At 56.9% G+C, this 226,117-nt stretch carries 213 protein-coding genes, 3 tRNA genes and 6 pseudogenes (2 of these 222 running past the window's edge); 122 read left to right on the top strand and 100 right to left on the bottom strand.

Features of this window, described 5'->3' with window-relative positions:
- Positions 1-1,773: the 5' portion of a YccS family putative transporter gene (yccS, locus tag Electrica_RS16505; protein WP_100685621.1), read on the bottom strand. It extends 363 nt beyond the left edge of the window; 1,773 of the gene's 2,136 nt are visible here — the first part of the coding sequence; its start codon is at positions 1,771-1,773; the stop codon falls past the left edge of the window.
- Positions 1,774-1,790: 17 nt separating this feature from the next.
- Positions 1,791-2,237, bottom strand: a complete 447-nt coding sequence (locus tag Electrica_RS16500) for a YccF domain-containing protein (protein ID WP_100685622.1) — start codon at positions 2,235-2,237, stop codon at positions 1,791-1,793.
- A 122-nt stretch (positions 2,238-2,359) separates the two neighbouring features.
- Here Electrica_RS16500 and helD point away from each other — a divergent pair, with 122 nt between their 5' ends.
- Positions 2,360-4,414 carry a DNA helicase IV gene (gene helD / locus Electrica_RS16495; protein WP_131048349.1) on the top strand — a complete coding sequence of 685 codons (2,055 nt, stop codon included), beginning with the start codon at positions 2,360-2,362 and terminating at the stop codon, positions 4,412-4,414.
- A gap of 28 nt (positions 4,415-4,442) precedes the next feature.
- Here helD and mgsA read toward each other — a convergent pair whose 3' ends face one another.
- A complete protein-coding gene (gene mgsA / locus Electrica_RS16490) occupies positions 4,443-4,901 on the bottom strand; it encodes a methylglyoxal synthase (RefSeq protein WP_141964982.1) in 459 nt (152 codons plus the stop codon).
- Positions 4,902-5,054: 153 nt separating this feature from the next.
- On the opposite strand from mgsA, the gene Electrica_RS16485 reads away from it, so the two are divergent.
- A complete protein-coding gene (locus Electrica_RS16485; RefSeq protein WP_004860175.1) occupies positions 5,055-5,468 on the top strand; it encodes a CoA-binding protein in 414 nt (137 codons plus the stop codon).
- 36 nt (positions 5,469-5,504) lie between these two features.
- On the opposite strand, the gene hspQ is transcribed toward Electrica_RS16485, so the two are convergent.
- Both hspQ and rlmI read right to left on the bottom strand, forming a co-directional pair.
- Entirely contained in the window at positions 5,505-5,822 is a 318-nt protein-coding gene (gene hspQ, locus Electrica_RS16480; RefSeq protein ID WP_100685624.1) for a heat shock protein HspQ, read from the bottom strand.
- A gap of 59 nt (positions 5,823-5,881) precedes the next feature.
- A complete protein-coding gene (gene rlmI / locus Electrica_RS16475; protein ID WP_141964981.1) occupies positions 5,882-7,084 on the bottom strand; it encodes a 23S rRNA (cytosine(1962)-C(5))-methyltransferase RlmI in 1,203 nt (400 codons plus the stop codon).
- A 190-nt stretch (positions 7,085-7,274) separates the two neighbouring features.
- Here rlmI and Electrica_RS16470 point away from each other — a divergent pair, with 190 nt between their 5' ends.
- From Electrica_RS16470 to yccX, 3 genes are read left to right on the top strand one after another with little or no spacing between them, the layout of a single operon-like run.
- Positions 7,275-7,829, top strand: coding sequence for a kinase inhibitor (locus Electrica_RS16470; protein WP_141964980.1), 555 nt, complete (start codon positions 7,275-7,277; stop codon positions 7,827-7,829).
- Between the two features lie 20 nt (positions 7,830-7,849).
- The gene (locus Electrica_RS16465; protein WP_131048354.1) at positions 7,850-8,638 is read left to right on the top strand and encodes an AraC family transcriptional regulator; all 789 of its coding nucleotides are present in this window, start codon (positions 7,850-7,852) and stop codon (positions 8,636-8,638) included.
- A gap of 51 nt (positions 8,639-8,689) precedes the next feature.
- Entirely contained in the window at positions 8,690-8,971 is a 282-nt protein-coding gene (yccX, locus tag Electrica_RS16460; protein ID WP_100685628.1) for an acylphosphatase, read from the top strand.
- Here yccX and tusE read toward each other — a convergent pair.
- Together tusE and yccA are read right to left on the bottom strand one after the other, a co-directional pair.
- A complete protein-coding gene (tusE, locus tag Electrica_RS16455; RefSeq protein ID WP_100685629.1) occupies positions 8,968-9,297 on the bottom strand; it encodes a sulfurtransferase TusE in 330 nt (109 codons plus the stop codon). The two genes, yccX and tusE, sit on opposite strands and share 4 nt — an antisense overlap.
- An 88-nt stretch (positions 9,298-9,385) precedes the next feature.
- A complete protein-coding gene (gene yccA, locus Electrica_RS16450; protein WP_004860189.1) occupies positions 9,386-10,045 on the bottom strand; it encodes an FtsH protease modulator YccA in 660 nt (219 codons plus the stop codon).
- Positions 10,046-10,313: 268 nt separating this feature from the next.
- Between yccA and Electrica_RS16445 the strand changes: the two genes are divergently transcribed.
- Together Electrica_RS16445 and Electrica_RS16440 are read left to right on the top strand one after the other, a co-directional pair.
- Positions 10,314-11,942: an ABC transporter substrate-binding protein gene (locus Electrica_RS16445; protein ID WP_141964979.1), complete on the top strand. Its 1,629-nt coding sequence runs from the start codon at positions 10,314-10,316 to the stop codon at positions 11,940-11,942.
- 144 nt (positions 11,943-12,086) lie between these two features.
- Positions 12,087-12,174: transfer RNA gene (locus tag Electrica_RS16440), tRNA-Ser, on the top strand.
- Positions 12,175-12,276: 102 nt separating this feature from the next.
- On the opposite strand, the pseudogene Electrica_RS16435 reads toward Electrica_RS16440, so the two are convergent.
- A pseudogene (locus Electrica_RS16435) lies at positions 12,277-12,441 on the bottom strand (tyrosine-type recombinase/integrase); the annotation flags it as partial.
- A 386-nt stretch (positions 12,442-12,827) separates the two neighbouring features.
- On the opposite strand from Electrica_RS16435, the gene Electrica_RS16430 reads away from it, so the two are divergent.
- The 3 genes from Electrica_RS16430 to Electrica_RS16420 all read left to right on the top strand — a co-directional run bounded on the left by Electrica_RS16430 (position 12,828) and on the right by Electrica_RS16420 (position 17,705).
- The gene (locus tag Electrica_RS16430) at positions 12,828-13,442 is read left to right on the top strand and encodes a TetR/AcrR family transcriptional regulator (RefSeq protein ID WP_141964978.1); all 615 of its coding nucleotides are present in this window, start codon (positions 12,828-12,830) and stop codon (positions 13,440-13,442) included.
- Between the two features lie 73 nt (positions 13,443-13,515).
- Positions 13,516-14,625 (top strand): efflux RND transporter periplasmic adaptor subunit, encoded by a 1,110-nt coding sequence (locus tag Electrica_RS16425; protein WP_141964977.1) that lies wholly within the window; start codon positions 13,516-13,518, stop codon positions 14,623-14,625.
- A complete protein-coding gene (locus tag Electrica_RS16420) occupies positions 14,622-17,705 on the top strand; it encodes an efflux RND transporter permease subunit (protein WP_141964976.1) in 3,084 nt (1,027 codons plus the stop codon). Before Electrica_RS16425 ends, Electrica_RS16420 begins: the two co-directional genes overlap by 4 nt.
- A 434-nt stretch (positions 17,706-18,139) precedes the next feature.
- Here the strand turns inward: Electrica_RS16420 and Electrica_RS16415 are convergent, their stop codons facing one another.
- The 4 genes from Electrica_RS16415 to nifL all read right to left on the bottom strand — a co-directional run bounded on the left by Electrica_RS16415 (position 18,140) and on the right by nifL (position 23,268).
- Positions 18,140-18,643 (bottom strand): nitrogen fixation protein NifQ, encoded by a 504-nt coding sequence (locus Electrica_RS16415; protein ID WP_131048440.1) that lies wholly within the window; start codon positions 18,641-18,643, stop codon positions 18,140-18,142.
- Complete coding sequence (nifB, locus tag Electrica_RS16410) at positions 18,643-20,049, bottom strand: nitrogenase cofactor biosynthesis protein NifB (RefSeq protein ID WP_141964975.1); 1,407 nt, start codon at positions 20,047-20,049, stop codon at positions 18,643-18,645. Before nifB ends, Electrica_RS16415 begins: the two co-directional genes overlap by 1 nt.
- A gap of 163 nt (positions 20,050-20,212) precedes the next feature.
- A complete protein-coding gene (gene nifA / locus Electrica_RS16405) occupies positions 20,213-21,784 on the bottom strand; it encodes a nif-specific transcriptional activator NifA (RefSeq protein ID WP_141964974.1) in 1,572 nt (523 codons plus the stop codon).
- A complete protein-coding gene (gene nifL / locus Electrica_RS16400; protein ID WP_131048374.1) occupies positions 21,781-23,268 on the bottom strand; it encodes a nitrogen fixation negative regulator NifL in 1,488 nt (495 codons plus the stop codon). The genes nifA and nifL overlap by 4 nt, the downstream gene beginning before the upstream one ends.
- A 321-nt stretch (positions 23,269-23,589) precedes the next feature.
- On the opposite strand from nifL, the gene Electrica_RS16395 reads away from it, so the two are divergent.
- On the top strand, positions 23,590-24,120 hold the full coding sequence (locus Electrica_RS16395; RefSeq protein ID WP_131048375.1) for a flavodoxin: 531 nt from the start codon (positions 23,590-23,592) through the stop codon (positions 24,118-24,120).
- 23 nt (positions 24,121-24,143) lie between these two features.
- Here Electrica_RS16395 and nifM read toward each other — a convergent pair whose 3' ends face one another.
- From nifM to nifE, 9 genes are all read right to left on the bottom strand, one after another.
- Complete coding sequence (gene nifM / locus Electrica_RS16390) at positions 24,144-24,944, bottom strand: nitrogen fixation protein NifM (RefSeq protein ID WP_131048376.1); 801 nt, start codon at positions 24,942-24,944, stop codon at positions 24,144-24,146.
- Positions 24,941-25,387 (bottom strand): nitrogen fixation protein NifZ, encoded by a 447-nt coding sequence (locus Electrica_RS16385; RefSeq protein ID WP_141964973.1) that lies wholly within the window; start codon positions 25,385-25,387, stop codon positions 24,941-24,943. Before Electrica_RS16385 ends, nifM begins: the two co-directional genes overlap by 4 nt.
- Entirely contained in the window at positions 25,384-25,644 is a 261-nt protein-coding gene (locus Electrica_RS16380) for a nitrogenase-stabilizing/protective protein NifW (RefSeq protein WP_131048378.1), read from the bottom strand. Before Electrica_RS16380 ends, Electrica_RS16385 begins: the two co-directional genes overlap by 4 nt.
- Complete coding sequence (gene nifV, locus Electrica_RS16375; RefSeq protein WP_131048379.1) at positions 25,644-26,786, bottom strand: homocitrate synthase; 1,143 nt, start codon at positions 26,784-26,786, stop codon at positions 25,644-25,646. Before nifV ends, Electrica_RS16380 begins: the two co-directional genes overlap by 1 nt.
- 14 nt (positions 26,787-26,800) lie before the next feature.
- Positions 26,801-28,003: a cysteine desulfurase NifS gene (nifS, locus tag Electrica_RS16370; RefSeq protein WP_131048380.1), complete on the bottom strand. Its 1,203-nt coding sequence runs from the start codon at positions 28,001-28,003 to the stop codon at positions 26,801-26,803.
- A gap of 30 nt (positions 28,004-28,033) precedes the next feature.
- Positions 28,034-28,858, bottom strand: coding sequence for a Fe-S cluster assembly protein NifU (gene nifU / locus Electrica_RS16365; protein WP_141964972.1), 825 nt, complete (start codon positions 28,856-28,858; stop codon positions 28,034-28,036).
- A gap of 195 nt (positions 28,859-29,053) precedes the next feature.
- Complete coding sequence (locus Electrica_RS16360) at positions 29,054-29,524, bottom strand: NifB/NifX family molybdenum-iron cluster-binding protein (RefSeq protein ID WP_141964971.1); 471 nt, start codon at positions 29,522-29,524, stop codon at positions 29,054-29,056.
- Positions 29,511-30,896, bottom strand: coding sequence for a nitrogenase iron-molybdenum cofactor biosynthesis protein NifN (gene nifN, locus Electrica_RS16355; RefSeq protein WP_141964970.1), 1,386 nt, complete (start codon positions 30,894-30,896; stop codon positions 29,511-29,513). The genes Electrica_RS16360 and nifN overlap by 14 nt, the downstream gene beginning before the upstream one ends.
- 3 nt (positions 30,897-30,899) lie before the next feature.
- On the bottom strand, positions 30,900-32,279 hold the full coding sequence (gene nifE / locus Electrica_RS16350; protein ID WP_141964969.1) for a nitrogenase iron-molybdenum cofactor biosynthesis protein NifE: 1,380 nt from the start codon (positions 32,277-32,279) through the stop codon (positions 30,900-30,902).
- A 408-nt stretch (positions 32,280-32,687) separates the two neighbouring features.
- On the opposite strand from nifE, the gene Electrica_RS16345 reads away from it, so the two are divergent.
- From Electrica_RS16345 to Electrica_RS16330, 4 genes are all read left to right on the top strand, one after another.
- Positions 32,688-33,242 (top strand): sigma-70 family RNA polymerase sigma factor, encoded by a 555-nt coding sequence (locus tag Electrica_RS16345; RefSeq protein WP_141964968.1) that lies wholly within the window; start codon positions 32,688-32,690, stop codon positions 33,240-33,242.
- Positions 33,205-34,227: a FecR domain-containing protein gene (locus Electrica_RS16340; RefSeq protein WP_228267377.1), complete on the top strand. Its 1,023-nt coding sequence runs from the start codon at positions 33,205-33,207 to the stop codon at positions 34,225-34,227. The genes Electrica_RS16345 and Electrica_RS16340 overlap by 38 nt, the downstream gene beginning before the upstream one ends.
- A 99-nt stretch (positions 34,228-34,326) precedes the next feature.
- On the top strand, positions 34,327-36,822 hold the full coding sequence (locus Electrica_RS16335; RefSeq protein ID WP_141964967.1) for a TonB-dependent siderophore receptor: 2,496 nt from the start codon (positions 34,327-34,329) through the stop codon (positions 36,820-36,822).
- A gap of 61 nt (positions 36,823-36,883) precedes the next feature.
- Positions 36,884-38,548 (top strand): ABC transporter ATP-binding protein/permease, encoded by a 1,665-nt coding sequence (locus Electrica_RS16330; RefSeq protein ID WP_141964966.1) that lies wholly within the window; start codon positions 36,884-36,886, stop codon positions 38,546-38,548.
- Positions 38,549-38,691: 143 nt separating this feature from the next.
- Here the strand turns inward: Electrica_RS16330 and Electrica_RS16325 are convergent, their stop codons facing one another.
- The 5 genes from Electrica_RS16325 to nifH are packed head-to-tail and all read right to left on the bottom strand — an operon-like array spanning position 38,692 to position 43,587.
- On the bottom strand, positions 38,692-39,354 hold the full coding sequence (locus Electrica_RS16325) for a NifB/NifX family molybdenum-iron cluster-binding protein (protein ID WP_141964965.1): 663 nt from the start codon (positions 39,352-39,354) through the stop codon (positions 38,692-38,694).
- Between the two features lie 10 nt (positions 39,355-39,364).
- A complete protein-coding gene (gene nifT, locus Electrica_RS16320) occupies positions 39,365-39,583 on the bottom strand; it encodes a putative nitrogen fixation protein NifT (protein WP_131048389.1) in 219 nt (72 codons plus the stop codon).
- A gap of 39 nt (positions 39,584-39,622) precedes the next feature.
- Complete coding sequence (gene nifK / locus Electrica_RS16315) at positions 39,623-41,185, bottom strand: nitrogenase molybdenum-iron protein subunit beta (protein ID WP_131048390.1); 1,563 nt, start codon at positions 41,183-41,185, stop codon at positions 39,623-39,625.
- A 55-nt stretch (positions 41,186-41,240) separates the two neighbouring features.
- Positions 41,241-42,689: a nitrogenase molybdenum-iron protein alpha chain gene (gene nifD / locus Electrica_RS16310; RefSeq protein ID WP_131048391.1), complete on the bottom strand. Its 1,449-nt coding sequence runs from the start codon at positions 42,687-42,689 to the stop codon at positions 41,241-41,243.
- Positions 42,690-42,705: 16 nt separating this feature from the next.
- A complete protein-coding gene (gene nifH / locus Electrica_RS16305; RefSeq protein ID WP_131048392.1) occupies positions 42,706-43,587 on the bottom strand; it encodes a nitrogenase iron protein in 882 nt (293 codons plus the stop codon).
- 404 nt (positions 43,588-43,991) lie between these two features.
- Here nifH and nifJ point away from each other — a divergent pair, with 404 nt between their 5' ends.
- The gene (nifJ, locus tag Electrica_RS16300; RefSeq protein WP_141964964.1) at positions 43,992-47,507 is read left to right on the top strand and encodes a pyruvate:ferredoxin (flavodoxin) oxidoreductase; all 3,516 of its coding nucleotides are present in this window, start codon (positions 43,992-43,994) and stop codon (positions 47,505-47,507) included.
- Positions 47,508-47,585: 78 nt separating this feature from the next.
- The gene (locus tag Electrica_RS16295) at positions 47,586-48,194 is read left to right on the top strand and encodes a riboflavin synthase subunit alpha (protein ID WP_100684995.1); all 609 of its coding nucleotides are present in this window, start codon (positions 47,586-47,588) and stop codon (positions 48,192-48,194) included.
- 86 nt (positions 48,195-48,280) lie between these two features.
- Here the strand turns inward: Electrica_RS16295 and Electrica_RS16290 are convergent, their stop codons facing one another.
- The gene (locus Electrica_RS16290; protein WP_141964963.1) at positions 48,281-49,192 is read right to left on the bottom strand and encodes a LysR family transcriptional regulator; all 912 of its coding nucleotides are present in this window, start codon (positions 49,190-49,192) and stop codon (positions 48,281-48,283) included.
- Between the two features lie 278 nt (positions 49,193-49,470).
- Between Electrica_RS16290 and Electrica_RS29365 the strand changes: the two genes are divergently transcribed.
- The 6 genes and pseudogenes from Electrica_RS29365 (at position 49,471) to Electrica_RS16270 (ending at position 54,466) form a co-directional block, all read left to right on the top strand.
- Complete coding sequence (locus tag Electrica_RS29365) at positions 49,471-49,701, top strand: hypothetical protein (protein ID WP_208764232.1); 231 nt, start codon at positions 49,471-49,473, stop codon at positions 49,699-49,701.
- A gap of 64 nt (positions 49,702-49,765) precedes the next feature.
- A pseudogene (locus Electrica_RS29360) lies at positions 49,766-49,894 on the top strand (L-dopachrome tautomerase-related protein); the annotation flags it as partial.
- 31 nt (positions 49,895-49,925) lie between these two features.
- Entirely contained in the window at positions 49,926-50,420 is a 495-nt protein-coding gene (locus Electrica_RS29355) for an SMP-30/gluconolactonase/LRE family protein (protein WP_407081238.1), read from the top strand.
- 407 nt (positions 50,421-50,827) lie between these two features.
- Positions 50,828-51,844: an iron ABC transporter substrate-binding protein gene (locus Electrica_RS16280; protein ID WP_100684993.1), complete on the top strand. Its 1,017-nt coding sequence runs from the start codon at positions 50,828-50,830 to the stop codon at positions 51,842-51,844.
- Positions 51,845-51,868: 24 nt separating this feature from the next.
- Positions 51,869-53,443, top strand: coding sequence for an ABC transporter permease (locus Electrica_RS16275; protein WP_167686244.1), 1,575 nt, complete (start codon positions 51,869-51,871; stop codon positions 53,441-53,443).
- The gene (locus Electrica_RS16270) at positions 53,444-54,466 is read left to right on the top strand and encodes an ABC transporter ATP-binding protein (protein ID WP_131048397.1); all 1,023 of its coding nucleotides are present in this window, start codon (positions 53,444-53,446) and stop codon (positions 54,464-54,466) included.
- A gap of 203 nt (positions 54,467-54,669) precedes the next feature.
- On the opposite strand, the gene Electrica_RS16265 is transcribed toward Electrica_RS16270, so the two are convergent.
- The 3 genes from Electrica_RS16265 to hpxD all read right to left on the bottom strand — a co-directional run bounded on the left by Electrica_RS16265 (position 54,670) and on the right by hpxD (position 57,256).
- A complete protein-coding gene (locus Electrica_RS16265) occupies positions 54,670-55,011 on the bottom strand; it encodes a hypothetical protein (protein ID WP_100684990.1) in 342 nt (113 codons plus the stop codon).
- 222 nt (positions 55,012-55,233) lie between these two features.
- A complete protein-coding gene (locus tag Electrica_RS16260; RefSeq protein WP_141964961.1) occupies positions 55,234-56,205 on the bottom strand; it encodes a PDR/VanB family oxidoreductase in 972 nt (323 codons plus the stop codon).
- Positions 56,206-56,218: 13 nt separating this feature from the next.
- The gene (hpxD, locus tag Electrica_RS16255; RefSeq protein ID WP_131048399.1) at positions 56,219-57,256 is read right to left on the bottom strand and encodes a molybdenum cofactor-independent xanthine hydroxylase subunit HpxD; all 1,038 of its coding nucleotides are present in this window, start codon (positions 57,254-57,256) and stop codon (positions 56,219-56,221) included.
- A gap of 126 nt (positions 57,257-57,382) precedes the next feature.
- On the opposite strand from hpxD, the gene hpxR reads away from it, so the two are divergent.
- Positions 57,383-58,300 (top strand): LysR family hpxDE operon transcriptional regulator HpxR, encoded by a 918-nt coding sequence (gene hpxR / locus Electrica_RS16250; RefSeq protein ID WP_141964960.1) that lies wholly within the window; start codon positions 57,383-57,385, stop codon positions 58,298-58,300.
- On the opposite strand, the gene hpxO is transcribed toward hpxR, so the two are convergent.
- A complete protein-coding gene (gene hpxO / locus Electrica_RS16245) occupies positions 58,297-59,451 on the bottom strand; it encodes an FAD-dependent urate hydroxylase HpxO (RefSeq protein WP_141964959.1) in 1,155 nt (384 codons plus the stop codon). The genes hpxR and hpxO overlap by 4 nt on opposite strands.
- 412 nt (positions 59,452-59,863) lie before the next feature.
- Between hpxO and uraD the strand changes: the two genes are divergently transcribed.
- Complete coding sequence (gene uraD / locus Electrica_RS16240; RefSeq protein WP_141964958.1) at positions 59,864-60,364, top strand: 2-oxo-4-hydroxy-4-carboxy-5-ureidoimidazoline decarboxylase; 501 nt, start codon at positions 59,864-59,866, stop codon at positions 60,362-60,364.
- On the top strand, positions 60,361-60,687 hold the full coding sequence (gene uraH / locus Electrica_RS16235; RefSeq protein WP_100684984.1) for a hydroxyisourate hydrolase: 327 nt from the start codon (positions 60,361-60,363) through the stop codon (positions 60,685-60,687). Before uraD ends, uraH begins: the two co-directional genes overlap by 4 nt.
- A gap of 33 nt (positions 60,688-60,720) precedes the next feature.
- On the opposite strand, the gene guaD is transcribed toward uraH, so the two are convergent.
- Together guaD and Electrica_RS16225 are read right to left on the bottom strand one after the other, a co-directional pair.
- Positions 60,721-62,037 (bottom strand): guanine deaminase, encoded by a 1,317-nt coding sequence (gene guaD / locus Electrica_RS16230; RefSeq protein ID WP_141964957.1) that lies wholly within the window; start codon positions 62,035-62,037, stop codon positions 60,721-60,723.
- Positions 62,038-62,145: 108 nt separating this feature from the next.
- Positions 62,146-63,639 carry an NCS1 family nucleobase:cation symporter-1 gene (locus Electrica_RS16225; protein WP_131048405.1) on the bottom strand — a complete coding sequence of 498 codons (1,494 nt, stop codon included), beginning with the start codon at positions 63,637-63,639 and terminating at the stop codon, positions 62,146-62,148.
- Positions 63,640-63,784: 145 nt separating this feature from the next.
- On the opposite strand from Electrica_RS16225, the gene Electrica_RS16220 reads away from it, so the two are divergent.
- The 3 genes from Electrica_RS16220 to puuE are packed head-to-tail and all read left to right on the top strand — an operon-like array spanning position 63,785 to position 66,193.
- Positions 63,785-64,501 carry a GntR family transcriptional regulator gene (locus Electrica_RS16220; RefSeq protein ID WP_141964956.1) on the top strand — a complete coding sequence of 239 codons (717 nt, stop codon included), beginning with the start codon at positions 63,785-63,787 and terminating at the stop codon, positions 64,499-64,501.
- Positions 64,501-65,250 carry an allantoin racemase gene (gene hpxA / locus Electrica_RS16215; RefSeq protein ID WP_100684980.1) on the top strand — a complete coding sequence of 250 codons (750 nt, stop codon included), beginning with the start codon at positions 64,501-64,503 and terminating at the stop codon, positions 65,248-65,250. Before Electrica_RS16220 ends, hpxA begins: the two co-directional genes overlap by 1 nt.
- Positions 65,251-65,260: 10 nt before the next feature.
- Positions 65,261-66,193 (top strand): allantoinase PuuE, encoded by a 933-nt coding sequence (puuE, locus tag Electrica_RS16210; protein ID WP_131048406.1) that lies wholly within the window; start codon positions 65,261-65,263, stop codon positions 66,191-66,193.
- A 32-nt stretch (positions 66,194-66,225) separates the two neighbouring features.
- On the opposite strand, the gene hpxZ is transcribed toward puuE, so the two are convergent.
- From hpxZ to hpxW, 4 genes are read right to left on the bottom strand one after another with little or no spacing between them, the layout of a single operon-like run.
- The gene (gene hpxZ / locus Electrica_RS16205) at positions 66,226-66,612 is read right to left on the bottom strand and encodes an oxalurate catabolism protein HpxZ (protein WP_100684978.1); all 387 of its coding nucleotides are present in this window, start codon (positions 66,610-66,612) and stop codon (positions 66,226-66,228) included.
- Positions 66,609-68,006: an AtzE family amidohydrolase gene (locus tag Electrica_RS16200; protein WP_100684977.1), complete on the bottom strand. Its 1,398-nt coding sequence runs from the start codon at positions 68,004-68,006 to the stop codon at positions 66,609-66,611. The genes hpxZ and Electrica_RS16200 overlap by 4 nt, the downstream gene beginning before the upstream one ends.
- Positions 68,003-68,191 (bottom strand): oxalurate catabolism protein HpxX, encoded by a 189-nt coding sequence (gene hpxX, locus Electrica_RS16195; RefSeq protein WP_131048408.1) that lies wholly within the window; start codon positions 68,189-68,191, stop codon positions 68,003-68,005. The genes Electrica_RS16200 and hpxX overlap by 4 nt, the downstream gene beginning before the upstream one ends.
- Before the next feature lie 9 nt (positions 68,192-68,200).
- Entirely contained in the window at positions 68,201-69,784 is a 1,584-nt protein-coding gene (hpxW, locus tag Electrica_RS16190) for an oxamate amidohydrolase (protein ID WP_141964955.1), read from the bottom strand.
- Positions 69,785-69,952: 168 nt separating this feature from the next.
- On the opposite strand from hpxW, the gene hpxU reads away from it, so the two are divergent.
- The 8 genes from hpxU to Electrica_RS16150 all read left to right on the top strand — a co-directional run bounded on the left by hpxU (position 69,953) and on the right by Electrica_RS16150 (position 77,588).
- Positions 69,953-70,792: a MurR/RpiR family transcriptional regulator HpxU gene (hpxU, locus tag Electrica_RS16185; RefSeq protein WP_141964954.1), complete on the top strand. Its 840-nt coding sequence runs from the start codon at positions 69,953-69,955 to the stop codon at positions 70,790-70,792.
- Between the two features lie 213 nt (positions 70,793-71,005).
- The gene (locus Electrica_RS16180) at positions 71,006-71,791 is read left to right on the top strand and encodes a transporter substrate-binding domain-containing protein (RefSeq protein WP_100684973.1); all 786 of its coding nucleotides are present in this window, start codon (positions 71,006-71,008) and stop codon (positions 71,789-71,791) included.
- A 9-nt stretch (positions 71,792-71,800) separates the two neighbouring features.
- Positions 71,801-72,466 carry an amino acid ABC transporter permease gene (locus Electrica_RS16175; RefSeq protein ID WP_100684972.1) on the top strand — a complete coding sequence of 222 codons (666 nt, stop codon included), beginning with the start codon at positions 71,801-71,803 and terminating at the stop codon, positions 72,464-72,466.
- Positions 72,466-73,122, top strand: a complete 657-nt coding sequence (locus tag Electrica_RS16170) for an amino acid ABC transporter permease (RefSeq protein WP_160704063.1) — start codon at positions 72,466-72,468, stop codon at positions 73,120-73,122. The genes Electrica_RS16175 and Electrica_RS16170 overlap by 1 nt, the downstream gene beginning before the upstream one ends.
- Positions 73,103-73,840, top strand: coding sequence for an amino acid ABC transporter ATP-binding protein (locus tag Electrica_RS16165; protein WP_004860340.1), 738 nt, complete (start codon positions 73,103-73,105; stop codon positions 73,838-73,840). The genes Electrica_RS16170 and Electrica_RS16165 overlap by 20 nt, the downstream gene beginning before the upstream one ends.
- A 15-nt stretch (positions 73,841-73,855) precedes the next feature.
- Positions 73,856-75,097: a pyridoxal-phosphate-dependent aminotransferase family protein gene (locus tag Electrica_RS16160; protein WP_131048411.1), complete on the top strand. Its 1,242-nt coding sequence runs from the start codon at positions 73,856-73,858 to the stop codon at positions 75,095-75,097.
- Positions 75,094-76,356, top strand: coding sequence for an allantoate amidohydrolase (hpxK, locus tag Electrica_RS16155; protein WP_141964953.1), 1,263 nt, complete (start codon positions 75,094-75,096; stop codon positions 76,354-76,356). Before Electrica_RS16160 ends, hpxK begins: the two co-directional genes overlap by 4 nt.
- Positions 76,357-76,682: 326 nt before the next feature.
- A complete protein-coding gene (locus Electrica_RS16150) occupies positions 76,683-77,588 on the top strand; it encodes a GGDEF domain-containing protein (protein WP_131048413.1) in 906 nt (301 codons plus the stop codon).
- A 5-nt stretch (positions 77,589-77,593) separates the two neighbouring features.
- Here the strand turns inward: Electrica_RS16150 and Electrica_RS16145 are convergent, their stop codons facing one another.
- The gene (locus tag Electrica_RS16145) at positions 77,594-78,427 is read right to left on the bottom strand and encodes a helix-turn-helix transcriptional regulator (protein WP_131048414.1); all 834 of its coding nucleotides are present in this window, start codon (positions 78,425-78,427) and stop codon (positions 77,594-77,596) included.
- Between the two features lie 248 nt (positions 78,428-78,675).
- On the opposite strand from Electrica_RS16145, the gene Electrica_RS16140 reads away from it, so the two are divergent.
- Positions 78,676-79,443: a phytanoyl-CoA dioxygenase family protein gene (locus tag Electrica_RS16140; protein ID WP_131048415.1), complete on the top strand. Its 768-nt coding sequence runs from the start codon at positions 78,676-78,678 to the stop codon at positions 79,441-79,443.
- 627 nt (positions 79,444-80,070) lie between these two features.
- Here Electrica_RS16140 and Electrica_RS16135 read toward each other — a convergent pair.
- The 5 genes from Electrica_RS16135 to Electrica_RS16115 form a co-directional block, all read right to left on the bottom strand.
- Positions 80,071-80,412, bottom strand: coding sequence for a PTS fructose-like transporter subunit IIB (locus Electrica_RS16135; RefSeq protein ID WP_131048416.1), 342 nt, complete (start codon positions 80,410-80,412; stop codon positions 80,071-80,073).
- Between the two features lie 15 nt (positions 80,413-80,427).
- The gene (locus tag Electrica_RS16130) at positions 80,428-81,303 is read right to left on the bottom strand and encodes a [formate-C-acetyltransferase]-activating enzyme (protein ID WP_141964952.1); all 876 of its coding nucleotides are present in this window, start codon (positions 81,301-81,303) and stop codon (positions 80,428-80,430) included.
- Complete coding sequence (locus Electrica_RS16125) at positions 81,269-83,566, bottom strand: formate C-acetyltransferase (protein WP_131048418.1); 2,298 nt, start codon at positions 83,564-83,566, stop codon at positions 81,269-81,271. Before Electrica_RS16125 ends, Electrica_RS16130 begins: the two co-directional genes overlap by 35 nt.
- Positions 83,567-83,706: 140 nt before the next feature.
- Positions 83,707-84,027: a PTS fructose-like transporter subunit IIB gene (locus tag Electrica_RS16120; RefSeq protein WP_100685738.1), complete on the bottom strand. Its 321-nt coding sequence runs from the start codon at positions 84,025-84,027 to the stop codon at positions 83,707-83,709.
- Positions 84,028-84,047: 20 nt separating this feature from the next.
- A complete protein-coding gene (locus tag Electrica_RS16115; protein ID WP_100685737.1) occupies positions 84,048-85,124 on the bottom strand; it encodes a PTS fructose transporter subunit EIIC in 1,077 nt (358 codons plus the stop codon).
- A 308-nt stretch (positions 85,125-85,432) separates the two neighbouring features.
- Here Electrica_RS16115 and ptsP point away from each other — a divergent pair, with 308 nt between their 5' ends.
- Complete coding sequence (gene ptsP / locus Electrica_RS16110; protein WP_141964951.1) at positions 85,433-87,934, top strand: phosphoenolpyruvate--protein phosphotransferase; 2,502 nt, start codon at positions 85,433-85,435, stop codon at positions 87,932-87,934.
- Positions 87,935-88,222: 288 nt separating this feature from the next.
- Here the strand turns inward: ptsP and Electrica_RS16105 are convergent, their stop codons facing one another.
- Positions 88,223-88,345 carry a small membrane protein gene (locus Electrica_RS16105; RefSeq protein WP_004860391.1) on the bottom strand — a complete coding sequence of 41 codons (123 nt, stop codon included), beginning with the start codon at positions 88,343-88,345 and terminating at the stop codon, positions 88,223-88,225.
- Between the two features lie 249 nt (positions 88,346-88,594).
- On the opposite strand from Electrica_RS16105, the gene Electrica_RS16100 reads away from it, so the two are divergent.
- Positions 88,595-88,819: a hypothetical protein gene (locus Electrica_RS16100; RefSeq protein ID WP_100685735.1), complete on the top strand. Its 225-nt coding sequence runs from the start codon at positions 88,595-88,597 to the stop codon at positions 88,817-88,819.
- A 17-nt stretch (positions 88,820-88,836) separates the two neighbouring features.
- Here the strand turns inward: Electrica_RS16100 and Electrica_RS16095 are convergent.
- The 3 genes and pseudogenes from Electrica_RS16095 to Electrica_RS16085 all read right to left on the bottom strand — a co-directional run.
- Positions 88,837-89,178, bottom strand: a pseudogene (locus tag Electrica_RS16095) (SDR family oxidoreductase); the annotation flags it as partial.
- Between the two features lie 24 nt (positions 89,179-89,202).
- Positions 89,203-89,997: an SDR family NAD(P)-dependent oxidoreductase gene (locus Electrica_RS16090; RefSeq protein WP_141964950.1), complete on the bottom strand. Its 795-nt coding sequence runs from the start codon at positions 89,995-89,997 to the stop codon at positions 89,203-89,205.
- A gap of 130 nt (positions 89,998-90,127) precedes the next feature.
- The gene (locus Electrica_RS16085; RefSeq protein WP_131048421.1) at positions 90,128-90,577 is read right to left on the bottom strand and encodes a winged helix-turn-helix transcriptional regulator; all 450 of its coding nucleotides are present in this window, start codon (positions 90,575-90,577) and stop codon (positions 90,128-90,130) included.
- A gap of 156 nt (positions 90,578-90,733) precedes the next feature.
- Here Electrica_RS16085 and agp point away from each other — a divergent pair, with 156 nt between their 5' ends.
- Positions 90,734-91,981 carry a bifunctional glucose-1-phosphatase/inositol phosphatase gene (gene agp / locus Electrica_RS16080; RefSeq protein ID WP_141964949.1) on the top strand — a complete coding sequence of 416 codons (1,248 nt, stop codon included), beginning with the start codon at positions 90,734-90,736 and terminating at the stop codon, positions 91,979-91,981.
- 74 nt (positions 91,982-92,055) lie between these two features.
- On the opposite strand, the gene Electrica_RS16075 is transcribed toward agp, so the two are convergent.
- Positions 92,056-92,283 (bottom strand): YccJ family protein, encoded by a 228-nt coding sequence (locus tag Electrica_RS16075; protein ID WP_131048423.1) that lies wholly within the window; start codon positions 92,281-92,283, stop codon positions 92,056-92,058.
- A gap of 20 nt (positions 92,284-92,303) precedes the next feature.
- A complete protein-coding gene (gene wrbA, locus Electrica_RS16070; protein ID WP_100685730.1) occupies positions 92,304-92,900 on the bottom strand; it encodes an NAD(P)H:quinone oxidoreductase in 597 nt (198 codons plus the stop codon).
- A gap of 382 nt (positions 92,901-93,282) precedes the next feature.
- Here wrbA and Electrica_RS16065 point away from each other — a divergent pair, with 382 nt between their 5' ends.
- On the top strand, positions 93,283-93,456 hold the full coding sequence (locus Electrica_RS16065; protein ID WP_100685729.1) for a con-10 family general stress protein: 174 nt from the start codon (positions 93,283-93,285) through the stop codon (positions 93,454-93,456).
- A gap of 103 nt (positions 93,457-93,559) precedes the next feature.
- Here Electrica_RS16065 and rutG read toward each other — a convergent pair whose 3' ends face one another.
- Genes rutG through rutA form a run of 7 tightly spaced genes read right to left on the bottom strand, consistent with a single transcriptional unit; the run spans position 93,560 to position 98,981 of the window.
- Entirely contained in the window at positions 93,560-94,882 is a 1,323-nt protein-coding gene (gene rutG, locus Electrica_RS16060; RefSeq protein ID WP_131048424.1) for a pyrimidine utilization transport protein G, read from the bottom strand.
- A gap of 21 nt (positions 94,883-94,903) precedes the next feature.
- Positions 94,904-95,398 carry an NADH-dependent FMN reductase RutF gene (gene rutF / locus Electrica_RS16055; protein ID WP_131048425.1) on the bottom strand — a complete coding sequence of 165 codons (495 nt, stop codon included), beginning with the start codon at positions 95,396-95,398 and terminating at the stop codon, positions 94,904-94,906.
- 9 nt (positions 95,399-95,407) lie between these two features.
- Positions 95,408-95,998, bottom strand: coding sequence for a malonic semialdehyde reductase (locus Electrica_RS16050; RefSeq protein ID WP_141964948.1), 591 nt, complete (start codon positions 95,996-95,998; stop codon positions 95,408-95,410).
- Positions 95,999-96,012: 14 nt separating this feature from the next.
- Complete coding sequence (rutD, locus tag Electrica_RS16045; protein ID WP_142255918.1) at positions 96,013-96,798, bottom strand: pyrimidine utilization protein D; 786 nt, start codon at positions 96,796-96,798, stop codon at positions 96,013-96,015.
- Positions 96,792-97,187 carry a pyrimidine utilization protein C gene (gene rutC / locus Electrica_RS16040; RefSeq protein ID WP_131048427.1) on the bottom strand — a complete coding sequence of 132 codons (396 nt, stop codon included), beginning with the start codon at positions 97,185-97,187 and terminating at the stop codon, positions 96,792-96,794. The genes rutD and rutC overlap by 7 nt, the downstream gene beginning before the upstream one ends.
- A complete protein-coding gene (rutB, locus tag Electrica_RS16035; RefSeq protein WP_141964947.1) occupies positions 97,180-97,890 on the bottom strand; it encodes a pyrimidine utilization protein B in 711 nt (236 codons plus the stop codon). The genes rutC and rutB overlap by 8 nt, the downstream gene beginning before the upstream one ends.
- Positions 97,890-98,981 carry a pyrimidine utilization protein A gene (gene rutA / locus Electrica_RS16030; protein ID WP_131048443.1) on the bottom strand — a complete coding sequence of 364 codons (1,092 nt, stop codon included), beginning with the start codon at positions 98,979-98,981 and terminating at the stop codon, positions 97,890-97,892. Before rutA ends, rutB begins: the two co-directional genes overlap by 1 nt.
- Positions 98,982-99,264: 283 nt before the next feature.
- Between rutA and rutR the strand changes: the two genes are divergently transcribed.
- On the top strand, positions 99,265-99,903 hold the full coding sequence (gene rutR, locus Electrica_RS16025) for an HTH-type transcriptional regulator RutR (RefSeq protein WP_131048428.1): 639 nt from the start codon (positions 99,265-99,267) through the stop codon (positions 99,901-99,903).
- Here the strand turns inward: rutR and Electrica_RS16020 are convergent.
- Positions 99,900-100,295, bottom strand: coding sequence for a lysozyme inhibitor LprI family protein (locus Electrica_RS16020; protein ID WP_141964946.1), 396 nt, complete (start codon positions 100,293-100,295; stop codon positions 99,900-99,902). The genes rutR and Electrica_RS16020 overlap by 4 nt on opposite strands.
- Before the next feature lie 311 nt (positions 100,296-100,606).
- Positions 100,607-104,569: a trifunctional transcriptional regulator/proline dehydrogenase/L-glutamate gamma-semialdehyde dehydrogenase gene (gene putA / locus Electrica_RS16015; RefSeq protein WP_141964945.1), complete on the bottom strand. Its 3,963-nt coding sequence runs from the start codon at positions 104,567-104,569 to the stop codon at positions 100,607-100,609.
- 424 nt (positions 104,570-104,993) lie between these two features.
- Here putA and putP point away from each other — a divergent pair, with 424 nt between their 5' ends.
- Together putP and Electrica_RS16000 are read left to right on the top strand one after the other, a co-directional pair.
- The gene (gene putP, locus Electrica_RS16010; RefSeq protein WP_100685719.1) at positions 104,994-106,502 is read left to right on the top strand and encodes a sodium/proline symporter PutP; all 1,509 of its coding nucleotides are present in this window, start codon (positions 104,994-104,996) and stop codon (positions 106,500-106,502) included.
- Between the two features lie 148 nt (positions 106,503-106,650).
- Positions 106,651-107,085: a DUF3574 domain-containing protein gene (locus Electrica_RS16000; RefSeq protein WP_100685718.1), complete on the top strand. Its 435-nt coding sequence runs from the start codon at positions 106,651-106,653 to the stop codon at positions 107,083-107,085.
- A gap of 76 nt (positions 107,086-107,161) precedes the next feature.
- Here Electrica_RS16000 and Electrica_RS15995 read toward each other — a convergent pair whose 3' ends face one another.
- A complete protein-coding gene (locus Electrica_RS15995) occupies positions 107,162-108,346 on the bottom strand; it encodes a NupC/NupG family nucleoside CNT transporter (RefSeq protein WP_141964943.1) in 1,185 nt (394 codons plus the stop codon).
- 261 nt (positions 108,347-108,607) lie between these two features.
- On the opposite strand from Electrica_RS15995, the gene efeU reads away from it, so the two are divergent.
- From efeU to phoH, 4 genes are all read left to right on the top strand, one after another.
- Positions 108,608-109,447, top strand: coding sequence for an iron uptake transporter permease EfeU (gene efeU, locus Electrica_RS15990; RefSeq protein WP_100685716.1), 840 nt, complete (start codon positions 108,608-108,610; stop codon positions 109,445-109,447).
- A gap of 47 nt (positions 109,448-109,494) precedes the next feature.
- Entirely contained in the window at positions 109,495-110,622 is a 1,128-nt protein-coding gene (efeO, locus tag Electrica_RS15985) for an iron uptake system protein EfeO (protein WP_100685715.1), read from the top strand.
- A 4-nt stretch (positions 110,623-110,626) separates the two neighbouring features.
- Positions 110,627-111,910: an iron uptake transporter deferrochelatase/peroxidase subunit gene (gene efeB, locus Electrica_RS15980; RefSeq protein WP_131048434.1), complete on the top strand. Its 1,284-nt coding sequence runs from the start codon at positions 110,627-110,629 to the stop codon at positions 111,908-111,910.
- 508 nt (positions 111,911-112,418) lie between these two features.
- Positions 112,419-113,207 (top strand): phosphate starvation-inducible protein PhoH, encoded by a 789-nt coding sequence (phoH, locus tag Electrica_RS15975; RefSeq protein WP_191119242.1) that lies wholly within the window; start codon positions 112,419-112,421, stop codon positions 113,205-113,207.
- Positions 113,208-113,267: 60 nt separating this feature from the next.
- Here phoH and Electrica_RS15970 read toward each other — a convergent pair whose 3' ends face one another.
- Both Electrica_RS15970 and Electrica_RS15965 read right to left on the bottom strand, forming a co-directional pair.
- Entirely contained in the window at positions 113,268-114,509 is a 1,242-nt protein-coding gene (locus Electrica_RS15970) for an MFS transporter (protein WP_141964942.1), read from the bottom strand.
- Between the two features lie 360 nt (positions 114,510-114,869).
- Positions 114,870-115,214 carry a hypothetical protein gene (locus Electrica_RS15965; RefSeq protein ID WP_131048437.1) on the bottom strand — a complete coding sequence of 115 codons (345 nt, stop codon included), beginning with the start codon at positions 115,212-115,214 and terminating at the stop codon, positions 114,870-114,872.
- A 437-nt stretch (positions 115,215-115,651) separates the two neighbouring features.
- Between Electrica_RS15965 and Electrica_RS15960 the strand changes: the two genes are divergently transcribed.
- The 7 genes from Electrica_RS15960 (at position 115,652) to Electrica_RS15930 (ending at position 125,073) form a co-directional block, all read left to right on the top strand.
- Positions 115,652-115,930 (top strand): YdgH/BhsA/McbA family protein, encoded by a 279-nt coding sequence (locus Electrica_RS15960; protein ID WP_100685710.1) that lies wholly within the window; start codon positions 115,652-115,654, stop codon positions 115,928-115,930.
- A 283-nt stretch (positions 115,931-116,213) separates the two neighbouring features.
- Positions 116,214-117,566, top strand: coding sequence for a GGDEF domain-containing protein (locus Electrica_RS15955; RefSeq protein WP_167686243.1), 1,353 nt, complete (start codon positions 116,214-116,216; stop codon positions 117,564-117,566).
- A gap of 1,548 nt (positions 117,567-119,114) precedes the next feature.
- On the top strand, positions 119,115-119,627 hold the full coding sequence (locus Electrica_RS15950) for a hypothetical protein (protein ID WP_131050017.1): 513 nt from the start codon (positions 119,115-119,117) through the stop codon (positions 119,625-119,627).
- 21 nt (positions 119,628-119,648) lie between these two features.
- Positions 119,649-120,236 (top strand): fimbrial protein, encoded by a 588-nt coding sequence (locus tag Electrica_RS15945; protein WP_141964940.1) that lies wholly within the window; start codon positions 119,649-119,651, stop codon positions 120,234-120,236.
- A gap of 283 nt (positions 120,237-120,519) precedes the next feature.
- Positions 120,520-122,976, top strand: a complete 2,457-nt coding sequence (locus Electrica_RS15940) for a fimbria/pilus outer membrane usher protein (RefSeq protein ID WP_266095167.1) — start codon at positions 120,520-120,522, stop codon at positions 122,974-122,976.
- A gap of 37 nt (positions 122,977-123,013) precedes the next feature.
- The gene (locus tag Electrica_RS15935) at positions 123,014-123,730 is read left to right on the top strand and encodes a fimbrial biogenesis chaperone (protein WP_141964938.1); all 717 of its coding nucleotides are present in this window, start codon (positions 123,014-123,016) and stop codon (positions 123,728-123,730) included.
- On the top strand, positions 123,727-125,073 hold the full coding sequence (locus Electrica_RS15930) for a fimbrial protein (protein ID WP_141964937.1): 1,347 nt from the start codon (positions 123,727-123,729) through the stop codon (positions 125,071-125,073). Before Electrica_RS15935 ends, Electrica_RS15930 begins: the two co-directional genes overlap by 4 nt.
- A gap of 475 nt (positions 125,074-125,548) precedes the next feature.
- On the opposite strand, the gene Electrica_RS15925 is transcribed toward Electrica_RS15930, so the two are convergent.
- From Electrica_RS15925 to Electrica_RS15880, 10 genes are all read right to left on the bottom strand, one after another.
- Positions 125,549-125,636, bottom strand: a tRNA-Ser gene (locus tag Electrica_RS15925).
- 367 nt (positions 125,637-126,003) lie between these two features.
- Positions 126,004-126,567, bottom strand: a complete 564-nt coding sequence (locus Electrica_RS15920; protein ID WP_141964936.1) for a histidine phosphatase family protein — start codon at positions 126,565-126,567, stop codon at positions 126,004-126,006.
- A 4-nt stretch (positions 126,568-126,571) separates the two neighbouring features.
- Entirely contained in the window at positions 126,572-127,330 is a 759-nt protein-coding gene (locus tag Electrica_RS15915) for a CbtA family protein (protein WP_131050011.1), read from the bottom strand.
- Between the two features lie 10 nt (positions 127,331-127,340).
- The gene (locus Electrica_RS15910) at positions 127,341-127,550 is read right to left on the bottom strand and encodes a CbtB domain-containing protein (protein WP_131050010.1); all 210 of its coding nucleotides are present in this window, start codon (positions 127,548-127,550) and stop codon (positions 127,341-127,343) included.
- Positions 127,547-128,014, bottom strand: a complete 468-nt coding sequence (locus tag Electrica_RS15905; RefSeq protein WP_100685699.1) for a nitrile hydratase accessory protein — start codon at positions 128,012-128,014, stop codon at positions 127,547-127,549. Before Electrica_RS15905 ends, Electrica_RS15910 begins: the two co-directional genes overlap by 4 nt.
- The gene (gene nthB, locus Electrica_RS15900; RefSeq protein ID WP_100685698.1) at positions 128,011-128,664 is read right to left on the bottom strand and encodes a nitrile hydratase subunit beta; all 654 of its coding nucleotides are present in this window, start codon (positions 128,662-128,664) and stop codon (positions 128,011-128,013) included. Before nthB ends, Electrica_RS15905 begins: the two co-directional genes overlap by 4 nt.
- Positions 128,665-128,679: 15 nt before the next feature.
- Positions 128,680-129,288, bottom strand: coding sequence for a nitrile hydratase subunit alpha (gene nthA, locus Electrica_RS15895; protein WP_100685697.1), 609 nt, complete (start codon positions 129,286-129,288; stop codon positions 128,680-128,682).
- A gap of 24 nt (positions 129,289-129,312) precedes the next feature.
- The gene (locus Electrica_RS15890; RefSeq protein ID WP_141964935.1) at positions 129,313-130,827 is read right to left on the bottom strand and encodes an amidase; all 1,515 of its coding nucleotides are present in this window, start codon (positions 130,825-130,827) and stop codon (positions 129,313-129,315) included.
- A 136-nt stretch (positions 130,828-130,963) separates the two neighbouring features.
- Positions 130,964-131,224 carry a globin family protein gene (locus Electrica_RS28945; RefSeq protein ID WP_228267376.1) on the bottom strand — a complete coding sequence of 87 codons (261 nt, stop codon included), beginning with the start codon at positions 131,222-131,224 and terminating at the stop codon, positions 130,964-130,966.
- Between the two features lie 283 nt (positions 131,225-131,507).
- Positions 131,508-132,401, bottom strand: coding sequence for a transporter (locus Electrica_RS15880; protein WP_141964934.1), 894 nt, complete (start codon positions 132,399-132,401; stop codon positions 131,508-131,510).
- A 416-nt stretch (positions 132,402-132,817) separates the two neighbouring features.
- On the opposite strand from Electrica_RS15880, the gene Electrica_RS15875 reads away from it, so the two are divergent.
- Complete coding sequence (locus tag Electrica_RS15875) at positions 132,818-133,780, top strand: AraC-like ligand-binding domain-containing protein (RefSeq protein ID WP_131050005.1); 963 nt, start codon at positions 132,818-132,820, stop codon at positions 133,778-133,780.
- A gap of 227 nt (positions 133,781-134,007) precedes the next feature.
- On the opposite strand, the gene Electrica_RS15870 is transcribed toward Electrica_RS15875, so the two are convergent.
- Both Electrica_RS15870 and Electrica_RS15865 read right to left on the bottom strand, forming a co-directional pair.
- A complete protein-coding gene (locus tag Electrica_RS15870; protein WP_100685692.1) occupies positions 134,008-135,402 on the bottom strand; it encodes an APC family permease in 1,395 nt (464 codons plus the stop codon).
- 204 nt (positions 135,403-135,606) lie between these two features.
- On the bottom strand, positions 135,607-136,440 hold the full coding sequence (locus Electrica_RS15865) for an AraC family transcriptional regulator (protein WP_141964933.1): 834 nt from the start codon (positions 136,438-136,440) through the stop codon (positions 135,607-135,609).
- 146 nt (positions 136,441-136,586) lie between these two features.
- On the opposite strand from Electrica_RS15865, the gene Electrica_RS15860 reads away from it, so the two are divergent.
- Genes Electrica_RS15860 through Electrica_RS15850 form a run of 3 tightly spaced genes read left to right on the top strand, consistent with a single transcriptional unit; the run spans position 136,587 to position 139,526 of the window.
- Complete coding sequence (locus Electrica_RS15860) at positions 136,587-137,726, top strand: tyramine oxidase subunit B (RefSeq protein ID WP_141964932.1); 1,140 nt, start codon at positions 136,587-136,589, stop codon at positions 137,724-137,726.
- A 53-nt stretch (positions 137,727-137,779) separates the two neighbouring features.
- Positions 137,780-138,202, top strand: coding sequence for a RidA family protein (locus tag Electrica_RS15855; RefSeq protein WP_100685689.1), 423 nt, complete (start codon positions 137,780-137,782; stop codon positions 138,200-138,202).
- 31 nt (positions 138,203-138,233) lie between these two features.
- Positions 138,234-139,526, top strand: coding sequence for an NAD(P)/FAD-dependent oxidoreductase (locus Electrica_RS15850; protein WP_141964931.1), 1,293 nt, complete (start codon positions 138,234-138,236; stop codon positions 139,524-139,526).
- 513 nt (positions 139,527-140,039) lie between these two features.
- Here the strand turns inward: Electrica_RS15850 and Electrica_RS15845 are convergent.
- Positions 140,040-140,127 (bottom strand) — tRNA-Ser (locus Electrica_RS15845).
- A 268-nt stretch (positions 140,128-140,395) separates the two neighbouring features.
- Here Electrica_RS15845 and ghrA point away from each other — a divergent pair.
- From ghrA to ymdB, 5 genes are all read left to right on the top strand, one after another.
- Complete coding sequence (ghrA, locus tag Electrica_RS15840) at positions 140,396-141,334, top strand: glyoxylate/hydroxypyruvate reductase GhrA (protein ID WP_142255917.1); 939 nt, start codon at positions 140,396-140,398, stop codon at positions 141,332-141,334.
- 84 nt (positions 141,335-141,418) lie between these two features.
- Positions 141,419-142,156 (top strand): phosphatase, encoded by a 738-nt coding sequence (locus Electrica_RS15835; protein ID WP_160703836.1) that lies wholly within the window; start codon positions 141,419-141,421, stop codon positions 142,154-142,156.
- Positions 142,157-142,177: 21 nt separating this feature from the next.
- Positions 142,178-142,732, top strand: coding sequence for a TorD/DmsD family molecular chaperone (locus Electrica_RS15830; protein ID WP_141964929.1), 555 nt, complete (start codon positions 142,178-142,180; stop codon positions 142,730-142,732).
- Positions 142,733-142,834: 102 nt separating this feature from the next.
- Positions 142,835-143,329: a DUF1097 domain-containing protein gene (locus Electrica_RS15825; protein WP_131049998.1), complete on the top strand. Its 495-nt coding sequence runs from the start codon at positions 142,835-142,837 to the stop codon at positions 143,327-143,329.
- A gap of 262 nt (positions 143,330-143,591) precedes the next feature.
- Positions 143,592-144,125: an O-acetyl-ADP-ribose deacetylase gene (gene ymdB, locus Electrica_RS15820; RefSeq protein ID WP_100685155.1), complete on the top strand. Its 534-nt coding sequence runs from the start codon at positions 143,592-143,594 to the stop codon at positions 144,123-144,125.
- A gap of 44 nt (positions 144,126-144,169) precedes the next feature.
- On the opposite strand, the gene mdoC is transcribed toward ymdB, so the two are convergent.
- Positions 144,170-145,330, bottom strand: a complete 1,161-nt coding sequence (mdoC, locus tag Electrica_RS15815; protein ID WP_141964928.1) for a glucans biosynthesis protein MdoC — start codon at positions 145,328-145,330, stop codon at positions 144,170-144,172.
- 252 nt (positions 145,331-145,582) lie between these two features.
- Between mdoC and mdoG the strand changes: the two genes are divergently transcribed.
- The 3 genes from mdoG (at position 145,583) to Electrica_RS15800 (ending at position 149,951) form a co-directional block, all read left to right on the top strand.
- Positions 145,583-147,136, top strand: a complete 1,554-nt coding sequence (gene mdoG, locus Electrica_RS15810; protein ID WP_165457190.1) for a glucans biosynthesis protein MdoG — start codon at positions 145,583-145,585, stop codon at positions 147,134-147,136.
- Positions 147,129-149,657 carry a glucans biosynthesis glucosyltransferase MdoH gene (mdoH, locus tag Electrica_RS15805; RefSeq protein ID WP_141964927.1) on the top strand — a complete coding sequence of 843 codons (2,529 nt, stop codon included), beginning with the start codon at positions 147,129-147,131 and terminating at the stop codon, positions 149,655-149,657. The genes mdoG and mdoH overlap by 8 nt, the downstream gene beginning before the upstream one ends.
- A gap of 66 nt (positions 149,658-149,723) precedes the next feature.
- On the top strand, positions 149,724-149,951 hold the full coding sequence (locus Electrica_RS15800; RefSeq protein ID WP_100685152.1) for a YceK/YidQ family lipoprotein: 228 nt from the start codon (positions 149,724-149,726) through the stop codon (positions 149,949-149,951).
- Here Electrica_RS15800 and Electrica_RS15795 read toward each other — a convergent pair whose 3' ends face one another.
- The 3 genes from Electrica_RS15795 to Electrica_RS15785 all read right to left on the bottom strand — a co-directional run bounded on the left by Electrica_RS15795 (position 149,952) and on the right by Electrica_RS15785 (position 152,732).
- Positions 149,952-150,338: a MysB family protein gene (locus Electrica_RS15795; protein ID WP_131049995.1), complete on the bottom strand. Its 387-nt coding sequence runs from the start codon at positions 150,336-150,338 to the stop codon at positions 149,952-149,954.
- 91 nt (positions 150,339-150,429) lie between these two features.
- On the bottom strand, positions 150,430-151,659 hold the full coding sequence (gene mdtG / locus Electrica_RS15790) for a multidrug efflux MFS transporter MdtG (protein WP_141964926.1): 1,230 nt from the start codon (positions 151,657-151,659) through the stop codon (positions 150,430-150,432).
- A gap of 152 nt (positions 151,660-151,811) precedes the next feature.
- Positions 151,812-152,732: a Kdo(2)-lipid IV(A) acyltransferase gene (locus Electrica_RS15785; RefSeq protein WP_100685149.1), complete on the bottom strand. Its 921-nt coding sequence runs from the start codon at positions 152,730-152,732 to the stop codon at positions 151,812-151,814.
- Positions 152,733-152,942: 210 nt separating this feature from the next.
- Here Electrica_RS15785 and trhO point away from each other — a divergent pair, with 210 nt between their 5' ends.
- On the top strand, positions 152,943-154,007 hold the full coding sequence (gene trhO, locus Electrica_RS15780) for an oxygen-dependent tRNA uridine(34) hydroxylase TrhO (RefSeq protein WP_141964925.1): 1,065 nt from the start codon (positions 152,943-152,945) through the stop codon (positions 154,005-154,007).
- Here the strand turns inward: trhO and Electrica_RS15775 are convergent.
- The 7 genes from Electrica_RS15775 to mdtH form a co-directional block, all read right to left on the bottom strand.
- Positions 153,993-154,106 (bottom strand): YceO family protein, encoded by a 114-nt coding sequence (locus Electrica_RS15775; protein WP_004860490.1) that lies wholly within the window; start codon positions 154,104-154,106, stop codon positions 153,993-153,995. The two genes, trhO and Electrica_RS15775, sit on opposite strands and share 15 nt — an antisense overlap.
- A gap of 76 nt (positions 154,107-154,182) precedes the next feature.
- On the bottom strand, positions 154,183-155,301 hold the full coding sequence (solA, locus tag Electrica_RS15770; RefSeq protein WP_141964924.1) for an N-methyl-L-tryptophan oxidase: 1,119 nt from the start codon (positions 155,299-155,301) through the stop codon (positions 154,183-154,185).
- 125 nt (positions 155,302-155,426) lie between these two features.
- A complete protein-coding gene (gene bssS / locus Electrica_RS15765) occupies positions 155,427-155,681 on the bottom strand; it encodes a biofilm formation regulator BssS (protein ID WP_100685146.1) in 255 nt (84 codons plus the stop codon).
- A gap of 383 nt (positions 155,682-156,064) precedes the next feature.
- Positions 156,065-156,316 carry a DNA damage-inducible protein I gene (gene dinI, locus Electrica_RS15755; protein ID WP_100685145.1) on the bottom strand — a complete coding sequence of 84 codons (252 nt, stop codon included), beginning with the start codon at positions 156,314-156,316 and terminating at the stop codon, positions 156,065-156,067.
- Between the two features lie 72 nt (positions 156,317-156,388).
- A complete protein-coding gene (pyrC, locus tag Electrica_RS15750; RefSeq protein WP_100685144.1) occupies positions 156,389-157,435 on the bottom strand; it encodes a dihydroorotase in 1,047 nt (348 codons plus the stop codon).
- Between the two features lie 122 nt (positions 157,436-157,557).
- Entirely contained in the window at positions 157,558-158,118 is a 561-nt protein-coding gene (locus Electrica_RS15745; protein ID WP_131049991.1) for a lipoprotein, read from the bottom strand.
- 113 nt (positions 158,119-158,231) lie between these two features.
- The gene (gene mdtH / locus Electrica_RS15740) at positions 158,232-159,440 is read right to left on the bottom strand and encodes a multidrug efflux MFS transporter MdtH (protein WP_131049990.1); all 1,209 of its coding nucleotides are present in this window, start codon (positions 159,438-159,440) and stop codon (positions 158,232-158,234) included.
- 229 nt (positions 159,441-159,669) lie between these two features.
- On the opposite strand from mdtH, the gene rimJ reads away from it, so the two are divergent.
- The 4 genes from rimJ to murJ all read left to right on the top strand — a co-directional run bounded on the left by rimJ (position 159,670) and on the right by murJ (position 163,485).
- Complete coding sequence (gene rimJ / locus Electrica_RS15735; protein ID WP_100685141.1) at positions 159,670-160,254, top strand: ribosomal protein S5-alanine N-acetyltransferase; 585 nt, start codon at positions 159,670-159,672, stop codon at positions 160,252-160,254.
- 9 nt (positions 160,255-160,263) lie between these two features.
- Positions 160,264-160,911: a YceH family protein gene (locus Electrica_RS15730; RefSeq protein ID WP_141964923.1), complete on the top strand. Its 648-nt coding sequence runs from the start codon at positions 160,264-160,266 to the stop codon at positions 160,909-160,911.
- Between the two features lie 2 nt (positions 160,912-160,913).
- On the top strand, positions 160,914-161,837 hold the full coding sequence (locus tag Electrica_RS15725) for a Gfo/Idh/MocA family protein (RefSeq protein WP_141964922.1): 924 nt from the start codon (positions 160,914-160,916) through the stop codon (positions 161,835-161,837).
- A 112-nt stretch (positions 161,838-161,949) separates the two neighbouring features.
- On the top strand, positions 161,950-163,485 hold the full coding sequence (murJ, locus tag Electrica_RS15720) for a murein biosynthesis integral membrane protein MurJ (RefSeq protein ID WP_141964921.1): 1,536 nt from the start codon (positions 161,950-161,952) through the stop codon (positions 163,483-163,485).
- A gap of 53 nt (positions 163,486-163,538) precedes the next feature.
- Here murJ and Electrica_RS15715 read toward each other — a convergent pair whose 3' ends face one another.
- Positions 163,539-164,753 carry an MFS transporter gene (locus Electrica_RS15715; protein ID WP_131049987.1) on the bottom strand — a complete coding sequence of 405 codons (1,215 nt, stop codon included), beginning with the start codon at positions 164,751-164,753 and terminating at the stop codon, positions 163,539-163,541.
- Between the two features lie 16 nt (positions 164,754-164,769).
- On the opposite strand from Electrica_RS15715, the gene Electrica_RS15710 reads away from it, so the two are divergent.
- Positions 164,770-165,798, top strand: a complete 1,029-nt coding sequence (locus tag Electrica_RS15710; RefSeq protein WP_165457189.1) for a LysR family transcriptional regulator — start codon at positions 164,770-164,772, stop codon at positions 165,796-165,798.
- A 41-nt stretch (positions 165,799-165,839) separates the two neighbouring features.
- On the opposite strand, the gene rne is transcribed toward Electrica_RS15710, so the two are convergent.
- Positions 165,840-169,040: a ribonuclease E gene (gene rne / locus Electrica_RS15705; protein ID WP_141964920.1), complete on the bottom strand. Its 3,201-nt coding sequence runs from the start codon at positions 169,038-169,040 to the stop codon at positions 165,840-165,842.
- Positions 169,041-169,868: 828 nt separating this feature from the next.
- Between rne and rluC the strand changes: the two genes are divergently transcribed.
- Positions 169,869-170,822, top strand: coding sequence for a 23S rRNA pseudouridine(955/2504/2580) synthase RluC (gene rluC, locus Electrica_RS15700; RefSeq protein WP_167686242.1), 954 nt, complete (start codon positions 169,869-169,871; stop codon positions 170,820-170,822).
- 137 nt (positions 170,823-170,959) lie between these two features.
- On the opposite strand, the gene Electrica_RS15695 is transcribed toward rluC, so the two are convergent.
- Complete coding sequence (locus tag Electrica_RS15695) at positions 170,960-171,544, bottom strand: Maf family protein (RefSeq protein ID WP_131049983.1); 585 nt, start codon at positions 171,542-171,544, stop codon at positions 170,960-170,962.
- A gap of 141 nt (positions 171,545-171,685) precedes the next feature.
- Between Electrica_RS15695 and yceD the strand changes: the two genes are divergently transcribed.
- From yceD to ptsG, 14 genes are all read left to right on the top strand, one after another.
- Positions 171,686-172,207: a 23S rRNA accumulation protein YceD gene (gene yceD, locus Electrica_RS15690; RefSeq protein ID WP_032695736.1), complete on the top strand. Its 522-nt coding sequence runs from the start codon at positions 171,686-171,688 to the stop codon at positions 172,205-172,207.
- Positions 172,208-172,223: 16 nt separating this feature from the next.
- Positions 172,224-172,397: a 50S ribosomal protein L32 gene (gene rpmF / locus Electrica_RS15685; protein WP_000290724.1), complete on the top strand. Its 174-nt coding sequence runs from the start codon at positions 172,224-172,226 to the stop codon at positions 172,395-172,397.
- Positions 172,398-172,597: 200 nt separating this feature from the next.
- Positions 172,598-173,695, top strand: coding sequence for a phosphate acyltransferase PlsX (gene plsX / locus Electrica_RS15680; RefSeq protein ID WP_131049982.1), 1,098 nt, complete (start codon positions 172,598-172,600; stop codon positions 173,693-173,695).
- 53 nt (positions 173,696-173,748) lie between these two features.
- Positions 173,749-174,702, top strand: a complete 954-nt coding sequence (locus Electrica_RS15675; protein ID WP_141964919.1) for a beta-ketoacyl-ACP synthase III — start codon at positions 173,749-173,751, stop codon at positions 174,700-174,702.
- A 15-nt stretch (positions 174,703-174,717) separates the two neighbouring features.
- Positions 174,718-175,647, top strand: a complete 930-nt coding sequence (gene fabD / locus Electrica_RS15670) for an ACP S-malonyltransferase (protein WP_100685130.1) — start codon at positions 174,718-174,720, stop codon at positions 175,645-175,647.
- A gap of 12 nt (positions 175,648-175,659) precedes the next feature.
- The gene (fabG, locus tag Electrica_RS15665) at positions 175,660-176,394 is read left to right on the top strand and encodes a 3-oxoacyl-ACP reductase FabG (protein WP_131049980.1); all 735 of its coding nucleotides are present in this window, start codon (positions 175,660-175,662) and stop codon (positions 176,392-176,394) included.
- A 210-nt stretch (positions 176,395-176,604) separates the two neighbouring features.
- Positions 176,605-176,841: an acyl carrier protein gene (acpP, locus tag Electrica_RS15660; RefSeq protein ID WP_000103754.1), complete on the top strand. Its 237-nt coding sequence runs from the start codon at positions 176,605-176,607 to the stop codon at positions 176,839-176,841.
- A gap of 86 nt (positions 176,842-176,927) precedes the next feature.
- Positions 176,928-178,169, top strand: a complete 1,242-nt coding sequence (gene fabF, locus Electrica_RS15655) for a beta-ketoacyl-ACP synthase II (RefSeq protein WP_100685128.1) — start codon at positions 176,928-176,930, stop codon at positions 178,167-178,169.
- A gap of 132 nt (positions 178,170-178,301) precedes the next feature.
- Complete coding sequence (pabC, locus tag Electrica_RS15650) at positions 178,302-179,111, top strand: aminodeoxychorismate lyase (protein ID WP_141964918.1); 810 nt, start codon at positions 178,302-178,304, stop codon at positions 179,109-179,111.
- Between the two features lie 2 nt (positions 179,112-179,113).
- Positions 179,114-180,136: a cell division protein YceG gene (yceG, locus tag Electrica_RS15645; protein ID WP_131049978.1), complete on the top strand. Its 1,023-nt coding sequence runs from the start codon at positions 179,114-179,116 to the stop codon at positions 180,134-180,136.
- Positions 180,126-180,767 (top strand): dTMP kinase, encoded by a 642-nt coding sequence (tmk, locus tag Electrica_RS15640; RefSeq protein WP_100685125.1) that lies wholly within the window; start codon positions 180,126-180,128, stop codon positions 180,765-180,767. Before yceG ends, tmk begins: the two co-directional genes overlap by 11 nt.
- Positions 180,764-181,768 (top strand): DNA polymerase III subunit delta', encoded by a 1,005-nt coding sequence (gene holB / locus Electrica_RS15635; protein ID WP_131049977.1) that lies wholly within the window; start codon positions 180,764-180,766, stop codon positions 181,766-181,768. The genes tmk and holB overlap by 4 nt, the downstream gene beginning before the upstream one ends.
- Before the next feature lie 10 nt (positions 181,769-181,778).
- On the top strand, positions 181,779-182,564 hold the full coding sequence (locus Electrica_RS15630; protein WP_131049976.1) for a metal-dependent hydrolase: 786 nt from the start codon (positions 181,779-181,781) through the stop codon (positions 182,562-182,564).
- A 303-nt stretch (positions 182,565-182,867) separates the two neighbouring features.
- Complete coding sequence (ptsG, locus tag Electrica_RS15625; RefSeq protein WP_100685122.1) at positions 182,868-184,301, top strand: PTS glucose transporter subunit IIBC; 1,434 nt, start codon at positions 182,868-182,870, stop codon at positions 184,299-184,301.
- 51 nt (positions 184,302-184,352) lie between these two features.
- On the opposite strand, the gene Electrica_RS15620 is transcribed toward ptsG, so the two are convergent.
- A complete protein-coding gene (locus tag Electrica_RS15620) occupies positions 184,353-184,574 on the bottom strand; it encodes a hypothetical protein (RefSeq protein ID WP_167686210.1) in 222 nt (73 codons plus the stop codon).
- An 82-nt stretch (positions 184,575-184,656) separates the two neighbouring features.
- Between Electrica_RS15620 and hinT the strand changes: the two genes are divergently transcribed.
- From hinT to Electrica_RS15580, 8 genes are all read left to right on the top strand, one after another.
- The gene (gene hinT / locus Electrica_RS15615) at positions 184,657-185,013 is read left to right on the top strand and encodes a purine nucleoside phosphoramidase (protein ID WP_100685120.1); all 357 of its coding nucleotides are present in this window, start codon (positions 184,657-184,659) and stop codon (positions 185,011-185,013) included.
- A gap of 3 nt (positions 185,014-185,016) precedes the next feature.
- Positions 185,017-185,391 carry a YcfL family protein gene (locus Electrica_RS15610; RefSeq protein ID WP_100685119.1) on the top strand — a complete coding sequence of 125 codons (375 nt, stop codon included), beginning with the start codon at positions 185,017-185,019 and terminating at the stop codon, positions 185,389-185,391.
- A 21-nt stretch (positions 185,392-185,412) separates the two neighbouring features.
- Positions 185,413-186,048: a penicillin-binding protein activator LpoB gene (gene lpoB, locus Electrica_RS15605; RefSeq protein WP_160704053.1), complete on the top strand. Its 636-nt coding sequence runs from the start codon at positions 185,413-185,415 to the stop codon at positions 186,046-186,048.
- Positions 186,029-186,847: a thiamine kinase gene (gene thiK / locus Electrica_RS15600; RefSeq protein ID WP_141964916.1), complete on the top strand. Its 819-nt coding sequence runs from the start codon at positions 186,029-186,031 to the stop codon at positions 186,845-186,847. The genes lpoB and thiK overlap by 20 nt, the downstream gene beginning before the upstream one ends.
- Positions 186,848-186,879: 32 nt before the next feature.
- A complete protein-coding gene (gene nagZ, locus Electrica_RS15595; RefSeq protein WP_167686241.1) occupies positions 186,880-187,890 on the top strand; it encodes a beta-N-acetylhexosaminidase in 1,011 nt (336 codons plus the stop codon).
- A gap of 26 nt (positions 187,891-187,916) precedes the next feature.
- Positions 187,917-188,459: an alpha/beta hydrolase YcfP gene (gene ycfP, locus Electrica_RS15590; protein WP_100685115.1), complete on the top strand. Its 543-nt coding sequence runs from the start codon at positions 187,917-187,919 to the stop codon at positions 188,457-188,459.
- Between the two features lie 240 nt (positions 188,460-188,699).
- Complete coding sequence (locus Electrica_RS15585; RefSeq protein WP_100685114.1) at positions 188,700-190,004, top strand: NAD(P)/FAD-dependent oxidoreductase; 1,305 nt, start codon at positions 188,700-188,702, stop codon at positions 190,002-190,004.
- A 256-nt stretch (positions 190,005-190,260) separates the two neighbouring features.
- Positions 190,261-190,800 carry a glycine zipper 2TM domain-containing protein gene (locus Electrica_RS15580; protein WP_100685113.1) on the top strand — a complete coding sequence of 180 codons (540 nt, stop codon included), beginning with the start codon at positions 190,261-190,263 and terminating at the stop codon, positions 190,798-190,800.
- Between the two features lie 55 nt (positions 190,801-190,855).
- On the opposite strand, the gene Electrica_RS15575 is transcribed toward Electrica_RS15580, so the two are convergent.
- Both Electrica_RS15575 and Electrica_RS15570 read right to left on the bottom strand, forming a co-directional pair.
- On the bottom strand, positions 190,856-193,042 hold the full coding sequence (locus Electrica_RS15575) for a TonB-dependent siderophore receptor (protein WP_131049971.1): 2,187 nt from the start codon (positions 193,040-193,042) through the stop codon (positions 190,856-190,858).
- A 244-nt stretch (positions 193,043-193,286) separates the two neighbouring features.
- On the bottom strand, positions 193,287-193,922 hold the full coding sequence (locus tag Electrica_RS15570; protein ID WP_100685111.1) for a TetR/AcrR family transcriptional regulator: 636 nt from the start codon (positions 193,920-193,922) through the stop codon (positions 193,287-193,289).
- Between the two features lie 248 nt (positions 193,923-194,170).
- Here Electrica_RS15570 and bhsA point away from each other — a divergent pair, with 248 nt between their 5' ends.
- Positions 194,171-194,428, top strand: a complete 258-nt coding sequence (bhsA, locus tag Electrica_RS15565) for a multiple stress resistance protein BhsA (protein ID WP_100685110.1) — start codon at positions 194,171-194,173, stop codon at positions 194,426-194,428.
- Positions 194,429-194,640: 212 nt separating this feature from the next.
- Here bhsA and ldtC read toward each other — a convergent pair whose 3' ends face one another.
- Together ldtC and mfd are read right to left on the bottom strand one after the other, a co-directional pair.
- A complete protein-coding gene (gene ldtC / locus Electrica_RS15560; RefSeq protein WP_141964915.1) occupies positions 194,641-195,603 on the bottom strand; it encodes a L,D-transpeptidase LdtC in 963 nt (320 codons plus the stop codon).
- 168 nt (positions 195,604-195,771) lie between these two features.
- Positions 195,772-199,218 carry a transcription-repair coupling factor gene (gene mfd, locus Electrica_RS15555; protein ID WP_141964914.1) on the bottom strand — a complete coding sequence of 1,149 codons (3,447 nt, stop codon included), beginning with the start codon at positions 199,216-199,218 and terminating at the stop codon, positions 195,772-195,774.
- A 566-nt stretch (positions 199,219-199,784) separates the two neighbouring features.
- Between mfd and lolC the strand changes: the two genes are divergently transcribed.
- The 5 genes from lolC (at position 199,785) to cobB (ending at position 204,827) form a co-directional block, all read left to right on the top strand.
- Positions 199,785-200,984 (top strand): lipoprotein-releasing ABC transporter permease subunit LolC, encoded by a 1,200-nt coding sequence (lolC, locus tag Electrica_RS15550; RefSeq protein WP_131049969.1) that lies wholly within the window; start codon positions 199,785-199,787, stop codon positions 200,982-200,984.
- Positions 200,977-201,678, top strand: coding sequence for a lipoprotein-releasing ABC transporter ATP-binding protein LolD (gene lolD, locus Electrica_RS15545; protein WP_100685107.1), 702 nt, complete (start codon positions 200,977-200,979; stop codon positions 201,676-201,678). Before lolC ends, lolD begins: the two co-directional genes overlap by 8 nt.
- Positions 201,678-202,922 (top strand): lipoprotein-releasing ABC transporter permease subunit LolE, encoded by a 1,245-nt coding sequence (gene lolE, locus Electrica_RS15540; RefSeq protein WP_100685106.1) that lies wholly within the window; start codon positions 201,678-201,680, stop codon positions 202,920-202,922. The genes lolD and lolE overlap by 1 nt, the downstream gene beginning before the upstream one ends.
- Positions 202,923-203,076: 154 nt before the next feature.
- Complete coding sequence (nagK, locus tag Electrica_RS15535) at positions 203,077-203,988, top strand: N-acetylglucosamine kinase (RefSeq protein WP_141964913.1); 912 nt, start codon at positions 203,077-203,079, stop codon at positions 203,986-203,988.
- Positions 203,989-204,002: 14 nt separating this feature from the next.
- Positions 204,003-204,827, top strand: a complete 825-nt coding sequence (cobB, locus tag Electrica_RS15530; protein ID WP_141964912.1) for a Sir2 family NAD+-dependent deacetylase — start codon at positions 204,003-204,005, stop codon at positions 204,825-204,827.
- 182 nt (positions 204,828-205,009) lie between these two features.
- Here the strand turns inward: cobB and Electrica_RS15525 are convergent, their stop codons facing one another.
- Positions 205,010-205,972 carry a sugar-binding transcriptional regulator gene (locus Electrica_RS15525; RefSeq protein ID WP_004860563.1) on the bottom strand — a complete coding sequence of 321 codons (963 nt, stop codon included), beginning with the start codon at positions 205,970-205,972 and terminating at the stop codon, positions 205,010-205,012.
- A gap of 35 nt (positions 205,973-206,007) precedes the next feature.
- A complete protein-coding gene (locus tag Electrica_RS15520) occupies positions 206,008-206,802 on the bottom strand; it encodes a triose-phosphate isomerase (RefSeq protein ID WP_004860565.1) in 795 nt (264 codons plus the stop codon).
- Between the two features lie 245 nt (positions 206,803-207,047).
- Here Electrica_RS15520 and pdxA point away from each other — a divergent pair, with 245 nt between their 5' ends.
- The 7 genes from pdxA to tkt all read left to right on the top strand — a co-directional run bounded on the left by pdxA (position 207,048) and on the right by tkt (position 214,788).
- On the top strand, positions 207,048-208,055 hold the full coding sequence (gene pdxA, locus Electrica_RS15515) for a 4-hydroxythreonine-4-phosphate dehydrogenase PdxA (RefSeq protein ID WP_004860567.1): 1,008 nt from the start codon (positions 207,048-207,050) through the stop codon (positions 208,053-208,055).
- 36 nt (positions 208,056-208,091) lie between these two features.
- Positions 208,092-209,810 carry a four-carbon acid sugar kinase family protein gene (locus Electrica_RS15510; RefSeq protein ID WP_141964911.1) on the top strand — a complete coding sequence of 573 codons (1,719 nt, stop codon included), beginning with the start codon at positions 208,092-208,094 and terminating at the stop codon, positions 209,808-209,810.
- Between the two features lie 92 nt (positions 209,811-209,902).
- Positions 209,903-210,922 carry a 2-keto-3-deoxygluconate permease gene (locus tag Electrica_RS15505; RefSeq protein WP_141964910.1) on the top strand — a complete coding sequence of 340 codons (1,020 nt, stop codon included), beginning with the start codon at positions 209,903-209,905 and terminating at the stop codon, positions 210,920-210,922.
- Between the two features lies 1 nt (position 210,923).
- Positions 210,924-211,298, top strand: coding sequence for a PTS glucitol/sorbitol transporter subunit IIA (locus Electrica_RS15500; protein WP_032717213.1), 375 nt, complete (start codon positions 210,924-210,926; stop codon positions 211,296-211,298).
- 28 nt (positions 211,299-211,326) lie between these two features.
- The gene (gene rpiB, locus Electrica_RS15495) at positions 211,327-211,785 is read left to right on the top strand and encodes a ribose 5-phosphate isomerase B (RefSeq protein ID WP_004860583.1); all 459 of its coding nucleotides are present in this window, start codon (positions 211,327-211,329) and stop codon (positions 211,783-211,785) included.
- A 30-nt stretch (positions 211,786-211,815) separates the two neighbouring features.
- The gene (tal, locus tag Electrica_RS15490; RefSeq protein ID WP_141964909.1) at positions 211,816-212,766 is read left to right on the top strand and encodes a transaldolase; all 951 of its coding nucleotides are present in this window, start codon (positions 211,816-211,818) and stop codon (positions 212,764-212,766) included.
- Between the two features lie 18 nt (positions 212,767-212,784).
- A complete protein-coding gene (gene tkt, locus Electrica_RS15485; protein ID WP_141964908.1) occupies positions 212,785-214,788 on the top strand; it encodes a transketolase in 2,004 nt (667 codons plus the stop codon).
- 104 nt (positions 214,789-214,892) lie between these two features.
- On the opposite strand, the gene Electrica_RS15480 is transcribed toward tkt, so the two are convergent.
- Together Electrica_RS15480 and Electrica_RS15475 are read right to left on the bottom strand one after the other, a co-directional pair.
- Complete coding sequence (locus Electrica_RS15480; protein WP_141964907.1) at positions 214,893-215,183, bottom strand: pentapeptide MXKDX repeat protein; 291 nt, start codon at positions 215,181-215,183, stop codon at positions 214,893-214,895.
- A 49-nt stretch (positions 215,184-215,232) separates the two neighbouring features.
- A pseudogene (locus tag Electrica_RS15475) lies at positions 215,233-215,568 on the bottom strand (molybdopterin-dependent oxidoreductase); the annotation flags it as partial.
- On the opposite strand from Electrica_RS15475, the gene Electrica_RS28940 reads away from it, so the two are divergent.
- From Electrica_RS28940 to lysC, 7 genes and pseudogenes are all read left to right on the top strand, one after another.
- Positions 215,455-215,937 carry a hypothetical protein gene (locus Electrica_RS28940; RefSeq protein ID WP_228267425.1) on the top strand — a complete coding sequence of 161 codons (483 nt, stop codon included), beginning with the start codon at positions 215,455-215,457 and terminating at the stop codon, positions 215,935-215,937. The pseudogene Electrica_RS15475 and the gene Electrica_RS28940 sit on opposite strands and share 114 nt — an antisense overlap.
- A gap of 877 nt (positions 215,938-216,814) precedes the next feature.
- Positions 216,815-217,009, top strand: coding sequence for a hypothetical protein (locus Electrica_RS15465; protein WP_141964906.1), 195 nt, complete (start codon positions 216,815-216,817; stop codon positions 217,007-217,009).
- 553 nt (positions 217,010-217,562) lie between these two features.
- Positions 217,563-217,778, top strand: a complete 216-nt coding sequence (locus Electrica_RS15460) for a class II holin family protein (RefSeq protein WP_131050591.1) — start codon at positions 217,563-217,565, stop codon at positions 217,776-217,778.
- Entirely contained in the window at positions 217,778-218,344 is a 567-nt protein-coding gene (locus Electrica_RS15455) for a lysozyme (RefSeq protein WP_141964905.1), read from the top strand. Before Electrica_RS15460 ends, Electrica_RS15455 begins: the two co-directional genes overlap by 1 nt.
- The gene (locus tag Electrica_RS15450) at positions 218,344-218,805 is read left to right on the top strand and encodes a lysis protein (protein ID WP_141964904.1); all 462 of its coding nucleotides are present in this window, start codon (positions 218,344-218,346) and stop codon (positions 218,803-218,805) included. The genes Electrica_RS15455 and Electrica_RS15450 overlap by 1 nt, the downstream gene beginning before the upstream one ends.
- Before the next feature lie 50 nt (positions 218,806-218,855).
- Positions 218,856-219,368 (top strand): hypothetical protein, encoded by a 513-nt coding sequence (locus Electrica_RS28935; RefSeq protein ID WP_228267375.1) that lies wholly within the window; start codon positions 218,856-218,858, stop codon positions 219,366-219,368.
- A gap of 65 nt (positions 219,369-219,433) precedes the next feature.
- Positions 219,434-219,640 (top strand): annotated as a pseudogene (lysC, locus tag Electrica_RS28930) (Rz1-like lysis system protein LysC); the annotation flags it as partial.
- A gap of 29 nt (positions 219,641-219,669) precedes the next feature.
- On the opposite strand, the gene Electrica_RS15435 reads toward lysC, so the two are convergent.
- The 3 genes from Electrica_RS15435 to Electrica_RS15430 all read right to left on the bottom strand — a co-directional run bounded on the left by Electrica_RS15435 (position 219,670) and on the right by Electrica_RS15430 (position 221,319).
- Complete coding sequence (locus tag Electrica_RS15435) at positions 219,670-220,230, bottom strand: ATP-dependent Clp protease proteolytic subunit (protein WP_141964902.1); 561 nt, start codon at positions 220,228-220,230, stop codon at positions 219,670-219,672.
- A gap of 146 nt (positions 220,231-220,376) precedes the next feature.
- Positions 220,377-220,547, bottom strand: a complete 171-nt coding sequence (locus Electrica_RS28445; protein WP_167686240.1) for a hypothetical protein — start codon at positions 220,545-220,547, stop codon at positions 220,377-220,379.
- Between the two features lie 184 nt (positions 220,548-220,731).
- The gene (locus Electrica_RS15430; protein ID WP_141964901.1) at positions 220,732-221,319 is read right to left on the bottom strand and encodes a hypothetical protein; all 588 of its coding nucleotides are present in this window, start codon (positions 221,317-221,319) and stop codon (positions 220,732-220,734) included.
- Between the two features lie 41 nt (positions 221,320-221,360).
- Here Electrica_RS15430 and Electrica_RS15425 point away from each other — a divergent pair.
- The 5 genes and pseudogenes from Electrica_RS15425 to Electrica_RS15405 all read left to right on the top strand — a co-directional run.
- Positions 221,361-221,549, top strand: a pseudogene (locus Electrica_RS15425) (terminase small subunit); the annotation flags it as partial.
- Positions 221,550-221,666: 117 nt separating this feature from the next.
- On the top strand, positions 221,667-222,113 hold the full coding sequence (locus Electrica_RS29350; RefSeq protein ID WP_142255914.1) for a terminase small subunit-like protein: 447 nt from the start codon (positions 221,667-221,669) through the stop codon (positions 222,111-222,113).
- Positions 222,082-223,530 (top strand): phage terminase large subunit family protein, encoded by a 1,449-nt coding sequence (locus Electrica_RS15415; protein ID WP_141964900.1) that lies wholly within the window; start codon positions 222,082-222,084, stop codon positions 223,528-223,530. The genes Electrica_RS29350 and Electrica_RS15415 overlap by 32 nt, the downstream gene beginning before the upstream one ends.
- Entirely contained in the window at positions 223,530-225,701 is a 2,172-nt protein-coding gene (locus tag Electrica_RS15410) for a portal protein (RefSeq protein ID WP_141964899.1), read from the top strand. The genes Electrica_RS15415 and Electrica_RS15410 overlap by 1 nt, the downstream gene beginning before the upstream one ends.
- 14 nt (positions 225,702-225,715) lie before the next feature.
- Positions 225,716-226,117: the 5' portion of a scaffolding protein gene (locus Electrica_RS15405; RefSeq protein WP_141964898.1), read on the top strand. It continues 498 nt past the right edge of the window; only the first 402 of its 900 coding nucleotides appear in the window; its start codon is at positions 225,716-225,718; its stop codon lies beyond the right edge, outside the window.

Here is a 226,117-nt window from a genome sequence, read left to right as displayed (position 1 = left end):
GTTCGACACCACAGAAGCCAGTTCACCATCCCGACTATGGGCATCGCGACGGGCAACGCGATAGGCCAGGCGGTTATCGCGCCCCTGGTGATACTGTTCGAGAATGGCATCAAGGTAGCGACAGTTGGCGTTGATAGCCTGATCCAGAACTCGTGGCAGGTTGCGGAACTTCCAGTCTGGCCAGATAAAACTCACGGCCGCCCAGGCGATAGCACAGCCAATCAGGGTATCGAAAATACGCGGTAGCGCGACCTCGAAACCTTCGCCTAGCAGGTTAAAGCACAGCAGAACCAGCAGGGTGATGAACATGGTCGCGTGGGCATACTGGACGTTGCGAAAAGCGAAGAACAGCACGCCGGTCAGGACAATGAGCAAGAGTTGGCCTTCAACCGATGGCACAAGCAGTAATAGCGGCAGGCCGATGGCCACCCCGATCAGGGTACCGATAATCCTCAGCGCGAGCCGATGGCGGGTGGCGTTATAGTTTGGTTGGCAGACAAACAGGCTGGTCAGCAGTATCCAGTAGCCGTGGTTTAACCCGGTAAGCTGGATAAACGCATAGCCGGTACAGAGCACCAACGACATTCTTACCGCATGGCGGAACAGCGCCGATTCTGGCGACATATTGCGGCGCAGCCGCAGCCAAATATCGCTGAAATTGTTCAGACCATCGTCCGCGAGCAGGTTTTCGGTCGCGCTGTTCACCGGGGCGCTGGTTTGCGCCGACTCAATTGTCGCCAGCTGCGCGTCAATCGCGCGGAGATTATTCAGCAGAAAGCCCAGCGCTTTCATCTGTTCTGCCGGCGCGCCGCTGGCGCGTACGCGATCGAGGGCGGCGTCAAGGTGCATAAATGCCCGCTCGAAATGGGCATCGTGCTGGTAAGGTTCGCGTAAAAGAATTGCGCGCGATAGTTTCTGGCATGCCTGCGCCTGCATCGACAGCATGCGCTGGAAGCGGAACATCACATCGCTATAGCGGAAATGATCGCGCAGCGTTTGGTACTGAATGTGCGATGAGCTGGCGCGTTCGTGAATATCCTGAGCCACAAAATAGTATTGCAACGTGCGGCGGGTGCCGCGCTGGCCGCGGTCGCCGCGCAGACGCGTCAGCAGAGAGACCTTGGTCTGATTGAGCGTCGTCACCAGTTGACCATTGGCAATGGCTAAATCATAGAGCGGTGCCTGGCTCTCATCCTCAATATCCGGGTCGAACAGGCGGGATTTAAGTTCCAGGTAATGCGCCAGCTGCTCATAGCTGCGCGCAAGATTATCCTGCAGAGGACGGATCGGGAAAATCAGGTGTCCGCAGAGCGTCAGCAGGTTGTACCAGACCGCACCGGTCAGCAGAAAAAACGGCTGCAGATACCAGCGATCGTAGAGCGTTACGCCCAGCATGGTATAAATGGCGATCAACAAGGCGCCAAATGCGATAGTGGCGTAACGCTGTCCCAGACCGCCGAGCAAAATAAATCCGGTGGTCGATACGGTTAACCCCAGCGCAAACAGCCAGGGCCAGGGGAACAGCAGCTCCACCGAGGCGGAAGCAATAAAGAAACACACTAGCGTGATGGCCAGGTTGCGCAACCGGCCAGCCAGACGATCGTCGAGGTCGGTCAATGCTGCGGCCACCACGCCCAGCGTCAGGGGAATGGTCAGTTTGATTTCGCCAAGCCACCATGGAACGGCGGTTGTGCCGCAGAGTGCGATAAAAATCCTGGCGTTGTACAGCCAGGCGCTGTTCCATGTATAACGGCGTAGCAAGGGGCTAAGCATGGTCGTGTTCCGTCCGGTTACTGAAAGCGACGACGCGCATTCGCTTCACGCGCTGCACGAGCCGTTTCGACAGAAACCACTCTACGTCCCACCGGCCATAATGCAATAGCGGCAATTTTAAAATTGGCAATACCGACCGGGATGCCGATGATAGTCAGGCATTGGGCGATACCGCTGAAAATATGCATCAGGCACAGCCACCAGCCGAAAAAGAGAAACCACAAAATATTCAGAATCGTGCCGCCGGCATTCAGCAGGCTATTTTTGCCTTGCGGTTCAAGTTCATCGACATGAATAGCTTCATTACCGTAAGGCAGCAAGGAGAGACGGGTAATTTCCCAGCATGAGCGGGTTAATGGCAGGGTGAAGATCAGGATGATGCTGACCAGCGTTGCCAGCAGCCATCCCAGCGTGGTGGCGAAACCGCCAAGGATAAAGTTCAAAATATTCAGAATGGTACGCATAAACCCTCAGTTCAGTCCTGGAGATAATAAGACCTGACCATTGTAACGTTTTTTACGCTGGAGCACCTGGTCGCTGGCGGTTAAACTTAAAAACATCCAACCTGATTGAAATTCGGCATGATATGGAACTTAAAGCGACAACATTGGGCAAACGTATGGCACAGCACCCCTACGACCGGGTGCAATTGCTTAACGCGGGAGTAAAAGTTTCGGGTGATAACCATGAGTATCTTATCCCTTTCAATCAGTTATTGTCAGTTCAATGTAAGCGCGGCCTGGTCTGGGGTGAGCTGGAGTTCGTTTTACCGGACAGCAAAGTTGTGCGTTTACACGGTACCGAGTGGAATGAAACGCAGCGTTTTTATCATCATCTGAATACCCTCTGGCAGCAGTGGAGCGTGGAAATGAGCGACATTGCCGCCGGTGTTCTCCGCCAGCAGCTGGAGGAGGTCGCCCGCGCCAGTGCGGAGGGTAAGTGGCTGACCCGGCAGCAGGTGACTGACATTCAGGTGAAGATTCGCCGCGCCTTGACCGGCCTGCCGATGCCGACCAGCCGCCTTGACGCTTTCGACAACTGCCGTGAGCTGTGGCGGCAGTGCCAGGGCTGGCTGGCCAATACGGAAGAGGCCCGGCAGGTACATAATCAGGCTTTTACGGCATCGATGCTCGAGCAGTATCGCGGATTTTTTGCCAGCGTCGAAACCTCGCCACTGAATCCCGCGCAGGCGCGGGCGGTGGTCAACGGCGAGCGCGCTTTGCTGGTGCTGGCCGGTGCCGGAAGCGGCAAAACCTCCGTGCTGGTGGCGCGAGCCGGATGGTTATTAACGCGGGGAGAAGCCGCCGCCGATCAGATTCTGCTGCTGGCATTTGGCCGCCAGGCGGCGCAGGAAATGGATGAACGTATTCGTGAGCGGCTGGGCTCAGAAGAGATAGCGGCGCGTACCTTTCACTCTCTGGCATTACATATTATTCAGCAAGGCAGCAAAAAAGTGCCGACCATCAGCGAGCTGGAGAGCGACAGCGCGGCTCGTCAGACGCTGCTGCTGCAAAACTGGCGCCAGCAGTGTCAGGAGAAAAAAGCGCAGGCTAAGGGATGGCGGCAATGGCTGGAAGAAGAGATGGACTGGCAGGTGCCGGATGGCGAATTCTGGCAGGATAAAAAAATTCAGCGGCGAATGGCCAGTCGCCTCGATCGCTGGGTGAGCCTGATGCGAATGCACGGCGGATCGCAGGCGGAGATGATCGCCGGCGCGCCGGAAGAGGTGCGCGACCTGTTCGGCAAGCGCGTTAAGCTGATGGCGCCGCTGTTGAAGGCATGGAAAACGGCGCTGAAAGACGAGGGCGCGGTCGATTTTTCCGGGCTGATACACCAGGCGATTAATATTCTGGACAAAGGGCGCTTCGTCAGCCCGTGGAAACATATTCTGGTCGACGAGTTTCAGGATATCTCGCCGCAGCGCGCCGCCTTGCTGGCTGCGCTGCGGCGACAGAACACGCAGACGACGTTATTCGCCGTTGGTGATGACTGGCAGGCTATCTATCGCTTTAGCGGGGCACAGCTCTCTTTGACCACCGCATTTAATCACTATTTTGGCGAAGGCGATTGCTGCGCGCTGGATACCACCTACCGGTTTAACGGGCGTATTGGTGAAGTAGCGAACGGCTTTATACAACAAAATCCGCATCAGCTGAGCAAACCATTGAACAGCCTGACGGCCGGAGACAAGAAAGCCGTGACGCTGCTGGCGGACGATAAGCTCGACGATCTCCTCGATAAGCTCAGCGGCTATGCGAAACCGGAGCAGCGGATTTTATTGCTGGCGCGCTATCATCATTTGAAACCCGAGGCGCTGGAAAAAGCGGCGACGCGCTGGCCGCATCTGCAGCTCGATTTTATGACCATTCATGCCAGTAAGGGCCAGCAGGCGGATTATGTTATTGTGCTGGGGCTGCAGGATGGCGATGATGCGTTTCCGGCCCCGGCGCGTGAATCCATTATGGAGCAGGCGCTGCTGCCGCAGCCGGAGGATTTTCCGGATGCGGAAGAGCGGCGGTTGCTCTATGTCGCTATCACGCGCGCGCGGCTTCGCGTCTGGTTATTGTTCAACAAAGCGCGGCCTTCGCCGTTTGTCGGCATGTTAGAAGAATTGGCTGTGCCGGTGGCGAGAAAACCGTAAGTGCCGGCGGGTGGGCCGCCGGCCGGAATTACTTCAGACGGTCGGCGAGGTAACGTTGATAATCCGGGATCAGAATATCGAGAGGTTCGCCGAAGGTCGGCGACAGAATGATAAAGTCGGCCGTTGAGGCATTGGTGGCGACAGGGATGTTCCACACCGTCGCCAGGCGCAGCAGCGCCTTGACGTCCGGGTCATGCGGTACGGCGTTGAGCGGATCCCAGAAGAAAATCAGCACATCGATTTTACCTTCCGCGATTAGCGCGCCGACCTGCTGATCGCCACCCATCGGTCCGCTCAGCATCGCGTTAACCTCCAGCCCGGTTGCGCGGGAGATAAGGTTACCGGTAGTGCCGGTTGCATAGAGTTCATGCTGGGCCAGCAGCGTCTGGTGGCGCGCAACCCATTTCATCAGCATATCTTTACAGTGATCGTGAGCAACCAGCGCGATATGTTTGCGTGCGGGTAACGTACGTGTCGTCAGTTCCATATTTTCATTCCACATTTTGACCTGCAGACAGATTACTGGAAGTGATTGCTGCTGCAAGCATCCGGGTGAAAATTTTTGACGCATCCGTAAGTCAGGATGAATGGCTCGTTCGTTCTGATTAACATACACTTGGGCTAAAGAGTGGAGGATAAAATGAAAGAGAACGATATCGCAGGCATTCTCACCTCAACCCAGACGATTGCGCTGGTCGGGGCGAGCGACAAACCGGATCGCCCGAGTTATCGGGTGATGAAATACCTTCTTGAACAGGGGTATCACGTTATTCCTGTGTCGCCGAAAGTCGCGGGCACCACGCTGATGGGGCAGAAAGGCTACGCGACCCTTGGCGATGTGCCGGAAAAAGTGGATATGGTCGATGTCTTCCGCAACTCCGATGCGGCGCTGGCCGTTGCTCAGGAAGCCATCGCCATTGGGGCGAAAACGCTGTGGTTGCAGCTGGGAGTGATTAACGAACAGGCGGCGGTCCTGGCGCGCGAGGCTGGGCTGAATGTGGTGATGGATCGCTGCCCGGCGATTGAAATACCGCGCTTAGGGCTGGCGAAGTAAATAAGAAACCCCGCGATAGCGCGGGGTTTCTTGACATCAGTTACGTAGCCGCGGGGCCTGCAACTGTCGGCGAATCGTTCTGGCCAGCTCGTCCATCGACGGCTGTTCCGGATGTTCATCGCTGGCTTCACTGCTCAGCTGCGCTTCCGCAAGATAGGTGTGGATCGGCTGACCGTCCTCATCTTCCATGACCACATGATACCAGGGCGCTGCGCGCAGTTCGTCATTGGCCGCAATTTCATCCTCTTCCGGCTCGGCGAGCGAGTAGACGGGATCGATATCAACAACCACGCCGAGGTAGCCCAATAGCGTATGGCGTACCTGCTGGCCGATACCGAATTTGCTGGCAATCATAGGCACCTCCTGGGAAACGTTATTACCTGCTATATGCGGGCAATGTTCCGCTTTTCAAGTTACATGATGCGACAGGCAAACCCTTTCAGATACAGCCCTTCCGGGTAGGTTGCAATCACCGGGTGATCGGCAGCCTGACGGAACTGTTCTATAAATTGTACATCACGTCCGGCATCAATTGCGGCATCGGCAATGATTTTCTGAAATAAATCGGTCGCCATCAAACCTGAGCAGGAGAAGGTCAGCAGGATCCCGCCGGGATTTAACAGCTGAATCGCCAACATATTGATATCTTTATAGCCACGGCAGGCGCCCATCAGCTGGTTTTTGTTCTCAACGAACTTCGGCGGATCCATGACGATAACGTCAAATTTCTCCCCCTGATCGCGATATTTACGCAGCAGTTTAAAGACGTCGTCACGAACAAATTCCGCTCTGGAAAGATCCAGCTTATTCAGCTCAACGTTTTGTTTCGCAACGTCCAGCGCCTCCTGGGAGGTATCGACGCTGATAACCTGACGGCAGCCGCCCATCAGGGCGGAAACCGCGAAACCGCCGGTGTAGGAGAAACAGTTCAGAACGCGCTTGTCGGAGACATAGCGGCGGGTTGCCAGACGGCTATCGCGCTGGTCGAGATAGTAACCGGTTTTGTGGCCGCCCTGAATGTCGACCAGCAGCTGCATACCGTGCTCGGTAATCGGCAGCAGGGCCGGCGGCAGTTCGCCGACAACCGGACCCTGCGCCAGCTCCAGCCCCTCTTTTTTACGCACCGCGACGTCGCTGCGATCGTAGATAGAGCAGTTCGGGAACAGCGTTTGCAACGCGCTGACGATGGCGGCACGCTGGTATTCAGCACCGGCGCTCAGCAGCTGCAGTACGAAGAAGTGACCAAAGCGATCGATGGTCACGCCCGGCAGACCGTCGGATTCGCCGGCGATCAACCGATAGCTGTCAAGGCCATCGCGGGCTGCCAGCCATTCGCGCCAGCTCTGCGCCTGCTGCAGACGACGCTCGAAAAAGGCGTTATCGATAGCTTCATTGCGATCGAAGCTCCAGACGCGGGCGCGGATCTGCGAAGAGGGCGAATATGCGCCGCGGGCCAGCCATTTTCCCTGTGAATCAACGATATCGATGGTTTCACCGGAACGAGCTTTACCTTCCATCCGGGCGACGGCGCCGGAGAAAATCCACGGATGGCGACGCAGCAGGGATTTCTCGCGTCCTTTAGTCAACACTAAGCGGGGGAAAATGGAATCTGTCATGGAGCTACCTTTAAGCAACGGGAATATCGGCACCGAAAAATGGCGCGTAGGTTAGCACAAGTGACCGACGCAAGCATCATTCCACCTGCGCCGTCAGATGAGCGTTTCGGCACAAAACGCAGGCGCTTTGGCACAATAAAAACCTTCCCGCGATCTTACAGTGATTCCTCACCCAACGGAGGAAAATACGATGAAAACAGGAACCGAGTTAGCAGCCATTTTGATGGCGGTTATCAGTACCAGCGCGGCAGCAGCGCCATTTCGCGTCACCAGCAGCGATATGCGCGAAGGCGAGAGCCTGGCGGTATCGCAACAGTTTAACGGTTTTGGGTGCAGCGGGGGGAATGTCTCGCCCCAGTTGACCTGGGAACATGCGCCGACGGGCACCCGCAGTTTTGCGGTGACCGCCTACGACCCGGATGCCCCCAGCGGTAGCGGGTGGTGGCACTGGACGGTTGTGAATATACCGTCGACGGTTTCCAGCCTGGCGACTGGTGCCGGAGATAAAAATAACGCTAAACTGCCTGCAGGCGCCGTGCAGGGGCGAAATGATTTCGGTTATGCGGGGTTTGGCGGAGCCTGCCCTCCGCCGGGCGATAAGCCTCATCATTATCACTTTACGGTATGGGCGCTGAATACGCCGTCGTTACCGATTGATGCCCAGGCCAGCGGCGCGTTGGTGGGCTTTATGCTGCGCAGCCACGCTATCGCCAGCGCGCAGCTGACGGCCATGTCAGGACGCTAAACGACGGACAGAGAGCTCAAATGCGCAATATTCACTTTCAGCATAATGCGTTATCGGCGGCGGAAATCACCTCCCGGCGATTATACAAACTGCATCGCGTCAGGCTTTTTTCGCCGGCGCTGTGCCGGGTCAATCGCGGAAGTAAAATCATCGTGCAGGGGACTAGTCAAATGCAGGCCACCCCGCAGCAGCTGATTATTTTGCCCGCCGACGTTGAGCTTGAGGTCATTAATCAGCCGGACAATGGGTTATTTTGTTCCGACCTGCTGTCATTGACCGCAGACCTGCTCGCGGATTTTAAAGCGCGCTATATGAGCGAGCCGCCTCCCGGCCGGCTGACGTCATTATGCGCGCCGATGACCCCTGAACTGTCGTTTATGTGGCAGAACGTGTTGCAAGCGGTGCGAGGGGGACTCTCGACGGAGCTGCAGCATCACCAGACGATGGGGCTGCTGCTGGCGTTGCAGCAGGCGGGATATGCCGGGCCGCTGCTGAACGAAAGACAGCAGGATCTGACCGCTCAGGTTCGGCAAATTATCATGCTGTCGCCGGCGGAAGCGTGGAGCGTTCCTCGGGTGGCAAAGATGTTGTTTGTGGGAGAATCGACGCTGCGCCGCCGTTTACAGCAGGAATCGCAAAGCTTTCGCCTGATTGTTGAGGAGGTGCGCATGGCGTACGCCTTAGGCCAACTGCAGTCAACTTCGCTGCCCATCGGCGAGATAGCGCTCAACAGCGGCTATCAGTCAGGGTCACGCTTTACCGCGCGTTTTCGTCAGCACTATGGCCTGTTGCCGAAGCATGTACGCTGACGAGAATTTGCTATTCTCTGCATCAGGGCAGGGCAAAAAAGGGGCGTAACGATGGCGACAATCTGCACAATGGCATGGGTGTATGGATCGGTTCAGGGCGTGGGGTTTCGCTACTCGACGCAGCGGGAGGCGCTACGCCTGGGGCTGGCGGGCTATGCCCGTAATCTTGATGATGGCAGCGTGGAGGTGCTGGCCTGCGGGGAAGACGAGCAGGTGGCGGCACTTATCGCCTGGCTGAAAGCCGGCGGGCCGCGCAGCGCGCGGGTTGACCGGGTGAATACCGAGCCTCATCAACCCACCAGAGAATGGCAAAAATTTGCCATTCTCTATTAGATACACTTCACCGGTTTAGGCAGGCCGGCAATTTTTGTCGCCTGTTTGGCTGGCCCTTTCGGGAACAGGCGGTAGAGATAGCGGCTGTTGCCTTTCTCTTCGCCAAACTTATTCGCCATCGCCTTGACTAACATGCGAATGGCGGGCGAGGTGTTGAACTCCAGATAAAATTCGCGTACAAAGCGCACCACTTCCCAGTGTTCAACGGCAAGGGTAATGCCTTCCTGTGCGGCGATAACTTCCGCCATGGCTTCGTTCCACTGCGTCGTCTCTTTCAGATAGCCGTCGCTATCGGTCTCAATTTCGTTGCCTTCAAAGATAAACATAATTCTTCACATACCGTCCAGACTGGCCGCAGTGTAGCAAAAAATAAGGCCCCGCATAAGCGGGGCCTGAGCACAGCGTCGGCAGAGGTTAGTCCCGGCTTGCGAAGCCAAGGATGCTCAGCAGGCTGACGAAGATGTTGTACAGCGACACGTACAGGCTGACGGTAGCGCGGATATAGTTGGTCTCACCGCCGCGGATGATATTGCTGGTTTCAAACAGGATTGCGCCTGAAGAAATCAGGATAAACACCGCGCTGATGGCCAGGTGCAGAGCCGGCAGCTGCAGGAAGATGTTAGCCACCATACCGATCAGCACCACCACTACGCCTGCCATCAGCATACCGCCGAGGAAGGACATGTCTTTACGAGTGGTCAGCACATAGGCCGAGCAGCAGAAGAAGACCAGTGCGGTACCGCCCAGCGCCAGACCAATCAGGTCACCCATGCCCGCAGACAGATAGGCGTTGAGCATTGGCCCAAGGATATAACCCAGGAAGCCGGTGAAAGCGAAGGCCGCCAGAATACCCGTCGGCTTATTGGCCAGTTTATAGGTCAGGAACATCAGACCATACATCCCCACCAGCGTCAGAATCAGCCCTGGAGAAGGCAGCATCAGCACCGTGCTGGCCGTTGCCGTAATGGCGGAAAATGCCAGCGTCAGACTGAGGAGGAAATAGGTGTTCCGCAGAACTTTATGCGTACTGAGCAGCGATGAACGGTCACGCGACGACGTAATAATACGATCCATGAGTCACTCTCTTATGACAGATGTAATTAATAATGAAGCATAAAAAAACCACGACGGAAGCCATAGTGCTTTTACCCATCTTTACTTAGACCCCCGAGGCAATCATGCAGCATATTATGCTAATAAATGATGAAAAGGTGGTGTGTTTGTGTGTTTGGTTTCAGGAACCCGATCGGAATCTGATAGGTTACTGAAAGATATTGCGTTATTGCTGTTCTGTGGCTAAGTGTGGAGAGGGTACAAACGAAGCATAATAAAGGCAAGGGATATGAAATCACAAAAATACAATCACATCACGCAGGCTTTGCTGGCTCTCGGTTTACTCTGCACGACGGCCACGGTATTTGCCGCTCAGGTTCCCCCGGGGACGGTGCTGGCAGAGAAGCAGGAGCTGGTGAGAAATAACGGCAGCGAGCCGGCATCTCTGGATCCGCATAAGGTCGAGAGTGACGTTGAGTTTAATATTATCAGCGATCTTTTCGAGGGGCTGGTCAGCGTCTCACCGGCAGGTGAAATACAGCCGCGGCTGGCGGAAAAGTGGGAAAATAAAGAGAACACCGTCTGGACCTTTCATTTACGTCCGGGCATGACCTGGTCTGACGGGACCGCCATTACCGCGCAGGATATTGTCTGGAGCTGGCAGCGTCTGGTCTCTCCTCTGACGGCATCACCTTATTCCAGCTACCCGGGCAATATGCATATTGTCAACGCGCAGGAGATTGCCGAGGGGAAAAAAGCGCCGGAGACGCTAGGCGTGAAAGCGGTTGATGATGCGACGCTGGAAGTTAGATTAACGCAGCCGAACGCGGCGTTTTTAGCGATGCTGGCGCACCCTTCGCTGGTTCCGATTGATAAAGTGCTGGTAAACCGCTTTGGCGAACAGTGGACCAAACCGGAGCATATCGTGACCAGCGGTCCGTATAAGCTGTCCGCGTGGGTCGTGAACGAGCGCATCGTGGCCGAACGTAACCCGCGTTATTGGGACAATGAGCATACGGTCATCAATGAAGTGACCTGGCTGCCGATTCATTCAGAAGCGGCGGACGTTAACCGTTATAAAGCGGGTGAAATCGACATTGTTTATACGCTGCCGATTAACCAGTTCGCGCAGCTTAAAAAGACCATGGGCGATCAGCTGAACGTGGCGCCGCAGCTGGCGACCTATTATTACGAATTCAACACCACCCGGCCGCCATTTAACGATCCGCGTGTCCGGCTGGCGCTGAACATGGCGCTGGATAAAGACATCATTGCGGAAAAAGTACTGGGGCAGGGACAACGCCCGGCCTGGCTGATTAGCCAGCCTGATATTGGCGGCGTAAAACTGCAAAATCCGGAATACGCCAGCTGGCCGCGCGAGAAACGCATTGCCGAAGCCAAAAAACTGCTGAGCGAAGCGGGGTACTCGGATAGTCACCCGCTGGTGTTTAATCTGCTGTACAACACCTCGGAATCACACCAGCGCGTGGCGATCGCCGCCAGTTCGATGTGGAAGAAAAACCTCGGTGTGGAGGCGAAGCTGCAAAACCAGGAGTGGAAGACGATGCTCGACACCATGCACACGCACAATTTTGACGCGGTGCGCTATGCGTGGATTGCCGACTATGACGATGCCGCTACTTTCCTGAATAACTTCCGCACCGGCGATAGTGAGAATACCAGCCAGTACAGTAATCCTGCCTATGACGAAGCCTTACAGAATGCCGCCAAAGCGTCGGATGTGGTGGCACGCGGCAAGTACTACCAGCAGGCGGAGGATCTTTTGGCGAAAGAGGTGCCAGCGGTTCCGGTTTATCACTATGTTCGCACGCACCTGGTGAAGCCGTGGGTGGGGGGATTTACGCCTGATAAGCTGGGGTACTATTTCACTAAAGATATGTACATCAAAAAACATTAACCACAGCCAGCCCGACTGACGTTGATTTTTTGCGCGAACTGACTGAATTTCAGACGAATAACACGGTTTTGTTTATTTTTAAGGCGGTTGAACAAATTCGTGCTTTACAGCCTGAACAGAGGTGTTTATAGTGCGCCCCATACCGGAAGCGTGGCCGAGCGGTTGAAGGCACCGGTCTTGAAAACCGGCGACCCGAAAGGGTTCTAGAGTTCGAATCTCTACGCTTCCGCCAAATAAAAGAAGGGGTTACCGAAAGGTAGCCCCTTTTTGCTTTGGGCTCCTGGTATAGTGTTGGTATATTCGCTTGGTATATTTCCCGCTTTGGCACTCCTGATCACTCGTCTTTCTGCAGCGGTGGAACGTTGAGAGTCGGAGAAATTTTCACCTTCCTGTCATATGTTGCCACCTGCAGTTCGGTCTTGTGTCCACTAAATAACTGCTTATCTTTGCTGCTCCCTTCAAAGTCTGATATCGCCTTTGCCTTGATGTCGTGTAAGGTGCCGGGGATCTTTAGCCCACTTCCCGCTTTGCATCATGCCACCGTTTGCCTGATAAGCCTGCTAGTCGCTGAGGTTGTCGCGACAGGACACTCTTCTCCCGCGCGGCAGAGGCCATTCCAGCGGTGGCATTCACTTCTGCCATTGAGATAAGCTTTGAGACAGGGATTCGGCGCTTTTACTGGCAGGGCGGTTTGTCTGGTACAATTTCGATACTGGAGCATCCGTAGCCGATCCAACCGCTTATCCCACGAGAAACCGCGGCTCTGCGTACCAGCAGTCACCTACGAGGAGAACATTGCGCGACCTTGAAACAAGCTGAGGTTGTGACTAATTTCTAAAATGGTTACGCGTTGTCAATCAATGGTTATCACGCTAAGCTGAAAACATGACTAAGAATATGAACGTCCCACCATCACGTGGTCCACTTGATCACAGCGTGCGAGAGCAAATTGTCGAAGCTGCTTTTGCGCATTTCGGCCATTACGGCTATGAAAAAACCACCGTGGCAGAACTTGCTAAATCTATAGGTTTTTCAAAGTCCTATATCTATAAATTTTTTGATTCCAAACAGGCTATCGGCGAGGTGATCTGTGCTAACCGCCTGTCGTTGATCATGGAGGTGGTCGATTCCGCAATCGCCGATGCGCCGTCAGCCAGCGAGAAACTCCGTCGTCTCTTCGGGGCACTCACCGAGGCGGGGAGTGAACTGTTTTTCCACGATCGCAAGCTTTACGACATAGCCGCCGTAGCCGCGCGGGAAAAGTGGCCTTCAACGGAAAAGTATGCAGCGCATCTGCTGAAACTGATTGAGAGCATTCTGGCTGAAGGCAGGAAGAACGGGGAGTTTGAAAGGAAAACGCCGCTGGATGAGGCCACCAATGCGGTATATCTGGTGATGTGTCCTTTCGTTAACCCCGTGCAGCTGCAGTTCAATCTCGAAGCGGCTCCCAAAGCAGCGGTACTGCTTTCCTCACTGATTTTAAGAAGCCTCGCCCCCTGATTTGTGACCATTGACTTTATTGGTCACTAGTCTGAGAATACGGATCCCATCCTGATAATTCACAAAGGTTCCCATGCTCAGGCTTAATTCAGCCCGTTTTGCCGTTTGCCTCCTGCCGTTCATCCTGGGGGCCTGCGGCGACAATTCCGCGAATGACGATCCGCGCACGCGGCCGCCGCTCGTCAGAGTCGCGGCCGTAGAACTTGCAAACAAGACTTCTCGTACCTTCACCGGCGTGGTCGTCGCAAGAACGCAAAGCGATCTTGGTTTCAGGGTGCAGGGTAAGATCCTCGAACGCGTTGTTGATACCGGCCAGACCGTTAAACGCGGTCAGCCGCTGATGCGGCTGGACCCTGCCGACCTGAAGCTGCAGGCACTGGCTCAGCGCCAGGCCGTTGATGCCGCCAGGGCGCGCGCAAGAAAAGCCACCAGCGATGAGGCACGCTATCGCGGCCTCGTTGCCTCCGGCGCCGTCTCCGCAGCTGAGTATGACCAGATTAAAGCGACGGCCGATTCTGCTACAGCGGATCTCAGCGCCGCCCAGGCTCAGGCAAACGTGGCGCAAAACGCGACGGGCTATGCTGTACTGCTGGCCGATTCCGACGGCGTGGTAATGGAGACGCTCGGCGAACCCGGCCAGGTGGTCAGCGCCGGGCAGGCGGTGATCCGGCTGGCGAGAGCGGGGCAGCGCGAAGCGCTGGTGCAACTGCCGGAAACGTTGCGTCCCGCCATCGGTAGCGAAGCGCAGGCCACGCGCTATGGCAACGAAACACAGCCTGTCGTCGCCAGGCTGCGGCTGCTGTCCGATTCGGCCGATGCGGCGACCCGCACATTCGAGGCGCGATATGTGCTGGAGGGCCCTCTGGCGAACGCCCCGCTGGGAGCCACCGTGACGCTGCAAATCCCAAAAAATAGCGAGGAACGCCCGGTGATGCAGGTGCCGCTGGCTGCGCTTTACGATGCGGGCAAAGGGCCCGGCATCTGGCGAATTACCGCGCCGCCGACAACGGTCGTCTGGCAGCCCGTCAAGGTGCTTAGCGTGGGTGAGGAAGCGGTGCAGGTGACCGGCGATGTGCTGCCGGGCGAGAAGATTGTGGCGTTAGGGGCACATCTGCTGCACGAAGGCGAAGCCGTCCGCCTGGCTGAACAACACGATGCTGTTCAGGCCGGGAGCAAACCATGAGCGCAAAACGCTTCAATCTGTCAGCGCTGGCGGTACGCGAGCGCTCGATCACCCTGTTTTTGATTATTCTGCTGACGATTGCCGGTATTTACGCGTTTTTTGGCCTCGGGCGAGCGGAAGATCCGCCCTTTACGGTCAAGCAGATGACCATTATCAGCGTCTGGCCCGGAGCGACGGCGCAGGAAATCCAGGATCAGGTTGCCGAGCCGCTGGAAAAACGCCTGCAGGAGCTCAAGTGGTATGACCGCACGGAAACCTATACCCGCCCCGGCATGGCGTTTATCACGCTGTCATTACAGGACAGCACGCCGCCGTCTCAGGTGCAGGAAGAGTTCTATCAGGCGCGAAAAAAGCTGGGCGATGAAGCCAAAAATCTCCCCGCCGGCGTGCTGGGGCCGATGATCAACGATGAATTCTCCGACGTGACCTTCGCGCTCTTTGCGCTGAAAGCGAAAGGAGAGCCGCAGCGTCTGTTAGTTCGTGATGCCGAACGATTACGCCAGCAGTTTCTGCACGTCCCTGGCGTGAAGAAAGTGAATATTATCGGCGAGCAGGCTGAACGGATTTATATCTCCTTCTCGCATCAGCGTCTGGCGACGCTGGGGCTCTCTGCGCAGGATATTTTCGATGCGCTGAACAGCCAGAACACCTTAACCCCGGCGGGTTCCATTGAGACTCGCGGCGCGCAAATTTTTATCCGCCTCGATGGCGCTTTCGATGAATTGCAGAAGATCCGCGATACGCCATTGATCGCTCAGGGTAAGACACTCAAGTTGTCCGATGTGGCAACGGTTGAGCGAGGTTACGAAGACCCTCCCACTTTGCAGATTCGTAACCAGGATCAGCCGGCGCTGCTGCTGGGGATTGTCATGCGCGAAGGCTGGAATGGCCTGGCGTTAGGGAAAGCGCTGGATGGCGAAGCGGCAAAAATCAATGCCAGTATGCCGCTGGGGATGACCCTGACGAAAGTCACCGATCAGGCGGTGAATATCAGCGCGTCGGTCGACGAATTCATGATCAAGTTCTTCGCCGCCCTGCTGGTTGTGATGATGGTCTGTTTTGTCAGCATGGGCTGGCGCGTGGGCGTCGTGGTTGCGGCGGCGGTCCCCCTGACGCTGGCGATTGTTTTTGTGGTGATGGAAGCCGCCGGGATCAACTTTGACCGCGTCACCCTCGGCTCGCTCATTCTGGCGCTGGGGCTGCTGGTCGATGACGCCATTATCGCCATCGAAATGATGGTGGTGAAAATGGAGGAGGGCTACGACAGAATTAACGCTTCGGCCTACGCCTGGAGCCATACTGCCGCGCCGATGCTGGCCGGAACGCTGGTGACGGCCATTGGCTTTATGCCTAATGGCTTTGCCCAGTCCACCGCCGGGGAATACACCAGCAATATGTTCTGGATTGTCGGCCTCGCCCTGATCGCCTCGTGGCTGGTTGCCGTTGTTTTCACGCCGTATCTGGGGGTGAAGATGCTGGCGGATATTGCCAAAGTGGAAGGCGGCCATAGCGCCATCTATGACACGCCGCGCTACAACCGCTTCCGCCGTATGCTGGCCCGCGTTATCGCAAGGAAATGGGGCGTGGCCGGTTCCGTCGTCGCTATTTTCGTTCTGGCCATCCTCGGAATGGGGCTGGTGAAAAAACAATTTTTCCCCACCTCTGACCGGCCGGAAGTTCTGGTCGAAGTGCAGATGCCCTACGGTACCTCTATTGGCCAGACCAGCGCCGCAGCGGCCAAAATAGAGGCGTTTTTGCAAAAACAGCCGGAAGCGAAAATGGTTACCGCCTATATTGGCCAGGGCTCGCCGCGTTTTTATCTGGCGATGGCGCCCGAGCTACCCGACCCGTCGTTTGCAAAGATAGTGGTGTTGACGGACAGTCAGCAATCACGCGATGCGCTCAAACTCCGACTGCGGGAAGCCGTGGCCAACGGGCTGGCGCCTGAAGCGCGCGTGCGCGTGACGCAACTGGTGTTTGGCCCCTATTCACCGTTCCCGGTGGCATGGCGAGTGATGGGGCCCGATAGCGATAAATTGCGCGATATCGCCGATAAGGTTAAGGCCGTGCTGCAGGCAAGCCCGATGATGAGGACCGTCAACACCGACTGGGGGTCGAAGGTTCCGGTCTTACATTTCACCCTCGATCAGGACCGTCTGCAGGCAACCGGTTTAACCTCCAATGCCGTGGCCCAGCAGCTCCAGTTCCTGTTATCGGGTATTCCCGTGACCTCGGTACGGGAAGATATTCGTTCGGTTCAGGTGATGGGGCGCGCCGCGGGCGATATCCGTCTGGATCCGGAGAAAATTGCGGGTTTGACCCTGGCAGGCAATGCCGGACAGCGCATTCCTCTGGCTCAAATCGGGGAGGTTGAGGTCACAATGGAAGACCCGTTGCTGCGCCGTCGCGATCGCACGCCCACCATTACCGTGCGGGGCGACATTGCCGATAATCTTCAGCCGCCGGACGTTTCCGCCGCCATCATGAAGCAGCTTCAGCCGATTGTGGATTCGCTCCCGCCCGGATACCGCATCGACATGGCGGGCTCGATTGAGGAGTCGGGCAAAGCCACTCAGGCGATGATGCCGTTGTTCCCCATAATGGTCGCCCTGACGCTGCTGATCATCATTTTGCAGGTACGTTCCATGTCGGCCATGGTGATGGTGTTTCTTACCGCTCCGCTCGGGCTGATCGGCGTGGTTCCTGCGCTGCTGCTGTTCAATCAGCCGTTTGGCATCAATGCTCTTGTCGGTCTGATCGCGCTTTCGGGCATCCTTATGCGTAATACGCTGATTCTTATCGGCCAAATCCATCATAACGAGCGGGAAGGTCTCGATCCGTATCATGCGGTGATAGAAGCTACGGTACAGCGGGCAAGACCCGTACTCCTGACGGCAATGGCCGCGGTGCTGGCGTTTATTCCCCTGACCCATTCGGTGTTCTGGGGAACCCTTGCCTATACGCTGATTGGCGGAACGTTAGGAGGCACCATCATGACGCTGGTCTTCTTGCCGGCGATGTATGCGATCTGGTTCCGGATCCGCCCTGAGATTCAGCCCCATGCGGAACAACGGGCATAACTTCGTAGCGCGCGGGATGAACAACGCGAGCAGAGTTCCCCCCCGAACTGGGGGGTGACGTTTTTGTGATGGACGTCATAAAATAACGCCCGGTTATTGTGATGTTATTTGCACGCAATGGATTTGTATTTGAATCAACCCGCCCTATCTCTGCGGGTTTTTTTTCGCTCCGCGCTTGCTGAGTGGTGACCGGCTGCGCCGCAGGCGGAGTCAATCAACAGGAGGACACGACACCGAATCCATACGTCTTTCAGCCAAAGCGTTCATGCCGGTGGCAGCGGGGATTCACTCACCCATTGCCGGGCTATCGCTGACAGGTCTGACTGGGTAAAACCCGTTGGGCTGCCTCTCCACACCCTGCAACGCCTGGTCGATTCCCCTGATGAAAACCGCATATCTTGAACAAACCAGTTTGAACGGCCTGAACATATCCGTCACTCAAAACAAGCGCTGCGCTCCCAACACTCGTCACAGCTTGGCGAGCGGCAGATAACTTCTCCTTGCTGCAGCAGACAGCGTTGACGATAAAAGAACTTTTTCCAGCGCATATTGTGTTCGTTCATCACCACCAGCTGCGGAAAACAGTCGCTCATCAGCAGGCGCAATTCGGCGCGCGACGCCAGGCCAAGGTCCTGCCAGAGATGGTTAAACGCCAGCGAAACCTCGGCGATAATCTGCGCCATCGGTCCGGCTCCCTGCTGCATCCAGTCCGCCAGCCATGCGCTCAACTGCTGACGTTCCTCTTCGCGGGTGGCATTCAGTTCCGCCATCAGGCGACGACGGAGTAGCACCTCGCCATCCAGCGGCGTTTCCTCCTCGCCCAACCGTCGCCTCAGCGCCTGCCAGTCGTGCGCACTCAGCCCCATGCGCAGCGGAAAACTGCCTTTGCCCGCGTGATACAGTAGCCACAGGCGTCTTAGCCAGTCGCGCGGCGCCATCAGGCGACCCCCTTGTGCGGCAACGCGGCAGGCCAGCTCCCGCGGCGCTGTTGCCACCAGTCGGGCAACACCTCGGAGACCGGCCGCCATGCCCCGTCAACGCACGGCTCAATGCCTTGCTGTTCCAGCTTTTGCCACGGCGTGTGGCCGATACGCACGCAAAATACGGCTTTCACGTCCGCCAGCAGGTCGAGGATCGCCGCAAATCTGGCATCGTTATCCTGCGGTTCGCAGTCATCGCGCCCCTGGCAATATTTCGGCGTAAACCGTTCGTTGACCAGCACCATGCCGGCGGCCGACAGGCTGTAAATAGAGAACCGGTCGGTATGGCCAAAGTGGCAATCAATCACATCCCCACGGCTTGACGCTACGGCGACCAGACAGGCGTCATCGGCTTCCGATTCGCCGCGGGTCGCGATACTGGCGTGAAGCTGCGCGCGCTGGTGGAGGATCGGCAGCCAGGCCGGGAGGCTCTCTGGCGCCGGAAGCTGGGTAAACTGCTGGCTGCGGTCTTCGCCGAGCATTCCGATGGCATCGGCGCGGCACTGGTGGCAGTGGGTCATCTGCGGCATCACCTCTGCGCACTGGCTGCGGGTCGCGGCAAGCAGTTCTGCGTCCGGCTCCGGCTGGCCGTTGAGGCCAAACACCGTGCCGTGCTCCGGTCGGGCAATGAGCGGCATAATGTTATGGATAAACGCGCCGCGGCTTCGCAGTTCGCGGCTGACGTCGGCCATGCCGCTATCGTTAATGCCGGGGATCAGCACGGAATTTATTTTCACCAGCACGCCTTTGGCGGTCAGCCTGCGCACGCCCTCAAGCTGACGGGCAATCAGGATTTCTCCCGCTTCGCGCCCGCTGTAGCGTTCGCCGTCCAGCCATAGCCAGGCGTAGATTTGCGCGGCAATCTCCGCGTCGAGGGTATTAATGGTGACCGTGACGTGGTCAACGCCGACATCCAGCAGGCGATCTACCGCGTCAGGCAGCATCAGTCCGTTGGTCGACAGGCATAATTTCAGGTCCGGTAGCTGCTCACGGATCAGCTCCAGGGTGCGAAAGGTGCGGGTGATGTTGGCGAGCGGGTCGCCGGGCCCGGCGATGCCCACTACCGACAGCTGCGGGATCGCCTGCGCGACCTGACGCACTTTTAAGACCGCCTGTTCAGGCGTCAGCAGCGTTGACGATACCCCGGGGCGGGATTCATTGCTGCAATCAAATTTGCGATTACAGTAGTTGCACTGCAAATTGCAGGCGGGCGCGACCGGCAGATGCATCCGTGCAAAACGGTGATGCCCATGACGAGAGTAGCAGGGATGCGCGGCGACTTTATCGGCAACGATCGGCGTGAGTGCGCCATCGTCCGCTGAGTGGCAGGCTGTGCCGCGAGGAAAAGAAGAGCAGGAAGTCATAGTCGTACCTTCGTGGTTGGGCGATACCTTCCTGCTGCAAATGCTATACCAGCGGTGAATTTTGCAACTCTATGAAACATAAAATCTTTAACCAGTAACCCGTCGCCCTGAATTGTCGTAATTCCGCCGTGCTGGCGACAATGTTCACAACCTCACACAAGGCTCACAGTCGCGGCATGGTGATATCCATTATCTGAATCCGATACGCTACCTGGCGCGGCGTCATCCCCAGCAGTCGCGCCGCTTTGGCCTGCACCCAGCCGGCTTTTTCGAGGGCCGCAATCAACCGCTGGCGCTCGTCAAGGCTGTTATCGAGCCAGCCGTCCTCCGCCGGACCGCTGATGGGTTGCGCTTTCGGCGGATTATCGCGATGGTTGAACAGGATCACGTCACGGTCTATCAGGCCGCTCTCCGACATCACCGCCGAACGCTCAAGGCAGTTTTCCAGTTCGCGGACGTTGCCCGGCCAGCTGTACTCCATCAACAGGCGAATGGCCCCATCGCTGATACGCAGCGTTCTCCCCTGGTGCTGAGCGATTTTACGCACCAGAAAGTGCGCCAGTTCGGCGATATCCTCCTGACGTTCGCGCAGCGGGGGCAGGGCGATGGGCATCACGTTCAGGCGATAGTAAAGATCCTCGCGGAAATGGCCCAGCCGCACCTCTTCTTCCAGATGGCGATTGGTCGCCGCGATGATGCGCACGTTGACGCGCAGGGTTTCATCGCCGCCGACGCGCTCCATTTCTCCCTCTTGCAGAATTCGCAGCAGCTTAGCCTGAAACGAGGCGCTGCTTTCGCCGATCTCATCCAGAAACAGAGTCCCGCCATCCGCCAGTTCAAAGCGGCCTTTCCGCTGGCGCACCGCGCCGGTAAACGCGCCTTTCTCATGACCGAACAGCTCGCTCTCCAGCAGAGTATCAGGCAGCGCCGCGCAGTTGAATTTGACGAAAGCCGCAGCGGCGCGCGGTGAATTATGGTGAATGGCATTGGCGATAAGCTCTTTCCCGGTACCGCTTTCGCCGCGTACCAGTACCGTAGTATCCCAGCGCGAAACCTGACGAATAATCTCCATAATCTGCCGCATCGCCGGGCTTTTACCGACCATATTCTCGAGGCCGAAACCGCGCGATGGCGTACAGGCGCGCGGCCGCTCAATTCTGGCGACCTGCGGCGGCTGTGAGGCAGAGGCCGGCAGGATCATCAGGCGAATCGTCTGGGCTATCAGATTGGCGACAGTTTCGAGAAACCGGGTACAGGCCGGTAGCCGCTCTTCCTGACGAGCCATCGGTTGCGCCGCCAGTACGCCGATAGGCCGGGAATGGGGGCCCATGAGCGGTACGGCAATAAACGGCAGGTCATAATCGTACAGACTGAGACGGTCGAGAAACCGCTGATCGTCGGCCACGCGCGGTAGTACCAGCGACTGGCCCTGCGCCAGCACGGTACCAACCAGGCCTTCCCCGGGCCGGTAGCGAATTTGCGTACTGCCGGGCAGCGTCTGATTTTCCGTTTGCTGCAGTGCTTCGATGCTCAAAATCTCCTGCTGACTGTCGTACAGGCAAATCATCCCGTGCTGCATAAACGCGTCGTTATGTAACACGCTCAATACCTCCTGCAGCGTTTTACTCGCTTCGGTGGCGCGGCTCAAAATGACGCTTATCCGCTGCATGGCGGTAAATTGCTGGGAGAGATCGAAGCGCCTGACGGTGGTATCCGAATCGAATTTATGGCTCATTGCTCACCTCCGGCCAGGGTATTGAAGAGCGGGAAACGCATGACGAGGCTGGTCCCCCCCTGCGGGCGCGAAGCCAGTTCAATCGCGCCGCGATGGTAGGCGACCAGGGTTTGGATCAGCCGCAGTTCCATCCCTTTGCCGGGAGCGTTCAAGGCATCGGGGGAGTGGGTATAGCGCACCTGTAGCAGCGGCACATTGTCGTTGAGATACAGCGAGAGCCAGCCCTCATCCTCTTCGGCATAAAGCGCTATCTCCAGCGGTACGGAGGGCAGCTCGGCGGCGAGGGCCAGCGTGCGGTCGAGCCATAAACTTAAGCAGGCCAGCAGCTGCGTGCGTTGGCCAAAGCCCACCAGATGCGGCGACGCCATATCAATATGCAGTTTCGCGCGGTGGTCAAAGCGGGTGCGGTATAGGGCGCACAGGTCGTCAAAGAAGGGCTGCAGCGGCCAGACGGCGTTGCTTTCCAGCTCGAGGGAGGGGCGGCAGCGCTGCAGGCGCGCCATGGCCTCTTCGCCTTCACGCCACGCCGCGTCCAGCGCCACGTTGCCGCTGCCTTCACCGTTCAGCCGACGGGCCGCTGCCAGCATATTGATCGGGCAGTTAAGCTGGATCAGCGCGGCGTCCAGCGATTCGCGGATGGCGGCCAGCAGCTTTCCGGCGGTCATCTGCTGTTTCAGTCGGTCGAGGCGGCCCTGCTCCTGCTGTTGACGCTGCTGGGTGCAGTCGGCGATCACCACCAGCGTTCGCGCCGGGGCGCTGTCGACGAAATAGCGGCTGGCTTCTTCGCTGACGCCGGGCAACCCCCAGCAGGTCACTGACAGCCAGCGGACCGCGCCGCGGATAACCACCGGCAGAATTTGCTCTGCGCCGGGCCCCATCGCCTGCGGGGAAACCCGTAGCTCAACCAGCAGCTCTTTCCCGCCGCAGTCCGCGCAGAAGGTTTTGTAGGCGAGGTTATCCATCACCACCCGATCGTGCTCATCCACCACCACCACGGCGGCGGGGATATTATTCAGCACCGCTTCCATCAGCGTCATATGATTGCGCAGCCGCTGTTCCAGGGTATAGCTGACGCTAATATCCCGCTGCATCGCCAGATAATGTTCCAGCTCGCCCTGCGGATTCAGCACCGGGGTGATGTCGATATCCACCAGATACAGGCCGCCGTCGCGGCGCTGGTTAATCAGCTGACCGCGCCATGGCTGGCGCTGAAGCAGGGTGTGCCACATCTCCTGGTAGATTGCTCGCGGCGTCTGGCTGCTGGCCAGCAGGCGCGGGTTTTGGTTTAACAATTGCGCCAGCGAATAGCCGGTCTGACGGCAAAAAGCCGGGTTGGCGTAAATAATATTCGCCCGGGCATCGGTGAGGGAAATCGCCACCGATGCCTGTTCGACCATCGTAAAAAACAGCCCCGGATGTTGTTGAGTCAGCACGCCGGCAATCGCCTCCGGCACGGCGTTATCGCGCATCATATTCAGGGTCATCGCAAACTCCTGTGTCGCAGTTATGACAATTTGTCCGACACCGCGACAGGGATCGCGCGGTTTTATCCGAACCCCGATAACCATGCAAACCGTGCGCCCTTATCGAAGCGACCGGCAGAAACATTGATCCGGCAGGGGTAAAACCGGCGTTTGCGTCATACTTCCCGGCTCACCAGGCCCGCCGCGCGCGGCGGAACGGCGCTGGAGCGATCGTGATGGGGCAGGGATGAACTGTCGCAGGGCAGTGAAACCTGGCATAGCCTTCGCAATACCCCTGCGAGAACGCGTATTTTCAACCCCCTTTTCCGACAGGAGCGCAACATGGCGAACATTGGTATTTTCTTTGGCACCGATACCGGTAAAACCCGCAAAATCGCGAAAATGATCCACAAGCAGCTCGGCGAGTTGGCGGATGCCCCGGTCAACATTAACCGCACGACGCTGGACGACTTTATGGCCTATCCGGTGCTGCTGCTGGGCACGCCGACGCTCGGCGACGGCCAACTGCCGGGGCTGGAGGCCGGATGCGAAAGCGAATCATGGAGCGAATTTATCAGCGGCCTCGACGACGCCAGCCTGAAAGGGAAAACCGTGGCGCTGTTCGGCCTCGGCGATCAGAGAGGCTATCCGGACAACTTCGTCAGCGGCATGCGCCCGCTCTACGACGCCCTGCGCGCACGCGGCGCGCAGATGATTGGCAGCTGGCCGAATGAGGGTTATGAATTCAGCGCCTCTTTGGCGCTGGAAGGGGAACGCTTCGTTGGGCTGGCACTGGATCAGGATAACCAGTTCGACCAGACCGAAGCGCGGCTGGCGAGCTGGCTTGAGGAGATTAAACGCACCGTGCTGTAGGCGTTAACGGGTAGCCGCCGAGGCTACCCGCACAGTCCCGGTTGACGGGAAATCATCTGTTCCAGCCACTGGCGCTGGTGGCGCTGCTGGCTCTGCTGCCAAAGATAATCGCGCGCGCTCTCCAGCGCCTGCTGCTGCGCCATCGGCGTGGCGGGGCGAATCGCTTCACACCATAAAAGATGCCAGCCCAGTTCGCTGGCGACGGGCGGACTCAGCGCGTTTTCCGCCAGCGCAAACAGCGCACTCTCGAGCTGCGGATAGAGTAAACCCCGGCTAATCCAGCCTAAACGCCCGTCTTCCAGGGCGCTCGGACACTGAGAATGGCGGCGGGCTAGCGGGGCGAAAGCGTCCCGGGAGGCGTTAATTTGCTGATAGAGGCCGAGGATTTTCTGATGAACGGCTTCACGGTCATTCTCGACAGTCAGCAGCAGATGGCGGGTCAGACGCTGTTCCGGGCGCATAAACTGCGTCTGGTGGCGCAAATACCAGGCCTGGACCGTGGCGAGATCCGGCTGCGGCGCCTGACGGGCGATATCGGCAAAGGCGATTTCCAGCCGGGCGTGATGCAGCACGATAGCCGCGCGTTCTGGCGGCGTAAAGTTACCTTCAGCGAGCCAGACGGCAAGGGAGGCGGCGATGTTATCCCTTAACGTCGGCGGAACAGCGCCTTCCGGAACCCGCGCGACTATCGTCTGCTCCATCTGGCACTGGCGTTGCCAGGCCTGCTCAAAGGCCAGCGTATCGGCAGCATTCAATGTTGCCGGATCGCTGTCCCAGCGCGTGCGCGCCAGCCGTTGCCGACCAAAACGTTGCCATGCGTTCACTGTTCTCTCTCCTCTGTAAGGGCGATGGCCTGTGCCGGGACTCTGAACCAGCGGCCGCTAAAATCGACGGTGTAGCAGTCGCCGGACTCACCCCGATCGGTAGCCTCAATGTGTCCCCGCTGGCCCGCGGTCACGACCACATCGCCGTTGACCGAGAGCGCCATCAGGCAGGTGACGCTATCGCCATATTGCAAGTTCCCGGCCAGCCACGGCTGAGCGATGGGGATCAGCTCCTGTTCGCGGCAGCCGATGATCCGATCGCTCTCCGGGAAGTGAATTTGATAGATAATCTGATCCTGCAAAAAAACGCCCCAGTCGCGGACAAATCCGCGGCTACCGCGCCTGACCAGCAGCGCGCCGGGTGCGAAGCCCGCGACGGTACCGTCGTTACGAATCGCGCGTACCACGCGAACCTCTTCACTAAAGGTGAATTTAGGTCTCATGTTCCGCTCTCCTGAAACTGTTGCTGATAGCTCTCCGCGAGCAGTCTTCGCGCCAGCAGCCAGGGGGCGCGGGCGTTTTCTTCCAGTTGGTTTTGCAGCGGTACCGCAGCGCGCAGTTTGCGGTGAAACGTTGCCAGCACCGGCAGGCTGCAGCGGCCAAGCAGATCGGGCTGATAGGGGACGGCGAAAAACTGAAAAAAAGATTCGGCGCAGTGAAGTTCCTCCACGCCGGGAATGTGATAAAACCACTCCATCATTACCCCCTCGCCCGCAGGGCGGATTCGGCGCACAGCTCGTCGTAGATAGCCACCAGCTCGTAATCTTTCGGACTGCGCTTCCAGTTCTCGGCGAAGCGGCGGATGGCGGGCAGCAGCTGGTTAATCTGCGCGGCGTTGAGGTGATAGCCCATCTGGTCAAAAACGCCGTTGACCGCCTGTCGTCCTGAGTGTTTGCCCAGCACCAGCCGATAGCTACGCCCCATCAGGGAAGGGGCGATGGACTGGTAGCTCTCGCTATCGCGCAGTAGCGCCGCCACATGGACCCCTGATTCATGGGTAAAAACCAGCTCGCCGACCAGCGGCTGCTGTGGGTCAATGGCGCGCTGTGCGGCTTCCGCGACCTTCTGACAAAGCGCGGGCAGCGCGGCAAACTGCACGCCGGTCTCCAGTCCGAGGCAGCGCTCAAGGCCCAGCGCGACGGTTTCCAGCGCCGCGTTGCCTGCCCGTTCGCCGAGGCCGAGGATCGTGGTATTGACGCTGGTGGCTCCGGCGCTGACCGCCGCCAGCGTATTGGCGGTCGCCATGCCCAGATCGTTATGGGCATGCATCTCGATTTCTCCGCCCCAGACTTCACGCAGGGCCGAGATTTGCGTCGCGGTGGTGAAAGGATCGAGTATGCCGAGCGTATCGGCATAGCGCAGGCGAGCTGCACCGCATTGCTGCGCTACCCTGGCGATATCGTGCAGAGTTTGTCCGCTGGCCCGCGAAGCATCCTCGCAGCCGATGCATACCTTCAGACTGAGGCTATGCGCCAGGTGGATAAATACCGCCAGCCGCTCCAGCAGCACCGCTAACGGTTCACGCAGTTTGTACTGGCGCAGCTTATCCGACGCCGGAATCGAGATATCCACCCAGTCGATGCCCAGATCGGCGCTCTGGCGGATTTCCTGCGCGTTCATCCGACACCAGGTCATCAGCGTCGCGCCAGGCAGCTGGCGGCGTACCAGTTGGATCCGCGCGATCTCCTCATCGCCCATCGCCGGGGTGCCGACTTCCAGCGCCGTAATTCCGGCGGCATAAAGCGCCTCGGCAATGGCGACCTTTTCACTGGTGCGAAAGGCGACGCCGGGGCTCTGCTCGCCGTCGCGCAGGGTGGTATCGTTAATCAACACGCGTCCCATCAGCCACCTCCGCCTTAGCCGTAAACCGGCGCGAAGACGGCATCCGCCGGGCGCGGTTTGCCGTTGTGCCAGTAGGGCGACAGCGCGCGCAGCCGGTCAATAATCGGCGGCAGCATGGTGACGACATAATCGATCTCTTTCTCACGGGTGTAGCGCGAGAGGGAAAAACGGATGGTGCCGTGGGCCGCGGTATAGGGGATATTCATCGCCCGCATGACGTGGGAGGGTTCCAGCGAACCTGACGTACAGGCGCTGCCGCTGGAGGCGGCGATCCCGGCCTGGTTGAGCAGCAGGAGAATGGCTTCGCCTTCAATAAACTCAAAGGCCAGATTCACCGTGCCGGGCACCCGCGGTTGGCTACCGCCCATCACCATCACCGACGGCACGCTGGCCAGCAGGCGCTGCTCGAGGCTATCGCGTAGCTGGCCGATATGCGTCATGCCCGGCAGGTGAAGACTCGCCAGCTCGCAGGCCGCGCCCATACCCACGATTCCGCTGATATTTTCCGTCCCGGCCCGCCGACCGTACTCCTGATGACCGCCGCGCAGCAGCGGGCGAAAGCGCGTTCCCCGCCGTAGATAGAGGCAGCCGACTCCTTTCGGCCCGTGGAACTTATGCGCCGAGCAGGAGAGCATATCGATGCCGGTCTGGCCCACCGCAATCGGTATTTTCCCCGCCGCCTGCACCGCATCGCAGTGAAACAGCGCACCTTGTTCGTGGGCCAGCTCCGCCATTTCGACGACCGGGAAAAGCACCCCGGTTTCGTTATTCGCCCACATGACGCTGACCAGCGCGACGCGCGGGCCGAGCGCCGCGCGGTACTGTGCCATGTCCAGCGCCCCCGCGCTATCCACCGCGATGCGATGAATCAGATAGCCCTGGCGCTCGAGGTGCTCGCAGGCCGCCAGCGTCGCCGGATGTTCGACCGCGCTGGTGATAATTTCGCGCCGTTCCGGCAGCAGGGCGATTGCCGAGGCGATGGCGGTGGCGGAGGCTTCGGTGGCGCAGGAGGTAAAGATTATCTCGCTGGGATACTCCGCGCCCAGCAACGCCGCTGCCTGCTGATGCGCGCGCTCCAGCGCCGCCTGGGCCGGAATGCCGAAATCATGTATCGACGAGGGGTTGCCGTAAAAATCGGTCAAAAAGGGCATCATCGCTTCCAGAACCATCGGGTCCAGACGGGTGGTGGCGTTATTATCGAGATAAACCTGTTTCATCTTGTCCCCCTTGGGTCAGTTAACCGCGGCTCAGGCCGCCACCACTTCCATATAACAGCCGGTACGTTCCATCAGTTTTTGCTGCAGCCAGGCCAGGGTCATATCGGTCATCATGCAGCCGCTACAGCTGCCGGAGAGACTGACGGTCACCTGGTGGTTGGCGACGCTGAGCAGCGACATATCGCCGCCGTCGGCCTGAATATGCGGGCGCAGTTCAGCGATGGTCTCGACGACGCTCTGCCAGTGCGGATCTTTGCCGCTGGCCGCGGCAGGCGGCGTCTGCGGCTGCTGGGCGAGGATCTCCGCCAGTGCCAGCTCGATTTTTTCATGGCAGGAGGTACAGCCGCCGCCCGCTTTGGTGTAGTTGATCACCTCTGTAAGGGTGGTCAGGCCGTTATTCAGTACCGCGCGGCGAATATGCCCTTCATCGACGCCGAAGCATTTGCAGATAAGCTTGCCTTCGTCATGTTCTTCCTCAAGGCTTTCGCCGCGAAAGTTAGCGATCGCCGCGCGCAGAGCCTCCTGGCCCATCACCGAGCAGTGCATCTTCTCCGGCGGCAGTCCGTCAAGATAGTCGGCAATCTGCTGGTTAGTTATCTGCCCGGCTTCGGTCAGGGTATGGCCGATAATCAGCTCCGTCAGCGCGGAAGAGGAGGCGATGGCGCTGCCGCAGCCGAAGGTCTGGAAGCCCGCTTCCTCGATGACTTCGCTTTGCGGGTCAACCCGCAGCATCAGGCGCAGCGCATCGCCGCAGCTTAACGAACCCACATCGCCTACCGCGTTGGCGTTGTCCACCACGCGCGCGTTGCGGGGATTAAAGAAATGGTCTTTCACTTTCTCGGAGTAATTCCACATGCTGTCAGCTCCAGGGATGATGACGGAAAACGCCGGGGCGCGGTTCACCGCAGGAGTGCGGCGGTAATGATGAACTAGCAAATGCAATACCAGGGGGTAAAATTAATTATTTTCAATTGGTTATGTTTTTAACCTGACAAGACTCGCCCGACAGTGTCGCGATGTTTTGTGGGCTTTGTCACAGAAACGACACGACTAATGCCGCGAATCCAGATCCTCATGCCACTCCTGTTCCTGAAGCAGACGGGCAAAGCGATCCGGGTCGCGCTGACGTGTGCTTTTACGCTGCTCTTTGTCGTACCAGTAGAGCTGGATCTCCTGCAGTAAGCCGACGATGGTGGTGTCGGCCGGGACGCGTTCGGCACGCACGCCGACCTGCAACAGCTGGCGAAAAACCGCCTCGCCGATCGCTACGCAAAACAGCGTGACGCAATCCTCAAGGGCGTGGATCCTCCGGGCTATTTTCTCCGCCTGATGGCCGTTTTCGACCGAGAAATCCACCACCCGGATCAGCGTGACCCGATCTGCCCTGACGCCGTACACCACCAGCCGCGGCGTGGCGCCAAAATGCTGATCGACATGACGATAATCGGAACTGGCGAAGGCGACCTTCATAGACCAGTCATCGGAATGGACCATCTCAAACTGACGGTTAATCGGCGGCATATGCGCCTCCTGTGGAGAGTGACGATTCTGTGCTCTGGCGCAGCGGCGATCGGTAGCGGGCGAGGTGGTGATGGCGCTCGCGCAGCAGATTCGCCAGCTCAAACAGCGTATCGCGCATTCCGCAATACCCCTGGCGTACCCGGCGAAATTCGCCGAGCTTGTCAAAGACAGGAAACCCCGTGCGCACCAGCGGCAGCGCGAACTGCTCCGCCAGGTCGCAGGCGTGCGAGTTGGCCACCAGCAGGTCGGCGGGATGGGCGCACAGCAGGGTTTGCAGATCCTCCAGATCCCCAGGCACCACGCGTTCGACCGGCAGCTGGCGCAGGCTGGGGTGGCTGGTGGGAGCGACCAGCGGGCCGGGTTGCATCCCCTGGCTATTGGCGAAATCACACCACGCCGCCAACAGATCACCTTCCGCTGCTATCGCCATGCGCCGGCCCTGGAGCCACATATGGCAATCGATCATCGCATCCTGCAGCTGGCCGCGCTGGCGTTCCAGCCACTCGGGAACGCCGCGACCGGAAATTTTCGCCAGCTGATGGATAAAAGTGTCGCAGCGTTCGAGGGTCATCAGATGCGGCAGGGAAATAACCTCCCCCCGGCAGCGCTGGGCCAGCAGCGTCGACGCGCGATGCACAGAGACGCCAATGGCGACGCTGCACAGACTTTGCCCCATTTGCTCTATCTGGCGCAGCGGCGTTCCGCCCTGGGTCAGCGGCGAAAAATCCCCCGCCGCCAGGTGCCCATCCATCGATTGCGCCAGGTCCGGCAGAATTATCGGCTGCAGGCCAAAGGCTTCAACGCAGCGGCGCAGCCATTCGATATCGCCCGGCGAGCAGAGGTGACTGACCAGCAGGTTGACCCGGCGGTTACGCGCAGCGGGGCGCGGCGCTGGCGCCACCCATTGTTCAATAATGCTCTCCAGCACCGCGCTGAAGCCGTTTTCCATGGAGCCATAAAAATCCGGGGTGTTAACCGTCAATATCGCCACCCCCTTGTGGCGGGGATACTCTTCGCGAAACTGGCGAACCACGCGGGAGAGATCGCTGCCCTGGGCTTCAGACAGCCCGGTGCTGAGCAGTACGATAGCCTGCGGATTATTGCGCTGGCACAGGGTATCCAGGGCGGTAAAAATATTGCCATCCGCGCCCATAATCGTCGAGGTGGGGTCCATCGCCGTCGACTGCAGGGGAACCGGGTCGTGGAAATGTTGAATAAAAAAGACTTTGGCGAAGGCGCTACAACCCTGGGCGCCGTGGACCAGGGGGATACTGTGGGCGATCCCGAGGCTTGCGAGGATCGCGCCGAGCGGCTGGCCGGTTTTGATCGGGCTGACCGCCAGCGGTTTATTGGTGCGGAAGATGTCTGCCATGGTTTACTCCTGGTGCCAGGGGGCGCGGGAATGGGTTTGTGGCCAGATCGGGCTGTTGATGGTCTGACAGAGCTGGCGGGCGAGGGTGACGATGCCCTGATAGCCGGCGTAGGCGTGCTCGCGCTCCTGATTAATATCGAGAAACGGCAGCCGGGCTTTATAGGCGGTGTACATATTGCGTCCGCCGGCGATCAGCAGATCGGCCTGATAGCGATACACCACGTCCAGCAGGATGCGGGCGTTACCTTCCTCCAGCATCACCGCCTCGTCGCCCATCAGCTCGCGGATCCGCTGTTTATCCTCTTCGGTGGATTTACGCGTGCCGGTTGCCACCACGGTCATACCCAAATCCTGCAGCGCCGATACCACCGACCAGGATTTCACCCCGCCGGTATAGAGCAGCGCTTTGCGGCCGCGCAACTGTTCGCGCCACGGTTGTAGCGCCAGTTCTGCCGCCTGCTCCTCCCGCGCAATCAGCGCTTCGGTGCGGTGGCGCAGGTCGTCATCGCCGAGCAGCGCCGCCAGCTGACGCAGGGCGTCGGAGGTGGCGCGAATCCCGTAAAAGCTGCCCTCGAACCACGGCGTGCCGTAGCGCAGCTCCAGCGCTCTGGCGACGTTAATTAACGCCCGCGAGCAGACCAGCATATTGGCCTGCGCCCGGTGCATGGTCTGGATCTCGGTAAAACGGCCATCGCCGGAGAGGCTGCCGAGCACGCGGATCCCCAGTTCATCGAGCAGCGGCTGAATATGCCAGAACTCGCCGGCAATATTGAACTCGCCAATCAGGCCAATATCGTGACGCTGTTGTGGCGCAAACGGCGAGGTTTCCGGCCAGGGGGCCGGTTCGCGCTGGCCGATGACCCGGTTCACCATGACTTCGCCCGCCAGCCGGTTGCCGAGATTTTTACTGCCGTAAAAACCGGCGGCATCAATAGCGATAACCGGTACGCCGGTAGCGGTCTGCGCGGCCTGGCATACCGCTTCCAGGTCATCGCCCTCCATGGCCGGGACGCAGGTGTTGTAGATAAAGACCGCCGCCGGATGATAGCGGGTGACAATATGGCGCACGGCGTGAAACAGGCGGCGTTCGCCGCGGCCCATGATCACATCCTGTTCGTTGAGATCGGTGGTGAACCCGAGTCGGTTAAGGGTGGGCCCGGAGCTGATGCTGCCGCGGTTATCCCAGGAGCTTCCGGCGCAGCCGATGGGGCCATGGACCAGATGCGCCACGTCGGCAATGGGCAGCAGGGTTATCTGCGCGCCGTCGAACGCGCAGCCGCCGGCGGTGGCACCGGGTTTGGGCGCGCTGCAGCCGGATTTTTGTTTATGGTTGTGTTCACAGGCCGGTTCATCCAGCAGCGCCAGAATCTCATTTCCCTTCATAGTGACCTCATTGACGATGGGGGGATGAGGGGAGGATGCAATTCGCGCTCCATAAGCGGAACCTTGATTTTTAAAGAAAAGATGTTGTTGGTTTTGCGACAAAGGTAACAATCGGACAATGTAGCTACTGGGTTAAAAAGGAGGGAGAATGCACGATGTATCGGTCCGTAACGTGTTTTGACGCCATTGCCATTAAGGGGGAGGCGTCGGGCTGCATTCATCCTGGCAACTCCTGTGGCTTTATGCATGGCGCCGCTTAGCTAAAGGCCCGGAGTCATGCCACAAGTCTGGCGCTGATCGCGAAAAGCGCCTGATGAGGTGGCTTCTGTTTGCTTATAATTGAAATGAAAATCGTTCTCAATTAAAGTGTGATAAAAATCACTCAATGTGGAAGCCTGAGAACCTGATATGTCCGCCATCGATGCCTCATTTTCATCGGAAATCGATCAATTATACCTGCATCATCACAGCTGGTTGCGAGGGATTCTGCGTAAACGGTTAGGCAACTTTAGCGATGCCGCCGATCTGGCCCACGATGTCTTTATCCAGCTGCTACTGAAACCCCGAAGTTTTGACAGCAACGAAGGCGCGAGGGCCTATTTGAGCGTGATGGCGCACGGTATGTGCGTCGATCTGTGGCGGCGAAAAGAATTAGAAAAAGCGTGGCTTAACACATTGCAGCTCCATGCGGGCACCATCGTGATTTCCACCGAACATAAAGTGTTGATCCTCGAAACGTTGTATCAGATTGACGCCATGCTGCGCAGCCTGTCGGAAAAAGTGCGCGCCGCTTTTATTATGTCGCAGCTCCAGGGGATGACTTACGCACAAATCGCGTTGGCCTTACAGGTTTCCGAACGAATGGTGAAGAAGTATATGGCGCAAGCGATGCTCCACTGCGTGTTACTGGAAGCGGAACTGAGCGATGCCACGGCATATGATCCCTCTGCGGCTCCCCGTTAACGCCGCTATGCCAAACGCCTTCGTCCATAAACCCGGTTATCAGGCGCTGCAGCAAGCCGCAGACTGGTATGCGCAGCTGCTTGAGGCCGAACCGCAGGCTGAAATCCATCTGCGCTGGCGCGCCTGGCTGGAGGCCAGCGAAGAACACCGCCATGCCTGGCGCTATGTGCAGACCGTCAGCCAGCGTTTTCAGCCGCTAAGTGGCGGACTTGCATCCGCCGCCGCCGATACCCTGCTGCGACCTTCCACGGTTATGGGACGGCGACGCGTACTGAAACTGACCGCGTTGTTTGCTTCCGGCACGCTGCTTTCATGGCTAACTTACCGCCATACGCCACTGCGGGAATCGCTGCTTGCCGCCAGCGCGGACTACCGCAGCACCACCGGCGAAATAAAGCAGCTGACGCTGCAAGATGGTACGCGGCTCTGGCTGAACACCGCCAGTGCCGTTGATGTGCGCTATGATGAACGGCGTCGGCAAATTATCCTGCTGTCAGGTGACCTGTTAATCGATACCGCCCGCGATTCGCGACCCTTTTTTGTCTCAAGCGCTCAGGGCCGGATGCAGGCATTGGGTACCCGTTTCAGTGTCGAGCAACAGGAAGGTCTGACTCATCTGGCGGTTTACAACGGTACGGTGGAAGTTTCTGCGCAACGTGGGCACGTTTTGCGCCGGGTGAATGCCGGTCAGCAACTGGGGTTTGATCGGGACGGCAAGGGCGAGCTGTTAGCCAATGCGTTCCCTGACGCCGATTGGGCGCAAGGCATATTGCAAGCGAATAACGTTCCGCTGGGCGAGATCATCAGGCGTCTGGCGCGCTACCGCCGCGGCTATCTGGCCTGCGATCTGGATGTTGCCGATCTGCGGGTGATGGGCGCTTTCCCGTTGACCGATACCGACAAGTCGCTGGCGATGCTGGCGCGCGTTTTTCCTGTCCGTATCCATCGGCGTTTCTCCTGGTGGGTGACGGTGGAAAAGCGCTGAACACAAATTTTTTTATTTTTCAGGTTCCCTTTTTGCCTTTCTCCTTCGATTCACCAGAAAACCTCCTTGTTTTTCTCTCTGGGTAGAAGGTAAATCGGTATGTCGCTGACATCATTAATCTCATTATCCGGCGCAAGCCGAACCCCCGTCTCACTCGCCGTTGCCATCCGGTTGTTACTGTGTGGTACACCGCTGCTGGTCGCTCCTGGTTTGGTGCAGGCGAATAGTCCTGCATCGCACGCCTACGCCATTCCGGCCGGACCGTTGAACCAGCAGCTTAGCCAGTTTGCCGCCCAGTCAGGGGTGTATCTGGCAGGGGACGCCAGCCTGGCGACCGGCAGCGGCGCGGCATTGACGGGCAACTATGGCGTAGAAGAGGGGTTCGGCATTTTGCTGGCCGGCAGCGGCCTGCAGGCAGTGCGCCAGCCCAACGGCTCCTACCTGTTAGGAGCCGTTCCTGAGGGTGATGAGATGGTGGTGCTGGCGACTGTCGATCAGAATGGCGTCACTGAAGGCTCCGGCTCCTACACCACGCGCAATATGAGTACCGCCACGCCGCTGAATCTGTCGCCACGCGAAACCCCGCAGTCGGTGAGCGTGATGACGCGGCAGCGCATGAACGACCAGAATATGACCTCGCTGGACGAGGCGATGGGGCAGACTACCGGGGTTAACGTCGTCAATCAGAATGGTTTTCAGGTGAAATACGAATCGCGCGCGTTCGTGATGGACAACATCAAGGAAGATGGCGTCAACACCTCCACCCAAAGCAGCGTGATGAACTCTTTTCAGGCGTCGAGCGAATCGCCCGATATGGCGATTTATGATCGAGTGGAGATCCTGCGAGGCGCGTCAGGCCTGACGCAGGGAAGCGGCGAGCCGGGCGGTACGGTTAATCTGGTGCGTAAGAAGCCCACCTATCAATTTCAGGGTTCCGGCAGCGTCAGCGCGGGAAGCTGGGACAACTACCGCGGCGAAATGGACATCTCCGGACCGTTAAATGATGATGCCAGCCTGCGCGGCCGCGTGGTTGGCGTTTATCAGAACAAGCAAAGCTTCGTGGACTATCTTCACAACGAACGCAATGTGCTGTATGGCGTACTGGCCTACGACCTGACACCCGACACCGTTGTGACGACGGGTCTCAACTGGCAGAAGACCCGCTCGGTGCCTGATATCTATGGCGTGCCGTTCGCTAGCGACAAGAGCAGTCTGCATCTGCCGCGAAGTACCTATCTGGGGGCCAGCTGGAACCGCATCAACTTCGAAAAAATCAATCCGTTCGTCGAGTTTGAACACATATTTACCAACGACTGGATGCTGAAAAGCGCCCTCAACTACACCCACTCCCGCTCCGATGGCCGGTACATCAGCGCATGGGGCAACGGTACGACGGGGGTCGATCCGGCCGTCGGCACCGGTAGACTCAACAATAATCTGCGCTACGACAACAAGGGCGAACAGTGGGGCTACAACCTGAGCATGAGCGGCCCGTTCGCGTTACTGGGACGCAGCCACGAACTGGTGTTCGGCGGGGATTACCAGAAAGAGAATTTCGACAACCAGTTTGGCAGGATAGCGAATACCTCCACGGTCGATATCTTCAACTGGCAGCCGAACACCGTGGCTGAACCCGACTGGTCGAATCCCGGTCTTTACAATAGCCGCTACAACGAACGTTACAACGTATATCAGCGCTGGCTGTTCGCCACGACACGCCTGGAGCTGGCGAATGACTGGAAGCTTATCCTGGGTGGCCGTTACAGCGCTTATAGCTATGACTACTACTATGACAACCACCGCAATAGCGCCTCCAGCGAGCATAGCCGCCTGCATGTGCGCGATAAATTCGTGCCCTACGCTGGCCTGCTGTGGGATTTCGCCGACAACTACACCTGGTATGTCAGCTATACGGATATCTACAAGCCGCAAAGCGAACGGGACCGCAATAACACCATTCTGCCCGCCATCACCGGCGTCAACTATGAAACAGGGGTGAAAGGCGAATTCCTGAATGGCAGTCTGAACACTTCGCTGGCGCTGTTTCGCATCATTCAGTCCAACCGCGCGTTTTCCGAGGCGGACAGCTCTGTATGTATCGATTCCGACAGCGGCTGCTACAGCGCTGAAGGCAAGGTTCGCAGTCAGGGCCTGGAACTGGAAATCGCCGGTAAACTCGCCGAAGGCTGGCAGATACAGTCAGGCTATACGCTGACCAACAGCAAATATCTTGAGGCGACAGAAAGTCAGAAAGCCGCTGGATTCAGTCCGCGTACGCCGAAGCATATGTTCAAGCTTTACAGCAGCTACACGCTGCCTGGCGCGTTAAACCAATGGACCATCGGTGCTGGCCTGACGGCGCAGACCGCCACGGCAACCTACATTAACCGGGCTTACGGACTGTCTCAGGGTGGGTACACTCTGCTGAACGCTAACGTGAACTACCGCTATAGCGATAATTTGAGCTTTAACCTGGTGGGCAACAACCTGACTGACAAGGTCTATTACCGCAATCTGATCAACCGCCACCTCGGCGCCAACAACTTTTACGGCGATCCGCGCAACTTTATGCTGACGGCGAAATATACGTTTTGATCGCCGGTTCTCTCTCGACGGAATGCGGTCTGCCATTGGCAGGCCGCTGGTTTGATGCCTGATGCAGACACTTAAACGTTTTTATCAACTGATTTCCCCTTTCTGGTTTGTTCGCAGCGCAGCCCTTCACTGGCTTTTATTCCTGACCATCGTCGGCCTGACGCTATCTGTTGTGGGCATTAGCGTTTTGTATAACAACTGGAGTAAAGATTTTTATGATGCGCTGGCCGATTATTTTCAGCACGCCAGCGTGGCGACATTAGCGCTGCGCTATGCGGGATACACCATGCTATTCGTATTGACTATCGCCTGCGGCAACTGGCTGAAAAAGCTGTTGCTCATTCGTTGTCGTCGGGACATGGCGCAGCGTTTCGAGCAGATGTGGCTGATGGGCAGCGCCCACTATCGGCTCAGTATGACAGGCGAGCCAGATAATCCGGATCAGCGTATTACCGAAGACATTAAGCTGCTGATTGAGCAGAGTCTGGAATTATTGCTTTCCCTGGTAAAAAATATCGGCCGCCTGTTTTCGTTCATCGCGATTCTCTGGCAACTGTCCGGCGTACACACACTGCACATCAGCAACGGTTACGCCGTGACTATCCACGGCTATCTGGTGTGGATAGCGCTGGGCTATGCGGCAGTGAGCAGCGTACTGGCCCATCTGTTTGGCCGCCGTTTACACGGACTCAACGTCGCGCAACAGCGCGCTGAAGCGGACTACCGCGCCACGCTTTTGCGGGTACGGGAACATGGCGAGTCAATCGCTTTCTATCGCGGGGAAGAGACCGAGAAAATGCGAATGCAGCAATGTTTCCTGGCCATCGCCAGAAACTGGCGCCGCCTGATGGGACAGGAGTTCCGGCTGGACACCTTTACCACGCTCTACTTCCGCTTTAGTCTGATGATCCCGGTATTCGCCGTTCTGCCGCTTTATTTGTCGCGTTTGGTCTCTCTGGGAGCGATCATGCAGGCCAGGGCCGCCTTCGGCTACGTGCTGGACGCCTTTGGCTGGTTCATCGACTCCTATCGCCAGTTGGCGCGCTGGTCCGCTACCGTTGAGCGGCTGTGGGAATTCCAGCGCAGCCTGCAATGTTTACCGGCATCGCCGGCAATTCCCTGCGCAGGCGATGCCCTGAACATCTCCAGGCTTACTGTACGCCACTGCGATGGTTCAGCATTATTTCCCCCCTTTACCGCCTCCCTCTCGCCGGGGGAGTGGGCCATACTCTCGGCCCCCAGCGGGAGCGGCAAGACCACGCTGCTGCGTACGCTGACTGGTCTATGGCCTGCCGCATCGGGCCAATGGAGTCTTCCTGCGGGAGACATACTGTTCCTGCCGCAGAAAGCCTATTTGCCACAGGATACGCTGCGTCGCGTGCTGAGCTACCCGCTGGCGCAAACGCCGGATACGCCGCAGCTACGCCATGTGTTGACGCTGGTCGGTCTGCCAGCACTCTACGTTCGCCTGGATGAGGCACATGACTGGAGTCGGATATTATCAGGCGGCGAGCAGCAGCGTCTGGCGCTGGCCCGGGCCCTTTTATTACGGCCTGCGCTTTTGTGCCTGGACGAGGCGACCAGCCATCTGGACGACGCGGCCGCGATTGACCTGCTCGGGCTGTTGCAACAGGCGCTGCCAGAGACGATAGTACTGGCCATCAGCCACCAACCTGCGGTCTTCGAACTCTTTGAACATCATTGGGTGTTAGCGCCGCGGCACTAGCATCGGGTATGTGCCAGACCAGCCCTCAGACAATGGCATCACGCTAACCCGCGGCGAATGATGTCACGGCCAGAAGCCATCCTCCAGGGAAGGGGGCGAAAAAAAGCCCGCGGGGTCAGCGGGCAACAGGCACAAAACAGGGATTAAAAAACGCGTTCCTCCAGAGGGTTATCCCTGTTAAGCCGCTTCGCCAGCCACGGCGGCAAACGCCCGGCCAACAGCGTACTGAGCGCCTTGCACTGGGCCTGAATGGGAGTGCCAGGCTGCGCCTTCATCGGGTGGATTCGATGACGAATCAGCCGGGCGGCGGCGGGCCCGCCGATCTCCTGGCAGAACAGCAGCTGGCAATCCTCAATAAGCCGGGCCCGCACCTCGTTGGCCTCCTGCGACTGGGGCGCGGACGGATAGCGCCGCAGATCGTACAGCCAATCGCCTTGCTCATCGAATGCATAGATAAAAAACAGCCGCCCCTGGCCAAAATGGCCGTTAATCGCCAGGCCATCCTGGGAGCAAAATGCCGCCAGTAGCTGCGGCGTACGCTGGGCGGGGCGAATGATGCGTAAATGGTCAGGCAGCATGCCCTGCAGGCTTGCCATCACCCGTGACCAGCGGGCGGGAGACATGACTGCCGTTGTCGAGGGAAAGCTGGCGGCCAGTCGGGACTGCGTCAGGGTAGCCAGCCGCGCCGGGGTCAGGGTCTCGCCGCTCTCCTGCGCCAGCCAGTCTAAGATTTGCGCCGGCTGCAGGTCCGGCAGGGACTGAAACAGCGCCAGCAGACGCCAGAAAAGGGTATCGTTGTCGGACATCTCCTGCTCCTTATATCAGCGTGTCGCGCGTCGCGCGCAGACTTATCGGGAAGACGGGCCGCCCCGGCTGCGGATTCACGTAGTAGCGGCGTCCTCCTTCCAGCGAAATCGCGCCGCCCCAGCGTTCAGTGTCGTTATGCTCAATCTGTATCACTCGCGCTTCCAGATCCTGTTTGGCGATATAGGCGTACAGGTCCGCGCCGCGCTCACGGAAAATCACGATGGGCATACTCCCTCCTGGCCCCGCTTGACGCGGGGCACCTGATGGTTAACGGACAAGATCGAAGCTGTAATCGGTTTTACCCAGCTGGCTGGTATCGCTATCCAGTTTCTCCAGCACGGCGTTCACCAGCGTCGTCACAATGTTCATCGCCCCTTCATAACCCCAGGTGGTCTGGCGGTGGAGATGGTGGCGGTCGAACAGCGGAAAGCCGAGGCGGATAAGCGGTACTTCAAAGGCTTTGCCCTTCGCCAGGGTATCGCGCTGGATAAACTTGCCGTAGGAGTTGCCTATCATAAAGTCCGGTTGACGGGTGAACATCAGCGAACGGAAGTGCCACAAATCGCAGTTGATAAACACTTCGCTGTCGCGCCCGTACGGCGAGGCATCGAGCATTTTCTTCATCGCTTTTTGCCAGCGCTTGTTGGCGTTATGGCTCAGGATCACCGTCGGCTCACAGCCCAGCTCCAGCAGGAAGCGGGTCAGGCCCATCACGAAGTCCGGGTCGCCGTAGAGGCCAAATTTCTTACCATGCAGCCAGGTGTGGGAGTCGAGCATCATGTCAACCAGCCGGCCGCGCTCAAGCGTGAGGGCGTCGGCGATTGGCTTGCCGCTGAGCTCACTGACGGCCATCAGCAGCTCATCGGTGGCGGCCAGACCCAGCGGAACCGCCACCTCGGTGGCGGGCTGGTTCCACATCTCCTGCACCACTTTTTTGCTCTTCAGTAACTGCCACGGCTGCAGAAGCAGCGTATCGATGGCGTCGGGAGCCTCTTTCATCTCCTGCTGCGTTGTGCCGCCGGAATACATCCGATAATGGCCATCGGCGGGGGTGTCGAGAACCTCTGACGGATCGGAGAGCAGGCTGCACGGTACCGCCATCTGTTCCATCATCCGCTTTAATACGCGGAAGTTGCCGAGATAGGTTTCAAAGCCGGTGACCAGATTGAGCTTCTGCAGTTTGCCCGGCTGCCCCTGATAGTCGGCGGTAAAGGTTCTGGCGAACCCTTCAAACATATTGTCCCAGCCGGTGACGTGGCTGCCGATAAAGCTTGGTGTATGGGCGTGCGGCACGGCGATGCTGCCATCGACAAAGCCATCTTTTTTGGCATTGGCGATAAACGCCTGCAGGTCATCGCCGATAACTTCCGCCATGCAGGTGGTGGAAACGGCGATAATCTCCGGTTTATACAGCGCGCTGGCGTTCTGCAGGCCCAGGTTCATGTTGTTGTTGCCGCCGAAGACCGCCGCGTCTTCGGTCATCGAGTCGGAGACGCAGGCGATCGGCTCTTTGAAATGGCGGTTGAAATAGGTGCGAAAGTAGGCCACGCACCCCTGGGAGCCGTGAACATAGGGCAGGGTGTTAGCGAATCCCAGCGAGCAAAGCACTGCGCCAAGCGGCTGGCAGGCTTTCGCCGGATCAACGGTCAGCGCCTCGCGCTGAAAATTCAGCGCTTCATACTCGGCGGTGGTGGTCCAGGCAAAGACCTCCCGCACGCGCTCTGCATCGTGCGCCTCTTCCAGCTGCCGCTTATTGCGGAACAGTTCCTGATATTCATCCTGTTCGAATAGCGGATAACAGCTATTAATTTTATCAATCGTTTGGCTCATGGTGTTCTCCTCCCGCGCCACAAATCGGTGAACAGACGGGACAGTGAGTGGGCAATCACGCAGACTTCAGCCACGGAGCGGTCAGTTCGCCCCACGCCGGGTTGTTGAGGGTCATATCCATATCGCGGGCGAAAATGGCGAAACCATCGTAGCCGTGATACGGGCCGGAATAGTCCCACGAGTGCATCTGGCGGAACGGTACGCCCATTTTCTGGAAGACATATTTTTCCTTGATGCCGGAGCCGATAAGGTCGGGCTTCAGCGCTTTGACGAACGCCTCCAGCTCGTAGCTGCTGGCGTCATCAAACAGCAGGGTCCCCTCTTTGAGATCCGGTAGGGTACGGTCGTAATCATCGTTATGGGCAAACTCATACCCGGCGGCGATGATCTCCATGCCGAGATCTTCATAGGCGCCAATGACGTGGCGTGGTCGCAGGCCGCCCATATAGAGCAGCACTTTGCGCCCCTCCAGGCGCGGGCGATATTTGGCGATAACCGCCGCCATCTGCGCCTCATACCTGGCGATCACCGCTTCGGCGTTAGCGCGAATAGTATCGTCGAACTGGTCGGCGATTTTGCGCAGCGATTCGGCGATTTTGGTCGGCCCGAAGAAGTTGTACTCCATCCACGGAATCTGATGTTTCTCCTCCATGTGACGGGCGATATAGTTCATCGAACGGTAGCAGTGGACCAGGTTCAGCTTGACGAAGGGGGTATTCTCCATCTCCACCAGCGTGCCGTCGCCGGACCACTGCGCCACCACCCGCAGTCCCATCTCTTCAAGCAGAATACGCGAGGCCCAGGCATCGCCGCCGATATTGTAGTCGCCGATGATTGCCACATCGTAAGGGGTGGTTTCAAACGGTTGTCCTTCGCGATTGTTAAGGATCCAGTCGCGGACCACGTCGTTGGCGATATGGTGCCCCAGCGACTGCGATACGCCGCGAAAGCCTTCGCAGCGTACCGGGATCACCGGTTTATCCAGCGCTTTGCTGCTGGCGTTGGCCACCGCGCTGATATCATCGCCAATCAACCCCACCGGGCATTCCGACTGAATGGTGATCCCTTTGGTGAGCGGGAACAGCAGCTCCATCTCTTCAATCAGTTTGCTGAGCTTTTTATCGCCGCCGAAGACGATATCGCGTTCCTGAAAATCAGAGGTGAAGTTCAGGGTGCCGAAGCTATCGACGCCGCTGACTCCGGTGTAGTAGTTGCGGCGTCCGGCGCGCGAATACTGGCCGCAGCCGATCGGTCCGTGCGAGATGTGGGCCATATCCTTGATTGGCCCAAATACCACCCCCTTGGAACCGGCGTAGGCGCAGCCGCGCACGGTCATCACGCCGGGTTGCGATTTGCGGTTAGAGATAATGCACTTGCCGACGCTCTCCATTTCCGGATCGCTGACCATCATGTGCTTTCTGCGCTCTTTTCGCGCGGTTTCCGGGAACACCTCCAGGACTTCCTGGATCAGCGCCAGATTGCGTTCGCCTGTTGCGTTGGTCATCATAATTGTCCTGTGCTCAGGCCGCGTTTTCTTCGGCGGCGGTTTTACCAATGATGCTGGTGTCTTCCTCTTCCATGATACCGAACTCCATCAGCAGCGATTCCAGCTCATCCATGGTGCAGGGCGTCGGCACCACTTTCATGGTGTTGTTGACTATCTTCTGCGCCAGCGTGCGGTATTCGTTGGCCTGTTGGCAGGTGGGATCGTACTCGATAACCGTCATCCGGCGGATCTCCGCGCGCTGCACGATGTTGTCGCGAGGCACAAAGTGAATCATCTGGGTACCGAGCTTTTCCGCCAGCGCCATAATCAGTTCGTCTTCGCGGTCGGTCTGGCGTGAGTTACAGATCAGGCCACCGAGGCGCACCTTGCCGGATTTGGCGTATTTAACGATCCCTTTGGAGATATTGTTGGCGGCATACATCGCCATCATTTCGCCGGAGCAGACGATGTAGATCTCCTGGGCTTTGTTTTCGCGGATAGGCATAGCGAAGCCGCCGCAGACCACGTCGCCGAGCACGTCATAGAAGACGAAGTCGAGATCGTCTTCGTAGGCGCCTTCTTCTTCCAGAAAGTTGATCGCCGTAATCACGCCGCGCCCCGCGCAGCCGACGCCTGGCTCCGGGCCGCCGGATTCGGCGCAGCGCACGTCGCCGTAGCCGATTTGCAGAACGTCTTCAAGTTCGAGGTCCTCTACCGAGCCCACTTCAGCTGCCATCTCCATAATGGTGTTCTGTGCTTTAGCGTGCAGGATCAGACGGGTGGAGTCCGCCTTCGGGTCGCAGCCGACGATCATCACTTTCTTACCCATCTCCGCCAGCGCGGCGACGAGGTTCTGCGTGGTGGTGGATTTGCCGATACCGCCTTTACCGTAAATAGCGCATTGACGCATGGTCATGGTGACTTCTCCTGTTGTTGAGTGTTTGCCAGCAGAGAAGTGCAGGGAATATACCAGCCGTGCCGGTTTGTTTAATGTATTGATTTATATGTAATTTACTTTGATCTGCTGCGACGGGCGCAAAACAAAACGGCACAATAGGGCGACCAAATGTGGGAAACAGAACAATTCTGCTCGCCGCGGCCATGGTGGCGCTTTGTCGCCTGTTCAACAGCTTGTCGCGCTCAGTGTCTTATTTCACGCAATCTCTCCGCGCTATATGCGGCAAATTCCCCTCTAAGATATTGAATTAACGCTAATTATTTTGTAATTCGCGAGCTGGCACAGGCTGTGCTTGAGGCAACAACTGGGTTTGCCGCTTTTTTGTGGCGGCGAAGATGCCTCTCACCTTCGAGGATTGAACAATGTCCGGAACAATGAAAACAATGGATGGCAACGCCGCGGCGGCCTGGATCTCCTATGCCTTTACCGAGGTCGCAGCGATTTATCCCATTACCCCCTCCACGCCGATGGCGGAAAACGTCGATGAGTGGGCGGCGCAAGGGAAAAAGAACCTCTTTGGCCAGCCGGTGCGTTTAATGGAGATGCAGTCGGAAGCCGGGGCGGCAGGCGCGGTACACGGCGCGCTGCAGGCCGGGGCGCTGACCACTACCTATACGGCGTCGCAGGGGTTGCTGCTGATGATCCCCAATCTGTACAAAATCGCCGGTGAACTGCTGCCGGGCGTCTTTCACGTTAGCGCCCGGGCGCTGGCGACCAACTCGCTGAATATTTTTGGCGATCATCAGGACGTGATGGCGGTTCGCCAGACCGGCTGCGCGATGCTGGCGGAGAACAACGTCCAGCAGGTGATGGATTTGTCGGCGGTGGCGCATCTGGCGGCGATTAAGGGACGCATCCCGTTTGTTAACTTCTTCGACGGTTTTCGTACCTCGCACGAAATTCAAAAAATCGAGGTGCTGGAGTATGACCAGCTGGCGACGCTGCTGGACCGGTCGGCGCTGGACCGTTTCCGTCGTAACGCGCTGCATCCGGATCACCCGGTCATCCGCGGCACGGCGCAAAACCCGGATATCTACTTTCAGGAACGGGAGGCGGGCAACCGTTTTTATCAGGCGCTGCCCGACATGGTCGAAAGCTATATGGCGCAAATCAGCGCGCTCACCGGGCGGGAATATCATCTGTTTAACTACTCCGGCGCGACGGATGCCGAACGGGTGATTATCGCCATGGGGTCGGTCTGCGACACCATCCAGGAAGTGGTAGATACGCTAAACGCGGCGGGAGAGAAGGTTGGGCTACTCAGCGTGCATCTGTTTCGCCCTTTTTCGCTGGCCCACTTCTTTGCTCAGTTGCCGAAAACCGTACAGCGTATTGCGGTCCTCGACCGTACCAAAGAGCCCGGCGCTCAGGCCGAACCGCTGTGCCTGGATGTGAAAAACGCGTTCTACCATCACGACGATGCGCCGCTGATTGTCGGTGGCCGCTATGCGCTGGGCGGCAAAGATGTTCTGCCCGACGATATCGCGGCGGTGTTTGACAATCTGAACCAGCCGCTGCCGATGGACGGATTCACGCTGGGAATTGTCGATGATGTGACCTTTACCTCGCTACCGCCGCGTCAGCAGACGCTGGCGGTCTCTCATGCCGGGATTACCGCCTGTAAATTCTGGGGCATGGGCTCGGACGGCACCGTCGGGGCCAATAAAAGCGCGATTAAAATTATCGGCGACAAAACCGCGCTCTATGCGCAGGCCTACTTTTCCTATGACTCGAAGAAATCCGGCGGCATTACCGTTTCGCATTTGCGCTTCGGCGACCGACCGATCAATTCGCCCTACCTGATCCATCGCGCCGATTTTATCTCCTGCTCGCAGCAATCCTACGTTGAGCGTTATGACCTGCTGGATGGGTTACAGCCTGGCGGGACTTTTCTGCTCAACTGTAGCTGGTCTGATGCCGAGCTGGAGCAGCATCTGCCGGTCAGCTTCAGGCGCTATCTGGCGCGGGAAAATATCCGTTTTTATACCCTCAACGCCGTGGACATCGCCCGCGAGCTCGGGCTGGGCGGGCGGTTTAATATGCTGATGCAGGCGGCGTTCTTTAAACTGGCGGCGATTATCGACCCGCAGACCGCCGCGGATTACCTCAAGCAGGCGGTTGAAAAAAGCTACGGCAGCAAAGGGGCGGGGGTGATCGAGATGAACCAGCGGGCGATTGAGCTGGGCATGGCCTCGCTGCATCAGGTGACGATACCCGCCCACTGGGCGACGCTGGATGAACCCGCGGCGCAGGCTTCAGTCATGATGCCGGATTTCATCCGCGATATTTTGCAGCCGATGAACCGCCAGTGCGGCGATCGGCTGCCGGTGAGCGCCTTTGTCGGTATGGAGGACGGAACCTTTCCCTCGGGAACCGCCGCCTGGGAGAAACGCGGGATCGCGCTGGAAGTGCCGGTCTGGCAGCCCGAGGGTTGCACGCAGTGTAATCAGTGCGCCTTTATCTGCCCGCATGCGGCGATCCGCCCGGCGTTGCTTAATGACGAAGAGCAGGATGCCGCCCCGGTCGGACTGCTGAGCAAGCCCGCGCAGGGGGCGAAGGCGTATCACTATCATCTGGCTATCTCGCCGCTGGATTGTTCCGGCTGTGGCAACTGCGTGGATATCTGTCCTTCGCGCGGCAAGGCGCTAAAAATGCAGCCTCTCGATAGCCAGCGCCAGATGGCGCCGGTCTGGGACTATGCGCTGGCGCTGACGCCGAAGCACAATCCGTTTGCTAAAACGACGGTCAAAGGCAGCCAGTTTGAAACCCCGCTGCTGGAGTTTTCCGGTGCCTGCGCGGGCTGCGGAGAAACGCCTTATGCCCGGCTGATAACCCAGCTGTTTGGCGACCGAATGCTGATCGCTAACGCCACCGGCTGCTCTTCTATCTGGGGGGCCAGCGCGCCGTCGATTCCCTATACCACTAACCACCGCGGTCACGGCCCGGCATGGGCGAACTCGCTGTTTGAGGATAACGCGGAATTTGGACTCGGCATGATGCTGGGCGGCCAGGCAGTGCGTCAACACATTGCCGATGATATCACCGTCGCGATGACGCTGCCGGTAAGCGAGGAACTCCTCGACGCGATGCGCCAGTGGCTGACGCTGCAGGACCAGGGCGAGGGCACCCGCGAACGCGCCGACCGGCTCAGTGAACGGCTGGCGGCGGAAAAAGAGGGCGTGCCGCTGCTGGAGCAGCTGTGGCAGAACCGCGACTATTTTGTCCGCCGTTCGCAGTGGATTTTCGGCGGTGACGGCTGGGCCTACGATATTGGTTTTGGCGGGCTCGACCACGTGCTGGCGAGCGGCGAGGATGTGAATATTCTGGTGTTTGATACCGAGGTTTACTCCAATACCGGCGGGCAGTCGTCTAAATCAACCCCGGTGGCGGCGATTGCGAAGTTTGCCGCCCAGGGTAAACGCACGCGGAAAAAAGACCTTGGCATGATGGCGATGAGCTACGGCAATGTTTATGTGGCCCAGGTCGCCATGGGCGCCGATAAAGATCAGACTCTGCGGGCTATCGCCGAGGCCGAAGCCTGGCCGGGACCGTCGCTGGTGATTGCCTATGCTGCCTGTATTAACCACGGTCTGAAAGCCGGGATGCGCTGTAGCCAACGTGAGGCGAAACGGGCGGTTGAAGCGGGATACTGGCACCTGTGGCGCTATCATCCGCAGCGCGAAGCCGAAGGTAAAACGCCGTTTATGCTGGATTCCGAAGAGCCGGAAGAGAGCTTCCGCGACTTTTTGCTTGGCGAAGTACGCTATGCCTCATTGCACAAAACGACGCCGCATCTTGCGGATGCGCTTTTCAGCCGAACCGAGGAGGATGCGCGGGCCCGCTTTGCGCAGTATCGGCGGTTGGCCGGTGAGGAATAGCCGGAGTAGAGGGCCAGATGAGGGTGACACACTGTCAAATGGTCATGATGCGCTCACGAATAATGACAGGAGCAAAATATGTTTACCGGTATTGTAAGCGGCACCGCTGAGGTCTTGTCTATCGACGAAAAGGACAATTTTCGTACTCATGTGGTGAAGTTACCTGCACAACTGCTCCCTGGGCTGGAAACCGGTGGATCGGTGGCACACAACGGTTGTTGCCTGACCGTTGCCAGGATCGATGGGGCGAGAGTCAGTTTTGACTTAATGCAAGAGACGCTGCGCGTGACCAATCTGGCAACGCTTCGCCTGGGCGAACACGTCAACGTCGAGCGTGCCGTTAAATTCAACGATGAAATAGGCGGCCACCTGATGTCGGGCCACATTATGACCACCGCAGAAGTGGTGCAAATTCGGGTTACGGAAAATAACCACCGGATTGGATTTAAGGTCCGGGAGCCGACATTAATGAAATATATCCTCTACAAAGGATATATCGGCGTTGATGGAATCAGCCTCACCGTCGGGGAGGTCGCGGCGGACGGTTTTTGGGTACACCTGATTCCGGAAACGTTGCAACGCACGACGCTGGGCGCCAAAAAACGGGGCGACCGGGTAAATATTGAAATTGATCCGCAGACTCAGGCGGTAGTCGATACCGTAGAACGCGTGCTGGCCCGGAAATAACCGGCGCGCAGCCATGTTCGGGAAATACGCTATCCCCCGTCCTGCGGGGGGTTGCGGTCTGGTAAGAAGGTATTGTCTTTACGCTGTCAGGGGGGCGTTATCACTCCCGAGGTCAGAAGATCAATCATAGCCCGCGTGGCTGTCGATTGGTGTCGATGGGGGGCATAGATAACGGAGAAAGGTCGGGAGCGCCCACGCAGTTGTGGCAGCACCTCGACTAACTGCCCGCGTTGTATCCGCTGATGGACGATGAACTCATAGCTCTGGCAGATGCCAATACCCTGTTCAGCCAGTGATACTACGCCGAGCACATCATCTGACGTTTCAATATATGAAACGGGAAGCCAGTCGACTTCGCGACCGGCATCACGAAACACCCAGGGCGCGCGACGTCCTGTTCGGGGCATGACAAAAGGCAGACAGACGTGCCGTTGCAGATCTTCCAGCGTCTGAGGCGTTCCCATTTGCCGAAGATAATCGGGTGATGCCACCAGCAGCAGTCCGGCATCCTCTGGCTTGCGTGCAACCTGGCCACTGTCAGGCATCTGACCCAGGCGGATCGCCAGATCGAACCCTTCAGCGACCAGATCGACATTACGATTGGTGATGTTCAGTTCTACCTGAACCTGCGGGTACTGTCGGGGAAAGCGTGCCAGCAAAGGGGGGAGCCGGTAGTGGCCATAGCTTGTCGGGACGCTCATTCGTACACGCCCCGTCAGTTCTCCTTCCTGGCCCTGAACTTCGCATTCCGCCTCATCGAGTAGGGTAAAGGCTGAGCGTGTCTGCTCGAAATATATCCGTCCGGCTTCCGTCAGACTAATACGCCGCGTGGTTCGCTGTAAGAGCTGTCGGCCAGGACGCGCCTCAAGCCGGGAGACCGCACGACTTAAAACGGATGGGGTGGTTGCAAGAGCGACGGCGCCCGCGGTAAATGAGCCGTGTTCAACAACGGTAATGAAAACCTCAACATCTCCCAGATAATCGAATTTCCGGCTCATTTTGCTCTTCAAGGAACAAATGTTTTTCAGTTTCGCTAATTTATCTCCACTCTGGCGATGAGCAAAGTGACCCGCAGGCATCACCTGGAGGGCGTCGGGAGGCGCGATATTTGCGGCTAAGCGCCTGTCCACGTACTGACAACGCATGGCGCTGGGGCCGCGATGTGGGATGTCCTCTCCGGGTTTCAATGAGCGCAACGTTATCGCGACTTCACATGAACCGGTTGCCCGTATTCTGCTGGCTTTTAACTTCCCCCTTTAATTAACGGAGCATATTCATGTCCAACTCAATAAATCGCCTGCCCGCCATGGCGATGGCGGCGTTGCTCTCTTTCGCAACGGTGGCTAGCGCGGCAGAGGGTACGCCGCTCGAACGCTGGCGCAGCTATGCTGGCGTGAGCTGGGAGGGCCCGGAGGTCTTTTCTGGATACCACGATTCCGTCAGGGCCGGCGCGTCTGAGCGCATTCCCGTCCCGCCGGGGGAATGCGCTGGATGCGGCCCCCGATAAGAGCCTGCGCAACGTCCTCGGATTCTATGTCGATCGCAAAAACGGCTGGCTGTGGGCGCTGGACATGGGCTTTGTCGCAGGTGAAACCGAATCACCAGTCGGGGCGCAGAAACTGATGGTTCTGGACCTGAAGTCTGGCAGCACGATAAAAAGCATCCCCCTGGATGGGGTGGCAGACCGCAAGGCAAGCTTCCTGAATGATGTCGTGGTCGATGAGAAGCGACGTGTCGCTTATATCTCCGATAGCGGAAGTCTGGCCGGGGAAACCGCTGCAGATCGGCATCAACGGTATTGCTCTGTCCCCGAATGCAGACACGCTGTACTGGACGGTGACCACGGGAACACACGCGCATGCGCTGCCTACTGCCATCCTGCGAGAAGCGAGCGCGACCCACCCACAGATTGCCGATCGGATAGAGGATCTGGGGTCGGTAGGAGGTAACACCGACGGCCTTGTCACGGATAGCGCTGGCAATCTCTACATCACGGATGTCACCCATAACGGCATCGTCAAATATGACCCCCAAACCAGGTCGATGACATTGGTGGCCTCCAGTACGCAGGTTCACTGGCCCGATACGCCAGCCATCCGGCCCGACGGGGATCTGGTCTTTACCTCAAGCAGACTCAATGATCACTTCGCGGGAGTGATCAACGCTGGACAAGAGCGCTACGATCTGTGGCGTATGCCATTGCACCGTCAGTCTGAAAACAAGTGACTGACCGGCTTCCCACCCTGAAGGACGGGGAGTCTTGTTTTATCGCGTGCGCTTTGCTCCACAAGCCGCTCAGGATTGACTGACCGCGTAGCGTGGCGGAATGGGCTTTCGGCAGCGGGCAGGATATCGGAGCAGAGGTGGGATTTTTGTCGGCGCAGAAATGCAACCGGGATCATATTTTTTATATTCTCAGCGGAAAATGATCTTTTCTTAAGGTTATTTTAACCTTTCATTTTATCTTGTTTTAAATAAAGCATTTTCAGATAAGAAAACTTTTCAGGGCAGTGTTTTTAACTGTTTCCAGTTTATGGTAATTGTTTTCATTATCATTACCATTTCTCTATGTTTTAATCCTTTTCGGCCAGGTTATCGGCGGCCATTTGTCTATCAATACTAAGGATTAGCACATGAATTTTCGCCTGTCGTCATACTGCTCCGCCGCGCTCGTCGCCGCTTCTGTGTTCCTTGCCCCTCAGGCCCTGGCGGCCGAAAGCGCTGAAGGCATCGTGGTCTATAACGCGCAGCATGAAAATCTGGTCAAGTCGTGGGTGGATGGCTTTACCAAAGAAACCGGTATCAAAGTGACTCTGCGTAACGGCGGCGACAGCGAGCTGGGAAATCAGCTGGTGCAGGAAGGCGCGGCTTCGCCGGCTGATGTTTTCCTGACGGAAAACTCCCCGGCAATGGTCCTGGTCGACAATGCGAAATTGTTCGCACCGCTTAACGCCGACACCTTAAGCCAGGTGGCGCCGGAATTTCGTCCTGAGCATGGCCGCTGGATCGGCATCGCCGCGCGCAGTACCGTTTTTGTCTATAACCCGGAAAAGATCAGCGAATCTCAGTTGCCGCATTCTCTGATGGATCTGGCGAAACCGGAATGGAAAGGGCGCTGGGCCGCTTCGCCATCGGGCGCGGATTTCCAGGCCATTGTCAGTGCGATGCTGGCGCTGAAGGGCGAGAAAGCCACGCTGGACTGGCTCAAAGCGATGAAAACCAACTTCGTGGCCTATAAAGGCAACAGCACCGTGATGAAGGCCGTCAACGCCGGGCAAATTGATGGCGGGGTGATTTACCATTACTACCGCTTTGTCGATCAGGCCAAAACCGGCGAGAACAGCAAAAATACCAAACTGTACTACTTCAAACATCAGGATCCGGGTGCCTTTGTCAGCATCTCTGGCGGCGGCGTGCTGGCGTCCAGCAAACATCAGGAGCAGGCTCAGGCCTTCATCAAGTGGATCACCGGCAAACAGGGTCAGGATGATCTGAGAACCAATAATGCCTTTGAATATGCCGTGGGCGTTGGCGCCGCCTCTAACCCGAAACTGACGCCGCTGAAAGAGCTGGATGCGCCGAAAGTGGAACCCTCTTCACTGAACAGTAAAAAAGTTATCGAACTGATGACGCAAGCTGGCCTGCTGTGATCCCTCCGGTGAAGTGAATACCTTATGTCTGGTCTGAGTCTTACACTCGGAAAAAAAGTACGACGCCTGCCTGAGCGCAGGCGTCCTGCATTTCCGATGGTTGCATTAGCGATACTGTTTTCATTATTGGCGCTTCTCCCGCCGGGTTTTGTGATTGCCGTGGGGATTGATACTGGATGGGAGACCATTAAAGCGCTGGTATTCCGTCCGCGCGTCGGGGAGTTACTCAGCAATACGCTGTGGCTCAGCGCCCTGACCGTCCCGGCGTGCATTGCGCTTGGGGTGACGGTCGCGTGGTTGACCGAACGCACGACCCTGGCGGGGCGACAGATCTGGTCAGCGCTGGCGGTTGCTCCGCTGGCGATTCCGGCGTTTGTCCAGAGCTATGCCTGGGTCAGCGCGGTGCCATCGATGCACGGCCTCTCCTCCGGCGTGTTCCTTTCGGTGCTTGCCTACTATCCCTTTATCTATATGCCGGTCGCGGCGGTGCTTCGCCGCCTGGATCCAACGCTGGAAGACGTTGCCGCCTCGCTGGGCACGCCGCCGTGGAAGGTTTTTTTCCGCGTGGTGTTACCGCAGCTGAAGCTGGCCATTTGTGGCGGCGCGCTGCTGGTGGCGCTGCACCTGCTGGCGGAATACGGCCTGTATGCGATGATCCGCTTCGACACCTTTACGACCGCTATCTATGACCAGTTCCAGTCCACTTTCAGCGGTCCGGCGGCCAATATGCTGGCCGGCGTGCTGGCGCTGTGCTGCCTGGCGTTCCTGCTGCTGGAGAGCATCACCCGGGGGAAAGCGCGCTATGCCCGTATAGGCGCCGGGGCCGCGCGCGAGCAGAAACGCAAACACATGAACGTGATGGCGACCGTTGCTGCGCAGGCGCTGCTGTGCGCGCTGCTGCTGCTGGCGCTGGGAGTACCGCTGATGGTGCTGTGCCGCTGGCTTTGGTTGGGCGGCCTCGGGAGCTGGATGAACGCCGATCTGTGGCTCTCGCTGCGTCAGACGATCATGCTGGGGGCCTGCGGGGCGCTACTGACGACCGCCTGCGGTATCCCCATCGCCTGGCTGGGGATTCGCTATCCGCATCGCCTGTTTCGCCTGCTCGAAGGGTGTAATTACATAACCAGTTCGCTGCCGGGAATCGTGACCGCGCTGGCGCTGGTCACGGTGACCATTCACTACGCCCGCCCTATTTACCAGACCGAAGTGACGCTGTTTCTGGCCTATCTGCTGATGTTTATGCCCCGCGCGCTGATCAATCTTCGCGCCGGGATCGCCCAGGCACCGGTGGAGCTGGAAAATGTCGCGCGGAGTCTGGGAAGAAGCCCGGGGCGGGCGCTATGGAGCATCACACTGCGTCTCGCCGCGCCGGGTGCGACGGCCGGGGCCGCTCTGGTCTTTCTCGGCGTCAGCAACGAACTGACGGCGACGCTGCTGCTTTCACCGCTGGGAACCCGCACGCTGGCCACCGGCTTTTGGGCATTAACCAGCGAGATAGATTATGTCGCTGCGGCGCCTTACGCGATGCTGATGATCGCGATTTCTCTACCGTTGACCGGTGTGCTTTATCACCAGTCGAAAAAAATTGCGGGTTTGTAAATGCTGGAATTAACCTCGATCTCAAAATCTTTTGCCGATGTTCAGGTGCTGGATAACCTTTTTCTGTCGGTAGCCCCCGGCAGCCGCACGGCCATCGTCGGGCCGTCCGGCTCGGGAAAAACAACGCTGCTGCGTATTCTCGCCGGGTTTGAAACGCCGGATGCCGGACGCATCGTGATGCAGGGCAGAACGCTGTTTGATGAGGGGACTTTTATTCCCGCCCATCAGCGCGGCATCGGTTTCGTCCCGCAGGAAGGGGCCTTGTTCCCGCACCTTAATGTCGCCGACAATATTGCCTGGGGTCTGGATGGCTCCCGGCAGGAGAAGCGCCGTCGGGTTGCGGCATTGATGGAGATGGTGTCGCTGGATGGCCAGTTGGCCACGCACTGGCCGCATGAAATTTCCGGCGGCCAGCAGCAGCGCGTGGCCCTCGCCCGGGCGCTGGCGCAGCGGCCATCGCTGATGCTGCTGGATGAACCCTTTTCCGCCCTCGATACCGGGCTTCGCGCCACCACGCGAAAGGCGACGGCAGACCTGCTTGCCCAGGCTGGCGTCGCCTCGATTCTGGTGACCCACGATCAGAATGAAGCGCTGTCGTTTGCCAGCCAGGTCGCGGTGATGCGTCAGGGGCGCTTTACCCAGGTGGGCACCCCGTTTGAGGTCTATTCGCGGCCCGCCGATGAAGCCACGGCGCTGTTTCTGGGCGATGCGCTGGTGCTGCCCGCTGAGCTTCAAGGCGGACGGGCGCAGTGCGCGATTGGCGCGCTGCTGACCGATAATGACGATGCTACGGGGCTGGGGCGGGTTATGCTGCGCCCGGAACAGCTGATGATTACGCCGTGCCAGAATGAGGAGAGTGCCGTCACCATCCTCGACGTCGATTTTTCCGGCCATTTGTCGACCTTAACGCTGGCGATCGCGCAGCAGACGTTGACCCTGAAAACCGTCAGCCGGGCTGACTGGACGCCGGGACGGCGGGTGCATATTGCGGTCAGCGGTAAAGGGCGGGTGTTTATTCCTTAATACACGGAAATCGCGCCAGGAGGTGCAGGCGCGACGGCGGTATTCTGGCGGCGAAAAAAAGCCAGCCAATGGCTGGCTGGCAAAGTTTCGGATACAACTCCATATTATGGTTGGTGTTTCGGGGGATCCTGGACACCTGTCTGGGCACGGCGCTATACGCTGCAATACCCAGAAAGCTGGCCAGCTATCGTCGCCTCGTACGGCTATTCTCCGGCCAGCAGCTTTTTGCAGCTGTAGATAAACGCACTGGAACGCCGCGTTAACCCTTCAATTTCCCGCGGTTTCAAACCGTTACGCAGATACGTCAGAATGCATTGCCGATCGGCCTCGACATGGGATCGGCAGTGATATTTCGCAGCCTCTTTCTCTACTTTTTGCTGCGCCAGCAGGGCGGCAATCTCCTGTTGCTTGTCCCGGGCTAGCGGCATCAGCTCGCTGTCATCGGATCGCGCTATTTCGTTCCACAGCGCCAGGGCGCGGCGCAACAATCCCCGCTCCTGCAGGTTTTGCGCCTGAATCTGTTTCTCTTGCAGTGTCGTTACCATGATATTGGCGCGGCCTGTTGCTGTGAATTAATTTGTCATACAAATATGCCGATGATTGATTCAGAAAGGAAATGAATAATTTTTATCTTAATTATGAATGAATGGCATAATTTTGTATCTTTTTGATTTAAATGAGTTTTATTTGATGAGCAGGAAAGGGGGAAGACCCGGCGTCTGAGATCCTGCTGTGCGCTGTCATCAGACCCCGGAGAGGCAAAAAAATTACAAATCAATCAGTAAGTTGGCCGAGTGGCTGCGGGAGCAGCACAGGGCTATCTGCTGCACGGCAGCAGATTTCTCGGCCTCGGATTGAACCGTATCACGATGATCGGCCTGACCGGCCATCAGCGGGGTCAGACAGGCGCCGCACATCCCCATTTCGCAAGAGAGCGGCACGGCGACGCCATTTTCCTGAAGCACCTGGGCAATGGTTTTATCGCCCGGGACCGGCCACGTCTCGCCCGACGACGCCAGGGTAACGGTAAACGTATCCTGATGTTCGCTCGCGGCGGCCTTCAGCGGCTGGAAGGCTTCGCTGTGAACCTGCGCCTCGGGCCAGTTTTTCTCCGCCGCGATCCGCCGGGCGGTAGCCATAAAACCCGACGGGCCGCAGAGATACAGATGGTGCCCGGCGTGCGCATCGCCCAACGTATCTGCTAACGACGCGCGCGGACTTTGCCCTTCGTCTGAACAATGAACCACCCAGCTGCCACGGCTGAAGGTTTTTGCCATTTCGCCGACAAAGGCTGCATTTTCCTGCCGTTTAACGTAATAATGCAGCTCAAATGGCGTGCCTGCCGCCGCGAGATGCAGCGCCATGGTATACAGCGGCGTGATGCCAATGCCGGCGGCCAGCAGCGTGACTCGTCGCGCAGGCTGCAGCGTAAACAGATTGCGCGGCGGGGAGATAAGCAGCGTCTGACCCGGACGCAGCGTCTCATGGATATAGCGTGACCCGCCGCGGGAAGCGCTCTCCCGGCTAACGCAGATCAGATAAGCGTCGGCGCCCGCTTCGCCGTGGGGACCGGTCAGCGAATACTGGCGAATGATCCCGCAGGGCAGGTGAACATCAATATGCGCCCCCGGCAGCCAGCCGGGAAGCGGTTTGCCGTCCTGCGCTAACAATCTGATGGCGAGACTTCTGTCCCCCTCGCGCCACAGGCCATCGACAACCACCTTCAGTACGTCACTCATCACTCTTCTCCCTTTACACCAGGAAAAACTCACCAAAGCCCATTTTCTTCAGGCTACGACGATAGGCGATTGAACTGCGATCGGCGGGAATATGCGCCTCCAGCGTTAAGTCCAGCGGCAACCGCTCCGGACGCTGGGTCTCCACCATCAGACGGTCCTCTTCGAACACGCGCAGGTTGAAGGCATGCACCTCTTCGACCGGCACATGCAGGTCAAAATTGCGCGCAATGGGGGCAAACATTCGGGTTACCCGCGATGAGACCGGTGAGGCGGCATTCATGATAACCAACCGGGCCTCGCCGGGGAAATGGATGGTCAGGGTCGCCGTAAAGGGCAGGTGCAACTCAAAATGGCGCAGCCACTGGAAGCCGTCCGGCGCGCGAAATTGAGAACTGGCCGGGTAATTGCCGACCGAACTCCAGTAATCGGCGGTGAAGCCAAAGGGGGTCTCCTGCGGGATATAGTCGGGAACCAGCTGATTATCGGGATCTGCAAAGGTGTCGGTATGGATCCAGGCGAAGTGGGCAACATCGAGAAACCCCTCGACCTGGCGACCGGCAAAGCCGTTGACTTCAAAGGCCGGGCAGTTGATCTGCTGAAAGCCTTCATCGTCCCAGTGGGGAAGGGTGGGCAGCGGCAGCGGGTTTTCCGCATCGAAAGCCAGGCAGGTCCAGATCAGCCCGTAGCGCTCTTCGACCGCGTAGCAGGTGAGGTTAAGCTTCGCCGGCACCGGTCGATCGGGGCTGGAGGGAATGCGGTTGCAGCGGCCATCTTCCCCGAAGCGCAGGCCGTGATAGGGGCAAACGATCCCTTCTTCATCATGGAAGCCCAGCGTCAGCGGCACGCCGCGGTGCGGGCAGACGTCACGCGCGACCACGACCTGGCCCTTAATGCGATAGATAACCAGCGGTTCATCCAGCAGCACCGCTTTCACCGGCGCGGCGCCAATATCTTCGGCGCGGGCGACCGGATGCCAGCAGCGGGCCAGGCGTAGCCAGTCTTCAGGATCGAAAGTGCAATGGGCGGGGGGCGTTGGCGCGGCTCTGGTCATGATTTTCCTTCCTGCTCACAAAATTCATTTGTTTAATTGTTGTGAGTTTATTGTTGTCATATTAGGGTGTTGACATCCATAAGCATTAATTCACTCACCCGTTGCAAAAAAGAGGACAGGGTCGGCATGAGTCCGTTTTCGCGTTTTGCGCTCTATTTCGCCGAAGTCGCCCGCAGCGGCAGCCTGCGTCGGGCCGCTGAAAAGCTGCATATTTCGGCTTCGGCGATCAATCGCCAGATCCTGCAGGCCGAAGAGGAACTGGGGACGCCGCTGTTCGAACGGCTGCCGGAAGGATTACGGATGACGACCGCCGGCGAGTTGCTGTATGACAATCTGCTGCGCTGGCAAAAAGAGTTTCGCCTGACCCGGCAAAAGTTTGACGAGCTGCAGGGGCTTAAGCGTGGAACGGTCAGCGTCGGAATGGTGCAGGCGCTGGCGGAGGGCAGTTTTGCCGCGGCGCTGGCCGATATCATCAGCACCTGGGACTGGCTGGAGCTGGTTTTACAGGTGGCCGACAGCCATACGGTCAGTGAAAAAGTCCGCCAGGCCGATCTTGATTTCGGCCTGATTCTTGACCCGGAAGGCCAGGCGGGACTGAGCGTGCTGGCGTTTGTTGAGCTGGAAATGGGCATCGTCATGCGCCCGGATAACCCCCTGGCGAATGCGCCCGCGCTCTCCCTGGGGGAGCTCAGCCAGCAGCGCCATATCGTCCCCGGCGCGCCGTTGATGATTCACGAACGTGTTGGCATGCTCTATCGCCATTATGACTTTAGCCCGGCCAACAGCATCCGCTGTAACGATATCCGGCTGATTAAATCGCTGGCGTTGAAAGGCAGCGGCGTGACCGTTCTGAGCCTGCTGGATGTGCTGGATGAGGTGCAAAGTGGTCAACTGGCGTTTATTCCGCTGCGCAATAAGCTGCTGCGGCCGCTGACGCTGGCGCTGTGTACGGCGCCATCGCGCCAGCTGTCTCGCCCGGCGCAAATGGCGATTCAAAAATTGACGGCGGTAATGGAGGAGATGCAAACCGTCGGCGGAGGTTAGCCCAGCGGGCCGCCCTGGATGGTTTCGCACAGGCCATTGATAATCCGCTCCCCGGTCTCCTCTTTGAGCTCCTGATACCACGCCTGGGTCAGGGCCATATCTTTCCCGTGCGTGATATCGCAGCGCTTGCGCGCCTTCAGTATCAGGTCGCGCACGCGCGCGCAGCGCAGCGCTTCGTACTGGCGCAGCGCGGAAACAATCTCGCGATTTTCCCGGAAGATATCGCCAAGCACCACCGCATCCTCCATCGCCGCGCAGCCGCCCTGACCAATGTCCGGGGTCGTGCTGTGTCCGGCGTCGCCGAGCAGCGCGACCTTGCCGCGAACCAGGGTATCGAAGGGCTCAATGTCATGGATTTCAACGCGATTGGTTGTCTGCGGATCGAGGGCGGCAATCAGTTTTTGTACCGCTGGTGCCCAGCCGCTGAAGTAGCGGCGAAGATCGTCGCGCAGGGTGTGCCGGTCTTCGGCCAGACCGGCGGGCAGCGGAACATCAAAGAAGAAATAGAAACGCCCCTGCGCCACCGGCATCAGCGAGACGCGCTTGCCTTCGCCGACGAAGGTGGTCCATTGATCCGCTGGCGCAATGCTCTCATCGATATCCACCAGTCCGTTCCAGTTGACATAACCGGCATAACGGCGTTCGGGCTTATGGCCAAGTACGTAGGGGCGCAGCGCCGAGCGGCTGCCGTCGGCGGCGATCAGAAAATCACCGTGGGCCGTGGTTCCGTCGCTAAACCAGACGGTGACGCCGTCGGCATTTTCCTGCGCACGGGTTACCCGTTTACCAAACTGCACCGCCTCGCGCCCCCAAAAATTGAGCATCTCCCTTTGCAGTTCGCTGCGTGACACCGGGCAGGGGCGGCCGCCGGTGCGTTCAACCAGCGGAGCAAGGCTAAAGCGGGTCAGGGTTTCTCCGTCCTGGTACTCTTTATAGGCTAAAAAGTGCATCGGGCCGCCGTAGGTTTCGATGATCTCGCCCATGCCGAGATTTTTCATGCACTTCACGCCGTTTGGCCAGATGGAGATCGCCGCGCCGACCGGTTTAATCTCTTTCACCGCCTCAAACACTTCACAGGTGATTCCCGCCTTCTTCAAGGCCACCGCCGCGCTCAGGCCACCGATACCGGCGCCAATCACTAATGCTTTCATGCTGTTCTCCTTACATTGCGTCGTAAAGGAGGCGAGCAATTTACGTACCAGCTTGCGCAAAGCACCAAAATCGGCGTTGCGGCGACAAGAGGGTGACGTTTCGCACCTATCTGGTGCGTCAGAGGGTGGCAACCGCCAGTTTATGAACTAAAAATTTCTTAAGGGTGATGATGGAACCGAATGTTTCATCAGCGGTGGACGGCAGAGGAGCGGGGAAGCAGCAACGATATGAGATGGCTATCATTAATAAACAATCGGTTATTGAACTTAGCGGGCCCCACGGCGCGACTCTGGCCTGCTTTGTGCACTGTGCAGACAACGTTGATGTGAAACGGAGGAATGATGATGTCGCAAAACAAAAACAACCGTCAGTTTGCGGCCCGGCAGCGTGGGGCGACGGCCAGGAGGGACGATGATTCCGCTCAGCCACTTTAATCAACTGCCTCGCGACGAGGCCGCGCGTCTGCTGGAACCGTGCGTGGCGATTGACGACTGGGTGACGGCGCTGGTGCAGGCCCGGCCCTACCCGAACCTTGCGGCGCTGCACGCCATGGCGCAGCAAACCTCGCTGACGTGGGGCGAGCCGGAGCTGGATCTGGCGCTGAGCGCACACCCGCGAATTGGCGAAAAACCCGCCGCCCGGCACGGGCATGCCGCGCTGTCGCGGCAGGAGCAGGCGGCGGTCAACGATCGGGACGCTTCGCTCATCCAGGCGTTAACGGAGGGCAACGCTCGCTACGAGGCGCGCTTTGGCCGGGTGTTTCTGATTCGCGCCAAAGGCCGCAGCGGGGAGGAGATACTGCAGGCGCTGACGCAACGGCTGAACCACAACCCGGCGCAAGAGGTTGCGTCGGCGCTGGCGCAGCTCCGTGAAATTACCTTATTACGACTAACGGGAGTCATTGGCGAATGAATACGTTAAGTACCCATATTCTGGATATTTCCAGCGGCAAGCCTGCGCAGGGGGTGGCGGTCAACCTGCTGCGGGGAGGGCAATCCATCGACAGCGGCATCACCGATGAAAATGGGCGCATTGCGTCGCTGGCGCCGGGCAAACTGGCCGCCGGCCGCTATCGGCTGGTGGCGGAGACGGGCGACTGGTTCACCCGCGGCGGCCTCGAAACGCTGTATCTGTGCGCGCAGATTGATTTTGTGATTGCCGAGGAGGCGGATGAGCATTTCCATCTGCCGTTCCTGATTGCCCCGGGCGGCTGGTCAACCTATCGGGGAAGCTGAGCGCGCCGACGCCCGGCAGCGGGCCGGGCTTACTCACTGCGCCTGTGCCTGCCAGACGCACTCGCCGTTGACCCAGGTCTGGTGAATATTGCGTTCGTCGCCCAGCGTCATCAGGACAAACAGCTGTTCGTAAATATCCTGACAGCGGGAGAGGCGCAGGCGCTGCAACGGCGTCACTCCCGGGGTGATGGCGACAAAGTCGGCCTCTTTTCCCGGCTGGAAGTTGCCAATGTTGTCATCAAGACACAGCGCGCGGGCGCCCCCCAGCGTGGCATGATAAAAAGCTTCGCTGGCGCGCAGACGATAGCTTTGCAGCTGCGCCACTTTATAGGCTTCACCCAGAGTGCGTAGCATGCTGAAGGTCGTTCCCGCGCCGACGTCGCTGCCGATGCCGATGCGCACTTTCCGTTGCCAGCTGGTGGGCAGGCGGAACAGACCGCTGCCGAGAAACAGGTTTGAGGTCGGGCAGAAGGCGATCGCCGAGCCGGTCTCGTGCAGACATTGCCACTCGGCGTCGGCGAGGTGGATGCCGTGAGCAAATACGCTGCGTTCGCCGGTCAAGCGATAGTGGTGATATACATCAAGATAGTGCTCATGTTCCGGCCACAGGCTTTTCACCCACGCAATCTCGTTGAGGTTTTCGCTCAGGTGGGTATGCAGCCAGGTATCCGGGAACTCTTCCCGCAGGCGCTGGACCGCCGTCAGCAGCTCCGGTGTCGACGTAGCGGCAAAACGCGGCGTGATGGCGTAGCCGAGGCGACCCTGATGGTGCCAGCGCTGAATAAGCTCGCGGGTTTGCCGGTAGCTCTGCTCCGCCGTTTCGCTCAGATAGTCCGGGGCGTGGCGGTCCATCATCACTTTACCGGCGAGCAGGCGCATATTCAGCCGCAGGGCTTCGCTAAACAGCGCCTCGACGGATTCGGGATGCAGGGTACAAAACACCAGCGCGGTGGTGGTGCCGTGGCTCAGCAGCTGGTTGATAAAGAACTGCGCGATCTCCGCGGCATACTCCGCATCGCCAAACTGACTCTCCACCGGAAAGGTGTAGGTGGTCAGCCACTCCAGCAGCTGCTCGCCGAAGGCGCCAATCATCTCCGTTTGCGGATAATGCACGTGGGCATCGACAAAACCGGGGAGTAGCAGCTGTCCGCGCAGATCGAGATAGCCGGTGTGCGGATCCAGGTGCTGCTCGCCCTCCTGCCACGGCAGCAGCGCCTGAATTTTTCCCTGCTGGATAAACAGCACGCCATCATCAAGATAGCGCGCATGGCGAGCGATATCGTCGGCGCTGTCGGCGACCGCGGCGATATCGAAAAAGGCGCCGCGAACGGCGGTATGGTACTCAATCATCAGGACAACCTTCTTTGTTCCAGAGAGGGACATTAATATTGAGCAATATTAATGCCAGTTTGCCGGAGAGGATATGCCGCGGTGTACCGCCGCGGCACAGGGGAGGGGTTACTCTTTCTGGGCAAGCGGTCGGGCGCTAAAACGCGATGCGGTGGGGGCGCGGTCGTCGCGGGCGATCCAGCGGTAGGCCGCGCCGCTCAGGAAGACGCCGATAAACCAGCTAAAGTTCGCCACTTCATGCAGGGCCGGGATAAAGCTAATCACCAGGCCGATTGCCACCGACGGGAGCAGCGCCGCGATGGCTTTCGGGTTAAAGCCGTTGCGGTACCAGTACTGGCCCTGCGGCGTGTCATCAAACAGGTCGTCGACAGACACCTGGCCGCGCTTAATCAGGTAGAAGTCGACAATCAGAATGCCAAACAGCGGGCCGATAAAGGCGCCCAGCACATCCAGCGTATAGTGAATCAACTCCGGGGAGTTAAACAGGTTCCACGGCGTCAGCAGAATGGAACCGACCGCGGCGATCATGCCGCCGGTACGGAAGCTGATTTTCTGCGGTGAGCAGTTGGAGAAGTCGAACGCCGGTGAGACAAAGTTGGCGACAATATTGATCCCGATGGTGGCGGTAATCATCGTCAGCAGACCAATGGCCACCGCCAGATCGTTCCCCACGCGGCTGACGGTTTCAATCGGGTCGGTGATCATCCGGCCAAACAGCGACTGGGTGCCGGAGACAATCACCACGGTGACTATCGAAAACAGCAGGAAGTTAAACGGCAGACCCCAGCGATTGCCGCGACGGATTTCGCCCATACTCTTGCCATAGCGCGAGAAATCGCCGAAGTTCAGCAGCGGGCCGGAGAAGTAGGAGACCACCAGCGCGGTGGCGGTGATCATCTGCCAGGTCTGTTCGCCGGCGGTCAGCGATTTGCTGGCGAGAGTAAAGGAAATACCGTCGAAACCGGTTTTGTATACAATCCAGCCCGCCAGCGCCAGCATTACCACGTAGACCGCCGGACCGGCGACATCAATAAAGCGCTTAATGGCGCTCATCCCGTGCCAGAAGACCATCGCCTGCAGCAGCCACATGGTGGCGAAACAGAGCCATCCGAGATGCGACAGACCAAGGAAGGTGGCTGCGGTTAATGTTGTCAGCGAAGGCCAGAACTTGAGCAGCACCAGCATCAGCGCGTTGGCCGCCAGATAGGTCTGAATACCGTACCAGGCGAAGGCGATAAGACCGCGGATCACCGCCGGGATATTGGCACCAAAGACGCCAAATGCCTGACGACAGATGACCGCATAGGGTACGCCCGCCATCTGGCTCGGCTTCGCCACCAGGTTGGCGCACAGCTGGACGATACAAATTCCCACCAGCAGGCAGAGAAGTACCTGCCAGCTGGCCAGCCCGAGGGTGAAGAAGCTCGCCGCCACCACGTAGCCCCCCATGCTATGGACGTCGGACATCCAGAAAGAAAAGATGTTGTACCAGCTCCAGTTCTGGTCGCGCGTCGGCGCCAGATCCTCGTTACACAGTCGTGGACTGTAGCCGACGGTGGAGTCAGCGGCCTTAACCTGATGGGTATGTTGTCTGTTTGGCATGAAACCTGCTCCTCTGAATGAAAACCCTTTTACGTTACTGGTTGAGGTTGTTGCAGGATTCAGGCCAGAATCATTAATATTGTATACAATAAATTTATTTTATGTGTACGATTGGCTATCGAAAAGTGAAATTCGGAGTGGGTGAATGCGTAATGAAAATCGTCAGCAGGCCGCAGAAGCGCCGCATGACAAGGATGAATCCATCTATCAGGCCCTGATGACCGCCATCGTCGAACATCAGCTGCTGCCGGGCAGCAAGTTGCCGGAGGAGGCGCTGGCCGAGGTCTTCGGCGTGAGCCGGACCGGGATCCGCAAGGTGCTGCAACGACTCAATGCTGTGCAAATGGTGACCTTAACGCCCAAACGTGGTGCACATGTCGCCAGTCCGACGGTGGAAGAGGCGCGGGAGATCTTCCGCACCCGCACGCTGCTGGAGGTGGCGAACCTGCCCGATGTCATCGCCCACTGTCAGCCGCCGCACCTGGCGGCGCTGGAGGCGATTATTCGCCAGGAGCAACATGCGCATGAAACCTGTGATGGCCCGGCGGCGATTCGCTTTTCCGCCGAATTTCATATTCAGCTGCAGGCTATTTCCGGCAATCAGGTCCTCACCGACATGGTGACGCGCCTGAGCCAACGCTCTTCCTTAGTGATAGCGGCATGGGGCGCGCCGTGGCGCCAGGGCTGTCGCTGCGACGATCATCAGCAGCTCGTCCAGCTGCTGCGCGAGAAAGCGCTGCCGCCCCTGAGCGCGGCGTTAACGCACCATTTTGAACATATCGTTGCCAGCCTCTGCTTTGAGCGGGCTGGCGAATGCCTGCCTGATTTTGCCCGGCTCTTTGCCGGCGACAAGGAGTCCTGATGACCGCTATTTGTATACAAGTGATTAATCCCAACACCAACGCCGGGATGACCGACACCATCGCAACCGCCGCCCGCATGGCGGCGGCGCCGGGGACCGAGATTATGGCGGTCTCTTCACGGGAGGGCGTGCCATCGATCGAAGGCCATTTCGATGAGGCCATTGCCGCCGTCGGCGTGCTGGAGCAGATTCAGGCCGGCCGTCAGCAGGGCGTTGCGGGCCACGTGATCGCCTGTTTCGGCGATCCGGGATTGCTGGCGGCCCGCGAGCTGGCGCAGGGGCCGGTGATCGGCATTGCCGAAGCGGCGATGCATATGGCGACGCTGGTGGCCACGCGCTTTTCGATAGTGACTACGCTGCCGCGTACGCTGATTATCGCCCGCCATCTGCTGCATCAATATGGCTTTTACGACCACTGTGCCGGGCTGCACGCCATCGATCTGCCGGTGCTGGCGCTGGAGGACGGTAGCGGCGTGGCGCAGGAGCAGGTGCGCGCGCGCTGTATCCAGGCATTAAAAGAGGACGGCTGCGGCGCCATCGTGCTGGGCTGCGGCGGAATGGCGACCCTGGCCCAGGCGCTCACGCGGGAACTGCAGGTGCCGGTCATCGATGGCGTCAGCGCGGCGGTGAAGATGGTGGAGTCGCTGGTGGCGCTGGGTCTGTCGACCAGCAAACGCGGCGACTTAGCGTTCCCGGAAGGCAAAGCCCTGAGCGGTAAATTTCAGACATTCAATACATTTGCAATTTAAGGGGTGGGAGATGACGTCAGCAGCACAGGATTACCCGCGCGACCTGCGGGGATACGCCGGTCAGCCGCCGCACGCGCAATGGCCGAACCAGGCGCGGATTGCCGTGCAGTTCGTCCTCAATTATGAAGAGGGGGCGGAAAACCATGTTCTGCATGGCGACGCTGGTTCCGAGCAGTTTCTCTCCGATATTATCGGCGCCGCCAGCTACCCGGACCGGCACATGTCGATGGACTCGCTGTATGAGTACGGCAGCCGCGCCGGGTTCTGGCGCATTCATCAGGAGTTCAGCCGACGCGGGCTGCCGCTGACGGTGTTCGGCGTAGCGATGGCCCTCGCGCGTCACCCCGATATCGTCGCGGCGATCAAAGCCGCCGACTACGACGTCGTCAGCCACGGCTGGCGGTGGATCCACTATCAGCATATGGATATCGACACGGAGCGCGAGCATCTGCACAAGGCGGTGCAGGTCTTAAGCGATCTGTTCGGCAAGCCGCCAACCGGCTGGTACACCGGGCGGGACAGCCCCAACACCCGGCGGCTGGTGGTGGAACACGGCGGCTTCGATTACGACAGCGACTACTATGGCGATGATTTACCCTTCTGGACCGAAGTGCAGTGCGGCGACGGTTCGCGCAAGCCGCATCTGATAGTCCCCTATACCCTCGACGCCAACGACATGCGCTTTGCCACCGCGCAGGGCTTCAACACCGCCGAGCAGTTTTATACCTACCTCAAAGATAGCTTTGATGTGCTGTATGAAGAGGGGGAAGATGCGCCGAAGATGATGTCCATTGGCATGCACTGCCGCCTGTTGGGGCGGCCGGGGCGCTTCCGCGCCCTACAGCGTTTCCTCGATTATGTCCAGCAGCATGAGCGGGTGTGGGTCTGTACGCGCCAGCAGATAGCCGGACACTGGCGCGAAGTTCATCCATTCCGGGGGTAGTGCGTTCCCCGCGAGCCCGGCTCAGCGCCGGGTTAGCTCATCAGACTCACCTGCGCGGCGACAATCCGCCAGCCATAGGGGAAGCGGACCCAGGTTTGCTGCTGGCGGCCAATCCGCTCGCTCCCGTCGCGGGTGAACTCGGTGCTGCATACCGCGTAATCCTCGCCGAAGGTGACTATCTCGGTGTGGCGTAATTCGCGCTGTAACCCCGCCGCCGGACGGGCGGCGCGAAAGGCGCGAATTTCGTCAATACCGTAGAGATTCTCGCCAGCCCCCAGGCGCACCGTTCGTTTATCGTGCCAGAAGAGCTCATCCAGCACCGCAATGTTGTTGCTGATCAGCGCCTCTTCGTAGCGATAAAAGGCGGCCGTGACCTCGGCCAGCACGCGCGGCCGGTTAATATTATCCTGATTGATCATACTGCTCTCTCCGCAGGGCGGGCCTCGGTGATGCCCGCTTGTTCGAGGGCGCGCGCGGCGCGCAGACAGGCCAGTTCATTAAACGGCGCGGCAATCAGCTGCACGCCAATGGGCTGGTTGGATGCCGTTCGCAGCGGGACCGTGACCACCGGCAGGCCGAGGAACGAAATGGGTTGGGTGAGCATGCCCATACTGGCGCGAACGGGCAGCATCTCGCCGTTAATCGTCATGGTTTGCTGGCCGATAAGGGTGGCGCTGCACGGCGTCGCCGGGGCGATGAGCACATCGGCGTGGCGCAACAGCGATGTTATCGCCTCCCGGGCATGACGGCGAAAACGCTGCGCCTGCAGATACCACGCCGAAGGAATCATCGCCCCGGCCAGCAGGCGCTCCCGCGAGTTCGGTTCAAAGCGTGCCGGTTCACGCCGCAGCGCCGGCAGATAGTGATTGCCCCCTTCGGCGGCGCTGATGATAAACGCCGCCGAACGGGCAAGCTCCGCCTCGGGGAACACATGCTCTTCGCGGGCCTCAAGGGCCTGCGCCACGCGCGCCACGGCGGCGCGGGCGTCGTTATCGCACCAGTCGCTGAAATAGCCGCCAAGTACCGCGCAGCGCAGACCCTCCGCCCCGCGTTCCAGCCGCTGGCGAGTAGGGGCAATGGCTGCATCCGCCTGGGCGTCATCGTCGGGGTCGTGTCCCTGTAAGGCATCGTACACCGCCGCCAGATCGTCGACGCAGCGGGCAAACGGGCCAATGTGATCGAGGCTGGCGACGAACGGATGGCTGCCCGCGCGCGACAGGCGGCCAAACGTCGGTTTCAGGCCAAAAATACCGCATAAGGAAGCCGGGACGCGGATCGAGCCGTTGGTATCGCTGCCCAGAGCGAAGTGAACCAACCCGGCGGCGACCGCCGCTGCCGACCCGCCGGAAGATCCGCCGGCGATGCGCTGCAGATCGTGCGGATTATGGGTGGCGCCGTAGTGGCTGTTTTCGGTGGTGAACCCGTAGGCGTAGGCGTCCATATTGACCATTCCGCTAAGCAGGCCGCCTGCCGCGCAGATCTGCCGCACCGCCCAACCGTCGTTGGCGGCAGGCGGGCGCTCGCTGAACAGCCGGGCGCCGGCGAGGGTGGTTTCCCCGGCAACGTCGAACAGATTTTTTACCGCGTAGGGGACCCCCGCCAGCGGCGGTAACGGCTGGCCGGTTCGACGCAGCGCATCAATCTGCCCGGCTTCGGCGAGCATCCGGCGTTCGGTGATCTGCGTCCAGGCATTAATCTGCGGGTTGACCTGCGCCATGTCGTCCAGGGTGCGGCGGGCAATCTCTCTGGCGCTCAGCTCGCCGTCGGCCAGCGCGCGCTGAATATCAGCAATCGTCATCTCAGTCAGCGTCATGCTTTGTATACTCCGGCAATCTCCAGGCGTTCATCGAGCGCAAAGGCCATCAGCGGCTCAGCCATGGCGGCAATGCGCGCGAACTGGAGCTGAAGTTCGCTGCGCCGGGTGTCGTCCAGCTCCAGCGCCAGCAGGTGTTCCATTTGCGCCAGATAAGCGTGCCAGTCATTTACGTTATGCTTCATCTTCGTCTCCTAATAACCGGCGGCGGAGCCGTTGCTGCGCGGATCGGCCGCCCCTTCAAACAGCCCGTTGGGATGGCGGACGATGGCGCCGGCGTGACCCATCGCTTCGCTATAATCGGCCAGCACTTCCACGTCATGACCCAGCGCCCGCAGGCGGGCGATGCTCTCTGGCGTGAAGCGGCCTTCCAGCTTCAGTGAGTCTGAGGTTTGTCCCCAGGTTCGCCCCAGCAGCCAGCGCGGGCGCGAAATACTCTCCTGTAGCGGGATGCCCTGCAGGATATAGCGGGTGAAAATGGCCGCCTGAGTTTGCGGTTGGCCGTCTCCGCCCATTGAACCGTAAACCATGACCCGGCCGTCGTTGAGGCGTGCGGCGGCGGGATTGAGGGTATGAAACGGCTGTTTGCCTGGCGCCAGCGCCAGCAGATGCGCGGGATCGAGACTGAACGAGGCGCCGCGGTTTTGCCAGACGATCCCGCTATCCGGCAGCACCACGCCGCTGCCAAATTCGTGATACAGGCTTTGAATAAAGGAGACCGCCAGCCCGCTGCTGTCCATCACCCCCATCCAGACGGTATCGCCGGGACCTTTTCCCGCCCCCCACGGAGCGGCCTGCCGATCGTCGATGTTATCGGCCATCCCCTGGAGCGCCTGCGGGTCGAGCAGACTCTGAATATCCACGTCGAGATGGCGGGGGTCGGTAATGTGGGCATCGCGCAGGCCGAAAGCCTGCTTGGTGGCCTCGACGATACGGTGCACGGTCTGCGCGTCATCGGCATCGTGCATCGCCAGCCGGTCGGTAATCCCGAGGATCGCCAGCGAGACCAGTCCCTGCGTGGGCGGCGCCAGATTCCACAGTTCGCCGTGCTGGTGCTGAAGCTTCAGCGGCGCAGGGCGGCGGGCGCGATGCTGTTGCAGGTCGGCAAGGGTAATGGGCAGGCCACAGGCCGCCATCCCGGCAGCCAGACGCCGGGCCAGCGGGCCGCGATAAAAACTGTCGAGGCCATCATCGACCAGTTGCTGAAGCGTCGAGGCCAGCGCGGGCTGACGAAACCGGCTACCGGCGACCGGCGGTTGTCCGTTGACCAGAAAGGTCTCCGCAAAACCTGGCAGGTCATGGAGTTCGGCGAGTTTTCCGGCGCTGGCGCTGGACTGGGAGGCGGTCACCGGCGTACCGTCCGCGGCATAGCGAATCGCATCCTCCAGCAGGCGCGCCAGCGGCAGCGCTTTTCCGGTCAGGGTCTGCGAGACCTTGAGCGCTTCATCCCAGCCGCTGACGGTCCCGGCGACGGTCAGCGCCGCCTGCGGCCCGCGATGAGGAATCTGCGCCAGCCCGGCGTAGGCTTGCGGCGTGGCCAGCGAACCTGCCGCGCCGCTGGCGTCAATGGCTATCGGTTCGCCCTCCGGCGGCACGATAAGCCAGAAGCCATCGCCGCCCAGGCCGTTCATATGTGGGTAAACCACTGCAATGGTGGCCGCCGCGGCGACCATGGCTTCTATCGCGCTGCCGCCTTCGCGCAGCACGGCAACCGCACTTTGGCTGGCCAGATGGTGCGGGGCGACCGCCATCCCGTGGGCGGATACATTACTCTGCATGGGGTGTCCTCATGATCCAAACGTAATCTCAGCGCTGCAAAAGCTGTTCCACTTTGAGCGTAAAGTTTCATTCGTCGGGGGAGATGGCGCTTTTTTCTTAAACTGGCATGCATTATGAAAGGGCTCACATCATGTATAGTTTGATGAAACAAAAGTTACAGAGGCTGTATGGAACAACTGGATGAACGCTTGAAAGGGCAATATGCCTCATTGTCGCCTCAGGAACAGCGGGTGGCGGATTTTATTTTCGATCACTTCGACGACCTGATTAGCTATAACAGCGCCGAGCTGGCGCAGCTGAGCGGGGTGTCAAAAGCCACGGTGAGCCGCCTGTTTAAGCGGCTGGGCTACGAAAAATATAAGGATATGCGCGATGAGCTGCGCACCTTACGCCAGAGCGGAATGCCGCTGACCGATCATCGCGATGCGGTGCAGGGTAACACCCTGCTGGCGCGGCACTATAAACAGGAGATGGCGAACCTGACGCAGTGGGTCAATGCGCTCGACGCGCAGCAGTTTGCCGAGGCGATTAGCGCGATGGTCAACGCCCGGCGCATTGCGATCATCGGCATGCGCAACTCCTGGCCGGTGGCGCTGCATCTGCGCCAGCAGCTGCTACAGGCGCGCGGGCAGGTACAGGTTCTGCCGCAGCCGGGGCAGAGCTTAAGCGAGGAGCTGGTGGATCTGACGGCGGACGATCTGGTGGTGGTCATGGCCTTTCGCCGCCGTCCGCGCATCATCCGCCCGCTGCTGCAGCAGCTCCAGCAGCGGGCTATTCCGGTACTGCTGATCTGCGAACCGCAGGCATACAGCCTGTTTCCGCTGTCCCGCTGGCAGCTGTGCGCCCCTCTGGATAGCGTTTCGGCCTATGACAGCTACAGCTCGGTAAACAGCTTGATCAACCTGCTGGCGAATGCGTTTTTGCACGAAATTCTCGATAAAGGCCGCCCGCGCATTCACGATATCGCCACCCTCTATCAGCAGCTGGACGAGCTTGAGCAACGATAATGGGGCCTCAGGCTGGTGCTTTGCTCTGTTTTGGTGCAATAAAATAGTGGGGAAATGAGCGCCGTTTTCCCACTATTCTCCGCTATATCCTGTTTCCCCTCTCTTTTCTTGCACTTTTCTTGATGACCCTCGCATTTTTTGTGTCTGGCACATTAGTTGCAGAAGTTTATTTAAAGAATCTTTTGTTTCATACTAACGTAACGGGTAAACATCATGAAAAAACTGCTGATCGCTCTGGCCGGAGCCGCTTGTCTGTTCACGCAAATCACAGCGGCAAAAGCCGACCAGTTGCAGGATATCGAAAAGCGCGGCGTGATTCGCATCGCGGTGCCGCAGGATTTTCCGCCGTTCGGTTCAGTGGGAACCGATCTCCAGCCGCAGGGTTATGACATCGATATGGCGCGTTATCTTGCCAGTCAGATGAAGCTCAAACTGCAGCTGGTACCGGTGACCAGCGCCAACCGGGTGCCTTATCTGCAAACCGATAAAGTTGACCTGGTTATCTCCAGCCTCGGCAAGAACGCCGAGCGCGAGAAGGTGATTGATTTCAGCCGCGCCTATGCGCCGTTCTTCCTCGGCGTGTTTGGCCCGAAAGGGGCGGAGGTCAAAGAGGCGGCGGCGCTGAGCGGCAAAACCATCGGCGTGACTCGCGGTGCGGTGGAAGATATGGTGCTGACCGGTATCGCGCCGAAAGAGGCGCAGATTAAACGCTACGAAGACAACAACACCACGCTGTCGGCGTACCTCTCCGGCCAGGTGCAGTACGTGGCGACCGGGAACCTGGTGGTGGCGGCGATCGCCCGCCAGAATCCGGCGAAAGCGCCGGTGCCGAGCTTTATGCTGAAAGATTCGCCGTGCGTGATTGGTCTGAAAAAGAATGAACCGGCGCTGAAAGCCAAAGTGGATGCGCTGATTGAGCAGGGACTGAAAGACGGCACTCTGAACGGGCTGTCTGAGAAGTGGCTGAAAGCGCCGCTGCCCGCCGACTTTGCCGCATAAGGTCAGTGAATGACGGAACAACTTCATTTTTCTGCGCTCTGGCCGCACTGGCCGGAGCTGCTGGCCGGGCTGTGGGTGACCATTCAGCTAACGGTTATGGCAACGGTCGGCGGTCTGGCTATCGGTATTTTCGGCGCCGCCATTCGCAGCGGGCGGCCATCGTGGTTCAGTCGGATTTGGGGCGGTTATGTGGAGCTTATCCGCAACACGCCGTTCGTGGTCCAGCTGTTTTTTATCGTCTTTGGGCTGCCTAACCTCGGGCTCAAGATGACGGCGGGCGAAGCCGCGCTGCTGGCGATGGTGGTCAACCTGGGCGCCTACAGTACCGAGATAGTCCGCGCCGGGATCCAGGTGACGCCAAAAGGCCAGTGGGAGGCCGGACGCGTGCTGGGGCTGAGCCGCACGCAGACTTTTATCCGGGTGGTGTTGCCGCCTGCGCTACAGCGGATTTACCCGGCGCTGGTCAGTCAGTGCATTATCGTGATGCTGGGATCGTCGGTGGTTTCTCAGGTCTCTTATGAAGAGCTGACCTTTGCCGCCAACCTGATCCAGTCGCGGACGTTTCTGAGCTTTGAGGTCTATCTGGTGACGACGGGGATCTACTTAGCGCTGTCGATAACAATGCGTCAGCTGCTGATGGCGGCAGGGCGGAAATGGCTGGGGGTGCAGGCATGATGGCCACCTTTACTGACTGGGACATTATTCGCAATCTGCTGCTGGCCGGACGCTGGACGGTACTGCTGTCGCTGGTGGCGTTTCTCGGCGGCGCGCTGGTGACGTTGCCGCTGCTGCTGCTGCGCCTGACCGGCGGACGCCAGGTCAAGCGCCTGATCCGCGGTTATATCGAACTGTTTCAGGGGACGCCGCTGCTGATGCAGCTGTTTCTGGCTTTCTTCGGCGTGGCGCTGTTCGGCATCGATGTTTCGCCGTGGACCGCCGCGTCGATGGCGCTGACCTTCTACACCAGCGCCTTTTTACTCGATATCTGGTTCGGCAGCATCCGTGCGTTGCCGAAAGGGCAGTGGGAAGCATCGCGTTGCCTGGGGCTGAATTTCGCCCAGACGCTGTTTCGCGTCATTGCGCCGCAGGCGCTGCGTATCGCCATTGCGCCCACCGTGGGGTTCGCGGTGCAGGTGGTGAAAGGCACCGCGCTGGCGTCGATTATCGGCTTCGTCGAGCTGACCAAAGCCGGCACGATGCTGACCAACGTCACCTATCAGCCATTTAAAGTCTTTGCGCTGGTGGCGCTGGGCTACTTCATTCTGTGTTACCCGCTGTCCCGCTACAGCCGCTATCTGGAGAATAAATTCAATGCCTCTCATCACCATTAATCAGATGCAGAAGTACTACGGCGACAACCACGTGCTGAAAGGTGTCGATCTGGACATCGAGATGGGCGAGGTGATTTCGATTATTGGCCGTAGCGGCTCGGGGAAAAGCACGCTGCTGCGCTGCATCAACGGGCTGGAAGGTTATCAGGATGGCAGCATCAAACTGGGGGGCATGACCATCACCGACCGCGATTCGCAGGCCCGCGAGATCAGCCGTTCCGTCGGGATGGTGTTCCAGAACTTTAACCTGTTTCCGCACATGACCGCGCTGGAAAACGTGATGCTGGCGCCGCGACGGGTGCTGAAAAAAAGCGCCGCCGAATGTCGTGAGCTGGCGCAGCGAATGCTGGAGAAGGTCGGTCTTGGCGATCGGCTGGACTATTATCCTTCCAGTCTCTCCGGTGGCCAGCAGCAGCGGGTGGCGATTGCCCGCGCGCTGGCGATGTCGCCAAAGGTGTTACTGTGTGACGAGATTACCTCGGCGTTGGATCCTGAACTGGTGGGTGAAGTGCTCAAGGTGCTTGAGCAACTGGCCGCCGAGGGTATGACGCTGATTCTCGTCACCCATGAAATGAATTTTGCCCGTGAAGTGGGCGATCGGGTGGTGTTTATGCATCAGGGACGGGTCTGGGAACAGGGCGACAGTAAAACGCTGTTTGCCAACCCGCAGACCAATGAACTGAAGCAGTTTATCTCCTCCGTTCGCGGCCTGAATTAATCAAAGGATTCTAAAATGGATATCGCTCAATTTTCGCAACTCAACCCGCCGCCGCGCCTGCTGATGGGGCCGGGGCCGATTAACGCCGACCCGCGCGTGCTGCGCGCCATGTCGAGCCAGCTGATTGGTCAGTACGATCCGGCGATGACCCACTATATGAATGAGGTCATGGCGCTGTACCGCGGGGTGTTCCGTACCGAAAACCGCTGGACGATGCTGGTGGACGGCACCTCGCGCGCGGGAATCGAAGCGATTCTGGTGTCGGCTATTCGTCCCGGCGATAAGGTGCTGGTGCCGGTATTCGGCCGTTTCGGCCATCTGCTGTGCGAAATCGCCCGCCGCTGTCGCGCCGAGGTTCACACCATTGAGGTCCCGTGGGGCGAAGTCTTCACCCCCGACCAGGTGGAAGACGCCATCAAACGCGTGCGCCCGCGCCTGCTGCTGACGGTGCAGGGCGATACCTCGACCACTATGCTCCAGCCGCTGGCGGAGCTGGGTGATATCTGCCGTCGTCACGAGGTGCTGTTTTACACCGACGCGACCGCCTCGCTGGCCGGTAACCCCCTGGAGACCGATGCCTGGGGGCTGGATGCGGTATCGGCGGGGATGCAGAAATGCCTCGGCGGCCCGTCTGGCACCTCGCCGATTACCCTCAGCGCGCGCATGGAGGCGGTGATTCGCCGCCGCAAATGCGTGGAGGAGGGGATCCGTACCGACGCCCATCTTGATGGCGTGGATGAGATGGTTTACTCCAACTACTTCGACCTCGGTATGGTGATGGACTACTGGGGGCCGGAACGCCTGAATCACCACACCGAAGCCACATCGGCGCTGTTCGGCGCCCGCGAATGCGCGCGCCTGATTCTGCAGGAGGGGCTGGATCAGGGGATTGCCCGGCACAAGCTGCATGGCGATGCGCTGCTCAAAGGCATTCAGGCGATGGGGCTGGAGACCTTCGGCGACCTGAAACATAAGATGAACAACGTGCTCGGCGTCGTGATTCCGCAGGGCGTCAACGGTGACCAGGTCCGCAAGCTGATGCTGGAAGATTTTGGTATTGAGATTGGCACCTCCTTTGGCCCGCTGCATGGCAAAGTGTGGCGCATCGGCACTATGGGCTATAACGCGCGGAAAGATTGCGTGCTGACCACGCTCAGCGCTCTGGAGTCGGTACTGAATTACCTGAAATTCTCTACCACCCAGGGGGCGGCGATGCAGGCGGCGTGGGATCACTATGACAGCGAGAGTGCGCGATGAATCAATCAGCACGCCAGCAGGCGGAGATGATGGCGGCCGCGGAGCGGGTGATGGCCCGCGCCGATGCGCTGGCTGCGATCAGCGAAACGGCCGAAGGACTGACCCGGGTGTATCTGTCGCCGCAGCATTTGCAGGCCAATCAGCAGGTGGCGCGCTGGATGACGCAGGCGGGCATGACCGTCTGGCAGGATAGCGTCGGCAACATTTGCGGGCGTTATGAAGGCGAACAGGAGGGGGCGCCGGCCATTCTGCTGGGGTCTCATCTGGATACGGTACGCAATGCCGGGCGCTATGACGGCATGCTGGGGGTGCTCACGGCGATTGATGTGGTGGAAAACCTGCATCAGCAGGGGCGTCGTCTGGCGAAAGCGATAGAGATTGTCGGTTTCTGCGATGAGGAGGGGACCCGTTTCGGGATTACGTTGCTGGGCAGCCGTGGCCTGACGGGAAGCTGGCCGGAGAGCTGGCTGACGCAGACCGATGCGCAAGGGATAAGCGTAGCGCAGGCGATGGTGCAGGCCGGGCTTGACCCTGCGCGAGTCAGCCTGGCGGCGCGCCCGACGGCGGATATCGCCGGCTATCTGGAGCTGCACATCGAGCAGGGGCCGCGTCTTGAACAAGCGGAGCTGGCGCTCGGGGTGGTGGAGGCGATCAACGGTGCCCGCCGCCTGAACTGCCGCTTTACCGGCGAAGCGGGCCATGCCGGAACGGTGCCGATGAGCCAGCGTCGGGATGCGCTGGCCGCCGCCGCCGAATGGATGGTGCTCATTGAGGCGACCACCCGGCAGCACGGGGGAGACCTGGTGGCTACGGTGGGGACGCTGCGCTGCGCCCCGGGTGCGGTTAACGTCATTCCCGGCGAGGTGGCGCTGACTCTGGATATTCGTGGCCCGCAGGATGGCACGCTTGATGCGCTGCTCACCACGCTGCTGGACGCCGCGCAGACGATAGCCGCCCGTCGCCATCTGCACTTTGCCGCCGAAACGTTCTATCACATCGCCGCAACCGCCTGCGATCGGCGGTTGCAGACGGTGTTGACGCAAGCCGTCAACGAGGTTCAGGGGCGCTCGCTGTCCCTGCCGAGCGGCGCCGGGCATGATGCGATCGCCATCGCCGAACGTTGGCCGGTAGGCATGTTGTTTGTGCGCTGCAAAGGCGGCATCAGCCACCATCCCGCCGAGTCCGTTACCGTCGACGATGTGGCATTGGCTATTGCGGCATTTCGCCGCGCGACGCAGGCGCTGGCCGAAAAGGCTTAAGTCGTCCCGACCGGCGTATGAGCGGTATCCTCCGCGCAGGCGCCGCGCTGAAGGCCGGCGAGCGGCGGCAGCGAAGGGGGATTTTTACCCGAAAATAGCACGAAATGATAAATGTGCGGATGATGAACTCTATACCATCCGCGGCACTGACCCCGTCGCCATGGATTGGTAGTCAGTTGGAATAATTCCGCGGGGTCAGTCTGTTCTTCTTGTCAAGCATCGATGATACCCTTAACCCTCAGATAATTATCATTTTTACTCGCTGAAAATTCCCTGGTCGTTATGTTACCTTGTGAAAAGATTTGCTGCAGACGAGAGACGTGCCGATGCTGAATTCAGAAAAGAATATTAATATAAATGCGCAGTCCTCCCGTTCCTGGATGAACCTTTTCCCCGCATTGCTGGTGATTATCGCCGTTTCCACATTGTGCGTTGTGATTTCAAAACCCTTAGCTTCATGGGACCTCATCTTCACCAACGCCGGGCTGTATATTGATCTGTTAGCCCTATTGTTCCTGGTGTTTATGCTATGGATTTCGGCAAAGGTCAGAATGAGCCATGTCGCGGTGAACTGGGTGCGCAACGGACTGCTGCTCTGGATAGCCGGCGGCACCTTTGATTTCATGGACGAAATATTTGTCCAGCCGAGATGGATGGGCTATTACTGCGAAGATCTGCTCCGCCTCTCCGGCATGCTGATGACGACCATCGGCATCTACAAAATTATCGAGCGTATTAACGTGCTGTATGTCGACGCGCGTTCTCAATCGTTAAAAGACGAGCTGACCCAACTGCCTAACCGGCGCTTTTTCATTGATACCATCCGGGAAAAACAGGGCCACCAGCTGGCGCTGATGATTCTGGACATCGATTTTTTCAAGAAGATCAATGATACCTACGGCCATCTGGTGGGCGATGAGGTGCTTTTCGCCTTGGGTAAACAGCTGGCAAAATTAACCAGCGATAAAATTCTGCCGTCCCGGATTGGTGGCGAAGAGTTCGCCATTATTGTTGACGGGATGTCGGCCGAAGAGGTGCGCGAGCTGGCGCAGTCGATTCTGGAGAATGTCCGCTCGATTCTGATTAATCGCGATTATCCGCTGTCGGTAAGCATTGGCGTCGGCATGCGTGAAAAAGATGAACCGCAGGATGTGTTTATTAAGAAGGTGGATGAGGCGCTCTACCAGGCTAAACATAACGGCCGTGGACGCGTGGAGTGGGCCGCATCCTGAGGCCGCTATCCCTGCTGCGCGCTGCGGCAGTGGCGGCGATATTCGGAAGGCGAGCGTTCGGTGTAGCGTTTAAACACCCGGCAAAAATAGTTGCTGTCGACAAAACCGCAGTTGTGGGCAATCTCTTTGACTTTTAAATCGTAGCCCCGCAGCAGTTTTTTGGCCTGCTCCAGCCGCACGCGGGTCAGGTATTCGTTAAAGCCGACGGAACCTGATTTCTGAAAAATGTGCGACAGGTAGTTTGGCGTGATATGAAAACGTTTCGCCACCGATTCGCGGGTTAATGGCTGGCTGAGATTCTCCTCCAGATAATCCTGTACCGCCATAAACAGATCGCGGCTGCGGCTGACCCGCATCTCCAGTCCGACCAGCTGTTCAAGGCAGTGACTCAGCAGCGCCGACACCACAAGCCGGGCGGTGACCGGGTCTGGCTGCAGACATATTTCGTTCAGCGCCAGCAGCAGATAAGAGCCTACGCGCGGCCCCAGGCGGGCGACGCTTTGCTTCTCCGTTCGCAGCTGTTTGCCGTCCCAGCGCTGGATGCAAAACCCCAGTTTTTGCCTGCCGAATAAAATACTTAAGGTCGATGCCGGACCGGTCCACTGCGGACAGGTCCATTTTCCCGCCGGTACATAAAGCACTTGCGATGTTACCAGCCGCATATCGGACAAGGGTAAGCCGTTCTCCCGAAGCTCCCCCTCCAGCACAATTTCCAGACGTGGAAATGCGACCTGATAGGCCAGTTCCGGGAGCGAAATATCCGGTTCCGGGAACCTGACCCGCAGCCTGTCTTTCTGATTGATCAGACGATTTAAAATATCCGGCAGATCTTCAATCATCCTTCACCCCGAGAGCGAACTATTATCCCGTTGAATATAATCTATTTCATACCCGCAGATCTCTTTTAGATAGCCTGATTGAACGCGCAGAGCCGACCTGCGGCCGTCTGCAGCTCAGAGTTTGATGAACATCACACTTTGTCTCCCCGCGTACGGATGTCCAGTTTTTCGTAGGAATCGCCTCATGTATTTCCCCTGGCCGACGATTAGAGTTTATTTCGTGTTATCGAAAGGTTAAGGAAAAAAATATGGAACATCAATCTGCTGTCTATCTGGATGCCCTTGGCGCCAACATCGCCTTATCCGATAAAATGAAACTGGAGCTGGATACGCTTGGCTACACCGTGGTGCATCATCTGGCCGACCCGGCGTGGCTGGCGGCGATGCGCGAGCTCATCGACGTGCTTGTCGAGAGCGAAGGGGACAACCTGGCCATGGAACACCATCAGGAGGCGACTGCAACGCGGATTGCCAATCTGGTGAATAAAGGGGTGATTTGGGAGAAGGTGTGGTCTCATCCGCTGGTGCTGTCGGCCTGCCGCTATATTTTTCAGGGCGACTTTAAAGTGTCCAGTCTGAATGCGCGCGAGGCGCTGGTTAACGGCGGCCACCAGCCGCTACACGCCGACTGGAAAAAACCGCGTCCCGATTTTCCCAAAGTGCATCTGGTGAATACCATTTGGGCGATCGATGATTTAAGCGCTGAGAATGGCGCTCCGCGAATTATTCCCGGCACGCATCTACGTCCGGAGCTGCCCGAAGAGGTCCTGAGCGACCCGGAACTGCCGCACCCGGAGGAGGTGGTATTTGCCGCCCCGGCGGGAAGCGTGATGATTTATAACGCACATACCTGGCACGGCGGAACCTGTAATACCACCGGCAGCAGAAGACGGGTGCTGCACGGTTTATACATCGACCGTCAGGACAATGCGCAGCAGGACCAGCGGCGCTGGTTAAAGCCGGAAACAGCCAGCCGCCTGACGCCGGCGCAAAAATGGCTGCTGGATGTGGAGTAACTTCCCTGGCGCCAGAAACTTGTCGTCCCGGTATCAAGTCACCCGGCATCAATTGTCGGCATGGTATCAAGTTGCCCATATCGAGTAGCCCCGGTAAGCGCAGCGCCACCGGGGAAAGGTTCCCGGGCGGCGGGATAACCCCATTGCCCGGGCTACATCCGGCATCAATTGTCGGTCCGGTATCAAGTCACCCATATCGAGTAGCCCCGGTAAGCGCAGCGCCACCGGGGAAAGGTTCCCGGGCTGCGGGATACATCCCTTGCCCGGGCTACATCCGGCATCAATTGTCGGCCTGGTATCAAGTTGCCCGGTATCAAGTAGCCCCGGTAAGCGCAGCGCCACCGGGGAAGTTCCCGGGCGGCGGGATAACCCCTTGCCCGGGCTACATCCGGCATCAATTGTCGGCCTGGTATCAAGTCACCCGGTATCAAGTAGCCCCGGTAAGCGCAGCGCCACCGGGGAAAGGTTCCCGGGCGGCGGGATAACCCCATTGCCGGGTTACGGTCCGGCACAGATTGTCGGCCCGACATCAATTGTCACCCCGATGGCGCTGCGACGCTGTTCGGGCGACAAAGCGGCTGAGGCTAGCGGTTCTCGCCCCTGGGAGTGGAATAGCCCACTTAATTCTCAGGGGATATCTAAATAGACGATCGGTTTTTTCATGATGCTTTTTACCGCTTCAGCGATATGCTGCGGCTGGAGTAAAAACGTTTTGATGCTGGTTTTAATCGTGCGGTGGCCGCAAAAGCGCTTTGCGTCGTCGATTTCAATATCCGTGACCAGCAGCACGACATCGGCCCGGGCAATATCGTCAGGGGTGATTTTATTCTCAATCCCCAGCGCCCCCTGGGTTTCGATTTTGATCTGCCACTTTTCATGGTGGCCGACTTTTTGTAAACGTTCCGCCGCCATATAGGTATGGGCCACACCGCTCACGCAGGCCGTAACCGCAACGATCTTGAGATCCATAGCATCCTCCGGGCATTAGCCGCCGACAGTTACGCGAAAACCAGCTTGTTCAGCCATGATAGTGAATCGGTTAATTTCTGCTGCCGATGGCGCCTCGACCGTTGCCATCGCCCATCGCTTGCCGAGCAGCGAGTATTTCGGCTCGCCATATTGATGAAACGGCAGCAGATGAATGTCAGGCAGCGCAAACGGTGCCAGGAAGGAGAGAATCTGGCTGAAGTTCTTTTCACACAGGGTAAAGCCAGGAATGAGCGGCACCCTGGGGATGACGTGAACGCCATTTTCCACCAGCCGGCGGAAATTTTCCAGCACCCGAGGGAGATCCATGGCAAGCAGTTTTCTCGCCTGCCCGGGATCGATGATTTTCAGATCAAACAGCACTTCGTCGCACGCCTGGGCAAGAGGATAAATGCGGCTGAAGGTGGCGTCGCCCGCCGTTTCTATCGCCGTGTGGATCCCCCACTGGCGCAAGGTGCGTAAGAAGCGGGTGGCAAACCCGGCCTGCATGAGCACCTCTCCGCCCGATAGCGTCACGCCGCCGCCTGAGGCGCGAAAAAAAACCTCATCTTTCAGGACCTCTTTGAGCAACGCTTCCTGAGTAACATCGCGGCCAATCTGCTCCCATGCGCCGGAAGGGCACTCTTCGACGTCCTGCTGGCAGCGCGCGCAGTGGAGGCAGCGGCTTTCCCGACGCACGGTTTCAATTTTGGGCGAGAGGGATTCCGGGTTGGCGCACCACGGACAGGTGTGCGGGCAGCCTTTAAAAAAGACGATGGTTCTGATCCCCCGGCCATCGTTCAACGAGTAGCGCTGGAGATTGAAAATGCGCGCCCGGTCGGCGCGCGTCTCGATAACGTCACAGTTGATGCGTGGTGCGGTGGATAATGTCATCCTGGATCTCCTTCGATAACTCCACAAAGAAGGCGCTGTAGCCCGCGACGCGTACCACCAGACCGGCGAAATCCTGAGGGCGCTGCTGCGCTTCCCGCAGCGTCTGCGCGTTGACCACGTTAAACTGGATATGCTGAAGCTTCAGACGGGTGAAAGCCTGTAAGAAATCGGCCAGCTTATTGAGCCCGCTCGCTCCGCTCAGGGTCGCCGGGGTGAACTTAACGTTGAGCAGTGTACCGTTGGAGAGCAGGTAGTTATCCAGCTTGCTGACCGATTTCAGGACCGCCGTTGGCCCCTGTGAATCCTGGCCGACCATCGGCGACAGCCCGCCATCGGCTAGCTGCTCACCGGCCAGGCGACCGTCCGGGGTCGCGCCAACCACCGAGCCGAGCGGAACGTGCGCTGAGACAGTGTACGAACCGGGGGTGAAATGGCCGCCGCGCGGGTTGCGATACTGCTCCACCTCTTTACAGTAAAAGCGCAGCAGGTCGGCGCTGATATTGTCCACCTCGTCAATATCGTTGCCATATTTTTCAAAGCGATGAACCAGGCGGGCGCGGATTTGCTCGCCTTCCGGCGTCTGGAAATTCGCCTTAAGGACCTGAATCAGCTCGTCATAGCTCATGCGCTGCTGGTCGAAGACCATCCCCTTGAGCGCATGCAGGGAGTCGCTGAGATTGGCGATACCTATTCCCTGAACGCCGGAAAAGTTGTAGCGTGCGCCGCCTTCGGTGATGTCCTTGCCATGCAGCGCGCAGTCCTGAATAAACGAGGAGAGCAGGGGAACCGGTGCCTGATTCCGGTGGCCGAGGTCGCAAATGTTGCTGCCTTCGACCATCAGCTTGATGTAGTAGCGGGTTTTCTCGCGGATCTGCTGAATCAGCCCGTCCCAGCTGATATCGGGATTACCTTCATTCTCCAGCATCACGATCTCCATCACCTTCAGCAGGTTGAACATCGCAATATCGTGCAGCCCGTAGGTGCGCCCGGGGATAGAGAGCTCGACGCAGCCGACGACGGCATAATCCCGCGCATCCTCCAGCGAGACGCCGCGATTGAGAAAGGCCGGAATCACCACTTCGTCGTTGAAAATTTGCGGGATCCCGGTGCCGAGGCGGATCGTTTCCGCCGTTTTGTGCAGGAACGGGCGGTCAGTCAGTTCGTTGACGCGCACCCCGAGATTGGGCTGCGGCAGACGGACGTTCTGGTAGGCATCCAGCGCAAGAAAGGAGAGCACGTTTACCGCGCTGCGCCCGGTCTCGCTCAGGCCGCCGAGCAAGGCGGTGTAGCCCGTCGGGAAGCCGGCAAAGTAGCGGGCGCTGCTGGATGAGCGCAGCAGGACGATATCGTTGCACTTGACCCACAGCGATTCCAGCAGCGTTTTCAGAAACGCGGGATCCTCGCCGCGGGTTAACGACGCCTGATAAAACGGCAGCATATACTGGTCAAAACGGCCAAGCGAAATAGAACTGGCGTTGGACTCGTACTGCAAAATGATGTTCATGTACCAGAACAGCTGACAGGCCTGCCAGAAATTTTCCGGGCGATGCCCGGCGTTATGGCGCGAATGGGCGGCAATCGTCTCCAGCTCCTCGCGTCGCTGCGGATCGTCGCAGCGGCGGGCCATCTCAGCGGCGAGGGTGGCGTAACGCAAAATGTGGCGCTGTGAGGCCGCCAGTAAAATCACCACCGCCCGATAAAAATCGTTCTCCGGATGCTGCCGGGCCAGGTTTTCCATTTCCGCCGCCAGCGCCGCCAGTCCTTTATTCAGCAGACGCGGATAGTCAATAATGATGTGCCCCTGGCCCTTGTCGGTCTGGTTGACGCTGAAAATCTGCGTGCGCACCGCCGCTTTTACCTCATCGGTCATCTGAGCGTTAATGACATCTTTCATCGAGCGTTTTTCCCAGTACGGGAACAGGGCTTCGCGGTAGATGCGCTTGTCTTCGTCGCTGATGGCGAAGCGATCCTGTGGCCGAGTGGGGAACCGATCCAGCTCGTTAAGCAACCAGTAGGGGTCCATCTCGGGCGAGACGATGCCGGCGCGCGGTTTGATTGTCCGGTTGCCGGCGATCAGTTCGTCATCGCGAATCGAAATCTGTACATGGTCAAGGATCCAGGCGGTGGCCTTCGCCCGACGAATCATCGTCGGCTCACCCTCGGTGCGTTGGTGGCTTTCGGTATAGAGCAGGGCGCGTTCGAGCGATATTTCCCGAGGGTGAGCGAACAGGCTCGCGATTAAGCGTTGGGTACGATTGGTCATGACAAACTCCATATGAACGCCTTTCTCCACGTGCGGGTTGAGGCAATTCGCGACGCGGTTTGCGCACGGACTGCCGGTCACCATGACGCTCGTGGAGCAAGGCGTTGAGTCGCGCGCCGCATCGCCGCGCGCGATGGTATTCAGGCTTTCTGCGAAAGATGACTGTCGATTTTGTTCATAATGGCGTCAGCCCGCTTCACGGCATCGCTGATATTGACGCGAACGATGGTTTTACCGGCAAAACGCTCTTCACACTTGATGCCGATATCTTTGGTCAGAATCACGATATCGGCGCTGGCGACATCGTCTGCCGACAGCTCATTCTCAATGCCGATGGAGCCCTGGGTCTCCACCTTGACCTGCCAGCCTTTGGCTCTGGCGGCACTCTCCAGCGACTCCGCTGCCATGTAAGTGTGTGCGACTCCGGACGGGCAGGCGGTAACGGCGATAATGCTGGTCATAAACGACTCCTTCTGACGTTTCAGTTAATTTCGAAATCAAGATCCAGTTCGTCATTGGCTTTGGCTTCTGGCGCTTTCTTCTTCGTGAGAGCTTTAAGCACGATGACGCAGGCGGCGCAGACAAATGCCCCGACCAGCAGGCCGATGATGAACCCGCCTTTACCCTGAACCACCGGCAGGACAATCAGTCCACCCCAGCCGGCGTAGCATTGAACGCCGAGCAGAGCGGTCGTCACGCAACCGCTGGCGGCGCCAATCATGATCGACGGGATAACGCGCAGCGGGTCGGCGGCCGCGAAGGGGATGGCGCCTTCCGATATGCCAACGCAGCCCATGACCAGGGCGGCCTTGCCCGTTTCTCGCTCCTCCGGTGTGAAATATTTGCGACCGATCAGCGTCGCCAGACCCATGCCCAGCGGCGGCACCGCGATCCCGACGGCAGCGATAGCCACCACGGTATACACGCCCTGGGAGACGCAGATCAGCATGAAGGCGTAGGCCACTTTATTGACCGGGCCACCCATGTCGAAGGCCAGCATCAGCCCCATAATGATGGCGAGGAGCACGATGCTGCCCTCGCGCATGCTTTGCAGCCAGGTCGTCAGACTGGCGGTGAGCGCGCCGACAGGCTCTCCCAGCCCCCACATCATGATCCCGGCCGTAATAAAGGTGCCGATAATGGGGATCACAAAAATGGGCATCACGGAGCGCAGTACTTTGTGGACGGGGATTTTCTTCAGGTAGTAAACCACCAGACCGCCGATCATCCCGGCGATCAGGGCACCGAAAAAACCGGCGCCAAAACTGTTGCCGACCCACGCACCAATGGCGCAGGGCGCCAGCGCCGCGCGGTCAGAAATGGAGTAGCCGATATAGGCCGCCAGAAAAGGCACCATCAGGGTCAGTCCGGCGACGCCAATATCAAACAGTTTTTTCAGGTTGGGATCCGTCGCGCCATCGGGCACGGCGCCCTTGCCGTACAGCATGACCGAGACGGCGAGCAGGATCCCCCCGGAGACCACAAAGGGGATCATATGTGAGACGCCGGTCATGAGATGCTGGCGTGTATTTTTTAGTATTTGCACCAGTTCGTTCATTGCTTGCTCCTGAGCGCGGTATCGCTCGTGACAGTATTGTTGCTTCAACAGTAGGAAAATGGCGGGGGAGAAAACAGTAGAGAAAAAGTGCATTTACTGGATATTTGTAAGATGCGCGCGAAATTGCGATCCATCTCAAATCTTAAGTGATATAGGGTCAGATCATGACAAAAAGAGAGATTTGTGATGCGGAACAGAAAAAAGATCTCTGTGTACAATTTTCCAGTAATTCACTCTTTTCTCGCGTAGTCCCGGCCGCGTGCTTTCTTTACCGTTGAGGCCATGATGTCTTGCTCAGGAGAAAGCCAATGGCCCATGTCATTAAATTTCGTTGCGATTTGCCAAATGGCGTCCACGCTCGTCCGGCCAGTGTGGTGGAAACGCTATGCAATACCTTTGTGTCTGCTATTGACTGGTGGAATACGCGCAGCGACCTGCGCGGCAATGCGAAAAGCGCGCTGGCCATTATTGCAACCAACACCATACAGGGCGATGAGTGCCAGTTAATGATCAGCGGTGAGGATGAGCAGCGGGCGTTTGCTGCGCTGTCGGCATTTATTGACGATCAATTTCCGCACTGCGATACGCCGTTGCCGACGGCGGAAAGCATGGAGGTTCAGCCGGTTCCGGAATCGCTGTCGCGGCTGAATCCCCTCCTGTTCCACGGACTGCCGGTGTGTGCCGGGAGCGCAGGGGGCATGCTTATCCATCTGAAATCCTTCGATCTGCGCGACCCGGGCCCGTTGCCTGCTGCCGGGAGTATTGAGCACGAGCAGGCGCAGCTGGATCAAGGATTGCTGCTGCTGGTCAAAAATATCGAGCTGCGGCTGCTGGATAACGACGGAACCGCCGGCGCCATTCTGGAGGCGCATCGTTCGCTGGCGACGGATGCTTCTTTACGCCAGCATCTGCTTGGCGGGCTGCTGACCGGCCAGAGCTGCGCGCAGGCGATTGTCGCCAGCGGCGAGCACTTCTGCGCTCAGTTCAGTGGCTCCGGCAACCGCTATTTACAGGAGCGAGTGCTGGACGTACGCGATGTCTGCTTCCAGCTCCTGCAGCATATCTACGGCGAATCCCGTTTCCCGGCCCCGGGTAAGCTGACCGTCCCGGCGATTTGTCTTGCCGATGAATTAACGCCCAGCCAGTTTCTGGAACTGGATAAAACGCGGCTGAAAGGCCTGCTGCTGAGCAGCGGCGGGACCACCTCGCATACCGTGATTCTGGCGCGTTCTTTTAATATTCCGACTCTGGTTGGCGTGGAGATGGCGGCGCTGCAGCCGTGGGTGGGGCAACCGGTATACATCGACGGCAATGCCGGGCTGGTGGCGGTGAACCCGGATGAAGCGGTGACGCGTTACTACCAGCAGGAGGCCTGGGCTGCGGCGCAGTTACGTCATCAGCAGCAGGCGTGGCTTGATAAAGACGGAGTGACAAAAGATGGGCTGCGTCTGGAGGTGGCGGCCAATATTGCCCACTCCGTTGAAGCCGCCGCAGCGTTTGGCAACGGCGCGCAGGCGGTGGGCCTGTTTCGTACCGAAATGCTGTATATGGACCGGCCCGGCGCGCCGTCTGAAGATGAACTTTATAATATTTTTTGCCAGGCGCTGGAACCGGCGAACGGTCGCAGCATGATTATTCGCACGATGGATATCGGGGGCGATAAGCCGGTGGCCTATCTTAATATCCCGGCGGAAAACAACCCCTTCCTCGGCTATCGCGCGGTGCGAATTTACGAAGAGTACCAGACGCTGTTTCGCACGCAGCTCAGGGCCATTCTGCGTGCCTCGGCGCACGGTCCGCTGAAAATTATGATTCCGATGATCTCCTCGATGGAGGAGGTTTTGTGGGTGAAAGAAAGACTGGCCGAAGCCAGGCAATCCCTGCGCGATGAACATATTCCGTTCGATGAGAAAATCCCGTTGGGTATCATGCTGGAAGTGCCGTCGGTGATGTTTATCATCGACCAGTGTTGCGAAGAGATCGATTTTTTCAGTATCGGCAGCAACGACCTGACGCAGTATCTGCTGGCGGTGGATCGCGATAACAGCAAGGTCAAGCGCCACTACAACAGCCTCAATCCGGCTTTTTTGCGCGCGCTGGACTACGCCGTGCAGGCGGTACATCGCCAGGGGAAATGGATCGGCCTGTGCGGTGAACTGGGGGCGAAAGGCTCGGTGCTGCCGCTGCTGGTGGGGCTTGGGCTGGATGAACTGAGCATGAGCGCGCCGGCGATCCCGGCGACGAAAGCGCGTCTGGCGCGGCTGGACAGTCGGGCCTGCCGTCAGCTTTTGAACCAGGCCATGCAGTGTCGCACCTCGCTGGAGGTGGAACACGTATTAGCCCAGTTCCGCATGACCCAGCAGGATGCGCCGCTGATTACCACGCAGTGCATTACCTTAAACAGCGACTGGCGCAGCAAAGAAGAGGTGCTGAAAGGCATGACCGATAATCTGCTGCTGGCGGGGCGTTGCCGCTACCCGCGTAAGCTGGAGGCCGACCTCTGGGCGCGTGAAGCGGTATTTTCGACCGGGCTGGGCTTCAGCTTTGCCATTCCGCACAGCAAGTCGGAGCATATTGAGCAGTCCACCATCAGCGTGGCTCGTCTGGCCCGGCCGGTGGCGTGGGGAGATGACGAAGCGCAATTTGTGATTATGCTGACCCTCAATAAGCATGCCGCCGGAGATCAGCATATGCGTATATTCTCTCGTCTGGCGCGGCGCATTATGCATGAGACGTTTCGTCACGCGCTGGTCACCGCCGACAGCAGCGAGGCCATCGCCGGGTTATTACAGCGCGAGCTGGAGCTGTAGTTCGCAGCGGAGAATCCCCCGGTTGCGCGGTGCTTACCGGGGCTACGGATCGGCGTCGCCTGCGGTTTTATTGGTTTTGTTGCCCGGGTGAGGCGCTGATGTATCTGGCGTGGCTGACCCGTTGTTTTCGCCGCAGTGCGATGCTTACAAAGCGGAGCTGGTCGGGGAGTCGTCACCGTTCAGGCCGGGCAGGAAGAAAAGAATAAAAGCAGGCATAATGCCTGCTTTTATTCTTTTGTGATGCGTCGTGACACAATGTGGCGGCGCAACGTGGCGTATCGAGAGGGGCTATTTTTTCTTCTTATGGGTCGGGAGCTGGCTGGCGCGGCGTTCTTTGACGTATGACACCAGACTGTAAATCGCCACTCCCAGCAAAATGACCGCGACAACAATGAGAATAATACCAGACATAAGCGATCCTGGGCTTGAGTTGAAAACCATGAACTCTATTAAGTTACGTGTAAGATAGCATCAGGATGTGTCCGAAATATGACTCGCTTTTTTGTTAAAATCGAAAAAAAATCAGAATGATAAAATCATACTGACCGGCGCAGCAGCGCCGTTTTGTCGGGCGGGTAACACTCCGTTAAGTGATTTTACAGACGTGGGATCCGCAGGCTGATACCCTGCATTTGAGTAAGAATTGTCTGAGAGTAATGCATGCGTAATCAACATATCGTCGGCCTGGTTGGGCTGACTCTTATCCTGGCTTCATTTGCCGTCGCGGCGGAGCCCGATCGCCAACAAACCCGCGAACGCATCGTCGATCAGGTGCTAAAACCTTGTGAAGGTAAAAAAGCGGGAGACAAAGTGGTGATGGTCGATCGCCGCGGCGGCGAACATGAGGCCATCTGCACGCTGGCGGCGGTACCGCTACCGGAGTAACGCCCGCCGCCGTCGGGTCAGAGATTTCCCGTACCGCCATCCACCCGCAGTTCGCTGCCGGGTACGTAGCTGGACTCATCCGATGCCAGATACAGGGCGGCGTTGGCCAGCTCCTGCGGCGTGCCCATCCGTCCTGGCGGCACCAGGTTTTTGATCTCCTCCTGCAGGTCGCTCAGGGCCTGGGCGCTGAGGCCCAGCTTATCCAGCGCCGGTGTGTGCACGGGACCCGGACTCAGGCCATTCACCCGGATACCACGCGGCAGCAGCGCCTGCAGCAGGAAGAACGGGCCTTTGAGGTTGAGATTCATCAATCGATCCCACTCCGCTTCGCCCCAGTCGCCGAAGGGGGCGTGGATGACCAAGCACGGCCACCAGCTCAAACGTTAACTCCGGCGATAGCGCGGCGCCGGCTGGCCGTTGCGCGCGCTGCCAAACAGCGCGAGTCGCGCCTGGTCGAAATGACTCCAGAGCGCCAGATCGTGGACCGGCGGCAGGGTGATATTTTCGCCCTGATCAAGCCCGCTGAGCGCCGCGTCTACCAGATCTTCCGTGGTCATCACCGAGCCAGCGGGCAGCGCGTCAAGTGCGACGCCGGAGGTCGGCCACAGGTCCGTCGCGGTTGCCGCCGGGAGTACCGCCTGAATACGCAAACCGCTGTCGGCAAACTCCTCCTGAAGCGCACGGGTAAAGCTCAGCACCCACGCCTTGCTGGCGCTGTAGACGGCGCTGCCCGGTAGCGCATGCAGCGCAAGGATTGAGGCGATATTGATAAGCGTCCCCTGACCGCGAGGGCTGAAGGCGGCCAGTGCGGCATAGCTCAGGCGCAGCAGAGCGGTGGTATTCAGGGTATGAATCATTTGATGCTCGCGCACATCCGTGGTCAGCAATCCTCCCATTTTCGCCGTGCCGGCGTTGTTAATCACCAGCGCGATCGTCGGATCTGCCTGCAGACGCGCTTCAACGGCGCGGATACCGCTCTCTTCGCTCAGGTCTGCCTTTAGCACGTCGGACCGGATGCCATACTGGCTTTGCAACTCTTTGGCGAGGGCCTGCAAACGTTCTTCGCGGCGCGCGACCAGAATCAGGTGATAGCCGCGAGCGGCGAGACGTTTGGCATAGAGGGCGCCGATACCGGATGATGCGCCGGTAATTAAAGCGGTATGAGAAGGGGTCGTCATGGCGTTACCTCAAGTAATAAGGTTTCATTATTAAACCAAGTTTAGCATGAGTTAAATAATTTAATAATGCAACCAATTGACGAGGATTATTTTATTATGAGAAATGATTAAAAGTTAATAATAATTAAAATCAATCTATTACTGGAAGTCGGGCGGTAATGTCGTCGGGCTGGAGCGTCCGGCCATCGGCGGCCTGCAGCACCAGTTTGCGCAGCGGCTGGCGCGTGAGATTATCAATTAACACGGTGGCGGGTTCGTCGGGCGTCAACAGATATTCGTCAGCCCATTGCGCCAGAGCCACCAGCACAGTTTGCAGGCCGCGTCCCTTTTCGGTAAGCACATACTCCTGCCACGCGCTGCCGTCCGAAGCGGGCTGCATCGTCAGAATACCTTCTTCCACCAGCATTTTTAGCCGCCCGGCGAGCATGTTTTTAGCAATGCCGAGGTGCTTTTGAAATTCGCTGAAGCGCCGGGTGCCCCCCAGGGCATCGCGGACAATGAGTAGCGACCACCAGTCGCCAATGACGTCAAGTGAGCGGGCAATAGGGCAGTTGCTGTTTTCCAGACGGGTACGTTTCACGAGAGCTCCTGTGGCTTCAGTTGTTTTATTATAAAACTATTTCCCTGGACGGAGAAAAGTTTCTCCCGTTGCGCGAGTTTGCGAGCCGTCGTGCGGAAAAATGTCATCAATTTGTCACAATGTAAGCGATGATAATCACTGACTGAGGATTAAGGGATGCAAAAGAGTCTACTCGCCAGCGTCGTGGCCGGCGCCATATTGTTATCGACGGCAGCCCAGGCAGAGGAACAGACGGCACCGCAGGGCTATCAGCTACAGCAGGTGTTGATCATGAGTCGCCACAACCTGCGCGCGCCGCTGGCCAACAACGGCAGCGTGCTGGAACAGTCGACGCCGAAATCATGGCCGGAGTGGGATGTGCCCGGCGGTCAGCTGACGACCAAGGGCGGCGTGCTTGAGGTCTACATGGGGCACTATATGCGTGAATGGCTGGCTCAGCAGGGGCTGGTCACCCGCGGTGAGTGTCCGCCGGAAAATACGGTTTACGCCTATGCCAACAGTCTGCAACGTACGGTGGCGACCGCGCAGTTCTTTATTACCGGCGCCTTCCCCGGCTGCGGCGTCACGGTGCATCACCAGCCGCAAATGGGCACCATGGACCCGACGTTTAATCCGGTGATTACCGACGATTCCGCCGCCTTCAGCGAAAAAGCCGTACAGGCGATGGAAAAAGAGCGGCAGACCATGCAGCTGGCCGACAGCTACAAGCTGCTTGAAGCGATGACGGACTATCAGAATTCTCCCTCCTGCAAAGAGAAGCAGCCGTGTTCTCTGAGCGATGGCAAAGACACCTTCAGCGCAAAATATCAGCAGGAACCGGGCGTTTCCGGGCCGTTAAAGGTGGGCAATTCGCTGGTTGATGCCTTTACGTTGCAGTATTACGAAGGCTATCCGCTGGATCAGGTGGCGTGGGGCGAGATAAAAACCGACAAACAGTGGCAGGTGCTGTCGAAGCTGAAAAACGGCTATCAGGATAGCCTGTTCACCTCGGCGGAGGTGGCGCGCAACGTGGCTAAACCGCTGGTGCAATATATCGAAAAAGCGCTGGTCAGCGATCCCGCTCAGGCGGCGAAAGTGACGCTGCTGGTCGGGCACGATTCGAATATTGCCTCGCTGTTGACGGCGCTGAACTTCAAGCCTTATCAGCTGCATGACCAGTATGAGCGCACCCCGATCGGCGGAAAAATCGTTTTCCAGCGCTGGCATGATAGCGGCGCCAACCGCGATCTGATGAAAATCGAGTATGTGTATCAAAGCACGGAGCAGCTGCGCAATGCCGAAACCTTAACCCTGCAATCCCCGCCGCAGCGGGTGACCCTGGCGCTGAACGGCTGTCCGGTGGATGCCAACGGCTTCTGTCCGATGGCGACGTTTAAGCAGGTGATGAACGACGCGGCGAAATAGAAAAAACGGACCGGCCATAGCTGGCCGGTCCGGGGATGATTTTACGGGCCCGGCCATGCGCCGGGCACACCGGGTTACACGTTTTTGCGCTCGATGGTCTGTTCGCCCCAGAAAAGGGCGTCTTTATCCGTTTTCGCGAAGGCCAAAGACAGCACTTCATCGCTGCCTTCTTCCCAAATTTTTTCTGCTAGCTTTTCATCGTAATTGGCTAATTCAAAAATCGCTTCGGCGATCTCTAAAGAGGTATTTCGTAAACTTGCCCATTCGCCCACATGGTGGGCTTTCGCTTCTTGAGTTGGCATGCAAATCCTCCTGCTGAAGGTTAGCCGTGTAGTTTAACTGCCAGTCCTGCGACATGTTCACCCTGATAGCGGGCGATCGCCAGCTCTTCCTGACTTGGCTGACGGGAACCGTCTCCGCCGGCGATAGTGGTTGCGCCATACGGCGTGCCGCCGCGCACCGTTGACACATCAAAAAGCTCCTGGGCGCCGTAGCCGATAGGCACAATCACCATCCCGTGATGGGCAAGCGTTGTCCAGGTAGAGGTAATGGTCTGCTCTTGTCCACCGCCGGTACCGGTAGAGCTAAAGACGCTGGCCAGTTTGCCGTACAGTGCGCCCGATGCCCACAGACCGCCGGTCTGATCGAGGAAGGTGCGCATTTGTCCGGACATATTGCCGAAACGGGTGGGGGTACCAAAGATGATAGCATCATACTCTGCCAGTTCCTGCGGCGTGGCGACGGGCGCATTCTGCGTTTTCCCGCCTGCTTTGGCAAACGCCTCAGCTTGCATAGTTTCCGGCACGCGCTTCACGACCACCTCAACGCCGTCGACTTTGTTCGCCCCTTCGGCGACGGCATGAGCCATGGTTTCGATGTGTCCATACATTGAATAATAAAGCACCAGAATTTTAGCCATTTGCATCACTCCTCGGTTGCGTTAAAGACCAGTCAAGCGACTGGTTATCTTTAAAGATAAGGCTTCTGGCTAAGAGTGCAAATCTAACAATCATTTATTTGATTTATAACAAAATTGCAAAGAATGCGTTTGTCGCAAAAAGAAACATCTTTATCTGCCCGCTTTTCATCAGGCATAAGAGCCGCTTAGCGCGGCGCGGGCGACGCTAAATCTGTCGTCGGCGTCAAAATATTACAGAATGTTACTATTTACCTGGTAAATGAGTTTCATTCACTACGCTTAACAGTACGCAATACGAAAAATGGTCATGCCAGATGCCGCCGGGTTGCGGCCTCGTATTGTACGCAGCGCAAGATGATGTCTAACCAAGTGGAGGTCAGTGATGGCAAACCATCGTGGCGGTTCCGGCAACTTTGCTGAGGATCGTGAAAGAGCATCAGAAGCAGGTCGTAAGGGTGGCCAGCATAGCGGGGGCAACTTCAAAAACGATCCCGAGCGCGCCTCGGAAGCAGGTAAAAAAGGGGGAAAAAACAGTCACGGCAATCGTCATAGCTGATCCATGCGGCTGACTGTCTTCAATGTGGCTTTACGCTTCCTGGCGCCAGCCACATCCTCCTCGCCGCCGGCATCCGCCGGCGGTTTTTATTGCCCGCTGAGGTTTAAACGGGAGTGACGTCGGGCTGTTGCGCTTCACGCGCGCGGCGGTTAAGCAGCGCGTGAAGTAAAATGGCGCCGAAGGTAGCCGTACCGATCCCGCCAAGGGTAAAACCGCCCAGCGACAGAGCAAAATCTCCGGCCCCGAGTACCAGCGTGACCGCCACCATGATCAGATTGCTGTTCTGACTCAGGTCAACCCGATTCTGGACCCAGATACGGGCACCGGCGACCGCAATCAAGCCAAAGACCACGATCGACGCGCCGCCGATAACCGGCCCGGGAATGGTGTGGATCAACGCGCCAAACTTCGGCGAAAAACCGAGCAGAATCGCCATCGCCGCGGCGGCAACGAACACCAGGGTGGAGTAGACCTTGGTCACCGCCATCACGCCGATATTTTCCGCATAGGTCGTTACGCCGCTGCCGCCAACCGCGCCGGAGAGCATCGTCGCCAGCCCGTCGCCAACGAACGCCCGTCCCATATAAGGGTCCATATTGCGTCCGGTCATGCCGGCGACCGCCTTCAGATGACCGAGGTTTTCCGCCACCAGAATCACCGCCACCGGAGCTATCAACATCATCGCCTGACCGTCAAAGGTCGGGGCGGTAAAGTGCGGCAGCCCGAACCACGCCGCCTGGTGCAGTAAGGTAAAATCGAGCGCTTTCCCCAGTCCGAAAACATTCGCCAGCAGCGCATACAGCCCACAGGCGACGATCAGGCCGACGAGAATCAGCAGTCGCTGGATCATCCCGCGGGTAAAGACCGCCACCAGTCCGATACAGAGTACGGTCAGCACCGCCATCCAGCCATCGAAGGCGGAGGCGGAGACGCTGTGTACGGCGATGGGCGCGAGATTGAGGCCAATGGCCATCACCACCGCGCCGGTCACCACCGGCGGCATCAGTCGTTCAATCCAGCGGGTGCCGATTTTCATCACCACCACGCCAATCAGGGTATACACCAGACCGCAGGCGATAATGCCGCCGAGAGCGACGCTAAGGTGCGGGTTGAGCCCCTGGCCATTAAAGCCGGTGACGGCAATCACTACGCCGATAAAGGCGGCGCTGGAACCCAGATAGCTGGGTACCCGGCCGCCGGTCACCACGAAAAACAGCAGCGTACCGATCCCGGACAGCAAAATCGCCAGGTTAGGATCCAGCCCCATCAGAATCGGCATCAGTACGGTGGCGCCAAACATGGCGACCGCGTGCTGAACGCCCATGACCATCGTTTGCCCTATGGAGAGCCGTTCATCAGGGGCCACCACGCCGGACGCGGCGGAAGGGGAGGTCAACTGCCAGCGAGGAAAATCGAAAAGTGCCATGATGATATCCCGGGTTTGAGGTTAACAGGCTGGACGCATAAGCGTGTGGTAACCGCGGTCGAACCACATCAGCCCGCGCGGCTCTGGATGTCTGACGATGGCGGCCACTTCGCAGAACAAAATGTCGTGGGTGCCGACGCTGACTATCTGGTTGATACGACAATCGAAACTCACCAGCGCATCCACCAGGCGCGGGCAGCCAGTAAGGCCGGTTTGCCATTCGGCGGCGGCGAAACGTTCCGCCATCGGCGTTTTACCGCCAAAAACGTTGGAGAGCGACTCCTGGCCTGCCGCCAGAGTGTTGACGCACAGCGCCTGATGCTGGTTGAAAGTCGGCCATACCGAGGCGGAACGGTTGAGACAGACCAGCAGCGTGGGGGGCGTATCGGTTACGCTGCAGACCGCGCTGGCGGTAAATCCGGCGCGACCCGCCGGGCCATCGGTGGTAATAATATTGACCGCCGCGCCGACCTGGGCCATGGCGTCACGAAAACTCTGTTTATCCGCTACGGACATAGTGGCTCCTTACGCCAGCTGGCAGGCATCATCAAAGGGCAGGCGCGGCAGGCGGCCATACAGCCGGGTCTCGTCGCCGTAACCGATATTGATCAACAGGTTGCTCTTCCAGCCGCTGTCGGCAAAGAACGCCGCATCGACCTTGTCGCGATCAAATCCCGACATCGGGCCGGTATCCAGCCCAAGCGCGCGGCAGGCGAAAATCAGGTACGCCGCCTGCAAGGAACTGTTGCGAAACGCGGTCTCTTCCGCCAGCTGCGGACTGGAGGTGAACCAGCTGCGGGCATCGCCGTGGGGAAACAGCGTCGGCAAACGATCGTAGAAGGCGCGATCCCAGGCCACGATGGCGGTCACCGGCGCACGCAGGGTTTTTTCGAGGTTGCCGCTGGAGAGCGTCGGGCGCAGCTTCTCCTTGCCTTCCGGCGTGCGGACAAAAACGACTCGCGCCGGGGAGCAGTTGGCGGAGGTCGGGCCCATTTTCATCAGATCGTATATTTCGTGCAGCAGGCTATCGCTGACCGGTTTATCCAGCCAGCCGTTGTGGGTACGGGCGTGAGTAAACAGACTGTCGCGCGCGCTTTGGCTAATGCTTTCGCTCATAGATTCTCCTGATATCAGGCCAGCATGGCGGCCAGCCCGTTGCATAAAATAGGGTTGAAGGTGTCGGCATCGGTCACGTTGCAGGCGTGGCCGCCCCAGGCCATCTCGAAGCGCTGGCTACCCGGTATCGCCGCGTGTAGCGTGCGCGAGCAGGAGGCGGGAACCAGCAGATCGTCATGGGCGCTGATGACCAGGGTCGGGCACGCCACGGCGGACGCCCGGTGAGAAAAGTCGGCCTGCTTCAACGCCTGCAGCCGCTTGAGCAGATTCTCCTTGCCCTGGAAATGGCTGAGCGCAAGCGCATCTTCCGCTTCCAGCCGCGGCATCCGTGCGGCCATCCACTCCGCGGGGTAGAGGAACAAAGGCTGCGCCTCAACCCACGCCTGGGCGCCGCCCGCGTGCAGCAGACGCTCGCGTACCTGAAAACAGCGGCGGGTGTGGGGAGACAGGGTCAGCCAGCCGTTGACCAGCACCAGGCCGCTGACCGCGTCAGGAAAGTCCAGCGCCAGCTGCAGGGCAATCAGCGCGCCAAGGGCGTGCCCCACCAGGGCAAAGCGGGAGACTCCCGCCGCCTGCAGCGCCTGCTTCAGTTCCTGCGCCATGGTTGCCATGCTGTAGTCAGCCGGCAGCGGTCCGGCGTTTTCGCCGGTGCCGTTGTGATCATAGCTCACCAGTTGATACCGTTGCTCCAGCGCCGCGCGCTGCGGCAGCCAGTAGCTGCCCGCGCCGCCGAGGCCGGCGCTCAGCACGACCGTCGGTGCGCCCTCAAAGGGCGCCGGAGAGATATTCAGTTTCATAATGCTGCTTTTCCGATATGGGCGACGGTCGCAATCTCGACCAACGCCTCCGGCTTGACCAGTCCGCACTGGATGCAGAAGCGCGCCGGTTTATCGCCAGGAAAAAACTCGGCATAGACTTCGTTAATCGCGGCGTAGTTTTTCCAGTCGGTGATAAAGATGCTGTTGAACGTCACATCCTCCATGCGGCCACCCGCCGTTTCGATCACCGTTTTGATCGTGTCGAGAACGTGGCGGGTTTGCGCCTTTGGGTCGCCGATGTGCACCACGTTATTTTGCTTATCAAACGGCAGCGTGCCGGAGACATACACCACGCCATCGGCCAGCGTTCCGGGGACAAAAGGGGCGATCGGCGTGGTGGTGCCGGGCGGAATAATGACCTGTTTAGGCATAACGTTTCTCCTCCGGGAAAGTGAGCGGCGCGGCCGGGGACAGCGCATCGCAGAAGCTGGCGACATCGCTGACCCAGCCAAAGAAAGTCTCAATATTGAACAGCGCGGCCTGCTGGGCGAAGGCCGGGCCCGCCTGGTGGGTGGCGTCTTCCAGCACGACGCCGAAGTATTCGAGGAAGAAGCCGTCGCGCAGGGTCGATTCCACGCAAACGTTGGTGGCGATGCCGGTAAAGATCAGATGACGGATGCCGCGGCTGCGCAAAATGCTGTCCAGTTGCGTGTTGAAAAAGCCGCTGTAGCGCGGTTTCGGCAGCACCATATCGCCGGGCTGGGGCTGCAGCTCATCGACCAGCTGATAATCCCAGCCGCCTTTAGCCAGCAGTTTGCCCTGTAGCTCAGGACGGCGGCGCATGGTCTTCAGGGCATTGGATTTGTGGTAGTTCGGCGAACCTGGGCCGCCGGCTTCCATATACTCCTCGTCCCAGCCGTTCTGGAACCAGACGATCAGCATGCCGGCGGTGCGGGCCGCGGCGACGGCGGTGTTAATGTTGTCGATAACCGGTCGGGTGGCGGAGACGTCAAATCCGGCGAGGTCGAGATACCCTCCCTGGCTGGCATAGGCGTTTTGCATATCGACGACGATCAGCGCGCTGTTTTGCGCCGGAAAGGTCAGGGATTCCGGTCGGGCGGAAAGCGTAATCATCAGGCAACCTCGCGGGTAACGGTGGCAATATGGTCGCGGCAGCGCATCAGCGGCTGAATGCGTTCGCCAAAGGCGTCGATGCCGGAAAGAAAATCATCAAACGTGAGCAGGACGCCGTCGGTGCCGGGTACGGAGGCGACGTCGTCGAGCATACGGGCGACGCTGGCGTAGGAGCCCACCAGCGTGCCCATATTGATATTGACCGCCGAGGTCGGATCGGCCATCTGCCGCACGTTGGTATCGCTGCCGGAGCGGGTGTCTTTTTGGCTTTGTTCGGTGAGCCAGGCCAGCGCTTCGTCATCGGCGCCCGCCTTGTAGTGCTCCCATCTGGCGCGGGCCGCTTCGTCGGTTTCATCGGCGATGACCATAAACAGCACATAGGATCCAACGTCGCGGCCGGTCTTTTCCGCCGCCTGCATCATGCGCGCAGCGGTCGGGGCAAAGGCGGTCGGCGTATTGACCCCTTTGCCGAAGCAGAAGTTGTAGTCGGCATACTGCGCGGAGAAGGCCATCCCCGCATCGCTCTGTCCGGCGCAGATAACTTTCATCGGCTGCGACGGCTGCGGGCTGACGCGGCAGTCGTTCATGGTGAAGTAGTCGCCTTTAAAGTCGCTGCGCCCGGTCCCCCACAGATCGCGCAGCACCTGCACATATTCGGTGAGATAGTCGTAGCGGCGGGCGAAGTAATCGTCGCCGGGCCAGATACCCATCTGCTCATATTCCGGTTTTTGCCAGCCGGTCACCAGATTGACGCCGAAGCGGCCGCCGGAGATAGAGTCGATGGTGGAGGCCATGCGGGCGACAATGGCCGGCGGCAGCGTGAGCGTCGCGGCGGTGGCGTAGATCTGGATCCGCGAGGTCACCGCCGCCAGACCGGCCATCAAGGTGAAGGATTCGAGGTTATGATCCCAGAACTCGGTTTTGCCGCCGAAGCCGCGCAGTTTGATCATCGACAGGGCGAAGTCAAAATGGTAGTGCTCCGCTTTCTGGACGATCGCTTTATTCAGTTCGAACGTCGGCATGTACTGCGGAGCATGGGTGGATATCAACCAGCCGTTATTACCAATCGGAATGAAGACACCAATTTTCATATGAACCTCTCTGCAATCGTTGAAGAAGAAGGCGCGCGGCGCTGCATCCTGCATCTCCTGGGTCACCTCGCCAGCAAGATAAAGCAAAGGTGATGCCAGTTTTGCAAACCGTAATGTTATTAATGTGTTGCGCGTTGGTTGCCAAAAATGAAGGCGGAAAAAGTGGACTGAATGGTCAAAATGAGTGCACGAAAAAACGGCAGTCATGCGCAATTGGGGTGCATAAGGTCGTGTCGAGGTTGGGCTTTTGCTATGCTGATGGCGTTGAAAGAAGGAGATAACGATGGCAGAGGGCGCTGTAAAAAAAACCGGGAAGCGTTCGCAGGCGGTGAACGCAAAGAAAGAGGCTATCCTGGCCGCTGCGCTGGACGCATTTTCGCAATTTGGTATCCACGGTACGCGGCTGGAGCAGGTGGCTGAGCTGTCCGGGGTATCGAAAACGAATTTACTCTATTACTACCCGTCGAAAGAGGCGCTGTATGTCGCCGTATTGCAGCAGATTCTCACCATCTGGCTGGCGCCGCTGCGGGCCTTTCGCGAAGATATCAGCCCGCTGGTGGCTATCCGCGAATATATTCGTCTCAAGCTGGAGGTGTCGCGCGATTATCCGCAGGCATCGAGGCTGTTTTGTCTGGAGATGCTGCAGGGGGCGCCGCTGCTGATGGGCGAGCTGACCGGCGATCTGAAAGCGCTGGTTGATGAGAAATCGGCGATTGTTTCTGGCTGGGTCGATAGCGGGAAGCTGGCGCCGGTCGACCCTCAGCATCTGATCTTTATGATCTGGGCCACCACGCAACATTACGCCGATTTTGCCACCCAGATTGAGGCGGTCACCGGCGCAACGCTGCGCGACGAGGCGTTTTTTCAACAAACCGTGGAGAATGTCCAGCGGCTGATCATTGAAGGTATCCGGGTGCGTTAACTGGCGGGGGGAAGCGGACAGCTCTGGTCACCTTCTTCACACTGCAGCAGCGAAGCAAGGAACGATTCGCGCTCAACGGTTTTGTCTGCCATACACTGATTGATGAGCATCGGCTGGACGCTGCCGCCCTCGGCGCCGGAAGCGATGAAGGCGCAGTCGGCGTCGCGCAGCGCTATCCACGCCAGCTGCGCTTTTTTCAACAGTGCCTGCTGTTTACCCGAGGCGCGCTTCAGCGCTTCCTGATAGGTCTGATTCAGCTTGCTATCGGCCGCCTGATATTGTGCTGCCGTACACTGATTCAGCTCAGCCTGATTACCGGCGCTGGCGCATTCGTCCGCCAGGGCATGCCCGCTTGCCAGCAGGGCGACAAGGGCAAGTAACGTTCGTTTCATTGGACCACTCCCATAAAAAAGCTTCCGTCGGGGAGCTTTAATTAACCACAGCCGGCGTCCGGTGTCATTAGCTGCCGTAGGTGCCGTCTGCTTTTCCCGGCGGATTTTCCTGGTGGTTTTTCCCGGGTGCGGCGCGGGGCGCCTTGCCCGGGCGACGGTGGGTTTTCCCGGGGTCGGCGCAGAGCGCCTTACCCGGGCTACAATGGATTTTCCCGGGCGCGGGGCGGGGCGCCTTACCCGGCTACAGAACGGCAGACGGCTGAAGACAGGTAGCCCGGACAGGTGCGTAGTACCGCCTCCGGGGAACAGCGTTAGCCGATGGTCATCAGGCTGGCGTTGCCGCCTGCCGCCGCAGTATTGACGCTCAGCGAGCGTTCAATGTACAGACGTTCCAGCAGCAGGTTGCTCTCACCGCGGGCGAAACCCTGAACCGAGATAATCGCGCCATCGCGTGCCGCCACCTGCTCGCACAGTTCGCGCAACTGGTCGGAGTCGCCGTGATAGATAACCGCATCGAACGCCTGAGCGCTCAACATCTCCGGTTTGGCAAAGTGGAGACGTTCGCTGACCTCGCGCGGCAGTTTCTTCGCCAGTTCGCGATGCAGAGCGCTCTCCGGCCACAGGATTTCACAGCCGACCGCGGTGACTGCCGCCAGCTGAATCAGCGCATCCTGCTCGTTATCCGCCACGCACAGCACGCGGTCGCGAGGGATAAAGGTCAGGGTATTGCGCTCGCCGGTCGGCCCCGGCAGCAGACGCTGGGTACCGGCTTGCGCCAGGTCACGATACTGCTGGCACAGCGCCTGCAGTTCAGGGCGACCGGCGGCCCACTGCTGCAGCGCGTTCAGCGGTTTTTCCAGCAGGGTTTTCAGCTGCGCATCCAGCGGGCGTTGCGCATCCTGGCGGGCAAGGGTGGTCCCGACGGCATTTTGCGGACGGCTGGAGAGCAGGCGATACAGATACAGCGGGCCGCCGGCTTTCGGTCCGGTCCCCGACAGACCCTCGCCGCCAAACGGCTGCACGCCGACCACGGCGCCAACCATATTGCGGTTAACGTACAGGTTGCCGACCTTCGCGCTGCCGGTGACCTGCGCGATGGTCTCATCGATGCGGGTATGGACGCCGAGAGTCAGACCGTAGCCGGAGGCGTTAATCTGTTCGACCAGTTGATCCAGAGCGTTACGGTTGTAGCGAACCACGTGCAGAACCGGGCCAAAGACCTCTTTTTTCAGCTCATCAAAACTCTCCAGCTCGATCAGGGTCGGCGGAATGAAGGTCCCGCTGTGCCACTCACGCGCATCCTCGCTGTTTTCCCGTACCGCCTGGAACACCGTGCGTCCTTTGGCGCGCAGGCTCTGAATATGGCGTTCAATATTCTCTTTCGCTTCGGCATCGATGACCGGACCGATGTCGGTCGTCAGGCGGCCAGGGTTGCCCATCCGGCATTCGCCCATCGCACCGCGCAGCATGGTCAGCGTATGGTCTGCTATCTCTTCCTGCAGGCAGAGAATACGCAGGGCGGAACAGCGCTGCCCGGCGCTATCGAACGCGGAAGCCAGCACATCGACCACCACTTGCTCGGTGAGGGCGGAGGAGTCGACGATCATCGCGTTCATCCCGCCGGTTTCGGCGATAAGCGGCGTCGGACGCCCCTGTGCATCCAGGCGGCTGGCGATATTGCGTTGCAGCAGGGTGGCGACTTCGGTGGAGCCGGTAAACATCACGCCGCGAACGCGATCGTCGGTGGTCAGCGCGGCGCCGACGGTTTCCCCGCGGCCCGGCAGCAACTGAATCACCCCCGGCGGGACCCCGGCTTCCAGCAGAATCGCCACGCCCTGGGCGGCAATCAGCGGCGTCTGTTCGGCGGGTTTCGCCAGTACGCTGTTACCGGCGGCCAGCGCGGCGGCAATCTGACCGGTGAAAATCGCCAGCGGGAAGTTCCACGGGCTAATACAGACCACTGGGCCCAGCGGACGGTGGGTTTCATTATCGAAATCGTCGCGCACCTGACCGGCGTAGTAGTGGAGGAAATCGACGGCTTCGCGGACTTCGGCGATGGCGTTGCTGAAGGTTTTACCGGCTTCGCGGACCAGAATGCCGATCAGCATCTGCATCTGGCCTTCCATTAGTACCGCCGCGCGTTCAAGGATCGCCGCACGTTCCTGCGGCGGGGTGGCAAACCAGATAGGGGCGTTATTGACCGCGCTGGTCAGCGCCAGCTCAATCTCTTCCGGGCGGGCTTCACGCACGTGGCCGACGATATCTTTCGGCGCGGCCGGGTTAATCACCACCTGCAGTTCGCCGGCAATCACCGGATGCTCCAGCGTCGGCAGCGCCTGCCATTTGTGCAACGCGCTGTTCAGCAAAGCGGAGGAGAGGGAGGCCAGACGGTGTTCGTTGGCCAAATCCAGGCCCGCGGAGTTGCTGCGGCCTTTGCCGTACAGATCGCGTGGCAGCGGGATCTTCGGATGCGGCAGACCGGCCTGACCCTCCTGCTGAGCCAGTTTTTCCACGGCGCTGACCGGGTCGGCCACCAGCTCATCCAGCGGCAGCGTACTATCCGCGATACGATTAACAAAGGAGGTGTTGGCGCCGTTTTCCAGCAGGCGACGCACCAGGTATGCCAGCAGCGTTTCGTGAGTCCCGACCGGCGCATAAATCCGGCACGGACGATTCAGTTTACCGTCGGCAACCTTGCCGACCACCTGCTCGTAGAGCGGTTCGCCCATGCCGTGCAGGCACTGGAACTCATACTGGCCGGGATAGTAGTTCTGCCCGGCCAGCTGATAAATGGCGGCCAGGGTGTGGGCGTTGTGGGTGGCGAACTGCGGGTAGATCAGGCTCGGCACCGCCAGCAGCTTTTTCGCGCAGGCGAGGTAGGAGACGTCGGTATACACTTTGCGGGTGTAAACCGGGTAGCCTTCGAGGCCGTCCATCTGCGCGCGTTTGATTTCGCTGTCCCAGTAGGCGCCTTTTACCAGGCGGATCATCAGGCGACGGCGGCTGCGGGTGGCAAGATCGATCAGGGAATCAATGACGAACGGGCAGCGTTTCTGATAGGCCTGAATGACGAAGCCGATCCCGTTCCAGCCGGCCAGCTCTGGTTCAAAACACAGCTTTTCCAGCAGATCGAGGGAGATCTCCAGACGATCGGCTTCTTCGGCATCGATGTTAATCCCGATGTCGTACTGCCGTGCCAGCAGAGTCAATGATTTCAGGCGCGGATACAGTTCATCCATCACCCGATCGTATTGCGCGCGGCTATAGCGCGGGTGCAGCGCGGAGAGCTTGATCGAAATCCCCGGCCCTTCATAAATACCGCGGCCGTTAGAGGCTTTGCCAATCGCGTGGATCGCCTGCTGGTAGGAGACCATATAGGCCTGAGCATCGGCGGCGGTGAGGGCGGCTTCGCCCAGCATATCGTAGGAGTAACGGAACCCTTTCTCTTCCAGCTTGCGGGCGTTGGCCAGCGCTTCGGCAATGGTTTCGCCGGTCACGAACTGCTCGCCCATTAAACGCATCGCCATGTCGACGCCTTTGCGAATCAGCGGTTCGCCGCTTTTGCCGATAATCCGGTTCAGCGAGCGCGACAGGCTGGTTTCGTTATGGGTAGAGACCAGTTTGCCGGTAAACAGCAGGCCCCAGGTGGCGGCGTTAACGAACAGCGACGGGCTGCGGCCGATATGCGATTGCCAGTTACCGTTGCTGATTTTGTCGCGGATGAGGGCATCGCGGGTGGCTTTGTCCGGAATACGCAGCAGCGCCTCCGCCAGACACATCAGCGCCACCCCTTCCTGCGAGGAGAGGGAAAACTCTTGCAGCAGGCTCTGCACCATGCCGGCGCGACCGCTGGCGGTTTTTTGATTACGCAGTTTTTCCGCTAGCTGATAAGCCAGCCTGTGCGCCTGTTCTGCCAGCGGCTGCGGCAGACGCGCCTGCTCCAGCAGCATAGGGACGGCGTCGGTCTCCGCCCGGCGGTAAGCGGCAGTAATCGAGACCCGGGTGACGGACTGCGGCAGGATCTGCTCGGCAAATTCGAGGAATGGCTGCCACGGCTCATCGACCTGGCTGCTGGCGTCATCGCTTTCATTGGCGGTGCCGGTAAGCAGAGTCGGCAGCTCGGGCAGCGTCTGGTCGTTTTCCAGCTTTTCCAGATAGTTGAAAATGGCCTGTTTAATCAGCCAGTGCGGCGAGCGGTCAATACGGCTCGCGGCGAACTTAATGCGTTCACGCGTCGCGTCGTCAAGCTTAACACCCATGGTGGTGGTGCCCATGCTTATCACTCCTGTTATCAATTGTTGTTCTTTTTTTCGGTTACGCGGAAATATCCACTATGTTGCAACTTTGTGCAACCTTGTTAATCGTGACCTGTGTAGCAAGCTGAGAAAGGCGTAAATTGTTAATTGCGGTGATGGATATAACGGAAAATTAACCTTTCTCCGCCGCGGTTTTTTATGCGTCAGTTAACAGTTTTACAAGGTGCAACCAATAAAAATGTGAGAGAGTGCAACCTGTAACGAAATGAAGTTTGGTACGGACAAGAATTAGTGTAAATGCTGTGTTAAATCGTTTGTGAAATGCCGACGCATCCGTCAGGATACGGTCGCCCAATACAACCATTGCGCCATTACCCCGTTCCGGTAGTGGAATAAAATGACAAAGCAGGATGTTGTTGACAAAATAATCTGGAGATTTTACATGGCTATTAGCACCCCCATGTTGGTGACTTTTACTATTTATATATTTGGCATGATATTGATCGGTTTTATTGCCTGGCGATCGACAAAGAACTTTGATGATTATATTCTCGGCGGCCGCAGCCTCGGGCCATTTGTGACGGCGCTCTCCGCGGGGGCCTCTGATATGAGCGGCTGGCTGCTGATGGGATTACCCGGTGCGATATTTCTCTCCGGTATTTCCGAGAGCTGGATTGCCATCGGCCTGACGCTCGGCGCATGGATTAACTGGAAACTGGTCGCCGGCCGCCTGCGCGTTCATACCGAGGTGAATAATAACGCGCTGACCTTGCCGGATTATTTTACCGGCCGCTTTGAAGATAAAAGCCGCGTGCTGCGTATTATTTCGGCGCTGGTTATTTTGCTGTTCTTCACCATTTATTGCGCCTCCGGGATTGTTGCCGGCGCTCGTCTGTTTGAAAGCACCTTTGGCATGAGCTATGAAACGGCGCTGTGGGCCGGTGCGGCGGCGACGATTATTTATACCTTCGTCGGCGGATTCCTCGCCGTCAGCTGGACCGATACCGTGCAGGCCAGCCTGATGATTTTCGCGCTGATTCTGACGCCGGTGATGGTCATTATTTCCGTTGGCGGCTTTGGCGAATCGCTGGAAGTGATCAAGCAGAAGAGCATTGAAAACGTCGATATGCTCAAGGGGCTGAATTTCGTGGCGATTATTTCGCTGATGGGCTGGGGCCTTGGCTACTTTGGCCAGCCGCATATTCTGGCACGTTTTATGGCCGCGGACTCGCACCACAGTATTGTTCACGCTCGCCGTATCAGCATGACGTGGATGATTCTCTGCCTGGCGGGCGCGGTGGCGGTCGGTTTCTTCGGTATTGCATGGTTCAATAATAACCCGGCGTTGGCCGGGGCGGTAAATCAGAACTCCGAGCGCGTGTTTATCGAACTGGCGCAAATCCTGTTTAACCCTTGGATTGCCGGTATCCTGCTGTCGGCGATTCTGGCGGCGGTGATGTCCACCCTGAGCTGCCAGCTGCTGGTGTGCTCCAGCGCGATTACCGAAGACTTGTATAAAGCGTTTCTGCGTAAAAACGCCGGGCAAAAAGAGCTGGTGTGGATCGGACGGGTGATGGTCCTGGTGGTGGCGCTGGTCGCCATTGCGCTGGCGGCCAACCCGAACAACCGCGTGCTGGGTCTGGTGAGCTACGCCTGGGCCGGTTTCGGTGCGGCGTTTGGTCCGGTCGTTTTGTTCTCGGTAATGTGGTCGCGTATGACGCGTAACGGGGCGCTGGCTGGGATGGTGATCGGCGCGCTGACGGTGATTTTCTGGAAACAGTTCGGTTGGCAGGAGCTGTATGAAATCATCCCTGGCTTTATCTTCGGCAGCCTCGGTATCGTGGTCTTCAGCCTGCTGAGCAAAGCTCCGTCGGCCTCGATGCAGCAACGCTTTGCCGAAGCGGACGCCCATTACCATTCGGCTCCGCCGACGCCGGCTATCGCCGAGTAAACTCAGGACAGGTCAATCCAGCCCGCGTTTCAGCGGGCTTTTTCGTTGCTGATAGCCGGTCAAACGCCCGGCGGCGCTGCTCCCCCTCTTGCTAATTCCATGAAAATACGCTGATATCGGGGGCACAAAAAACAATGAGGATAGCAAAATGACGTTCAGACAGGGTGCGCTGGTGCTGGTGATGGCCGGGTTGCTTGGCGGTTGCGTGGCGCCGGCGAAGAAGAGTGCGCCGGTTCCCACCGCGGCGGTATGCCCGGCAGAGAATGCGATGGTGCAGACCACGCTCTATTTCGGTTTGAGCCGCCCGGCGGGCAAAGATATCACCGCCCAGGAGTGGCAGCAGTTTGTTGACCGCGACGTCACGCCGCGCTTTCGTGAGGGGTTAACGGTGTTTGACGCCCGGGGCCAGTGGTTGGGCAATGATGGCAACGTGGCCCGCGAGCAGAGTAAAGCGCTGATGCTGATTCATGGTAAAGACGGCGACAGTGAAGAGGGGATTGAGGCGTTACGTCACCTCTATAAATCGCGCTTTGCCCAGGAGTCGGTGATGCGCGTTGACCAACCGGTCTGCGTACATTTTTAATGTAAACTGCCTCTGCTGAAAGTGCCGGGTGGCGGCTGACGCCTTACCCGGCACAAACGCAATGGCGTCTCCCCGGTTACAGCACCAGCCCCGCGAAGCTGGCAGAGAGCAGGCTCACCAGCGTGGCGCCGAACACCAGACGCAGACCGAAGCGGGAAACAATATTGCCCTGTTTTTCGTTCAGCCCTTTAATGGCCCCGGCAATAATACCGATCGAAGCAAAGTTGGCAAAAGAGACCAGGAAGACCGACAGGATGCCCAGTCCGCGCGGGGTCATACCGGCAGCAATTTTCTGCAGCTCAATCATCGCCACGAACTCATTGGCCACCAGCTTGGTGGCCATAATACTTCCGGCGTTCAACGCATCGCTGAGCGGAATACCAATCAGCCAGGCCAGCGGATAAAAAACGTAGCCGAGAATTTGCTGGAAGCTCAGACCAAATAGCGTGGCGAACAGGGCATTAATGGCGCTGATCAGGGCAATAAAACCAATCAGCATCGCCAGAATAATCATCGCCACTTTAAAGCCGGCAAGAATATATTCCCCGAGCATTTCGAAGAAGCTTTGTGATTCGTGGAGCTTCTCCAGCTTAATCTCTTCCTCGCTACCCGGGCGCGTCGGGTTAATAATCGACAGCACAATAAAGGTGCTGAACATATTAAGGATCAGCGCCGCGACCACATATTTTGCGTCGAGCATGCTCATATAGGCGCCGACGATGGAGAGCGACACCGTTGACATCGCGGTCGCCGCCATGGTGAACAGCCGGCGGGAGGAGAGGTCGCCCAGCACGCCTTTGTAGGCGATAAAGTTCTCCGACTGGCCGAGAATCAGCGAGCTGACGGCGTTAAAGGACTCCAGTTTCCCCATGCCGTTGACTTTGGAGAGCAGGGTACCTATCACGCGGATGAACACGGGCAGGATGCGCCAGTGCTGGAGAATACCGATCAGCGCCGAAATAAAGACAATCGGGCACAGTACGCCAAGGAAAATAAACGCCATCCCTTTTTCGCTCATGCCGCCAAATACAAAGTTGGTGCCTTCGGCGGCGAAGCCGAGCAGCGAAGTGAAAAATCCTGAGATATTTTTAACTATCCACAGCCCGCTTTCGGCATGCAGAAAAAAGAAAGCCAGCGCAATTTCAATGATAATTAACTGGATAATATAGCGAACGCGGATTTTTTGTCGGTCATAGCTGGCAAGCCAGGCAAGGCCGAGGATAACCGCCAGCGCCAGCAGGAAGTGCAAGAATTGTGTCATGTTGTTCTTTTCGCAGGTCAATAAGGCCGCTATTTAGCCACAGCCGCACTGGCGGGTAAATATCTGCAGTGAAAAAAACGCTTGAGCGTGGTGAAGACAGATAATCCCCTAAGTAATTATTTTATAGCGATTAATTTACAACTCGTCACTGATCTCTCTATATTTCGCTTGTGTTTCTGATTATTGTAATGATAATCACTATCAGAAATATTTACCTATCTTTGCATCCACTGACTGCGATTCACATTGAAGGGTGTTGGCATGTTTGTTCCATTTCTCATTATGTTACGCGAAGGGCTGGAAGCGGCGCTGATTGTCAGCCTGATTGCCAGCTATCTCAAACGCACCCAGCGCGGCAGCTGGATTGGCGTCATGTGGATTGGCGTTATCCTGGCGGCGGCGCTGTGCCTGGGCCTTGGGATCTTTATCAACGAAACCACCGGCGAGTTTCCCCAGCGTGAACAGGAGCTGTTCGAAGGCATCGTGGCGCTGGTGGCGGTATGCATCCTGACCTGGATGGTCTTCTGGATGCGTAAAGTCTCGCGCAACGTGAAACAGCAGCTGGAACAGGCGGTGGATAATGCGCTACAGCGCGGTAATCATCACGGCTGGGCGCTGGTGATGATGGTCTTTTTCGCCGTCGCGCGGGAAGGGCTGGAGTCGGTGTTCTTCCTGCTGGCGGCCTTCCAGCAGGATGTGGGGATCTGGCCGCCGCTCGGGGCGATGCTGGGGCTGGCGACTGCGATTGTCCTCGGCTTCCTGCTTTACTGGGGCGGGATCCGCCTTAACCTCGGGGTGTTTTTCAAATGGACCAGTCTGTTCATTCTGCTGGTGGCGGCCGGGCTGGCTGCCGGGGCAATTCGCGCCTTCCATGAAGCCGGGCTGTGGAACCACTTCCAGGACGTGGCGTTTGATCTGAGCGGCGTGCTGTCGACCCACACGCTTTTCGGCACGCTGCTGGAAGGGATCTTCGGTTACCAGGAGACGCCTACCGTCAGTGAAGTGGCAGTCTACTTTATCTATTTGATTCCGGCGCTGGTGCTGTTTGCGCTGCCGCCGCGTAGCAATACAGCAACCTCGCGTACCGCTCCGCTTAAGTAGGGCGCCGCAGGACTATGGTTACCACATACTTACCGAAAGGGATGATCATGATGATTCATTTTCGCCGTAATGCGCTGCAGCTTGCCGTCGCAGCGTTGTTCAGCTCTGCTTTCTACGCCCAGGCTGCGGATATCCCGCAGGTAAAAGTGACCGTTAACGACAAGCAGTGTGAGCCGATGAACGTCACCGTGAAAGCGGGGAAAACGCAGTTCATTATTCAGAACCACAGTCAGAAAGCGCTGGAGTGGGAGATCCTTAAAGGCGTGATGGTGGTGGAAGAGCGCGAGAATATTGCACCAGGCTTTACGCAAAAGCTGACGGCGAATTTGCAGCCGGGCGAATATGACATGACCTGCGGTCTGCTGACCAACCCGAAAGGCAAACTGATTGTCACCGGCGAGGCCACCAAAGATGCGGCGAAAGCCAATGCGGTGTTGAGCCTTGGCGAGGCGATTACCGCCTATAAGGCCTACGTTACGGCGGAAACCGCCCAGCTGGTTAGCGGCACGAAAGCCTTCACCGACGCGGTGAAAGCGGGCGATATTGAAAAAGCGAAAGCGCTGTATGCGCCGACGCGCCAGCACTACGAGCGCATTGAACCGATCGCCGAGCTGTTCTCCGATCTGGACGGCAGCATTGATGCCCGTGAAGACGATTATGAGAAAAAAGCCGAAGACCCGAAATTCACCGGCTTCCACCGTCTGGAAAAAGCCCTGTTTGGCGATAACAGCGTCAAGGGGATGGAAAAGTATGCCGACCAGCTGAACAGCGATGTGCTGGAACTGCAAAAACGCATCAGCGAACTGGCGTTCCCACCGTCGAAAGTGGTGGGCGGCGCGGCGGGCCTGATTGAAGAAGTCGCGGCCAGCAAAATCAGCGGTGAGGAAGATCGCTACAGTCATACCGATCTGTGGGACTTCCAGGCTAATATCGACGGCGCACAGAAAATCGTCGACCTGCTGCGTCCGCAACTGCAAAAAGAGAACAGCGCGCTGCTGGCGAAAGTGGATGCTAACTTCAAGAAAGTTGACGCGATCCTCAGTAAATACCGCACTAAAGACGGCTTCGAAACCTATGACAAGCTGACGGATGCGGATCGTAATGCGTTGAAAGGGCCAATCACCACGCTGGCGGAAGATCTGGCTCAACTGCGCGGGATCCTTGGACTGGACTAAGTCGATGGCAGAACACAAACAATTTGACGTGAATGAACCTTCACGTCGTCGGTTATTAAAAGGGATCGGCGCGCTTGGCGGCGCGCTGGCTATCACCGGCGGCTGTCCGGTGGCGCACGCGGTGTCCGGCAACAGCTCTCCGGGGGCGCTGTCGCCGGACGCGCGTGCTGAGGCGCAGCCTTTTTACGGCCAGCACCAGGCCGGCGTGCTGACGCCGCAGCAGGCATCGATGATGCTGGTGGCCTTTGATGTGTTGGCCAGCGATAAAGCTGACCTGGAGCGACTGTTTCGCCTGCTGACTCAGCGCATTGCCTTTCTGACCAAAGGCGGGCCGGCGCCGGACACGCCAAATCCGCGTCTGCCGCCGATGGACTCGGGGATCCTCGGGCCGTGGATCTCCCCGGATAACCTGACCGTCACCGTTTCGCTGGGCCATTCGCTGTTTGATGAGCGCTATGGATTAGCGGACAAGGCGCCGAAAAAGCTGCAAAAGATGACCCGCTTCCCCAACGATGCGCTGGATGCGGCGCTTTGCCATGGCGATCTGCTGTTGCAAATCTGCGCCAATACTCAGGATACGGTTATCCATGCGCTGCGCGATGTGATTAAACACACGCCGGATCTGCTCAGCGTGCGCTGGAAGCGCGAAGGGTTTATTTCCGATAGCGCCGCGCGCAGTAAAGGCAAAGAGACGCCGGTTAACCTGCTGGGCTTTAAAGATGGCACCGCGAACCCGGCCAGCAGCGATAAGGCGCTGATGGATGACGTGGTGTGGGTGACCCCCGGCCAGGGCGAGCCGGCATGGGCAACCGGTGGCAGCTATCAGGCGGCGCGTATCATCCAGTTCCACGTGGAGTTCTGGGATCGCACCCCGCTGAAAGAGCAGCAGACCATTTTTGGTCGGGATAAGCACAGCGGCGCGCCGCTGGGCATGCAGCATGAACATGACGTGCCGGATTACAGCCGCGATCCTGACGGCGATATGATTGCCCTGGACAGCCACATTCGGCTGGCGAATCCGCGTACGCCGCAGACGCAGTCCAGTCTGATGATGCGCCGTGGCTACAGTTATTCGCTGGGGGTGACCAACTCCGGGCAGCTGGATATGGGACTGCTGTTTGTCTGCTACCAGCATGACCTGGAGAAGGGATTCCTGACGGTGCAAAAACGCCTTAACGGCGAAGCGCTGGAGGAGTACGTCAAACCTATCGGCGGCGGCTACTTCTTTGTGTTACCGGGCGTTATCGATAGCCAGCACTACCTGGCGCAATCTCTGCTCGAAGCCTGACGTGCCTGCCCGAAAGGGCAGGGCGTTTCTGCTGTTTTTCCATTCTTTTTTTGTATTTCCTGCCTTGTTTCATTTTTCTGTAATCTTATAGTCGGAAACTCTCTGCAGCTGCAATGAGAACTATTTGTTGTCTATATGTAAGAAATAAGTTGCATTAAGAATTATTTTTGATGTACTTATTACAGACGCGGTAGTTCCCGGCAGTGATGTCGTTTCACTATGGAGATCGCGAATGCCCGATTGCTGTAACGGAAAACGTCAAACCTCATACCGTACTCCTCAGCACGGGGGCCGCACTCCCGGCCGTGATTCCTGCTCCCCAGACTTATCCCTATCCACAAGCAAAAATTCGAACCCAGGCAAGGTTACCGGTGCGCGTAGCCGTGACCCTCTGCCAATTCGTCAGGCAAGCAATGGCTTACAAGGAAGCCAAACCTCAATCGTTAGTGCGCATAATCGCGTCGATCGTGGCGCGTGTGATGTAAACCAACAACGCAAGGTGCTATCCATGGGAAGACAAAAAGCAGTGACCAGAGCTCGTCGTGAGGCCAAACGTGTGCTGAGACAGGATTCGCGAAGCCATAAGCAGCGCGAAGAAGAATCGGTCACATCGCTTGTGCAAATGAGTGGCGTAGAAGCAATTGGCATGGCGCGGGATAGCCGCGACGCATCGCCGATTGAAGCGCGCAATGACGCTCAGGCGCATTATTTGAATGCCATCGATAATAAACAGCTGATTTTTGCAACGGGCGAAGCCGGGTGCGGAAAAACCTGGATTAGCGCAGCGAAGGCAGCCGAAGCCCTGATTCATAAAGATGTGGACAGGATTATTGTTACCCGTCCCGTTCTGCAGGCCGACGAAGACCTCGGCTTCTTACCGGGAGATATCGCCGAGAAGTTTGCCCCCTATTTCCGACCGGTGTACGACGTGCTGGTGAAGAGACTGGGCTCTTCCTTTATGCAGTACTGCCTGCGGCCGGAAATCGGCAAGGTGGAAATCGCGCCGTTCGCCTATATGCGCGGACGTACATTTGAAAATGCCGTGGTGATTCTGGACGAGGCCCAGAACGTGACGGCTGCGCAAATGAAAATGTTTTTAACCCGCCTCGGGGAAAACGTGACGGTCATCGTTAACGGCGACATTACCCAGTGTGATTTACCCTCTGGCGTGAAGTCCGGGCTGGTCGATGCGCTGGCGCGTTTTGAGGAAGACGAAATGATCGGTATTGTGCGTTTTACCGCCGATGATTGCGTCCGTTCGATGCTCTGCCAACGAACGCTGAAAGCCTACTACTGATCGCTATCTGGTGTGCAAAGCCTGGGGAGACTCAGGCTTTGCTTATCTGGAGCGCGGGGATCAGCCGATCGCGCCCAGCGCGTCTTCGCTGCCCTGTGTTTTCGGCAGTAAGAATAAGGTGGCGAAAATGTCCAGCAGGTAGAGAAGGGCCAGCAGAGTAATGGCGGCGGTAAACGACCAGTGGCTGACGAACAGCCCAATCACCAGCGGTCCAAAACCACCGACGCCGCGACCAAGGTTAAACAGCACGTTCTGCGCCGTAGCGCGGACCCGTAGCGGATAGGTATCAGAGATAAGCGCGCCGTAGCCGCCAATCATCCCGTTAACAAACATACCCATTACCGCTCCGGTAAACAGCATCAGGGTCGGGTCCCGCAGCTGGGCGTAGACAATGACCATCACCACCGCGCCAGCCTGGTAAAGCAGAAAGATCTTCCAGCGGGCGAAACGGTCTGCCAGCACGCCGAACAACCAGATACCGAAAGTCATGCCCACGACGGTGACCGCCGTCCAGAGTCCTGATTTGGTGAGTGAAAAGCCAAAGCTGGAGGAGAGATAGCTGGGCATCCAGATCATCAGGCCGTAGTAGCCAAAATTCTGTACCGAGCACAGGATGAGGATCCCGATACTGGCCTTCGAGGTGGCGCGATCGGCAAACAGCATCCTGAGCCGGGCCGTAAAGGAGACCTCCTGAGTGACCGCGATATCTTTGGTAAATGCGTCAGGCTCCCCCATGCCGCGGCGGATGGCAAATGAGACCAGCGCGGGCAGCAGGCCCACCAGGAACATCCCGCGCCAGCCGATGATATCCAGCAGGAGAGGGGTGATAAAGGCGGCAAGCAGAACGCCAAGCTGCCAGCCGATGCCAACCCATGCCGAGGCGCGGTTACGCTTATGGGCGGGCCAGACTTCGGCAATCAGCGCCATGCCGATACCGAATTCGCCGCCGAGCCCCATACCGGCAAGGGTGCGATAGGCCAGCAGATCCCAATACCCCTGGGCAATCGCACAGAGGCCGGTAAAGACCGAGAACATCAGGATCGTGAAGGTCAGGACGCGAATACGGCCCAGACGATCGCTGAGATGGCCGAAAAAGATCCCGCCCAGTACCGCGCCAATCAGCGTCCAGGTGACGAGGGAGCCGGCCTGAGAGGTGCTGAGTGCCAGCGAAGCGCTGATAGCGGGGAGCATAAAGCCCAGAATCAGCAGATCAAAGCCATCCATTGCGTAACCGCTGATCGCCGCGACCATCGCTTTCGCCGGCGTTACGTCGCGTTTGTTAAGTGGAGAAGAGAACGTCATGTCCAGACCTTAGAGTGAAAATTGTGCGCCAAGTATAAGTTTGTCGGCGGCCGCAATCTACAGGCAAAGCGGGGCAAAGGGTCAGGGTAGCCCGGACGGGGCAAGAATATCGCCCCGGGAAAAGGCATTTGCGCTGCCGCCGGGGGGAGGGAGCAACAGGCGAAAATACGCGGCGGCGACGAGTTTTCGCAGAAGGTGAGGCGGTACGCGCTTTTGTCTCATCTTTGTTATTGCCTGGGCAGGGCGAACCCCCTTGACAGGGGATTAATCCAGGCGACAGGGAAAGCGCCGGTTAACGCCAGCAAAAGACAACCCGCTATCCGGTGATAATTACTGCATCACATAATCCAATGGCCAGGACTAGATGGTGAGATATTTTCTGGTCCCAAACGGACACAGGATAAAAGCACATTTTTTTATGTGCATACATTTCTCTGTACTTTTAGTCATGCCGCTGCAGCCATGTGGCTTTAAATACTGATGCCATTGCTCCGGCATAAAGGGGGTGATTTTGAAAATATCCAGCTCCTGCTGCCTGCCATTAACAATATATTCGTTATTGTCTATCTCTAGTACACTTCCAGTATTTAAAAAATAATCTCCATGATACCACAGGACGAGCTTTAATGATTTTAGCGACACACAAACGGCCAGACACGTTTTGCTGCGGGGGAAAACTAATACATCGGTAACTTTCCATTCCATATAATATCCTTATATGAATGTGAACAAATGTATTTTTTGAACTGAATATGATTATTGCAGATTTTGAATGGCTGGCAATGAAAAATAATGATGTTTGCTAAACATTACATAATCATACACTGGCTTTCAAAGCTGAGAGATATCAGTTAGTTATCCTGCCTGTGAGCTTTTTTAACAGGCAATAAAATTTTAACTAATGGCCGCTTGATTTTGTCGGAATGGCTTTCTTCCTTTTTATCACTCATATTACGTAGGTTTCTTTTTTACATGGCGAAGTTTTTTTCAGGATATGTATAGATATATATTTTTTCTGCCTGACACAATAAACATAAAGTAAAGACGCGGCTGTGATTGATAAGTATTGATCTACAACAACTTTATGCCGGGAAATGTCATTACTATCACCGATGTGAGTACCTTAACTAAAGGAGTAGGCTATGAAAAAGACCCTGGCTGGATTGATTGCTGTTGTAGGTTTAGTTTCTATGAACGCATCGGCGGCGATGCTGATTTCTAAAGATGAAGCTCATCACTTTAAATATGAATATATCGATAATATTACGGTGGCGGCCTCTGGCGGACAGATTTCATCACCGATGGATCTTCATGAAAAGCTGTCGCAGCTCGCCGATGAGAAAGGTGGTAAATATTATGTCATTATCGCCGCCCGGGAACATGGACCGAATTTTGATGCGATTGCTGAAGTTTTCAAATAATGTTTATTAACTAGTCGCAGATAAATGCTGTTTCTGTAAACGGAGACAGCATTTTCTTATGCTTAATTAAATACATGCTGATTTCCTCTATATGGACTATAATGATAACGGGAAAGGGTAGGGCGTTTACTCATTGACAGAAAATACGTGATCCTTTGGTGTGAAAATGAATATAAAAAATGATGTTAGCATTAAATATATGATAGTGGCAATGTTGACTTTGTTTTATGTTTCTTTTTGCGTAATTTTCTTTCATATGCAGTATGATAATGTCCAGGAGGTAATGAAAGAATATCTTTATGATGCCAGGCTGGAAATACTTAATGAAACCTACACCGATGATAATTTATCACTGGCTTTGAGCTATTTGAATCAACAGCGAAACCCTCGGTCTGCGAAAAGTGATTGTTATTTTCCTTTAGAATATAATTCTGTGTTAAATGTCTGGGGGATTAACGTAGACAAGCGGCAGGGTTTAGCGAACTTATATGGGACATTACAGTCTAAAAATAAGCAGATAAGCTGCGAAACGCTTAATTTTCTACATTTATTTGATGAGATTTATCAGTTTCGCAGAGATGAGCGAGAATCGCATAATCAACTGGTCTATTTCATTCCGAAAGACCGGGCGTATATTTATTTCTCAACTCCAGTATTTAATAAAAACTATACGGAATCGAATATTTTTAAAAATATTGATTACTTCCATACAAAAGATTTTTTATCTTTGATGAAAAATAAGACGTTATCCTGGACTTATAATGTCAGAACGGATATTTATGATGATTTTAATACCGGGGAGAAAGTGATCTCAGTCGGTAGTATCGTTTACAATTTTAACGATGCACAAGGGGTGGATATAATCGGTTATGTGTTTAAAGATTTTGTTCAGGATGATTTAAAAAGAATCATCTATGACCGAATAAAGCCAGAGTGGCGTAACCATGTGAAGATGATTGTCAGGGACAGACTCAAAAATTCAGAGATGACTTATGGGGTGAGTCGTCTGTTTAGTACAAACGTCAGGCTTAACTTTTCACATAAATATGAGGTGAGTTACGCATATCCCGTTTCTATTATCCTGATTGATAACATTACGACGTTTCTAATTTCATTTGTGGTTTATATCCTTGTACTGCTGTTGATGTTATATATATACCGGATGATGGTGGTATTCAAGGGCGATAGCTATGCAGATCCGTTGACCGGATGTTATAACCGACGTTACTTAGAGTTATACACTACGAATAGCCGTCTCTCAGATAAACGTGTTGGTGTACTGGTACTGGATTGCAATAACTTTAAAACCATTAACGATCAACTTGGCCATGATTCCGGAGATCGCGCATTAGTCTTTCTGGCTCAAACGCTGGTTAAGGTTTTTCGCAAGAATAAGGATAAATTGATCCGTCTGGGAGGCGATGAGTTTTGTGTGCTTATTTTAGAACCTGATAATATCGAGATAGAAAAAGTCATTGCCCGCATTAATGATAAATTACGGGAGTTTGATTCAGATATTATATTTTCTGTTTCATGGGGATATCATGTTTCTGCAGGAGCCAATATTATTGAGGCACTGCGCAGTGCTGATATGAAGCAGTACGAGAATAAGGAATCGATGAAGAAGCAGGCATAGCGCTAGCGGTCTTCATTTATGAATCTTCAATTTATGAATCTGAATGGTTATGCTTGTTATTCTGCGGGGATAACCGTTTGCTAAGGCTAAGTTGAGATGCCAGAGGGCATAATCGTGTCTTCGGACAAGGGATGCGACTGTCCCAGCCTCACCGTGTTTACTGATGCAGTAACGATGATTGCATACTCCTCACTCCCTCACTCCCTCACTCGCACATCATTGGTCTGATTTTTTATCATTACCGGACTCCTGCTATTTTGTGGCGCTTCAGCGTCAGCATCAGCATCAGCATCAGCATCAGCATCAGCATCAGCATCAGCATCAACGTCAGCGTCAGTGTCAACGTCTGTGTCAACGTCCCGGCATCAGCTTCTTTTTCCCTGAGTCATTGATACCGCTCTCTGCATTTGTAGACCCTTTGCTGAGTCTCCTCAGGTACTGCACAGACAGCAGACCTTATCTCTGCGGTGATGAAACAGTCCTTGCCTGAACGCCTTCACTCATACTGTCGGGTATGCCGTTTCTTGCGATCCGGCCTCGTTCAGACGGCAATCTGACCTGATTTATAACTTAAACGGAATTAAAACGGAGATAAATTAGTTTGTTTAATAAATATTGCAAACATTATAATTTACAATGCAAACTATTTTGATGGTGCCCTATTCCTGAAGCGAAGTTCATTGAATTATATAGCTATTAAATTTTCTGATGTTGCATGGCTGCTAATAAAAAGATCGGTGAAGTAGAATTTAATAGGTTTAACCTATCGAAACTTTGAATTTGATAGCTCCGTTGATTTTGAGATTTTTCCTGTATCGTTTAGTTTCTGTCTGTATGGGGTGCATATGATTGTCATCTGACTTTATTTATAAATATGGTGGATAAATTGACGATAATTTATTTAACTTTACATTAATTAATCCAGCAGAAATTGGGGAATATTCCTATGCTGGCGTTGGCAATTTACTGTAGTGACGAGATTTTTTTCTAAGATTCAGCGCGAATCATATCTGAGAAGGTCTGCAGGAAAGTGGTTTATTACGTATTCTGAACAACAGGGGAGGTCATTATTTTATTTAAAGCTGCTAATGATTTTTTATTGATTCAAATCAAGTGATTTTTATAATAAATTGCATAAACAAAGAGTTATCTTTTTTCTGTCTTGTGCCTTTTTAAGAATTTTCCTCAAAAAAATAACGGGGAAAACTTAATATTTAATCATTGTTCGAAAATGCAACAGCGTTTATAAGCTGTGAAGTGATTTGTTTTATCTATCAAAATCCATGTTGATTTGAGTTAAAAACTGTTAGGAAAAATGTTGGTGCTATGATTTAAATAAAGGTGTAAGAAAACAATACTAAACAATTTTGAATGTGTCTGGTCTGTCTGACACGTTGACTTCGTGTGCGTTAAATATACAGAGAGAAGATGAGATATCATATTGTGTCAGATAATTTATATTTTCTCCTGGGAGTTAGAGGACTATTTAACCGGAAGGGATTGTTTGCATTTATATATTACAGCTGTGAACAGTCTACGCTGGAGCTGATGCGTGATATCAATGGTCATCTGAAACCCGGTGATGTGCTGGTTTGTGCACTGCATGATATTATTCTGCGGCAGAATGTATTGAAGTTGTCATGTGTATTATTTGGCCGGATATTATTTATGCCGTTTTTTACGGTGACTGAAAAAACTACGGGTTCATTACCCTGGGTCCTGAATAGTACTGTAACAGAAGATGCTTTCTTTATTCTCCTGAAGAGAATGGAAACCGCCGCATATCCTAAAAGAAATATTACCGATAAGCATATAGAAACAATCGGATTTCTTACATCGGGTAAAACAATTAATGAACTGGTCATGACGACAGGCTGGACGGCTAAAAAACTCTACTACCAGCGAACGGCATTACTGAAGAAGTGCGGTCTTACCGGAACGACGGATCATGAAGTCCTTCTCTGCAGAGACATATTGACATTATTAAGGAGGCATAACGTAACAAAAGCTAAAGCACCGCCATCTCAACATCATCTGTCACCGGGTGAATATTATTCATAATGATGTAGTAAAGGGACCTGTATGCAAAAAAATACTTTATATAAAGCGATAATTTCCGCATTCGTGATTGTGGGGGGATTGTCAGCCAATGCAAACGCTGCCGACGGTACCATCAACTTTAACGGGACTGTGACCGCAAGCGCCTGTACCACTCTTGTAGGGGCAGCTCCGGCTGGAGGGAGTGCTGGTCTTACCGCAACCGTTAACCTTCCTCCGGTATCAGCCGACACGCTGAATGCCGGGGCCGGTACATATGCCGGGCATACCGCATTCACCATCCAGCTGACCGGATGTCAGGCTGCCGGTTCGCTGAACAGCGTGCGCGCAACATTTTCTACCGCCTCTCCGGCTGCCGGAGACAATACGGTAATGGGCAATACCGCTCCTTCCGGTGCAGACGACGTGGCCGTGGCGATTCTGACGGCACAAAGTACGCCTATTCATCTGAACGGTGGCACATTACTTGACCCCGGTGCCGCGCTCCCTGCGGCGGCTGGCGCTCCGGGGCCGATCACGCTTAATTATCTGGCGGCATACAAATCCCTCAGCACAGCGGTCACCCCCGGTCCTGTTACAGGCGTTGCCGACTACGTGATTTCCTATTTCTGATAATACGGAATAACTGTTTTATTTGCGATTAAAGCCGGGCGACCGGCTTTTTCCGGATAACGACAGTATCTGGTTTTTACCGCGCTATACCAGGGAATATCATTATATGTATCGTTTTTTATTGCGCTGTATTCACACGGAAGAACCACAGAGTCGGCTATCTCTGATGTCGATGGTTTTCCCGGTGCTTCTCAGTAGTTTCAGCGTCAGTGTTTTTGCCGGAAACGATTTTGAGGAAGCGTTTTTACGGCGCGATAAAAACGGTGTATCTCAGGATGTTTTTATGTACCAGGACCCTGTTATACCCGGGAGGAAACTGACAGATATCGTCATAAACGATCGCGCACGCGCGAAGACAGAAATTGACTTCGTCAGTCATGGTAATAACAAAGTTATCCCCTGTCTTTCATACCGTCAGCTGAAATCCTTTGGCGTCAGAGTCAGCCAGTATTCTGGCTGGATAACCCGCGAAGAGGATACGGCGGGGTCGTCTGAAGCGCAAACCTCCGCACCTTCTCGCTGCGAAGATATTGCGCTGCGAATACCTGCTGCTTTTGTTCAGTATGACCACACACATCAGGTGCTGAACATTACCGTGCCGCAGGAGGCCATGGACAACGAGCGTTTTACCATGATCTCGCCGGATGAATGGGATCACGGTACGCCCAGCCTGCGCTCATCCTACAGCGGCTATTTTTATTCGTCACGGCTGAAGGGGGCATCCGGCCAGGGCTGGACGCTAAATGATACGACCACCGAGAGTGCCTGGTTGAGCCTGAATACAACAGGCAATGCCGGGCCATGGCGTCTCTACAGTATTGATTCGTTTTACCGTAACGACAGGAGTCAGTGGAAATCGAATCACGACAGAGCCTATCTTGCACGCGATATTGCGTTCCTGCGCAGCAGCCTGCAGATGGGGGAAATCTACACCCGTACCTCCGGCACGATGGCGGGGGCGATCCCTCTGCGGGGTATCTCGCTGGCGACCAGTGAGCGCATGTCGCTTGATAACCAGTACAGCTATGCGCCGGTTATCCGGGGAGTGGCGCGCACGAATGCCAGATTGCTGGTACGCCAGCGTGATACGGTGATTTACAGCACGTTGCTGACGCCTGGCGCATTCGCAATTGATGATCTGTATACCGCTCAGGTGGGGGCCGATCTCGACGTCGTGGTGGAGGAGTCTGACGGGCAGATTCAGTCTTTCCGGGTTCCTTACACGGCCCTGCCGGGCATGATCCGTGCCGGCGCCATCCGCTACAGTCTGGCCGCGGGCACCTGGCGCGGTCCGGACGGCGGGACATCCGAACCTGCGCTGTTATCCGGCACTCTGGAATACGGTTTTGAACATTTCACTCTGAATAGTGCCTCTGTGCTGGCTGAAAATTACCAGATGCTCTCTTCGGGGGCGGCATGGAATATTGGCGCGATCGGGGCTTTTTCTGCCGATGTGGCGTATGCCCGCCACATCGAAACCTGGAGAGATAACCGCCAGCGCGAAGGTACGGCCGCCAGGCTGCTGTATGCCCGCCAGTTTGATGTTACCGGGACATCGCTGCAACTGCTGGGTTACCAGTATCAGTCAGAATCTTTCCTGGATGCCAGCGAATTTCTTGCGCGTCAGGGTCAGAACTGGATTGACGGCTATGCTCCGGACACGGCTTCCTGGCAAAAACGCCGACGTAACCGGGTGGAGATGACCGTCAACCAGAATATGAACTCTGTCGGCAATCTGTATATGACCATCAGCCAGGAGAGTTTTTACGGCACGGGCAATAAAAACACCTCGCTGAGTGCCGGAGCGGGTACTACCGTCGGTTCGGCCAGCGTCTCTCTGTCACTGATGCACAATCGTTACGAACGTCTCAGCGATAACCAACTGACTCTTTCCCTCAGTCTGCCGTTATCAGTATTGCTCCCCGGAAGGCACGATGCCGGCTTTCTGAGTTACGGCCTCAGCCGCAACAAAAACAACCAGTACGGTCAGTCGCTGGGGTATGCGGGCAACAGCGCGGGCAGTGACTTCAGCTATGCGGCCAGTCTCCTGCGGGACACTCAGGGCGAATACAGCCAGTCAGGATCTCTGGGCTGGAACGGCAGCAGGGCAAATATCAGCGGAAGCATTAGCCATGGAAGGGATTACCGCCAGTACTCCGCCGGGATGTCCGGAGGGGTGACGCTTTATCGCGGAGGGGGGATTATGTCGCCGCCATTGGGTAACACCGTGGCTATTGTTGAAACCCCTGGAGCGGAAAACATCCGGGTTTCCGGTATCAACAATGCGCGGACCGATTCATCCGGCCGGGCAGTGGTGACCTGGTTGACGCCTTATCGCTACAACCAGATTAACCTCGACACCGGGGAATCTGATGGCGCTGAGTTGCAAGAGTCCTCCCGCAAAGTCGTCCCTTCAGAAGGCGCTGCCGTGCTGCTTCGGTTTGCCACCCGCTCGGGCAGAAGAGCGCTCGTGGAAATACACAGCCGAAAAAGTATTCCGCTGGGCGCTCTGGTGTACAGCGAAAGCGCTCCCGGAGTCAACGAGGCAGAGGAGGCCGGTATCGTGGGCCAGAAAGGACTGGCCTGGCTGACCGGGCTGGATACCCGTGAGGCGCAGGTACTGAACGTTATCTGGGGCCAGCGGCCCGCAGAGCAGTGCCAGATTGCGCTTTCCGCACCGACAGAAGAGCAGCTTAAACCAGAAAACTGGCATAAAAAAATCAGAGCGGAGTGTCTCTGATTCTTCACCACCAAACTGCACAAAAAAGAGTAACGCAATGAAATTGTTAAAACTATATTTTACCGGCCTTCTGGCGGTAGTCTTCCTCGTCGGTTCGGCGACAGCCGGCGTCAGGCCGCAACTGACCCGTATTGTTGCGTATGCGCAGGACAGAGAAACCGCGGTAGACGTTATCAATGACAGCCAGGAGACCTATATGGTGCAGGCCTGGCTGGAAGATCTTCGGGGGAATGACCACGATCTTCCGCTGGTGCTGACACCGCCGGTGATGAAGCTTGAGGGTAAAAAACAGGGGAAATTTCGGCTCGTGGTTCTGAGGGGGGCGATTACGCAAGACAGGGAGTCCGCATACTGGCTATCGCTGCAGGAAATCCCCCCTAAAGCCGGGAGCGCCAATAAGCTGGTTATTGCCGTGCGCAGCAGGCTCAAAGTTTTCGTTCGCCCTGACGGACTGAGCTCTGCCGGCGCTCGCGATGCGATAAAGCAAATTCGCTGGAGTCTTGAGAAAGACGGTAACGATGTCTGGCTGAAAGCAACCAATCCCACGCCGTATTATGTCAGCTTTGCCCGCCTGAGCGTGGGGGCTGGCAAGGGGATTACGCTGGAGGATCGTCATCGTATGCCTCCGCCGTTCGGTAGCGAACGTTACCATCTGCCTGCCTCCGTGAATCCTGACCGCGTGAGCGTGACCTGGAGCGGGATCCATGACTGGGGCGGTGCGGGTGAAGAATACCGGGCGGAGTTGAAGCAATGAGAAGAGCGGGGAAAGAAGAGCAGGTACAGGGGATAAAACACCGCTCCCGCTGCTGGCTGGGCGCTTTCCTGCTCATATTATCAGTCGATGTTTCGGCGCAGTTGCATATCTCACGAAGTTATATGTGGGGGCACCCAGCCAGTGAAGTTTTTCAGCAACCTGTGGGAACCTGCGTTTACTCATATCCGGATAGTATGCCATTTTCGGTACATCGCCCGGTGGTGGTGGATAATTCTATCCCGGATGGAACCATTCTGATGTCGTGGGATTACGCCGATTTGAATACTTCGATTATGTTGAATTGCACCGGGAACGGGACAGAAAGCTCATTTCTGAACATCCTGAATGTGGAGTCATCGATCACTATTGTATCTGCGGATATCGCATTGGCTGGTTTAGGTTTCGGTCTGTCAGGCTCCGGGTCGGGGATTCTGAATACTTCAGTAGGCGGCGTCGGAATTCGTTTCTATGTGCGATCTGACTCGCCGAACCTGGGTAGTGATGGCAACAGTTCCGCGTACATCAGAATGTCTGGATTCGGCAGCAGTGGAACCGAATATGCAGCCAGTGGCGTGGAGTATCCTCTGATTGGTCCGACGACGGGAATGGCCGCGCTGGTACTCAGAATGATGGATTCACGTACTGAAGGTGGTCATACCTTCTGGTATATGCCTTCCAGAAGTGTGTCGCTTTCCCTGCGCGCCGAGCTGATAAAAACCGGTTATGTCACCAGCTATGGTCCTCTCTCGGTCAGCCATCTCTTTAATAGCTGGGTTAATCCTGCGCCGACAGGAATTGGCACCAATCCGGATACGAATTTTCTCTCCGGAAACGGTGTGACGCTGGTCCGACCGACCTGCAAGCTGAGCTCACAGCGTCCCACGGATTATACGGTCAATATGGGGATATGGGATGCCGATACGATTACCCGAGAGGGGGCCCCCGCTTTTGGGGCTGATGTTCCTGTTCCGGTGGAACTGGAGTGCAACGGGATGGCGGAGAATGTCCGGATGCGATTTGAAGATGCGGGCGCGTCGCCACTTCCGGTGGGTAACCTCAGCCTTTACGACGCCGCCGGCGGAAATAAAATTGATGGGCTGGAAATTGAGCTGCGATACAACGGTAACCATATTGATATCAACGGGTCAGCTGTCGATATTGGGAGTTATGGTTCGGGGGCCACTTCTGTCGTGGGGGATAAAATTTTTGCGGCGTCATCCGCAAGTTTTATGCCGATAACCTTCCAGGCACGCTATATCCAGCGAGCGACGATCGCGCGAGCTGGCGTCAATTATACCGGGCCAGTAAGCGGCACCGTAAATCTGTTTATGGTTTATGACTGATGATGCCATCAAGACGATTTTCTGCGCCTTTTCCCGATAAAAGCTGGCCGGGCTGGGTGTCAAACCAGAAACGGTATCATGGAGTTCTAATCAGGGACGCACTCAGGAACAGTGCGTTCCGGCTTTAATCTCAACCGGGGAAGAGGGGGGACTCGCTTCGCTCACTGCGTTTGCGGTCTGTCCAACTGGCTGCGCCAGTTGTCGACCCCCGGTCGGGGGTTCTCATCCCCCCTGGCGGGATGCAATATGCGAAAAAAAAGCTCGTACTTTCGTACGAGCTCTTCTTTAAATATGGCGGTGAGGGGGGGATTGACTCGCTTCGCTCGCCCCTGCGGGGCAGTCCGCTCACTGCGTTTGCGGCCTGTCCAACTGGCTGCGCCCGTTGTCGACCCCCGGTCGGGGGTTCTCATCCCCCCTGGCGGGATGCAATATGCGAAAAAAAGCTCGTACTTTCGTACGAGCTCTTCTTTAAATATGGCGGTGAGGGGGGGATTCGAACCCCCGATACGTTGCCGTATACACACTTTCCAGGCGTGCTCCTTCAGCCACTCGGACACCTCACCATATTGTTTCGCTGCTCACCTTGGGTGGGCAACGGGGCGCTACTATAGGGAGTTGCGCTAAAACGGTCAAGCAGTATTTATTCTTTCTTTACCGTTCGGTCAAGCAATGAACACTACTTTGGCCGGATGCCGTCGGGGCGGTGATTTTCACGCGGATAATCAAGCTGTTCGCTACTCTTCAGGATATCCTGAGCTTCAGCGGGCGGCAACTGAAGAGCGGGAGGGCTTTGGTATACACCTTCGCCCACCTCGCGGTATCCGGACGATCCCGACCGCGCGACATCCGGATGCCAGCGCCGCGCCATGCAACGAGACGAGACCCGCTTGCATCACGCATGGCTGAGTTATCTTCGGCGTTGTCTATCGGTCAGTCACATCGTTCCCCCACCACGCAAAAATGCCAGCGTCGTCCATCGCTGTGCAACCCGGTAATACTGAGCGGGTGGATATCAATGCGCTCAAATGACTGGAGCGGTGCGCCGAGAACGTCGACGATCATGGCGCGGATCGCCGTGGCAGAGACTATCGCGCAGTGGCGGCCTTGCATATCGACGCGCTGAGTCAGCCAGTGGCCGCAGCGCGCCAACAGCTGAGCGCGCGACTCACCGCCCGGCGGCGGCGCGCCCTCCAGCCAGGCGTGGAACGCCTCGGCGTCTTGCATCATCACTTCCCGCAGCGGTCGCCCGGCCCAGATTCCATAGTTGGGTTCTGCCAGTTCCGTCGCCAGGGTGAACGGTAAAGAGAGCGCCCTGACGGTCTGCCGGGCAGCCGCTTGCGGGGCGCACCAGACGGTATGGTAACGGGCGACCACGCTCTGTAGCTGACGCGCCCGTTGCCATGCCCGTACCTCCAGAGGTTCATCGTCAGGGAAACGCGACCCTCTGCCCGCCGCTGTTTCTCCCTGACAAATCAGCGTTAGCGATGCGCCCATAACCTCAACCGCGCCAGAAGGCAGGGCGCTGTCCGTGCGCCGCCGGGTCACGTTCGGCTAATGCGCCGAACGCCACTCCGATAATGCCCCATAGCACCAGATGCGTACCGAAGGCGCTCATTCGAAAACGCCAGAGCAGATCGGCCGGGAAGTGGTCGGGCACTTCGTTCACCGTTGGCATCAGGGCGCAGACCGCCAGCAGAAGCATTACGCCGAACAGCGTCGCCCACATCATCGCATTTCCATTGCCAAGGCGCGGGCTAAGTCGGTGCGCAACCCACGCGGCTGAAGCGACGATGCCGACGGAAAGCAGCATCATGATGAAGTACAGCCCGGTGCGGTAGCCGATGGTCTCCGGATTGCCGACGGCCGGCGGATTGGGCGGGTATTTCAGCCCCGGTATCAGGCTCAACGCCAGAAAACCGCCCAACGCCAGACATAGCGCCAGCGCGCGCGGGCTGGACGGTCCGACGCGCTGATAGCTGAAGGCCCACGTCAGCGCCAGACCGCCGCCCAGCGCGGCGCCAAACAGCGCCATGCCAGCCAGCAGACCGACCCCGGACTGAGTTTGACGGCTAAAGACCTCTTCTTCTTCCCCGCCGTCCGTCGACCCGCTATGTTGGTGCGCATGAGCAGCCAGACTTTCTTCAATCCCGATAGCGCGATCGACCTGCGGCTCGCCGAAATGGTGCGCAAAGGCAAACGCCACCAGGCCTGCCAGAATGCCGGCTATCATCCCCTTGAATAATAGTTTCCCAATCATTTCCGCCTCCTCAGTGGCAGGGAAAACCCAGCAGATGGCGCGCGTCGTGGAAGAATTCATGCACCTGCGTGCCGGAAAACATCGACGTCGCGCCTTGTTCCGCACCGACGAAATAGATTGCCAGCAGTGCCAGCAGGGTGGTGAACAGCGCCCAGGGCAACAGTGCCGCGACCGGTATCGGAGCGGCCAGGGTGCTGGTGGTCAGGGTGATATCGCTCATGATGTGACTCCGTTGTTGATTGTGCTGATGGAAGATTGTGCCGGGCTAACCGTCACCGGCACACCCAGTGGCAGCGGGTGGTGGTTATGCGCAGGCGGGCAGCTGGCGTTGGTCAGCAGGATCGGCTGGCCATGAGGTGTGTTGATATATGCCTGCCGCCATTCCTGAGTCCGCCGGGCAATGTCATCCGACGCGGTCAGGTTGAGGGCGGTGATCATGCTCTCCATCGCCGTCGCCCACTGGCGATAATAGGCGTCGTTCACGCTTTCGCCGGGCTGCGCCGGGGCGGCCTTGATAGCTTCGCTGAATGTCCGCACCCATTCCGCCCACGGGAACAGCCCCGCCCGGTGCAGATGGACGATCAGGGAGAAGGCTTTCGCTTGCCAGGGCTTATCGAACACCGGCCCTTCCTCGTCGCGGGGGAGCCCGACGGCGGCGTAATCATGCAGTGTCGCAGTGCTCATGCTTCCTCCAGATAGTCGTCCCACAGATCGATGTAAACGTTGTCCGGGCGCGGTTCCCCCCACAGTTCCAGCGCGGTAAAGCTCACGCTGTAGACGTGCTGGGGATGTTCGCCCAGACCGTGCGCCGCGGTGTCCGGCGTGATGAACACGCCGTGATCGGTCGCAATACGGCCGATTTTGCCGCGCACGTAGCGCGGCAGGCGGGTGTGAGTGGTGGGGTTGACATTTTTCGCCCGCACCAGGTCTCCTGCCTTAAAGCGGGGGGCGACATCGTGACTGACGCGCGCGGATCCGCCGGTACTGACAACCATCGCTACCTTATCCTGCGTCAGCACGGGCGTGCCCGCTGCGCAGGGAGTCGCTGTCGCGCCGCCCCAGAGTTCGTCGACGGTGATCACCCCTTTTTCCAGCAGCAGCGTTTCGAATGCATGCAGCCAGTGTTCGTAGTAGCTCGCCTCCAGGTAGTGGGCCGGATCCATACGTTCAATGGCGTGGCGGAATTCATCCACGTTGAAATGACCGCCGACGAACAGCGAGGCGAACAGCGGAAATACCCGGCGCTCCCACTCATGATGAAAATACGGCTCGTTTTCCTCGTTGAGGATCGGGCCGAGGCCATGCATACCGCCCAGATCATGTATCCCGTTCATGGTTTTCTCCCCTTGTTATGGCGCGGCGACCACGCCGGTGCCGATCATAGAATCGCGGGTGACCAGTTCGACCAGCTGCGCTTCGCTCCAGCCGTCTGTGCCCGCCGGGCGTTCTGGCAGTACCAGATAGCGCAGTTCGGCGCTGCTGTCCCAGACGCGCACCTCTTTACTTTCGGGAATGTTTAATCCGAATTCGGCCAGAACGCCACGCGGGTCGATAACGATGCGCGAGCGATAGGGCGCCGACTTGTACCACACCGGCGGCAGGCCCAGCACCGGCCAGGGGTAGCAGGAACATAATGTACAGACGGTCACGTTGTGTACGTCCGGCGTGTTCTCCACCACCAGCATGTCTTCACCCTGCACCCCGGAAAAACCCAGCTCGGCGATAGCGGCCGTGGCATCTTCCAGCAGACGGCGTTTATATTCCGGGTCATGCCACGCTTTGGCGACCACCTGCGCGCCGTTACGGGGGCCGACTTTATGCTCGTAAGTGTCGATCAGCTCATCCAGTGCCGCCGGGTCGATCAGTCCTTTCTCCAGTAGCAGGGACTCCAGCGCCCGGACACGTAATTCGATGTCCGCCGGTGGTTCGGTATGGTCGTGGTCGTGTTTATGGCTCATTTTATGGTTCCCGATAGTTAAGGGTTAAAACATCCGCCAGTCGCCTGAGGCTTCTAAAGCGGCGGCAGCCTGATAGATGGTGCTTTCGGCGTAGTGGCGGCCCACCAGCATCATGCCCACCGGTAGTCCATCAACCAGTCCACAGGGGATGGACATCGCCGGGTGGCCGGTGATGTCCTGCGGCGCGGTATTGCCGATCATCTCGAAGGCGCGGGAGATATACTCGGTGATGGAGCAACCCGGCTCCGGCAATGGCTGAGCGACGATGGGCACCGTAGGCATCACCAGCAGGTCGAAATCCGCCAGCGCCCGGTCATAGCCCGCACGCGCGCGACGCGCGATATTCTGCGCCCTGGCGTAGTAGCGGCCGTGGTAGCGTTCCAGTCCGTACTGGCCGACGAACATACATATCTTGAGCGATGGGGAAAGCGCGTCGGCGTCGTCGCGCCACCGGGCGTGTTTGTCCAGCAGCGCCACGTCATACTGGCCTTCCCAGTTAAAACCCATGCCGTTGCCGTGCATCATCTGGGCGGTGAGCCCTTCGCAGCCGATGGGGGACCAGAGGGCGCCCGCCAGATTGTGCTCCGGCACGGAAATCTCGCCGACGAGAGCCCCCAGCTCCTGCAAACGAGCGACGGCGCCGCGCACCTTCTCCGCCACCTGCGTATCCATGTTCGGCAGCTGGAAGCCTTCGGTCAGAAGGCCGATCTTCAGGTTGCGCACGCCCTTGTCCAGCGCAGCGGTGTAAGCCTCTACGGTGGGGGCATACTGGCGCGGGTCGAGCCCGTCGTCGCCGGCGATAGCTTCCAGCATCAGAGCGTTATCGCGCACGTTGGCGGTAATCGGGCCCGCATGGTCGAGGGTCGCTTCGATCGGCATGATGCCCGTGTAGGGCACCAGGCCGTGGGTCGGCTTCATGCCATAGGTGCCGCAAAAGGCCGAAGGAATACGGATAGACCCCCCCTGATCGCAGCCTATAGCCATGTCCACCGCGCGCGCCGCCACCAGCGCGGCGCTACCGGAGGAAGAACCACCGGCAGAGTAGCCGTGACGCAGCGGGTTGTGCACGGGGGCGGGGTCGGAGGTGTGGCTGCCGCCGGACAGGCAGAAGTGTTCGCAGGTGGCCTTGCCGAGAATGGTCGCTCCGGCATCCAGCAGCCGGGTGGCGACGGTGGCGTCGTAGGCGGGCACGAAGCCTTCCAGCGTCGAGGCTCCGTTCATCATTGGCACTCCGGCCAGCGCGATGTTGTCCTTAAGCGCCACGGTGCGGCCAGCCAGCTTGCCGGTCGCGGCACCTTGCACTTCGCTCTTGTAATACCAGGCATTGAGCGGATTTTCTTCGCCGTCAGGGCGATAAGCGGCGGCGCGTGGGTAGCGCGCCGCGGGGATCTCGTCGGGCAGGGCGTCGATGAGATCGTAGGCGTCGAAGTTGGCCTGCATCAGCGCCAGATATTCTTCGGCCTGTGCGGGCGTCAGTCGCATATGCAGCCGACTGGCGAGTTCTTGCAGTTGTTCGATGGTCGGACGTTCAATAGCCATGGGGTTCCCTTTATATGGTGTGTGTCAATGCAACCTGTCTTCAACATAAGCCCGAAACGTCATCACTACATGGCTGTGCGGGTCAGTCACCTGGCTGAAATGGACACCCGCCGGTTGCGCAGGTGTCCCTCCTGGATTAAGACGGTTTATCTGCTTTTGGCCAGTGGATACCGACGCTTTCCATCCCCCTGGTCACGTCCATGTCAGGGTGCGCGAGCACCACATCCCGGTACGAGGGGCTGCCGATGACGGCGGGTTTGAACTGGGTCAGGAAGGCGGTGACCTCTTCCCGAATATCCTGCGCCACGTTGAAGTTCTCGTAGCATTCGTCGATAGACTCGAATACCGCTTTCCAGTGCACTTCGGTCAGCCCCATGCCGCGGTGCGCGGTCACCATATCTCGTCCCCGGTAGACGGTGTTGCCGCCCCCAGTGTTTGCAGAGAAAGTCGACGAAATTGATGTGTTCTTTCTGGAATGACGATTCGGACACGTGCGCCCAGATATGGCCGATATCGGGATGTTTCATGCAGGTCTTCAACACTTCGCCAGCGAAGGCGTAAACGGCGTCATAACCACCGAGACGTTCATAGAGGGTGGGTTTTTGCTGCTGATCGGTCATGATGGATTTCTCCGTTGCGGGTGAGTTGTGGGTCTGGGGATGTCTCCGTGTCGATTCGCATCAGAACAGTTTCATCACGCGCAGAGTGGTGTGCAGATCTTCTTTAAAGCCACCGTCGACGTTGAGGTCGCGCTGGAGCAGGCCCTGCACCTGCACCGTGGGGGTGACGAATTTCGATAATTCCAGCCGCGCCTGATCGACGCGCGTCGCCTGTCCGTTCCCGGCGTCGTCGAGCCGCTGCTTGCCGCCCCAGTATTGGGAATAACCGACGGCGAGGGTCCAGCTCTTGTCTGCGGGTGGCGTCCAGCTTAGCCAGCCCTGAAATTGATAAGTGTTGTCTTGTTTGAGACGGCCGGTGCCGATACCCGTGGCATCGTCGTTGACGCCATACCACATCACGTCGGTGGACAGCTGGGTGGCGAAACCGTTACCGAGCTGTTGTACGCCGCCAAGCTGCAGGTCGAATTTCCAGCGGTTTTCACCGACGTTAAGCGTGCGTCCGGCGTCGTAGGCGCCGGCGGGGACGTACAGGTAAGGCACAATGGCGAAGGTAGTGTCGGGGTTGTTCACCAGCCAGACCGGAGCGGCAAAGATGGGGTCGCCCAGGCCGCTGGCTGAATCAAGCCGGACGCCGTTCAGTGAGCCGTTGTAGAGACGTCCGTAGGGCAGCAGCACCTGCGGCGCGACCATAAAGCCGCCGATGTCCATGTAGTGGACGTAACGAAAGATGCTGACGAAGGAGTCGAGCCCGGTATCTCGCTTAAGTTCGCCGCCCCCGGTGGGGGTGAAGCTGTCTCGGGTGGCGTAGCTGAAATACCCCAGAGCGGCATCGGTGCCGGCGGGAGCAGGAATGAGGTCCTGCGAGTTGAGATCGACCGCATGAGCCGGGCCGGTAACCAGCCAGAGTACGCAGGCGCTCAGGCTGATGCGAAACGTAGCGTTGCTGAAAGTCATAACGTTCCCCCCTCTTGTCTGATGTCATGTTATGTCCGGAGCACGGTGCGGCCGGAAGACCTTACGCTTACTGATACTAGGGAGAAATTTGCCGCGTACTTGCTTGAGAAGGTCAGTCGTTTGGCTGGCAGGGACAACCGCTCGTGGGCTGAAAACGCCCGGCGCATGATGGTCCGCCATAGTGCAGGCGTCGCACGCTGAGGGGGCGGTATCTCACCTCGTCGTGCCCCCATTCGTCACCCGACGCGACGGCGAAGAAGGGGGAGGTGTCATAGATTGCAGCGATATTTTTCAGTAATTTATCGATTCTCTGCGTGAGGGGAAGGAGGGGCGTATTCGCCCGTTGGCACGATAGTTGCTGCCTGCGAAAACGTTTCTGTCGTTGATACGGGATCCCCGGCGCGAGGTAAGTCACTATGAAGAGCATGCAGTCTGCGGGCAGCCTCCACTATTCGACCGTTGGCGTTGCCGAGTCGCGCCGCTTCGAGTACTGGAACGACGTGGTGTTACGTCACTGTATTCCGGCCGCCAGCGCGCCTCTGGCAGGGGGCGATTTCGATGCCCGGCTTGCGGTACGCGGAGTCGGCATGGTGGATATCTGTTCGCTGTCCGCGCCGCTGCACTGCTGGGATCGCACGGCCCGTTATCTGCGGCAGGGCCCCGACGACGATCTGTGGTTGGGCTATATGCAGGGTGGCTACGGTCAGCTTGAGCAGGGCGGACGCAAAGCGACGCTGGCAGCAGACAGTCTGGTGCTTTACGACGCGGCGCAGACTTTCCGTTTTAGTCTTGGCGGGCGCGATAACCATCTGGTACGGATCCCCCGGCACCTGCTGAGCGGTCGTTTGCCTGGGCTGGAAAGTCTCACCGCGGTGGCGCTCGACGATCGCCGCCCCGGCGTGATTCCGCTGCGCGAAATGCTGCGTCAGGCGGCGGCAATGCCCGGCTGTCTGGACAACCCGGATATTTCCGGCCGCTTCTCCCAGACGCTGCTGGATCTGCTGGTGCTGAGTCTGGAGTTGCAGGATCTGGATAACGTGAGCGCTGAGCGCGATCTGTACGCCCGCATGATGAATTACATTCGCCGGCAACTTGTCGATCCTGATTTGAATATCGAGAGTCTGGCACGGGCGCACTACGTCTCCGTCCGTACCGTGACGCGCGCTTTCGCCCGGCACAAAAAAACGCCGATGGCCGTGATCTGGCAGGAAAGGCTGCGGGCGAGTCGCGAGGCCATCGAGCGCGGGAGGGTGAATAGCGTCTCCCAGGCGGCGCTGGATTTCGGTTTCTCCGACTTCTCCCATTTTAGCCATGCCTTCCGTAAAGCCTTCGGCGTCTCGCCTAGCACCCTGTTGCACCGGGATCGGCACGGTTTGTGAGGCTGGACGGTCTCGCGGCGGGCAAGCCGCTACGCATGCATTTATTGCATGCTTTAGTCGGGCTTATCAAACCAGGAATTTCATCACCGACTGCGCGGTTTCACTTTTGGTCTGAGATATTCCCCGTGAGGTATTTGCCGACACGCGTAAATAACAAAACCACCGGTTAAGGTGGCTTTGGCAATAAGGCTCGGGGAGATTGAGCGGCGCAGTTTAACATTTTCCCGCTACGCGGTTTTTACCGCCGACTTGCGTTTCGCCGACATGATATATCCTGCGCAAGCGCAGCAGGCAATAAACCAGGGAATAAAGCGTATCAGCGGCGAGTCGCTGCCGCTTATCAGCTGCAGGTTATTAATCACCAGAATAATCGCCATCAGCATGCAGGCGATGGACATCAGCGGTGACCACAGCACCCGCCAGCGGCTGTTGTTATGCCCGGGCAGACGGCGGAAGAACATCACCACCGCCGCAGAGACCCCGACCTGGAGCATCAGGATTGACAGCGTGGCAATGGCCGAGCCAAAGGCGAAGATATGCACCATGGGATCCATATTGCTGCCGCCCATTCCCGCCAGCAGCAGCAACAGTAACACGCTGTGCAGATGGCTGGCCTTGTGCGGCGTACCGTTGGTGGGGTGCGTGGCCGACAGCTCCTTCCAGATCAACCCGTCGCGGCTGATGCTGTAGATATAGCGGGAGATATTATTGTGAAACGCCAGCGTGGCGGCAAACAGGCTGGTGATCAGCAGCACCGACATGGTATCTACCGCCCATTGACCTACGTACTCACGTGTGATGGTGAAGACAAAGTTGCCGGGATCTTTACTGGCGATTTCCGCTATCTGATCAAAGCCGTAGACCTGCACGAACGACCAGCTGGTAAAGCAGAAGAATGCGGTGATGATTATCAGCGCGCAGAGGGTGGCGCGGGGGATTGTTTTTTGCGGATCGCGACACTCTTCGGCGTAGATGGCGGTGGATTCAAAACCGATAAAGGCGGCCACGGAGAACACCAGCGCAATACCCAGATTGCCATGCATAAACACCGACGGTTCAAATGAGCTGAAGGTGAGCGGGCCGCTCTTTTTCAGCAGGATCATCACGTCGGTCAGCAGGACGATGCCGACCTCTGCCAGCATCAGCACGCCCAGCAGCTTGCCGCCGATCTCTACGCGTTTGATGCCCAACATCCAGGCGGTCAGGGTAAACAGCATGCTCAGTACCCACCACGGAATATTGAGCGCCAGGTGCTGTTGTAGAAACTGTTCGCTGAAGAAACCCAGCATGGCCATTATTGCCGTCTGTATTGAGACGTAGGCGACCAGCGCCAGTACCGATGCGGCCGCGCCCGCGTTGTTACCCAGCCCTTTTGAGATATACGTATAGAAGGCTCCGGCATCGGTGACATAGCGGCTCATGGTGAGGTAGCCCACCGAGAAGAGCATCAGGATCAGACAGGCGACAATATAGATAACCGGAATGCCGCCGCCATTGCCGGTAAAAATGGCCACCGGCAGCCCGCCCACCACCCCGGTAAGGGGGGACGCTGCGGCGACCACAAAGAAGACCAGGGAGGTGAGTCCCAACGTATTTTTTCGTAAACCGGTAGAGTTGCTCATCGCCAGCGCCCTTATTGGATAGTGAAGCCAGACTCAGCAAATCTTTTTCCTGCTGAGTGGTCAGGTAACTATCGGGCATCATTGACCAACGCTGGCGGCAGAGATAGAAAAAATCGGACAACCCCAAAGTGCAACAGATGCACTATTTTAGTGCTACTTGCATTCAACATGGTGCTTACCTAATTTTAACATCCATGCTGATCCTCAATGGTAGCGTAGCCGTTCATCCCACGCCTCGCCGAGGGCCCGACGCTGAAATTCCAGCGGGGTGGCGCTGACCAGTTTCTTAAATTCCCGCAGGAAGTGCGACTGATCGCTGAAGCCCAGATCCAGCGCCAGAGCGGTAAATGAATGCCTGCCCGGTTTATACAGGGTATTCAGCGCTGTCTGGCAGCGCATAATACGGCCGAATATCTTTGGCGACATGCCGGTATCCTGGCGGAACTGGCGTTGAATGGTGCGGCATGTATAGCCGGTCAGCGTCTCCAGCTGTTCAATGCGGATATTGCCTTTCAGCTGTTGAATGGTGTGAATAATGCAGGTGGTCACACTCGACGTGCGGCGCGCCAGACGCGGGGTAAAGTAACGATCGAACAGCGTGACCTGCTGGGAGAACTGCGCGCTGCGCAGGATTTGCTCACAGGCGCGCCGCGCCCCCGGCACTACTTCAGTGAAGTCGTATTCGCGGTTGGTCAGCTCCTCCGCCATCAGGTCCAGAAAGTCGGGCATGATGCCCGGCGCAAAGCGTACGCCGAAGTAACGATGGCCGTTGATCAGCTCTACGCTGTGCGCCTCCAGCGGCGTGCCGCACACTCGCGCCGTTGGCCGCGCGGTATCACAGTCGAAAACAATATCCACGCAGCCGTCCGGGATAGCCATGGTGACATCCGCCGCCGACGACACATCAAAAGTGTAGAAATGCGATATCGCCGGATTGGCGGAAGCCATGATCGAGTAGTGCTGCGCTGCGCTCAGGACAAACCAGGGTTGTTCAGGATAGATAGCATCGGCATAGCCAGAAATAAGAGCGTGTGACACAGGCTGTCCTCGTAGTCATGAAGATAACGCTTGGCTAATGCAATCCGGATGCCATGCTGAATTTCCCATGTCGCAAATATTCAATACAGCCTCCACGGGGAAAGGTATTGATAGAGTCATTCACTCAACCGCAAAGGCTGACCGCAATGACTAACCAGACAAAGATTGACTTCATCTACCTCTCCGAGCAGGACATGATCAGGGCCGGGGTGACCGATATGCCCGCTTGCGTGGACACGATGGAAGAGATGTTCGGCCTGCTGTATCGGGGGGATTACCGAATGGCGGGCGCCAATAATGACTCCCATGGCGCGATGGTGACCTTCCCGGAACATTCGCCGTTCCCGACCATGCCAAAACCGACTGCCGACCGTCGCCTGATGGCGATGCCCGCCTACCTGGGCGGCAGTTTCGGCACCGCCGGGGTGAAGTGGTATGGCTCGAATATCGCCAACCGCCAGAAGGGCCTGCCGCGTTCGATCCTGATGTTTACCCTCAATGACGTCGACACTGGCGCGCCGCTGGCGCACATGTCCGCCAACCTGCTTTCGGCCTACCGCACCGGCGCGATTCCGGGGGTGGGCGCACGCCATCTGGCGCGTAAAGACTCGCGGGTGATTGGCCTGATGGGGCCGGGGGTGATGGGCAAAACCGTGGTGGCGGCGTTTATTGCCGTCTGCCCGCTGATTGACACTATCAAGATCAAGGGACGCGGGCAGGCAAGCCTCGATGGCTTTATTACCTGGCTGACCGCGACCTACCCGCAGGTCACCACGATTGAGATTGTCGACACCCTCGAAGAGGTGGTGCGCGGTGCCGATATCGTTACCTACTGCAGTTCCGGCGAGGTGGGCGATCCGGCGACTTATCCGCTGGTTAAGCGTGAGTGGGTCAAGCCCGGCGCCTTCCTCGCCATGCCGACGCTGTGCACTATTGATGAAGGGATGGAGCAGCCTGATGTGCGCAAGGTGCTCGATAACACCGGCCTGTATGAGGCCTGGTACACCGAAGTGCCCAAGCCCGCCCACAATCACATACCGCTGATCGGCGTGCGCTTTATGGACATGCTGGCCGCCGGACAACTGAGCGCGGACCAACTGGAAGATATTGGCAAAATCGTCGCCGGCGATGCGCCGGGCCGCCAGAACGAGGAAGAGATCATCATTATGTCGGTCGGCGGCATGCCGGTTGAGGATGTGGCGTGGGGCACGGTGGTTTACCGCAATGCGCTGGCGCAGGGGATCGGTGTGAAGCTGAACCTCTGGGACACCCCGGAACTCAGCTGATGCCAGGCTGAACGCGAAGATACGTTAACGATTTCATCAGAACAGAGAGCGCTATGAGCAACATTACTAAAGTTAAAACCGGTTCGATTTATGAAGAGAAGGGCAGCTACTCGCGCATTGTGGCAGTAGATAACTGGATTTTCGTTTCCAACACCGCCGGGCGTCATCCGCAGACCAAAGTGATCCCGACCGACATTGCCGAACAGACCCTCCAGGTGTTTGCCAATATCGAACAAGCGCTGGCGGCGGTAGATGCCACGCTGGCCGATGTAGTGAGTTCTCGGGTGTTTATTCAGGATCCGGCCGATGTGCCGGCGGTGATGACCATTGTGGGCGAGAAGTTTCGCGGTATTGACCCGGCCGCTACCGTGACCTGCCCGCCGCTCGGTTCCACGGTATATAAAGTTGAGCTGGAGGTCACCGCCTATCGCGGGGCGTCAACAGCCAGCGTACAGACCATTAACCTCGCGCTTTGATTTTGTTATTCACTCTATAAAGGTACAGACTATGGCCCCGACAATCACTCCGGTTACGACATCCGGTGCATTTCCCTCCGCCACCACGGTGGTGATTATTGGCGGGGGCATTGTTGGTCTGACGGCGGCGCTAACGCTCTCTGAACGGCAGATCCCCGTGGTGGTGCTGGAAAAGGGGCGCATCGCCGGGGAGCAGTCATCGCGCAATCTGGGCTGGGTGCGTAAAACCAGCCGCCTGGCGGAAGATATCCCGCTGGCGCTGGCATCGGACCGGCTGTGGGCGGGAATGGCCGCGCGCACCGGCAGGGATGTCGGCTACCGCCAGGCGGGGATCATGTTTAACGCTCGCAGCGAGGCGCAGATGGCGATGTACGAGGGTTGGCTGCAATCCGTTCGTCATCTGCAACTTGATTCGCGTCTGTTAAGTCGCGAGGAAATAGCCCGCCACGTGCCAGGCGGCAGCGAGAAGTGGGCCGGGGGGATTTTTACCCCTTCGGACGGCCGGGCGGAACCGACGCTGGCCTCAAGCGCAATAGCCCACGCGGCGATGGAACGGGGGGCCGTTATCGTGGAGAACTGTGCGGTGCGCACGTTGAGTACCGCGGCGGGCCGGGTCAGCGGCGTGATCACCGAACGCGGCGAGATCCGCTGTGAACAGGTGCTGCTGGCCGGGGGGATATGGTCGCGGCGCTTTCTCGGTAACCTCGGGATAGCGCTGCCAACTCTGCCGCTGATCTGTTCGGTGTTGCGCACGAAACCGTTGGCCGGGCCGACGGAGATTGCGGTGGGGGCGCCGGACTTCTCGTTCCGGCGACATATCGACGGCGGCTATATCGTGACCCAGCGTGGGGCGCTAGATGCCTCGCTGACGCTGGACCACCTGTTACTGGGGATGCGCTATCTGCCCCAGTTGCGTACACAGCGCGATTTTTTACGTATCAAGCTGGGGAGGCCGTTTTTCAGCGATCTGGCGTTGGCCCGTCGCTGGGGGGCTGGCGACAAATCGCCGTTTGAGCGGGTGCGCACCCTTGATCCATCGGCCAATCCGGCGCTGAATCAGGAGGCGCTAAACAACCTGAAAGCGGCCTGGCCGGTATTTGCCGGTGCGGAAATCGCTGAGGCCTGGGCGGGCACCATCGATGTCACGCCGGACTCTAACCCGGTGATTGGTCCGCTGGCAAAAATGCCCGGTCTGACTTTGGCGACGGGCTTTTCCGGCCACGGCTTTGGCACTTCACCGGCTGCCGGACAGCTGGCGGCGGATCTGGTGTGCGGCGGTGAGCCGATTATTGACCCGCATCCCTATCGCTTTGAGCGTTTTTGAGGCGGGGCAGCCCGCTCACTGCGTTTGCGGTCTGTCCAACTGGCTACGCCCGTTGTCGACCCCCGGTCGGGGATTCTCATCCCCCCTGGCGGGATGCAATATGCGAAAAAAAAGCTCGTACTTTCGTACGAGCTCTTCTTTAAAGATGGCGGTGAGGGGGGGATTGACTCGCTTCGCTCGCCCCTGCGGGGCAGCCCGCTCACTGCGTTTGCGGTCTGTCCAACTGGCTGCGCCAGTTGTCGACCCCCGGTCGGGGGTTCTCATCCCCCCTGGCGGGATGCAATATGCGAAAAAAAAGCTCGTACTTTCGTACGAGCTCTTCTTTAAATATGGCGGTGAGGGGGGGATTGACTCGCTTCGCTCGCCCCTGCGGGGCAGTCCGCTCACTGCGTTTGCGGCCTGTCCAACTGGCTGCGCCCGTTGTCGACCCCCGGTCGGGGGTTCTCATCCCCCCTGGCGGGATGCAATATGCGAAAAAAAGCTCGTACTTTCGTACGAGCTCTTCTTTAAATATGGCGGTGAGGGGGGGATTCGAACCCCCGATACGTTGCCGTATACACACTTTCCAGGCGTGCTCCTTCAGCCACTCGGACACCTCACCATATTGTCGCTCCCGTTGTTGTCGGGAACGGGCGCTAATTTAGGGAAATACGTATCTCTCGTCAATCAACTTTTGCAAAAAAACGCGTGTTTAGCCAAACTTCGCGCAACTTGCGTTTTAAATGCGCGACAATCGATTTTTTTGTCGCCAGCCTGTTTTTATTCGATAGAAAAATGAAATTTGCTATGCTGGCAATCCAATAGAAAACAATAAGTAAAATACGGCGCCAGGATCAACCTGCAATCCGCGCCCGCAATCAGGAGTCATGATGGACATTATCTTTTATCACCCGACATTTGATACCGCTCACTGGATTGCCGGGCTGGAAAAACAGCTGCCGGGCGCGCGCGTGCGCGAATGGAAATCCGGCGATACCCAGCATGCGGATTACGCGCTGGTCTGGCATCCGCCGGTGGAAATGCTGCAGGGACGGGACTTAAAAGCCGTTTTTGCCCTCGGCGCTGGCGTTGACTCTATTCTGAGTAAACTCCGCGAACATCCGGAAATGCTGCCGCTGTCGATTCCACTCTTTCGCCTCGAAGACACCGGAATGGGTCAGCAGATGCAGGAGTATGCGGTGAGCCAGGTGCTGCACTGGTTCCGACGTTTCGACGATTACCAGGCCTTAAAACAGCAGGCCCGCTGGCAGCCGCTGGAGGACTATCATCGCGAAGAGTTCACCATCGGGATCATGGGCGCGGGCATACTCGGTTCGAAAGTGGCGGAAGCGCTGCAGGTATGGGGATTTCCACTGCGTAGCTGGAGCCGCAGTCGCAAATCCTGGCCTCAGGTGCAAAGCTTCGCCGGTCAGGAGGAGCTGGGCGAATTTCTCGGCGCTACGCGGGTGCTTATCAACCTGCTGCCGAACACGGTGGAAACCGTCGGCATTATTAACCAGCAGCTGTTGGCGCAGCTTCCGGATAACAGCTATGTTCTCAATCTGGCACGCGGCGTTCACGTGGTCGAAGCGGATCTGCTGGCGGCACTGAATAGCGGTAAGCTTAAAGGCGCGATGCTGGATGTCTTTAGCCGCGAGCCATTACCGGCGGAAAGCCCGCTGTGGGCGCATCCCCGGGTGGCCATGACGCCGCATGTCGCCGCAGTTACGCGTCCGCTGGAAGCGATAACCTATATTGCCAGCACTATCGGCCGGCTGGAGCGCGGGGAGGCGGTGAACGGGCAGGTCGACCGCCAGCGCGGATACTAAGAGAAAACCCCGCTGCGGCGGGGTTTTGCTGATCATGCGTCCTGATTCCTGCTATTCTTGCCACAAACAGAGAAGGAGATTGTGATGTATCCTGTTGACCTGCACATGCATACCGTCGCCAGTACCCACGCCTACAGTACCCTGCACGATTATATTGCTGAAGCAAAGCGCAGGGGGATCAAACTTTTCGCCATCACCGACCATGGTCCGGATATGGCCGATGCCCCGCACTACTGGCATTTCGTCAATATGCGCATCTGGCCGCGGATAGTCGACGGCGTCGGCATTTTACGGGGTATTGAAGCCAACATAAAAAATACCCGCGGCGAAATTGACTGCTCCGGGCCGATGCTGACCTCACTGGACCTGTTCATTGCGGGCTTCCATGAGCCGGTTTTCCCGCCGCAGGACAAAGCCACCCATACTGAAGCGATGATCGCCACGATGGCGAGCGGCGCAGTACATATTATTAGCCATCCAGGCAACCCGAAATATCCCGTCGATATTCCGGCGATAGCCGCCGCGGCGGCAAAATACCAGGTGGCGCTGGAGATCAACAACTCATCCTTCGTCTCGTCGCGGGTGGGCAGTGAAGATAACTGCCGGGCGATTGCCGCCGCCGTACGTGATGCTGGAGGTTGGGTGGCGCTGGGATCGGATTCGCATACCGCATTTACGCTCGGCGAGTTCAAAGAGTGTCGTAAGATCCTCGATGATGTGAACTTCCCCGAAGAGCGGATCCTGAACGTGTCCCCGCGTCGGCTGTTGAATTTCCTTGAGTCCCGTGGGATGCCGGCGATCCCTGAATTTGCCGATCTTTAATATAAAAACTGGAAAAATTGAATGAACGAGTTTTCAATCCTCTGCCGCGTGCTGGGCTCTTTGTACTACCGTCAGCCGCAGGATCCGCTGCTGGTGCCGCTGTTTACCTTGATTCGTGAAGGGAAGCTGGCGGCGAACTGGCCGCTGGAGCAGGATGAGTTGCTGGAACGTCTGCAAAAAAGCTGCGACGTGCAACCGCTGGCCGCCGATTACAATGCGCTGTTTGTTGGTGAAGAGTGCAGCGTTCCTCCGTATCGTAGCGCGTGGGTAGAGGGGGCAAGCGAAGCTGAAGTTCGCGGTTTCCTCAGCGAGCACGGGATCCCGACCGGAGAAGGTCAGGCCGACCACATTGGTTCGCTGCTGCTGGCCGCCTCCTGGCTTGAAGATCATGCGACGGAAGATGAAAGCGAAACGCTGGAAACGCTGTTTGCTGACTATATTCTGCCGTGGTGCGGGGTTTTCCTCGGCAAAGTCGAGGCGCATGCCGGGACACCTTTCTGGCGGACGATGGCGCCCCTCACGCGTGAAGCGCTCTCCGCTATGTGGGATGAACTGCAGGAAGAGATGGAAGAATAAATGTGATTTACATCACATTTATATTGCAAGTGTAATCTTTAACTTGCATGTAACGTGCTTCAGATCTCATTTGATGGGCGCGTATCTGCTATGATACGCGTCATGAACATACTCCTCGCAATCGCAATAACGACAGGCATTCTCTCCGGAATCTGGGGCTGGGCGGCGGTCGCGCTTGGCCTGCTGAGCTGGGCGGGCTTTCTGGGCTGTACGGCCTATTTCGCTTGCCCGCAGGGCGGGTTAAAAGGGTTGCTGATCTCAACCTGTACGGTGATGAGCGGTGTGGTGTGGGCGCTGGTCATTATTTATGGCAGCGCGCTGGCGCCGCATCTGGAAATTCTGGGCTATATGATGACCGGGGGCGTGGCCTTCCTGATGTGTATTCAGGCTCGCCAGCTGCTGCTCTCCTTTGTCCCCGGTACTTTTATTGGCGCCTGCGCTACGTTTGCCGGCGACGGCAACTGGCGGCTGGTGGTACCTTCGTTGGCGCTAGGGCTGGTGTTTGGTTACGCAATGAAAAATTGCGGGCTATGGCTGGCCGCCCGTGCGCGGAAAAACAAATCCGCATTAGTGAACGAAACGCCCGACCAGGCATGAGCTGATTTCACCCGCAAACTAAACAGGACCTCCGGTCCTGTTTTTTTCTGGCTGTTCCGACTCCCGGCCCATTGCTCCGGCTCTCGGGGGGAGACTCCGCCCGCCAATCGCCGCCTGAAGGGATGTTAACCCGCAACATAGCCTTGCTATCCTGCGGACGGATGATAGCCAGCCATACGCTTACCGGACTTTCGTCGGGCGGGCTATCGTGCCATATTACCCACTGTGCTTTATGTAAAGACGTTTGCCGACAGGAGGCGAAATGACTGTTAAACCTGAGGTTATTCTCGGCGACATCACTACGCTTGACGTCGATGTTATCGTCAATGCCGCCAATCCCTCGCTGCTTGGCGGCGGGGGCGTGGACGGCGCAATCCATCGTGCAGCCGGGCCGGAGCTCCTTGCCGCTTGTCAGGTCGTCCGGCAACAACAAGGGGAATGCCCCCCGGGGCATGCGGTGATTACGACCGCGGGTCAGCTGCCGGCCAGCGCGGTTATCCATGCCGTCGGGCCGGTCTGGCACGGCGGCGGGCATCAGGAGGCTGAGCTGCTTGCTGACGCGTATCGAAACAGCCTGCAGCTGGCATCGGCGAACAGCTATCGATCGATTGCCTTCCCGGCCATCAGTACCGGCGTATATGGATATCCTAAGCAGGCGGCGGCGGAAATTGCCGTGCAGACGGTCAGCGCCTTTCTGACGCGTTTCAATCCTTTGGAACGCGTCTGCTTTGTCTGTTTTGATGAGGAAACCGCGGATATTTATCGTCGCTTGCTTGAGCCGCCGCGAGGTGAGTAAAGGAGCGCCGTCCCGACCCACCACCGCCTGATATCCGCAGGCTATCAGCCTGCGGAAACCTGAGCCGTAGCCGCTCTTGGCTGAAATTTCCCCGAAAACAGAAAACGTAGCAGGGGAATACGCAGATGAATTTCATATAGCATCAGCGCAATACCGATCACGAAGACTAAGCCCGCCATAAACCCTAGCATATTGGATTTGATCGCCGGCGCCAGCCAGGCGCCGTAAAGCAGAGTCAGCGGGTGGTGCACCAGATAAATGAACAGCGAAGCATTAACAAAATAGGTCACCCGCGCCGACTGGAAGTTCAGCAGACGGTGGCCAAGAGAAAAGACCACGTTCACCATCCACAGACCCAGTACCATGGTAATAACCGACTCGGTTTCATACATCCAGCCGTCGCCGGAACCATATTGCTGATTCAGGCGATAGGCGATAAAGCCCAGCAGAGCGCCGACGAAGCACCATGGCGACGGCGTAGTGAACAGCGTTTTCAAGCGCGGATTGATAAATACCTGGGCGCCGAGAATAAAGAAGGGCAGGTAAAACAGCGTCTGCATCACGATGAAATTGAACAGACCGTTGCTGAGCAAGGGAGCATACAGGACGAACAGCGAGCGGCGGATCACCGCGTAAAGCACGCCAAGCGCCAGGAAAACCATCGATAGCTGACCTAATGTGACAGTGTCACCAAAGGTTGACTCATTGCCTGAACGGCGGCCGGTCAGCCACCGAAACAGCACGACGCCCAGAGACGTCAGGACCACCAGCACCAGTAAAAACCACAGGTGAGAGACCAGTTCCCACGCCAGAGTATTGAATTTGTCGTAACCCGAGAGGGCGCGCCAGTTTTCGGCCTTGCCGTTAACGTATTGCAGCATGAGGAACTGTGGCAGCGTCAGCAGGGGAATGGCGGTCAGCATAGGAATGGCGACACGCTCAACGCGCACTTTCCACCACTTCTTCAGCGGATAACGCAAATAAAGCATGTAGGAAAAGTAGCCAGAAATCACAAAGAAGACCTGCATGCGAAACGCATGGATAAAATCGTTAAACAGCGTCAGCCACCAGGAGGGCTCGATACTATTCACATGCCAGCTGTGGCTGGAATAGATCAGTGATATATGAAAAGGGATCCCCAGTAACATCAGCCATGCGCGGATGCTATCGAAGAAATATTCACGTTGTACCGGCGTATTATTCATACAATATCACTACATTCTCGGACAATTCGTCTTATCACTCAACGTGATAACGTTTAAATTCTCTGCAACCCTACATCAACTCTGGAACCCTGTCTCCAGGATAAGTACGTAAAGTACCAATGCGGCAGTTAACTGCCTGTTACCTGCGCCGCTAAGGTGAACAAAGCAGGGATTATGTTGTCGGATTGCCTGAATTACCATTAAAATAGATCGGATCGATTTAAGCACACAAAGGGGGAAGTGCTTACTTATATGAAACTTAAACCACAGATGATGAAAATGCGCTGGTTAAGCGCAGCCGTAATGTTGTCCCTGTGTACTTCATCTGCATGGGCGTTTAGCATTGATGACGTTGCAAAAGAGGCCAAAGCGTTAGCCGGAAAAGGCTATGAAGCGCCGAAGAGCAACCTGCCCTCCGCTTTCCGCGACATGAAATACGCGGACTACCAGCAAATCCAGTTTAATCACGATAAGGCTTACTGGAACAATCAGAAAACCCCATTCAAACTTGAATTTTATCATCAGGGTATGTACTTCGACACGCCGGTCACCATTAACGAAGTGACGGCAAACAGCGTGCGTAAGATTAAATATAATCCGGATTACTTTAATTTTGGCAGCGTCCAGCATGATAAAGATACGGTGAAAGACCTGGGCTTCGCCGGCTTCAAAGTACTGTACCCGATCAACAGCAAAGATAAGAACGACGAAATCGTCAGCATGCTCGGCGCCAGCTACTTCCGTGTTCTGGGACAGGGCCAGGTATACGGGCTTTCCGCGCGCGGCCTGGCTATCGATACCGCGCTGCCTTCCGGCGAAGAATTCCCGCGTTTTCGTGAGTTCTGGATTGAGCATCCGAAAGCTACGGATAAGCGTCTGACGATTTATGCCCTGCTTGATTCCCCACGTGCGACCGGCGCCTACCGTTTTGTGATTATGCCGGGCCGCGATACCGTCGTTGACGTGCAGTCCAAAGTGTATCTGCGTGACAAAGTCGGCAAGCTGGGCGTTGCGCCGTTGACCAGCATGTTCTTGTTCGGGCCGAATCAACCTTCTCCGGCGACCAACTATCGTCCGGCGCTGCACGATTCTAACGGCCTGTCGATTCTTGCCGGTAACGGCGAGTGGATCTGGCGTCCGCTGAACAATCCGAAGCATCTGGCTGTCAGCAGCTATGCGATGGAAAACCCGCAGGGCTTTGGCCTGCTGCAGCGTGGCCGTCAGTTCTCGCGTTTTGAGGACCTCGACGATCGTTACGATCTGCGCCCGAGCGCCTGGATCACGCCGAAGGGTGACTGGGGTAAAGGTAAAATCGAACTGGTTGAAATCCCGACCAATGATGAAACCAACGACAATATCGTGACTTACTGGACGCCGGATCAGCTGCCGGAGCCGGGTAAAGAGATGAACTTCAAATACTCGATTACCTTCAGCCGCGATGAAGACAAACTGCACGCGCCGGATAACGCCTATGTGATGCAGACCCGCCGTTCTACCGGTGATGTGAAGCAGTCGAACCTGATTCGTCAGCCGGATGGCACCATTGCCTTTATCGTTGACTTCGTCGGCGCAGATATGAAAAAACTGCCGTCAGATACGCCGGTCACGGCGCAGGCGAGCATCGGCGATAACGCAGAAATCGTTGAGAATACCGTGCGTTATAACCCGGTGATTAAGGGCTGGCGTATGATTCTGCGTGTGAAGGTGAAAGATCCGAAGAAAACCACGGAAATGCGCGCTGCGCTGGTCAATGCTGACCAGACGCTGAGTGAAACCTGGAGCTATCAGCTGCCTGCCAATGAATAAGATAACGAAGTACATTGACGCGTTGCCGCTGTCTGAGGCTGAAAAAGCCGCGCTGCCTGATACAAGCCTGCAGGCCGTACATGAAGCGCTGGACGCTGAACATCATACTTTTGTTCGTGAAGACGATTCCCCGCTGGGTTCCGTGAAATCACGACTGGAACACAGCTGGCCAGACTCTCTGGCCGGTCACCAGCTGATAAAAGATGATGAAGGGCGTACTCAGCTCAACGCAATGCCGAAAGCAAAACGCTCCTCAATGTTCCCGGACCCGTGGCGCACCAACCCGGTTGGGCGTTTCTGGGATCGGTTACGCGGACGTGACGTGACCCCGCGCTATCTCTCTCGCCTGACCAAGGAAGAGCAGGAGAGCGAGCAGAAGTGGCGTACCGTCGGGACTATCCGTCGTTACATCCTGCTGCTGCTGACGCTGGCGCAGACCGTTGTCGCAACCTGGTATATGAAAACCATCCTGCCGTATCAGGGGTGGGCGCTCATCAATCCGGCTGACATGGTCGGGCAGAATCTGTGGATTTCCTTCATGCAGCTGCTGCCATACGTGCTGCAAACCGGGATCCTGATCCTGTTCGCGATTCTGTTCTGTTGGGTTTCCGCCGGTTTCTGGACCGCGCTGATGGGCTTCCTGCAGCTGCTGATGGGGCGCGATAAGTACAGTATCTCCGCCTCGACCATCGGCAACGAACCGCTGAACCCGGAACACCTTACGGCGCTGATTATGCCTATCTGCAACGAAGACGTCGATCGCGTATTCGCCGGCCTGCGTGCCACCTGGGAGTCGGTGAAGGCGACAGGGCAACAGCAGCACTTCGACGTGTATATCCTGAGTGACAGCTACAATCCGGATATTTGCGTCGCCGAGCAGAAAGCGTGGATGGAGCTGATTGCGGAAGTGCAGGGCGAGGGACAGATTTTCTACCGTCGTCGTCGCCGTCGTGTGAAGCGTAAAAGCGGTAACATCGATGACTTCTGCCGTCGCTGGGGCAGCCAGTACAGCTACATGGTGGTGCTGGATGCTGACTCGGTGATGACCGGCGAATGTCTGACCGGGCTGGTGCGTCTGATGGAAGCGAACCCGAATGCCGGGATCATCCAGTCGTCGCCGCGCGCTTCGGGCATGGACACTCTGTATGCCCGCTGTCAGCAGTTTGCGACCCGCGTTTACGGTCCGCTGTTCACCGCCGGTCTGCACTTCTGGCAGCTTGGCGAATCGCACTACTGGGGTCACAACGCCATTATCCGCGTGAAGCCGTTTATCGAACATTGTGCGCTGGCGCCGCTACCGGGAGAAGGGTCGTTTGCCGGGTCGATTCTGTCGCACGACTTCGTGGAAGCGGCGCTAATGCGTCGTGCCGGTTGGGGCGTGTGGATTGCCTACGATCTGCCGGGCTCTTATGAAGAATTGCCGCCGAACTTGCTGGATGAACTCAAGCGTGACCGCCGCTGGTGCCACGGTAACCTGATGAACTTCCGTCTGTTCCTGGTTAAAGGTATGCACCCGGTACACCGTGCGGTGTTCCTGACCGGCGTTATGTCCTACCTGTCGGCGCCGCTATGGTTCATGTTCCTCGCCCTGTCGACCGCGCTACAGGTGGTACATGCGCTGACTGAGCCGCAGTACTTCCTGCAGCCGCGGCAGCTGTTCCCGGTATGGCCGCAGTGGCGTCCTGAGCTGGCGATTGCGCTGTTCGCCTCGACGATGGTACTGCTGTTCCTGCCGAAATTGCTGAGCATTATTCTGGTGTGGTGCAAAGGCTCAAAAGAGTACGGCGGCTTTATTCGCGTCACGCTCTCTTTGCTGCTGGAAGTGCTGTTCTCGGTACTGCTGGCGCCGGTGCGTATGCTGTTCCACACCGTGTTTGTGGTCAGCGCGTTCCTCGGTTGGGAAGTGGTGTGGAACTCTCCGCAGCGTGATGATGACTCCACCCCGTGGGGTGAAGCCTTTATGCGCCATGGCTCGCAGCTGCTGCTGGGTCTGGTGTGGGCGGTCGGTATGGCGTGGCTGGATCTGCGTTTCCTGTTCTGGCTGGCGCCGATCGTTGTCTCGCTGATCCTGTCGCCGTTCGTGTCGGTGATTTCCAGTCGGGCCACCGTCGGTCTGCGTACCAAACGCTGGAAGCTGTTCCTGATCCCGGAAGAGTACTCCCCGCCGCAGGTACTGAAGGATACCGATGCGTATCTGACCCTGAACCGTCAGCGTTCCCTGGACAATGGTTTTATGCACGCCGTGTTTAACCCGTCCTTCAACGCGCTGGCGACGGCAATGGCAACCGCACGTCACCGTCATGGCCACATTCTGGATATCGCCCGCGAACGTCACGTTGAACAAGCGCTGAACGAGACGCCCGACAAACTCAATCGCGACCGTCGTCTGGTGCTGTTGAGCGACCCGGTCACCTTGGCACGTTTGCACTACCGCGTGTGGGCCGCGCCGGAGAAATACTCTTCGTGGGTGAACGCCTATCAGCAGGTGACGCTTAACCCGCTGGCGTTGAAAACGAAATAAGCCGTCTGTGAAGGAAAATACCGGCAATATTGCCGGTATTTTTTTATCTGAGAAGGGAGGTCGCTGATGAGAATTTTATGGGTTATCGCCATGGCGCTGCTGCTCAGCGGCTGCGGCAGTATTATTAGCCGCACGGTGCCGGGGCAGGGGCATGGCAATCAGTATTACCCCGGCGTGCAGTGGGATGTGCGCGACTCATCATGGCGCTACATCACCATTCTCGATCTGCCTTTTTCGCTGGTGTTCGATACGTTGCTGCTGCCGCTTGATGCCAGCCACGGTCCGTACAACTAATCAGCGTTCATCCCACTCATCGGCGGCAGTCTGCCCCTCTTCGGTATCCAGAGAGGGCTCCAGCTGAAATTCTCCTTCGTCCCACTCATGCAGCGTATTCTCTTCCAGCCACTCCTGACGCAGCTCTATCTCGTCATAGTCGCCGTCAAAAACGCTCTGTGCCGCTTCGCCGCTTAATATCGGCAGGCATTCGCCTTCTTCATCTTCGTCGGCAAAAAATTCGGCCTGCCAGGCGATATCGCCATCCTGCAGAACGTATTTTTGGATATTCAGTTGCTCAATGTTGGCACTCTCCTCGTCGCTATCCGGATTATTGACCAGGAACTCTTCGCGGGCCGCATCGATAGCTTCTTCGAGCGTGGCATAGAAAATCGCATCCTTTGGCATAGATAACCCCCTAAGAAGAATGAAAAATGGACACGATTCAATCTATAGAAGGCGCTGAGCGTTGCGTCAAGGAAAGGCTGTGCTGTTGAGCTTAATTTACTGAACGGCCACCCGGGTCCGCGTCCTGCGCGGATTCATCTGTAGAAGTGCGCCGCAAGCTGAGGGCGGAATAGACCGCGTTGAACAGGACGACCGCCGCGGTGACAAAGAACACCGCCCGGAAGCCATAGCTGGCAGACACCGATGCGCCGATCAATGGGCCGGTGACGTTGCCGATATCGCGAAAGGACTGGTTATAGCTAAAAATGCGCCCGGCAACCTGACTGGTTGAGTTGTACACCAGCAGCGCGCCGTCGGCGGCCCCCAGCAGAAAACGCAAAATAGCCAGCTGCAACGGGGTCTGGACGAACGACATCGGTATCAGCAGCAGTACGGAGACCGTCAGTGCGACGATAAGGATTTTTTCCGGCCCGATACGATCCCCGAGCTTACCGAGGCGCGGAGCGCTGATCAGCGCCGCGACGCCCGGAACGGAGGCAATCATTCCGCTGATAAAGGCGATATTCCCGACGTCTCCGGCCAGGTCTCGTACGTAGAGCGTCAGAATAGGGGCAATCGAGCCGGTGGCGACCTGAATAATCATCGTAGTGACAAACAGACTCAGGACCAGCTTTGGGCTTTTCAGGGACGAAAAGACATCTCTGGCATTAAGCATCTCTTTCCTGGCGACCGGGACGAACTGCTCGCGGATGAAAAACAGCGTCAGGATAAAACAGACGAGCAGGACGCTGGCGGTGAGAAAGAAAACGGTGCGCAACCCCCAATGGTCGGCAAGAAAGCCGCCCGCCAGCGGGCCAAGCAGCGCGCCGCTGACGGCTCCGGTGGAAAGCGTACCCAGCGCCCAGCCGCTCTTCTGCCGGGGGATCTGGGTGGCGATCAGGGCATTGGCATTGGGAATAAAACCTCCCAACAGCCCCAGCAAAGCCCGTAGCACCAGAAACTGCCAGATATTTTGCGCCAGCCCCATCAACATCATGACAATGGCCATCCCCAGCGCGGAGCGCAGCAGCATAATTTTGCGCCCTTTGCGATCGGCCAGGCCGCCCCAGAAGGGAGAGGCCACGGCGGAGAACAAGAAGGTAATGCTGAATACCAGCCCGGACCACATATTCAGGGCGCTGTGGCCCGTCACGCCAAGCAGCTCGACGTACAGCGGGAGAAAGGGCATGACCAGGCTAAAGGCGGCGCCGGTCAAAAAACAGCCGAGCCAGGTGACCGTGAGATTTCGCTTCCAGTTAATCGGACTATCAGCAGACGACATAGGCTTCCATTGGCCTGCCATGCAGGACAAAAAAACAAAAGATGAGCCTGCTAATTATGCGCCTGCGTAACGATTATCGCAATGGCGAAGAGCGTTTAAAGCTAAAGCGGAAGGTACCTCCGGTCAGCATCGGGCCGCCGGAGGAAGCACAGTTAATAGCGCGAAGGTACGCCGGGCGGGCGGGTCTTGAAGCGGCGGTGCAGCCACATATATTGCTCCGGCGCCATCAGGATGCATTTCTCGACGATACGGTTCATCCAGGCGGCGGTCGTCTCCGCATCATCAAGCGGCGGATCGCATTCCGGCGGCAGAATAATCAGCTCATAGCCTTTCCCGTCGGGTTTACGCCGCGGCACGAACGGAACAATGCACGCTTTCGACATCTTCGCCAGCATCCAGGTCCCCGACGTCGTTGCCGCCTGGTCGACGGCAAAGAGCGGCACGAATACGCTGGCGGTCGGGCCGTAGTCGTGGTCCGGCGCATACCAGATCACTTCGCCTTTTTTCAGCGCGCGGATCATCCCTTTCAGGTCCTTACGGTCGATCATGTCTTTATTCGAACGCAGCCGACCCCAGGTTTGCAGCCAGTCAATCACCGGATTGTCGTTCGGGCGGTAGACGCCGATGCCGGGTTCGTTGATGCCAAACATCCGCGCCCCCATTTCCAGCGTCAGGAAGTGGATGCCGATCAGCAGAATGCCGCGATGTTGCGCCTGCACTTCCCGGATATGCTCGACGCCGATGGAGTCGGTCCAGCGCGCAATACGCCGGGTCGGCCAGAACCAGGCCATCCCGGTCTCCATTAAACCCATCCCCACCGATTCGAAGTTTTGCACCACCATTTGATGACGCTCTTCTTCGCTTTTGTCCGGGAAGCACAGCTCCAGGTTACGGTAAGCGATTCTGGCGCGACGTTTCATGAAGCGCATTGCCAGGCGGCCAATCGCATTGCCAAGCCGGTAAATCAGTGGATAGGGAAGCTGAACAACCAGCCACAGCAGGCCAATACCTAGCCAAAGCAGCCAGTAACGCGGATGCAGCAGCGCCGCGGAAAATTTAGGTAAATGGGTCATCTCATACCTGTTTAAATAAGCAACTCATTCTATTATCGCATTTTTTCATGCTTCAGCCAAAACGGCTGTCCCAGGTGGCATTTATTGTTAAATGCGAACCAACAGGAGTGAAATGAATGTAGCGCAAAATGTGGGGATGTAAATTAACGTCGTTTGCTATATGATGCCGGCCGTTTATTTACCTCATTTCCTATGTCGAGCAGGTACACCATGCCAGTGTTACATAACCGCATTTCAAATGAGACGTTAAAAGCGCAGATGTTAGCTGAGAGCGAACCGCGTACAACGATCTCGTTTTATAAATATTTCACCATTGTGGATCCAAAAGCCACGCGCGATGCATTGTGGATTGCCCTCACCAGATTAAACGTCTTTGGGCGTATCTATCTGGCCCACGAAGGAATCAATGCGCAAATCAGCGTGCCGGAGAGTCAGGTCGACGCGTTACGTGAGTTTCTCTACGCCTTTGACCCGGCGCTGGATGGTCTGCGTCTGAACATCGCGCTGGACGACGACGGAAAATCCTTCTGGGTGCTGCGTCTGAAAGTCCGCGATCGTATCGTGGCGGATGGGATCGATGATCCGACGTTTGATGCCTCAGACGTTGGCGATTACCTGAAAGCGGCGGAAGTGAATGCGATGCTGGACGATCCTGAGGCGGTGTTTATCGATATGCGCAACCACTACGAGTACGAAGTGGGCCATTTTGAACAGGCGCTTGAAATTCCGGCGGACACATTCCGCGATCAGCTGCCGAAAGCGGTCGAGATGATGCAGGAACATAAAGATAAAAAAATCGTTATGTACTGCACCGGCGGTATTCGTTGTGAAAAAGCCAGTGCCTGGATGAAGCACAACGGCTTCAGTAAAGTCTGGCACATTGAGGGCGGGATTATTGAGTATGCCCGCCGCGCGCGTGAACAGGGGCTGCCGGTACGCTTTATCGGTAAGAACTTTGTCTTTGACGAGCGGATGGGCGAGCGCATCTCCGATGACGTGATTGCCCACTGCCATCAGTGCGGCGCGCCGTGCGATAGCCATACTAATTGCCTGAATGACGGCTGCCATCTGCTGTTTATCCAGTGCCCGAGCTGCGCCGGGAAGTTTGCCGGCTGCTGTAGCGAGGCGTGCATGGAAGAGCATAAGCTGCCGGAAGAGGAGCAGCGTCAGCTGCGCGCCGGGCGGGAAAATGGCAATAAGATCTTCAACAAATCTCGCGGCCGTCTGAACACGAAGCTGGGGATCCCGGATCCTGAAACCTCAGAAAAACCATAACCAGATAAGATCAACGATCGCCAGCAGCAGCCACAGCGCGAGATAAATCATAAAGTGCTCGCGGACGTTGTTGACCAGTAAATCATACAGGCGACGCATAAACTCTCTCTGTGATGAACGGCCTCTTTTGAGGCCGTTTTTTATTGCCCGAATCAACACCGCGCACGGCGGCAGGTTATCGCTGAAAGCGTGCCAGCGAGAAGGGGCTCAGGTCGAAGGCTGGCGTCTCCCCCAGGGCAAACTGCGTGGCAATCTCCCCCAGTACCGGGGCGAATTTGAAACCATGGCCGCTTAATCCGCTAATCAGCAGCGTCTCAGGATGGCCGGGGAGGGTGTCGATAATAAAGTCTTCATCCGCCGTATTATCGTAGGTACAGGAGGCGCCATGCAGACAGCCGCCGATACCGGGCAGCACGTTACGCAGGAAGCTGAACGACTCAGAGCCGTCGGTGACCACCGCGCCAAATGGCGTACGTTCTTCTGGCGTGGAGATAAGCTGCCCGCCGTTGTGCTTGCCGATCTTCAGCTCATTGTCTTGCGCCGGAAAACCATAGAACTGATCGCCGTTGGGCAGCTCACCGGTAAATGCCGGGAAGTTGTTTTTGCTGCTGTAGCGGCCATCAGCCTGGAACCAGGCAAAGATTTTGCGCACCGGCTGGATCGGCAGGCCGGGCAGCAGACACGTGACCCACGTCCCGGCGCTGACCAGCAGTTTCTTGCCGCTGTAGCTGCCGTCGGCGGTGTCGATGGTCACGCCATCCGGGTGATGATGTATGGCGGTAACCGGGCAATTAAACAGCTGAGCGCAGCCCGCCTCACGTGCAAGACGTATCCAGGTTTCGATGGCCAGCTCGCTACGTAACACCCCGGATGCCGGTTCGAATATTCCCCGGTAATCTTCCGGGACGCGAATCTCAGGCCAGCGGGCCATGATAGCCGGAGCATCCATCTCTTCGACGTTCAGCTGAAACTCCCGGGCGCTGTTGGCAACGTTGCTGAGAAACGCCGAGTTTGCCGGGCCGAGGTTAATCACCCCGGTGCGTTCGAAGATGGCCTCGCCGCTGAGAGTAGCAAGCTCATCCCACAGCGCCTGCGCACGCAGCACCAGCGGGACATATCTCTCTCCTTCACCGTAGGCGTGGCGGATAAGGCGCGTATTACCGTGATGGCTGCCTTCCTGATGCGGAGGGGTATGCGTGTCGGTCATCAACACGTTAAGTCCAGCCCGGCGGGCATAATAGCCGGCAGCGGCGCCAGTGGAGCCGCTGCCGATAATGATGAGGTCGTATTGCATGGTCTGTTCCGGTTTTTTGCTTTATTAGCAGGGTAATTAACAACCTGCACATATACAAGCCCGAAAATAAATCAGGCACCCGCAGGTGCCTGTTGAGTTGGCGTATATCGATCGCGGCATTATTATTAATGCCTGCGGTACTCGTTTACCTGGTATTCACCTGATTCTATCTTCGCAATACCTGCTTCCAGGATAGAAATAAATTGACGTGCGACTTCCGTCGTTAGCCATAGCGTCTGGCCAATTTCAGCTTCGTTACTGCTTTCATGAGTGGGGTTTTGGTAGTGCAGGCGCAACATCATGGCATCGTAGCTATCAACGGTGCTGATGTCCCATCCGACGAGGGGATGGGTCTGGATGACTTCATTATTCTTTTCCATCATAACCCCTTATTCATATGTTAAAAGACAACAATTCTCGAGGTTTAATGCATATTTTTTGAAGCAAGTTAATTATATCAGGTGTTAAGAATAAACTCGAGAAATTAAATCAAACGGGGCGAGGTCACCTCTTTTTGGTGATTTTTTGTACAGGACGCGATCCGCGAAACGTTATTTCTTAAGCAAATGAACGGGAGAAAAAAGAAAAATCTGAGGCTGAAACGGGGATAAAAAAAGCCGGGGCGACCCGGCAAAAAAAGCACAATGAGGGAGCAAATAAAATTTGCTGTCCCTGACGCTATGTCCTGGCGGCGGCTTCAGAGGGGCCTGCTCAGTTTGCTCAGAGCCTACGCCATTCTGCAGCAGCATACCGCCAGAGAGGGTCAGGATACGTCATGGACAAACCAGTCATCAGCGCTTTCCCAGGTTTCTTGCAGGATTTCGCTTATCCGGTCTTTATCTTCTTTCAGGCCGCCAATGACCGACAAATTGTTATTGGCGGCAAAACGTACGGTTACCTGGCTTGAATGAGCCGGGAACTGCTGTTCGATGCGTCGGGAGAGTTCATTGTTTAGCGCTTCTAAGGCGCCGTTGGGTAAGGCTGTGGATTTGGCGATAGACACTTCGATGCGCATGATTGCCCCCTGTGTAATATACTGTTTATTTATACAGTATTAGGTTTGCATTTACAACAAGGGGCAACGCTTTTATTTTTTCATCGTCCAGCGCAGGGTTTCACCGGCAAGGAAAGGCACCAGGCTATCGTCCGGCAGGGCGATGCTTTCAACGACGGCGCTCTCTTCGCGCACCAGCTCAACAAAGGTCTCATTCACCGGCAGGCCGTAGAAACGCGGACCGTTCAGTGAACAAAACGCTTCGAAGTGCTGCAGGGCATTCATCTCTTCAAACACCGTTGCATAGCTGCCCAGCGCGGTCGGCGCGTTAAAGCAGCCGGCGCATCCGCAGCTGGCTTCTTTACGATGGCGGGCGTGCGGGGCGGAGTCGGTTCCCAGAAACGCGCGGGTAAAACCGCTGGCAACCAGTTCACGCAGCGCCTGCTGGTGAATATTGCGTTTCAGAATCGGCAGACAGTAAAGATGGGGGCGCACGCCGCCAACCAGCATGTGGTTACGGTTAAACATCAGGTGCTGAGGCGTAATGGTCGCGGCCAGCAGTTCGTTGCCGTCGCGGACGTATTCGGCGGCATCTTTGGTGGTGATATGTTCAAATACCACCTTCAGACCCGGTAAACGCTGACGCAGCGGCTCCATTACCGTTTCGATAAAGCGCGCTTCGCGATCGAAGATATCGATCTCGGCGTGAGTGACTTCACCGTGAACCAGCAGCGGCATACCCAGTTTTTCCATGCGCTCCAGTACCGGCATAATGGCATCGATGCTGGTGACGCCGTGGCTGGAGTTGGTGGTGGCATTGGCCGGGTAGAGTTTGGCCGCCGTGAATACGCCAGCGTGGAATCCACGCTCCAGCTCTGCCGGGTCGAGCGTATCGGTCAGGTAGCAGGTCATCAACGGCGTAAAGTCGTGCCCGGCGGGAACGGCGTCAAGGATTCGCTGGCGATAGGCTATCGCCGCTTCAACGGTGGTGACAGGCGGCACCAGATTCGGCATCACGATCGCCCGGCCATAAAACTCACTGGTGTAAGGCACGACGGTCTTCAGCATATCGTCATCGCGCAGATGGATATGCCAGTCGTCAGGGCGGCGGATTTTCAATACCTGGGGTTGTGCTGTCATGGAAAGCTCCGGCTAATAGGGTCAGTCATCAGGGCTGTTTTTGCCGGGCACTAAGGATAAGCGTAAACGTTTTCCTTTGCATCAATTTCCGTAAAAAAACGGGCGCCGCAGCGCCCGTCATATTAATCGGTGAACGGGATGATAATTTCGCCCGGTTTCACCTCGATGCCTTTCGCGTATTTTTTCGCCAGCGCTTCGCCGGTGCTGGCGTCTTCGCGCAGAACGTAGGCTGGCTGTTGGTTAAAATAGCTGCGCAGAGACTGGTTCAGGTAGGGAATCAGCGTTTGCACGACGGACTGCAGCTTCTCAGGCGACACTTTCGCATCAACCACTTCCATCTCCTGCAGGAAGATCGCGCCTTTGTCTTTATTAAAGACCGGCAGCGCCTTGAGCTTCAGATCGATGGTGGCTTTCTGATTGCCGAACAACGAGTTCAGATCCAGGTTGGCAATACCGCTCAGCGTCACTTTGTTCGGCTCTTCACGGCCAATCGCGCTGGTCAGATCGCGTAATTCAATATGCGCATCCGCCACGCCCGGCAGGCCGATATCTTTAGCGAAATGGTTACGTTTCTGCAGCGCCTGGTTAATTTCCTGCTCGCTGACTGAATACTGCGTGAGCTGGTTACAGCCGCTCAGAAGGCCGCTGACAAGCAGCGCGGCCACGATAAACATCTTTTTCATTGGATTCCTTAACGGTCATACCAGGGCTTATCCTGACATAAAGCAGCATGGCCTGCCAGCATTCGGCGCACTAGCGGAAAATGCTGAAAACAGGCCTTACGTTGCGGGCCGGGTCAGGTACGTGGCTCCAGCATGCCGGATGTCGAGCGCTTCTGGCTGAACTGCCACCACAGGGCAATGAAGGTAAACAGACCGATAATACCCAGCATCAGCCACGGCAGTTCGGGCTGATTCAGCGCTTTACCCGCATCGAACAACCATCCGCCGCCGGCGTAGCCAAACGCGCCGCCAAAGGCCAGCCCCAGTCGGCTAAAGCCCATATAGCTGCCGCGCGCCCGGGCGTCGGCTAAAGAGGCGCCCAGCGTTTCCCGCGCTGGTTCGGCGATGATCGAGCCCATATAGAAGAGACAAATTAGGGTAAACAGCTGCTGTAAATTGCTGGTCAAGCCAATGGGCAACATGGCGACGGTCATCACCAGTAACCCGGCCATCAGCCGATGTTCCAGGCGAAAGCGCTGTTCGCTCCAGCGGGCGATGGGGTAGAGCAGAGTCAACGAGATAGTGGCTTCAATGGCGTACATCCATTTCACCGCGGTCGGTGAACCGGCGATGTCGTTGACCATAATCGGCAGCATCAGCATCACCTGGACGGCCAGCATGTAGTAGCCGGTGAGCGTCAGAACGTAGGTGACAAAGCGCTTATCGCGCAGCACCCGGCCCAGACCTTCCCGAACCGGGGTTTTCACGGTGGAGAGCTTCCACGCCGGGAGATACCAGGCGTTGAACGCGGCGCAGGCGACAAACAACGCCGCGCCCACGCTGCAGACAAGACGGAAGTCATATTGCAGCAGCCAGCTGCCGAGCAGGGCGCCGATCACCGCCCCGGCGCTGTCCTGCATCATCAGAATCGAAAAGAACCGCCCGCGCTGATGCGGATGCACCAGCTTGACGACCAGCGCGGCGCGCGGCGGATCGAACAGCGTGCCGCCGAGGCCGGAGAGAATGCAGGAGAGCCACAGAACCCACGGCTCATGGGCCACGGCCATTGCCGCGAAACCGCCCGCGCGCATGAGCATGCCGGTGACGATCATCGGTTTGGCGCCAAAGCGATCGGCGACCGCGCCGCCAAAAATGCCTAATCCTTGCTGTACCAGCTGACGCAGGCCGAGCGCAATCCCGACCATCAGCGCCGCCCAGCCCATCTGGTCAACAAAGCGAATAGAAATCAACGGAAAGACGACAAAAAAGCCCAGCACCACCAGCATGTTGTCGACCAACAGGAAATATTTACCCAGGCTCCTTGCCTGCGATACGCGGGACATTTCCCCTCCAGGGAAAATAAACAGTTACCGGGATAGTGTGCGGGGAATATGCTGACTTTCCCAGCATCCTTGCGACAATATTTTTTTATCAAAATGCAAGATCGATAGAGTCTATTCATCGAAAAAGGGAGCTGGTGCAGAAAATGGTATGTTGCTGTTTTCACACAAGCGTTCAGGACAGGTATAGTGAAGAGAGCAGGGTAATCAGTCAGGGGAACAGGAGAAGGGAATGTTTGGCTATCGCAGTAACGTACCTAAGGTGCGTTTGACGACGGACAGGCTGGTGGTGCGGCTGGTATACGATCGTGACGCCTGGCGTCTGGCCGATTATTACGCGGAGAATAAAGGGTTCTTAAAACCCTGGGAGCCGGTGCGCGACGACAGCCACTGCTACCCCTCTGGCTGGCAGGCGCGTTTATCGATGATTTCCGAGTTTCATAAACAGGGATCGGCATTCTATTTTGCGCTGCTCGATCCGCAAGAGAAAGAAATTATCGGCGTGGCAAATTTTTCCAATGTGGTACGCGGGTCGTTTCATGCCTGCTACCTCGGTTATTCCATTGGCGAGAAGTGGCAAGGCCAGGGGCTGATGTTTGAAGCCCTGACCGCGGCGATTCGCTATATGCAGCGCACGCAGCATATCCATCGCATCATGGCCAACTACATGCCGCATAATCAACGTAGCGGCGATTTACTGGCTCGTCTTGGCTTTGAAAAAGAGGGGTACGCCAAAAATTACCTGCTGATTGACGGGCAGTGGCGTGACCACGTACTGACGGCGTTGACGACCCCGGACTGGACTCCGGGTCGCTGAGGAGAAAGCATGAAATATCAGTTAACCGCACACGAAGCGCGCGTCATCGGTTGTTTGCTGGAAAAACAGGTCACCACGCCTGAGCAGTATCCGCTGTCGGTCAATGCGGTGGTGACTGCCTGCAATCAGAAAACCAACCGCGAGCCGGTGATGTCGCTGAGCGAAAGTGATATTCAGGATCTGCTGGATGCCCTGGTCAAACGCCATTACCTGCGTACCGTCAGCGGTTTCGGCAACCGGGTGACCAAATATGAGCAGCGGTTTTGTAATTCTGAATTTGGCGATCTGAAACTGTCTCCGGCGGAAGTGGCGGTTGTGACAACGCTGCTGCTGCGCGGCGCGCAGACGCCGGGCGAGTTGCGCAGCCGCGCGCAGCGAATGCATGACTTTAGCGATATGGCGGAAGTGGAGAGCGTGCTGGAAGCGCTGGCCACCCGGGATGACGGGCCTTTCGTCGCTCGTCTGCCGCGCGAGCCGGGAAAACGAGAATCCCGCTATATGCATCTGTTTTGCGATGATATGGACTCGCTTATTACCGCCGTTGAAGCCGTCTCGCCGCCGACCGATGATCTCCTCGCGCGGGTTGAGACGCTGGAAGGGGAAGTCGCGGAACTGAAAGAGCGACTGGCCTCGCTGCTGGCTCACCTGGGAGACTAATCGTGAGCGCAAAATTACGCATTGGCGTGGTGGGGTTAGGGGGCATCGCGCAGAAGGCCTGGCTGCCGGTGCTGGGTGCTGCAGACGACTGGACGCTGCAGGCGGCCTGGTCGCCGGGTAAAGAGAAAGCGCTACGTATCTGCGATGCCTGGCGCATTCCTTATGCCGACTCGCTGGAGCAGCTGGCGGCGCAGTGCGATGCGGTCTTTGTGCATACGTCAACGGCGTCGCATTTTGAGGTCGTCAGCCGCCTGCTGAATGCCGGGGTGCATGTGTGCGTGGATAAACCGCTGGCCGATAAGCTGAATGAGGCCGAGTCGCTGGTCGAACTGGCGGCGCGCCGCAAGCTCACGCTGATGGTCGGTTTTAACCGTCGCTTTGCGCCGCTGTACCGTGAACTCAAAACGCAGATGGGCAGCGCCGCATCGCTGCGTATGGATAAGCATCGCAGCGACAGCGTCGGCCACGATCTGCGTTTTACGCTCCTGGATGATTATCTGCATGTGGTGGATACCGCGCTGTGGCTGGCGGGCGGTACCGCGCGCCTGAGCGGCGGCTCGCTGCAAACCACGGCCCACGGCGAAATGCTCTATGCTGAACACCACTTCAGCACGCCCCAACTGGAGGTCACCACCAGCATGCACCGTCGCGCCGGCAGCCAGCGGGAGTGGGTGCAGGCCGTGACCGACGGCGCACTGTACGGCGTCTGTGATATGCGCGAATGGCAGGAGGAGCGCGGTCAGGGGCTGATGATGCGCCCGGTTCCGGGCTGGCAAACCACGCTGGAGCAGCGAGGTTTTGTCGGCTGCGCGCGTCATTTTATCGAATGCGTGCAAAATCAGACGGTTCCGGAAACCGCCGGTGAGCAGGCGCTGCTGGCCCAACGGGTGGTCGAAAAACTCTGGCGCGAGGCAATGAGTGAATAATTGGTTGTAACATCTGGGAGTAGTAATTCATGACGAACCCGGTAGACTATCGCCACTTTCCAGCGCCCGCAATCGCGGGCGTTTTACTTCAGGGTTGTGGAATAAGACGTTAATGAACCTTTTAAAATCACTGGCAGCAGTCAGTTCGATGACCATGTTTTCACGCGTTCTCGGATTTGCGCGTGATGCTATCGTCGCGCGAATTTTTGGCGCAGGGATGGCGACGGATGCCTTTTTCGTCGCGTTTAAATTACCGAATTTACTGCGCCGTATCTTCGCTGAAGGGGCGTTCTCTCAGGCATTTGTTCCCATTCTTGCCGAATATAAAAGCAAGCAGGGCGAAGAGGCGACCCGCGTGTTTGTGGCCTATGTTTCTGGCCTGCTGACGCTGGTTCTGGCGGTCGTTACCCTTCTTGGCATGCTGGCGGCGCCCTGGGTGATTACCGTGACCGCGCCCGGTTTTGCCGACAGCGCGGATAAATTTACCCTGACCACCCAGCTGTTGCGCATCACCTTTCCTTATATTCTGTTGATTTCACTGGCGTCGTTAGCCGGGGCGATCCTTAACACCTGGAACCGTTTTTCCGTTCCCGCCTTCGCTCCGACGTTCCTCAACGTCAGTATGATTGGCTTTGCCCTGTTTGCCGCGCCCTATTTTCACCCGCCTATGCTGGCGATGGCGTGGGCGGTGACCGTCGGCGGGGTGCTGCAGCTGGCCTATCAACTGCCGCATCTGAAAAAAATTGGCATGCTGGTTCTGCCGCGCATTAACCTGAAAGATGCCGGCGCAATGCGGGTGGTCAAGCAGATGGGGCCGGCGATCCTCGGCGTCTCCGTCAGTCAAATTTCATTGATTATCAACACTATCTTCGCCTCGTTCCTGGTGTCAGGTTCGGTGTCGTGGATGTATTACGCGGATCGTCTGATGGAGTTTCCGTCCGGGGTGCTTGGCGTGGCGCTGGGGACTATCCTGCTGCCCTCGCTGTCAAAAAGCTTTGCCAGCGGTAATCATGATGAGTACTGCCGCCTGATGGACTGGGGGCTGCGCCTGTGCTTTTTGCTGGCGTTGCCCAGCGCCGTGGCATTGGGGATCCTGGCGAAGCCGCTCACCGTTGCGTTGTTCCAGTACGGGAAATTCAACGCTTTTGATGCCGCGATGACCCAACGCGCGCTGGTGGCTTACTCCGTCGGACTGATGGGGCTGATTGTCGTTAAGGTACTGGCGCCGGGCTTTTATTCGCGGCAGGACATTAAAACGCCGGTAAAAATCGCGATCGTTACGCTGATTATGACCCAGGTGATGAACCTGATCTTTATTGGCCCGCTGAAGCATGCCGGGCTGTCGCTGTCTATCGGTCTGGCGGCCTGTCTTAACGCCGGTCTGTTGTACTGGCAGCTGCGCAAACAAAAAATCTTTACTCCGCAGCCGGGATGGTTCTCCTTTCTGCTGCGCCTGGTGGTTGCGGTGCTGGTGATGTCGGCGGCGCTGTTGGGCATGATGTATATCATGCCGGAGTGGTCGCAGGGTGCTATGCCGTTCCGTCTGCTGCGCCTGATGGCGGTCGTGGCGGTGGGCGTGGTGGCGTATTTTGCCACCTTAATGGCGCTGGGCTTCCGGGTAAAAGAGTTTGCCCGACGTACGGCCTGACGCCAGACGCCGGATTGTAAGAGACCCGTTCCGCATGGCGGAGCGGGTTTTTTTTAGCGGACTGCGCGCGCTACGGATGCCAGACGGGCGCTTTCCCGCAGACGAATCGCCAGCGCGATGGCGCCGGTCACCACGGCCAGAATAACGACGCCGTTCCAGCCGGCAACGACGTACAGCCGACTGCCGAGGACCGAGCCGAGCGCCATACCAATGAACACGCCGGTGAACAGCAGGGCGTTCAGGCGGCCGCGGGCCTGCGGCTCGAGGCTGTAAACCAGATTCTGGTGGGCGACCAGGCTGGACTGCAGACCGAGATCGAAGCCGATGGCCGCAAGACCAATCAACAGCAGCTGACCATGTGGCGGCAGTACCGGCATCAGGAACATCAGAGCAAACGAGAGGGTAACCAGCCCCGCGCCCAGCTGAGTGACCCTTCCGGCGCCATATTTATCGGCCAGTCCGCCCGCCAGGGGCGCGGCAAGGGCCCCGGCTGCACCGGCGATGCCGAATCCCCCGGCCACGGCGCTGCCCATCTGATAATGAGCGAGCAGCATCACCGCCAGCGTTGACCAGAAGGCGCTGAAAGCGATGGATAAAAAGCCCTGGGCCACTGCCGCGCGTCGTAACGCAGGATAGCGTTGCCACAGGTGCGCCATGGATTTCATCAGCTGCGGATAGCTTAACGTGGAGTGAATCGCAAAGCGGGGCAGAATACGCCACATCAGCAGACCGATGAGGGCGATACTGACGGCCGCCGCCTGATACATCACCCGCCAACCGAACAGCGCACCGACCAGTCCGCTGACGGTCCGCGAGAGCAGAATTCCCAGCAGCAGGCCGGTCATCACCGTCCCGACCATTTTCCCCTGTTTCCCCGCCGGGGCCAGAATCGCCGCCGCCGGAACAATATCCTGCGCCATCGTCGCGGCCATCCCGATCAATAAGCTGACCACCAGCAGTGACGTGAGCTGGCCCGTCAGGCTACACAGCAGCAGCAGGACCGCCAGCGCCGCGCTTTTCAGCAGAATCAGCGTTCGTCGGTCGTGGCGATCGCCGAGCGGCAGCAGAAACAGAATGCCCAGCGCGTAGCCGGCCTGGGTCAGGGTCGGGACGAGGCCCATCCCTTCAACGCTCAGATGCAGATTGGCCCCCATCAGCGGGAGCAGAGGCTGCGCGTAATAAATAGAAGCCACGCTAAAACCAGCGCCAAGAGCGAGTATAAAAATAATCCAGCCCGCTTCGCGGGAGGAGAGTGGAGTCGGGGTCATGATGAAGTCCTCGTAGATGAGATGGGGCTATTCTTCCCCGAATGCCGCTGGCGCGGTAGATAGCGTGGTGGTAAAACGGTTATACGCTTCACGTATAGAGAAAATGATAATGAAGAGACAGGAACGTATAGATCGCATTGAACTGATGCGGACCTTTATTCGCATCGTCGAGGCCGGTTCACTCTCTTCGGCGGCCCGGCAGCTGGATACCACCCAGGCGACGGTCAGCCGCCGTCTGCAGTCGCTGGAGAGCATGCTCGGTAGTCGACTGATTCTGCGTACAACGCATGCTATGAAGCTCACCGATGATGGCGAGCGCTGTTATCAGCACGCGCGTCAGGTGGTGGATGCCTGGCTGGCGCTGGAGGATGAGATGAGTATCGCGGACGATCGGCCGGTGGGGGTGCTGCGCGTGCGGGCGCCTCATGCTTTTGGTCAGCAGCAGCTGCTGGGTCCGCTGGTCAATTTTCTGCAACGCTATCCGCAGCTGGCGGTGGAGTGGATGCTCAATGACAAAACCGTCGATTTTCTCAGTGATAATATCGATTGCGCGATTCGGGTGGGCGCCGAAGTTGACCCGGCTACGGTATCGGTACAGCTGGCTGAAGTTCCGCGTAGCCTGGTGGTCGCCCCCGCGCTGTTGGCGCAATACCCGGCATTAGCGATACCTCAGGATCTGTCGCGGTTGCCGTGGGTGGCCATCAGCACCTTTTATCAACATGAAGTGGAGTTGCAGCATCAGGAGGATAGCCGGGAGCTGGCGTTTGGTATTGTGCCGTGTCTGAGTACCGATAGCGTGTATGTGGCCCGTAATACGGCGCTGGCGGGGCTGGGCGCGGCTATCGTGTCGAGCTGGGCGGTGGCCGAGGATATTGCCGCCGGTCGGCTGGTTGAGCCGTTTCCGCAGTGGCGGGCCTCTCCGCTGCCGGTCCACCTGGTCTATCCGTGGGCGCGTTATTATCCAACCCGACTACGAAAGTTTCTCGATCTGATGCGCGAAGTGATGCCGCAGGTTGCCGGGATGCAGCGCCCGGAGGCGGAATAAAAAAACCGGCCAGAGGCCGGTTTTTTTATGACGTGCTGCGTTTACTCGGCAGGTTGCGGACGGGTAGGTTCCGCCGTCGCCTGATGAGTCGCGCTGTGGCCGCCTGCAGCGCCTTTGCCGTCAAAGGCAAACGACGGGCGAACCCAGTCGCTGTGACGCGGCGCTTCTGGCTCGTAGGCTGGCGCCGGGGCACGCGTCATCGGGGCGGTCGCGTGACGGTGAGACACGATAACCGCTGCCGCTGGCGCGGCGGCCACCACCGGAGCAGGCGCTGATTCGACGACCGGCGCTGTTTCTACCACCGGAGCGGCTTCAACGACCGGCGTCGGCTCGATGGCCTGTGCGGCAGGAACTTCTTGCGCCACAACCGGTGCAGTCTCCTCAACAACGGCTTCAGCGGCAGCTTCCGGCTCGGCAGCAACCGGCGCAACGCTGGTTTCGGCCGTTACAACCGGGGTTTCTGCGGCGATAACGTCCTGCGCGGCGACCTCCGGCTGAACAGTCTGCGCGGCTTCAGCGACGGTCGCTTCGGCTACGACAGGTTGTTCGGCGGCAACAGGCGCTGCCTCGGCAACCGCCGGGGCGACCACTTCTGCGATGGCGGCTTCAGCGACAGCAACCGGCGCGACAGTTTCAGTAACGGACGCCTGAACCTGCTGTTCTTCCTGCTGCTGATCCTGGGCACGGACAACCGGGTAGCGAATCCACACTTTACCTGACGCCATTTCCGGGGATGCGCAGGCTACGGTCAGCGGCATCGGCGACTGGGTCGGGTAACGCTCATCGCGGTAACGACGACGGCGCTGACCGCTGACGCGCAGATGACGCGGCGAGCGACGAGAGCGACGCGGCATACCGTTGGCTTCGCGGGACTCGCTGTTGTCGTCATGGTCGCCATTATGTTCAACGACGGCAGGCAGATCGACTTTCGCCAGTTCCGTGCGCGGAGCGACGGCTTCCGGCTGGACCGCAGCCGCGGTTTCAACAACCTGAGCAGCCGTTTCAGCGACCGCAGATTCAATGCGAACCTTCTGGGATAACTGACGCGGTTTACGTCGGGACATCGTCTGAACGCGCTCTTCCTGTTCGACTTCCTGCGGGGCTACCGGCTCTTCGCGCGTTGGTGCTTTAGCTTCCTGCGGGGCCTGGCGCTTGTCGTCGTTACGACGACGATTACGCTCACGGCGCGGCTGCTGCTCATCGCGCGCTTTGCCTTTTTCCGCGTCCTCGGTCACCGTCTGGCGAGATTCACGCGGCTCGACATTCTGCTGCTGCTTCTCGCGACGATTACGGCGATTTTCCTCGCGGGATTCGCGAGGCTCACGGCCTTCCGTATTTTCAGCGCGGCTGTCGCGGTTATCACGACCGTCGCGGTTATCACGACGATCGTTGCGATCGCGGCGATTGTTGGTCCGCGGTTTACGACGCTCTTGCTGACGTTCCGGTTTCTCTTCGGCTTTCTTCTCTACCTGAGGTTCTGCCGGTTTAGTTTCTTCTGCGCCGGAGAAGATGTTTTTCAGGGCGCCAAAGAAGCGTGAGAGCAGACCAGGCTGCGCCGGCGCGGCAGTGGCTACCGCGGGTTTCGCGGCGGCAGGTGCGGCAACAGGAACGTCCTGCTCTGGCGCAGGCGGTACGTCCGGCATCACGAAGGTGGCCAGGGCCGGCTGCTCAGGGCGTTTACGTTCGGCAGGCTCTTCATCCGCAGGCAGCGCCATCTCTTCTTCGTGCAGTTTAGGCAGCAGATAGCTCAGGGTAGAGGTCTCTTCGCCTTTGCGCACGCGCAGCACGGAGTAGTGCGGGGTTTCCATCTGATCGTTCGGGACGATGATCACGCGAACGTCGCCCTGACGGGTTTCAATGGCGCTCACCGCGGCACGTTTTTCGTTCAGCAGGTAGGACGCAATCGGCACAGGCACGATGGCGTGAACTTCCTGGGTGTTCTCTTTCAGCGCTTCTTCTTCAATCAGACGCAGGATAGAGAGCGACAGGGATTCGTTATCACGCACGGTGCCGGTACCGCTACAGCGCGGGCAGACGTGATGGCTGGATTCACCCAGCGACGGGCTCAGGCGCTGACGCGACATTTCGAGCAGACCGAAGCGAGAGATGTGGCTGATCTGGATGCGCGCACGATCCTGGCGCACCGCTTCGCGCAGGCGGTTTTCGACCGCGCGCTGGTGGCGTACCGGCGTCATGTCGATGAAGTCGATGACAATCAGGCCGCCGAGGTCACGCAGACGCAGCTGGCGGGCAATCTCATCGGCCGCTTCCAGGTTGGTGTTGAATGCCGTTTCTTCGATGTCGCCGCCGCGGGTGGCGCGAGCGGAGTTGATATCGATAGCGGTTAACGCTTCGGTGCTGTCGATAACGATAGACCCGCCGGAAGGCAGGCGCACTTCGCGCTGGAAGGCGGATTCAATCTGCGATTCGATTTGATAGTGGCTGAACAGCGGAATTTCACCGGTGTACAGTTTGATTTTGCTGCTGAAATCCGGGCGACCCAGTGCGGCGATGTGCTGGCGAGCCAGCTCAAGCACTTTTGGGTTATCGATCAGGATTTCGCCGATATCCTGGCGCAGATAATCACGGAAGGCGCGCACGATGACGTTGCTTTCCTGATGAATCAGGAACGGCGCCGGGCGGCTTTCAGCGGCTTTCTGGATGGCTTCCCAGTGTTTCAGACGGAAGCTCAGGTCCCACTGCAGCGCTTCGGCAGATTTGCCGACGCCGGCGGTGCGTACGATAAGCCCCATGCCGTCCGGCAGCTCAAGGCTGGCCAGCGCTTCTTTCAGTTCGGTACGATCGTCACCCTCGATGCGGCGTGAGATACCGCCCGCGCGCGGGTTGTTTGGCATCAGTACCAGATAGCTACCCGCCAGGCTGATAAAGGTGGTGAGCGCGGCGCCTTTGTTGCCACGTTCTTCTTTATCAATCTGCACAATCACTTCCTGACCTTCACGCAGCACATCCTTAATATTCGGACGACCATGAGAATTGTAGTTGGCAGGGAAGTATTCGCGGGCGATTTCTTTGAGGGGGAGGAAACCATGACGCTCGGCGCCGTAATCAACAAACGCGGCTTCAAGGCTAGGTTCAATACGGGTAATTTTGCCTTTGTAGATGTTCGCTTTTTTCTGTTCGTGCCCGGGGCTTTCGATATCCAGGTCGTACAGGCGCTGCCCATCAACAAGGGCGACGCGCAACTCTTCCTGCTGAGTTGCGTTGATTAACATTCTTTTCATCGTAACTTACTCATTATTCTTACATTGACGACTAAGCTGCGGGCAGAGTATTGCCTTGCCGGGGGGAACCGATGGCCTCGTGTCTGTTTCACGTCGCCAACCTCACGGTTGTCGCGCGCTTAAGAGGCGCAGAGTGTCGGTCGCCTGTATTTCAAACGGAAACACAGCGCAATTAGCAGGGGAACAGCCTGGGATGTATCACCAGAGAAGATTCCATTTATACGCGTCATTTTTCAGATTGCTTCTGCGTCGGCTTGCTCGTTCACCCCTGTTACTGACTCACTGATGATGTCAGTTCCGGAGATTCTCTCTTTCGCCGCCTTGGCGCATCCTGAATAATTTTGCGTATATCTCGTCGTCTTTCACGTTACAGAGGTAGTGGCTTAACCTGCTCATCTCAATCAGCGGACTGAGTAGAGCACCCGGGAATACCCGGAGTCGACGCCTTCCTGCGACGTGAAATCCATAGAGGCCTGTACCGGTAAGGACTGCAACCCGCAGCCCGCTAACTGTCTGAAAGATCAATACGTCTTACGCCATTGCTGCGTGGATGATCGGTCAGACAAAATTGGTCATTCCGCTAATTTCTTGTTCTAACAAGATTCAACACGGAAAACGGCATCATTATTCCATTGCTAACCTTGTTATAGCAAGTTGACTTTTACCTTTTATCACCCGGTTACTCACAGTTTTTTCACCAGCGGATACAGATTGTTCTAATAACAAACAAAACGTCGATGAAGCGTTCAATGAAAACCGGATAATGATAAATATAAGCATATAAAAATGAGTGGCGCTAATGCGTCGGGCTATTTAGAATCGCGCACCATGAAAACTGAGACTCCAAGCGTAAAAATGGTTGCCATTACCGCCGATGAAGCGGGGCAACGCATCGATAACTTTTTGCGTACGCAGCTAAAGGGCGTACCGAAGAGCATGATTTATCGCATCCTGCGTAAAGGCGAGGTGCGGGTGAATAAAAAACGCGTCAAGCCGGAATACAAGCTGGAAGCCGGCGACGAAATCCGCATTCCGCCTGTGCGGGTTGCCGAGCGTGAAGAAGAAGCCGTCTCCCCGCATCTGCAGAAGGTGTCGGCGCTGGCCGACGTGATTCTGTATGAAGATGACCATATTCTGGTGCTGAATAAACCGTCCGGTACCGCGGTGCACGGCGGCAGCGGCCTGAGTTTCGGCGTCATTGAAGGCCTGCGCGCGCTGCGTCCGGAAGCCCGTTTCCTCGAACTGGTTCACCGCCTTGACCGCGACACCTCCGGCGTACTGCTGGTGGCGAAGAAGCGTTCTGCGCTGCGTTCGCTGCATGAACAGCTGCGCGAAAAGGGCATGCAGAAGGATTACCTGGCGCTGGTGCGCGGACAGTGGCAGTCGCACACCAAAGTGGTGCAGGCACCGCTGCTGAAAAACATTCTGCAGAGCGGCGAACGTATCGTGCGCGTCAGTCAGGAAGGAAAACCGTCGGAGACGCGCTTTAAGGTTGAAGAGCGCTATACGCATGCGACCCTGGTGCGCTGCAGCCCGGTTACCGGACGTACCCACCAGATCCGCGTCCATACGCAGTATGCGGGTCACCCGATTGCCTTTGACGACCGCTATGGCGACCGCGAGTTTGATAAACAGCTGGCCGGCACCGGCCTGAATCGGTTGTTCCTCCATGCCGCCGCGCTGAAATTTACTCATCCGGGGAGCGGGGAAGTGATGCGCGTAGAGGCGCCGCTTGATAACCAGCTGAAACGCTGTCTGCAGGTGCTGCGTAATAGCAAATGATCGTCGCGGCGGACGGTGAGTCCGCCGCTATTCCCGGCCGATAAGGGGGAGCAAAATGAGATTACCGGCTGAGACGAGAAAAGGCGATGGCAAAGAAGCAGGCCAGAACGGCGGTTCCGGCCCGGCAGAATAAACGGCTAGCGCAACAGCGGATTACAGCCTTCCCGGCGTAGCATCTGACACAGGGCGATCAGCGGCAGGCCGACCAGCGCATTCGGATCGCGTCCTTCCAGTCGTTCAAAGAGCGTAATCCCCAGTCCTTCACTTTTAAAACTCCCGGCGCAGTGCAGCGGACGCTCTTTGCGCACATAATTGTCGATTTCCTGGTCGCTTAAGTGGCGGAAATGGACATCAAAGGGCTCACATTCGGTTTGCAGATGGCCGTTGGCGGAATTATAAAGCGCCAGTCCGGTATAAAAGGTCACTATCGTGCCGCTGGCTTTTCTTAACTGCAGGCGCGCATTCTCTTCGCTATGCGGCTTGCCGGTAATTTCGCCATCGAGGACGCAGACCTGATCGGATCCGATAATTAAGTGCTGAGGATAGCGGGCGGCGAGCGCCTGCGCTTTTGCCTGCGCCAGACGGACCACCAGCTGGCGGGCAGGTTCGCCTGGATGGGGAGTTTCATCGACATCAGGCGCTGCACAGTCAAACGGCATGGCCAGTTTTTCCAACAACATCCGCCGCCAGGGCGATGTCGATGCCAGAATAAGCTCAGACATATTTTTTCATCCACATATAGCGCTTCGAAGAGCATCATTTTAAACTATGGGCCGCAATGTGTGCGAATAAATGGCGAAAGGCAACCTGAGGCTGCCTTTTTCTTTGACTCTATGACATTACAAAGTTAATATGCGCGCCCTATGCAAAAGGTAAAATTACCCCTGACTCTTGATCCGGTCCGCACGGCTCAAAAACGCCTCGATTACGAAGGTATCTATGCCCGTGATCAGGTTGAACGTGTAGCCGATTCTGTAGTCAGCGTGGACAGCGATGTGGAATGCAGCATGTCGTTCGCTATTGATAATCAGCGCCTTGCCGTTATTACCGGCGATGCAAAGGTTTCAGTAACCCTCGAATGTCAGCGTTGCGGGAAACCGTTCCCCCATCATGTCCACACCACGTATTGTTTTAGCCCCGTCAGAAATGACGAACAGGCCGAAGCACTACCGGAAGCGTATGAGCCGATTGAGGTTAACGAATTCGGTGAAATCGACCTGCAAGCGATGGTTGAGGATGAAATCATTCTCTCCTTGCCTGTAGTTCCGGTGCATGATTCTGAACACTGTGAAGTGTCCGACGCGGACATGGTCTTTGGTGAACTGCCTGAAGAGGCACAAAAACCAAATCCATTTGCCGTATTAGCCAGCTTAAAGCATAAGTAATTGAGGAGTAAGGTCCATGGCCGTACAACAGAATAAACCAACCCGTTCCAAACGTGGCATGCGTCGTTCCCATGACGCTCTGACCGCAGTCACCAGCCTGTCTGTAGACAAAACTTCTGGTGAGAAACACCTGCGTCACCACATCACTGCCGACGGTTTCTACCGCGGTCGCAAGGTTATCGCTAAGTAATCACGCACGACTCCATGGATTTCGCGCGGCAAGAGACGTGAGCGAAAGCATCGCGCTAGCATAGACAACTATGTGACCGGGATGAACGAGCGCAGTCAACATGCTTGCAGCGTGAAAAACAAAGAGTATAAGCGTGATGAAGCTTAGCGAGGATTTCCCCAGGTGACTGGGGAATAACCGAACCGGGCAGCGACGATATCTTGACACGTCTAACCCTGGCGTTAGATGTCATGGGGGGCGATTTTGGCCCATCCGTGACAGTGCCTGCAGCACTGCAGGCACTGAACTCTAATTCGCAACTCACACTTCTTTTAGTCGGCGACCCCGACACCATCACGCCATTACTTGCCAAAGCTGATTTCGAACAACGTTCGCGCCTGCAGGTGATCCCTGCGCAGTCAGTTATTGCTAGTGATGCGCGGCCCGCACAGGCGATCCGCAATAGTCGCGGAAGCTCAATGCGCGTGGCGCTGGAGTTAGTAAAAGAAGGGCGGGCGCAAGCCTGCGTCAGCGCGGGGAATACCGGCGCGCTGATGGGACTGGCAAAATTATTGCTCAAACCGATTGAAGGGATTGAGCGTCCGGCGCTGGTGACGGTCTTACCGCATCAGCAAAAGGGCAAAACGGTGGTGCTTGATTTAGGCGCTAACGTGGATTGCGATAGTACGATGCTGGTGCAGTTTGCGGTCATGGGCGCGGTACTGGCCGAAGAAGTGGTCGGCATTGAGAATCCCCGCGTCGCGCTGTTGAACATCGGCGAAGAAGAGATGAAGGGCCTCAATAGTATCCGCGATGCCGCTGCGGTGCTGAAGACGCTGCCGTCGCTGAACTATATCGGCTATCTTGAAGCCAACGAATTATTGACGGGCAAAACCGATGTGTTGGTTTGTGATGGATTCACGGGCAACGTCACATTAAAAACTATGGAAGGTGTTGTCAGAATGTTCCTCTCGCTGCTGAAATCACAGGGTGAGGGCAAAAAACGGTCGTGGTGGCTGCTGTTATTGAAGCGTTGGTTACAAAAAAGCCTGGCAAGGCGATTCAGTCACCTCAACCCCGACCAGTATAATGGCGCCTGTCTGTTAGGATTGCGCGGTTCCGTGATTAAGAGTCATGGTGCTGCCAATCAGCGCGCCTTCAGCGTGGCGATAGAGCAGGCAGTGCAGGCAGTGCAGCGGCAAATTCCTCAGCGGATCGCCGCTCGCCTGGAATCTTTATACCCAGCAGGTTTCGAACTGCCCACCGGCGACAGAAACGGGAACTCCCGGCAGCAACGCGGGACAAACGAAGAAGGCTGACGACCAGCGGTTTGAACAAGGCGGGTATATTACCCAAGAGTGACTGAGCGTACATGTATACGAAGATTATTGGTACCGGCAGTTATCTGCCCGAGCAAGTGCGTACTAACGCCGACCTGGAAAAAATGGTAGAGACGTCTGACGAGTGGATTGTCACTCGTACGGGTATCCGTGAACGTCGTATTGCTGCACCGAATGAAAACGTTGCGACGCTGGGTTTCGAAGCGGCAAAAAATGCGCTGGAGATGGCGGGCGTTAAACCGGAGCAAATTGGTCTGATCGTTGTTGCGACCACCTCGGGGACTCACGCCTTTCCAAGTTCGGCTTGTCAGATTCAGTCTATGCTGGGTATTAATGGCTGCCCGGCCTTTGATGTGGCGGCAGCGTGCGCAGGCTTTACCTACGCGCTGAGCATCGCCGATCAATATGTGAAAAACGGCGCGGTGGATTACGCGCTGGTGATTGGCGCTGACGTTCTGGCGCGCACCTGCGATCCTGACGATCGCGGGACGATCATTATTTTTGGTGATGGCGCGGGAGCCGTGGTGCTGGGCGCTTCTGAAGAGCCGGGGATCATTTCCACCCACCTGCATGCGGATGGCCGCTACGGCGAGCTGTTAACGCTGCCGAACGCCGATCGCGTTGAGCCGGAAAATCCTGTCTATCTGACGATGGCGGGCAACGAAGTGTTTAAAGTTGCCGTGACCGAACTGGCGCACATTGTCGATGAGACGCTGGCGGCTAACAATCTCGATCGCTCGGCGCTGGACTGGCTGGTACCGCATCAGGCTAACCTGCGAATTATCAGCGCGACGGCAAGAAAACTGGGGATGTCGATGGATAACGTGGTGGTGACGCTCGATCGTCACGGCAATACCTCCGCGGCTTCCGTTCCCTGTGCGCTGGATGAAGCGGTTCGCGACGGCCGCATCCAGCGTGGTCAGCTGATTCTGCTGGAAGCCTTTGGTGGCGGTTTCACCTGGGGTTCCGCGCTGGTTCGTTTTTAGTATAAGGATTTAGACATGACGCAATTTGCTTTTGTGTTCCCGGGACAAGGTTCTCAGACGGTTGGCATGTTGTCTGACATGGCAGCAGCGTATCCGGTTATCGAAGAAACTTTCCGTGAAGCCTCTGCGGCGTTGGGTTACGATCTGTGGGCGCTTGCTCAGCAGGGCCCGGCGGAAGAACTGAACAAAACCTGGCAGACTCAGCCTGCGCTGCTGACCGCTTCCGTGGCGCTGTATCGCGTCTGGCAGCAGCAGGGCGGCAAGACCCCGGCTCTGCTGGCCGGTCATAGCCTGGGTGAGTATTCCGCGCTGGTTTGCGCCGGGGTGATTGATTTTGCCGACGCGGTGCGTCTGGTCGAGATGCGCGGCAAATTTATGCAGGAAGCCGTCCCGGAAGGGACCGGCGCGATGTCCGCGATTATCGGTCTGGACGATGCGTCGATTGCCAAAGCCTGCGCAGAGTCCGCCGAAGGGCAGGTCGTGGCCCCGGTCAACTTTAACTCACCGGGCCAGGTCGTGATTGCCGGTAACAAAGAGGCTGTAGAACGTGCAGGTGCGGCTTGTAAAGCTGCCGGCGCTAAACGGGCGCTGCCGCTGCCGGTGAGCGTCCCGTCCCACTGCGCGCTGATGAAGCCTGCGGCGGAAAAACTGGCCGTTGAACTGCAAAACATCACTTTTAACGCACCGCTTATTTCGGTGGTGAACAACGTTGATGTGAAGTGTGAAACGGCGCCAGACGCGATTCGCGATGCGCTGATTCGCCAGCTGTACAGCCCGGTTCAGTGGACTAAAACCGTTGAGTTTATGGCATCCCAGGGCGTAGAACACCTGTATGAAGTGGGACCGGGTAAAGTCCTCACCGGCCTGACCAAACGTATTGTTGACACCCTGACCGCTTCCGCGCTTAACGAGCCAGCAGCGATGTCTGCGGCGCTTGAGCAATAAAAGAGGAATACCATGAGTTTTGAAGGAAAAATCGCGCTGGTTACCGGTGCAAGTCGCGGCATTGGCCGCGCAATCGCAGAAACGCTTGTCGCCCGTGGTGCGAAAGTGATCGGCACGGCCACCAGCGAGAGCGGTGCGCAGGCGATCAGCGATTACCTCGGTGCCAATGGCAAAGGTATGCTGTTGAATGTGACCGATGCGGCATCTATCGAATCGGTACTGGGAAATATTCGCGCAGAGTTTGGTGAAGTGGATATCCTGGTTAATAATGCCGGTATTACTCGTGATAACCTGTTAATGCGGATGAAAGATGATGAGTGGAACGATATTATCGAAACCAACCTGTCATCAGTTTTCCGTCTGTCAAAAGCAGTAATGCGCGCTATGATGAAAAAGCGTCACGGGCGCATTATTACTATCGGTTCTGTGGTCGGTACCATGGGAAATGCTGGTCAGGCCAACTACGCTGCGGCGAAAGCGGGTCTGATTGGTTTTAGTAAATCGCTGGCACGTGAAGTCGCGTCCCGCGGTATTACTGTTAACGTTGTTGCTCCGGGCTTTATTGAAACGGACATGACGCGTGCGCTGTCTGAAGATCAGCGTGCGGGTATTCTGGCGCAAGTTCCTGCGGGTCGCCTCGGCGATGCAAAAGAAATCGCCAGTGCGGTTGCGTTCTTAGCTTCTGACGAAGCAGGTTACATCTCTGGTGAAACCCTGCACGTCAATGGCGGAATGTATATGGTCTGACCGAGATTTGCGCAAAACGCTCAGGAACCACGCAGTCTGTGTGGTCCCGAATGCGGTTTTGTGCAAAATGATTTGCGTTCTGAGGGCAAACACCCGCAAAATAGCGTAAAATCGTGGTAAGACCTGCCGGGATTTAGTTGCAAATTTTTCAACATTTTATACACTACGAAAACCATCGCGAAAGCGAGTTTTGATAGGAAATTTAAGAGTATGAGCACTATCGAAGAACGCGTTAAGAAAATTATCGGCGAGCAGCTGGGCGTTAAGCAGGAAGAAGTTACCAACAATGCTTCCTTCGTTGAAGACCTGGGCGCTGATTCTCTTGACACCGTTGAGCTGGTAATGGCTCTGGAAGAAGAGTTTGATACTGAGATTCCGGACGAAGAAGCTGAGAAAATCACCACTGTTCAGGCTGCCATTGATTACATCAACGGTCACCAGGCGTAAGTGAACATCTCCAGGCGGTCATTCGACCGCCTGAGTTTTATCTTTTTGTCCCACAAGAATCTATTTTCCCTCCCTGGAGGACAACCGTGTCTAAGCGTCGTGTAGTTGTGACCGGACTGGGCATGTTGTCTCCTGTCGGCAATACCGTAGAGTCTACCTGGAAAGCTCTCCTTGCCGGTCAGAGTGGCATCAGCCTGATCGACCATTTCGATACTAGCGCCTATGCAACAAAATTTGCTGGCTTAGTAAAGGATTTTAACTGTGATGACATTATCTCGCGCAAAGAACAGCGCAAGATGGATGCCTTCATTCAATATGGAATTGTTGCAGGCTGGCAGGCCATGCAGGATTCTGGTCTTGAAGTAACGGAAGAGAACGCAACCCGCATCGGTGCCGCTATTGGTTCCGGCATTGGCGGTCTCGGCCTGATCGAGGAAAACCACAGTTCGTTAACCAACGGCGGACCTCGTAAGATCAGCCCGTTCTTTGTACCGTCTACAATTGTTAACATGGTGGCCGGACATTTGACCATCATGTTTGGTCTGCGTGGGCCGAGTATCTCTATCGCGACCGCTTGTACTTCCGGCGTACACAATATTGGTCAGGCTGCGCGTATCATTGCGTATGGCGATGCAGACGCAATGGTGGCCGGCGGTGCGGAAAAAGCCAGTACCCCGCTTGGCGTGGGCGGCTTTGGCGCCGCGCGTGCGCTCTCAACCCGCAACGACAATCCGCAGGCGGCAAGCCGTCCGTGGGATAAAGATCGTGACGGTTTTGTACTGGGCGACGGTGCGGGTATGGTCGTGCTGGAAGAGTACGAGCACGCCAAAAAACGCGGCGCGAAAATTTACGCGGAAATCGTCGGCTTTGGTATGAGCAGCGATGCTTATCATATGACGTCTCCTCCGGAGAATGGCGCCGGTGCGGCCCTGGCGATGGTGAATGCCATCCGCGATGCAGGGATTGAACCTGGCCAGATTGCTTACGTCAATGCGCACGGCACCTCGACGCCGGCGGGCGATAAAGCAGAAACTCAGGCGGTTAAGTCTGTCTTCGGCGATGCGGCGAGCCGCGTGATGGTCAGCTCAACCAAATCAATGACCGGGCACCTGCTGGGCGCCGCCGGAGCGGTAGAATCAATCTACTCCATTCTGGCGCTGCGCGATGGCGTGGTTCCGCCGACCATCAACCTGGATAATCCGGATGACGGTTGTGACCTCGACTTCGTTCCGCACGAAGCGCGTCAGGTTTCCGGTATGGAGTACGCGCTGTGTAACTCCTTCGGCTTTGGTGGCACCAACGGTTCACTGATCTTTAAAAAGATCTAAACCCGTTGCGCTTGCCGCTAAATTCTGACTCAGGCCTGCATAAAATGCGGGCCTTCTTTTTTCTTCAGCTTTCTCTGCTTGTCCTGCGTAATTCATCCTGAGACACTGACAGGCCACCGATAAGGAGCCGCTATGTTCTTGATTAATGGCATTGAACAGGACACCCTCGCCGCCAGTGACCGGGCAATTCAGTTCGGCGACGGGTGCTTTACTACCGCGCGTATCGTGGAACATAAAGTGCAGATGTTGCCCGCCCACCTTCGTCGTTTGCAACTGGCCTGCGCGGCGCTGATGATTCCCTACGCGCAATGGACGCAGCTGGAAGCTGAAATGCAGCGCCTGGCGCATGAACAGCAAAGCGGCGTGCTGAAAGTGATACTGACGCGGGGCGCGGGTGGTCGCGGCTACAGCGGTGCAAACTGCCAGTCGCCCACGCGTATTCTCAGCGTTTCAGCGTATCCGGCCCATTATGCGCGCTGGCAAGAAGCTGGCGTTACGCTGACGCTAAGCCCGGTTCACCTCGGGCGTAATCCATTGCTGGCCGGGCTGAAGCATCTGAACCGACTGGAACAAGTGTTGATCCGCTCTCATCTTGAGCAGACGGACGCCGATGAAGCGCTGGTTCTTGACAGCGACGGGTGGCTTACGGAATGCTGTGCCGCGAATCTGTTCTGGCGCAAGGGGAGGGATGTGTTTACGCCACGTCTCGATCACGCCGGCGTCAATGGCATTATGCGTCAGCATTGTATCGCGCAACTGGCACAATCGCCGTTTCGCGTTGTCGAAGTCACAGCGCGCGCTGATGCGTTGCGAGACGCCGATGAAGTGCTGATATGCAATGCGCTGATGCCGCTGATACCGGTTCGCCGCTGGGACGAGACATACTGGTCCTCGCGAGAGCTTTATCATTTTTTAGCCCCACTGTGTGAGCTGTCTGGTTAGTCATGAAGAAAATGTTACGATTTATCCTGCTGTTGTTGGTCGTGCTGGGCATTGCCGCAGGCGCAGGCATCTGGAAAGTTCGTCAGCTTGCGCAGAGCAAGTTGCTGATTAAAGAAGAGACTATCTTCACTTTAGAGGCCGGTACCGGGCGCATGGCGCTGGGTGAGCAACTGTATGGCGACAAGGTGATCAACCGGCCGCGCGTATTCCAGTGGTTGCTGCGTCTTGAACCCGAATTATCCCACTTCAAAGCCGGTACCTACCGCTTCATGCCGAACATGACGGTACGTGACATGCTGCAACTGCTGGGCAGCGGCAAAGAGGCCCAGTTCCCGCTGCGGTTTGTGGAGGGGATGCGGGTGAGCGACTACCTGCGTCAGCTGCGCGATGCGCCGTACATCAAACATACGCTGGCAGACGACCGTTACGAAACGGTTGCCGAGGCGCTTAACCTCGAACATGCGGACTGGGTTGAAGGCTGGTTCTGGCCGGATACCTGGATGTATACCGCCCATACCAGCGATGTGGCGATCCTCAAGCGCGCGCATCAGAAAATGGTTGCGCAGGTCGAAAAAGCCTGGGAAGGGCGGATGGAGAATCTGCCGTACAAAGATCAGAATCAGCTTCTGACCATGGCGTCCATTATTGAAAAAGAGACGGCGGTTGCCGCAGAACGCGACCGCGTGGCGTCGGTATTTATCAATCGTCTGCGCATCGGCATGCGTCTGCAGACCGACCCGACCGTGATCTACGGTATGGGAGAGCGTTATACTGGCAAGCTGACCCGCAAAGATCTGGAGACGCCGACGGCATACAATACCTACGCGATCGGCGGTTTGCCGCCGGGGCCCATCGCCGTACCGGGAGAAGCCTCTCTGAACGCCGCGGCGCATCCGGCGAAAACGCCTTATCTCTATTTTGTTGCCGATGGTAAAGGCGGGCATACGTTTAATACCAATCTGGCCAGCCACAACCGCTCGGTACAGGATTATCTGAAAGTACTTAAGGAAAAAAATGCGCAGTAACTATATCGTTATCGAAGGCCTGGAAGGTGCAGGGAAGACCACCGCGCGCAATCTGGTGGTGGAGGCGCTGCAGGAGTCGGGTATCAGCGATCTGGTGTTTACCCGTGAGCCGGGCGGCACAATTCTGGCCGAGAAGCTGCGCAGCCTGGTGCTGGATATTCAATCCACCGGCGATGAAGTGATTAATGACAAAGCCGAAGTGCTGATGTTTTACGCCGCCCGCGTTCAACTGGTCGAGACGGTGATCAAACCCGCTCTGGCAAACGGCCAGTGGGTGATTGGCGATCGTCACGACCTGTCGACCCAGGCCTATCAGGGCGGCGGTCGCGGTATCGACCAGACGATGCTGGCTACGCTACGCGATGCGGTACTGGGCGATTTTCGCCCGCACCTGACGCTGTATCTGGACGTGACGCCGGAGGTGGGCCTGAAGCGCGCGCGCGCGCGCGGCGAACTCGATCGTATTGAACAAGAATCGCTGGATTTCTTCAATCGTACCCGCGCGCGCTACCTTGAGCTGGCGGCGCAAGATCCCACTATCCACACCATCGATGCGACGCAGTCGCTGGAAGCCGTCGCAAGCGATATCAGAGCGGTTATCAGCCGCTGGGTCGCGGAGCAAAGCGCATGAAATGGTACCCATGGTTACGCCCGTCATTTGAACAATTAGTCGCCGGCTATCAGGCTGGACGGGGTCACCATGCGTTACTACTTCAGGCCTTGCCTGGCATGGGGGGCGAGGCGCTGATCTATGCGCTGTGCCGCTATCTCATGTGCCGCCAGCCGCAAGGAAATAAAAGCTGCGGGCAGTGTCACAGTTGCCAGCTGATGCAGGCTGGCACGCACCCCGATTACTACACCCTGGCACCGGAAAAAGGCAAAAGCGCCCTCGGCATTGACGCCGTGCGTGACGTTAACGAAAAGCTTTATGAGCGTTCCCGCCTTGGCGGCGCCAAAGTAGTGTGGACAGGCGATGCGGCCTTGTTAACGGATGCGGCGGCGAATGCCCTGTTAAAAACGCTGGAAGAGCCGCCGGAAAACACCTGGTTTTTCCTCGCCTGTCAGGAGCCCGCGCGGTTGCTGGCCACGCTGCGCAGCCGCTGTCGCCTCCATCATCTTGCGCCGCCGTCAGAGTCCTACGGGCTGGCATGGCTGGAACGCGAGGTGACGATGCCGCAGGAGGCGCTGCTCTCCGCGCTGCGCCTGAGCGCGAATGCGCCTGCGGCGGCGCTGGATCTGCTGCAGGAGAGTCACTGGGCTTCCCGGCAACAGCTGATTCAGACGCTGGCGGGGGTCTTAAGCAGCGGCGACTGGCTGGCGCTGCTGCCGATACTGAATCACGAACAGGCTGCGGTTCGTTTGCACTGGCTGGCATCGCTGCTGCTGGATGCACAAAAACGGCAGCAGGGAATCACCCTGGTGAGCAACCCTGATGCCTGGACGCTGGTCAATCAGCTGGCGCAGACGCTGCCTGCCGCCCGTTTGCAGGCGATCGCACGCGACGTCAGCGCCTGCCGGGACCAGCTGTTGAACGTGGTTGGCGTCAACCGCGAACTGCTGCTAACCGAGCGCCTTCTGCGCTGGGAACATTACCTGCAACCTGGGACGGTACTTCCCGTATCCCACCTCTGAGCGAGACATTATGTTTTTAGTCGACTCCCACTGCCATCTGGATGGTCTGGATTATCAAACGCTGCACAAAGACGTAGACGATGTGCTGGCGAAAGCCGCTGCCCGCGATGTGAAGTTTTTCCTCGCCGTGGCCACGACGCTGCCGGGATACCGCGGAATGCGTGAGTTGGTCGGCCCGCGCGACAATGTGGTTTTCTCCTGCGGCGTCCATCCGCTCAATCAGGATGAAGAGTACGATGTTGACGAGCTGCGCAAGCTGGCGGCGGAAGAGGGGGTTGTGGCAATGGGGGAAACCGGGCTGGACTATTTTTACACCCCAGAAACCAAACCCCGTCAGCAGGCCTCTTTCCGCGATCATATCCGCATTGGCCGCGAACTAAACAAGCCGGTTATCGTGCATACCCGCGACGCGCGCGCCGACACGCTGGCTATTTTGCAGGAAGAAAAAGTGACGGATTGCGGTGGCGTACTACACTGTTTCACTGAGGACAGGGAGACCGCCGGTAAATTGCTGGATATGGGGTTCTATATCTCGTTTTCCGGTATCGTCACCTTCCGCAATGCCGAGCAGCTGCGCGATGCCGCGCGCTATGTTCCGCTTGACCGCCTGCTGGTGGAAACCGACTCGCCGTACCTGGCGCCGGTCCCGCATCGCGGTAAAGAGAACCAGCCGGCAATGGTACGCGATGTGGCGGAATACATGGCGGTACTGAAGGGCGTTCCGCTTGAGCAACTGGCGCAACAGACCACGCAAAATTTCGCCAGCCTGTTCCACATTGACCCCGCCAGACTGTAACCTGCCGATCTTTCTATTATTTTAAGGCTCGTAATTAATAAATAAAGCGAGTAAAGTTCACCGCCACAAAAGGGGCGGTGACGTGCTTTTGGTTACATTTAGATACAGATTATGTAAGTTGATGTAAACTTTCCCACGCCGACTGATTGAAACGTGATAGCCGTCAAACAATCATTCCGCCAATTATTTTACTCTGTGTAATAAATAAAGGGCGCTTAGATGTCCTGTCCACGGCACGGTTCTCCCCCCGTGCCAATGCGTGAAAACGTAAAAAGCACCAAATACTCAGGAGCACTCTCAATTATGTTTAAGAATGCATTTGCTAACCTGCAGAAGGTCGGTAAATCGCTGATGCTGCCGGTCTCCGTACTGCCTATCGCAGGTATCCTGCTGGGCGTCGGTTCCGCAAACTTCAGCTGGCTGCCAGCCGTTGTTTCCCACGTTATGGCAGAAGCAGGCGGTTCAGTCTTTGCCAATATGCCATTGATCTTCGCTATCGGTGTGGCGCTTGGCTTCACCAATAACGACGGCGTATCTGCGCTGGCTTCTGTTGTTGCTTACGGCATCATGGTGAAAACCATGGCGGTCGTTGCGCCGCTGGTTCTGCATTTACCTGCGGAAGAAATTGCGGCCAAACACCTGGCTGATACCGGCGTACTCGGCGGTATTATCTCTGGGGCTATTGCAGCGTACATGTTCAACCGCTTCTACCGTATCAAGCTGCCTGAATATCTGGGCTTCTTTGCGGGCAAGCGTTTTGTTCCGATTATCTCCGGTCTTGCCGCTATTTTCACCGGCGTGATCCTGTCCTTCATCTGGCCACCGATCGGCTCTGCTATCCAGACCTTCTCTCAGTGGGCGGCATACCAGAACCCGGTAGTAGCCTTCGGTATCTACGGCTTCATCGAACGCTGCCTGGTACCGTTTGGTCTGCACCACATCTGGAACGTTCCTTTCCAGATGCAGATTGGTGAATACACCAACGCGGCAGGTCAGGTGTTCCACGGCGATATCCCTCGTTATATGGCAGGCGACCCGACTGCGGGTAAACTGTCCGGCGGCTTCCTGTTCAAAATGTACGGCCTGCCGGCTGCCGCTATCGCCATTTGGCACTCCGCTAAGCCGGAAAACCGCGCGAAAGTGGGCGGTATCATGATCTCCGCAGCGTTGACCTCGTTCCTGACCGGTATCACCGAGCCGATCGAGTTCTCCTTCATGTTCGTTGCGCCGATTCTGTACGTTATCCACGCAATTCTTGCCGGTCTGGCCTTCCCGATCTGTATTCTGCTGGGTATGCGTGATGGTACGTCGTTCTCTCACGGCCTGATCGACTTCATCGTCCTGTCTGGTAACAGCAGCAAACTGTGGCTGTTCCCGATCGTCGGTATCTGCTACGCCATCGTCTACTACGTTATCTTCCGCGTGCTGATTAAAGCACTGGACCTGAAAACTCCGGGTCGTGAAGATACCACTGAAGACAGCAAAGTCGGTGCGACCAGCGAAATGGCTCCGGCACTGATTGCTGCGTTCGGCGGTAAAGACAATATCACTAACCTTGATGCATGCATCACCCGTCTGCGCGTCAGCGTGGCCGACGTCGCGAAAGTTGATCAGGCTGGCCTGAAAAAACTGGGCGCTGCCGGTGTGGTTGTTGCTGGTTCAGGCGTTCAGGCAATCTTCGGCACCAAATCCGATAACCTGAAAACTGAAATGGATGAATACATCCGCAGCAACTAAGTTGTGATGTGGGGAGACTAAGGCAGCCAAATGGCTGCCTTTTTTATGCTCTCAATCCGGCGGATGAAACCGCAGGCGCATATCGGGGCAAAAAGAGAGGTCGGCGAGCGTCTTTAATACGTCTGCAGCAGTAAGCCGTGCTGTCGGAAGGGCGCTTAAGCGCGCGCGGCGGAAAGCCGCAAGCCGCGATATGATGAATCCATCAGCAGCTAGCATCGTCGCGACATAAGAAAAAGCGCATTCAGGTTGAAAGAGAGGGAGCAACTCGCTCATACTCTTAGGCGAATCCTGTGCATCCGCGTTTATCTGTAGAGGCAGGCCAGAGCACGGTATAAAAATTAATAAGGAATCAGTCATGGCAGAAGAAACGATTTTTAGCAAAATCATTCGCCGGGAAATCCCGTCGGATATGGTTTATCAGGATGAACGGGTGACCGCTTTTCGCGATATTTCCCCGCAGGCACCGACCCACATTCTGATTGTCCCCAATATCCTGATTCCTACCGTCAACGATGTCACCGCTGAACATGAACTGACGCTGGGGCGCATGATGACCGTTGCGGCGAAAATTGCGCGTGACGAAGGTCTTGCTGATGATGGCTATCGTCTGATTGTTAATTGCAACCGCCACGGCGGCCAGGAAGTCTACCATATCCACATGCACCTGCTGGGCGGTCGCCCGCTGGGGCCGATGCTGGCTCACAAAGGTTAATCGATGCGCGCAGCTCATTTCGGCTCGCTTCTGGCGGCTGTGCTCCTGGTCGGGTGCGGTTCCCATGCGGAAATCCCCGTTGCTGAACAGCAGACGCTGGTGATGGAATCCAACGTGCTGGCGGCGGGCATCAGCGCCGATGCGCCAGAGGTTACGGCCTCCGAGATTCAGGCTACCGCCACCTCCAGGCTGTTTAATGAACGCCAGCAACCGATCACCGTGCATTACCGCTTCTTCTGGTATGACGCCAGAGGGCTGGAAATGCATCCGCTGGAGCCGGCCCGCAGCATCACGGTGCCTGCGCACTCTTCTGTCACCTTGTACGGTAGCGCGAATATTTTGGGGGCGCATAAGGCCCGCCTGTATCTTTATCTGTAAGGGGTAATTGTAATGATTAAAATGTGTCGCTACGCGTTAATTACGGCACTGGCGATATTCCTTGCTGGGTGCGTGGGGCAACGTCAGGAGCCCGCTCCCGTTGAGGAGGCGCAGCCGAAGCCAACGCAGCCCGCGCAACCGCAGCCGACGGTGCCAACCGTACCGACGGTTCCGTCTATTCCGGGGCAGCCGGGGCCGATTGAACACGAGCAGCAGCCGGCACAGCCAGCGCCGCGCGTGCGTCATTATGACTGGAATGCGGCGGTACAGCCGATGGTGGGGCAAATGCTGCAGGCGGGCGGCGTCAATGCGGGGAGTATTCTGCTGGTCGACAGCGTGAATAACCGCACCAACGGCACGCTAAACGCCGCCGACGCGACGGCGGCATTGCGCAATGCCCTGAGCGGGAACGGCAAATTCACGCTAGTGTCCGCTCAGCAGCTGGGCGTGGCAAAACAGCAGCTAGGTTTATCCCCGCAGGACAGTCTCGGCAGCCGCAGCAAAGCGATGGGGATTGCCCGCACCGTGGGCGCTCAGTACGTGCTGTACTCGAACGCGACCGGCAACGTCAATTCACCTGAGCTGAAAATGCAGCTGATGCTGGTTCAGACTGGCGAGATTATTTGGTCAGGTAAAGGTGCCGTTCAGCAACAGTAAACTGACGCGCGATGAGGTGTTGTCGCGCTTTTTCCCCCGCTATGCACCTGTCGCCGGCCTGGGCCAGAATGGCCTGAGCGGCGGCAGCTGTATTATCAGCGACGGTGTCCGGCGGCTGGTTCTGCGCCAGCCGCACGACTCTGACGCGCCCGTCCGTGAATTTCTCCGCCAGTACCGTACTCTGTCTCGCCTGCCGACGACCGTGGTCCCCGCACCGCTTTTCTATGCGCCGGGCTGGCTGGTGGTGGAATATTGCGACGGTGAGATGAAAAGCGCGCTCCCGGAGTGCCCGCAGCTGGCAGGGTTATTGTATTATCTGCACCGGCAGCCGCGTCTGGGCTGGCGTGTGGCGCTGGCACCGCTGCTTGAACGCTACTGGCTGGCGTGTGATCCAGCGCGGCGTACACCGCAATGGCTACGTTGGCATAAGCGTTTGTTACAGCGCGGGGAGCCTCATCCTCTGCGGCTGGCGCCGCTACATATGGATGTGCATGCCGGCAATATTGTCCATACCAAAACAGGGCTGCGGTTGATCGACTGGGAATATGCCGGCGATGGCGATATTGCGCTGGAGCTGGCCGCGGTGTGGGTTGCGCCGTCAGAGCATCGTCAGCTGGTCGCCGCATATGCCCGGCGGGCGCGCATTGATGAGCGGCTGCTGTGGCGACAGGTACAACGCTGGCGTCCGTGGGTCATTTTGCTGATGGCGGGCTGGTATGAACGCCGTTGGCAGCAGACCGGCGACCGGCAATTTATCACGCTGGCAGATGAAACATGGTGTCAGTTAGACAAAGAATGAAAAGGATAAGAGAGGTCAGTGTGGGTCCGGTAATGTTGGATGTCGAAGGGTTTGAACTGGATGCGGAAGAGCGTGAGATTCTTGCCCATCCGCTGGTAGGCGGACTGATTTTATTCACCCGCAACTATCACGATCCAGCCCAGCTGCGGGAGCTGGTGCGCCAGATCCGCGAGGCCTCGCGCAATCACCTGGTGGTGGCCGTCGATCAGGAAGGCGGCCGCGTGCAGCGCTTTCGCGAGGGCTTTACCCGCCTGCCGGCCGCGCAATCTTTTGCCGCGCTGCTGGGGATGGAAGAGGGCGGCCCGCTGGCGGCTCAGGCCGGTTGGCTGATGGCCAGCGAGATGATCGCGATGGATATCGATATCAGCTTTGCGCCGGTTCTTGATGTCGGCCACATCAGTGCCGCGATCGGCGAACGCGCTTATCATGAGGATCCGGATAAAGCGCTGGCTATCGCCCGCCGCTTTATCGACGGTATGCACGAGGCGGGGATGAAAACCACCGGGAAACACTTCCCGGGACACGGCGCCGTGACCGCAGATTCGCATAAAGAGACGCCGCGGGATCCGCGGGCTGAAGCCGAGATTCGGGCCCGGGATATGGCGGTTTTCCGCACCCTGGTGGTGGAACATCGTCTCGACGCCATTATGCCCGCCCACGTTATTTACAGCGATGTGGATCCGCGCCCGGCCAGCGGTTCAGCGCACTGGCTGAAGACGGTATTGCGCGGCGAGTTAGGTTTTGACGGCGTGATTTTCTCTGACGACCTGTCGATGGAGGGGGCGGCGATCATGGGCAGCTATGCCGAACGCGGGCAGGCATCGCTGGATGCCGGTTGCGATATGATCCTGGTCTGCAATAATCGTAAGGGGGCGGTCAGCGTGCTGGATAACCTGTCGCCGATCAAAGTAGAGCGTGTTACGAAATTGTATCATCAAGGTTCATTTACCCGTCAGGAGTTAAGGGATTCTGCCCGTTGGAAGACGGTTAATGCGCAGCTGGAGCAGCTCCACGCGCGTTGGCAAGAGGCGAAGTCTGCGTAATTGACCTGAAGTCTGGTGAGGATACGATGATTATCTATTTACACGGTTTTGACTCAAACAGTCCCGGAAACCATGAGAAGGTGCTGCAGCTGCAGTTTATCGATCCCGATGTGCGTCTGATAAGCTACAGCACGCGGCACCCAAAACATGATATGCAGCACTTGTTAAAAGAAGTCGATAAAATGCTGCAGCTCAATACTGACGATCGGCCGCTGATTTGCGGCGTCGGCCTGGGTGGCTATTGGGCGGAACGGATTGGTTTCCTTTGCGATGTGCGTCAGGCCATTTTTAACCCCAATCTGTTTCCCGCGGAAAACATGGAAGGCAAGATCGACAGGCCTGAAGAGTACGCTGATATCGGGACCAAGTGCGTCAACAATTTCCGCGAGAAAAACCGCGATCGCTGTCTGGTGGTACTCTCCCGCCAGGACGAGGCGCTGGACAGCCAGCGTTCGGCTGACCTGCTGCATCACTACTATGAAATCATCTGGGATAATGAGCAGACCCACAAGTTCAAGAACATCTCACCTCATCTGCAGCGGATAAAAGCCTTTAAGACGCTAGGCTGAGTCACTCCTCCGCAGCGGCCCGTCGTAGAGACATACGACGGGCTTTTTTTATGTCGCCAATAGTGGCATGGTTAAAAAATAGGCGGTAAAACTTGATGCATATCAATTTTGGTATGACCAATGACCCGTTCATGGTATTCTCAATTTCGCTGAATGGTTTCACTGCTGTAACTTGTTGTTAAATAAGAGCTATTTTTATAACTTTTAATTAACAATTGGTTAATATTTTTAGGGGGTCTCGTGACTACACCATTGAAAAAAATCGTAATCGTAGGTGGCGGCGCCGGTGGACTGGAACTGGCGACTCAGCTGGGTGGAAAGCTGGGGCGTAGCAAAAAAGCGAAAATCACGCTGGTGGATCGTAACCATAGCCATCTGTGGAAGCCGTTGCTGCATGAAGTGGCGACCGGTTCGCTCGATGAAGGTGTTGATGCGCTGAGCTATCTGGCCCATGCCCGCAACCACGGTTTCCAGTTCCAGCTGGGTTCAGTGGTGGATATTAACCGTGAAGCGAAAACCATTACGCTGTCTGAGCTGCGTGACGAGAAGGGCGAGCTGCTGGTTGCCGAGCGCAAGCTGCCGTACGACACGCTGGTGATGGCGCTGGGCAGTACCTCTAACGACTTTAATACCCCGGGCGTCAAAGAGAACTGTATTTTCCTTGATAACCCGCATCAGGCTCGTCGTTTCCATCAGGAAATGCTGAACCTGTTCCTGAAATACTCGGCTAACCTCGGCGCCAACGGCAAAGTCAATATCGCGATCGTCGGCGGCGGGGCGACCGGCGTTGAGCTCTCGGCTGAGCTGCATAATGCGGTGAAACAACTGCACAGCTACGGTTATAAAGGGCTGACCAACGAAGCATTGAATGTCACCCTGGTTGAAGCGGGTGAGCGTATTCTCCCTGCGCTGCCGCCGCGTATTTCCGGCGCCGCTCACAGTGAGCTGACCAAGCTTGGCGTGCGCGTTCTGACGAAAACCATGGTAACCAGCGCCGATGCGAACGGCCTGCACACCAAAGACGGCGAGTTTATTAATGCCGACCTGATGGTGTGGGCGGCAGGGATCAAAGCGCCGGACTTTATGAAAGAGATCGGCGGTCTGGAAACCAACCGCATTAACCAGCTGGTGGTTCAGCCAACGCTGCAAACGACGCTGGACCCGGATATTTATGCCATCGGCGACTGCGCCTCCTGTGCGCGTGCGGAAGGCGGATTTGTGCCGCCGCGCGCCCAGGCGGCCCACCAGATGGCAACCTGCGCGCTGAATAATATTCTGGCGCAGATGAAAGACAAACCGCTGAAATCCTACGTCTATAAAGATCACGGTTCGCTGGTTTCGCTCTCCAACTACTCAACCGTGGGGAGCCTGATGGGCAACCTGATGCGCGGTTCGATGATGGTCGAAGGGCGTATTGCGCGTTTCGTCTATATCTCTTTGTACCGTATGCACCAGATTGCGCTGCACGGCTACTGTAAGACCGGTCTGATGATGCTGGTAGGTCGCATCAACCGCATCATTCGCCCGCGCCTGAAACTGCACTGATTGTCTGTTCGCTCTGTTCCCGGATTGTGCCGCCAGGCCAGTTCGGGATGGCGGGCGGCGACGCAGGTTGAGCCGGTCAGCGCTTTGCCGGCTCAATGACAGAATTTCCGTCTGTCATCTCGCGCATAACATCTCAGATTCCTCTGAATCCACGCCATTTGCCGCTTTTCCCCGCATTTTTCATCCGCTTTCTCATTTGCAAGGTCCCCGGGTCGATAGCAAAATTGTTTCTATCAGCAACAAGGGAGGATACCCCGTGAATAAATCAATGTTGGCGGGTATAGGGATTGGCGTGGCTGCCGCGCTGGGTGTTGCAGCTGTCGCTGGTCTTAACGTCTTAGATCGTGGCCCGCAATATGCGCAAGTGGTGTCCAGTACACCGATAAAAGAGACCGTAAAAACTCCGCGTCAGGAATGTCGCAACGTCACCGTGACCCATCGTCGTCCGGTACAGGATGAAAACCGCATCGCCGGTTCCGTTCTTGGTGCCGTTGCCGGCGGGGTCATCGGTCATCAGTTTGGCGGCGGTCGTGGCCGCAGCGTGGCGACCGTGGTGGGCGCGCTGGGCGGCGGTTACGCCGGTAACCAGATTCAGGGGTCGATGCAGGACGGGGATACCTACACCACCACGCAGCAGCGCTGTAAAACGGTGTACGATAAGTCGGATAAAATGCTGGGCTACGATGTGACCTACAAAATCGGCGAGCAGCGAGGAAAAATCCGCATGGAACACGATCCCGGCACGCAAATTCCGCTGGACAGTAACGGCCAGCTGGTCCTCAACAACAAAGCGTAAAAAAGACATTGACTGTGATTTGCCCCTCCTGCGCTCAGGCTGAGGGGCTTTTTTATCAGAAACTGACGGCGTAGTTCAGGCCAAAGGTACGGCCACGACCTTTGTATTGATACAGTGAACTGCTACCGTAGGTCGGGCTATACAGCAGGGGGGCGCGCTGTCCCCAGATGGTGACATAGTCTTCGTTCAGCAGGTTTTCGATGCTGAAGGTTAGTTTACCTACCGGGAGCGCATAGCTGCCGATAAAGTCTACGGTATTATAGCCGTCGAGTTTTTTACCGCTGGCATCGCTCAGGTCGAACACCTGCTGGGTTTGCACGCGCAGCGACCACGGATCCGGCGCCCAGCCGACCCAGGCGGTGGCTTTTGATGGCGAAGCGAGAGTCACATCCCATTTCTGCCAGCTACCGGCACTCTTCACCTGAGATTTCAGCACGTTGAAGTTCGCACCGGTGCTCCAGTCGCTATCCGGGAAGAAGTAATCGACGGCCCCTTCCACACCGTAAATACGCCGCTTGTCGGATTGTACGTCGATAGTCATATCGCTGCGGTTAACGACAATGGTTTTGTCCGAGGTGGAGTAGTATGCCGCCAGCTGGGTGCGCAGGTTATCACCGGTGTAACGCCAGCCCAGTTCGTAGGAGTTGACTTTTATCCCCTGCAGCGGCGAATCACCGACGTTGACGCTCGACAGCAGGGGGTAGTTGCCGTTGACCGCCGCGCCGTATTTGCCGATACCATAGTATTTACCCGGGTCCGGCAGCTCAACGCCCTGTGAGAAGTTAAACCAGGTCTGCTGACGGTTGGTTAGGTGGGCGACAATGCCGGCGTTAAACAGGAAGTTATCATAATCCGTTTTACCACCCGGGATGGCATCGGCCGATTTCACTTTGCCGCTGGCGACATCCTGCTGCTGAGCGTAGCCGACAAAATCATCAACCTGGTTTTCCGTCCACTGATAGCGCACGCCGCCGCTCAGGGTGAAAATGTCATTCAGGTCATAGCTGCTTTGCAGGAACGGCGCCAGGTTAGTGATGCTGTAGCCCGGGTAGCGTCCCGTCGTGTAGATAGCCTCGTTGTGCAGCCCGCCTGACGCCATCGAACGCGGCAGATCGAAGAACATCTGATTAGCGTTGAAGGTCTCGTGATCGGCATCCAGTCCCCAGGTCAGATCCCAGCCGTCAAGCGGTTGGCTGTTGAGGGTAATTTTCGCGCCGTACTGATCGGTATCCTGCTTTGACGAGGAGAAACTGCTGACCTTGCCTTTGCTGAGGGCCGGGAAGGGATAAAAGGTCAGCGACTCGTCGCGATAATAGATCTGGCTGACCAGGTTCTGGCCATAGAAGTCGGCATCGGAGTATTGCAGGCTAATCAGATGCCTTTCGGTACCAGGAACGCGGTCGGAATTGAGTCCGTCGGTGGTATAGGCTTTGCCCTCACCGGTGACGGCTGACATGTTCTTGCCGAGATACAGGCCGTAATCATCGCCCTGGCTTTTATAATACTGCGTCACCAGCTGCAGTTGACGGTTATCGTCAATGTTGATGGTGCCTGTCCCCATCACGTCCAGGCGATCCGAGTGCTGCAGGCCGGTCTGGGTATTATCAAGGATCAGCGCATCGTTGTTGCCATCGTACCAGCCGCCAAAACGCTGATATGCCACCGATAACCGCCCGGATGCATGGTCTGTGCCGCCGCTGACCGCCGCCGCTACGCGTTCATCGCGATCGTTGCTGTTGGCAAATCCGCTTTTACCGCCCACTTCCAGATCGACCTGCCGTTCCTGCTGCCCTTTTTTAGTCACAATATTGATCAGGCCGCCGGTACTGCCACCGCCGTACAGCGAGGTCGCGCCGGAGATGACTTCAATATGCTCAATGTTGAACGGGTCGATAGCGTCGAGCTGACGACTGTCGGTACGGGAGGAGTTGAGGCGTACGCCGTCGATCAACACCACGATGGCCCGCCCACGCATGTTCATTCCGTAGTTGGTTCGTCCCTGGCTGCTGACATCAATGCCGGGAATCAACTGGGCCAGAACGTCTTTGAACTCTTTTCCGCCCTGCACCTGCTGTTCTATCTCCTGGCCTTCGATAACCCAGGTCGTTTGGGCCATTTCGGCGACGGTGCGGTGAGTCCGGTTGGCACTGACGATAATGTTTTCTTCATCCGCCTGCGCGGCAAAAGCGGGCAGGGCGGTGGCCAGCAGCAGTGGGTTCAGCACCCAGAGACGCTTGTTCATACGCATTCCTTTTATGAGTTAACTGCATTCATGTTGTTTTTAGTTTTCGATGCGGGCGCATCGATTGTTACAGATGGAAATAAGCAGAAAAACTTAAGAGCGGATTTTGCACGTAGTGATTATTGTTATCAATATCATTTACAACAAAAATGGCGCGTAACGATGTGAAAACATTAATAAAACAGGGGATAAATCAGAGCGGGGGGTGAAAACCCGGTGGCGAACGTCACCGGGGGAACGCAGATTAGTGCTGGAGGATTTGCGGCCACAGCCGCAGGGTGGTATCGGCGATTTGCATCAGCCTGGTGAAATCAGCCCCTTCGCGCGCGCTGATAGACATCCCTTGCAATACGCAGTTTAAGAACTGCGCCAGCTGTCGCACATCGCCATTTTCCGGCAGCTCGCCGCGCAGCTGCCGCTGCTGGAGGAACTGCGTCAGCGTTTGTTCCTGCATCGCGTGCCGCGACTTAATGGTATTGGCGATCGCAGTAGATGATGCCGCCAGCGCCGCGGAAGTATTGATCATAAAGCAGCCTGCCGGCGTGTCTTTGCTGGTAAAACAGGTGGCGATGGCGGTGAAATAGTCCCGCAGCGCCTGATCGACTGTTTTTTCTTCGGCAAACAACAGCGCTTCGTGTCTGGCGGCAAAACGTGAAATATAGCGATCCAGCACCGCGCGAAATAACCCTTCCTTGTTGACGAACTCGGCGTACAGCGTCGGTGCTTTTGCCCCGGTCGCCTCCACCAGATCGGCAAGAGAAGTTGCCTCGTAGCCGTGCTGCCAGAACAGTGCCATAGCCTTATCCAGCGCCGCTTCCTTGTCGAACACTTTGGGTCGGCCACGGCTTTTTTTTGTGCAACTTTGAACGTCAGTTGTCATGATGCCGCTGTACCTATGTTGGTTTGTTGAAGCGGGCATTATAAAAATAAATGTTACAACGTTCCAGCACTGAACCCACAAAAATAAATAATTCATATATGTATGAATTTTAAGTCGTTTATAAATAAATAAACGATCGTTATAAAAATAAATTGACGTGTGATTCAGGTCACATTATTATTTACCTATCGATCGTTAAGTTAATTATTGCGACCCGACTAAAAAACATCTGCATAGGTATAATAATCATGAAAAACATCAAAACGCTGACGCTTGCCGCCGTACTGAGTTCTCTTTCTTTCGCCAGCTTCGCGGCTGTTGAAGTGCAATCCACACCTGCTGGCCAACACAAAATAGGTACCGTTTCAGCCTCCGCCGGGACCAACCTGGGTTCGCTGGAAGACCAGCTGGCGCAGAAAGCGCAGGAAATGGGCGCGACTTCTTTCCGCATCACCTCAGTAACGGGTCCAAACACCCTGCACGGCACTGCGGTTATCTACAAATAAGTTTCGTTTTACCCCTGTCATGCCACTGACAAAACGCGGCCCCTGACCCCTTTATCAGGCCGCGAGCAGTAAGTTGTTCTCCGTTATGCCACTTACGTTGCGCGGTTTTCACCCCTTTATGAAACCGCGAAGCGTCGTCCTGGCGTTTTACCCTGCTTTTACCTCATAAAAAAACCGCCTTCAGCGGTTTTTTTATCTCTGTCATTAGGCACTTACAATGACTGTTCGCCAGCGGTGGGGTGGCGGGTCACGTCAACCGGCATACCTGAACGCAGCGTCATCGCGCGCTCCATCACCGTCTGGTCGGTCTGCGCGGCCTGCTTAAATGCTGTCATTTCACCATTCAGGACGATCGGTAGCGTCTGCGGATCGTCATCTAAGTGTTTGGACAGCGGCTGATGGATTTCCGCCAGACGCCTGCCGTCAGGCTCCACGGAGACTTTAACTGGCGTGTTGATGATATTGACTTTTGTCCCTGGGGTAACGAGGTTATACAGGGTTTTGATGTCATCATCGCGCAGGCGGATACAGCCGGAGCTCACGCGCATGCCGATGCCAAAATCGGCATTCGTGCCATGCAGCAGATAGACGCCGCCGTAGGCCGCAAGGCGGATAGCATGATGGCCCATCGGGTTATCCGGCCCGGCAGGTACCACGCCCGGCAGCTCTATTCCCATCGCTTTATACCGCGCGCGAATATTGGCCGTCGGCGTCCAGGTTGGATTGGCGCGCTTGTCGGAGACGGTGGTGACCATCGTCGGGGTAAGGGTATCGCCTCCCAACTGACCGATGCCGATAGGGTAGACGGTGACCTCATTTTTCCCCGGCGGGTAATAGTAGAGGCGAAGCTCGGCGAGGTTAATCACCAACCCTTCGCGCGGCGCTTCCGGCAGCAGCGTCTGGAGCGGAATGGTCAGTACGCTGCCGGCACGCGGAACGTAAGGATCGACGCCGGGATTTGCCTGAAGCAATGCCAGAAAGCCGACGTTGTATTTTTTGGCGATAGCCTCCAGAGAACCGCCGTTATTCTGGACGACGTGAAACTGATTTTGCCCGACGAGGCGGCTGCCGGAAGGCGGCAACGGCCAGGTATTGGCGCGGGCGGGGAGGGTCAGTACGGCCGCTACGGCCGCCAAGGCCAGCCACAGAGAGAAACGCGATATAAAAGTAGTCATAATAAATAAATGGTTATTTTTTTATGAGGAAACGGACGGGAATTATCACGCGGTTGTCTGTGGGGAAACCCAGGTGAATTGCAAAACATTTGTAAAGTTTACCGGGTGTCACTGCGAGGGAAGAAAACAGGCGTGAAGACGGCGACGGGCGCCGCCTCCGCGCTGCGATTATGCGGTCGCGTTCTCTTCTAACTGCCGCATAAACTGGCGAACCCACTCCATACGCGTTTTACGTTCGCCAAGTTCCTGCATGAACTTCAGCCGCGTCGGGCCATCCAGGCGGAAGTGCTGAGGCTGTTTTTGCAGCAGGCCAATCAGCCACACCGGGTTGACGTTGTTCTTTTCATTGAACTCAATCACGCCGCCTTTGTCATTGCTCTCCAGCTTACGGATCCCCAGCTTCTGCGCCTGTTGACGCAGACGGGCGATATCCAGCAGGTTTCTCGCCGCATCCGGTAGCGTGCCGAAGCGGTCGATCAGTTCGACTTTAATCTCTTCCAGACTGTGCTCATTCCTGGCGCTGGCAACCCGCTTGTAGAACGAGAGTCGGGTATTCACATCAGGAATAAAGTCGTCCGGCAACAGCGAAGGCATCCGCAGTTCAACCTCAGTCTGCTGGCTGGTCAGATCCTCAAGTGAAGGCTCACGTCCGGCTTTCAGCGCATCGACAGCGTTCTCCAGAAGCTCCATATATAGCGAAAAACCGATGGTGGTCATCTGCCCGCTCTGATCTTCGCCCAGCAGCTCGCCAGCGCCGCGGATCTCCAGGTCGTGCGTGGCCAGCGCGAAACCGGCGCCGAGATCCTCCAGCGAGGCGATGGCTTCCAGACGCTTTTGCGCATCGCTGGTCATCGCTTTCGGGTGCGGCGTCAGCAGCCAGGCATAGGCCTGATGATGCGAACGGCCGACGCGTCCGCGCAGCTGGTGCAATTGAGCCAGACCGAAATGGTCCGCGCGCTCGATGATAATGGTATTGGCGGTCGGGATATCAATCCCGGTCTCAATAATAGTGGTGCAGACCAGCACGTTAAAACGCTGGTGGTGGAAATCATTCATCACCCGTTCCAGCTCGCGCTCGCGCATCTGCCCGTGACCGATGGCGATTCGCGCCTCCGGCACCAGCTCCGCGAGCCGATCCGCCGCTTTCTGGATATTCTCCACGTCGTTATAAAGGTAGTAGACCTGGCCGCCGCGCAGCACTTCACGCAGAATCGCCTCGCGAACCACCAGCGAGTCATACTCCCGGACGAAGGTTTTTACCGCCAGGCGGCGGGCGGGCGGCGTGGCAATAATAGACAGATCCCGCATACCGCTCATGGCCATGTTCAGCGTTCGCGGAATCGGCGTGGCGGTCAGCGTCAGAATATCGACATCGGCACGCATCGCTTTGATTCGCTCTTTGTGGCGAACCCCGAAGCGGTGCTCTTCATCGACGATCAGCAGCCCAAGGTCGCGCAGCTTAACTTCGCTTTGCAGCAGCTTGTGCGTGCCGATAAGAATATCGATTTTACCTTCGGCAGCCTGTTCAAGAATCTGCGCCTGCTCTTTCGCGCTGCGAAAGCGCGACAGCATTTCAATGCGCACCGGCCAGTTGGCGAAGCGGTCGCAGAAGTTATCGAAGTGCTGCTGCGCGAGCAGAGTGGTCGGCACCAGCACCGCGACCTGCTTGTGGTTCTCCACCGCCAGAAAGGCGGCACGCATCGCCACTTCAGTTTTACCGAAGCCGACGTCGCCACAGACCAGGCGGTCCATAGCCAGCGGTTGACACATGTCGCTGAGAACGGCGTTAATCGCCTGCGCCTGATCCGGCGTGGTTTCAAACGGGAAACCATCGCAGAACAGCTGATACTGCTCGCGGTCGTACTTAAAGGCGAAGCCCGCTTTCGCCGCGCGCTGGGCGTAAATATCGAGCAGTTCCGCCGCCACATCGCGCACTTTTTCCGCCGCCTTCTGCCGCGCGCGCGCCCAGGCATCGCCACCGAGTTTATGCAGCGGTGCGCTCTCTTCCGCGCCGCCGGCATAGCGGCTGATCAGGTGCAATGATGACACCGGCACATACAGTCTGGCGTCATTGGCGTAGGTCAGCATCAGGTATTCCCCTTTGATGCCGCCTGCCTCCAGCGTGGTCATGCCGGCATAACGGCCAACGCCATGCTCCAGATGTACCACCGGCTGGCCGATATGCAGTTCCGCCAGGTTGCGGATTAAGGTATCGGGGTTAATGGTGCGTCGCGAATCCTGGCGACGACGCGCCACGCGCTCGCCCAACAGGTCGCTTTCGCAAATCAGCGCCAGATTCCGCGGGCTATCGATAAACCCGTGTTCGGCGGCGCCTATCATTAAATAGCGGCCGCTGCCGGTGGCCTCTTCCAGCCGCAGAATATGTTTCGGCGCGATTTTGATCCGCGCCAGCACTTCGCCCAGCGCTTCGCGGCGACCTTCGCTCTCCACTGAGAAAATCACCGGGCCGCTAAAGGCTTCGAGGAAGCGGCGCAGATTATCCAGCGGCGCTTTGTTTTGCGCCTGAACAGAGAGGTCCGGCAGCTTCTGATAGCCGAGGTTAGTATTGGCGGCTTTATCGGCCAGACGCTCCGTTTTTAACTGGATACGCGGCCATTTTTTCAGCTCGCTGAACAGTTCGTCGCTCCGCAGCCAGAGCTGTTCCGGCGGCAGCAGGGGACGCATCGGGTCGACGCCGCGGCTTTCGAAGCGGGCGCGGGTTTCGTTTTGAAAACGCCCGGCGCTGGCTTCCAGATCGCCGGTATTGACGATCAGGGCGTTCGCCGGGAAGTAGCTGAACAGCGGCGGCAGAGGCTCATTGAAAAACAGCGGCTGCCAGTATTCGATGCCGGTCGGTAATGTCCCTTTGCTGACCTGCTGATAGATATGTTCGGCGTCGCGTTTGACTTCAAAGCGATCGCGCCACTGGCTACGGAACAGCTCAATCGCCGCCTGATCGGTCGGGAACTCATGAGCGGGCAGTAGATTAATGGCGGCCACCTCTTCCAGCGTACGCTGGCTGTCGACGTCGAACAGGCGCAGGCTGTCGATTTCATCATCGAAGAAGTCGAGGCGATAGGGTTGCTCGCTCCCCATCGGGAACAGGTCAAGCAGGGCGCCGCGGGTAGCATACTCCCCGTGCTCCATCACCTGATCGACATGGCGATAGCCGGCGCTATCTAACTGAGTGCGCAGGCCGTCGCGCGACAGACGCTGGCCTTTTTTCATCACCAGCGCGTGTCCGTGGAGGAAATTATGCGGACAGACGCGCTGCATTAACGTGCTGACCGGCACGATCAGCACGCCGCGCTGCATGGTGGGTAATTGATAAAGCGTGGCGAGACGGGAAGAGATAATGTCCTGATGCGGCGAGAAGCTATCGTAAGGTAGCGTTTCCCAGTCAGCCAGTCCTGTCACCATGCTGTCGGTAAACTGGCGAACTTCATCATTCAGACGCAGGGCATTTTGCATATCGGGGGCGACGAGTATGACCGGCCCGCCGTGGCGCTCGGCCATTTCCGCAACCAACGTGGCACAAGCCGCGCCGGTTAATTCACCGAGATGCCGCTGTTCGCCGGGCTTGACCGGCAGTGTGTATCGGTATTGTTGAGGCATAGCTGTTATCAGGATCCCTTCTTGATTCGCTCTATATGTGTACCCTAAATATTTCGAGTTGCGGCTCAAAAACACCTCAGGCGTTGTTGAACCGCGCTTGCACTGACCCCGAAGGGGCAAGGCCACAGGCCAGGTTACGCAGCAAGTGAGCGACAAATTCGTCAGGAGCGAACCTGAACAGTCGACGCTGCCTCTGGCGAGAGAGCAGGACATCTCTCAAATTTTCCGATTGCTTCCCGATGAGCTTATGCAGGTAAGCGATTCCGGTAAACCAGCGTCGTCAATGCACATGCAGCGTGCGGTATGACGGCTATATAAGGGCAAACCGCGCATATTCAATGTTGATGATTATCCGCGATTGACCCGTATTCGCCAACCTGATTGACGACATGCGGGCTCGCTACGGTGAAAGATTCTGATAGATAAGCGCTGACTAATCAAATATCCATTTGATTTATCTTTACTTTTTTCTTATTGCACGACAAAAACTTACCGTTTCAGTGATTTACGCGTTGTGCTATGCCATATATACTCGTGCATCGGCTATCAGCAACCAGATGGATTACATGTACCAACCTGCCGCACTCTTTATCGGCCTTCGCTACATGCGCGGGCGCGCAGCCGACCGCTTCGGTCGTTTCGTCTCCTGGCTATCCACCATCGGCATTACGCTTGGCGTGATGGCGCTGGTGACCGTGCTTTCGGTCATGAACGGCTTCGAGCGCGAGCTGCAGAACAACATCCTGGGGCTGATGCCACAGGCCATAATTAGCGCGCAGCAGGGCTCGGTGAACCCTCAGCAGCTGCCGGAAAGCGCCATCAAATTACAGGGCGTCACGCGCATTGCGCCATTAACCACCGGCGATGTGGTGCTGCAAAGCGCCCGCAGCGTCGCGGTTGGCGTGATGCTGGGTATCGACCCGACGCAAAACGATCCGCTCACGCCGTATCTTGTCAACGTGAAGCAAAGCGATCTTCAGGCCGGGAAATATAACGTCATTCTTGGCGAACAGCTGGCCAGTCAGCTAGGGGTTAACCGCGGCGATCAGATTCGCGTCATGGTGCCCTCCGCCAGTCAGTTCACGCCTATGGGGCGGGTGCCGAGCCAACGACTGTTTAACGTTATCGGCACCTTTGCCGCCAACAGTGAAGTGGACGGCTATCAGATGTTGACCAATATCGACGATGCCTCGCGCCTGATGCGCTACCCGCTGGGTAACATCACCGGCTGGCGTCTGTGGCTGAGTCATCCTTTGCAGGTGGATACCCTCAGTCAACAGGCGCTGCCGCAGGGGACGAAGTGGCAGGACTGGCGCGAGCGCAAAGGCGAGCTGTTCCAGGCTGTGCGCATGGAAAAAAATATGATGGGCCTGCTGCTGAGCCTGATCGTGGCCGTCGCGGCGTTTAATATTATTACTTCGCTGGGGATGATGGTCATGGAAAAACAGGGCGAAGTGGCGATTTTGCAAACCCTGGGGCTGACCCCGCGACAGATTATGCTGGTCTTTATGGTCCAGGGGGCCAGCGCCGGGATCGTCGGTGCGCTGCTTGGCGCCGCGCTTGGCGTGCTGCTCGCCAGCCAGTTGAACAATTTAATGCCGATTATCGGCGCATTTCTTGACGGCGCGGCGCTGCCGGTCGCAATCGAGCCGTTACAGGTGACGATTATCGTCCTGGTGGCCATGGTGCTGGCACTGTTATCGACGTTGTATCCTTCCTGGCGCGCTGCCGCCACTCAACCCGCTGAGGCTTTACGTTATGAATAAGATCCTGCTGCAATGCGACAATCTGTGCAAACGCTATCAGGAAGGCAGTGTGCAAACCGATGTGTTGCACAATGTCAGCTTCAGTATTGAGGAAGGGGAGATGATGGCGATTGTCGGTACCTCGGGTTCCGGGAAAAGTACACTGCTCCATCTGCTCGGCGGGCTGGATACGCCGACCTCCGGCGATGTGATTTTCTCCGGACAGTCGATGAACCGGCTCTCTGCCGCCGCACGCGCCGACCTGCGTAACCGTGAACTCGGCTTTATCTACCAGTTCCACCACCTGTTGCCGGATTTCACCGCCCTCGAAAACGTGGCAATGCCGCTGCTGATTGGTAAACAGAAAGCCGCGGATATTGAACGTCAGGCTAAGGCAATGCTGCATGCCGTGGGGCTGGAGCACCGTAGCAACCACCGCCCGTCAGAGCTTTCCGGCGGCGAACGCCAGCGGGTGGCGATTGCCCGCGCGCTGGTTAACAAGCCACGTCTGGTGCTGGCGGATGAACCGACCGGTAACCTCGATGCCCGCAATGCCGACAGCATTTTTCAGCTGCTGGGGGAACTGAATGTTGCCCAGCGCACCGCGTTTCTGGTGGTGACCCACGACCTGCAACTGGCCAAACGGATGGGCCGCCAGCTGGAAATGCGTGATGGTCATCTGGACGCGAAACTGACCCTGATGGGGGCCAGGTAATGACTTCTCCGTTATCGTTATTGATTGCCCTGCGTTTTAGCCGCGGGCGGCGGCGCGGCGGCATGGTGTCGCTGATTTCGGTGATTTCGACGATCGGGATTGCGCTCGGGGTGGCGGTCTTAATCGTCGGCCTCAGCGCGATGAACGGCTTTGAACGTGAGCTGAACAACCGCATTCTGGCGGTGGTTCCACATGGCGAAATCGAGCCGGTGAAGCAGCCGTGGACCAACTGGAGCGACGCGCTGGCGAAGGTGGAAAAGGTCAAAGGTATCGTTGCCGCGGCGCCCTACATTAACTTTACCGGGCTGGTGGAGAGTGGCAGCAACATGCGCGCCATTCAGGTAAAAGGGGTCGATCCGCAGCAGGAGAGCCGCCTGAGTTCGCTGCCTCAGTTTGTCCAGAATAACGCGTGGGCTAATTTTAAAGCTGGCGAACAGCAGGTTATTCTCGGTAAAGGGGTGGCGGATGCACTGCACGTGAAGCAGGGCGACTGGGTTTCCATCATGATCCCCAACTCTGACGCCGAACATCAACTCCTGCAGCCGAAACGCGTCAGGCTGCATGTGACCGGGATTTTGCAGCTCAGCGGCCAGCTCGATCACAGTTTTGCCATGATCCCGATGGACGATGCCCAACAGTATCTGGATATGGCTGGCAGCGTGACCGGGATTGCGATTAAAGTCACCGATGTCTTCCACGCCAATACGCTGGTACGCGATGCCGGCGAAGTGACGAACAGCTATGTTTACATCAAGAGCTGGATCGGGACTTACGGTTATATGTATCGCGATATCCAGATGATCCGCGCCATTATGTACCTGGCGATGGTGCTGGTGATAGGCGTAGCCTGCTTTAACATCGTTTCCACCCTGGTGATGGCGGTGAAAGATAAAAGCAGCGATATTGCGGTACTGCGCACGCTCGGGGCGAAAGATGGCCTGATCCGCGCCATTTTTGTCTGGTATGGTTTGCTTGCCGGTTCGGTCGGGAGCCTGATTGGCGTGGCGATCGGCGTCGTTTGTGCGCTGAATCTGACGTCCATTATCAACGGCCTCGAATACCTGATCGGGCATAAATTCTTGTCCGGCGACATCTATTTTATTGACTTCCTGCCGTCTGAACTGCACTGGCTGGATGTTATTTATGTGCTGGCGACGGCACTGTTGCTGAGTTTGCTGGCCAGCTGGTATCCCGCCCGCCGCGCCAGCCGCATTGACCCGGCGAGGGTGCTGAGTGGCCAGTAATTCAGTGGATTGCGGGGTATACACTCTGGTCGGATAAGGCGAAGCCGCCACCCGACCTTGCGCCCGGCGGCGCTCGCTACGCGGGCCGACAAGGTCCCCGGTAATCCACTCTTTACGTCGTCCTGACCTTTGCGGTCAGTAAAGAGGAATGGCTATGTACTACGGATTTGACATTGGCGGTAGCAAGATAGCGCTGGGCGTGTTTGATAAAACGCGGCGATTGCAGTGGGAAAAACGCGTTGCCACGCCGAAGGCGAGTTATGCCGACTTTTTGCAGGCGGTTGAGGCGCTGGTAGATGAAGCCGACAGCCGCTTTGACTGTCAGGGGAGTGTCGGGATCGGGATTCCGGGGATGCCGGAAACCGCAGACGGCACGCTGTATGCCGCCAACGTTCCCGCGGCCAGCGGTCAGCCGCTGCGCAGCGATCTGAGCGCCCGGCTCGGGCGTGAAGTTCGTCTGGATAACGATGCCAACTGTTTTGCGCTCTCTGAAGCCTGGGACGATGAGTTTACGCAATATCCGCTGGTCATGGGGCTGATTCTCGGTACCGGCGTCGGCGGTGGCCTGGTCCTCAACGGCAAATCGATTACCGGACATAGCTATATTACCGGTGAATTTGGCCATATCCGGCTGCCGGTGGATGCGCTGGCGGTGGTGGGGCGTGACTTCCCGCTCACCCGCTGCGGCTGCGGCCAGTTGGGCTGCATTGAAAACTATCTCTCCGGCCGCGGTTTTGCCTGGCTCTATGAACATTATTATCAACACGCCATAACCGCACCCGACATCGTGACGCTGTGGCAGCAAGGCGATGCGCGGGCGCGCGAGCACGTCGAACGCTATCTTGACCTGCTGGCGGTCTGTCTGGGTAATATTCTGACTATTGTTGATCCGGATCTGCTGGTGCTTGGCGGAGGATTGTCTAACTTTACTGCCATAAGCGAAGGGCTGGCGCAGCGCCTGCCGCGACATTTACTTCCCGTTGCCCGGGTGCCGCGTATCGAACGCGCGCGCCATGGCGATGCCGGAGGTATGCGCGGTGCGGCCTTCCTTCATTTGACTCATTAACCACAGGGGGAGCTATGTTGTCGCGCCGCTTACACCGATTGAGCCGTTTTCGACGCAATAAACGTCGCTTGCGTGAACGCCTGCGCCAGCGGATTTTTTTTAAAGAGGATAAGTCGGCTGTGGAAATAATAGCTAAGCCCAAAGTCGTGGTGCTGACCGGCGCGGGTATTTCGGCGGAGTCCGGGATTAAAACGTTTCGCGCTGCCGATGGTTTGTGGGAAGAGCACCGGGTGGAAGATGTGGCGACGCCGGAAGGCTTCGCCCGCGATCCGGCGCTGGTACAGGCGTTTTATAACGCCCGCCGTCGGCAGCTGCAGAGCCCGGAGATAGTGCCGAATGCGGCGCATCAGGCACTGGCGCGACTGGAAGCGGAGCTGGGCGACCGCTTTGTGCTGGTCACTCAGAACATTGATAACCTGCACGAACGCGCGGGAAACCGCCGGGTGATTCATATGCACGGCGAACTGTTGAAGGTGCGCTGTTCGTGGAGCGGTCAGGTGCTGGAGTGGACTGGAGACGTCACGACGGAAGATAAGTGCCACTGCTGCCAGTTCCCGGCGCCGCTGCGCCCGCATGTGGTCTGGTTTGGCGAGATGCCGCTGGGGATGGATGATATTTACAGCGCGCTGGCCGATGCCGATATCTTTATCGCCATTGGCACTTCCGGGCACGTTTATCCGGCGGCAGGCTTCGTGCACGAAGCCCGTTTGCAGGGGGCGCATACCGTGGAACTCAATCTGGAACCCAGCCAGGTCGGCAGTGAGTTTGCAGAAAAACACTACGGTCTGGCGAGCGAGGTTGTACCGGCGTTCGTCGACCGGCTGTTGAAAGATCTCTGATTCCGTCGCGCGATGGCGTTGATTGCCGGGCGCGAAAGACACCAGGCCGCTCTATGTTTTTCATAGGCGGCCTGTTTCATATCGGCCCGATCGTTCCCGCCGGGTATGACAGCAGAGCAGGCGGCAAACCGGAGCAACGGCCAGCGCTCCCCGGTTATGCAGGCCGCGCCACGCGCCACGTTTTATAACGCTTTGTGCATATTGATGACCGCGCGGGCGTTGGACGCGCTGGTGGCGAGGACATCGATGACGCCAGTGCGCAGGGCGCCGAGTATCGCCGTTGCTTTGGTACTTTCCGAGGCGATGGCAATGACGCAGGGGATGGACCGCAGTTGTTCAAGACTCAGGCCGATAACCCGATCGTTCATAACGGTATCGACCGGTTTCCCCTGGATATTGAAAAAACTGTATCCGGCGATATCTCCCACCACTCCCTGATCCTGCCGGGCTGTCGCAATCTCTTTGGGGGAAAACCAGCCGAGCTGAACCATAAAGCTGTTCTCATTCATATCGCCGAGACCAATTATCGCAACGTCAGCTTTGCTGGCCTGCTCAAGGGTCGCTTTGATGAGGCGGTTTTGCATAAATGCCGCTCGCAACTCCGGAGTTTCAACATATGCAGGAGCGTAGAGCGTTTCACTGAAGCCGTTAAACTTACGTGCCAGGTTACGGCTGATGTGATCGGCATCTATGAGCTGGTTGTCGCGTTTGGTTCCGCCGATTCCACAGATAAAACGGCAGTGCCGCTCCGGGAAGATCCCAACGTGGTTGGCGACGGCAGCCACATTGCGCCCTTGTCCGACGGTCACCGTCATATCATTCTTTAAGATGCCGGCAAGGTAGTTACTGACCAACGCCGCCACCTGCTGACGCTGTTCGTCTTCATCATGGTGGTCCAGGGCGATTAAGGCGCGTTTGATGCCGAAATGGGAAATAAACTGCTGCTCTATCTGCGAGCTAAAGACCGGGTGATATTTCACGCTGATCTCCACAATCCCTTCCTGTCGGGCTTTTTTCAGCAGCCGACCGACTTTAATCCGTGAAATGCCGAATCGCTGGGCAATCTCTTCCTGAGTTTGTTCCTGGTCATAATAGGCCACGGCAATTTCGGTCAGCAGTGCATAATCTGGGTCTTGTTCAGTCATCGTTTGGTGTTTCCATCTCTGATGTCCGCCTAATATTACTGCGACTTAAGAATAAATTCCTGTGTAACGCGTTGAACGATTTCACAATAGCCAGTGGCGTCCCAGGCCGCCCGGCCAATGAAGAGACCGTCGACATCCTCTTGTTGCAGTAATTCCACCGCATTTTGCTTGTTAACGCTGCCGCCGTAGAGCAGGGGGATTTGCAACCCGGTTTCCTGACCAAAAAGTTCACATAGCCCCTGGCGTAGCGCCCGATGGATCTCTCCTGCTTGCTCCGGACGGGCCGGCGTACCCTGTTCGCCAATCGCCCAGATTGGTTCATAGGCAACAAGCGTGTCTACAACCTGCTGCCGGCTTAAGCCATGAAGGGCGATTTTCATCTGACGGACGACCGTTTCGCGCGAGACCTGCCAGCTTTTCTCTTCGGCGCTGTCGCCAATACATATCAGCGGACGCAAGCCATGACGCAACGCGCTATGGACCTTTCTGTTAATGGCGGCGTCGGTTTCGTTGAAGGCACCGCGTCGTTCGGAATGACCGAGCTCAACAAGCGTCGCCCCCGCTTCCAGCAGCATGTCTGCGGATATTTCACCTGTCCATGGACCGCTGTCGGCTTCATGCATATTTTGCGCGCCGGTCAGACAGCGAATATGTCGCTCCTGCAAATAGCGGCTGACCGGATGAATGGCCGTAAAAGGAGGGATGACAAAAGGCTGAATATCCGGATGAACAACCTGCCCCAGACGCTGCGCCAAAATCTCGCACCATTGCATCGCTTCGGAAAGCGGCTTGTTCATCTTCCAACTGGTGCCTAACCAAATTGTCTTCATCTTTCGTTCTCCATCGTAAGTAAATCAATGCGTTGTGAACATGGTTTATTCACCGCTGTGAAAGATTGAACTTTTTATCACTGTGTGAACATATGTTAGATCACATTTTTTTATTAAATAATTCGGTTGATTTTTTTATGTGACAAAGATCACCAATATCTTCTTAATCCTCAGGTAATGTTTTGCTCATATGATTAGAATGTGAACATATGAACAAAATGACGTTCAACTACGAGAGGCCCACGATGTCACAAGAAAAAAAACCTGTTGTCGCAATCACTATCGGCGATCCTGCTGGGATCGGCCCGGAGATCACCGTTGCCACCATGATGGATAAAAGCGTGTATGACGAGTGCCAACCTTTTCTGATTGGATCGATCCCCATTGTCGCCCGGGCGATGAAGATCATGGGATGTGATTTTGCGTTGAACAAAATCACACACCCGGAGGAAGCGCTGTATCGCTGGGGAACCATCGATGTGATGGAAACCGGCGATTACGATTGCGACAGCATTGAATGGGGAAAAGTGCAGCAGTTGGCGGGAAAAATGTCGCTAGATTATGTGATGAAATCCATCGAATTAGGTAAAGCAGGCCTGATTGATGTGGTCTCGACGGCGCCGATTCATAAAGAAGCGATTAAGCTGGCAGGCTGTAAATTACCGGGTCATACCGAGATCTATCAGGTTGAAACGCAGTCAGATTATGGCCTGACGATGTTTCATGTTCAAAAATTGCGGGTGTTTTTCGTCAGTCGCCATATGGCGTTGAAAGCGGCGTGTGATTATGCCAACAAAGAACGCGTGCTGGCCTGCGTACAGCAAATTCACCATGAGTTCACCGCCCTCAAAATTGCCAATCCGCGTATCGCGGTTGCGGCGCTTAACCCGCACGCTTCTGATAACGGCCTGTTTGGTCACGAGGAAGCGGACAACCTGATTCCGGCGGTGAAGGCGGCGCAGGAGATGGGAATCAATGCGATTGGCCCGGTTCCGGCGGATTCGGTATTCCATCTTGGCAAGCAGGGACGTTATGACGCGATCCTTTCCCTGTACCACGACCAGGGGCATATCGCCTGCAAAACCCTCGACTTTGAACGCTCCATTACTATCACCTTCGGCCTGCCGTTTATGCGCAGCTCCGTTGACCACGGGACCGCTTTCGATATTGCCGGTACTGGCAAAGCAGGAACCGTCAGCATGCTGGAATCGACGCTGGTCGCGGCGCGTTACTGGAAAATGAAACATCAATAATCGCGGGTGTTAATGCGAATCAATGAGGACAAAGAGATGGAAAAGCATCTGTTGATTAGCAAAGGCAGTAAAGGCTGGGGTGGGCCGCTGACGATTGATATCCATCAGAGCAAAAAGATTGCTTATATCACCGGGGGATTGGTTCCCCCGGTTGTTGAACGACTGAGTGAGCTGACCGGCTGGCCTTCCGTTGACGTCTTTAAGAACGGCGAGCCACCGGAAGACGAAATTGGTTTGATGGTTATTGATTGCGGCGGTACGTTGCGCTGTGGGCTCTATCCGAAACGGGGTATTCCGACTATCAACCTGCATCCAACCGGTAAAAGCGGTCCGCTGGCGGAGTTTATTCATGAAGGCATCTATGTTTCCGGCGTGACGCCGGCCTGCATCGAAATGGTCTGGCCGCAAGGGGAAGGCGGTAAGCTGGGGATCGTCGCCGACGATCTGACCGGTGCGACCACCGTTGGGGTATTACTGGCGCGCAGCGGTTTAAAAACCGCCGCGTTCTTCGATACCGAATCCTTCGCTCGCAATGAGGTGGAGTATCCGGCGATGGTGGTCAGCAGCGACAGCCGTCCTCTGCCGAAAGCGGAAGCCCAGCAGCAGGTCAGCGCCGCGGTGAAACAGCTGCAGACCCGCGGCGCGCACTACTTTACCAAGCGTATCGATACCACCCTGCGCGGCGGCATAGGTTTTGAAATCGACGCCATGCTGGAGCAACTGCCGCTGGAAACGGTTGCCGTTGTGGTGCCGGCTATGCCGCAGTCGCGGCGTATTCTGGTTGGCGGCTACTCGGTGATTGACTCCGTCGCGCTTTCACGCACAGATGTGGCACGCGATGTACGCACTCCGGTTACCGAGTCCTGGGTGCCGGGGCTGCTGGCGGCGCAGACTCATCATCAGGTTGGACATATCGCGCTGGCCTCGGTGATGAAAGGCGAGGGGCAGTTGCAGGAGGATCTCCAGGAACAGCAGCAGCGCGGCATGCGGGTGATTGTGGTCGATGCCATTACCGTGGAAGATGTCGATGCGATTGCCGGGGCGGTGGTTGCGCTGAACTGGAACGTACTGGCGGTCGACCCGGGCCCCTTTACCGAACGACTGGCGGTGCGTCGTGGCCTGATGCGGGAGACGCGAAGTAGCGTATCAGCGACGACGGCAGCGGAAAGCCAGCGCGGATCGATTCTTGTGGTTGCCGGTAGCGCAACGCCGGTGACGAAAAAGCAGCTCCAGCATCTGATCGCCAATGATGAAAGGGTTTGCCACATCCCCGTTGACGCCGAACTGTTGGTCGACAGGAAAAACGCCGCTGAAATCGAAGTTAATCGCGTGGTACAGCATGCCCGGCAGTGCGTACCGGCGCAGCAGAACGCCATATTCGTTTTTGAATCAGCGTTAACCGGACGACTGCTGGATCTACAGGAAGAAGAACAGCGCTTTGGTCTGGCGCACGGTCAGGCTGCGAAAAATATTAACCAGGGATTGGGGAATATTGTCCGTGAAGTGCTTAGCTGCGCGTCGGGAGAAATTAAAGGTCTGTATATGACCGGTGGCGACACGATGGTGAATGTTCTTAAAGAACTCGGCGCCACGGGAATTGAAATGATTGACTATGTGATACCGCAAACCGATATGGTGCGTATTATCGGCGGCGATTATGCCGGCCTGATTTGCATTGGCAAAGGCGGTTTAACCGGGCCGGAGGATATTATTAGCACCATTGTCGAAAGAATTTATAAAGAAGCGCAGCAATAATTAATAATTCATATAAATAAAAATCGGCGTAATGGTCGTCTGGGTAGTATTGCGTCGTTATCTCTGTCAAATCATAATTTATGAGTTACCCTATGAACATAAATATACTTGAAAAGATGAACAAGGTGCCAGGCGGTTTAATTATTATCCCACTGCTTGCGGCGATTTTTATTAATACCCTGGCCCCCGAAGTGCTGGGCATCGGCGGCCCGACAACCGCATTATTCAAAGTCGGTTCCAGCGCGATGATGGGGATTTTCCTACTCATTTGCGGCACCTCGATTAATATCCGTCAGGCCGGGCTGCCGCTTTATAAAGGTGCGGTACTGCTATTCCTTAAATGTCTCGCCGGCGCGCTGGCAGTGTGGGCTGCGGGGGCGCTGTTCGGCCCTAACGGTTTCCTCGGGATTTCCACGCTGGCGCTGATTGCCTGTTTAACCAGCTCCAACAGCTCGCTGTATATCGCGCTGTGCAGCAACTACGGCGATGCCAGCGACGCCGGGGCGATCTCCGTCTTCTGCGTCAAGGACGGCCCGTTTGTTACTATGATGGTGCTGGGGGTCAGCGGCCTGGCCAATATTCCTTTCGCCGCGCTGCTGTCGATGCTGATCCCGCTGCTGATTGGGATGCTGTGGGGCAACCTTGATAAGCGTTTTAAACAGCTGTGCGCCGCCGCTCAGCCGCTAATCATTATTATTATGTCGTTTGCTATCGGCGCCAATTCCAGTATCAACACGGTATTTACCGCCGGTCTGTCGGGGATCCTGCTCGGCATTATCTCTGCGGTAACCGGCATTGTGTTCTATTTTATCTACAACCTGTTCCTGAAGAAGAAAACCGCGCTGGGAGCCGCGCTGGGTACGACGGCAGCCAGCTCGGCGCTGACGCCAGCAATGGTCGCTCAAGCCGACCCCTCGCTGGCGATGTACGTTGATGCCGCCACCGCACAGCTGGCGACGGCGAGCATCATCACGATGATTACCGCGCCGGTACTGGTGGCCTGGTTTGATAAACGTCTGAAAAAGCGCGCGCCGGCGGTTGAACCGGTGAAAGAAAAGAGCAGTGAAGAGAAGGTGGCATTATCTTCTCATGCCGCAAAAGGAAACAAATAATATGACTGTGCCGTTGTATTCATTACTTATCACGGCTGTCGGGGAGTATGTTGAAAACTATCTGCAGGAACAGAAGCTAATCTTATTCTCTGAGCCCGTTCCTGACGATATTGCGATGTATTGCGCGGTACACCGGGGCAGTGAGCTAACGGCTGAATTATCACCCGGGCAGATAATGAAAATAAATCAGGCTATTTATCGGGTGACGGCGGTAGGTAGTGTTGCAACGGCAAATTTAAAACAGCTTGGCCATATCACTTTAAATTTTGATGGTGCTGCAACGGCTGAATTACCGGGGATGGTACATCTGTGTGGTCAATCACCACATGATATCCAGCGTGGTGACCGAATATCTTTCTATCAGGATCTAAATTAAGACCTGGAGCTAAATTAAGGAAATTATCATGAAAACAATCGCTATTGGTGCGGATGATGCCGCCTATGCTTTCCGCGACGCTATCGTCGCTTATCTGAATGGGCTCGGGATGAAGGTCGCGGATTACAGCAGCGATAAACGCCAGGGCAGTACGGTCTATCCGGATGTTGCTCATGCGGTGGCGATGTCGATAAAGCAGGGCGAGCACGATCGCGGCATCCTGATTTGCGGCACCGGTATTGGGATGAGCATTGTGGCGAATAAAGTACCGGGAGTACGTGCCGCCCAATGCCACGATACTTTCTCCGCCGAGCGGGCGCGCAAAAGTAATAACGCGCAGATTATTACCCTTGGCGCGCGCGTGATTGGCCCGGAGCTGGGCAAAAAAATTATTCAGGCCTGGCTTGAATCCGAATATGAAGGCGGCGGCTCCGCGTCAAAAGTGGAGCGTATCGACTATTACGAACACCAGCACGCCAGAGATTAATATCCGCAGTCGTAATATAAGGAACAGACTATGAGCCAGTTAGACGAGCTGAAAAAATATACCACCGTGGTGGCCGATACCGGTGATATCGAATCGATTAAAAAGTTTGCCCCGCAGGATGCCACCACCAACCCTTCGCTGGTGCTGAAGGCCGCGCAGCTCCCGCAATATCAGGCGCTGATTGCCGACGCAATCGGCAAGGCGCGTCAGCAGGGCGGCAGCGCAGAAACCCAGCTGATTAACGCCAGTGATCAGGTCGCGGTGGATATCGGCACTGAGGTGCTACGTCACGTGCCGGGGCGTATTTCTACCGAAGTCGATGCCCGTTTTGCCTGGGATCGCGGGATGTGCGTGTCGAAAGCGCGCAAGCTTATCCAGATGTATGCAAAGAACGGCATTGGGCCGGAGCGCATCCTCATCAAACTCGCCGCCACCTGGGAGGGCATTCGCGCCGCAGAGGAGCTGGAGCAGAGCGGCATCAACTGTAATCTGACCCTGCTGTTCTCCTTCGCACAGGCGCGGGCCTGCGCCGAAGCGGGCGTCTTTTTAATCTCGCCGTTCGTCGGGCGTATTTATGACTGGTATCAGAAAAACCAGCCGCAGGCTGAGTATCAGGTCGACAGCGATCCGGGCGTGGTTTCCGTGCGCCAGATTTATCAGTACTACAAATCTCACGGCTACGACACCGTGGTGATGGGGGCTAGCTTCCGCCGCATTGAGCAGATCCAGGCGCTGGCGGGCTGTGACCGTCTGACCATCTCCCCGGCGCTGCTCGATGAGCTGGCCGCCAGTGCAGGGACGCTGAGTCGCCAGCTGGCGCCAGGCTGCGTCACGGAAACTCGCCCCAGCCCGATGATGCAGGCGGCGTTCCTCTGGCAGCATCATCAGGATCCGATGGCGGTGGAAAAACTGGCGGAAGGTATCCGGCTGTTCGCCGTCGATCAGGTCAAACTGGAAAACCAGATTCAGCAGATGCTGTAAGGGCAGGGAAAGAAGCTCATGAACACCACGAAAACCCCCCGCCGTCTGTGCGCCAACGCGCTGCGTGCGCTGAGCATGGATGCGGTACAGAAAGCCAAATCCGGCCACCCCGGTGCCCCGATGGGGATGGCTGACATTGCGGAGGTCCTGTGGCGGGACTTCCTGCGACATAACCCGAACAACCCGGCCTGGGCCGACCGCGACCGCTTTGTGCTGTCCAACGGCCACGGCTCCATGCTGATTTACAGCCTGCTGCACCTCACCGGTTATGATCTGCCGATCGAAGAGCTGAAAAACTTCCGTCAGCTGCACTCTAAGACGCCGGGCCACCCGGAAGTGGGCTACACCGCTGGCGTTGAAACCACCACCGGCCCGTTGGGCCAGGGGATTGCTAACGCCGTGGGCATGGCTATCGCGGAAAAAACGCTGGCTGCGCAGTTCAACCGTCCGGGCCACGATATCGTCGACCACTTCACCTACGCCTTTATGGGCGACGGCTGCATGATGGAAGGGATCTCTCACGAGGTCTGCTCCCTGGCCGGTACCCTGAAACTGGGTAAACTGGTGGCGTTCTATGATGATAACGGGATCTCCATCGACGGTCATGTAGAAGGCTGGTTCACCGATGACACCGCGAAGCGTTTCGAAGCCTACGGCTGGCACGTGGTGCGCGGCGTTGACGGTCACGACGCTGACGCCATCAAACGCGCGGTAGAAGAAGCGCGTGCGGTCACCGACAAACCGTCCCTGCTGATGTGCAAAACCATCATCGGTTTCGGTTCGCCGAACAAAGCCGGTACTCACGACTCTCACGGCGCCCCGCTGGGTGATGCAGAAATCGCGCTGACCCGCGAAGCGCTGGGCTGGAAACATCCGGCCTTCGACATCCCGTCTGACATCTATGCGCAGTGGGATGCCAAAGAAGCCGGTCAGGCGAAAGAGTCTGCCTGGAACGAAAAATTCGCGGCCTACGCCAAAGCCTTCCCGCAGGAAGCGGCTGAATTCACCCGTCGTATGAAGGGCGAAATGCCGGCTGACTTCGACGCCAAAGCCAGTGAATTTATCGCTAAGCTGCAGGCTAACCCGGCGAAAATCGCCAGCCGTAAAGCGTCGCAGAATGCGATTGAAGCGTTTGGTCCGCTGCTGCCGGAATTCCTCGGCGGTTCCGCTGACCTGGCACCGTCCAACCTGACTCTCTGGTCTGGTTCGAAAGCGATTAACGAAGACACCGCCGGTAACTATATCCATTACGGCGTGCGTGAATTCGGCATGACCGCGATCGCCAACGGGATCTCTCTGCACGGTGGTTTCCTGCCGTACACCTCCACCTTCCTGATGTTCGTGGAATATGCCCGTAACGCGGTGCGTATGGCGGCGCTGATGAAACAGCGTCAGGTGATGGTCTACACCCACGACTCCATCGGCCTGGGCGAAGATGGCCCGACTCACCAGCCGGTAGAGCAGGTGGCTTCCCTGCGCGTGACTCCGAACATGTCCACATGGCGTCCGTGTGACCAGGTGGAATCGGCGGTGGCGTGGAAATATGGCGTTGAGCGTCACGACGGCCCGACCGCGCTGATTCTCTCTCGTCAGAACCTGGCGCAGCAGGATCGTAGCGAACAGCAGTTGAAAGACATCGCTCGCGGTGGCTACGTGCTGAAAGAGTGCGCCGGTCAGCCGGAGCTTATCTTCATTGCCACCGGCTCTGAAGTGGAGCTGGCGGTTGCCGCGTGGGACAAACTGACTGCCGAAGGGGTGAAGGCGCGCGTGGTCTCCATGCCGTCTACCGACGCGTTCGACAAGCAGGATGCGGCGTACCGTGAATCCGTACTGCCGAAAGCGGTCTCTGCTCGCGTGGCCATCGAAGCCGGAATTGCTGACTACTGGTTCAAATACGTCGGCCTGAACGGCGCTATCGTTGGCATGACCACCTTCGGTGAGTCTGCGCCGGCAGAGCTGCTGTTCGAAGAGTTCGGCTTCACCGTTGACAACGTGGTCGCTAAAGCGAAAGCGCTGCTGTAGTCATAGCGTCGCAGAACGCGCGGGCTTTGGCTCCATGAAATGAAAAGGGGGTTACCTGACCAACCGGCAGGCACCCCCTTTGACCTCGTCGCCGGGCGGCGCGGTTATTGTTTACCCATCGCGTCTTTGCCCATTTTGTCTTTCGACATTGGATCTTTGGCCATACCGTCTTTGCTCATGGCATCCTTGCCCATGCTATCCTTCGACATCCCATCTTTCGACATACACTCTTTTTTCATGCTATCTTTCGTGCAGTTGTAAGACATCTTACCCATATTATCTTTGGCCATATTATCTTTGGCCATGTTATCTTTCGCCATATTATCGGCAGCGTAGACGCTGGATATACCGAAAAATAAAGCAGAGCACATCAGTAAGGTATTCATTTTTTTCATTTGGTAATTCCTTCATGTTGTATAAATAATGGATGATGACGGCTATAAATTAACTACCCGCGAACCAGTTATAACCCTGGTCTTCCCAGTAGCCGCCGGGGTAACGATTGGTCACTTCAATCGCCATAATATGTTTCGGGTTTTTATAGCCGAGCTTGGTTGGAATTCTTAACTTCATCGGAAAACCATATTTACGCGGCAATAGCTGGCCATCGTAGGTTAATGCAATAATCGTCTGGGGATGGAGCGCAGTGGCCATGTCGATACTGGTATAATAATTATCAGCACAGCGAAAACTGACGTAGCTGGCGCGCAGATCGGCACCGATCCTTTTGAGGAAGAGGGCAAAAGGAACCCCGCCCCATTTACCAATGGCGCTCCATCCTTAGAGCGCTTTACCGCGGCAATTGAGCAGGCAAGGGCTGAGGGATTTCGTGGGCCCAATGCTTTGAAGCGTGCACAGGCCATTCTCTGGCCAAAGCAGGAGAGCAGCGTGATAGATACCGCCATCAGCAACGACGACGTCGAATTCATGGAGAAGTGTGTACTGAATGCCTTTGAGGTTACCGACCCGATTTACATCGTCGGAATGAGTTACTACACAACCCGAAAAAAAATATCAGACATAACCAGAGAACTTCAGAAGTTGGCGCCCTGGCTGACGGCGGACCAGTCGAGAGAGCGCGTGAAATGGTGCCTCAAGATATTTCAGGGGAAGGCATTTTTAGCCGCCCGCAAAAACCTGAGAAGTTAGCCGATTTAGCTTTTTGTGCTCTTAATTGAAATTAACATTGATTTTCACCCAGAAGTTTAGATAATTCATTCATGCTTGGCAGAGCTGCGCAACGATGGCAGCGATGAGAAGCGACAATTTGAACATGACGAAAGCCCCGCCCTTGCGGGGTTTTTGCTTTCCGGCGATACGACAGGGGTATTCGCGAGATGCATTGCATCAGTACCCCTGTCACATCGTCGTAGAGCGACGCCAACAACTCTCAAGCCTCAGCGCTCGCTGGGGCTTTTTTGTCTCTGCATTTCACCGCATACCGCAATGCGCATTAACCACGTCGAACCAATGAGTTTTTGAGGAGGTTAGCTAGCGCTGGCGAGCCTCCGATGGGGCGATTTCCTGTCTGTTTACTTTCTGTTAACAAGAGGAAGATAAGAGTTGAAGAAACATTTACCTTTTATCGGTTATTTTACAAAAAACGGTAAAGAGGTAGTGTTGTGAAAAAAATAGGGTTCGCACTGTTCTTTGTCAGTTGTCTTGCGGTAAGCTCTGCGATGTATTACTACCTTTACACGCAGTTTGAAGCTCTCCACGAGCATCCCGAGGGGCAGAAAGTAACAGATGAGAACCTGGATAACTGTGATTGTCTTTTTTACGTGCTTTCTGGCAGGGATGATTATGTATTACAGTATCCTTAAAGATTTTCTGTCTGATATTCAGTTTTTTCAATGATATAGATAGTAAATAGCGCAAATTTTACTCTTTTCCCATGAAAGTTATCAACACTGAAGCCTGAGGTTCACGCCTTGGGCTTTTTGCTTTCTGCAATCCGGTCAGGGCTCTTGAGTGAATACGTGCCGCACTACACGTTGAAGCTCATACGCGAGAGTCCTGAGCCAGATTGAAGAGCACAACAGGTAAGAGCATTGAGTCGATAATCGTGAAGAGTCGGCGTGCCTGGTTAGCCAGTGCTCTTTCCGTTGTGCTGCTCGTAGCGTGGCGGCTGGCGGGCATGCTGCTGGATCTGGTTCTGCTGGTGGTTATCGTTGCGGCGTTGGCGGTCTACGCACACCGGTCATTTAAGCGAAAAGCGTGATATTGTGCAAAAGGCATCTAAATGGTGCCTTTGACAGAGTGTCAGGTTATTGACGGCAGGGATGATGGCATCATAGATTATCGGTGTGGTGAATCCCCCTATGCGGCGGGGCGAAACGACCAGATTAATCATGTTGTGAGTCAATTAACGATGCGAGCCCCTGGTGGTCGACCAAAGGCTCACCGGGAGGCACCCGGCGCCACACAGCAGGTGTAGGTTTCAATCTACCGATGCTTTAGTCCAGACGTGCAGGACTTTAAATAACGACAACGGTGACGGCAGGGAAGAAGACCTGCAACAGACTCTTAAGCCTCGGTACTCCCGGGGCTTTTCTTTGGGCGAAAAAAGCCCGCTCAGAGCTGCCACCAGGCGGCTCTTTCTGTTTTGGCCGCCAGAACGTCATTCACTCTGTGCGTTGTCGTTAATCCATCTGGCGGCCATTCCATAACTCATAAGGCTCACGGGGAATGAACTGGAAGCGATCTTGCTAATCCAGCCTGTTGAGCCGCCCTTTTAAACACACAGCGCCATCCGTCAACAACGGAGGTGGAGCATGCACAGAATGGACAAACTCACTACAGGCATTGCCTACGGCTCGTCCGCAGGTAGCGCGGGGTTCTGGATGCTACAACTGCTCGACAAAGTATCCCCATCCCAGTGGGCTGCCATTGGCGTTCTTGGGAGTCTGGTATTCGGTTTCCTTACCTACCTGACAAATTTGTATTTCAAAATCAAAGAAGACCGGCGTAAAGCTGCAAGGGGTGAATAATGTCTCCAGCACTTCGAAAAAGTGTCATTGCAGCTGTTGGCGGTGGAGCTGTTGCTATCGCTTCTGCGCTTATCACAGGTCCGACTGGTAACGATGGGCTTGAGGGTGTGCGGTATAAGCCTTATCAGGATGTGGTTGGCGTCTGGACGGTCTGCTATGGCCACACGGGCAACGATATCCTGCTAGGCAAAACCTACACCGAGACTGAGTGTCGCTCACTGCTCAATAAAGACCTGAACACCGTCGCCCGCCAGATTAACCCGTATATCAAACAGCCAATCCCCGAAACGATGCGTGGGGCGCTGTACTCGTTCGCGTATAACGTTGGCGCTGGCAATTTCCAGACCTCCACGCTGCTGCGCAAAATCAACCATGGCGACCAGAACGGCGCGTGTGACCAGTTGCGCCGCTGGACCTACGCCAAAGGCAAGCAGTGGAAGGGTCTGGTAACGCGCCGCGAGATTGAGCGCGAAGTGTGTCTATGGGGTGAAAAACCACAGAAAGTAGATGATGGTTTCGGGCCATTAAATCCCGGCGTTCCGCCATCTGCTCCGGGAGTATTCTGATGAGCCGCTTAACCGCCATTATCAGCGCAGTGGTTATCTGCCTGATTGTTTGTCTTGGGTGGCTTGCCAGTCACTACCACACCAATGCTACCGAATATAAGCGCCAGCGCGACAAGAAAACACAGGCGCTGAATCTGGCGAACGCCACTATCACCGACATGCAGACCCGTCAGCGTGACGTCGCTGCACTGGATGCCAAATACACAGGAGAACTGGCAGATGCTAAAGCCACTATCGATCAGCTTGAGCGTGATGTTGCTTCTGGCAAGCGTCGGCTGCAGCTCAACGCAAAATGTCCCGCGAACGGAGCGACCGGCGCCAGCGGCATGGGCGATGCTTCCGGCCCCCGACTTACTGACTCCGCTGAACGGGATTATTGGCGTCTCCGAGCCGGAATCGCCACCATCACAGGGCAAGTGAGCTACCTGCAGGACTACATCCGCACGCAGTGCCTGAAGTGATCAAGTAGTGTATCTTTTTGGGATTACAACTACTCATAACAGGAACCACAATGAGTGATTCATCCCCATTAGCTTTAATAAAAACCTTTTTTAAAGACTCAGTGGCTTTTCTTGCCTCGGTACTGGTTCTAGTTGCTGGCTCATATTACTTGGCTGCAATTTACTTTTCTGAGCGGGTTAATCTAATGGCTTCAATAACATATCTCATTTCTGCCATCTCGTTCTCGGTGCTGACGATCATATCACTGTGTTATGTCGGTTCTGATGCATACAAGCTATGCCGGAAGTTGCGCAGTAAGGGAATGAGATATTTTGTCATAGCAATAATTATTCTAAATTCAGTTGGTTATATAGGAACAATTTTTATCTCTGCCGCAAACGTCAGGCAAGCAGCAAAAATAGTTTCAATACCCGATGAATTACGAAAATCTAATGTTGCCCCTGATATCCCTAAAGGAATTACTTGGGGGCAGTTGCTCGATCTTTATGGCGATACGCTGGTTTCGCTCAAGCAGTGTAATGATGACAAGCAAGAGATAATAAACAAAATCGACAAACAGTGAATCGTCAAAATGATTTGAATTTCCATCACAAAAGCCACCGTTAGCAGGTGGCTTTTTAATTGGTCAGCAATACGCGAACGGTTTACATCAAGGTACCGGTGGTTCCGTTGCCATCCAGCCTGACAGCTGATACACCGCAACCGGCAATCCCAGACAATCTGACGTGGGGCGAGAGCCTGGATTTAAACGTCAACCTGCTATCGGCGCTGGGGCAATGCAATCGGGATAAGGCTGATATCCGGAGCGCTGAGAAGAAACGAGCGGGCCAATGAGCCCGCACTTATTGGGAGACTCAATAATGTTACAGAACCCACCATCTGATCGACTCGGCAGGTATGGTAGCAGCCTCGACCTTCTGGACCATACTCAACTCGGTGGCCCTTCCCGGATCAATGATGGTTGCAGAAGTAATCAAATCACCCCAGTCAATTTGCTCGTCTGGGGTAATAGCGAGAGACTCGGCATTCATCACTTTTACAAATCGGTGCAAGTCGTCATCCAGGCATGCTGCCCACTCCCTAAGCCTGAGGTGGTCTGCTTGTGGTGCTGCAAAACCCCAATGTAGAGGATGTAGCAAAAACCTTGAGAGCGGATTAGCAAATCGCTCAGAACCAGCCATGAAAATAACATTTGCAATAGATTCAACGTTACTCAGGTTATGTGTCGTCACCTTTACTGGAAGAGATTTCAGGAAGTTATATGCAGTAAAACCAGCAACGGTATCGCCGCCCTTACTTGAGATATAAAGTCTAATTTCTGAAATTACTTGGTTGGGATTCGATATCGCTTTAAGGCAAACGTCCATAAGGCTAGTGACAGAAGGAACGGTTACATCTGTCATGAAGTGAACGGTATGGATCATTTCAGTTTCCCCGAGGTATGCCGCAATTGGCATTTTCATAATGCACATTAGGTGAAAGGTTTTCTGCTTAAAGGTAGATGAAATAATTTCATGAAGCAGGACATTACAGAGCCACTTCAAGAGGTGGCTCGATAATGCCATAAGGGTTATTTTTTTCTGAGAACAAGACGCAGCATGCATGCAATGTAGACAATGCTGCCTACAGCCGAAACGATGGCGAGATTTCGTTTTTCAGGTGAAGAGAACTCCATCATGCTATTAACCAGGCAAAACATCATAATGGCTATCCCTGCCCAGCGAATCTGATTCTTACTCATTGGGGCATACCTCTGTGGGTAAGCATGGTTTCGCCGATATGTTACCCCAGCCAGTTTTGGAAATTATCAACAAACCATCAACGCCAGATAGCATTACAGGAGCCATTCACAGAGTGGCTTCGATAATGCTTCCATTGCCAGTGATTTAAATTACGCTCTGTTTACTGGTTGAATTTGGTAAATTTTAAGTGTCTTTTGTTTTCAATTTGGGCAGCGTGTATATGTTAAATGTATATGTCGAAGTTACGTTTCCGTGAACTTTAATGCTAATTGCTTTTTTTTGAAATTCTCTAGGAAAAGCATCTAGTTCTTCCAAAGTTCTCACGCAAAAGGATATGTCATTGGTATCTCTTTGGAGGAATTTTACTTTCCCTATTAGTGGGGGTGTGTGAATAATTCTTTGCTGGATCACGTGAACAAAGTGAGTAGTTGGTAACACTACCGTCCTTGATAGGTCCGACAGAATGTCTCTTTGCACCGGTTCAAGAAGCAAATCTCGCGGATAGTGATGTTTGAGTTCTATGGTGGCGATACTATCGCTGTCTTCGATGGACGATTGCGGCGGTTCATAGATCGATAAGTCTACTGCACCACCTCTAAGTTTAGGATGTTCACTTATAGCTACCACAGAGCTTATCTGGTTAATGATAACTACCAACTCGTCACGAATCTGAGTTTCATGCTTACGGTTGTAAAAGTGAGCATTAAGTTCATCCAGTTTTTTTAACATCCTTTCATGTTTTATCGCTTCCAGCAGTAAATCCTGAATCATAGCATCCCTTAATCTATTCAAATGGTTAAAAAGGATTATACATGGCAAAACCGGACTGGGGCGAGCTTCAGCAACGGTTCCTGTCCGAACATGCCGCAACCGGCGTATCACCGAAGGACTGGTGTGAAGCGCAGGGACTGAACTACGCTACTGCCCGTCGATATATCAAGAAACCCACTGCGCAAACTGCGCAAAAACCTGCGCAGAAGAAATTGCGCACTGCGCAAAAAAGCGATCCGCTCAAAGATAATGCGCAATCTCCGCCTTCAAATAAAACCGGTGAGATTCAACCTCCAGGAAAAGAGTGCACAAGGACCAGAAACAGGTCTGGGCGCCCTACAGACTATATGCCAGAGGTGGCAGAGGATATCTGCAATCTTCTTATGCTTGGTGAAAGTTTGCGTTCAATTTGTAAGCGTCCCGGCATGCCATCTATCAGGTCTGTAATGTATTGGTTGCAGAGGCATGAAGACTTTATGCAACAGTACGCGCGGGCGCGCGAGATTCAGGCGGAATTGTTAGCCGAAGAAATAATCGAAATAGCCGATGACAGCGCGGGAGACATCATCGTAGATGACGACGGTAAGGAGCAGACCAATCATGAGCGAGTGGCACGATCAAGGCTTCGGGTTGATGCCCGAAAATGGTATGTGTCAAAGCTTGCACCTAAACGCTATGGAGAAAGAGTGCAGCATGACCAAAAAATCACGATTACCGACCTGACCGATGAAGAGTTAGATCGGCGCCTGCAGGAGCTAACAGATGCACAATCTCAGCCGGGAGGAGAAAGTTGAGCTGATAAAGCTTCTGGAGGAGAAAAAGCGAAGGGCAAAGGTTTATCGGTACAGGAGTTATTACGATACACGCTATGCCTGGCAGAGAAAATTCATATCAGCAACAGCCGAATACCGCCAGTGCGCACTGATAGCCGCAAACCGGGTTGGGAAAACAGATACCGCCACATATATCGATGCCATCCATTTACTGGGTGAATATCCTGAGGGGTGGGAGGGTCACCGGTTCGGCCATGCCCCATTAATGTGGTGCCTGGGTTATTCCGGCGAGAAATGCAGAGATCTCCTCCAGGCTGCCATTATCGGTAAAAAGGTAAACGGACAGTTTTCTGGCGGCCTTATTCCACCGGATCGCATTGTATCAACCGAACCCATGACGGGGACGCCAAATGCAGTTCGTTCCGCCTATATCAGGCACAGTAGTGGAGACCTTAGCAAAATTCAGTTCTGGTCATATACGCAGGGCCAGCATGCATTGATGGGTGATGATATCGACTGGTTCCACATTGACGAAGAGCCAGAGGACCAGACCATTTACCCGCAGGTGCTAACGCGTACCGCTACAGGTGACCAGGGCCGTGGCGGTCGTGGAATTCTGACGTTTACGCCGGAGAACGGACGCACTGAGTTGGTTATTCAGCTACTCGATACACCTGCCGAATCTCAATTTTGCATGAATGTTGGGTGGGATGACGCGCCGCACCTGACAGAAGAAACGAAGAAATCACTTCTCGAATCATATCCACCGCATCAGCGCGACATGCGCACAAAAGGTATTCCAATGCTTGGACACGGTCGCATATTCGATTTCAGCGAAGACACGATCACCTGTGAGCCATTCCCGATACCGAAGCATTACATGGTTATCGATGGTATGGACTTCGGCTGGGACCATCCGCAGAGTCGCGTTCAGTTGGCCATCGATTTAGAGAATGAAACCTTCTACGTAACCAAAGCGTGGAAAGCGAGCAAGACATCTCCCGCCGAGGCTTGGGGTGCCACTAAGTCATGGGCTAACAAGGTGCCAACGGCATGGCCTCAGGATGGATTGCAGACAGAGAAGGGAAGCGGTCTACAGCAGCGTGAATATTATAAAGATGCTGGGTTTTTAATGCTACCTGACTGCGCTCAGTGGCCTGATGGCTCCCGTTCGGTAGAGCCTGGACTATTTGAGTTGCATGATCTGATGAACTCCGGAAGGTTTAAGGTTTTTGCAGGTCTGCGTGACTGGTTCGAAGAGTTTAATTTTTATCATCGTGATGATCGAGGGCGCATCGTCAAGACACGCGATGATCTCATGGATGCTACGAGATACGCTTATATGATGCGCCGCTTTGCAAAACGCTATGGTGATATTGGTGTCGTTAAAGAAAAGGTAATCCCCGCTCCGATTAGACCAGTTTCCAGAGGAAGATAATGGCTGATAACGAAAACAGACTGGAGAGCATTCTGTGTCGCTTTGACGCAGACTGGACAGCCGGAGACGAAGCCAGAACCGAGGCTAAGAACGACTTATTCTTTAGTCGGGTGAGCCAATGGGATGACTGGCTAACGCAGTACACAACCTTGCAGTATCGCGGCCAGTTCGATGTTGTGCGACCTGTAGTGCGTAAGCTCGTTGCAGAGATGCGCCAGAACCCTGTTGACGTCCTGTATCGTCCTAAGGACGGAGCCAGCCCTGATGCCGCAGATACCCTTATGGGGATGTACCGCACCGACATGCGGCATAACTCGGCAAAGATAGCTGTCAACGTCGCTGTACGTGAGCAGGTTGAGGCTGGCGTTGGTGCATGGCGTATCGTCACAGACTATGAAGATCAGGACCCTACAAGTAACAATCAGGTTATTCGCAGAGAGCCGATACACTCTGCCTGCTCATGCGTCATATGGGACAGCAACAGCAAGCAGATGGACAAGAGCGATGCGAAGCACTGCACTGTCATCCACTCGATGAGCCGTGACGGCTGGAAGAATTTCGCAGAAGAAAACGATATCGACGCGAGCAATCAGCCGAGCTTCCAAAGTCCGAATGACTGGGTATTCCCCTGGCTGACGCAGGACACGATTCACATCGCTGAATTTTATGAAGTGGTGGAGAAGAAAGAGACTGCGTTTATCTATCAGGACCCGATGACGGGGGAGCCGGTCAGCTACTTCAAGCGTGATATTAAGGATGTCATCGACGAGCTTGCAGAACGTGGCATGGTGAAGATTGCCGAGCGTCAGATTAAGCGCAAGCGCGTGTACAAAACGCTGCTTTCCTGCACTGATATCTACAAAGACAAGCAGATGATCGCCGGCGAGCATATCCCGATTGTACCGTGCTTCGGTGAATGGGGATTTGTCGAGAGCAAAGAGGTTTATGAGGGCGTCGTTCGCCTGACAAAAGACGGTCAGCGTCTGCGAAACATGATTATGTCATTCAACGCCGACATTGTGGCCCGCACCCCGAAGAAGAAGCCAATCTTCTGGGCTGAGCAGATCGCTGGCTATGAGCACATGTATGACGGTAACGATGATTACCCGTACTACCTGTTGAATCGTACCGATGAGAATAACGGTGATTTACCACCGCAGCCGATTGCCTATATTGAAAACCCGGAAGTGCCTCAGGCTAACGCCTACATGCTGGAGGCTGCAACCAATGCAGTAAAAGAGGTTGCGACTCTTGGTGTTGATGCAGAGGCAGTAAATGGCGGCCAGGTCGCTTTCGAGACCGTCAATCAGTTAAATATGCGATCGGACCTCGAAACCTACGTATTTCAGGATAACCTGGCTACAGCCATGCGGCGCGATGGTGAGATTTATCAGTCCATCGTCAACGATATCTATGACGTCCCCCGCAAAGTAACCATCACGCTTGAAGATGGCAGCGAGAAAGATGTTCAGTTGCTGGCTGAAATGGTTGACCTGAGTACCGGTCAGCATGTTGTCATGAATGACATTCGTGGTCGCTATGAGTGCTATACCGATGTCGGCCCATCATTCCAGAGCATGAAGCAGCAGAACCGCGCAGAGATTTTGGAATTGCTTGGCAAGACGCCACAGGGAACGCCTGAATATCAGTTACTACTGCTCCAGTACTTCACGCTACTGGATGGTAAAGGCGTTGAGCTGATGCGTGACTATGCCAACAAGCAATTAATACTGATGGGGGCAAAACGACCAGAAACGCCAGAGGAGCAGCAATGGATTGTAGAGGCTCAACAGGCCAGCCAAGGCCAACAAGACCCGGCAATGGTCCAGGCTCAAGGCGTGCTACTGCAGGGACAGGCGGATCTGCAAAGAGCGCAGAATGAGCAGGCGAAAATCCAGGTCGAAGCGTTTAAAGCGCAGACTGAGGCGCAGGTGTCAGCCGCACGCGTGGTCGAGATTCTGGCATCTGCCGACAGCACCAAGAAAAATGATGTGATCGCCGCACTGAAACTGCTTGGCGACTTCCAGACAAAGCAGGGTGACAGCGCCCGTGCCGATGCTGAGCTTGTCCTGAAAGGGCAAGGACAAATCCACTCCCACCGCATGGATTTAACCAATCTTCTGCGGCAAGTAAATCAACCCTCCGGCGGAGAAGCCGAGATTCCTCAATAGCGAGAGATTAAATTATGACCGATACCACCGAAATTCAGGGCTCTGAAGGCCAACCCCTGCACGTTGACACCGCAGCGACGTCCGAGACTACGGTTCAGGGCAGCAATATCCAGCAGGATACTGGCTTTGATGTTGTCCTGAAAGACGATGAGAGCAAGCCGAAACAAGACCCGGCAACCAACGCACAATATGCACAGCGCCGTATTGAGCGCAAGCGTCAACGTGAGCTTGAGCAACATGCGGCAGCCGTACAACGCGGTGAATTGCCGGAGAATTTACGGGTTACTCCTGAACTACCCACTCAGCCAAACGCAAACGACTTCTTCTCTGATGAGGCGTTAGCAAAATACAACTTTGACCAGAATCAGGCACTCGCAGCCTTTCAGCAGGCTAACGCCGAGTGGCAGATGAAGGCC

The organism is Klebsiella electrica (assembly GCF_006711645.1).
GTDB lineage: Bacteria > Pseudomonadota > Gammaproteobacteria > Enterobacterales > Enterobacteriaceae > Klebsiella > Klebsiella electrica.
Note: the sequence above shows the minus strand (reverse complement) of the source record. Positions and strands in the feature narration are given on the sequence as shown.

Excerpts from the sequence above, each read along its gene's own strand:
- Electrica_RS16500 (WP_100685622.1), bottom strand. The coding sequence starts at position 2,237 with ATGCGTACCATTCTGAATATTTTGAACTTTATCCTTGGCGGTTTCGCC.
- helD (WP_131048349.1), top strand. The coding sequence starts at position 2,360 with ATGGAACTTAAAGCGACAACATTGGGCAAACGTATGGCACAGCACCCC.
- mgsA (WP_141964982.1), bottom strand. The coding sequence starts at position 4,901 with ATGGAACTGACGACACGTACGTTACCCGCACGCAAACATATCGCGCTG.
- Electrica_RS16485 (WP_004860175.1), top strand. The coding sequence starts at position 5,055 with ATGAAAGAGAACGATATCGCAGGCATTCTCACCTCAACCCAGACGATT.
- hspQ (WP_100685624.1), bottom strand. The coding sequence starts at position 5,822 with ATGATTGCCAGCAAATTCGGTATCGGCCAGCAGGTACGCCATACGCTA.
- rlmI (WP_141964981.1), bottom strand. The coding sequence starts at position 7,084 with ATGACAGATTCCATTTTCCCCCGCTTAGTGTTGACTAAAGGACGCGAG.
- Electrica_RS16470 (WP_141964980.1), top strand. The coding sequence starts at position 7,275 with ATGAAAACAGGAACCGAGTTAGCAGCCATTTTGATGGCGGTTATCAGT.
- Electrica_RS16465 (WP_131048354.1), top strand. The coding sequence starts at position 7,850 with ATGCGCAATATTCACTTTCAGCATAATGCGTTATCGGCGGCGGAAATC.
- yccX (WP_100685628.1), top strand. The coding sequence starts at position 8,690 with ATGGCGACAATCTGCACAATGGCATGGGTGTATGGATCGGTTCAGGGC.
- tusE (WP_100685629.1), bottom strand. The coding sequence starts at position 9,297 with ATGTTTATCTTTGAAGGCAACGAAATTGAGACCGATAGCGACGGCTAT.
- yccA (WP_004860189.1), bottom strand. The coding sequence starts at position 10,045 with ATGGATCGTATTATTACGTCGTCGCGTGACCGTTCATCGCTGCTCAGT.
- Electrica_RS16445 (WP_141964979.1), top strand. The coding sequence starts at position 10,314 with ATGAAATCACAAAAATACAATCACATCACGCAGGCTTTGCTGGCTCTC.
- Electrica_RS16430 (WP_141964978.1), top strand. The coding sequence starts at position 12,828 with ATGACTAAGAATATGAACGTCCCACCATCACGTGGTCCACTTGATCAC.
- Electrica_RS16425 (WP_141964977.1), top strand. The coding sequence starts at position 13,516 with ATGCTCAGGCTTAATTCAGCCCGTTTTGCCGTTTGCCTCCTGCCGTTC.
- Electrica_RS16420 (WP_141964976.1), top strand. The coding sequence starts at position 14,622 with ATGAGCGCAAAACGCTTCAATCTGTCAGCGCTGGCGGTACGCGAGCGC.
- Electrica_RS16415 (WP_131048440.1), bottom strand. The coding sequence starts at position 18,643 with ATGGCGCCGCGCGACTGGCTAAGACGCCTGTGGCTACTGTATCACGCG.
- nifB (WP_141964975.1), bottom strand. The coding sequence starts at position 20,049 with ATGACTTCCTGCTCTTCTTTTCCTCGCGGCACAGCCTGCCACTCAGCG.
- nifA (WP_141964974.1), bottom strand. The coding sequence starts at position 21,784 with ATGAGCCATAAATTCGATTCGGATACCACCGTCAGGCGCTTCGATCTC.
- nifL (WP_131048374.1), bottom strand. The coding sequence starts at position 23,268 with ATGACCCTGAATATGATGCGCGATAACGCCGTGCCGGAGGCGATTGCC.
- Electrica_RS16395 (WP_131048375.1), top strand. The coding sequence starts at position 23,590 with ATGGCGAACATTGGTATTTTCTTTGGCACCGATACCGGTAAAACCCGC.
- Electrica_RS16385 (WP_141964973.1), bottom strand. The coding sequence starts at position 25,387 with ATGAGACCTAAATTCACCTTTAGTGAAGAGGTTCGCGTGGTACGCGCG.
- Electrica_RS16380 (WP_131048378.1), bottom strand. The coding sequence starts at position 25,644 with ATGATGGAGTGGTTTTATCACATTCCCGGCGTGGAGGAACTTCACTGC.
- nifV (WP_131048379.1), bottom strand. The coding sequence starts at position 26,786 with ATGGGACGCGTGTTGATTAACGATACCACCCTGCGCGACGGCGAGCAG.
- nifS (WP_131048380.1), bottom strand. The coding sequence starts at position 28,003 with ATGAAACAGGTTTATCTCGATAATAACGCCACCACCCGTCTGGACCCG.
- nifU (WP_141964972.1), bottom strand. The coding sequence starts at position 28,858 with ATGTGGAATTACTCCGAGAAAGTGAAAGACCATTTCTTTAATCCCCGC.
- Electrica_RS16360 (WP_141964971.1), bottom strand. The coding sequence starts at position 29,524 with ATGCCGCCGATTAACCGTCAGTTTGAGATGGTCCATTCCGATGACTGG.
- nifN (WP_141964970.1), bottom strand. The coding sequence starts at position 30,896 with ATGGCAGACATCTTCCGCACCAATAAACCGCTGGCGGTCAGCCCGATC.
- nifE (WP_141964969.1), bottom strand. The coding sequence starts at position 32,279 with ATGAAGGGAAATGAGATTCTGGCGCTGCTGGATGAACCGGCCTGTGAA.
- Electrica_RS16345 (WP_141964968.1), top strand. The coding sequence starts at position 32,688 with ATGTCCGCCATCGATGCCTCATTTTCATCGGAAATCGATCAATTATAC.
- Electrica_RS16340 (WP_228267377.1), top strand. The coding sequence starts at position 33,205 with ATGCCACGGCATATGATCCCTCTGCGGCTCCCCGTTAACGCCGCTATG.
- Electrica_RS16335 (WP_141964967.1), top strand. The coding sequence starts at position 34,327 with ATGTCGCTGACATCATTAATCTCATTATCCGGCGCAAGCCGAACCCCC.
- Electrica_RS16330 (WP_141964966.1), top strand. The coding sequence starts at position 36,884 with ATGCAGACACTTAAACGTTTTTATCAACTGATTTCCCCTTTCTGGTTT.
- Electrica_RS16325 (WP_141964965.1), bottom strand. The coding sequence starts at position 39,354 with ATGTCCGACAACGATACCCTTTTCTGGCGTCTGCTGGCGCTGTTTCAG.
- nifT (WP_131048389.1), bottom strand. The coding sequence starts at position 39,583 with ATGCCCATCGTGATTTTCCGTGAGCGCGGCGCGGACCTGTACGCCTAT.
- nifK (WP_131048390.1), bottom strand. The coding sequence starts at position 41,185 with ATGAGCCAAACGATTGATAAAATTAATAGCTGTTATCCGCTATTCGAA.
- nifD (WP_131048391.1), bottom strand. The coding sequence starts at position 42,689 with ATGACCAACGCAACAGGCGAACGCAATCTGGCGCTGATCCAGGAAGTC.
- nifH (WP_131048392.1), bottom strand. The coding sequence starts at position 43,587 with ATGACCATGCGTCAATGCGCTATTTACGGTAAAGGCGGTATCGGCAAA.
- nifJ (WP_141964964.1), top strand. The coding sequence starts at position 43,992 with ATGTCCGGAACAATGAAAACAATGGATGGCAACGCCGCGGCGGCCTGG.
- Electrica_RS16295 (WP_100684995.1), top strand. The coding sequence starts at position 47,586 with ATGTTTACCGGTATTGTAAGCGGCACCGCTGAGGTCTTGTCTATCGAC.
- Electrica_RS16290 (WP_141964963.1), bottom strand. The coding sequence starts at position 49,192 with ATGAGCCGGAAATTCGATTATCTGGGAGATGTTGAGGTTTTCATTACC.
- Electrica_RS29365 (WP_208764232.1), top strand. The coding sequence starts at position 49,471 with ATGTCCAACTCAATAAATCGCCTGCCCGCCATGGCGATGGCGGCGTTG.
- Electrica_RS16280 (WP_100684993.1), top strand. The coding sequence starts at position 50,828 with ATGAATTTTCGCCTGTCGTCATACTGCTCCGCCGCGCTCGTCGCCGCT.
- Electrica_RS16275 (WP_167686244.1), top strand. The coding sequence starts at position 51,869 with ATGTCTGGTCTGAGTCTTACACTCGGAAAAAAAGTACGACGCCTGCCT.
- Electrica_RS16270 (WP_131048397.1), top strand. The coding sequence starts at position 53,444 with ATGCTGGAATTAACCTCGATCTCAAAATCTTTTGCCGATGTTCAGGTG.
- Electrica_RS16265 (WP_100684990.1), bottom strand. The coding sequence starts at position 55,011 with ATGGTAACGACACTGCAAGAGAAACAGATTCAGGCGCAAAACCTGCAG.
- Electrica_RS16260 (WP_141964961.1), bottom strand. The coding sequence starts at position 56,205 with ATGAGTGACGTACTGAAGGTGGTTGTCGATGGCCTGTGGCGCGAGGGG.
- hpxD (WP_131048399.1), bottom strand. The coding sequence starts at position 57,256 with ATGACCAGAGCCGCGCCAACGCCCCCCGCCCATTGCACTTTCGATCCT.
- hpxR (WP_141964960.1), top strand. The coding sequence starts at position 57,383 with ATGAGTCCGTTTTCGCGTTTTGCGCTCTATTTCGCCGAAGTCGCCCGC.
- hpxO (WP_141964959.1), bottom strand. The coding sequence starts at position 59,451 with ATGAAAGCATTAGTGATTGGCGCCGGTATCGGTGGCCTGAGCGCGGCG.
- uraD (WP_141964958.1), top strand. The coding sequence starts at position 59,864 with ATGATTCCGCTCAGCCACTTTAATCAACTGCCTCGCGACGAGGCCGCG.
- uraH (WP_100684984.1), top strand. The coding sequence starts at position 60,361 with ATGAATACGTTAAGTACCCATATTCTGGATATTTCCAGCGGCAAGCCT.
- guaD (WP_141964957.1), bottom strand. The coding sequence starts at position 62,037 with ATGATTGAGTACCATACCGCCGTTCGCGGCGCCTTTTTCGATATCGCC.
- Electrica_RS16225 (WP_131048405.1), bottom strand. The coding sequence starts at position 63,639 with ATGCCAAACAGACAACATACCCATCAGGTTAAGGCCGCTGACTCCACC.
- Electrica_RS16220 (WP_141964956.1), top strand. The coding sequence starts at position 63,785 with ATGCGTAATGAAAATCGTCAGCAGGCCGCAGAAGCGCCGCATGACAAG.
- hpxA (WP_100684980.1), top strand. The coding sequence starts at position 64,501 with ATGACCGCTATTTGTATACAAGTGATTAATCCCAACACCAACGCCGGG.
- puuE (WP_131048406.1), top strand. The coding sequence starts at position 65,261 with ATGACGTCAGCAGCACAGGATTACCCGCGCGACCTGCGGGGATACGCC.
- hpxZ (WP_100684978.1), bottom strand. The coding sequence starts at position 66,612 with ATGATCAATCAGGATAATATTAACCGGCCGCGCGTGCTGGCCGAGGTC.
- Electrica_RS16200 (WP_100684977.1), bottom strand. The coding sequence starts at position 68,006 with ATGACGCTGACTGAGATGACGATTGCTGATATTCAGCGCGCGCTGGCC.
- hpxX (WP_131048408.1), bottom strand. The coding sequence starts at position 68,191 with ATGAAGCATAACGTAAATGACTGGCACGCTTATCTGGCGCAAATGGAA.
- hpxW (WP_141964955.1), bottom strand. The coding sequence starts at position 69,784 with ATGCAGAGTAATGTATCCGCCCACGGGATGGCGGTCGCCCCGCACCAT.
- hpxU (WP_141964954.1), top strand. The coding sequence starts at position 69,953 with ATGGAACAACTGGATGAACGCTTGAAAGGGCAATATGCCTCATTGTCG.
- Electrica_RS16180 (WP_100684973.1), top strand. The coding sequence starts at position 71,006 with ATGAAAAAACTGCTGATCGCTCTGGCCGGAGCCGCTTGTCTGTTCACG.
- Electrica_RS16175 (WP_100684972.1), top strand. The coding sequence starts at position 71,801 with ATGACGGAACAACTTCATTTTTCTGCGCTCTGGCCGCACTGGCCGGAG.
- Electrica_RS16170 (WP_160704063.1), top strand. The coding sequence starts at position 72,466 with ATGGCCACCTTTACTGACTGGGACATTATTCGCAATCTGCTGCTGGCC.
- Electrica_RS16165 (WP_004860340.1), top strand. The coding sequence starts at position 73,103 with ATGCCTCTCATCACCATTAATCAGATGCAGAAGTACTACGGCGACAAC.
- Electrica_RS16160 (WP_131048411.1), top strand. The coding sequence starts at position 73,856 with ATGGATATCGCTCAATTTTCGCAACTCAACCCGCCGCCGCGCCTGCTG.
- hpxK (WP_141964953.1), top strand. The coding sequence starts at position 75,094 with ATGAATCAATCAGCACGCCAGCAGGCGGAGATGATGGCGGCCGCGGAG.
- Electrica_RS16150 (WP_131048413.1), top strand. The coding sequence starts at position 76,683 with ATGCTGAATTCAGAAAAGAATATTAATATAAATGCGCAGTCCTCCCGT.
- Electrica_RS16145 (WP_131048414.1), bottom strand. The coding sequence starts at position 78,427 with ATGATTGAAGATCTGCCGGATATTTTAAATCGTCTGATCAATCAGAAA.
- Electrica_RS16140 (WP_131048415.1), top strand. The coding sequence starts at position 78,676 with ATGGAACATCAATCTGCTGTCTATCTGGATGCCCTTGGCGCCAACATC.
- Electrica_RS16135 (WP_131048416.1), bottom strand. The coding sequence starts at position 80,412 with ATGGATCTCAAGATCGTTGCGGTTACGGCCTGCGTGAGCGGTGTGGCC.
- Electrica_RS16130 (WP_141964952.1), bottom strand. The coding sequence starts at position 81,303 with ATGACATTATCCACCGCACCACGCATCAACTGTGACGTTATCGAGACG.
- Electrica_RS16125 (WP_131048418.1), bottom strand. The coding sequence starts at position 83,566 with ATGACCAATCGTACCCAACGCTTAATCGCGAGCCTGTTCGCTCACCCT.
- Electrica_RS16120 (WP_100685738.1), bottom strand. The coding sequence starts at position 84,027 with ATGACCAGCATTATCGCCGTTACCGCCTGCCCGTCCGGAGTCGCACAC.
- Electrica_RS16115 (WP_100685737.1), bottom strand. The coding sequence starts at position 85,124 with ATGAACGAACTGGTGCAAATACTAAAAAATACACGCCAGCATCTCATG.
- ptsP (WP_141964951.1), top strand. The coding sequence starts at position 85,433 with ATGGCCCATGTCATTAAATTTCGTTGCGATTTGCCAAATGGCGTCCAC.
- Electrica_RS16105 (WP_004860391.1), bottom strand. The coding sequence starts at position 88,345 with ATGTCTGGTATTATTCTCATTGTTGTCGCGGTCATTTTGCTGGGAGTG.
- Electrica_RS16100 (WP_100685735.1), top strand. The coding sequence starts at position 88,595 with ATGCGTAATCAACATATCGTCGGCCTGGTTGGGCTGACTCTTATCCTG.
- Electrica_RS16090 (WP_141964950.1), bottom strand. The coding sequence starts at position 89,997 with ATGACGACCCCTTCTCATACCGCTTTAATTACCGGCGCATCATCCGGT.
- agp (WP_141964949.1), top strand. The coding sequence starts at position 90,734 with ATGCAAAAGAGTCTACTCGCCAGCGTCGTGGCCGGCGCCATATTGTTA.
- Electrica_RS16075 (WP_131048423.1), bottom strand. The coding sequence starts at position 92,283 with ATGCCAACTCAAGAAGCGAAAGCCCACCATGTGGGCGAATGGGCAAGT.
- wrbA (WP_100685730.1), bottom strand. The coding sequence starts at position 92,900 with ATGGCTAAAATTCTGGTGCTTTATTATTCAATGTATGGACACATCGAA.
- Electrica_RS16065 (WP_100685729.1), top strand. The coding sequence starts at position 93,283 with ATGGCAAACCATCGTGGCGGTTCCGGCAACTTTGCTGAGGATCGTGAA.
- rutG (WP_131048424.1), bottom strand. The coding sequence starts at position 94,882 with ATGGCACTTTTCGATTTTCCTCGCTGGCAGTTGACCTCCCCTTCCGCC.
- rutF (WP_131048425.1), bottom strand. The coding sequence starts at position 95,398 with ATGTCCGTAGCGGATAAACAGAGTTTTCGTGACGCCATGGCCCAGGTC.
- Electrica_RS16050 (WP_141964948.1), bottom strand. The coding sequence starts at position 95,998 with ATGAGCGAAAGCATTAGCCAAAGCGCGCGCGACAGTCTGTTTACTCAC.
- rutC (WP_131048427.1), bottom strand. The coding sequence starts at position 97,187 with ATGCCTAAACAGGTCATTATTCCGCCCGGCACCACCACGCCGATCGCC.
- rutB (WP_141964947.1), bottom strand. The coding sequence starts at position 97,890 with ATGATTACGCTTTCCGCCCGACCGGAATCCCTGACCTTTCCGGCGCAA.
- rutA (WP_131048443.1), bottom strand. The coding sequence starts at position 98,981 with ATGAAAATTGGTGTCTTCATTCCGATTGGTAATAACGGCTGGTTGATA.
- rutR (WP_131048428.1), top strand. The coding sequence starts at position 99,265 with ATGGCAGAGGGCGCTGTAAAAAAAACCGGGAAGCGTTCGCAGGCGGTG.
- Electrica_RS16020 (WP_141964946.1), bottom strand. The coding sequence starts at position 100,295 with ATGAAACGAACGTTACTTGCCCTTGTCGCCCTGCTGGCAAGCGGGCAT.
- putA (WP_141964945.1), bottom strand. The coding sequence starts at position 104,569 with ATGGGCACCACCACCATGGGTGTTAAGCTTGACGACGCGACGCGTGAA.
- putP (WP_100685719.1), top strand. The coding sequence starts at position 104,994 with ATGGCTATTAGCACCCCCATGTTGGTGACTTTTACTATTTATATATTT.
- Electrica_RS16000 (WP_100685718.1), top strand. The coding sequence starts at position 106,651 with ATGACGTTCAGACAGGGTGCGCTGGTGCTGGTGATGGCCGGGTTGCTT.
- Electrica_RS15995 (WP_141964943.1), bottom strand. The coding sequence starts at position 108,346 with ATGACACAATTCTTGCACTTCCTGCTGGCGCTGGCGGTTATCCTCGGC.
- efeU (WP_100685716.1), top strand. The coding sequence starts at position 108,608 with ATGTTTGTTCCATTTCTCATTATGTTACGCGAAGGGCTGGAAGCGGCG.
- efeO (WP_100685715.1), top strand. The coding sequence starts at position 109,495 with ATGATGATTCATTTTCGCCGTAATGCGCTGCAGCTTGCCGTCGCAGCG.
- efeB (WP_131048434.1), top strand. The coding sequence starts at position 110,627 with ATGGCAGAACACAAACAATTTGACGTGAATGAACCTTCACGTCGTCGG.
- phoH (WP_191119242.1), top strand. The coding sequence starts at position 112,419 with ATGGGAAGACAAAAAGCAGTGACCAGAGCTCGTCGTGAGGCCAAACGT.
- Electrica_RS15970 (WP_141964942.1), bottom strand. The coding sequence starts at position 114,509 with ATGACGTTCTCTTCTCCACTTAACAAACGCGACGTAACGCCGGCGAAA.
- Electrica_RS15965 (WP_131048437.1), bottom strand. The coding sequence starts at position 115,214 with ATGGAATGGAAAGTTACCGATGTATTAGTTTTCCCCCGCAGCAAAACG.
- Electrica_RS15960 (WP_100685710.1), top strand. The coding sequence starts at position 115,652 with ATGAAAAAGACCCTGGCTGGATTGATTGCTGTTGTAGGTTTAGTTTCT.
- Electrica_RS15955 (WP_167686243.1), top strand. The coding sequence starts at position 116,214 with ATGAAAGAATATCTTTATGATGCCAGGCTGGAAATACTTAATGAAACC.
- Electrica_RS15950 (WP_131050017.1), top strand. The coding sequence starts at position 119,115 with ATGCGTGATATCAATGGTCATCTGAAACCCGGTGATGTGCTGGTTTGT.
- Electrica_RS15945 (WP_141964940.1), top strand. The coding sequence starts at position 119,649 with ATGCAAAAAAATACTTTATATAAAGCGATAATTTCCGCATTCGTGATT.
- Electrica_RS15940 (WP_266095167.1), top strand. The coding sequence starts at position 120,520 with ATGTACCAGGACCCTGTTATACCCGGGAGGAAACTGACAGATATCGTC.
- Electrica_RS15935 (WP_141964938.1), top strand. The coding sequence starts at position 123,014 with ATGAAATTGTTAAAACTATATTTTACCGGCCTTCTGGCGGTAGTCTTC.
- Electrica_RS15930 (WP_141964937.1), top strand. The coding sequence starts at position 123,727 with ATGAGAAGAGCGGGGAAAGAAGAGCAGGTACAGGGGATAAAACACCGC.
- Electrica_RS15920 (WP_141964936.1), bottom strand. The coding sequence starts at position 126,567 with ATGGGCGCATCGCTAACGCTGATTTGTCAGGGAGAAACAGCGGCGGGC.
- Electrica_RS15915 (WP_131050011.1), bottom strand. The coding sequence starts at position 127,330 with ATGATTGGGAAACTATTATTCAAGGGGATGATAGCCGGCATTCTGGCA.
- Electrica_RS15910 (WP_131050010.1), bottom strand. The coding sequence starts at position 127,550 with ATGAGCGATATCACCCTGACCACCAGCACCCTGGCCGCTCCGATACCG.
- Electrica_RS15905 (WP_100685699.1), bottom strand. The coding sequence starts at position 128,014 with ATGAGCACTGCGACACTGCATGATTACGCCGCCGTCGGGCTCCCCCGC.
- nthB (WP_100685698.1), bottom strand. The coding sequence starts at position 128,664 with ATGAACGGGATACATGATCTGGGCGGTATGCATGGCCTCGGCCCGATC.
- nthA (WP_100685697.1), bottom strand. The coding sequence starts at position 129,288 with ATGAGCCATAAACACGACCACGACCATACCGAACCACCGGCGGACATC.
- Electrica_RS15890 (WP_141964935.1), bottom strand. The coding sequence starts at position 130,827 with ATGGCTATTGAACGTCCGACCATCGAACAACTGCAAGAACTCGCCAGT.
- Electrica_RS28945 (WP_228267376.1), bottom strand. The coding sequence starts at position 131,224 with ATGGTGACCGCGCACCGCGGCATGGGGCTGACCGAAGTGCACTGGAAA.
- Electrica_RS15880 (WP_141964934.1), bottom strand. The coding sequence starts at position 132,401 with ATGACTTTCAGCAACGCTACGTTTCGCATCAGCCTGAGCGCCTGCGTA.
- Electrica_RS15875 (WP_131050005.1), top strand. The coding sequence starts at position 132,818 with ATGAAGAGCATGCAGTCTGCGGGCAGCCTCCACTATTCGACCGTTGGC.
- Electrica_RS15870 (WP_100685692.1), bottom strand. The coding sequence starts at position 135,402 with ATGAGCAACTCTACCGGTTTACGAAAAAATACGTTGGGACTCACCTCC.
- Electrica_RS15860 (WP_141964932.1), top strand. The coding sequence starts at position 136,587 with ATGACTAACCAGACAAAGATTGACTTCATCTACCTCTCCGAGCAGGAC.
- Electrica_RS15855 (WP_100685689.1), top strand. The coding sequence starts at position 137,780 with ATGAGCAACATTACTAAAGTTAAAACCGGTTCGATTTATGAAGAGAAG.
- Electrica_RS15850 (WP_141964931.1), top strand. The coding sequence starts at position 138,234 with ATGGCCCCGACAATCACTCCGGTTACGACATCCGGTGCATTTCCCTCC.
- ghrA (WP_142255917.1), top strand. The coding sequence starts at position 140,396 with ATGGACATTATCTTTTATCACCCGACATTTGATACCGCTCACTGGATT.
- Electrica_RS15835 (WP_160703836.1), top strand. The coding sequence starts at position 141,419 with ATGTATCCTGTTGACCTGCACATGCATACCGTCGCCAGTACCCACGCC.
- Electrica_RS15830 (WP_141964929.1), top strand. The coding sequence starts at position 142,178 with ATGAACGAGTTTTCAATCCTCTGCCGCGTGCTGGGCTCTTTGTACTAC.
- Electrica_RS15825 (WP_131049998.1), top strand. The coding sequence starts at position 142,835 with ATGAACATACTCCTCGCAATCGCAATAACGACAGGCATTCTCTCCGGA.
- ymdB (WP_100685155.1), top strand. The coding sequence starts at position 143,592 with ATGACTGTTAAACCTGAGGTTATTCTCGGCGACATCACTACGCTTGAC.
- mdoC (WP_141964928.1), bottom strand. The coding sequence starts at position 145,330 with ATGAATAATACGCCGGTACAACGTGAATATTTCTTCGATAGCATCCGC.
- mdoG (WP_165457190.1), top strand. The coding sequence starts at position 145,583 with ATGAAACTTAAACCACAGATGATGAAAATGCGCTGGTTAAGCGCAGCC.
- mdoH (WP_141964927.1), top strand. The coding sequence starts at position 147,129 with ATGAATAAGATAACGAAGTACATTGACGCGTTGCCGCTGTCTGAGGCT.
- Electrica_RS15800 (WP_100685152.1), top strand. The coding sequence starts at position 149,724 with ATGAGAATTTTATGGGTTATCGCCATGGCGCTGCTGCTCAGCGGCTGC.
- Electrica_RS15795 (WP_131049995.1), bottom strand. The coding sequence starts at position 150,338 with ATGCCAAAGGATGCGATTTTCTATGCCACGCTCGAAGAAGCTATCGAT.
- mdtG (WP_141964926.1), bottom strand. The coding sequence starts at position 151,659 with ATGTCGTCTGCTGATAGTCCGATTAACTGGAAGCGAAATCTCACGGTC.
- Electrica_RS15785 (WP_100685149.1), bottom strand. The coding sequence starts at position 152,732 with ATGACCCATTTACCTAAATTTTCCGCGGCGCTGCTGCATCCGCGTTAC.
- trhO (WP_141964925.1), top strand. The coding sequence starts at position 152,943 with ATGCCAGTGTTACATAACCGCATTTCAAATGAGACGTTAAAAGCGCAG.
- Electrica_RS15775 (WP_004860490.1), bottom strand. The coding sequence starts at position 154,106 with ATGCGTCGCCTGTATGATTTACTGGTCAACAACGTCCGCGAGCACTTT.
- solA (WP_141964924.1), bottom strand. The coding sequence starts at position 155,301 with ATGCAATACGACCTCATCATTATCGGCAGCGGCTCCACTGGCGCCGCT.
- bssS (WP_100685146.1), bottom strand. The coding sequence starts at position 155,681 with ATGGAAAAGAATAATGAAGTCATCCAGACCCATCCCCTCGTCGGATGG.
- dinI (WP_100685145.1), bottom strand. The coding sequence starts at position 156,316 with ATGCGCATCGAAGTGTCTATCGCCAAATCCACAGCCTTACCCAACGGC.
- pyrC (WP_100685144.1), bottom strand. The coding sequence starts at position 157,435 with ATGACAGCACAACCCCAGGTATTGAAAATCCGCCGCCCTGACGACTGG.
- Electrica_RS15745 (WP_131049991.1), bottom strand. The coding sequence starts at position 158,118 with ATGAAAAAGATGTTTATCGTGGCCGCGCTGCTTGTCAGCGGCCTTCTG.
- mdtH (WP_131049990.1), bottom strand. The coding sequence starts at position 159,440 with ATGTCCCGCGTATCGCAGGCAAGGAGCCTGGGTAAATATTTCCTGTTG.
- rimJ (WP_100685141.1), top strand. The coding sequence starts at position 159,670 with ATGTTTGGCTATCGCAGTAACGTACCTAAGGTGCGTTTGACGACGGAC.
- Electrica_RS15730 (WP_141964923.1), top strand. The coding sequence starts at position 160,264 with ATGAAATATCAGTTAACCGCACACGAAGCGCGCGTCATCGGTTGTTTG.
- murJ (WP_141964921.1), top strand. The coding sequence starts at position 161,950 with ATGAACCTTTTAAAATCACTGGCAGCAGTCAGTTCGATGACCATGTTT.
- Electrica_RS15715 (WP_131049987.1), bottom strand. The coding sequence starts at position 164,753 with ATGACCCCGACTCCACTCTCCTCCCGCGAAGCGGGCTGGATTATTTTT.
- Electrica_RS15710 (WP_165457189.1), top strand. The coding sequence starts at position 164,770 with ATGAGATGGGGCTATTCTTCCCCGAATGCCGCTGGCGCGGTAGATAGC.
- rne (WP_141964920.1), bottom strand. The coding sequence starts at position 169,040 with ATGAAAAGAATGTTAATCAACGCAACTCAGCAGGAAGAGTTGCGCGTC.
- rluC (WP_167686242.1), top strand. The coding sequence starts at position 169,869 with ATGAAAACTGAGACTCCAAGCGTAAAAATGGTTGCCATTACCGCCGAT.
- Electrica_RS15695 (WP_131049983.1), bottom strand. The coding sequence starts at position 171,544 with ATGTCTGAGCTTATTCTGGCATCGACATCGCCCTGGCGGCGGATGTTG.
- yceD (WP_032695736.1), top strand. The coding sequence starts at position 171,686 with ATGCAAAAGGTAAAATTACCCCTGACTCTTGATCCGGTCCGCACGGCT.
- rpmF (WP_000290724.1), top strand. The coding sequence starts at position 172,224 with ATGGCCGTACAACAGAATAAACCAACCCGTTCCAAACGTGGCATGCGT.
- Electrica_RS15675 (WP_141964919.1), top strand. The coding sequence starts at position 173,749 with ATGTATACGAAGATTATTGGTACCGGCAGTTATCTGCCCGAGCAAGTG.
- fabD (WP_100685130.1), top strand. The coding sequence starts at position 174,718 with ATGACGCAATTTGCTTTTGTGTTCCCGGGACAAGGTTCTCAGACGGTT.
- fabG (WP_131049980.1), top strand. The coding sequence starts at position 175,660 with ATGAGTTTTGAAGGAAAAATCGCGCTGGTTACCGGTGCAAGTCGCGGC.
- acpP (WP_000103754.1), top strand. The coding sequence starts at position 176,605 with ATGAGCACTATCGAAGAACGCGTTAAGAAAATTATCGGCGAGCAGCTG.
- pabC (WP_141964918.1), top strand. The coding sequence starts at position 178,302 with ATGTTCTTGATTAATGGCATTGAACAGGACACCCTCGCCGCCAGTGAC.
- yceG (WP_131049978.1), top strand. The coding sequence starts at position 179,114 with ATGAAGAAAATGTTACGATTTATCCTGCTGTTGTTGGTCGTGCTGGGC.
- tmk (WP_100685125.1), top strand. The coding sequence starts at position 180,126 with ATGCGCAGTAACTATATCGTTATCGAAGGCCTGGAAGGTGCAGGGAAG.
- holB (WP_131049977.1), top strand. The coding sequence starts at position 180,764 with ATGAAATGGTACCCATGGTTACGCCCGTCATTTGAACAATTAGTCGCC.
- Electrica_RS15630 (WP_131049976.1), top strand. The coding sequence starts at position 181,779 with ATGTTTTTAGTCGACTCCCACTGCCATCTGGATGGTCTGGATTATCAA.
- ptsG (WP_100685122.1), top strand. The coding sequence starts at position 182,868 with ATGTTTAAGAATGCATTTGCTAACCTGCAGAAGGTCGGTAAATCGCTG.
- Electrica_RS15620 (WP_167686210.1), bottom strand. The coding sequence starts at position 184,574 with ATGAGCGAGTTGCTCCCTCTCTTTCAACCTGAATGCGCTTTTTCTTAT.
- hinT (WP_100685120.1), top strand. The coding sequence starts at position 184,657 with ATGGCAGAAGAAACGATTTTTAGCAAAATCATTCGCCGGGAAATCCCG.
- Electrica_RS15610 (WP_100685119.1), top strand. The coding sequence starts at position 185,017 with ATGCGCGCAGCTCATTTCGGCTCGCTTCTGGCGGCTGTGCTCCTGGTC.
- lpoB (WP_160704053.1), top strand. The coding sequence starts at position 185,413 with ATGTGTCGCTACGCGTTAATTACGGCACTGGCGATATTCCTTGCTGGG.
- nagZ (WP_167686241.1), top strand. The coding sequence starts at position 186,880 with ATGTTGGATGTCGAAGGGTTTGAACTGGATGCGGAAGAGCGTGAGATT.
- ycfP (WP_100685115.1), top strand. The coding sequence starts at position 187,917 with ATGATTATCTATTTACACGGTTTTGACTCAAACAGTCCCGGAAACCAT.
- Electrica_RS15575 (WP_131049971.1), bottom strand. The coding sequence starts at position 193,042 with ATGAACAAGCGTCTCTGGGTGCTGAACCCACTGCTGCTGGCCACCGCC.
- Electrica_RS15570 (WP_100685111.1), bottom strand. The coding sequence starts at position 193,922 with ATGACAACTGACGTTCAAAGTTGCACAAAAAAAAGCCGTGGCCGACCC.
- bhsA (WP_100685110.1), top strand. The coding sequence starts at position 194,171 with ATGAAAAACATCAAAACGCTGACGCTTGCCGCCGTACTGAGTTCTCTT.
- ldtC (WP_141964915.1), bottom strand. The coding sequence starts at position 195,603 with ATGACTACTTTTATATCGCGTTTCTCTCTGTGGCTGGCCTTGGCGGCC.
- mfd (WP_141964914.1), bottom strand. The coding sequence starts at position 199,218 with ATGCCTCAACAATACCGATACACACTGCCGGTCAAGCCCGGCGAACAG.
- lolC (WP_131049969.1), top strand. The coding sequence starts at position 199,785 with ATGTACCAACCTGCCGCACTCTTTATCGGCCTTCGCTACATGCGCGGG.
- lolD (WP_100685107.1), top strand. The coding sequence starts at position 200,977 with ATGAATAAGATCCTGCTGCAATGCGACAATCTGTGCAAACGCTATCAG.
- lolE (WP_100685106.1), top strand. The coding sequence starts at position 201,678 with ATGACTTCTCCGTTATCGTTATTGATTGCCCTGCGTTTTAGCCGCGGG.
- nagK (WP_141964913.1), top strand. The coding sequence starts at position 203,077 with ATGTACTACGGATTTGACATTGGCGGTAGCAAGATAGCGCTGGGCGTG.
- cobB (WP_141964912.1), top strand. The coding sequence starts at position 204,003 with ATGTTGTCGCGCCGCTTACACCGATTGAGCCGTTTTCGACGCAATAAA.
- Electrica_RS15525 (WP_004860563.1), bottom strand. The coding sequence starts at position 205,972 with ATGACTGAACAAGACCCAGATTATGCACTGCTGACCGAAATTGCCGTG.
- Electrica_RS15520 (WP_004860565.1), bottom strand. The coding sequence starts at position 206,802 with ATGAAGACAATTTGGTTAGGCACCAGTTGGAAGATGAACAAGCCGCTT.
- pdxA (WP_004860567.1), top strand. The coding sequence starts at position 207,048 with ATGTCACAAGAAAAAAAACCTGTTGTCGCAATCACTATCGGCGATCCT.
- Electrica_RS15510 (WP_141964911.1), top strand. The coding sequence starts at position 208,092 with ATGGAAAAGCATCTGTTGATTAGCAAAGGCAGTAAAGGCTGGGGTGGG.
- Electrica_RS15505 (WP_141964910.1), top strand. The coding sequence starts at position 209,903 with ATGAACATAAATATACTTGAAAAGATGAACAAGGTGCCAGGCGGTTTA.
- Electrica_RS15500 (WP_032717213.1), top strand. The coding sequence starts at position 210,924 with ATGACTGTGCCGTTGTATTCATTACTTATCACGGCTGTCGGGGAGTAT.
- rpiB (WP_004860583.1), top strand. The coding sequence starts at position 211,327 with ATGAAAACAATCGCTATTGGTGCGGATGATGCCGCCTATGCTTTCCGC.
- tal (WP_141964909.1), top strand. The coding sequence starts at position 211,816 with ATGAGCCAGTTAGACGAGCTGAAAAAATATACCACCGTGGTGGCCGAT.
- tkt (WP_141964908.1), top strand. The coding sequence starts at position 212,785 with ATGAACACCACGAAAACCCCCCGCCGTCTGTGCGCCAACGCGCTGCGT.
- Electrica_RS15480 (WP_141964907.1), bottom strand. The coding sequence starts at position 215,183 with ATGAAAAAAATGAATACCTTACTGATGTGCTCTGCTTTATTTTTCGGT.
- Electrica_RS15460 (WP_131050591.1), top strand. The coding sequence starts at position 217,563 with ATGCACAGAATGGACAAACTCACTACAGGCATTGCCTACGGCTCGTCC.
- Electrica_RS15455 (WP_141964905.1), top strand. The coding sequence starts at position 217,778 with ATGTCTCCAGCACTTCGAAAAAGTGTCATTGCAGCTGTTGGCGGTGGA.
- Electrica_RS15450 (WP_141964904.1), top strand. The coding sequence starts at position 218,344 with ATGAGCCGCTTAACCGCCATTATCAGCGCAGTGGTTATCTGCCTGATT.
- Electrica_RS28935 (WP_228267375.1), top strand. The coding sequence starts at position 218,856 with ATGAGTGATTCATCCCCATTAGCTTTAATAAAAACCTTTTTTAAAGAC.
- Electrica_RS15435 (WP_141964902.1), bottom strand. The coding sequence starts at position 220,230 with ATGATCCATACCGTTCACTTCATGACAGATGTAACCGTTCCTTCTGTC.
- Electrica_RS28445 (WP_167686240.1), bottom strand. The coding sequence starts at position 220,547 with ATGAGTAAGAATCAGATTCGCTGGGCAGGGATAGCCATTATGATGTTT.
- Electrica_RS15430 (WP_141964901.1), bottom strand. The coding sequence starts at position 221,319 with ATGATTCAGGATTTACTGCTGGAAGCGATAAAACATGAAAGGATGTTA.
- Electrica_RS29350 (WP_142255914.1), top strand. The coding sequence starts at position 221,667 with ATGCCAGAGGTGGCAGAGGATATCTGCAATCTTCTTATGCTTGGTGAA.
- Electrica_RS15415 (WP_141964900.1), top strand. The coding sequence starts at position 222,082 with ATGCACAATCTCAGCCGGGAGGAGAAAGTTGAGCTGATAAAGCTTCTG.
- Electrica_RS15410 (WP_141964899.1), top strand. The coding sequence starts at position 223,530 with ATGGCTGATAACGAAAACAGACTGGAGAGCATTCTGTGTCGCTTTGAC.